The sequence below is a fragment of the Microbacterium sp. S1037 genome, from assembly GCF_048381605.1.
GTDB lineage: Bacteria > Actinomycetota > Actinomycetes > Actinomycetales > Microbacteriaceae > Microbacterium > Microbacterium testaceum_B.
Map to the genome: position 1 here is coordinate 1,216,751 of NZ_JBLWIG010000001.1, position 180,674 is coordinate 1,397,424.

151 protein-coding genes, 4 tRNA genes and 1 pseudogene (1 of these 156 cut by a window edge) are annotated in these 180,674 nt (G+C 70.4%); 97 read left to right on the forward strand and 59 right to left on the reverse strand.

The window, feature by feature from the left end:
• Both ACMW4R_RS05365 and ACMW4R_RS05370 read right to left on the reverse strand, forming a co-directional pair.
• On the reverse strand, nucleotides 1–895 hold the 5' portion of the coding sequence (locus tag ACMW4R_RS05365) for a glycosyltransferase family 2 protein (protein ID WP_363337844.1). It extends 236 nt beyond the left edge of the window; the window shows 895 of its 1,131 coding nt (coding positions 1–895); its start codon is at nucleotides 893–895; its stop codon lies beyond the left edge, outside the window.
• A gap of 145 nt (nucleotides 896–1,040) precedes the next feature.
• The gene (locus ACMW4R_RS05370) at nucleotides 1,041–2,189 is read right to left on the reverse strand and encodes a polysaccharide deacetylase family protein (RefSeq protein WP_418299362.1); all 1,149 of its coding nucleotides are present in this window, start codon (nucleotides 2,187–2,189) and stop codon (nucleotides 1,041–1,043) included.
• A gap of 115 nt (nucleotides 2,190–2,304) precedes the next feature.
• Between ACMW4R_RS05370 and ACMW4R_RS05375 the strand changes: the two genes are divergently transcribed.
• The 3 genes from ACMW4R_RS05375 (at nucleotide 2,305) to ACMW4R_RS05385 (ending at nucleotide 6,189) form a co-directional block, all read left to right on the forward strand.
• Nucleotides 2,305–3,261, forward strand: coding sequence for a Gfo/Idh/MocA family protein (locus ACMW4R_RS05375; RefSeq protein WP_418299363.1), 957 nt, complete (start codon nucleotides 2,305–2,307; stop codon nucleotides 3,259–3,261).
• A gap of 55 nt (nucleotides 3,262–3,316) precedes the next feature.
• Nucleotides 3,317–4,516 carry a chromate efflux transporter gene (chrA, locus tag ACMW4R_RS05380; protein ID WP_418299364.1) on the forward strand — a complete coding sequence of 400 codons (1,200 nt, stop codon included), beginning with the start codon at nucleotides 3,317–3,319 and terminating at the stop codon, nucleotides 4,514–4,516.
• Nucleotides 4,517–4,602: 86 nt separating this feature from the next.
• Nucleotides 4,603–6,189: an AMP-binding protein gene (locus ACMW4R_RS05385; protein WP_058595766.1), complete on the forward strand. Its 1,587-nt coding sequence runs from the start codon at nucleotides 4,603–4,605 to the stop codon at nucleotides 6,187–6,189.
• A gap of 67 nt (nucleotides 6,190–6,256) precedes the next feature.
• Here ACMW4R_RS05385 and ACMW4R_RS05390 read toward each other — a convergent pair whose 3' ends face one another.
• The 5 genes from ACMW4R_RS05390 to ACMW4R_RS05410 all read right to left on the reverse strand — a co-directional run bounded on the left by ACMW4R_RS05390 (nucleotide 6,257) and on the right by ACMW4R_RS05410 (nucleotide 9,603).
• Complete coding sequence (locus ACMW4R_RS05390) at nucleotides 6,257–8,317, reverse strand: MDR family MFS transporter (protein WP_418299365.1); 2,061 nt, start codon at nucleotides 8,315–8,317, stop codon at nucleotides 6,257–6,259.
• A 144-nt stretch (nucleotides 8,318–8,461) separates the two neighbouring features.
• Nucleotides 8,462–9,046, reverse strand: coding sequence for a hypothetical protein (locus ACMW4R_RS05395; RefSeq protein ID WP_058595765.1), 585 nt, complete (start codon nucleotides 9,044–9,046; stop codon nucleotides 8,462–8,464).
• A 245-nt stretch (nucleotides 9,047–9,291) separates the two neighbouring features.
• Nucleotides 9,292–9,364: transfer RNA gene (locus ACMW4R_RS05400), tRNA-Phe, on the reverse strand.
• Between the two features lie 64 nt (nucleotides 9,365–9,428).
• Nucleotides 9,429–9,502 (reverse strand) — tRNA-Asp (locus ACMW4R_RS05405).
• Nucleotides 9,503–9,530: 28 nt separating this feature from the next.
• Nucleotides 9,531–9,603, reverse strand: a tRNA-Glu gene (locus ACMW4R_RS05410).
• A 214-nt stretch (nucleotides 9,604–9,817) separates the two neighbouring features.
• Between ACMW4R_RS05410 and ACMW4R_RS05415 the strand changes: the two genes are divergently transcribed.
• Nucleotides 9,818–11,260 (forward strand): peptidoglycan DD-metalloendopeptidase family protein, encoded by a 1,443-nt coding sequence (locus ACMW4R_RS05415; protein WP_058613902.1) that lies wholly within the window; start codon nucleotides 9,818–9,820, stop codon nucleotides 11,258–11,260.
• A gap of 67 nt (nucleotides 11,261–11,327) precedes the next feature.
• On the opposite strand, the gene ACMW4R_RS05420 is transcribed toward ACMW4R_RS05415, so the two are convergent.
• Nucleotides 11,328–11,861: an inorganic diphosphatase gene (locus ACMW4R_RS05420; protein WP_058595763.1), complete on the reverse strand. Its 534-nt coding sequence runs from the start codon at nucleotides 11,859–11,861 to the stop codon at nucleotides 11,328–11,330.
• 89 nt (nucleotides 11,862–11,950) lie between these two features.
• On the opposite strand from ACMW4R_RS05420, the gene tilS reads away from it, so the two are divergent.
• From tilS to lysS, 13 genes are all read left to right on the forward strand, one after another.
• Complete coding sequence (tilS, locus tag ACMW4R_RS05425; protein WP_418299366.1) at nucleotides 11,951–12,949, forward strand: tRNA lysidine(34) synthetase TilS; 999 nt, start codon at nucleotides 11,951–11,953, stop codon at nucleotides 12,947–12,949.
• A gap of 23 nt (nucleotides 12,950–12,972) precedes the next feature.
• Nucleotides 12,973–13,524 carry a hypoxanthine phosphoribosyltransferase gene (gene hpt, locus ACMW4R_RS05430; RefSeq protein ID WP_058628097.1) on the forward strand — a complete coding sequence of 184 codons (552 nt, stop codon included), beginning with the start codon at nucleotides 12,973–12,975 and terminating at the stop codon, nucleotides 13,522–13,524.
• A gap of 111 nt (nucleotides 13,525–13,635) precedes the next feature.
• The gene (gene ftsH / locus ACMW4R_RS05435; RefSeq protein ID WP_058595760.1) at nucleotides 13,636–15,639 is read left to right on the forward strand and encodes an ATP-dependent zinc metalloprotease FtsH; all 2,004 of its coding nucleotides are present in this window, start codon (nucleotides 13,636–13,638) and stop codon (nucleotides 15,637–15,639) included.
• Between the two features lie 6 nt (nucleotides 15,640–15,645).
• On the forward strand, nucleotides 15,646–16,233 hold the full coding sequence (folE, locus tag ACMW4R_RS05440) for a GTP cyclohydrolase I (protein ID WP_058595759.1): 588 nt from the start codon (nucleotides 15,646–15,648) through the stop codon (nucleotides 16,231–16,233).
• Complete coding sequence (gene folP / locus ACMW4R_RS05445) at nucleotides 16,230–17,021, forward strand: dihydropteroate synthase (RefSeq protein ID WP_418299367.1); 792 nt, start codon at nucleotides 16,230–16,232, stop codon at nucleotides 17,019–17,021. The genes folE and folP overlap by 4 nt, the downstream gene beginning before the upstream one ends.
• Complete coding sequence (folB, locus tag ACMW4R_RS05450) at nucleotides 17,021–17,389, forward strand: dihydroneopterin aldolase (protein ID WP_058595757.1); 369 nt, start codon at nucleotides 17,021–17,023, stop codon at nucleotides 17,387–17,389. The genes folP and folB overlap by 1 nt, the downstream gene beginning before the upstream one ends.
• Nucleotides 17,386–17,913, forward strand: a complete 528-nt coding sequence (folK, locus tag ACMW4R_RS05455; RefSeq protein WP_418299368.1) for a 2-amino-4-hydroxy-6-hydroxymethyldihydropteridine diphosphokinase — start codon at nucleotides 17,386–17,388, stop codon at nucleotides 17,911–17,913. The genes folB and folK overlap by 4 nt, the downstream gene beginning before the upstream one ends.
• Nucleotides 17,910–18,395 (forward strand): DUF3180 family protein, encoded by a 486-nt coding sequence (locus tag ACMW4R_RS05460; protein ID WP_058595755.1) that lies wholly within the window; start codon nucleotides 17,910–17,912, stop codon nucleotides 18,393–18,395. The genes folK and ACMW4R_RS05460 overlap by 4 nt, the downstream gene beginning before the upstream one ends.
• A gap of 85 nt (nucleotides 18,396–18,480) precedes the next feature.
• Nucleotides 18,481–19,023: a PH domain-containing protein gene (locus tag ACMW4R_RS05465; protein ID WP_418299369.1), complete on the forward strand. Its 543-nt coding sequence runs from the start codon at nucleotides 18,481–18,483 to the stop codon at nucleotides 19,021–19,023.
• A gap of 56 nt (nucleotides 19,024–19,079) precedes the next feature.
• Nucleotides 19,080–20,600, forward strand: a complete 1,521-nt coding sequence (locus tag ACMW4R_RS05470) for a PH domain-containing protein (protein WP_418299370.1) — start codon at nucleotides 19,080–19,082, stop codon at nucleotides 20,598–20,600.
• On the forward strand, nucleotides 20,597–21,325 hold the full coding sequence (locus ACMW4R_RS05475; RefSeq protein ID WP_058595753.1) for a DUF2520 domain-containing protein: 729 nt from the start codon (nucleotides 20,597–20,599) through the stop codon (nucleotides 21,323–21,325). The genes ACMW4R_RS05470 and ACMW4R_RS05475 overlap by 4 nt, the downstream gene beginning before the upstream one ends.
• A complete protein-coding gene (gene panC, locus ACMW4R_RS05480) occupies nucleotides 21,322–22,176 on the forward strand; it encodes a pantoate--beta-alanine ligase (RefSeq protein ID WP_418299371.1) in 855 nt (284 codons plus the stop codon). Before ACMW4R_RS05475 ends, panC (ACMW4R_RS05480) begins: the two co-directional genes overlap by 4 nt.
• Before the next feature lie 81 nt (nucleotides 22,177–22,257).
• The gene (gene lysS / locus ACMW4R_RS05485; protein ID WP_418299372.1) at nucleotides 22,258–23,778 is read left to right on the forward strand and encodes a lysine--tRNA ligase; all 1,521 of its coding nucleotides are present in this window, start codon (nucleotides 22,258–22,260) and stop codon (nucleotides 23,776–23,778) included.
• A gap of 13 nt (nucleotides 23,779–23,791) precedes the next feature.
• Here lysS and ACMW4R_RS05490 read toward each other — a convergent pair whose 3' ends face one another.
• Nucleotides 23,792–24,907 carry a DUF4192 family protein gene (locus tag ACMW4R_RS05490; RefSeq protein ID WP_418299373.1) on the reverse strand — a complete coding sequence of 372 codons (1,116 nt, stop codon included), beginning with the start codon at nucleotides 24,905–24,907 and terminating at the stop codon, nucleotides 23,792–23,794.
• A 133-nt stretch (nucleotides 24,908–25,040) separates the two neighbouring features.
• Between ACMW4R_RS05490 and ACMW4R_RS05495 the strand changes: the two genes are divergently transcribed.
• The 3 genes from ACMW4R_RS05495 (at nucleotide 25,041) to ACMW4R_RS05505 (ending at nucleotide 27,588) form a co-directional block, all read left to right on the forward strand.
• Nucleotides 25,041–25,232 (forward strand): hypothetical protein, encoded by a 192-nt coding sequence (locus ACMW4R_RS05495; RefSeq protein WP_418299374.1) that lies wholly within the window; start codon nucleotides 25,041–25,043, stop codon nucleotides 25,230–25,232.
• A gap of 81 nt (nucleotides 25,233–25,313) precedes the next feature.
• Entirely contained in the window at nucleotides 25,314–26,780 is a 1,467-nt protein-coding gene (cls, locus tag ACMW4R_RS05500; protein WP_418299375.1) for a cardiolipin synthase, read from the forward strand.
• Nucleotides 26,781–26,859: 79 nt separating this feature from the next.
• Nucleotides 26,860–27,588, forward strand: a complete 729-nt coding sequence (locus ACMW4R_RS05505; protein ID WP_058595748.1) for a hypothetical protein — start codon at nucleotides 26,860–26,862, stop codon at nucleotides 27,586–27,588.
• Between the two features lie 89 nt (nucleotides 27,589–27,677).
• Here ACMW4R_RS05505 and ACMW4R_RS05510 read toward each other — a convergent pair whose 3' ends face one another.
• From ACMW4R_RS05510 to ACMW4R_RS05520, 3 genes are read right to left on the reverse strand one after another with little or no spacing between them, the layout of a single operon-like run.
• Entirely contained in the window at nucleotides 27,678–27,908 is a 231-nt protein-coding gene (locus ACMW4R_RS05510) for a helix-turn-helix domain-containing protein (protein ID WP_058595747.1), read from the reverse strand.
• Nucleotides 27,905–28,519 (reverse strand): hypothetical protein, encoded by a 615-nt coding sequence (locus ACMW4R_RS05515; RefSeq protein WP_058595746.1) that lies wholly within the window; start codon nucleotides 28,517–28,519, stop codon nucleotides 27,905–27,907. Before ACMW4R_RS05515 ends, ACMW4R_RS05510 begins: the two co-directional genes overlap by 4 nt.
• A complete protein-coding gene (locus ACMW4R_RS05520; protein WP_418299376.1) occupies nucleotides 28,519–29,145 on the reverse strand; it encodes a hypothetical protein in 627 nt (208 codons plus the stop codon). Before ACMW4R_RS05520 ends, ACMW4R_RS05515 begins: the two co-directional genes overlap by 1 nt.
• A 189-nt stretch (nucleotides 29,146–29,334) precedes the next feature.
• On the opposite strand from ACMW4R_RS05520, the gene ACMW4R_RS05525 reads away from it, so the two are divergent.
• From ACMW4R_RS05525 to ACMW4R_RS05535, 3 genes are all read left to right on the forward strand, one after another.
• Nucleotides 29,335–31,860 carry an ATP-dependent Clp protease ATP-binding subunit gene (locus tag ACMW4R_RS05525; RefSeq protein WP_058595744.1) on the forward strand — a complete coding sequence of 842 codons (2,526 nt, stop codon included), beginning with the start codon at nucleotides 29,335–29,337 and terminating at the stop codon, nucleotides 31,858–31,860.
• Between the two features lie 70 nt (nucleotides 31,861–31,930).
• Complete coding sequence (locus tag ACMW4R_RS05530; RefSeq protein ID WP_058615311.1) at nucleotides 31,931–32,440, forward strand: amino-acid N-acetyltransferase; 510 nt, start codon at nucleotides 31,931–31,933, stop codon at nucleotides 32,438–32,440.
• Nucleotides 32,441–32,486: 46 nt separating this feature from the next.
• Complete coding sequence (locus ACMW4R_RS05535) at nucleotides 32,487–33,155, forward strand: hypothetical protein (RefSeq protein WP_418299377.1); 669 nt, start codon at nucleotides 32,487–32,489, stop codon at nucleotides 33,153–33,155.
• Between the two features lie 62 nt (nucleotides 33,156–33,217).
• Here the strand turns inward: ACMW4R_RS05535 and ACMW4R_RS05540 are convergent, their stop codons facing one another.
• Nucleotides 33,218–34,753 (reverse strand): amino acid permease, encoded by a 1,536-nt coding sequence (locus ACMW4R_RS05540; protein WP_058595805.1) that lies wholly within the window; start codon nucleotides 34,751–34,753, stop codon nucleotides 33,218–33,220.
• 146 nt (nucleotides 34,754–34,899) lie between these two features.
• Here ACMW4R_RS05540 and ACMW4R_RS05545 point away from each other — a divergent pair, with 146 nt between their 5' ends.
• From ACMW4R_RS05545 to ACMW4R_RS05570, 6 genes are all read left to right on the forward strand, one after another.
• Entirely contained in the window at nucleotides 34,900–36,255 is a 1,356-nt protein-coding gene (locus ACMW4R_RS05545) for a glutamine synthetase family protein (protein WP_418299378.1), read from the forward strand.
• Nucleotides 36,236–37,066, forward strand: coding sequence for a gamma-glutamyl-gamma-aminobutyrate hydrolase family protein (locus tag ACMW4R_RS05550; protein WP_418299379.1), 831 nt, complete (start codon nucleotides 36,236–36,238; stop codon nucleotides 37,064–37,066). The genes ACMW4R_RS05545 and ACMW4R_RS05550 overlap by 20 nt, the downstream gene beginning before the upstream one ends.
• On the forward strand, nucleotides 37,063–38,418 hold the full coding sequence (locus ACMW4R_RS05555) for an aldehyde dehydrogenase family protein (protein WP_418299380.1): 1,356 nt from the start codon (nucleotides 37,063–37,065) through the stop codon (nucleotides 38,416–38,418). The genes ACMW4R_RS05550 and ACMW4R_RS05555 overlap by 4 nt, the downstream gene beginning before the upstream one ends.
• Nucleotides 38,419–38,537: 119 nt before the next feature.
• Nucleotides 38,538–39,317 carry a 3-oxoacyl-ACP reductase gene (locus ACMW4R_RS05560; RefSeq protein WP_058630176.1) on the forward strand — a complete coding sequence of 260 codons (780 nt, stop codon included), beginning with the start codon at nucleotides 38,538–38,540 and terminating at the stop codon, nucleotides 39,315–39,317.
• Between the two features lie 26 nt (nucleotides 39,318–39,343).
• A complete protein-coding gene (locus ACMW4R_RS05565) occupies nucleotides 39,344–40,060 on the forward strand; it encodes a FadR/GntR family transcriptional regulator (protein ID WP_058615100.1) in 717 nt (238 codons plus the stop codon).
• Nucleotides 40,061–40,471: 411 nt separating this feature from the next.
• Nucleotides 40,472–40,882, forward strand: a complete 411-nt coding sequence (locus ACMW4R_RS05570; protein ID WP_058615330.1) for a hypothetical protein — start codon at nucleotides 40,472–40,474, stop codon at nucleotides 40,880–40,882.
• 594 nt (nucleotides 40,883–41,476) lie between these two features.
• Here the strand turns inward: ACMW4R_RS05570 and radA are convergent.
• From radA to ACMW4R_RS05585, 3 genes are all read right to left on the reverse strand, one after another.
• The gene (radA, locus tag ACMW4R_RS05575; protein WP_418299381.1) at nucleotides 41,477–42,844 is read right to left on the reverse strand and encodes a DNA repair protein RadA; all 1,368 of its coding nucleotides are present in this window, start codon (nucleotides 42,842–42,844) and stop codon (nucleotides 41,477–41,479) included.
• A gap of 68 nt (nucleotides 42,845–42,912) precedes the next feature.
• Nucleotides 42,913–43,512 (reverse strand): DUF4304 domain-containing protein, encoded by a 600-nt coding sequence (locus ACMW4R_RS05580; protein ID WP_418299382.1) that lies wholly within the window; start codon nucleotides 43,510–43,512, stop codon nucleotides 42,913–42,915.
• A gap of 22 nt (nucleotides 43,513–43,534) precedes the next feature.
• A complete protein-coding gene (locus tag ACMW4R_RS05585; RefSeq protein WP_418299383.1) occupies nucleotides 43,535–44,488 on the reverse strand; it encodes an L-lactate dehydrogenase in 954 nt (317 codons plus the stop codon).
• A gap of 317 nt (nucleotides 44,489–44,805) precedes the next feature.
• Between ACMW4R_RS05585 and ACMW4R_RS05590 the strand changes: the two genes are divergently transcribed.
• Nucleotides 44,806–44,896, forward strand: a tRNA-Ser gene (locus tag ACMW4R_RS05590).
• Nucleotides 44,897–44,939: 43 nt separating this feature from the next.
• Here ACMW4R_RS05590 and ACMW4R_RS05595 read toward each other — a convergent pair.
• Complete coding sequence (locus ACMW4R_RS05595) at nucleotides 44,940–45,563, reverse strand: hypothetical protein (RefSeq protein ID WP_418299384.1); 624 nt, start codon at nucleotides 45,561–45,563, stop codon at nucleotides 44,940–44,942.
• A gap of 145 nt (nucleotides 45,564–45,708) precedes the next feature.
• On the opposite strand from ACMW4R_RS05595, the gene ACMW4R_RS05600 reads away from it, so the two are divergent.
• The 8 genes from ACMW4R_RS05600 (at nucleotide 45,709) to ACMW4R_RS05635 (ending at nucleotide 53,725) form a co-directional block, all read left to right on the forward strand.
• Nucleotides 45,709–46,137 carry a winged helix-turn-helix transcriptional regulator gene (locus ACMW4R_RS05600; RefSeq protein WP_058598047.1) on the forward strand — a complete coding sequence of 143 codons (429 nt, stop codon included), beginning with the start codon at nucleotides 45,709–45,711 and terminating at the stop codon, nucleotides 46,135–46,137.
• Nucleotides 46,138–46,274: 137 nt separating this feature from the next.
• Nucleotides 46,275–46,955 (forward strand): DsbA family oxidoreductase, encoded by a 681-nt coding sequence (locus tag ACMW4R_RS05605; protein ID WP_418299385.1) that lies wholly within the window; start codon nucleotides 46,275–46,277, stop codon nucleotides 46,953–46,955.
• A 126-nt stretch (nucleotides 46,956–47,081) separates the two neighbouring features.
• Nucleotides 47,082–48,089, forward strand: a complete 1,008-nt coding sequence (locus ACMW4R_RS05610; protein ID WP_418299386.1) for an aldo/keto reductase — start codon at nucleotides 47,082–47,084, stop codon at nucleotides 48,087–48,089.
• A gap of 22 nt (nucleotides 48,090–48,111) precedes the next feature.
• Nucleotides 48,112–48,795, forward strand: a complete 684-nt coding sequence (locus tag ACMW4R_RS05615; protein WP_058615054.1) for an SDR family NAD(P)-dependent oxidoreductase — start codon at nucleotides 48,112–48,114, stop codon at nucleotides 48,793–48,795.
• A 26-nt stretch (nucleotides 48,796–48,821) separates the two neighbouring features.
• On the forward strand, nucleotides 48,822–49,526 hold the full coding sequence (locus tag ACMW4R_RS05620; RefSeq protein ID WP_058627627.1) for an NAD(P)-dependent oxidoreductase: 705 nt from the start codon (nucleotides 48,822–48,824) through the stop codon (nucleotides 49,524–49,526).
• A 3-nt stretch (nucleotides 49,527–49,529) separates the two neighbouring features.
• Nucleotides 49,530–49,901: a DoxX family protein gene (locus ACMW4R_RS05625; RefSeq protein WP_058598042.1), complete on the forward strand. Its 372-nt coding sequence runs from the start codon at nucleotides 49,530–49,532 to the stop codon at nucleotides 49,899–49,901.
• 144 nt (nucleotides 49,902–50,045) lie between these two features.
• Nucleotides 50,046–50,426, forward strand: a complete 381-nt coding sequence (locus ACMW4R_RS05630) for a nuclear transport factor 2 family protein (RefSeq protein ID WP_058598041.1) — start codon at nucleotides 50,046–50,048, stop codon at nucleotides 50,424–50,426.
• Between the two features lie 455 nt (nucleotides 50,427–50,881).
• Nucleotides 50,882–53,725: a family 78 glycoside hydrolase catalytic domain gene (locus ACMW4R_RS05635; protein ID WP_418299387.1), complete on the forward strand. Its 2,844-nt coding sequence runs from the start codon at nucleotides 50,882–50,884 to the stop codon at nucleotides 53,723–53,725.
• Here ACMW4R_RS05635 and panB read toward each other — a convergent pair.
• Genes panB through ACMW4R_RS05650 form a run of 3 tightly spaced genes read right to left on the reverse strand, consistent with a single transcriptional unit; the run spans nucleotide 53,709 to nucleotide 56,202 of the window.
• Complete coding sequence (gene panB / locus ACMW4R_RS05640; protein ID WP_418299388.1) at nucleotides 53,709–54,563, reverse strand: 3-methyl-2-oxobutanoate hydroxymethyltransferase; 855 nt, start codon at nucleotides 54,561–54,563, stop codon at nucleotides 53,709–53,711. The genes ACMW4R_RS05635 and panB overlap by 17 nt on opposite strands.
• Entirely contained in the window at nucleotides 54,560–55,435 is an 876-nt protein-coding gene (gene panC, locus ACMW4R_RS05645) for a pantoate--beta-alanine ligase (protein ID WP_058627632.1), read from the reverse strand. Before panC (ACMW4R_RS05645) ends, panB begins: the two co-directional genes overlap by 4 nt.
• Before the next feature lie 2 nt (nucleotides 55,436–55,437).
• Entirely contained in the window at nucleotides 55,438–56,202 is a 765-nt protein-coding gene (locus tag ACMW4R_RS05650; RefSeq protein ID WP_418299389.1) for a DUF2520 domain-containing protein, read from the reverse strand.
• 160 nt (nucleotides 56,203–56,362) lie between these two features.
• Here ACMW4R_RS05650 and ACMW4R_RS05655 point away from each other — a divergent pair, with 160 nt between their 5' ends.
• Both ACMW4R_RS05655 and ACMW4R_RS05660 read left to right on the forward strand, forming a co-directional pair.
• Entirely contained in the window at nucleotides 56,363–57,037 is a 675-nt protein-coding gene (locus tag ACMW4R_RS05655; protein ID WP_418299390.1) for a DUF433 domain-containing protein, read from the forward strand.
• Between the two features lie 2 nt (nucleotides 57,038–57,039).
• A complete protein-coding gene (locus ACMW4R_RS05660) occupies nucleotides 57,040–57,444 on the forward strand; it encodes a hypothetical protein (protein WP_418299391.1) in 405 nt (134 codons plus the stop codon).
• Nucleotides 57,445–57,517: 73 nt separating this feature from the next.
• Here ACMW4R_RS05660 and ACMW4R_RS05665 read toward each other — a convergent pair whose 3' ends face one another.
• From ACMW4R_RS05665 to ACMW4R_RS05705, 9 genes are read right to left on the reverse strand one after another with little or no spacing between them, the layout of a single operon-like run.
• Nucleotides 57,518–58,528 (reverse strand): LacI family DNA-binding transcriptional regulator, encoded by a 1,011-nt coding sequence (locus tag ACMW4R_RS05665; protein WP_058615049.1) that lies wholly within the window; start codon nucleotides 58,526–58,528, stop codon nucleotides 57,518–57,520.
• A gap of 12 nt (nucleotides 58,529–58,540) precedes the next feature.
• The gene (locus ACMW4R_RS05670) at nucleotides 58,541–59,368 is read right to left on the reverse strand and encodes a hypothetical protein (RefSeq protein ID WP_418299392.1); all 828 of its coding nucleotides are present in this window, start codon (nucleotides 59,366–59,368) and stop codon (nucleotides 58,541–58,543) included.
• Nucleotides 59,365–60,276 (reverse strand): sugar kinase, encoded by a 912-nt coding sequence (locus tag ACMW4R_RS05675; RefSeq protein ID WP_418299393.1) that lies wholly within the window; start codon nucleotides 60,274–60,276, stop codon nucleotides 59,365–59,367. Before ACMW4R_RS05675 ends, ACMW4R_RS05670 begins: the two co-directional genes overlap by 4 nt.
• On the reverse strand, nucleotides 60,276–61,601 hold the full coding sequence (locus tag ACMW4R_RS05680; RefSeq protein ID WP_418299394.1) for a DUF4038 domain-containing protein: 1,326 nt from the start codon (nucleotides 61,599–61,601) through the stop codon (nucleotides 60,276–60,278). The genes ACMW4R_RS05675 and ACMW4R_RS05680 overlap by 1 nt, the downstream gene beginning before the upstream one ends.
• A gap of 32 nt (nucleotides 61,602–61,633) precedes the next feature.
• Nucleotides 61,634–62,899 (reverse strand): enolase C-terminal domain-like protein, encoded by a 1,266-nt coding sequence (locus tag ACMW4R_RS05685; RefSeq protein WP_418299395.1) that lies wholly within the window; start codon nucleotides 62,897–62,899, stop codon nucleotides 61,634–61,636.
• The gene (locus ACMW4R_RS05690; RefSeq protein WP_418299396.1) at nucleotides 62,896–63,777 is read right to left on the reverse strand and encodes an NAD-dependent epimerase/dehydratase family protein; all 882 of its coding nucleotides are present in this window, start codon (nucleotides 63,775–63,777) and stop codon (nucleotides 62,896–62,898) included. The genes ACMW4R_RS05685 and ACMW4R_RS05690 overlap by 4 nt, the downstream gene beginning before the upstream one ends.
• Nucleotides 63,774–64,703 (reverse strand): carbohydrate ABC transporter permease, encoded by a 930-nt coding sequence (locus ACMW4R_RS05695; RefSeq protein WP_058598031.1) that lies wholly within the window; start codon nucleotides 64,701–64,703, stop codon nucleotides 63,774–63,776. Before ACMW4R_RS05695 ends, ACMW4R_RS05690 begins: the two co-directional genes overlap by 4 nt.
• The gene (locus ACMW4R_RS05700) at nucleotides 64,700–65,644 is read right to left on the reverse strand and encodes a carbohydrate ABC transporter permease (RefSeq protein WP_058615043.1); all 945 of its coding nucleotides are present in this window, start codon (nucleotides 65,642–65,644) and stop codon (nucleotides 64,700–64,702) included. The genes ACMW4R_RS05695 and ACMW4R_RS05700 overlap by 4 nt, the downstream gene beginning before the upstream one ends.
• A 56-nt stretch (nucleotides 65,645–65,700) precedes the next feature.
• Entirely contained in the window at nucleotides 65,701–67,062 is a 1,362-nt protein-coding gene (locus tag ACMW4R_RS05705) for an extracellular solute-binding protein (RefSeq protein ID WP_418299397.1), read from the reverse strand.
• A 201-nt stretch (nucleotides 67,063–67,263) separates the two neighbouring features.
• Here ACMW4R_RS05705 and ACMW4R_RS05710 point away from each other — a divergent pair, with 201 nt between their 5' ends.
• The 5 genes from ACMW4R_RS05710 (at nucleotide 67,264) to ACMW4R_RS05730 (ending at nucleotide 75,753) form a co-directional block, all read left to right on the forward strand.
• A complete protein-coding gene (locus ACMW4R_RS05710) occupies nucleotides 67,264–70,212 on the forward strand; it encodes a sugar-binding protein (RefSeq protein WP_418299398.1) in 2,949 nt (982 codons plus the stop codon).
• Between the two features lie 50 nt (nucleotides 70,213–70,262).
• A complete protein-coding gene (locus ACMW4R_RS05715; RefSeq protein ID WP_418299399.1) occupies nucleotides 70,263–73,034 on the forward strand; it encodes a family 78 glycoside hydrolase catalytic domain in 2,772 nt (923 codons plus the stop codon).
• Nucleotides 73,035–73,076: 42 nt separating this feature from the next.
• On the forward strand, nucleotides 73,077–73,811 hold the full coding sequence (locus ACMW4R_RS05720; RefSeq protein WP_418299400.1) for a hypothetical protein: 735 nt from the start codon (nucleotides 73,077–73,079) through the stop codon (nucleotides 73,809–73,811).
• A gap of 441 nt (nucleotides 73,812–74,252) precedes the next feature.
• Complete coding sequence (locus ACMW4R_RS05725; protein ID WP_418299401.1) at nucleotides 74,253–74,930, forward strand: phosphatase PAP2 family protein; 678 nt, start codon at nucleotides 74,253–74,255, stop codon at nucleotides 74,928–74,930.
• A 16-nt stretch (nucleotides 74,931–74,946) separates the two neighbouring features.
• Nucleotides 74,947–75,753 carry a DUF1206 domain-containing protein gene (locus tag ACMW4R_RS05730; RefSeq protein WP_418299402.1) on the forward strand — a complete coding sequence of 269 codons (807 nt, stop codon included), beginning with the start codon at nucleotides 74,947–74,949 and terminating at the stop codon, nucleotides 75,751–75,753.
• Between the two features lie 12 nt (nucleotides 75,754–75,765).
• On the opposite strand, the gene ACMW4R_RS05735 is transcribed toward ACMW4R_RS05730, so the two are convergent.
• Nucleotides 75,766–76,389, reverse strand: coding sequence for a TetR/AcrR family transcriptional regulator (locus ACMW4R_RS05735; RefSeq protein ID WP_193754817.1), 624 nt, complete (start codon nucleotides 76,387–76,389; stop codon nucleotides 75,766–75,768).
• Nucleotides 76,390–76,571: 182 nt separating this feature from the next.
• Here ACMW4R_RS05735 and ACMW4R_RS05740 point away from each other — a divergent pair, with 182 nt between their 5' ends.
• Both ACMW4R_RS05740 and ACMW4R_RS05745 read left to right on the forward strand, forming a co-directional pair.
• Nucleotides 76,572–78,188, forward strand: coding sequence for an amidohydrolase (locus ACMW4R_RS05740; RefSeq protein WP_058626562.1), 1,617 nt, complete (start codon nucleotides 76,572–76,574; stop codon nucleotides 78,186–78,188).
• Nucleotides 78,189–78,205: 17 nt separating this feature from the next.
• Nucleotides 78,206–79,561: an APC family permease gene (locus tag ACMW4R_RS05745; RefSeq protein WP_206542551.1), complete on the forward strand. Its 1,356-nt coding sequence runs from the start codon at nucleotides 78,206–78,208 to the stop codon at nucleotides 79,559–79,561.
• 78 nt (nucleotides 79,562–79,639) lie between these two features.
• Here ACMW4R_RS05745 and ACMW4R_RS05750 read toward each other — a convergent pair whose 3' ends face one another.
• From ACMW4R_RS05750 to ACMW4R_RS05760, 3 genes are all read right to left on the reverse strand, one after another.
• Nucleotides 79,640–81,361, reverse strand: a complete 1,722-nt coding sequence (locus ACMW4R_RS05750) for a LamG-like jellyroll fold domain-containing protein (protein WP_418299403.1) — start codon at nucleotides 81,359–81,361, stop codon at nucleotides 79,640–79,642.
• A gap of 10 nt (nucleotides 81,362–81,371) precedes the next feature.
• On the reverse strand, nucleotides 81,372–82,022 hold the full coding sequence (locus ACMW4R_RS05755) for a hypothetical protein (protein ID WP_418299404.1): 651 nt from the start codon (nucleotides 82,020–82,022) through the stop codon (nucleotides 81,372–81,374).
• Between the two features lie 248 nt (nucleotides 82,023–82,270).
• Nucleotides 82,271–83,077, reverse strand: coding sequence for a DeoR/GlpR family DNA-binding transcription regulator (locus ACMW4R_RS05760; RefSeq protein ID WP_058596601.1), 807 nt, complete (start codon nucleotides 83,075–83,077; stop codon nucleotides 82,271–82,273).
• A 233-nt stretch (nucleotides 83,078–83,310) separates the two neighbouring features.
• On the opposite strand from ACMW4R_RS05760, the gene ACMW4R_RS05765 reads away from it, so the two are divergent.
• The 5 genes from ACMW4R_RS05765 (at nucleotide 83,311) to ACMW4R_RS05785 (ending at nucleotide 88,648) form a co-directional block, all read left to right on the forward strand.
• Nucleotides 83,311–84,606, forward strand: a complete 1,296-nt coding sequence (locus ACMW4R_RS05765) for an ABC transporter substrate-binding protein (RefSeq protein WP_418299405.1) — start codon at nucleotides 83,311–83,313, stop codon at nucleotides 84,604–84,606.
• Between the two features lie 73 nt (nucleotides 84,607–84,679).
• Complete coding sequence (locus ACMW4R_RS05770; RefSeq protein WP_058596599.1) at nucleotides 84,680–85,609, forward strand: carbohydrate ABC transporter permease; 930 nt, start codon at nucleotides 84,680–84,682, stop codon at nucleotides 85,607–85,609.
• Between the two features lies 1 nt (nucleotide 85,610).
• Nucleotides 85,611–86,483 (forward strand): carbohydrate ABC transporter permease, encoded by an 873-nt coding sequence (locus ACMW4R_RS05775; RefSeq protein WP_058596598.1) that lies wholly within the window; start codon nucleotides 85,611–85,613, stop codon nucleotides 86,481–86,483.
• A 34-nt stretch (nucleotides 86,484–86,517) separates the two neighbouring features.
• Nucleotides 86,518–87,381 (forward strand): ketose-bisphosphate aldolase, encoded by an 864-nt coding sequence (locus ACMW4R_RS05780; RefSeq protein ID WP_058596597.1) that lies wholly within the window; start codon nucleotides 86,518–86,520, stop codon nucleotides 87,379–87,381.
• Nucleotides 87,382–87,400: 19 nt separating this feature from the next.
• On the forward strand, nucleotides 87,401–88,648 hold the full coding sequence (locus tag ACMW4R_RS05785) for an ADP-dependent glucokinase/phosphofructokinase (protein WP_081319198.1): 1,248 nt from the start codon (nucleotides 87,401–87,403) through the stop codon (nucleotides 88,646–88,648).
• A 180-nt stretch (nucleotides 88,649–88,828) separates the two neighbouring features.
• On the opposite strand, the gene ACMW4R_RS05790 is transcribed toward ACMW4R_RS05785, so the two are convergent.
• Nucleotides 88,829–89,944 carry an FUSC family protein gene (locus tag ACMW4R_RS05790; RefSeq protein ID WP_418299406.1) on the reverse strand — a complete coding sequence of 372 codons (1,116 nt, stop codon included), beginning with the start codon at nucleotides 89,942–89,944 and terminating at the stop codon, nucleotides 88,829–88,831.
• Between the two features lie 67 nt (nucleotides 89,945–90,011).
• Nucleotides 90,012–90,974, reverse strand: coding sequence for an alpha/beta fold hydrolase (locus ACMW4R_RS05795; RefSeq protein ID WP_418299407.1), 963 nt, complete (start codon nucleotides 90,972–90,974; stop codon nucleotides 90,012–90,014).
• A 79-nt stretch (nucleotides 90,975–91,053) separates the two neighbouring features.
• On the opposite strand from ACMW4R_RS05795, the gene ACMW4R_RS05800 reads away from it, so the two are divergent.
• Nucleotides 91,054–91,296 (forward strand): DUF3072 domain-containing protein, encoded by a 243-nt coding sequence (locus ACMW4R_RS05800; protein WP_058596594.1) that lies wholly within the window; start codon nucleotides 91,054–91,056, stop codon nucleotides 91,294–91,296.
• A 28-nt stretch (nucleotides 91,297–91,324) separates the two neighbouring features.
• Here the strand turns inward: ACMW4R_RS05800 and ACMW4R_RS05805 are convergent, their stop codons facing one another.
• A complete protein-coding gene (locus ACMW4R_RS05805) occupies nucleotides 91,325–91,813 on the reverse strand; it encodes a MarR family winged helix-turn-helix transcriptional regulator (RefSeq protein ID WP_058596593.1) in 489 nt (162 codons plus the stop codon).
• A gap of 137 nt (nucleotides 91,814–91,950) precedes the next feature.
• On the opposite strand from ACMW4R_RS05805, the gene ACMW4R_RS05810 reads away from it, so the two are divergent.
• Complete coding sequence (locus ACMW4R_RS05810) at nucleotides 91,951–92,499, forward strand: MarR family winged helix-turn-helix transcriptional regulator (protein ID WP_418299408.1); 549 nt, start codon at nucleotides 91,951–91,953, stop codon at nucleotides 92,497–92,499.
• Between the two features lie 10 nt (nucleotides 92,500–92,509).
• Here the strand turns inward: ACMW4R_RS05810 and ACMW4R_RS05815 are convergent, their stop codons facing one another.
• Nucleotides 92,510–92,827 carry a hypothetical protein gene (locus ACMW4R_RS05815; protein WP_058596591.1) on the reverse strand — a complete coding sequence of 106 codons (318 nt, stop codon included), beginning with the start codon at nucleotides 92,825–92,827 and terminating at the stop codon, nucleotides 92,510–92,512.
• A 113-nt stretch (nucleotides 92,828–92,940) separates the two neighbouring features.
• Here ACMW4R_RS05815 and ACMW4R_RS05820 point away from each other — a divergent pair, with 113 nt between their 5' ends.
• Nucleotides 92,941–93,258, forward strand: a complete 318-nt coding sequence (locus ACMW4R_RS05820; protein WP_058596590.1) for a hypothetical protein — start codon at nucleotides 92,941–92,943, stop codon at nucleotides 93,256–93,258.
• 2 nt (nucleotides 93,259–93,260) lie between these two features.
• On the opposite strand, the gene ACMW4R_RS05825 is transcribed toward ACMW4R_RS05820, so the two are convergent.
• Complete coding sequence (locus ACMW4R_RS05825) at nucleotides 93,261–93,596, reverse strand: hypothetical protein (protein WP_058596589.1); 336 nt, start codon at nucleotides 93,594–93,596, stop codon at nucleotides 93,261–93,263.
• A 119-nt stretch (nucleotides 93,597–93,715) separates the two neighbouring features.
• Between ACMW4R_RS05825 and ACMW4R_RS05830 the strand changes: the two genes are divergently transcribed.
• The 7 genes from ACMW4R_RS05830 to treZ all read left to right on the forward strand — a co-directional run bounded on the left by ACMW4R_RS05830 (nucleotide 93,716) and on the right by treZ (nucleotide 102,461).
• Nucleotides 93,716–93,865 carry a hypothetical protein gene (locus tag ACMW4R_RS05830; protein ID WP_193751302.1) on the forward strand — a complete coding sequence of 50 codons (150 nt, stop codon included), beginning with the start codon at nucleotides 93,716–93,718 and terminating at the stop codon, nucleotides 93,863–93,865.
• 43 nt (nucleotides 93,866–93,908) lie between these two features.
• Nucleotides 93,909–94,586: a GTP pyrophosphokinase gene (locus ACMW4R_RS05835; protein WP_058596588.1), complete on the forward strand. Its 678-nt coding sequence runs from the start codon at nucleotides 93,909–93,911 to the stop codon at nucleotides 94,584–94,586.
• 21 nt (nucleotides 94,587–94,607) lie between these two features.
• Nucleotides 94,608–95,474, forward strand: coding sequence for a transposase (locus ACMW4R_RS05840; RefSeq protein ID WP_418299409.1), 867 nt, complete (start codon nucleotides 94,608–94,610; stop codon nucleotides 95,472–95,474).
• Nucleotides 95,471–95,947 (forward strand): glutaminase, encoded by a 477-nt coding sequence (locus tag ACMW4R_RS05845; protein ID WP_418299410.1) that lies wholly within the window; start codon nucleotides 95,471–95,473, stop codon nucleotides 95,945–95,947. Before ACMW4R_RS05840 ends, ACMW4R_RS05845 begins: the two co-directional genes overlap by 4 nt.
• Before the next feature lie 64 nt (nucleotides 95,948–96,011).
• A complete protein-coding gene (glgX, locus tag ACMW4R_RS05850) occupies nucleotides 96,012–98,234 on the forward strand; it encodes a glycogen debranching protein GlgX (protein WP_241490393.1) in 2,223 nt (740 codons plus the stop codon).
• Between the two features lie 5 nt (nucleotides 98,235–98,239).
• Nucleotides 98,240–100,645, forward strand: a complete 2,406-nt coding sequence (gene treY / locus ACMW4R_RS05855) for a malto-oligosyltrehalose synthase (RefSeq protein WP_418299890.1) — start codon at nucleotides 98,240–98,242, stop codon at nucleotides 100,643–100,645.
• 64 nt (nucleotides 100,646–100,709) lie between these two features.
• Nucleotides 100,710–102,461, forward strand: a complete 1,752-nt coding sequence (treZ, locus tag ACMW4R_RS05860; RefSeq protein ID WP_418299411.1) for a malto-oligosyltrehalose trehalohydrolase — start codon at nucleotides 100,710–100,712, stop codon at nucleotides 102,459–102,461.
• A 217-nt stretch (nucleotides 102,462–102,678) separates the two neighbouring features.
• Here the strand turns inward: treZ and ACMW4R_RS05865 are convergent, their stop codons facing one another.
• The 4 genes from ACMW4R_RS05865 to ACMW4R_RS05880 form a co-directional block, all read right to left on the reverse strand.
• On the reverse strand, nucleotides 102,679–103,494 hold the full coding sequence (locus ACMW4R_RS05865) for a tryptophan-rich sensory protein (protein WP_418299412.1): 816 nt from the start codon (nucleotides 103,492–103,494) through the stop codon (nucleotides 102,679–102,681).
• Nucleotides 103,495–103,778: 284 nt separating this feature from the next.
• Nucleotides 103,779–104,507 carry a glutamine amidotransferase-related protein gene (locus ACMW4R_RS05870; RefSeq protein ID WP_418299413.1) on the reverse strand — a complete coding sequence of 243 codons (729 nt, stop codon included), beginning with the start codon at nucleotides 104,505–104,507 and terminating at the stop codon, nucleotides 103,779–103,781.
• A gap of 64 nt (nucleotides 104,508–104,571) precedes the next feature.
• On the reverse strand, nucleotides 104,572–106,653 hold the full coding sequence (locus tag ACMW4R_RS05875) for a CocE/NonD family hydrolase (protein WP_418299414.1): 2,082 nt from the start codon (nucleotides 106,651–106,653) through the stop codon (nucleotides 104,572–104,574).
• An 87-nt stretch (nucleotides 106,654–106,740) separates the two neighbouring features.
• Nucleotides 106,741–107,463 (reverse strand): LysR substrate-binding domain-containing protein, encoded by a 723-nt coding sequence (locus ACMW4R_RS05880; RefSeq protein ID WP_418299415.1) that lies wholly within the window; start codon nucleotides 107,461–107,463, stop codon nucleotides 106,741–106,743.
• Between the two features lie 35 nt (nucleotides 107,464–107,498).
• On the opposite strand from ACMW4R_RS05880, the gene ACMW4R_RS05885 reads away from it, so the two are divergent.
• Nucleotides 107,499–107,888 (forward strand): DUF1304 domain-containing protein, encoded by a 390-nt coding sequence (locus ACMW4R_RS05885; protein ID WP_058598188.1) that lies wholly within the window; start codon nucleotides 107,499–107,501, stop codon nucleotides 107,886–107,888.
• A 90-nt stretch (nucleotides 107,889–107,978) separates the two neighbouring features.
• On the opposite strand, the gene ACMW4R_RS05890 is transcribed toward ACMW4R_RS05885, so the two are convergent.
• From ACMW4R_RS05890 to ACMW4R_RS05900, 3 genes are all read right to left on the reverse strand, one after another.
• Nucleotides 107,979–108,386 (reverse strand): transferase, encoded by a 408-nt coding sequence (locus ACMW4R_RS05890; RefSeq protein ID WP_058598191.1) that lies wholly within the window; start codon nucleotides 108,384–108,386, stop codon nucleotides 107,979–107,981.
• A 243-nt stretch (nucleotides 108,387–108,629) separates the two neighbouring features.
• Nucleotides 108,630–109,406: a DNA-formamidopyrimidine glycosylase family protein gene (locus ACMW4R_RS05895; RefSeq protein ID WP_363376071.1), complete on the reverse strand. Its 777-nt coding sequence runs from the start codon at nucleotides 109,404–109,406 to the stop codon at nucleotides 108,630–108,632.
• Nucleotides 109,407–109,528: 122 nt separating this feature from the next.
• Nucleotides 109,529–114,202, reverse strand: coding sequence for an ATP-dependent helicase (locus ACMW4R_RS05900; RefSeq protein ID WP_418299416.1), 4,674 nt, complete (start codon nucleotides 114,200–114,202; stop codon nucleotides 109,529–109,531).
• 139 nt (nucleotides 114,203–114,341) lie between these two features.
• Here ACMW4R_RS05900 and ACMW4R_RS05905 point away from each other — a divergent pair, with 139 nt between their 5' ends.
• Nucleotides 114,342–114,626: a hypothetical protein gene (locus ACMW4R_RS05905; protein ID WP_058613893.1), complete on the forward strand. Its 285-nt coding sequence runs from the start codon at nucleotides 114,342–114,344 to the stop codon at nucleotides 114,624–114,626.
• A gap of 2 nt (nucleotides 114,627–114,628) precedes the next feature.
• Here ACMW4R_RS05905 and ACMW4R_RS05910 read toward each other — a convergent pair whose 3' ends face one another.
• Nucleotides 114,629–116,218: an ABC-F family ATP-binding cassette domain-containing protein gene (locus ACMW4R_RS05910; protein ID WP_058626784.1), complete on the reverse strand. Its 1,590-nt coding sequence runs from the start codon at nucleotides 116,216–116,218 to the stop codon at nucleotides 114,629–114,631.
• 228 nt (nucleotides 116,219–116,446) lie between these two features.
• Between ACMW4R_RS05910 and ACMW4R_RS05915 the strand changes: the two genes are divergently transcribed.
• Nucleotides 116,447–116,752 (forward strand): hypothetical protein, encoded by a 306-nt coding sequence (locus ACMW4R_RS05915; protein ID WP_153001411.1) that lies wholly within the window; start codon nucleotides 116,447–116,449, stop codon nucleotides 116,750–116,752.
• Nucleotide 116,753: 1 nt separating this feature from the next.
• On the opposite strand, the gene ACMW4R_RS05920 is transcribed toward ACMW4R_RS05915, so the two are convergent.
• A complete protein-coding gene (locus tag ACMW4R_RS05920; protein ID WP_363338001.1) occupies nucleotides 116,754–117,416 on the reverse strand; it encodes an alpha/beta hydrolase in 663 nt (220 codons plus the stop codon).
• A 222-nt stretch (nucleotides 117,417–117,638) separates the two neighbouring features.
• Between ACMW4R_RS05920 and ACMW4R_RS05925 the strand changes: the two genes are divergently transcribed.
• A complete protein-coding gene (locus ACMW4R_RS05925; protein WP_058596715.1) occupies nucleotides 117,639–118,253 on the forward strand; it encodes an NUDIX hydrolase family protein in 615 nt (204 codons plus the stop codon).
• A gap of 38 nt (nucleotides 118,254–118,291) precedes the next feature.
• Entirely contained in the window at nucleotides 118,292–120,214 is a 1,923-nt protein-coding gene (locus ACMW4R_RS05930) for a M3 family metallopeptidase (RefSeq protein WP_418299417.1), read from the forward strand.
• Between the two features lie 117 nt (nucleotides 120,215–120,331).
• Here the strand turns inward: ACMW4R_RS05930 and ACMW4R_RS05935 are convergent, their stop codons facing one another.
• On the reverse strand, nucleotides 120,332–121,399 hold the full coding sequence (locus ACMW4R_RS05935; protein ID WP_363338005.1) for a threonine aldolase family protein: 1,068 nt from the start codon (nucleotides 121,397–121,399) through the stop codon (nucleotides 120,332–120,334).
• 111 nt (nucleotides 121,400–121,510) lie between these two features.
• On the opposite strand from ACMW4R_RS05935, the gene ACMW4R_RS05940 reads away from it, so the two are divergent.
• Both ACMW4R_RS05940 and ACMW4R_RS05945 read left to right on the forward strand, forming a co-directional pair.
• The gene (locus ACMW4R_RS05940) at nucleotides 121,511–124,702 is read left to right on the forward strand and encodes a DEAD/DEAH box helicase (protein ID WP_418299418.1); all 3,192 of its coding nucleotides are present in this window, start codon (nucleotides 121,511–121,513) and stop codon (nucleotides 124,700–124,702) included.
• Between the two features lie 121 nt (nucleotides 124,703–124,823).
• Nucleotides 124,824–126,413 carry an MFS transporter gene (locus tag ACMW4R_RS05945; RefSeq protein ID WP_418299419.1) on the forward strand — a complete coding sequence of 530 codons (1,590 nt, stop codon included), beginning with the start codon at nucleotides 124,824–124,826 and terminating at the stop codon, nucleotides 126,411–126,413.
• A 92-nt stretch (nucleotides 126,414–126,505) separates the two neighbouring features.
• Here ACMW4R_RS05945 and ACMW4R_RS05950 read toward each other — a convergent pair whose 3' ends face one another.
• Both ACMW4R_RS05950 and ACMW4R_RS05955 read right to left on the reverse strand, forming a co-directional pair.
• Nucleotides 126,506–127,207: an SDR family NAD(P)-dependent oxidoreductase gene (locus tag ACMW4R_RS05950; RefSeq protein WP_418299420.1), complete on the reverse strand. Its 702-nt coding sequence runs from the start codon at nucleotides 127,205–127,207 to the stop codon at nucleotides 126,506–126,508.
• A 158-nt stretch (nucleotides 127,208–127,365) separates the two neighbouring features.
• Complete coding sequence (locus tag ACMW4R_RS05955; protein WP_418299421.1) at nucleotides 127,366–128,775, reverse strand: DUF6421 family protein; 1,410 nt, start codon at nucleotides 128,773–128,775, stop codon at nucleotides 127,366–127,368.
• Between the two features lie 106 nt (nucleotides 128,776–128,881).
• Here ACMW4R_RS05955 and ACMW4R_RS05960 point away from each other — a divergent pair, with 106 nt between their 5' ends.
• The 3 genes from ACMW4R_RS05960 to ACMW4R_RS05970 all read left to right on the forward strand — a co-directional run bounded on the left by ACMW4R_RS05960 (nucleotide 128,882) and on the right by ACMW4R_RS05970 (nucleotide 131,313).
• The gene (locus ACMW4R_RS05960; RefSeq protein WP_058596719.1) at nucleotides 128,882–129,370 is read left to right on the forward strand and encodes an Lrp/AsnC family transcriptional regulator; all 489 of its coding nucleotides are present in this window, start codon (nucleotides 128,882–128,884) and stop codon (nucleotides 129,368–129,370) included.
• Nucleotides 129,371–129,463: 93 nt separating this feature from the next.
• Nucleotides 129,464–130,621 carry a sensor histidine kinase gene (locus ACMW4R_RS05965; RefSeq protein WP_241492226.1) on the forward strand — a complete coding sequence of 386 codons (1,158 nt, stop codon included), beginning with the start codon at nucleotides 129,464–129,466 and terminating at the stop codon, nucleotides 130,619–130,621.
• Nucleotides 130,622–130,659: 38 nt separating this feature from the next.
• Nucleotides 130,660–131,313: a response regulator gene (locus ACMW4R_RS05970; protein ID WP_081317367.1), complete on the forward strand. Its 654-nt coding sequence runs from the start codon at nucleotides 130,660–130,662 to the stop codon at nucleotides 131,311–131,313.
• Between the two features lie 69 nt (nucleotides 131,314–131,382).
• Here ACMW4R_RS05970 and ACMW4R_RS05975 read toward each other — a convergent pair whose 3' ends face one another.
• A complete protein-coding gene (locus ACMW4R_RS05975; RefSeq protein WP_058596721.1) occupies nucleotides 131,383–131,889 on the reverse strand; it encodes a hypothetical protein in 507 nt (168 codons plus the stop codon).
• An 80-nt stretch (nucleotides 131,890–131,969) separates the two neighbouring features.
• On the opposite strand from ACMW4R_RS05975, the gene ACMW4R_RS05980 reads away from it, so the two are divergent.
• Nucleotides 131,970–132,596, forward strand: coding sequence for a 2-phosphosulfolactate phosphatase (locus ACMW4R_RS05980; RefSeq protein ID WP_058613886.1), 627 nt, complete (start codon nucleotides 131,970–131,972; stop codon nucleotides 132,594–132,596).
• A 405-nt stretch (nucleotides 132,597–133,001) separates the two neighbouring features.
• Here the strand turns inward: ACMW4R_RS05980 and ACMW4R_RS05985 are convergent, their stop codons facing one another.
• From ACMW4R_RS05985 to ACMW4R_RS06010, 6 genes are all read right to left on the reverse strand, one after another.
• A complete protein-coding gene (locus ACMW4R_RS05985; RefSeq protein ID WP_058596723.1) occupies nucleotides 133,002–133,490 on the reverse strand; it encodes a SprT-like domain-containing protein in 489 nt (162 codons plus the stop codon).
• Nucleotides 133,491–133,520: 30 nt separating this feature from the next.
• Nucleotides 133,521–134,048, reverse strand: coding sequence for a tetratricopeptide repeat protein (locus ACMW4R_RS05990; protein WP_058596724.1), 528 nt, complete (start codon nucleotides 134,046–134,048; stop codon nucleotides 133,521–133,523).
• Nucleotides 134,049–134,120: 72 nt separating this feature from the next.
• Nucleotides 134,121–134,987 carry a spermidine synthase gene (locus tag ACMW4R_RS05995; RefSeq protein ID WP_058596725.1) on the reverse strand — a complete coding sequence of 289 codons (867 nt, stop codon included), beginning with the start codon at nucleotides 134,985–134,987 and terminating at the stop codon, nucleotides 134,121–134,123.
• A 50-nt stretch (nucleotides 134,988–135,037) separates the two neighbouring features.
• On the reverse strand, nucleotides 135,038–135,166 hold the full coding sequence (locus tag ACMW4R_RS06000; protein ID WP_418299422.1) for a hypothetical protein: 129 nt from the start codon (nucleotides 135,164–135,166) through the stop codon (nucleotides 135,038–135,040).
• A gap of 157 nt (nucleotides 135,167–135,323) precedes the next feature.
• Nucleotides 135,324–136,838, reverse strand: coding sequence for a sodium:solute symporter family transporter (locus ACMW4R_RS06005; RefSeq protein WP_418299423.1), 1,515 nt, complete (start codon nucleotides 136,836–136,838; stop codon nucleotides 135,324–135,326).
• A gap of 388 nt (nucleotides 136,839–137,226) precedes the next feature.
• Nucleotides 137,227–137,883 (reverse strand): TetR/AcrR family transcriptional regulator, encoded by a 657-nt coding sequence (locus ACMW4R_RS06010; protein WP_058596727.1) that lies wholly within the window; start codon nucleotides 137,881–137,883, stop codon nucleotides 137,227–137,229.
• A gap of 85 nt (nucleotides 137,884–137,968) precedes the next feature.
• Between ACMW4R_RS06010 and ACMW4R_RS06015 the strand changes: the two genes are divergently transcribed.
• The 8 genes from ACMW4R_RS06015 (at nucleotide 137,969) to ACMW4R_RS06050 (ending at nucleotide 149,616) form a co-directional block, all read left to right on the forward strand.
• Nucleotides 137,969–138,808, forward strand: a complete 840-nt coding sequence (locus tag ACMW4R_RS06015; RefSeq protein WP_418299424.1) for an urea amidolyase associated protein UAAP1 — start codon at nucleotides 137,969–137,971, stop codon at nucleotides 138,806–138,808.
• A gap of 12 nt (nucleotides 138,809–138,820) precedes the next feature.
• Nucleotides 138,821–139,501, forward strand: coding sequence for an urea amidolyase associated protein UAAP2 (locus ACMW4R_RS06020; protein WP_418299425.1), 681 nt, complete (start codon nucleotides 138,821–138,823; stop codon nucleotides 139,499–139,501).
• Entirely contained in the window at nucleotides 139,498–143,100 is a 3,603-nt protein-coding gene (gene uca, locus ACMW4R_RS06025) for an urea carboxylase (protein WP_418299426.1), read from the forward strand. The genes ACMW4R_RS06020 and uca overlap by 4 nt, the downstream gene beginning before the upstream one ends.
• On the forward strand, nucleotides 143,097–144,767 hold the full coding sequence (locus ACMW4R_RS06030) for an allophanate hydrolase (RefSeq protein WP_418299427.1): 1,671 nt from the start codon (nucleotides 143,097–143,099) through the stop codon (nucleotides 144,765–144,767). The genes uca and ACMW4R_RS06030 overlap by 4 nt, the downstream gene beginning before the upstream one ends.
• Nucleotides 144,764–145,594, forward strand: coding sequence for an MBL fold metallo-hydrolase (locus tag ACMW4R_RS06035; RefSeq protein WP_418299428.1), 831 nt, complete (start codon nucleotides 144,764–144,766; stop codon nucleotides 145,592–145,594). The genes ACMW4R_RS06030 and ACMW4R_RS06035 overlap by 4 nt, the downstream gene beginning before the upstream one ends.
• A 258-nt stretch (nucleotides 145,595–145,852) precedes the next feature.
• A complete protein-coding gene (locus ACMW4R_RS06040) occupies nucleotides 145,853–147,520 on the forward strand; it encodes an ABC transporter substrate-binding protein (protein ID WP_418299429.1) in 1,668 nt (555 codons plus the stop codon).
• A gap of 135 nt (nucleotides 147,521–147,655) precedes the next feature.
• A complete protein-coding gene (locus ACMW4R_RS06045) occupies nucleotides 147,656–148,660 on the forward strand; it encodes an ABC transporter permease (protein ID WP_058596734.1) in 1,005 nt (334 codons plus the stop codon).
• Nucleotides 148,657–149,616 (forward strand): ABC transporter permease, encoded by a 960-nt coding sequence (locus tag ACMW4R_RS06050; protein ID WP_058614107.1) that lies wholly within the window; start codon nucleotides 148,657–148,659, stop codon nucleotides 149,614–149,616. The genes ACMW4R_RS06045 and ACMW4R_RS06050 overlap by 4 nt, the downstream gene beginning before the upstream one ends.
• Before the next feature lie 355 nt (nucleotides 149,617–149,971).
• Here ACMW4R_RS06050 and ACMW4R_RS06055 read toward each other — a convergent pair whose 3' ends face one another.
• Entirely contained in the window at nucleotides 149,972–151,639 is a 1,668-nt protein-coding gene (locus ACMW4R_RS06055; RefSeq protein WP_418299430.1) for an ABC transporter ATP-binding protein, read from the reverse strand.
• A 132-nt stretch (nucleotides 151,640–151,771) separates the two neighbouring features.
• Between ACMW4R_RS06055 and ACMW4R_RS06060 the strand changes: the two genes are divergently transcribed.
• From ACMW4R_RS06060 to ACMW4R_RS06080, 5 genes are all read left to right on the forward strand, one after another.
• Nucleotides 151,772–152,524 carry a 5-oxoprolinase subunit PxpA gene (locus ACMW4R_RS06060; RefSeq protein ID WP_418299431.1) on the forward strand — a complete coding sequence of 251 codons (753 nt, stop codon included), beginning with the start codon at nucleotides 151,772–151,774 and terminating at the stop codon, nucleotides 152,522–152,524.
• An 11-nt stretch (nucleotides 152,525–152,535) separates the two neighbouring features.
• On the forward strand, nucleotides 152,536–154,128 hold the full coding sequence (locus ACMW4R_RS06065; protein WP_418299432.1) for a 5-oxoprolinase/urea amidolyase family protein: 1,593 nt from the start codon (nucleotides 152,536–152,538) through the stop codon (nucleotides 154,126–154,128).
• 272 nt (nucleotides 154,129–154,400) lie between these two features.
• A complete protein-coding gene (rpoB, locus tag ACMW4R_RS06070) occupies nucleotides 154,401–157,895 on the forward strand; it encodes a DNA-directed RNA polymerase subunit beta (protein ID WP_058596738.1) in 3,495 nt (1,164 codons plus the stop codon).
• A 56-nt stretch (nucleotides 157,896–157,951) separates the two neighbouring features.
• Nucleotides 157,952–161,827, forward strand: coding sequence for a DNA-directed RNA polymerase subunit beta' (rpoC, locus tag ACMW4R_RS06075; RefSeq protein ID WP_058596739.1), 3,876 nt, complete (start codon nucleotides 157,952–157,954; stop codon nucleotides 161,825–161,827).
• A gap of 149 nt (nucleotides 161,828–161,976) precedes the next feature.
• A complete protein-coding gene (locus ACMW4R_RS06080; RefSeq protein ID WP_058613647.1) occupies nucleotides 161,977–162,573 on the forward strand; it encodes a hypothetical protein in 597 nt (198 codons plus the stop codon).
• Between the two features lie 4 nt (nucleotides 162,574–162,577).
• Here the strand turns inward: ACMW4R_RS06080 and ACMW4R_RS06085 are convergent, their stop codons facing one another.
• Nucleotides 162,578–163,171, reverse strand: a complete 594-nt coding sequence (locus ACMW4R_RS06085; protein ID WP_418299433.1) for a hypothetical protein — start codon at nucleotides 163,169–163,171, stop codon at nucleotides 162,578–162,580.
• Between the two features lie 125 nt (nucleotides 163,172–163,296).
• Between ACMW4R_RS06085 and ACMW4R_RS06090 the strand changes: the two genes are divergently transcribed.
• From ACMW4R_RS06090 to ACMW4R_RS06140, 11 genes and pseudogenes are all read left to right on the forward strand, one after another.
• On the forward strand, nucleotides 163,297–164,400 hold the full coding sequence (locus tag ACMW4R_RS06090; protein ID WP_418299434.1) for an ABC transporter: 1,104 nt from the start codon (nucleotides 163,297–163,299) through the stop codon (nucleotides 164,398–164,400).
• 11 nt (nucleotides 164,401–164,411) lie between these two features.
• On the forward strand, nucleotides 164,412–164,897 hold the full coding sequence (locus tag ACMW4R_RS06095; RefSeq protein ID WP_363338047.1) for a hypothetical protein: 486 nt from the start codon (nucleotides 164,412–164,414) through the stop codon (nucleotides 164,895–164,897).
• A gap of 80 nt (nucleotides 164,898–164,977) precedes the next feature.
• A complete protein-coding gene (locus tag ACMW4R_RS06100; RefSeq protein WP_058596744.1) occupies nucleotides 164,978–165,640 on the forward strand; it encodes a hypothetical protein in 663 nt (220 codons plus the stop codon).
• Between the two features lie 98 nt (nucleotides 165,641–165,738).
• Nucleotides 165,739–166,872, forward strand: a complete 1,134-nt coding sequence (locus ACMW4R_RS06105; RefSeq protein WP_418299435.1) for a serine/threonine-protein kinase — start codon at nucleotides 165,739–165,741, stop codon at nucleotides 166,870–166,872.
• A complete protein-coding gene (locus ACMW4R_RS06110; protein ID WP_418299436.1) occupies nucleotides 166,872–172,829 on the forward strand; it encodes an Ig-like domain-containing protein in 5,958 nt (1,985 codons plus the stop codon). Before ACMW4R_RS06105 ends, ACMW4R_RS06110 begins: the two co-directional genes overlap by 1 nt.
• A gap of 115 nt (nucleotides 172,830–172,944) precedes the next feature.
• Nucleotides 172,945–173,919, forward strand: a complete 975-nt coding sequence (locus tag ACMW4R_RS06115) for an AAA family ATPase (protein WP_418299437.1) — start codon at nucleotides 172,945–172,947, stop codon at nucleotides 173,917–173,919.
• A 25-nt stretch (nucleotides 173,920–173,944) separates the two neighbouring features.
• Nucleotides 173,945–175,321 carry a DUF58 domain-containing protein gene (locus ACMW4R_RS06120; RefSeq protein ID WP_058628209.1) on the forward strand — a complete coding sequence of 459 codons (1,377 nt, stop codon included), beginning with the start codon at nucleotides 173,945–173,947 and terminating at the stop codon, nucleotides 175,319–175,321.
• Nucleotides 175,318–177,795: a transglutaminaseTgpA domain-containing protein gene (locus ACMW4R_RS06125; RefSeq protein ID WP_058628210.1), complete on the forward strand. Its 2,478-nt coding sequence runs from the start codon at nucleotides 175,318–175,320 to the stop codon at nucleotides 177,793–177,795. The genes ACMW4R_RS06120 and ACMW4R_RS06125 overlap by 4 nt, the downstream gene beginning before the upstream one ends.
• Nucleotides 177,792–179,348 carry a DUF5684 domain-containing protein gene (locus ACMW4R_RS06130; RefSeq protein ID WP_418299438.1) on the forward strand — a complete coding sequence of 519 codons (1,557 nt, stop codon included), beginning with the start codon at nucleotides 177,792–177,794 and terminating at the stop codon, nucleotides 179,346–179,348. The genes ACMW4R_RS06125 and ACMW4R_RS06130 overlap by 4 nt, the downstream gene beginning before the upstream one ends.
• The gene (locus ACMW4R_RS06135; RefSeq protein WP_418299439.1) at nucleotides 179,345–180,097 is read left to right on the forward strand and encodes a hypothetical protein; all 753 of its coding nucleotides are present in this window, start codon (nucleotides 179,345–179,347) and stop codon (nucleotides 180,095–180,097) included. Before ACMW4R_RS06130 ends, ACMW4R_RS06135 begins: the two co-directional genes overlap by 4 nt.
• 364 nt (nucleotides 180,098–180,461) lie before the next feature.
• A pseudogene (locus tag ACMW4R_RS06140) lies at nucleotides 180,462–180,674 on the forward strand (30S ribosomal protein S12); the annotation flags it as partial.

The window sequence follows — 180,674 nt, forward strand, 5'->3', positions numbered from 1 at the left end:
AGCGGTGCCGCATGAGCCCCGACTCCTCGCGCATGTCGGCGAAGACGAGGTACTCGAGCGCGATGAAGTTGGCGATGATGGTCAGCACGCTCGCGATGACCGCGGCGACGAGGTATTGCACGCCGAAGGTCTGCAGTCCCCACATGATCGCCAGGTTCGCCACGGCGCCCAGGCCGCCGACGACGGCGAAGGCCGACATGCGACCGAATCGGAGCATGGTGAGCTGCGTCAGGAAGCGCATGCCCTGGCTGAACGAGGCCTTGCTCTCGCCCGCGAAGCGGGGAGCGAAGTCGAACGGCACCTCGGCGACGCGCATCTGCTTGCGCGCGAGGATCTCGAGCAGGATCTTGAAGCCGCGCGGGCGCAGCTCCTCGATGTCGAGCGAGCGACGGTCGATGAGGAAGAAGCCCGTCATCGGGTCGGAGCAGTTGTGCAGCTTCTTCGGGAACATCGCCTTGGTGAGCATCGTCGACGCACGCGAGACCATCGTGCGCACGGCGTTCGCGAGGCCGTCGGAGGTACCACCGTCGACGTAGCGCGAGGCGACGACCACCTCGGCGTCGCCCATCTCGGCGCGCGCGAGCAGATCGGCGATGACCTCCGGCGGGTGCTGCAGGTCGCCGTCCATGACGACGCAGAAATCGGATGCCGCGGCCTTGATGCCTTCGACGACCGCCCCGCCGAGCCCGCCCTGCGGTGCGTCGCGGTGGATCAGGCGGACCGGGACCGGAGCGTTCTGTGCGACACCGCGGATGATCTCGGGGGTGTCGTCGGTGGAGTCGTCGACGAAGATGATCTCGATGTCACGACCCGGGAGCGCTGCCGCCGTACGTCGAACGAGTTCGGCGACGTTCGGACCTTCGTTGAAGGTCGGAACGATGACGGAAAGGATCATGGGCTCTCGCGTTTCGGAAGGGAAGCCAGAAGTACACAGCGTAGACCGGCCGACGCGTGCTCAACTTGGTATTGTGGATCAGTTACCTGGGAGGTAGCAGGTGTTCACCCCTGTTCGTCCCCGGTAGAGTGTGCCCCTCGCCCGATCAGCCGATGGCATCCTTCAGGTCGTCGACGGTCATCCCGTAGTTCATCCGGATGACCGGAAGAGCGAGCTTGTCGGTGCCGATGCGCACGTAGCCGTGCTCGATGGTGCGCCCCAGCTCGAAGCCGGCTTTGCGCACTCCCTCTTTGGTCGTGTCGTTGTAGTGCCCGAACGGGTAGGCGACGACCTCTTTCGCGCCGAGGATCGTCGCGGACTGCTCGAGGTCGGCGGCGATCGTGTCGGCGTCGTCGTTCACCATCCGCCCCTTGCCGTTCTCGCCCGCGCGGTGCATGTCGTGCGTGTGCGAACGCTGGAGCACGAAGCGGTTCGGCGTGGGTTCGGTGCGGGCCGAGGTGATGACGAACGAGGTCGTGAGCAGGTTGCGCTTGTCGACGACGGGGGCGGCGAGTTCGAGCCATGTGCTGTCGGCGTCGTCGTCGGTGATGATCACGGAGTGCTTCGGCAGGAACACCTTGCCGTCGATGAAGGCGCTGAGCTCGTCCCAGGTGGGCAGGTAGAAACCGCCCTCCTGGATGTAGGCCATCTGCGCATCGAAGTCACCGATGTAGGCGTAGTTGAGGTGCAGCCAGTTGTCTTCGCCCTCGGGCTTCGTCGTGAACTGGTGGTACATCAGGATCGGGATGCTGGCATCCTCCGCCGCGTTCGCGTCAGGGGTCGTCCAGCCGGCGTGCAGCGTCTTCTCCTGCGCCGTGCACGTGACGAGGTCGGAACCGTTGACCCGGGCGGAAAGCGTCATGGCGGCCGCATCCGCGGCGGAGTCGTACCAGCCGGCGAACACGCGACCGTCGGCCTGGGGGAGGGGCAGGCCCGTGTACAGCGTGTCCTGCGTCTGGAGCTGCGGGGCGAGCGCGATCCCGTCGCCCGCGAACGACACCGCGCACGCTTTCGGGTCGGTGGTCGTCGCGAGGAGCTGCTCCGAGGCCGTCTTCGGCGTGGGGGTCGGCGTCGGGGTGTCTTCGACCGCGGGCGCGGTCGTGCCGTCCGCGGTGGGGGTCGATGCTCCGCGGGTCAGGGCGAAGGCGGTCACTCCGCCCGCGATCAGCACGATCGCCGTCGTGGCGACGAGGGTTCGGCGAAGGCGCGTACGACGCGTGGTGCGGCGACGATGCTGGGCGCGTGTCGTGGTCATGATCCCTCGGGTCGGGTGCGATCGGCGGCGATCAACGCGATCCTAGCGGGACGTTTTGCGCACACCCCGGACGGTCCTGCCGAATCGGTCGGGGGTGAACGGCGATGATGGAGGAATGATCCGCATCGGCATCGTCGGTACCAGCAGCATCTCCGAACGCTTCGCCGAGGCCGTCGGCGTCGTCGACGGGGTCGAGGTACGTCGCGTCGCCTCGCGCGACGAGGAGCGCGCACGCGCCTTCGCCGAGAAGATCGGTGCCCCCGGGATCGCGCTCGGGCTCGAGGGTCTCCTCGACGCCGGCGACGTCGACGCGGTGTACCTCGCGAGCCCGAACTCCGCGCACGTCGCTCAAGCGCAGACGGTTCTGGATGCCGGCATCCCGGTGCTCGTCGAGAAGCCGGCGACGCTCACCGCGCCGCAGTGGGAAGAACTGGTCGGGCGTGCCGCCGCTCGCGGTGTGGTGCTGTTGGAGGCGATGCGGAGCGCCTACGACCCGGGTCTTGCCGCGGTCGCGGATCTGCTGCCGCGGCTCGGGACGGTGCGCCGGGTCTCGCTGCGTTACGAGAAGCGCTCCGCGCGCTACGACCATGTGCTCGCGGGCGAGCAGACGAACATCTTCGACCCGGCCCTCGGTGGCAGCGCGCTGCGCGACCTCGGTGTGTACCCCCTGCACGCGCTCGTCCAGCTCTTCGGCGTTCCGCGGGCGGTACAGGGCGTCCGGATCGGCATCGCCTCGGGGACCGATGGGCTCGGGAGCGCCCTGGCCGCCTACGACGGATTCGTCGCCGATATCGCCTGGTCGAAGATCACCGACACCGCCCTGCCGAGCGAGATCCAGGGCGAGGACGCCTCGCTGCGGATCGACGCGATCGACGCCCCGCGGGTCCTCGAGGTGACGCCGCGCGGGGGAGACGTCGAGGTCGTCCGCGTCGAGGCTCACGAGAACGTCATGGTCGGCGAGGTCGAACGCTTCCGCGACGCGATCGGCGGCGCCGACATCCGCGCGGACCAGGAGCAAACGACCGCCACGCTGCGGCTCGTCGACGCGCTGCTCGCCGAGCCGCTCCGCTGATAGTCACCTGCTGACGGTTCACCTGCTGTTCTCCCGGGGTCGATAGGACGGACCGATGAACAGAACCGGGAGCCCGTGGGAGGTTTTCCGGGCGTTCCTCCGCCTGGGCCTGACCTCGTTCGGCGGCCCGGTCGCGCATCTCGGGTACTTCCGTGACGATCTCGTCGTCCGCCGCAGATGGATGGACGATCGCGCCTACGCCGATCTCGTCGCGCTGTGCCAGTTCCTCCCGGGGCCGGCGTCGAGTCAGGTCGGCTTCGCGATGGGGCTGCAGCGCGCGGGGTTCCTCGGCGCGATCGCGGCTTTCCTCGCGTTCACGCTCCCCTCAGCGGTGCTCCTCGTCGCGTTCGCCGGCGGGGCCGCGCTCTTCGGCGGCACCGTCGGCGCCGGAGTGCTCGAGGGGCTCACGATCATCGCCGTCGCGATCGTCGCGCAGGCCGTGTGGGGGATGGCGCGAACCCTCACCCCCGATGCGACCCGCGCGGGTATCGCCGTCGCGGCGGCGGCGCTCGCCCTGCTCGCCCCGGGAGCGGTCGGTCAGTTGGGGGCACTCGCCGTCGGCGTGGCCGCCGGTCTGGTGCTGCTGCGGGGTGTGACCGAGGCCGCATCCGCACCGCTGCCCCCGTTCGGGGTGCCCCGGGGGATCGCGATCGGATGCCTCGTGCTCGCGGGCGTGGGACTGATCGGCCTCCCCGCGCTCGCCGCCGTCAGCGGCTCGGGCGCTCTCGCTCTCGCCGACGCCTTCTTCCGCTCCGGTGCCCTCGTCTTCGGCGGCGGTCACGTCGTGCTCCCGCTGCTGCAGGCGGAGGTCGTGCAGACGGGGTGGGTCTCGCCCGAGACGTTCCTCGCCGGTTACGGGGCTGCGCAGGCCGTGCCCGGCCCCCTCTTCACCTTCGCCGCGTTCCTCGGTGCGGTGAGCACCGTCGGCCCGGGCGGGATCGCGGGTGCCGCGATCGCGCTGGCGGCCATCTTCCTTCCCGGCTTCCTCGTGCTGGTGGGAGTGCTGCCGTTCTGGGACGCCGTGCGTGAGAGGCCGCTCGTCCGCTCGGCGATGCGCGGGGCGAACGCCGCGGTCGTCGGCATCCTGGGCGCGGCTCTCTACACGCCGGTGTTCACGACCGCGGTGACCGGGCCCGCGCCGTTCCTGCTGGCACTGCTCGGATTCGTGTTGCTCACGCGGTTCCGCGTGCCCGCGTGGGCGGTGGTGATCATCGGCGCCGCGGGCGGGGTGGCCATCCGCCTGCTCACGTCCTAGGGCGATTCTCGGTATCGGCATCCGTGACACCGCGTCTCGTCGGTGCCAGGATGGGCGCACGCCGCCCGGTTTCGAAGGAGAAGCCCGTGTTCCAGAGCCCGTACCCGCCCGTCGACATCCCCGACGAGAGCATCTACGACGACCTGTTCGGTTCGCTCGTCGAGGCCGATCTCGATCGGGTCGCCCTGATCGACCCGGCGACGGGAGCCGAGACCACGTACCGCTCGCTCCGCGCCCAGGTCGACGCCTTCGCGGGAGCGCTGGCCGCCCGCGGTGTCGACACCGAGACCGTGGTGGCCCTGCTCTGCCCCAACGTTCCGGCGTTCGCGACGGTGTTCCACGGCATCCTGCGGCTGGGCGCGATCGTCACGACGATCAACTCCCTCTACACGGCGCACGAGATCGAGAACCAGATCCAGGATGCCGCGGCCACCTGGCTCGTGACGGTGTCGCCGCTGCTCGGGCCCGCGGCCGAGGCCGCGCGGGCGGCGGGCATCCCCGACGACCGGGTGATCGTGCTCGACGGAGCCGAGGGGCACCCCGACCTGCGGAGCATGCTCGCGGAGGGGCGCACCCCGCCCGACGTCGCCTTCGACCCCTCGACGCACGTGGCGGTGCTGCCGTACTCGTCGGGCACGACGGGGAACCCGAAGGGCGTCATGCTGACGCACCGCAACCTCGTCGCGAACGTCCACCAGTGTCGGGTCGTCATCGAGCTGCAGCGAGACGACCGCGTGCTCGCGGTCCTGCCGTTCTTCCACATCTACGGCATGACGGTGCTGCTCAATCTTGCGCTGCGTCAGCGGGCGAGCCTCGTGACGATGCCGCGGTTCGACCTCGTCGAGTTCCTCCGGAACATCCAGGAGTATCGCTGCACGTTCCTCTTCATCGCCCCGCCGATCGCGGTCGCCCTCGCCAAGCACCCGGTGGTCGATGACTTCGACACCTCGTCCGTCCGCACCGTCTTCTCGGGGGCTGCCCCTCTCGACGGCGAGACGGCCGAGGCCGCCGCCCGCCGCATGAGCGCCCGCATCCTGCAGGGATACGGCATGAGCGAGCTCAGCCCGGTGTCGCACGCCGTCCCCGAGGACCGCGTCGACATGCCCGCGAGCTCGGTGGGGGTGCTCATCCCGAACACCGACGCGAAGCTGATCGACCCCGAAACGGGTGCCGAGATCGAGGCGCACGGCGACGACGGTCTCACCGCGCCGGGCGAGATCTGGGTCCGCGGCCCGAACGTCATGCTCGGCTACCTGAACCGCCCCGACGCGACGGCGGAGACCCTGGATGCCGACGGTTTCCTCCACACCGGCGACATCGGCGTGCACCACGTCAGCGGGTACTTCTCGATCGTCGATCGGCTGAAGGAGCTGATCAAGTACAAGGGCTATCAGATCGCCCCGGCCGAGCTCGAGGCTCTGCTGCTGTCGCATCCGAGGATCATGGATGCCGCCGTCATCGGCGTGGACGACGACGACAAGCAGGAGATCCCCAAGGCGTTCGTCGTCGCCGCGCCGGACTCGGGGCTGACGGCCGACGAGGTGATGGCGTTCGTGGCCGCCGAGGTCGCCCCGCACAAGAAGGTGCGCCGCGTCGAGTTCATCGAGGCGATCCCGAAGTCGGCATCGGGCAAGATCCTGCGGAAGGATCTCCGGGCGCGCGAGCGCGCCTAACGGCCCGAGAACACCGAAGGGCGAGACGTCTCCGCGACGACCTCGCCCTTCGGTGTGTGCGCTGCGCTTACGGCGCGATCAGCGCACCGGTCTGCGCGGCGGATTCTTCGGCGCGCTTCTCTTCGTCGTCGCGGCCGCGACGCTCGTCCGCGGCCTCCTGCAGCGCCGACTTCGAGCGCAGCGGCGGCGTGCGGAAGAACAGCGACAGGACGAAGGCGAGCAGCACGACCGACATCGCCACCCAGTAGACCGTCACGGCCGAGGAGTTGAACCCGACCAGGAACGGCTTGGTGAGACGCGCGTCCGCCCCGACGAGGAACGACGTGTCATCGAGGGTGGAGTCGCCGATCGAGGTGTTCTCGTCGCCCGCCGAGAACTGGTCCTCAAGGGTCGTGGCGACGGTGTCGACGAAGGCGGCGCGCTGCCCGGCATCCGAGAAGTCGAGCGACACCGTCCCGTCGGCGGCCACCCGCGCGACGGGCACCTGCTCCTGGATCTTCGTCGTCGCGGCGGCGATGGCTTGCGACACGGCGGCCTGGGTCGCCTGCGCCTGTGCTGCCGCCGGGATCTGCCCCGCGGCGACCTGCTGCGCGACCGCCTGGGTCGCGGCATCCGTCGCCTGCTGCACGCCCTGCTGGACCTGCTGCGTGACGGCATCCGAGGTCTTCGTGACGATCGGGGTGTAGATCGCGTTCATGATCTGCGCGTTGGCCGGGGCCGACGAGACCGTGGGATCGAACGCCGCGTCGAGCGCGTCAGTGAGGGTCGTGCGGTCGCTGAACGAGCCGATGATGTTCGACGGCATGAGCGTGAACAGCAGCGACAGCAGCACGGCCGTGCCGAGCGTGCCGCCGATCTGGCGGAAGAACGTCGACCCGCTGGTCGCCACGCCCATGTCGCGCAGGCCCACGGAGTTCTGGCTCGCGATCGTCAGCGTCTGCATCAGCTGGCCGAGGCCCAGGCCGATGACGAGCATCGACAGCGCGACCTGCCAGTACGGGGTGTCGTACTTGAGGAACGTCAGCAGGAAGAAGCCGACCGACATCAGCAGCGTGCCGAGGATCGGGAACATGCGATAACGGCCGGTGCGGGCGATGAGCTGGCCGCTCACGATCGACGCGATCATGAGGCCGAGGATCATCGGCAGCATCTCGAAACCGCTCTGCGTCGGCGTCGAGCCCAGCACGAGCTGCAGGTACAGCGGCAGGGTCAGCATCGCGCCGAACATGCCGAAGCCGACGAGCACGCCGATGACCGTGGCCATCGAGAAGGTCGACGAGCGGAAGAGCTTCAGCGGGATGAGCGCGTCGTCCTTCATGTAGGTCTCGGCGATGACGAAGGCCAGGATGCCGAGGGCCCCGACGATGTAGCAGGCGAGGGCGATCGGCGAGCCCCAGCCCCACTCGCGACCCTGCTCGGCGACGAGGAGGAGGGGGACGAGAGCGACGATGACCGTCGTGGCGCCCCACCAGTCGATGCGCACGGAGTGGCGCGGCTGCTTCGGGATGTGGAGGAAGCGCCACACGATCGCGAGAGCGACGATGCCGATCGGCACGTTGATGAGGAACACCCAGCGCCAGCCGGTGATGAACAGGATCTCGCTCGCGCCCGCGAACACACCGCCGACGAGGGGGCCGATGACGCTCGAGATGCCGAAGACGGCGAGGAAGTACCCCTGGTACTTCGCGCGCTCGCGCGGAGCGAGGATGTCGCCCATGATCGCGAGCGGCATCGACATGAGGCCACCGGCGCCGAGACCCTGGATCGCGCGGAACGCGGCGAGCTCGACCATCGAGGTCGAGAAGCTCGCGAGCACCGACCCGATGATGAAGATGAGGATCGCGATGAGGAAGAGCGGGCGCCGGCCGAAGATGTCGGAGAGCTTGCCGTAGATCGGCGTCGAGATGGTCGACACGATCAGGTAGGCCGTGGTGACCCACGCCTGCAGGCTCAGGCCCTGGAGGTCGTCGCCGATCGTGCGGATCGAGGTTCCGACGACCGTCTGGTCGAGGGCGGAGAGGAACATGCCGGCCATGAGGCCGAAGATCACGAACATGATCATGCGGTGGGTCATGACCGTGTCGGTCGCCGCGGTATGCGCACGCCGGGTGCGAGTGATGTCTGACATCGGGGCCTCTTCGAGAGAAGGCCTGGCGGACGGCTCGGGGAGGCTCGGTCGGGCGCCAGGTGTTTGCTAAAAGTCAACAAAGTGTAGCGCGTCTCGACGCGTGGGGAAGCCCACCCGACGTCGACTGACAGCTGGGGTCGGCTGTCACTCCTCGTCGAGCAGTGCGTCGGCTCTCGCCTCGTCGAAGTCGATTTCGACGCCGAGCCAGGCGTTGATGCGCTGCGCCGCGATCGACGTCGCCCGCCAGGAGCCGGTCGTCACGCCGAGCGGAATCTCGGTCTGTTCCGGATTCTTCGGCCAGAGCCACACCACAAAGGCCTGGTCATTGCTCCCGCGCCCGGAGAAGTACCCGTCTCGCAGCCGCATGACACCGGGGAGGGGCTCGGCGGCAGAGATGGCCGAGCGATCGAAGGTGAGTCGGCGCGACCACGACTCGACGACCAGAGCGTCCTCCGTGAGGGTCATCCCGAAGCGGGAGGAGCGAAAGATGGCCGACCAGACGATCGGGCTCAGGATCACGGCGGCCGCAAGGGCGCCGATCGGCAGTCGTACGGGAGTGTCGCCGCCGAAGGTGACGGCGACGCCATGGGTTGCCGCCGACCACACGACCAGCGCCGAGCTGACCGTGGCCATGGCGGCGATGGCGACCGCGGTCAATCGCACGCGGCGTCGTTGGAATGAACCGACCTCGGGGATCGGTCCGAGCGTCACCGCGGCGGGATGTGTCACCGGCTCATCATCGCGGATGGCGTCGTTCCCCGGGGACTCTGACCCGCCAACTGTGCTGACAGGCACGCTCTCTCGGTGCAGAGAGCGGGTGGAAGGCCGGCGACGCTCGCTCAGCCTGAATCGAACCCGGCCGCAACATTGCGCCAGATGAGCGCCTATCGCGGCCTGACGGGACACGGATGCCAGGCTTTCGGCATCCGGAAACAGAAGAACCCCCGTGCGTAGAAGCCACACGAGGGTCCCAGTGGCTCCGACGGGCGTCGATCCCGTGACCTCACGATTTTCAGTCGTGCGCTCTACCAACTGAGCTACAGAGCCTCGCGACACCATGGATGCCGCGACCGAAACGAAAGGCCCTCCGAAAAGGGCCCGTCGCTCAGAGCGACCCTGACGGGACTTGAACCCGCGACCTCCGCCGTGACAGGGCGGCACGCTAACCAACTGCGCTACAGGGCCATGCGTATTTAGTTGTTCATTCGGAAAGTGACCCCAACGGGATTCGAACCCGTGCTACCGCCGTGAAAGGGCGGCGTCCTAGGCCGCTAAACGATGGGGCCGGATGAGGGAGAAACCTCGCGGTTTCGCTCTCGCTTGCCGACGACCGAGCCTACTTCATGATTCGCGAGATTGCCAATCGAGGGCGTGGCGTCCGCGTCAGGGGGCTCGACGGGGCCGACAATGAGGCGCAACGGCGGGAACTCGCTCTGTTGCTCCTGTGACTCGTGTTGCTACTGTGTTCCGAGTTGCGAACCGGTGAGAGAAGGTATTCCCGTGACGCTCGAGCGCCCCGAAGATCAAGACGACTGCGGTTGCGCGCCCTCTGCGAATGAGAGGCGCCGCCTGTGGCCGTCACTCGACCGACGGAGCGCGCTGAAGCTCGGTGCCCTCGGGGCCGTCGCGGTCGGGGCCTTCGGCGCGACCGTGCCGTCGTTCGGATCGCCCGCCTACGCCGCCGACTACCCCTCGTGGGACGACGTCGAAGCAGCCCGCGCGAACGAGGCCGCAAAGGCCGCGGAGATCACGCGGATCCAGGGCCTCATCCAGCAGCTGCAGTCCGAGGTCGCGCGCACGCAGGCCGAGGTCGTCGCCCGTTCCGACGAGTACTACACGGCGCAGCAGGCGTACTTCGACGCCGACTACCGGGCTCAGCAGATCCAGTCGCAGGCCGACGCCGAAGCGCAGAAGGCCACGGATGCCGCGACGAAGGCCGGCAAGGTCGCCGCGCAGCTCTACCGCGCCGGCGGCGACGACACCTCGCTCGACCTGTTCTTCTCCGGTTCGGCCGCGACGGCGGACGATCTGCTCGCCAAGCTCGGCACGATGGATAAGCTCGTCGACCGCAACCGCGCGGTCTACGCCGCAGCGGTGACGGCTCGCGACAACGCGAAGAACCTCAGCAACCAGGCGAACGACGCACGCGCCGAGCGCGATCGTCTGCAGAAGATCGCCGAAGAGAAGATGGTCGCCGCCCAGCAGGCCGCCGCGGCCGCGCAGGACGCTCTCGCCGCGCAGCAGGCCAACCAGGCGACCCTCGAAGCCCAGCTGGCGGCTCTCCAGGACACGACCGCGAAGACCGTCGCCGACTACCAGGCGGGTGTCGAGGCGGAGCGCAAGGCCCGCGAAGAGCGCGAGCGCAAGGCCCGCGAAGAGGCCGAAGCACGCGACCGAGCCGAGCGCGAGCGTCGCGAGCAGGAAGCGCGCGACAACGCCAACAACAACAGCGGCGGCGGTGGCGACAGCGGCGGTGGCGGCGACAGCGGCGGCGGGGGTAACAGCGGCGGTGGTGGTGGCCCCGGCGGCTGGTCACGTCCGTCGTGGGCCGGCACGACCTCGGGCTACGGCCCGCGCTCGAGCCAGTGCAACGGCAGCTACTGCGCGAGCTCGTGGCACCTCGGCCTCGACTTCGGCGCCGGATGCTGGTCGCCGATCTACGCCGCCTTCGACGGCCGCGTGACGTACGCCGGGTACAACGGCGGTTACGGCAACTACATCCGCATCGAGCACCCCGACGGTTCCGGTACGGGCTACGCCCACATCGTCGACGGCGGTATCTACGTCTCGTACGGCCAGTGGGTCTCGTCGGGTCAGCAGATCGCGGCCGCGGGCCAGACCGGCAACTCGTTCGGTTGCCACCTCCACTTCGAGGTCTACCCGCCGTGGGGCGGCACGACCGACCCGGCGCCTTGGCTGCGCTGGCGCGGAATCGACGTCTGACACTCTTCGTCGGATACGAAAGAACCCCCGGTCCTGCGACCGGGGGTTCTTTCGTATCCGTGACGGATCAGAGCGTGTTGGGAGCCTCGCCCGAACCCTGCGTCTTGGTCTGCGCGTCGTGCTCGTCGAAACGCGTGAACGCCTCGCTCACCAGGCGCTCGGCCTCGGCGGCATCCGCCCACTCGTCGACCTTCACCCACTTGTTGGGCTCCAGGTCCTTGTAGTGCTCGAAGAAGTGCGTGATCTCCTTCTTCGTCCACTCGTCGATGTCGGCGACATCCTGGATGTGGTCCCAGCGCGGGTCCTTCGCAAGCACGGCCACGACCTTGTCGTCGCCGCCGGCCTCGTCGCTCATCTTCAGCACGCCGACGGGGCGCACCTTCGCGAGGATGCCGGGGTGCAGCTCGCGGTCGAGCAGCACGAGCACGTCGAGCGGGTCGCCGTCTTCGCCGAGCGTGTTCTCGAAGAAACCGTAGTTGGCCGGGTAGCCGAACACCGTGTAGAGGATGCGGTCGAGGTAGACGCGGCCGGTGCCGTGGTCGACTTCGTACTTCACGCGGCTGCCGCGGGGAATCTCGATGACGGCGTCGTAAGCGCCCATACTCGTGCTCCTTAGATCTGTGGATTTCCGCGCCCAGCCTAGTCGGGAGCCGCCCCGGGCCGGAGTCGGGGCGCCGCTAGCGTGGAGGCATGGATCACCGCCCCGGACTCGACCCCTCCGTCGCCGAGGTGCGCCGCGCCGTGCGCGCCGCCCTCGCCCGGATCGACGGGTCCGTCGTCGTCGCGCTCTCGGGCGGACCGGACTCACTGGCTCTCGCGGCCGCGACCGCCTTCGAGGCGCCGCGCGCCGGCATCCGGGCCCAGGCGGTCGTCATCGACCACGGATTGCAGGACGGATCGGATGCCGTCGCGGCGGCCGCCGCGCAGAAGGCGCGCGCTCTCGGGCTCGAGGCCCGAGTCGTCGCGGTCGAGGTCGGGTCGGCCGACGGTCCCGAGGCGGACGCGCGGACCGCGCGCTACGCCGGTCTCTCGCGCGCGGCGGCGGAGGCGGGCGCGCGCGCGGTGCTCCTCGGCCACACCCTCGACGACCAGGCCGAGTCGGTGCTCCTCGGCCTCGCGCGCGGAGCCGGGGCCACGAGCCTGGCGGGCATGGCACCCGAGCGACAGGATGCCACCGGCCCCACGTGGCTGCGCCCGCTCCTCGCCGTGCGGCGGGCGGCGACCGTGGCGGCCTGCGCCGCCGAGGGGCTCGACCCGTGGACCGATCCGCACAACACCGATCCCGCGTACACGCGGGTGCGGGTGCGCGAGCGCGTGCTACCGGTGCTCGAGGCCGAACTCGGTCCCGGCGTCGCCGAGGCCCTCGCCCGCACCGCGGAGCAGCTGCGCGAGGACGCGGCGGCCTTCCAGGACATGATCGACGAGACGATCGAAGACATCGTCGAGCACGCCGAGGCGGGGATCTCGGTCTCGGTGGCGGCGTTGGCGGCGAACCCCGCGGCGCTGCGCAACCGAATCGTGCGGTACGTGGTCGAGAGCGAGTTCGGGGTGTCGCTCACGCGCACCCAGACCCTCGAGGTCGCGCGCCTCGCCACCGACTGGCGGGGGCAGGGCCCGATCGATCTGCCGGGATGCGTCGCGCGCCGCGTCGGCGGGCGGATCGAGGTCGTCGCGCGGGCGGCATCCTGAATCGACCGACGTAGACTTTCCGAATGCGCGCGGCCGACATCTCCGACGACATCAGCGAAGTCCTCCTCACCGAGGAGCAGATCCACGAGAAGCTCGCCGAACTGGCGCGGCAGGTCGTCGCGGACTATTCCGGCAAAGACGTCGTGCTCGTAGGCGTGCTCAAGGGGGCCGTCATGGTCATGGCCGACTTCGCGCGGCACCTGCCCATGCACATCACGATGGACTGGATGGCGGTGTCGTCGTACGGCGCGAGCACGCGCTCGAGCGGTGTCGTGCAGATCCGCAAAGACCTCGACACCGACATCACCGGCAAGCACGTGCTGATCGTCGAGGACATCATCGACTCCGGCCTCACCCTGAGCTGGCTGCTCGAGAACTTCGCCTCGCGCGGGGCGGAGTCGGTCGAGGTGCTCGCCCTCCTTCGCAAGCCGGATGCCATGAAGGTCGAGGTCGACTGCCGGTACGTGGGCTTCGACATCCCCAACGACTTCGTCATCGGATACGGGCTCGACTACGCCGAGAAGTACCGCAACCTGCGCGACGTGGCGGTGCTCGCGCCGCACGTGTACTCCTGACGGCCGGATACGCCCACGACGAACGCACAGACTCGGCATAGCCGCTGAGCGTTACCCTGATCCCACCGCTTTTATCTGGAGCGGATCACGAAAGGGCTGGGCTCGCCCACCATGGATTTCAAGAAGATCACGCGCAACCCGATCATCTACGTTCTGCTGGTCGGCCTGCTTCTGGTCATCGGTTTCTCGCTCATCTCGAACCTGAGCGGCGCTCGACAGATCTCCACCAAAGAGGGTCTCGACCTGCTCAAGGGCGGGACGGTCACTCAGGTGGTGACCAACGACCCCGACCAGCGCGTCGACCTCACGCTGTCGCAGCCGTTCGAGGGTGCGAACGACGTGCAGTTCTACTACAGCCAGGCCCGCGCGAACGAGGTGGCGAGCGCGATCGACAGCGCCGCACCGGCCGACGGCTTCAACGACATCGTCCCCAAGCCGAGCTGGTTCGACAGCATCCTCGGCCTGATGATCCCCCTCGTGCTGCTCGGCCTGCTCTTCTGGTGGCTGCTCTCCAGCGCCCAGGGCGGCGGCAGCAAGGTCATGCAGTTCGGGAAGTCGCGCGCGAAGCTCGTGACGAAGGAGACGCCGACCGTCACGTTCCAGGACGTCGCGGGTTCCGACGAGGCGATCGAAGAGCTCGACGAGATCAAGGAATTCCTCAAGGACCCGAAGAAGTTCGAGGAGGTCGGTGCCCGCATCCCGAAGGGCGTGCTGCTGTACGGCCCTCCCGGAACCGGTAAGACCCTCCTGGCCCGCGCCGTCGCCGGCGAGGCCGGCGTGCCGTTCTACTCGATCTCGGGTTCCGACTTCGTCGAGATGTTCGTCGGTGTCGGCGCGAGCCGCGTGCGCGACCTGTTCAACCAGGCCAAAGAGAGCTCGCCGGCCATCATCTTCATCGACGAGATCGACGCCGTCGGTCGCCACCGCGGCGCCGGCATGGGCGGCGGCCACGACGAGCGCGAGCAGACGCTGAACCAGATGCTCGTCGAGATGGACGGCTTCGACCCCAAGGTCAACGTGATCGTGATCGCGGCGACCAATCGCCCCGACATCCTCGACCCGGCCCTGCTGCGTCCGGGCCGTTTCGACCGCCAGATCGGCGTCGACGCCCCCGATCTCAAGGGACGCCAGCGCATCCTCGAGGTGCACGGACGCGGCAAGCCCCTGTCCGACTCGGTCGACCTCGAGGTCGTCGCCCGCAAGACGCCCGGCTTCACCGGCGCCGATCTCGCGAACGTCCTCAACGAGGCGGCTCTTCTGACTGCCCGCTCGAACGCGCAGCTCATCGACAACCGCGCCCTCGACGAGGCGATCGACCGCGTCATCGCGGGTCCGCAGCGCCGCACCCGCGTGATGAAGGACAAAGAGAAGCTCATCACGGCCTACCACGAGGGCGGACACGCGCTCGCGGCCGCGGCGATGAACCACACCGACCCCGTCACGAAGGTCACGATCCTGCCGCGCGGCAAGGCGCTCGGGTACACGATGGTGCTGCCGCTCGACGACAAGTACTCGGTGACCCGCAACGAGCTGCAGGACCAGCTGACCTACGCCATGGGTGGTCGTGTCGCGGAAGAGATCGTGTTCCACGACCCCACCACCGGTGCCTCGAACGACATCGAGAAGGCGACCAGCATCGCCCGCAAGATGGTCACCGAATACGGCATGACCAACGAGGTCGGCCCGGTCAAGCTCGGCTCCTCGTCGGGTGAGGTCTTCATGGGCCGCGACATGGGTCACGGGCGCGACTTCTCGGAGCGCATCGCCGAGCGCGTCGACGCCCAGGTGCGCGCGCTGATCGAGCAGGCGCACAACGAGGCCTACCAGGTGATCAACGACAACCGCGACGTGCTCGACCGCCTCGCTCTCGAACTGCTCGAGAAAGAGACGCTCGACCACCTCGAGCTCGCCGAGATCTTCAAGGACGTCAAGCGCCTCCCGCCGCGTCCCCAGTGGCTGTCGTCCGGCGACCGCCCGGTCTCGACCCTGCCCCCCGTCGACGTCCCCCGTCGCCCCGCCCCCGCCGGGGTCGCCGCCTCGGTGGAGTCGGAGTCGCAGACCGCGACGCAGGCGCAGCGCCGCCCGAGCGGACAGACGCGACCGGCCACGGCCTAAGGCGCCGTGGCCGTCGACCGGGAGCGCGTCGCCGCGCTCGTACGCGAGCTGCTCGAGGCGATCGGAGAAGACCCCGACCGCCCCGGGCTCCGGCAGACGCCGACCCGCGTCGCCGAGTCGTGGAGCGAGTTCTTCGGCGGAGTGGATCAGGATGCCGGTGCCCCCCTCGCGCACACCATCTCGGTGACCCGCGGGCCGGCGCCGGACACCCTCCCGTCCGGTGCCGTGATGCTGCGGGACATCTCGTTCCGCTCGATGTGCGAGCACCACCTCCTGCCGTTCCGCGGGCGCGCGCACGTCGCCTACCTGCCGGGTGAAGAAGTCGTGGGGCTGGGGGCTCTGCCCCGGGTCATCGACATCCTGTCGTCGCGTCCGCAGGTGCAGGAACGCCTCGGCGAGCAGGTGGCCGACACCGTGGCATCCGCCCTCGATGCGCGAGGAGTGCTCGTCGTGCTGGATGCCGTCCACGAGTGCGTGACGATGCGCGGCGGGCGGCAGCTGGATGCCTCGACCGTCACGATCGCCGCGCGCGGCGTGTACACGGACCCCGTCGCCCGCGCCGAGCTCGTCGCCCTGATCGGAGCGCGCGCGTGACCCTCATCATGGCGATCGTGAACGTCACCCCCGACTCGTTCAGCGACGGCGGCCGTTATCTCGATCCCGACGCGGCGATCGCGCACGCGCGTTCCCTGCGCGCGCAGGGGGCGGACCTCCTCGACATCGGCGGCGAGTCGACGCGGCCCGGCGCAGAGCGGGTCGCCCCGCGCGTCGAGCAGCAGCGCGTGCTGCCGGTCGTCGAGGCACTGGCATCCGAGGGTGCCGTCGTGAGCATCGACACGATGAACGCGTCGACCGCTCGGGCCGCGGTCGCTGCCGGCGCGCGGATCGTGAACGACGTGTCGGGCGGCCTCGCCGACCCCGACATGCTCGACGCCGTCGCCGAGACCGAAGCCGAGATCGCGCTCGGTCACTGGCGTGGCCCCTCCGCCGACATGTACGCCCGGGCCGACTACGTCGACGTCGGCCGCGAGGTCGCCGACGAGCTGGCCGAACGCGTGGCGGCGGCCCGCGCCGCGGGAATCGCGCCGGGTCGGATCGTCGTCGACCCGGGCATCGGCTTCGGCAAACGTGGCATCCAGAACTGGGACGTGCTGCGCGCGATCCCCACGATCGCCGCGCTCGGGTCGCGCGTGCTGATCGGGACGAGCCGCAAGCGGTTCCTCGCCGAGGTCCTCGGCGACGACGCCGACCTCGCCCGCCGCGACCTCGCCACGGCTGTCACGAGCGCGCTCGCCGCGCGCTCCGGCGCGTGGGCCGTGCGCGTGCACGATGTTCCGACCACTCGCGACGCGCTCGCCGTCGCCCGCGCCTGGGAGGCCTGATGGATGCCGTCGACGAGATCACCCTCACGGGGGTGCGCGCCTTCGGTTATCACGGGGTGTACGCCGACGAGAAACGCGACGGGCAGGAGTTCGTCGTCGACGTGCGTCTGCGCCTGCCGCTGCATATCGCGGCGGTGACCGATGACGTGCGCGACACCGTGCACTACGGGGAGCTCGCGGAACGCATCGTCGAGATCGTCGAGGGCGAGCCCGCCGACCTGCTCGAGACGCTCGCGCAGCGCATCGCCGACGACGTCCTCGTCGACCCACGCGTGGAGGAGGTGACGGTCACGGTGCACAAGCCGGCCGCCCCCATCACCGTGCCGTTCGGTGATGTCGCCGTGACGATCCGGCGTGGTCGGACATGAGCGTGCGCTTGGCGCACGGCATCGGCGACGCCCCGAGAGACGCCCCCGTGGACGCGGTCGTGGCCCTCGGTGCGAATCTCGGTGACCGCGCCGAGACCCTGCACGCGGCCATCGCGGCGCTGCGCGCCCTGCCGCTCACGACCGCTGTGCGCGTGTCGGCATCGCTCGAGACGGTGGCGGTCACGCTGCACGGCGAGGACGAGGACGCGCCCCGGTACCTCAACGCGGTCGCCCTCGTGACCACCCGGCTCGCGCCCCGCCCTCTGCTCCGCGAACTCCATCGCATCGAGGCCGAGCACGGACGCGTCCGGCGCGAGCGCTGGGGAGACCGGACCCTCGACCTCGATCTCATCGCCTACTCCGACGAACGCATCGACGACGACGACCTCACTGTGCCGCACCCGCGTGCCCACGAGCGCGAGTTCGTTCTCGCGCCGTGGGTGGACGTGGATCCGGATGCCGATCTCCCGGGGCGCGGTCGCGTTCAGGACCTGCTCGACGGCCTGCGGGGAGGGGAGCGATGAAGCGCACGGGCGCGGGAATCCTCGTCATCGCGGCCGTGATCGGCGCGGTGTGCGGGTTCATCCTCGACACCGCTCTCGCCGCGATGGGGCGTCCCACGTTCTCCCCGGCCGCGAGCCTGCCCACGATCCTCATCCTGCTGGGGGCGGTGATCGTCGCCCTCGCGGTGCCGATCGCCCGCGCGACCCGGGGTCGCGTCACACGACGGATCGACCCCTTCCGCGCGCTGCGCGTCGCCATGCTGGCGAAGGCCTCGTCTCTCGTGGGTGCTGCGGCGACGGGCTTCGGCGGGGGGCTGTTGTCCTTCCTTCTCACCCGCCCGGTGACTCCGTCGGTAGGCTCGATGGGATCGATCATCGCGACGGTCGTGTGCGGAGTCGTCCTCGTCGTCGCGGGTCTCGTGGCCGAGCAGCTCTGCACCATCCGGAAGGACGACGATGACGAACAGCCCGGACTTCCCGGAGCGGACGCCGCTCCCCGCTGAGGGGGAAGGGGCTGAGCGGGAAGCGGTCGCGCGCCCCGAGGGGGTCGGGGCCGGACCGGCTGCCGTCGCTCGCGATGCGGACGGGGTGAGCGCGTCTCGCGTTCTCGACGAGGGGACGTTTTCGCGCATCCTCGAGCCCCGCGGTGCTGGGCGTCTGCCGCTCGGTGACGGCACGTGGCATCAGTTGGCTCGCGCGTACGTGCGGGTGCAGCTCATCTCGCAGGGCGCGTTCCTGGTGGTCGTCCTCGCTGCCGCGTTCGCCCTGCAGTTCTTCCTGCACGTGCCCTGGCCGTGGATCCCCGCGGGGATTCTGTCGGTCATCACGGTCGTCGGCCTCATCATCACCCCGCGGCAGGCGCGATCGTTCGGCTATCAACTACGCCGCGACGACCTCGTCTTCCGCCGGGGCATCCTCTGGCAGCGCGTCGTGGCGGTGCCGTACGGCCGGATGCAGCTCGTCGACATCACTCACGGACCCCTCGACCGGGGCTTCGGCATCGCGCAGCTCAAGCTCGTCACTGCGGCGGCGTCGACCGGCGTCACGATTCCCGGGCTCACCCAGTCCGCCGCGGAGCAGTTGCGTGACACTCTCATCGCCGTCGCCGAGACCCGTCGGACCGGCCTGTGACGGATCCCGCGCCGCCACCGGCTCCTCGCGCAGGTCGGATCGCGACCCGGTCGCCGATGAGCGACGGGGAATGGCATCGCCTGCACCCGCTGACCCCGCTCCTGCGCGGAGGGCTCTTCCTGCTCGTGATGATCGGCGTCCTCGTCGCCAATCTGCGGGAGCGTCTGTTCGAGATCTTCCTTCCGATGTTCACCGACCTTCCGCCCGGGGTGATGCCGCCGGACCCCGTGGACTTCCTCTTCGCGAACAACCTCCTCCTCATCGCCGCGGGCGTCGCGGTGGTGGTGCTGCTGATCCTCCTGGGTGCCTTCCGCCTGTCATGGCGATTCCACACGTTGCGCATCGGCGATGACGTGGAGGTGCGCTCGGGCGTCCTCTTCCGTACCCACCGACGCGCACCCCTCGACCGGGTACAGGGGGTGAACCTCACCCGCCCGATGGTCGCGCGGCTCCTCGGGCTGGCCAAGCTCGAAGTCGTGGGTGCCGGTCTGGATGCCAACGTCAAGCTCGAGTACCTGTCGGCGAAGGACGCCGACGCCCTGCGCAGCGACATCCTGCGGCTCGCCTCGGGGCGTCGCCTCGCGGAGGCCGGGTCGGATGTCGGGCCGGATGCCGTCGCCGGGGCATCGTTTGCGCGTGCGACGGCTGCGGCCGTGGGTTCCGGCATCCATGGACTCGTCGAGGGGGAGGACTTCTCTGATGCCGAGCCCGAGAGCATCGTGCGGATCCCCCTCGGGCGGCTCGTGGCCTCTCGGGTGCTGAGCGGGTCGATGTTCTGGCTGCTCGGCCTCGTCGCGGCGATCGTCGTCGCGGCCTCGATCTCGACGGTGTGGCTGCTGTTCACGGTCGTCCCCACCTTCCTCGCCTACGGGGCGTACTACGTGCGGTCCATTGCGCGTGGGCTGCGGTACTCGATCGCACCCACCGCGGACGGCGTGCGGGTGACATTCGGGCTTTTCACGACGATCAGCGAGGTCGTGCCGCCCGGACGCGTGCACGCGATCGAGGTGCGCCAACCGCTGCTGTGGCGGCCCTTCGGATGGTGGTCGGTCTCGATCAACCGCCTGTCGGGTCGTTCCTCCACCGATTCGTCGACGGACCAGCTCGCCGCCGTCCTGCCGGTGGGCACGAGGGACGACGTCGAGCGTGTGCTGCGGATCCTCGCGCCCACCCTCCCGGTCGACGGCTGGTCTCGTGTCATCCAGGACGGCATGCTGGGTCCCGCCGAGGACGACCCCTACATCACGACCCCGCGCCGTGCCCGCCTCCTCCGTCCGCTGTCGTGGCGACGGAACGGCGCGCTGTTGACATCCGACGCGTTGTTCCTCCGGCGCGGGTGGATCTGGCGATCGCTGTCGGTGTTCCCGCTGGCCCGACTCCAGTCGATCGGACTGCACCAGGGGCCGCTGGCGCGGGCGACACGCACCGCGCGGTTGGCGGCGCACGTGATCGCCGGGACGGTGCAGACCTCGGTCGGCGTGGTGGACCGGGACGCGGCAATGACGTTGATGGAGGACACCGCCCGCGCGACCGTGGCCGCCGCGGCGGAGGACAGGACTCACAGGTGGGCAGGATGAGCGATATGCGCGATGGGCGACTGGGTGTCGGGATCATCGGAGCGGGACGCGTCGGTCCGGTGATCGGCGCGGCCCTGGCCGGGGCGGGGCACGCCCTCACGGGGATCACGTCGGGTTCCGATGACGACCGCGTCGAGGCGATCCTGCCGGGATTGCCCCTGCTGGCACCGGAGGAGGTCGCGCGACGCAGCGAGCTCGTCGTGTTGGCAGTGCCCCACGACCAGCTCGAGGGTCTCGTCGCGGGCCTCGCCGACCTCGGTGCGTGGCAACCCGGGCAGCTCGTGCTGCACACCGACCCGGCGTACGGCACCGGAGTCCTCGGGCCGGCGGTGAAATGCGGGGCCATCCCGCTCGCGATCCATCCCGCGATCACCTTCACGGGGGCTTCATCGCACGACCTGCACCAGCTCGCCCAGGCGTACGCGGCCGTGACGGCTCCGGCCCCCGTGCTGCCGATCGCGCAGGCCCTCGCCGTCGAGCTCGGATGTGAGCCCGTCGTCGTCGCCGAAGCGGATCGCCCGACGTACGCCGAGGCGATCGCAACGGCGACCGAGTTCTCGCGTTCGATCGTGCAGCAGTCCGCGGCGCTGCTGTCGAGCGTCGGGGTGGAGAACACCGGCGGATATCTCTCGGCCCTGGTGCGCTCGAGCGTCGACCAGGCGCTCGCCGAGGGCACTCGACCCGGCGCGGATGGGCTGGGCCCGGACGCTACGATCGACGGATGATCCGCACCCTCGACGATCTGCGCGCCCGCCTGTCGGATGTGCGCAGCGCCGACCCCTCGGGACGTGCCGCGCGCGTCGCTCTCGTCTCGACGCTCGGCGCTCTGCACGAGGGGCATGTCGACCTGATCCGAGAGGCTCGTCGGCACGCGGACGTGGTGGTCGTGTCGACCTTCGTCAACCCGCTGCGGTTCCGAACCGCCGAGGAGACGGCCGCCTATCCGCGCTCGCCGGAGGCGGATGCCGATCTGCTCGCCGACCTGGGCGTCGATCTCGTCTTCGCGCCGACGGCGGCCGAGTTCCTGCCCGCGGGAACGGCCACCACGCGCGTCGCCGCCGGCGACCTCGGGTTCCGGTACGAGGGGCGATCCCGACCGTTCTATTTCGACGGGGTGCTCACGGTCGAGGCGAAGCTCTTCCACCTCGTGCGCCCGGACGTGGCGGTCTACGGGGAGCGTGATCTGCAGCGGGTGTTCCTTGTCCGACGGATGATCCGCGACCTCGACTTCTCGATCGAGACGGTCGTCGTCCCCACCGTCCGTGCCGAGGACGGCCTGCCGATCTCGAGCCGTGTCGCCCTCCTCGACGCTGCCGATCGTCGCGCGGCGGCCAAGCTTCCTCGCGCGCTCGAAGCGGCAGCGTCCAACGCCGACCTGGGCGTGGACGCGTGCATCGCGGCGGCGCAGTCGTCGCTGATGGGCGAGCAGCGCATCGCCCTGGAGTACCTCACCGTCGTCGACCCGGCGACGTTCCTCCCTGTCGAGGAGGGGCACCGTGGCCGGGCGCTGGCGTTGATCGCCGCCACCGTGGGCGGTCACCGCTTCATCGACAACGCCGAGATCTCGCTGCGCTGAACGACGCTCGCCGAGGTCGCTCGGCCACGGGGGTCCCGCGCCCGGCGAATACACTGGGGGAGACCCCGAGGAGCTTTCACGATGACCGACGCGCCCGCGAACGACGCTGCCGAACCCACCGAAGACGACGTCTTCGAGCAGAAGGCCGTCCGCCTCGGTAAGCGCGAACGGCTGCTCGCCGAGCGCACCGACGCCGCGGGCGGGCCGTACCCGGTGGTCGTTCCCGTGACGGACACGATTCCGGCACTGCGCGAGCGCTACGGTGACCTCGAGGCGGGGGCGGAGACCGGCGTCACCGCCGGAGTGGCGGGCCGCGTGGTGTTCAGCCGCAACACCGGCAAGCTCTGTTTCGCCTCCCTGCAGGCCGGGGACGGCAGTCGCATCCAGGCGATGGTGTCGCTCGCCGCGGTCGGCGAGGAATCGCTGCAGGCATGGAAGGAACTGGTCGACCTCGGCGACCACGTCTTCGTTTCGGGAGAGGTCATCTCGAGCCGTCGGGGCGAGCTGTCGATCATGGTCGCCGAGTGGCGGATCGCCGCGAAGGCCGTCCTGCCGCTGCCGAACCTGCACAGCGAGCTCAGCGAAGAGAGCCGCGTGCGCAGTCGCTTCCTCGATCTCATCGTGCGCGACCGTGCGCGAGAGACCGTTCTCGCCCGCGCCAAGGTCAACGCCAGCCTGCGCCGCACGTTCACCGAGCGTGATTTCGTCGAGGTCGAGACCCCGATGCTGCAGATTCAGCACGGTGGGGCGAGCGCGCGTCCCTTCGTCACGCACTCGAACGCGTTCGACGCCGAGCTGTACCTGCGCATCGCGCCGGAACTCTTCCTCAAGCGCGCCGTGGTGGGCGGCATCGACCGCGTGTACGAGATCAACCGCAACTTCCGCAACGAGGGTGCCGACTCCACGCACAGCCCCGAGTTCGCGATGCTCGAGGCCTACCAGGCCTACACCGACTACAACGGGATCGCCGACCTCACGCAGACGCTCATCCAGAACGCCGCGATCGCGGTCGCCGGTTCGACGACGGTGACGTGGACTGACGGCACCGAGTACGACCTCGGCGGCGAGTGGGACCGGATCTCGATGTACGACTCGCTGTCGGAGGCGTCCGGCCGCTCGATCACTCCGCAGACCCCGCTCGATGAACTCCGCGCTTTCGGCGCCGAGGCCGGTGTCGAGGCCCCCGCGCACGAGACGCACGGCAAGTGGGTCGAAGAGCTCTGGGAGCACTTCGTGAAGAGCGGTCTGACCCGCCCGACGTTCGTCATGGACTTCCCCGTCGACACCAGCCCCCTCGTCCGCGAGCACCGGTCGATCCCCGGTGTCGTCGAGAAGTGGGATCTGTACGTTCGCGGCTTCGAGCTGGCGACCGGATACTCCGAGCTCGTCGACCCCGTCATCCAGCGCGAGCGCTTCGTCGAGCAGGCGACGCTCGCCGCGCGCGGCGACGTCGAGGCGATGTCGATCGACGAGGAGTTCCTGCGCGCTCTCGAGCACGGAATGCCCCCGACGGGCGGCATGGGAATGGGGATCGACCGCCTCCTCATGGCCATCACCGGGCTCGGCATCCGCGAGACGATTCTCTTCCCGCTCGTCAAGTGACGCGCACCCGCGCTCAACGCGGGACACGCTCGAACAGCCATTCCGGGAGCCGGCCGCTGTCGGCGAGCGTCAGCACGATCGCTCCGAGCCCGTGTTCGGGATCGATCTCGAGCGCCGACTGCGCGTAGAAAGCGGCGTGCGTTCCGCGCCCGGTGGCCCAGGCGAGCCAGGCGCAGGCCGCGAGCGGCCCCGGACGCCGCGAGTGCGGCGTCGTCGCCGCAACCTGACGGCACCGCTCGAGCGCGAGGAGGAGTCGATCGAGATCGGGCTGCGCGCCCTCGCCCCACATCGGGCGCGCGAGGTCTTCCGGATAGCCCACTCCGTCGGGAAAGCGCGTCTGTGCCTGGAAGACGGCATCGCCGGCGGTGATGTCGCCGGCCCACTGCACGAGGGCGACGTCGCGCAGCATCGGTCGTTCGAGAGCGAAGGCCAGGCTCGCGAGGCGGTGGCGGCCGTCCGGGGCCGAGAGGGGGTCGAGAACGCTCTCGAACAGCGCGGGCGGATCGCTCAGTTCGTCGAGGATCGCCTCTGCGGCTCGGCGGCGCGACACGCTCAGACGGTCCCGTCGACGCGGGATGTCGAGCAGGCGGTCGACGTCGTCGAGCGCGTGACCAAGGCGCTCCTTCTCGGCGAGGTCGACGGTGGGCAGGCTTGCGCCGGCGGCCTGGTCGTGGTCGGGCGACGCCTCGGGAAGCTCGGGCCCCGCGGCGCTGATCTCGTCGAGCCCGTGCTCACCGGCGATCGCGGGGTCGAGGTAGCTGCTCCACCCGTTCGCGCCCACGACCAGCGCGTCGACGATGCGCAGTCCGCAGATGTGCGCACGCTCCCGAACGGCGTCGAGCAGAGCGCCGTGCGGCAGCGGATCCGAGCCGACCACGGCGTCATCGGTGTAGACGACCACCGTCACGGCATCCGCGAGGGGAACCTTGCACGCCATCCCGATGACCGTGGATGCGACGCGGGGGAGGTCGGGGCTGTCGTCGGCGGGGAGGTCGACGCGCAGGGCGGCGAGCGATCGGGATTTCGCGAAGGGGATGAGCACGAGGCTGCGCCGTGGGGTGCAGTGGAGCAGGCGCGGGACCATGGCGAGCAGGGACAGGGGTGACGAGACGCGGATGACCGTGGACATGACGACGAGCGTCGTGGATCCGTGGATCGCGAGAAGGCGTCCGGCGGCGAAATGGGGACGGATTCCGCACATGGTCGAATGTGCAGAAGGAGTGCCGGGCCGGGGGCGGCGGGGCCACGGGTATCCTTGAGGGATGGGCGATTCCTGGCTGCCGGTGTTGTGGGCGATTCTGCCGACCATCGTCGTGTCGGTCACGTTCTTCCTGATCCTGCGCGGGGCCATCCGCATGGATCGCACGGAGCGGAAGGCGTACGCGCGCATCGAAGCGCAGGAGCGCGCGAAACGCGGTCTCCCTCCCGTCGCCGGCGACGGCGCGGCCCGGTAGCAGCGCCGCAGGCCGACGTCGGTCCCGTCGCGTGTCGGGGGTAGTCACTACGCTGAGGGGACAACCCGCCCAGGAGGACACGTGATCGACGCCACGTTCGAAGCGAGCTGGCTCGTCATCGCCTTCTTCGTCATCGACCTCGTGGTGCGTGTCGCCGCGATCATCGTCGTCCCGCGCAACCGTCGGCCCACCGCGGCGATGGCCTGGCTCCTCGCGATCTACTTCATCCCGTTCGTGGGCGTGTTGCTCTTCCTGCTCATCGGCAACCCGCGCTTGCCCCGCAAGCGCCGGCGCAAGCAGGCGGCGATCAACGAGTACATCCACGACACCAGCGCGTCGCTCGAGTTCGGAACGTTGCGCCCGAACGCCCCCGACTGGTTCCGCGCGCTGGTGCGGTTGAATCGCAACCTCGGTGCCATGCCCATCGCGGGCGACAACGCCGCGACCCTGATCTCCGACTACCAGCAGAGCCTCGACGCGATGGCCGACGCCATCCGCCGGGCGCGACGCTACGTGCACGTCGAGTTCTACATCCTGCAGTCCGACGAGTCGACCGACAACTTCTTCCGCGCCCTCGAAGAGGCTGCGGAGCGCGGCGTGGTCGTCCGTGTGCTGCTGGATCACTGGGCCAACCGCGGCAAACCCTTTTACAAGAAGACCCTCCGACGACTCGATGCCATGGGGGCGCACTGGCACCTCATGCTGCCGGTGCAGCCGCTCCGCGGGCGCTGGCAGCGACCCGATCTGCGCAACCACCGGAAGCTCCTCGTCATCGACGGCGACGTCGCCTACATGGGATCGCAGAACGTCACCGACTCGTCATACAACCTCCGCAAGAACATCCGGCGCGGCCTGCACTGGGTCGACCTCATGGTGCGCGTGGAGGGGCCGGTCGTCGCCAGCATCAACGCCGTGTTCCTCTCGGACTGGTACAGCGAGACCGACGAGACTCTGCGCGACGAGATCGACCTGTTCAGCGTCACCACCGGCCCCGGCGAGCTCGATTGCCAGATCGTGCCGTCCGGCCCGGGCTTCGATTTCCAGAACAATCTCAAGCTCTTCCTCGGACTGCTCTTCGCCGCACGCGAGCGCATCATCATCGTCAGTCCGTACTTCGTTCCCGACGAGGCCCTTCTCCTCGCGATCACCACCGCGTGCCAGCGCGGTGTGCACGTCGAGTTGTTCGTCTCGGAAGAGGGAGACCAGGCGATGGTCTACCACGCGCAGCGCAGTTACTACGAGGCGCTCCTGCGCGCGGGCGTCGTCATCTGGATGTATCGCAAACCGTTCATCCTGCACAGCAAGAGCGTGACGATCGACGACGAGGTCGCGGTCATCGGCTCGAGCAACATGGACATGCGCTCATTCGGTCTGAACCTCGAGGTCTCGATGCTCGTTCGCGGGCAGGAGTTCGTCCGTGACATGCGCGGGGTCGAAGACGTCTATCGCGGTCTCAGCCGCGAGCTGACGCTCGAAGAGTGGCGTCTGCAGCCGTTGCGGTCGACGATCCTCGACAACCTGGCTCGCCTCACCTCGGCGCTGCAGTAGACCGGGCCGCGGCTTTCGCCGCTGGCATCCAGGATTCTCGGCCACGATGGAGCGACGACAAATCGCCCCCGGAGGTCTCATGTCTCGTCGTCTTTCGCTCCTCGGGCTCTTCGGAGCCGGTCTGATCGTCGTGGGTGCCGCGACCGGATGCGCCACCGGCGCCGCGTCCGTGCCGTCATCCTCGGGTTCATCCACCTCGACTCCGGATGCCACGGCCCCGGCCGAGTCGTCCGAGATCGGAGCCGCATGGCTCAACGGGGGTCGCTCGCTCGCCCTCGTCACGTGGGGGAGCTCGTCGTGCGTCCCCCGGAGCACCGAGGCACCCACGATCGCCGACGGGGTGCTCACGGTGTCGCTCACCGAGTCGGATGGCACCGCCTGCACCCGCGACATGGTTCCGCGGCCGACCCTGGTCTCCCTGCCGGGAGGGGTGGATCCCACGAAGGATCTCGAGATCGCGGTGTCCGGTGCCGCGACCGGAGAAACGACGCTCGCGGGACTCGCGGCACCCGTCCAGGCTGAGGACTTCACGCCGAACGCCGGGTGGGTCGACGACTCGCTCGTGGCGATCATGACGTACGGGAGCTCCAGCTGCCCGCCGTCCGTCGAGACCGTGACGGCCCAGGGCGACGCGATCGCGGTCGGCTTCGCGACGCCGCCGGCCGACCTCGTCTGCACGCTCGACATCGCTCCGCAACTCAGCCTGGCCGACGTCACCGGCATCGGCGGGCCGGAGACCTCGAGCCTGGTCCTGTCGGGTGGGGGCGTGACGGCCGACGGCCCCGTACCGATCATCGGGAAGCGCTGACACCGTCGCGTTCGGCCCCCGCGAGGAATCGCGGGGGCCGATGTCATTCGCCCCGGCTTCCCCCGCGAGGGGGGGGACAACCGGACGGCTCAGCGCTCGATCACGAGCAGGTCGCCGACCTCGCAGTCCAGCGCGCGGCAGATGGCCGAGAGGGTCGAGTAGCGGATCGCCCGCGCGCGATCGTTCTTGAGCACCGAGAGATTCACGACCGAGACCCCGACGATCTCGCTCAGACGGGTGAGGGTCATGCCCCGCGCCTCGAGGAGTTCGTCGAGCCGGCAGTGGACGCCGGTCGGTTCGTCGTCGGCTGCGGGGGTCATACGAGGCCCTCCGTGTCGCGCTGCAGGCGGGTGCCGTAGGTGAAGACGACAGACAGGGCGAGCACGCCCAATCCGACCAGCATCCAGGCCGGGTCGAACGAGAAGCCGATCACGAAGACCCCGCCCGCCGCCGGGTTGAGCTCGTCCGCGGCCATCATGCGGCCGAGGCCACCGAGGCCCGCGGAGAGGATGCCGCCGATCAGCAGCGCGGCGCCGGCGACCTGCGTGGCCGTGATGAGTGCGCGGTGGAACGGTCGGCGCCACATCAGCAGGAGGAAGAAGAGGACGACGGCGCTGACCGTCAGCAGGGTCGTCAGCGCGCTGAACGCCGCGCCGAGGACGAGAAGGGTGCGTGTCTGTCCGCTCAACCCCTCGGCGACGACGCGCGCTGAGTCATAAGTCGCGGAGATGATCGTCGCGCCGTCCGCGCCCGGGGTTCGGGGCACCGCGGCGTCGGTCAGGAGGCTGATCGCGCCGCTGCCTCCGGCGATGTCGATCGCTGCGCGGATCGCGGGAAGGGCGAGCGCGAAGCCCATCACGAGCCCCGCAGTGACGAACAGGATGACGGTGCCGCGTTCCATGCGGGCCGACACCCAGGACGGGCTGGCCATCACACGAGTCCTTCCGTGTCGCGCTGCAGGCGGTCGCCCACGGCGAAGACCGTCCCGGCGAGGCCGGCGACGAACGCGATCCCGAAGAGGGACGGCACGTCGATGAGCTGGATCGCGCCGCGATCGAAGGTGCGCTCCGAGAGCCACGCGATCGCGCCGTTCGCGACCATGTTCTGGAAGAACGGGACGCCGGCGACCCCTACGAGCGTCACGACCCCGGCCGCTGAGACGAGGCCCGTGTTGCGGCGGCTGAAGATGCGACCGCGCAGGATGCTCGACGTGAGAAGGAGCAGCAGGGTCACCACGGTGACCACGACCGCGGCGAAGAGGCCTTCCGCGATGAACAGCGCGGCGAGGGAGGCGGGTGGCAGAGCGGGGGCGGTGATGACGGCGCCGGTGAGCTCCACCGGGACCGGAGTGCCGTTCGGGCCGATCGGGGCTTGCGCGACCGTGTCGAGGAACGGGGCGGCGACCCGCACGCTCTGATTCGAGGCCGCGGCCGCGATGTTCACGATGCTGCGGACGACGGCCCAGATCGCGATGCCGATGCCGGCCACGACGAAGAACCAGAACGAGACGGTGTCGCCGCGAGAGAGGACCCGGGAGGTCGGACGGGGGGAGGCCATGACAACTCCTTATCGATGATCGTTGTTATCGGTTATCGATAAGTTAATGACTATCGATACGTTCCGCAAGCCCTGCCCCGCTTCCGGTATGCCCACGGCGAACACGGGGCTCTGGCATCCGGCCGCTGGTTACTCTCGATGTACGGCGCGCGGAGGCGTGCCTGTCAGCCCATTTCTGGAGGGACTGAGATGTTCGAGAGATTCACCGACCGTGCCCGTCGTGTGGTCGTCCTCGCCCAAGAAGAGGCGAAGATGCTCAACCACAACTACATCGGCACCGAGCACATCCTGCTCGGTCTGATCCACGAGGGCGAGGGTGTCGCCGCGAAGGCGCTCGAGTCGCTCGGCATCTCGCTCGACGCCGTCCGCGAGCAGGTGCAGGACATCATCGGCCAGGGTCAGCAGCAGCCGACCGGCCACATCCCCTTCACGCCGCGCGCGAAGAAGGTGCTCGAGCTGTCGCTGCGCGAAGCGCTGCAGCTCGGCCACAACTACATCGGCACCGAGCACATCCTCCTCGGCCTCATCCGCGAGGGCGAGGGCGTCGCGGCCCAGGTGCTCGTCAAGCTCGGCGCCGACCTGAACAAGGTCCGCCAGCAGGTCATCCAGCTGCTCTCGGGCTACCAGGGCAAGGAGCCCGCGGGTGTCGCCACCGGCGCCGGCGAGCAGCAGTCCTCGGGTGCGCAGGGCGGCTCGGCCGTGCTCGACCAGTTCGGTCGCAACCTCACGCAGGCGGCGCGCGACAACAAGCTCGACCCCGTCATCGGTCGCGAGAAAGAGATCGAGCGGGTCATGCAGATCCTCTCGCGTCGCTCCAAGAACAACCCCGTCCTCATCGGTGAGCCCGGTGTCGGAAAGACGGCCGTCGTCGAGGGCCTGGCCCAGGCGATCGTCAAGGGCGACGTTCCCGAGACGCTCAAGGACAAGCAGGTCTACTCGCTCGACCTCGGTTCGCTCATCGCCGGTTCCCGTTACCGCGGTGACTTCGAAGAGCGCCTGAAGAAGGTCACCAAGGAGATCCGCACGCGCGGCGACATCATCGTCTTCATCGACGAGATCCACACCCTCGTGGGTGCGGGTGCTGCCGAGGGCGCGATCGACGCGGCATCCATCCTCAAGCCCCTCCTCGCCCGCGGTGAGCTCCAGACCATCGGTGCCACCACGCTCGACGAGTACCGCAAGCACTTCGAGAAGGACGCCGCTCTCGAGCGCCGCTTCCAGCCGATCCAGGTCGCCGAGCCGAGCCTGCCCCACGCGATCAACATCCTGAAGGGGCTGCGCGACCGCTACGAGGCGCACCACAAGGTGCAGATCACCGACGGCGCGATCGTCGCCGCGGCGAACCTCGCCGACCGCTACATCAGCGACCGGTTCCTGCCCGACAAGGCCATCGACCTGATCGACGAGGCGGGCGCCCGCCTGCGTCTGTCGATCCTGTCGTCGCCGCCTGAGCTGCGCGAGTTCGACGAGAAGATCGCGAAGGTCCGGGAGCAGAAGGAGCAGGCCTCCGAGGAGCAGGACTTCGAGAAGGCCGCGTCGCTCCGCGACGAGGAGAAGTCGCTCCTGGCCGAGCGTCTGCGTCTCGAGAAGCAGTGGCGCTCGGGCGACGTCGCCTCCCACGCGGTGGTCGACGAGGGCCTGATCGCTGAGGTACTCGCCCAGGCGACCGGCATCCCGGTGTTCAAGCTCACCGAGGAGGAGTCCAGCCGCCTCATGTTCATGGAGAAGGCCCTGCACCAGCGGGTCATCGGCCAGGAAGAGGCGATCGCGGCCCTGTCTCGCACGATCCGGCGCCAGCGTGCGGGTCTGAAGGACCCGAAGCGACCGAGCGGTTCGTTCATCTTCGCCGGCCCCACCGGCGTCGGAAAGACCGAGCTCGCCAAGGCTCTCGCCGAGTTCCTCTTCGACGACGAGGGCGCGCTGATCTCGCTCGACATGTCGGAGTTCGGCGAGAAGCACACCGTCTCGCGTCTGTTCGGTGCCCCTCCCGGGTTCGTCGGCTTCGAAGAGGGCGGCCAGCTCACCGAGAAGGTGCGCCGCAAGCCGTTCTCGGTCGTGCTCTTCGACGAGATCGAGAAGGCCCACCCCGACATCTTCAACTCGCTCCTGCAGATCCTCGAAGAGGGTCGCCTGACCGACGGTCAGGGCCGCGTCATCGACTTCAAGAACACCGTGATCATCATGACGACCAACCTCGGTTCGTCGGCGATCGCCGGTGGTCCGGTCGGTTTCCAGGTCGAAGGCAGCGCGCAGACGTCCTACGAGCGGATGAAGGGCAAGGTCGACGAAGAGCTCAAGCGCCACTTCAAGCCCGAGTTCCTCAACCGTGTCGACGACGTCATCGTCTTCCCGCAGCTGAACAAGGAAGAGCTCCGTCAGATCGTCGGTCTGTTCGTGAAGCGTCTCGCCGACCGCCTGCTCGACCGTGACATGACCGTCGAGCTGTCGGACGACGCGAAGGACAAGCTCATCGAGATCGGCTTCGACCCGACCCTCGGTGCTCGTCCCCTCCGCCGCGCCATGCAGCGCGAGGTCGAGGACCGTCTCAGCGAGAAGATCCTGCACGGCGAGCTCGAGTCGGGCGACCACGTGAAGGTCGGCGTTGAGAACGGCCAGTTCACCTTCGACACCGCCCCTCGTGGCGAGAAGGTCGCGATCGGGGTCGGAACGGCCGGCGAGATCGCCGCCACCCCCGACACGCTCGCGGGCAACTGACGCGTAACAGACAGGGACCCGGATGCCATGGCATCCGGGTCCCTTCTGCGTTGCGGCGTACGCTGGATGGATGACCTCATCCGCGCCGTTCGTCGTCCGCCCCGCCGGAACCGCCGACGTCCGCCGCATCCACGAACTCCTCGAGCCGTTCGTGCAGAAGCGCATCCTGCTCGGCAAAGACCTCGTGGTGCTCTACGGCTCGGTGCAGCAGTTTGTCGTGGCCGAGGCCGACGGGCAGGTCATCGGGTGCGGTGCTTTGCACGTGATGTGGGAAGACCTGGGTGAGATCCGCACCCTCATCGTTCACGACGACTGGCTGCACCACGGCGTCGGCCGGGCGATCGTCGAAGAACTGGAGCAGCGCGCGCGCGAGCTCGGCGTGAGTCGGCTGTTCTGCCTCACGTTCGAGGTCGACTTCTTCACGCGCCGCGGGTTCTCGCCGATCGGGGAGCAGGTCGTCGATCCCGACGTGTACTCGCAGCTCGTGCGCAGTCCCGACGAGGGCGTCGCCGAGTTCCTCGACCTCGCACACGTGAAGCCCAACACCCTGGGCAACACCCGCATGCTCAAGCACCTCTGAGCGTGCCGTGGGCTGAGCGCACAGCGAGGCCGAATACGCTGGAACGATGACCGATGCCCCCCGCAGGCGGCGGCAGTCCCCGGCGGTCTACCGTCGTCGCCGTCTCGCCGCCGCGCTCCTCGCGTTGATCGTGATCGGCCTCGTCGTGTGGCTCGTCGCGGCCCCGCCCTGGCGCTCCGCTCCCGCCTCCGACAGCGCTCCCGCCCCCGTCGCCTCCACTCCCGCCGCCTCGCCGACGCCCGCGGCCGATCCGACCACCCCGGCGGCGACCCCCGACCCGACCCCCACCGCGAATGCATCGGACGGACCCGCGGAGTGCACGCCCGCCGACATCAAGGTCGAGGCGCTCTCCGACAAGAGCGAGTACGGCCAGGGCGAGAACCCTCAGCTCTCGATCCGGCTGACGAACACGGGAGCCAACCCGTGCGTCATGAACGTGGGCACGAGCGCCCAGTCGTTCACAGTGACCAGTGGCTCCGACGTGTGGTGGCGCTCGACCGACTGTCAGTCCGAGCCCAGCGACATGGAGGTCACCCTCGCCGCGGGACAGACGGTCACCAGCTCCTCGCCCCTCACCTGGGACCGCACCCGCTCCTCCGTCGGCTCGTGCGAGAGCGAGCGTCCGTTCGCGCCCGGAGGTGGAGCGACGTACCACCTGAGCGTGTCGATCGGCGGCATCCCCTCCGCGGGCACGGCGTCGTTCGTCCTGCAGTGACCGGCTGAACAGCGACGAGGGAGGGGCGGATGCCATGGCATCCGCCCCTCCCTGGTTTGCTATCAGGGACGCTTCTCGCCGAAGACCTCACCCTCCATGGCGTCGTAGCCCTCCTTCTGCGGGTCGCCGTGCAGGCCGCCGGAGAGGGCGTACTCCTCCTCGGGGGAAAGCACGAGGCGGTGTCGGCCGTAGATCGCGAAGGCGATGAAGATCACGGCGTAGACCACGATGATCGCGACGATCGCGAGCAGGTACGCGGGGTTCAGCAGGAGGCCGAAGAACACGACCGCGGCGATGATCGCCGCCGAGTAGGCACCGAACAGGCCCCACGGGCTCTTGTAGGGGCGCACCGCGTTCGGGAACTTCTTGCGGAGCACGATGAACGAGACCATCTGCAGGAAGTACGCGAGCACCGCTCCCCAGACCGCGATGTTCAGCACGATCGCGCCGGCGGGGCTGGCGTCGCCGCCCGCCGCCTGCACGATCACGAGGGCGAGGAAGCCCAGGACGGCACCGAACACCAGCGCGACCCAGGGCGTCTTGCGGGCACCCGTGAGCGAGAGCCAGCGCGGGTAGTACCCGGCGCGCGAGAGCGAGTACATGTTGCGGCCGTAGGCGAACATGATGCCCATCAGCGAGGCGAGCAGGCCGATCAGCGCGAGGAGCGACAGCAGGGCCGCCGCCTGATCGCCGACCATCGCGCGGAAGCCGTCGAGCAGGGGCTCGAGGGAGCCGCCGGTCTCTTCGGCGCCGAGGACGCCGGTGTTGAGGAATAGCACGATGAGGCCCGTGACGATGAGCGTGCCGCGAGCCCAGAGGCCGGCGCGGGGGATGTCGCGGGCGGGGTTGTGCGACTCCTCCGCGGCGAGGGGGAGCTCCTCGATGCCGAGGAAGAACCACATCGCGAACGGGAGGGCGAGCAGGATCGATCCGACCCCGAAGGGGAGGAACTCGGTGTTGCCGTCGGTCGGGGCGATGTTCCACAGGGAGCCCCAGTCGAAGGCGCCGCTCGCGAGCGACATCACGCCGAAGACGACGATGATGCCGATCGAGATGATCGAGACGACGATGGCGAAGCCGAACGAGATGTTGGCCCCCGCGGCGTTCAGGGCGATGAAGAGCGCGTAGAGGATGATCCACCACACGAACGCCGGCAGGCTCACCCCGGTCAGGAGTTCGAGGGCGGAGTCGGCGTACTGACCCGAGAAGTAGACGACGACAGCGGTGGTCGCGACGTACTCGATCGTCTCGGCGAGGCCCGTCGCGAGGCCTCCCCACGGCCCCATCGCCGAGCGTGCGAACGAGTAGGCGCCGCCCGTGTGCGGCATCGCGGCCGCCATCTCGCCGATCGAGAAGGTCAGGCCGTAGTACATGATCACGAGGATCACGAAGGCGATGAGCATGCCGCCGAAGCCGGCGAAGCCGATGCCGAAGTTCCAGCCCGAGAAGTCTCCAGAGATGACGGCGGCGACGGCGAGGCCCCACAGGCCCCACACCCCGGCCGAACGTTTGAGGGTGCGTTTCTCGAAGTACGAGGAATCCGTCGCCGTATAGGTGGCTCCGGCGACCTTTTTGCGGGAACTGCTCGAGGTGGACATGTGACCTCCAGAAGGATGCGGGCAGGCGGCGGGCTCGCCTTGCGGGAAATCATGGCCTTCTATTGGTCGACCTGTCTACCTTTGGCGTGTAAGTTCCTCGTTACGTCCTCCGCACGCGAGGGCGACGAGCACGCGAGAGGGAAACCATGGCGGGCAATCTCACCACCGCAGAATTGGATGCCGCGATCGACAGCGGCGAGATCGACACGGTCATCGTCGCGTTCCCCGACGCGCAGGGTCGCCTCGTCGGCAAGCGGGTCGCCGCGCGGTTCTGGCGCGACGAGGTGCTTCCGCACGGAGCGGAGGCCTGCAACTACCTGCTCTCGGTCGACGTCGACCTCAACACCGTCGACGGATACGCGATGTCGAGCTGGGACAAGGGCTACGGCGACATGCTGCTGGTCCCGGATCTCGAGACGCTCCGCCGTGTCCCCTGGCAGCCCGGGACCGCCCTGGTCATGGCCGACCTCGCCTGGGAGGACCGCGAGCACGTCGCGCAGTCGCCGCGTGGCATCCTGAACGCCCAGCGCGCGCGGCTGGCCGAGCGGGGACTGACCGCCTACGCGGGCACCGAGCTCGAGTTCATCGTCTTCGACGACTCGTTCCGCGAGGCGTGGGCGAAGGGCTACACGGGGCTCCGGGCCTCGACCGACTACAACGTCGACTACAACCTGCTCGCCACCACGCGGCTCGAGCCCCTCCTCCGCGACATCCGCGTCGGGATGGACGGCGCGGGCATGTACTGCGAGGGCGTGAAGGGCGAGTGCAACTTCGGCCAGCAGGAGATCGCCTTCCGCTACGCCGAAGCCCTCGAGACCGCCGACAACCACACGATCTACAAGAACGGCGCGAAAGAGATCGCCGACCGGCACGGCAAGTCGCTGACGTTCATGGCGAAGTTCAACGAGCGCGAGGGCAACAGCTGTCACATCCACCTGTCCGTCCGCGGTGATGACGGTGCCGCCGTCATGGCGGGCGAGGGGGAGCACGGCTTCAGCCCCCTCATGGAGCACTGGATCGCCGGCATCCTGGCCACCCTCCGCGAGTTCACGCTGCTGTACGCCCCCACGATCAACTCGTACAAGCGCTTCGCCCTCGGCTCGTTCGCGCCGACCGGCATCGCGTGGGGCGTCGACAACCGTACGTGCGCTCTGCGCGTCGTCGGACACGGATCGTCGCTCCGGGTCGAGAACCGCGTGCCGGGCGGGGACGTCAACCCGTACCTCGCGGTCTCGGCGATCATCGCCGGGGGACTGTACGGCATCGAGAACGAGCTCCCGCTCCCCGCGCCGCTGACGGGGAACGCCTACACCTCCGGTGTCGACACGCTGCCGACGACCCTTCGCGAGGCCGCGCGGCTCTTCTCGGAGTCCACGATCGCCCGCGCGGCCTTCGGCGACGAGGTCGTCGAGCACTACCTGAACCAGGCGCGCATCGAGGTCGAAGCCTTCGATGCCGCCGTGACCGACTGGGAGCGCGTCCGTGGTTTCGAACGTCTCTGATCCCGACCGGACCCCCGTCGTCGGGCTCACGACCTATCTGGAGCGCGCGAAGCAGGGCGTGTGGGACGTGCGCGCGGCGTTCCTGCCGCAGCAGTACTTCGACTCCGTGACCGCGTCGGGTGCATCCGCCGTGCTGCTGCCGCCGCAGCCCCGACCCGAACAGGCCGCGGCGGCCGTCCTCGACGGTCTCGACGGCCTCCTCCTCACGGGTGGCCTCGACGTGCAGCCCGAGCTCTACGGCGCCGAGCGGCACCCGCTGACCGACCCCGCGCGCGCCGACCGCGACGCGTGGGAGCTCGCGCTCCTGGCCGGGGCGCGGGAGCGTGGCATCCCGGTCTTCGGCATCTGCCGGGGGCTGCAGCTCATCAACGTCGCCCTTGGCGGCACCCTGCACCAGCATCTGCCCGAAGCCCTCGGCACCGAGCGCTACCGGATCGGCGGGGGAGTGTTCGCCGAGAACACCGTCGAGGTGGATGCCGGAACCCGGCTCGCCGGCCTCGTCGGGGCAGGGGAGCTCACGGTTCACAGCTACCACCACCAGGGCGTTGACCGCGTCGGCGAGGGGCTCCACGTGACCGCGCGGACCGACGACGGGCTCGTGCAGGCCGTCGAGCTGCCCGGCGACGACTATCTCGTCGCCGTGCAGTGGCATCCGGAGGAGAACGCCGAGGACCGGCGGCTGTTCCTCGGGCTCGTCGCTGCCGCCGCGCGTTACCGGGCGTCGCGCGTCGAGGGCGCGTCCTCGGCCGGGGAGACCTCCGGCGCCGGAGCCCCGGCCCCGTCCTCCGAGCACCAGGGAGCCCTCGCATGAGCACCTTCACCGTCATCGACCCCTCGACCGGGTCGCCGATCACCACGCTGGAGCGGGCCGAGATCGATCAGGTGGATGCCGCCGTCGCCGACGCCGTGCGCGCGCAGCGCGCGTGGGCCGCGCTCGCCCCCGTCGCGCGCGCCGACGCGCTGCGGTCGTTCGCTCGGGTCGTCGAGGCCCACGTCGACGAGCTCGCGGCGCTCGAGGTGCGCAACTCCGGCCACCCGATCGGTTCGGCGCGGTGGGAGGCGCAGCACGTCGCGCAGGTGCTCAACTACTACGCGGGCGCTCCGGAACGCCTGATCGGATCGCAGATCCCGGTCGCCGGAGGTCTTGACGTGACGTACCACGAGCCGTACGGCGTGGTCGGGATCATCGTGCCGTGGAACTTCCCCATGACCATCGCGGCGTGGGGCTTCGCCCCGGCGCTCGCCGCGGGCAACGCGGTGGTGCTGAAGCCCGCCGAGCTCACGCCGCTGACCGCCATCCGCCTCGGTGAGCTGGCTCTCGAGGCGGGGCTGCCGGAGGGACTTTTCCAGGTGGTCGTCGGCTCGGGCTCGGTCGTCGGCCAGCGGTTCGTGTCGCACCCCGACGTGCACAAGGTCGTCTTCACCGGGTCGACGGAGGTCGGTACCGAGGTCGCCGCCGGGTGCGCGCGGATGCTCAAGCCCGTGACCCTCGAACTCGGGGGGAAGAGCGCGAACATCGTGTTCGCGGATGCCGACCTCGAGAAGGCCGCGGCGGGGGTTCCCGGATCGGTGTTCGACAACGCCGGCCAGGACTGCTGCGCCCGCAGCCGGCTGCTGGTGCAGCGGAGCGTGTACGACCGGTTCCTCGAGATGCTCGAGCCCGCGGTGGCCGCGTGGAAGGTCGGCGACCCGCACGATGAGGACACGCAGATGGGGCCGCTGATCTCGGCATCCCACCGATCCACCGTCCAGGGCTTCCTCGACGGCGTCGACGTGGCGTTCCGCGGGTCGGCGCCCGAGGGCGACGGCTTCTGGTTCGCCCCCGCGGTCGTGCTCGCGCAGCCCGGCGACCGCATCGCGCGCGACGAGGTCTTCGGTCCCGTACTCGCGGTCATGCCCTTCGACGACGAGGCGGATGCCATCCGCCTGGCGAACGACACCGCGTACGGTCTCGCGGGCTCGATCTGGACCGAGAGCCTGGGCCGTGGCATCCGGGTCTCGCGCGGTGTGCGCAGCGGCGTGCTGTCGGTCAACTCGCACTCGTCGGTGCGGTACGCGACGCCCTTCGGCGGCATGAAGGCCTCGGGCCTCGGTCGCGAGCTCGGACCGGACGCCGCCGAGCACTTCACCGAGACCAAGAACGTCTTCTACGCCACCGAGTGACCTGCCCCCTCACCCCCTTGTCCCACTTATGACGGTCCTCGTCCCACTTATGGCCGGTCTGGAGGCTCCACACCAGCCGTAAGTGGGACGAGGTCCGGCGCGAAAGGAACCACCGCACCATGACCATCGATCTCACCCAGCGTCTGCGCGATCGCGTCGCCATCGTCACCGGCGGTGCCAGCGGCATCGGCCTCGCCACCGCCCGTCGGTTCGCCGCCGAGGGCGCGCGCGTCGTGATCGCCGACCTCGACGAGGCCACCGGTACCGCCGCGGCCGAGGAGGTCGGCGGGGTGTTCCGGCAGGTGAACGTCGCCGACGAGGCATCCGTCGACGCCCTGTTCGACGGCGTCGCGGCCGACCTCGGCAGCGTCGACATCGCGTTCAACAACGCCGGTATCTCTCCCGCCGACGACGACTCGATCGAGACCACCGAGCTTCCCGCCTGGGATCGCGTGCAAGACGTCAACCTCAAGAGCGTGTACCTCTGCTCGCGCGCGGCGCTTCGTCACATGGTGCCGGCCGGCAAGGGCTCGATCATCAACACGGCCTCGTTCGTCGCACTGCTGGGATCGGCGACCTCGCAGATCTCGTACACCGCGTCGAAGGGCGGCGTCCTCGCGATGACCCGTGAGCTCGGCGTGCAGTTCGCGCGGCAGGGGATCCGCGTGAACGCGCTCTGCCCCGGGCCAGTGAACACCCCGCTCCTCCAGGAGCTGTTCGCCAAAGACCCCGAGCGTGCGCAGCGCCGCCTCGTGCACGTGCCGATGGGCCGGTTCGCGGAGCCCGAGGAGATGGCCGCGGCCGTGGCGTTCCTGGCATCCGACGATGCGTCGTTCATCACCGCGACGGCCTTCGTCGTCGACGGCGGTATCACCAACGCGTACGTCACGCCGCTCTGAGTCGTCGACCGTGACAGGCTGAGACGGTGACCGACGCCCCGCTCGACGACCTGCGCCGGGCCGTCTACCGGCCCGTGCGCAGCGGGAACGCGCTCGAGGACACGACCGCGCGCATCGTGCAGACGGTGCGCCTGGGCCTCGTCGCGCCGGGGGAGTCGCTGCCAGCGGAGCGCGAGCTCGCCGCGCTCTACGGCGTCAGTCGCGACACCGTGCGGGAGGCCCTCCGCGAGTTGTCCGACGCGGGGTGGCTCGAGACCCGCCGAGGCCGCTACGGCGGCACGTTCGTCGTCGATCCGGTACCGCGGCCGTCGGGACCGGCGGTCGTGTCGGAGGCCGAGCTGGATGACGTGATCGCGCTACGGGGTGTGCTCGAGCCCGGTGCGGCATGGGCCGCCGCGGCACGCTCGCTGTCGGCGGAGGAGCGCGACGTGCTCTGGGCGCGGCACGAAGCGGCGGCGCGCGCCGAGGGGGCGGACTACCGCCGACTCGACACGCTCCTGCACCTGACGATCGCCGAGGTCGCCGGCATCCCGTCTCTGGTTCCCCTCGTCGCGGACAATCGCGCGAAGATCAACGCCTGGCTCGACACGTTCCCGCTCCTCCCGCGCAACATCGACCACTCCACGTCGCAGCATGCCTCGATCGTGTCGGCGATCCTCGCCGGGAGACCGGATGCCGCCCACGCGGCGATGCGCGACCACCTGGCTGGCTCGGAAGCACTGCTGCGAGGGTTCTTGGCGTAGCGACCGCGGGGTGCCGGGGCCGGGGCCGGGGTGCTGCGCGGTCGGGCTCGGGGCCGCGAGCGCGGTCGGGGCCGAGGTCGGGGGCGGGTGCGGGGCGCCGGGGTGCTGGGGCGGGCGCGGGGCGCCGGGGTGCGGGGGCGGGCGCGGGGCGAGGGGAGGAGTTGGGACGGAGGGAGGATGCACGCGGCGTTCGAGTCCTCCGGTCGCCGCATCTCCTCCGTTGGGCACGGGAGGCCGCGGCGTCGGGTGCCTTGTGTGGACTCCGGGGGCTGATGCGCGCCGGCGGGGTAAGGGGCCAGCGGGGCGAGGGGAGGAGTTGGGACGGAGGGAGGATGCGCGTGGCGTTTGGGTCCTCCGGTCGCCGCATCTCCTCCGTTGGGCACGGGAGCGGGCCGTGGATAGGCTCGGAGGATGGCCGCGGGCAAGAAACGCAAGGGGAAGAAGGTCGATGTGGAGTTCAAGAACACCGCGCTGACCGACGCGCTTCAGACGCAGGACATGGCCGCGATCGCCTTCGCCCTGCGGCACGGCCCGACCGTCGTCCCGCTGATGAGGGCCGGCGACGCCGACAACCCGCTCGACATGGGCGAAGTGTGGACCTACCGCGACCCGAACACCGGCCAGGTCGCGCTGCTGCTGTTCAGCGACGCGGCACACAAGCCCGCGACCCTGCCGCCGCACGTCGCCCTGCAGTCGCCGCAGTGGCTGCGGACCTTTCTCGGCATGCACGAGGAGGAGCTCACGACGGTGTTCATCGACATCGCGGGTCCGCACCCCATCCAGGCCAGCCCCGCCGATCTGATCGCGGCGCTCGACGCTTGAGCGTCGCTCGGGGTTTCTCCCGGTCGAGTGTCCAAAACACCCGGAGCCCGCGGAAAATCTCCCGGGTGTTGTGGACACTCAACCGCGCGGCCGGGCCGCGAGCGGAGTTCGGCGCCGCGGGCGAGTGAGGCGTGCGCGAACGGCCGCGTGTGCCGGGCTCCGGAGGTGCGGGGGAGAGCGTGCGCCGCACGGAGGACGTTGCGCAGCAGGGGCCGCGAGGCTCCGGAGCGCGGGCGTGGGTGCACTGGGCCGCGGGGGCTCCGGGGTGCGGGACGCGGGTGCACTGGGCCGCGGGGGCTCCGGGGTGCGGGACACAGGCGCACTAGGCCGTGGGGCCTCCGGGGTGCGGGACGCGCGCGCGATAGCTCGCGGGTGAAATACGCGAGTCGCGCGGGTGATACGAGAGTGACAGACTCGGGGCATGGAGTACGTGATCACCGCGGCCGTGTGCGCCGCTGGACTCGTCATCCCCGTGGTGCTCGGCATGACGTCGCCGCACCGTCGCCGCCGGTCCGCTCCTCCCGGTCGCTGACCCGCGCTCTACCGAGGCGCCTCGAGGCCGGGGCGGCGGTCGACCGTATCGAGTGTGCGGGGTCAGAAGCCGGGTTCGCTGTCGTCGCGGGGCATGCCGCGAACCTGCAGCTCGTTGAGAGCCTGCGCCAGCTTGCGCGATGAGGCATCGAGCACGGTGTGATAACCGAGGCGATTCGCCTCGGACGCCCGCTGCGCGGCCTGGGTGACGTTGCGGATCTCGCCCGTCAGCGTCAGCTCACCGATCGCCGCGAGGCGCTTCGACACTTTGCGGTTCTTCACGGCGTTCGCCACGGCGATCGCGATCGCGAGGTCGGCCGCGGGCTCCACGAGTCGGACGCCGCCCACCGTGGAGACGTAGACGTCGCGGTCGGACAGCGTGAGGCCCATCCGGCTCTCGAGCACCGCCAGCACCATGGCGACGCGGGACGAATCGACGCCGTTCACGATGCGCCGCGGATTCGGGGCGGTCTGCCGCACAGCGAGGGCCTGGATCTCGACGGGCAGCGCGCGCCGGCCTTCCATCGCGATCGTCACGCACGTGCCCGGTTCGGGCTCGCCGTGTCCGAGGAAGAGCGCGCTCGGATCGGCGACCTCGGCGATGCCGGTGCCGGTCATATCGAAGCAGCCGACCTCGTCGGTCGGTCCGAAGCGGTTCTTGAGCGCTCGCACGAAGCGCAGCGACGTCTGGCGGTCGCCCTCGAAGTGGCAGACGACGTCGACGAGGTGTTCGAGGATGCGCGGGCCGGCGATCGATCCGTCTTTGGTCACGTGGCCGACCAGGATGATCGGCAGTCCGCGCTCCTTCGCAACACGGATGAGGGCGGATGCCACCTCGCGCACCTGCGCGGGCTGGCCCGCCGCCCCGTCGCTGTGGGCCGAGGAGATGGTCTGCACCGAGTCGACGATCAGCAGGCCGGGCTCGACCTGGTCAACGTGGCCGAGGATCGTGGCCAGGTCGGTCTCGGATGCCAGGAACAGCTCGTCGTGCAGGGCGCCCGTGCGCTCGGCGCGCAGGCGCACCTGCGCGGCCGACTCTTCGCCGCTCGCGTAGAGCACGCGTCGACCGGCATGCGCGCTCTTCGCCGCGACCTCGAGCAGCAGCGTCGACTTGCCGACGCCGGGCTCGCCGCTGAGCAGGATCGCCGCCCCCGGGACGATGCCCCCGCCCAGCACGCGGTCGAACTCGCCCACTCCGCTCGTGCGACGCGGGGCGTCTTGCGTGTCGATCTCGGTGATGCGACGCGCCGCGCGCGCGGCACCCGGTGCCACCGGGACGATCGCGCGCACGATGCCCGTCTGCTCGGCGGCCTCGACGACCGTGCCCCACGACTGGCACTCGCCGCAGCGGCCGACCCACTTCAGCGTCGTCCATCCGCACTCGGTGCACCGGTACGGAGCAGGGGCGGTAGCGGGACGTCGGGATGCCATGTGCCCAGGCTACGCGGGGCCTCCGACATCACTGACGGCGAGGCCGTGGCATCCGGAATCCACGGGAGTCAGGGCAGGGGGACGCCGTACTTCTCCGCGGTCTCGTCGAACAGCGCCGCGAGGCGGGGCCAGCGGTCCTCGTCTCCGAACCGTTCGCGCGCGGCCGCGAACTGGGCGGCCGCCTCTGAAGAGCGGCCGGTCGCGCAGTACCAGGCGAAGAGGTCGTCATCGAGGACGTACCCGTTGTCGAGAAGAGTGCGCGCGAGGGAGGGCGCGTCGGTGATCCCGTCGAGGTACGCCACCACATATTCGATCGCCGCCGGGAGCGCGGTACCGAGGGCATCGGCATCCCGTTCCACGTCGACGCGGTCGGTCGGCCAGTCGCTGACCTCCTCGAACCGGGTCTCGAACTGCGCGTTCGCGCGGGTCAGATCGTCGGGGACCGCGCGCCCGATCGCGCGATCGAACTCCGCGACGTACGCCCGTGCGTTGACGTAGAACCGGACGCTGCCGGCGCTGTTGCCGTGGCTCCGCTGAACGTCGATCTCGTGCACGATGCCGTCGCCGACACGGGTCCAGACGTACCTCTTCTTGCGGAATCCGTGTCGCTTGAGCACCCCGCCGATCGCGGCGACGGCCTCGGCGAAACGATCCTCGAGCTCGCTCATACGCCGATGCTACCGATGCGGATCAGCCGCGCAGCGAGTCGGCGACGGTCGTCAGCGCGTCGGCGGAGCGGCGTAGAAGCGCCAGCTCCGGGTCGGAGAACGGGGTGCCTGCCAGGGGAACGGCACCCTTCGCGCTCACGATGGAGGGGACCGACAGGGCCATGCCGCTGATGCCGTGGAAGTCCTCGAGAACGGTGCTGACGGGCAGGATCGCGTGCTCGTCGCGCAGAATCGCCTCGACGATTCGGGCGCTCGACAGGCCGATCGCGTAGTTCGTGGCGCCCTTGCCCTGGATGACCTTGTAGGCGGCGTCGCGGACGTCGACGGCGATGGCATCCAGCTCGTCCTTCGTGAAGCGTCCGCCGTCGGGGAGGTCGTACTCGGTGATCGGGATCGATCCGATCGTCGCGGTGGACCAGAGCGGGAACTCGGTGTCGCCGTGCTCGCCGACGATCCAGGCGTGAACGCTCGAGGTGGCGACTCCCGCGCGCTGCGCGAGCTTCCAGCGCAGGCGCGAGGTGTCGAGCACGGTGCCGGAGGCGAAGATGCGACGGGTCGGGAGTCCGGTCGCCTCCTGCGCGAGGACGGTCAGGACGTCGCACGGGTTGGTGACGATGACGTAGACCGCGTTCGGGGCGACCTCGAGCAGCTTCGGCATCATGTCGCGGATGATGCGCGCGTTCGTCGCGGCGAGCTCGGTGCGCGTCTGGCCGGGGTTCTGCTTCGCGCCGGCGGTGATGACGACGACGTGCGAGCCCTCGGCCACCGAGACGTCGCTGCCGCCCACGATGTCGCTCGAGCCGGTGAACTGCGTGCCGTGCGCGAGGTCGAGAACCTCTGCCTCGACCTTCGCCTCGGCGATGTCGTACAGCGCCACGTGCCGTGCCGACCCCCGGATGAGAGCGGCGTATGCGACGCTCGCCCCCACGCTTCCCGCGCCCACGACCGTCAGCTTGGAGTTCTCGATCACGCTCATGACTCGATCCTGGCAGCGGGGTGGGACCGGTGCCAGGGCGGTCGTTCGACGGTGGATGAACGGATGCCGTGGGGTCGGGGTACCGGTCGGTTCCGGCCCAGTGGGGTGGCGCGGCGGGTGGGGTGAGCCGGGCGGGGGCCGGCGCGGCGGCCGGTGCGGGCCGTGGGCGGGCCGAAACTCCTGAGTTTCTGTATGGACCGACTGCGGAGAGGTCTCGGGGTGCCCGCGGGGGCCATTTCTCAGGAGTTTCGCCCGCGTCGGGGTCGGAGTGATGCCCGGATTCGCGGCATCCGGTCATCTGTCGTAAGCTGGTCGGCGGTGACGTGTCCGAGCGGCCGAAGGTGCAACTCTCGAAAAGTTGTGTAGGGTAACCCCCTACCGTGGGTTCAAATCCCACCGTCACCGCCATTTTCACCAGGTCAGCCCCGCTTTCGAGCGGGGCTGACCTGCGTTACGGAGCGGTCGGTCCGGCAGGAGTGGCGTCATCGGCGGTCGCTTGGGACCGTTCGAGCGAGCGTCGGTACTGACGCCGGAACGACCCTCGGATGCCGAGAACCCCTTGTCTGCGAGGGGCTCCGCCGAGCCATCTCGTGCGGGGGAGGGCGATGTCTCCCCAGGCGGCCGCCTTCCTCACGGCGACGGCGACCCACCAGACCAGCAGGATGCTCATGAGCACCGGCGCCGCGCCCGTGAGAACGGGGACGTTGACGACGTCGTCACCCAGGAGAGCGGTCGGCTGGAAAGCGGCCCGTGTCCGGCCCGTGCCATCGGTCCACCCGTTGAGGTAGACGTGCCTCTGGACGATCGTTCCATCGTCGCTGATCCACGACCCGAAGGGACGGCAACCTCCCCGCGGCCGCTGTTCGCACCCCTGCTGGGTGAAGGTACCCCACACCCGTGGTTGCCCGAGATCGATCAGGCTGGCGATCAAGATCGCCGTGATGGCAACCGTGAGGGCGCCGGCCACGACGTAGAAGGCGATCTGACCGAAACGCAGCCATCGAGCGCCCCCACGCTGCCAGCGCTCCAAGAAGCGGTCGTATGCCGCGTGCGGGTGCGGCGCGGGTGTCGGCACGAACGCGACTCTAGCGGTCGCCCACCCGTGGACGCGCACCGCTCTTCGGGCTGCTCTCGTTCTTCACGAGTCGGGAGCAGAACTCGCGTCGCGCCTGCCGCAGGCGTCGCGTTGCTACGGTGAAGGATCGGCCGAGGAGGCGCCCATGGCGAAAGAACGAGCGGCTGTCGGGCCGTGCACATCGTGGCCGGAGGACAGTGCCTTCATCCGGGAGGTCCTGGACCGCATCGGTGACAAGTGGACCGTTCTCGTGCTCACCACGCTCGGGGATCGGACGCTCCGCTACTCGGATCTGATGGCCAGCATCCCCGGAGTCTCGCAGCGGATGCTCACGGTGACACTGAAAGCACTCGAGCGGGACGGTCTCGTCGCGCGGCAGGCGTATGCGGAGATCCCTCCGAGGGTGGAGTATCGCGCGACCGACCTGGGGAGGTCGCTCCAGCGCGCCGTCCTACAGCTCTCCCAGTGGGCCGTCGAGAACCACTCCGCGGTCGCGGCGAACAGGGCGCTTCACGAGCGCGTCGGCGTCGGAAGAGCCGGGGTGAAGGGCGCCCCCGAGGCGCTCGCCGAGTGATCTGACCGCTTCCGGGTCGCGCGACCCCGGCGCTGAGCGACGAACTTCCCCCTTCGTCAGGCACTCGAAAGTGCCTTTTGTACGCGTTCGACAACAGTTCGATGATGTTGTTACGCACTACAAGTGAGGTGGAAATGATGGCCGACAGCATCCTGTCCGAAACATCGCGACACGTCGTGATCGAGGTCTGGACGGACCTGGGCTGCCCCTGGTGCTACGTGGGCAAGCATCGGCTCCAGGAGGCCATCGCGGATCGCCCGGACAGCGACCGATTCGTGCTGCGTCTGCGTTCGTTCGAGCTGAACCCGGGCGCGCCGAAGACGCCCGAGACGATCGAGAGTGCGTTCATCCGATCGCACGGCGGAGACGCGCAGGTCGTCGTTCAGGCCGAGCGGCGGATACAAGCCCTCGCGCAGAGCGAGGGTCTCGCGTTCTCGGTCGATCGGCTCAACGCGAACACGTTCGACTTCCACCGTGTCTTCCAGTACGCGCAGGAACAGGGCGTCGGGGTCGAGTTCTTCTCGCTGGTGCAGGACCGCTTCTTCGCGGGGGAGCTCAACCCGTTCGCGCCTGACGCTCTCGCCGCGGCCGGTGCCGAGGTCGGCCTCTCCGAGGGTCGAGTCCGCGAGGTCCTGGCGGGGGATGAGTACGCGGCGGACGTCCGCGCGGACATCGAAGAGGGTCAGCGCCTCGGCGTTCGGGGGGTTCCCTTCGCCGTGTTCGATCGCCGCCTCGCCGCCTCGGGTGCCCAGTCCGTCGACGGATACGCTCGCGCACTCGCGCAGACCGTCACCGACGCTTCGGCGGGTGCGGCATGAGCGGCGGATCCGATCGACCGCTCACGCTGCAGCCGGTCGGCGATGACAGGGCCGCGTTCTGCGACCCGGAATCCGGCGACGTGTGCGTCATTCCGGAAACGACCTCGATCTAAGAAGGAACGCGACATGAATTCCAGATACCTCGGGGCGACGGGCATCTCCGTCTCCGACACCGCGCTGGGCACGATGAACTTCGGCGGTTTCGGCAACACCGATCGGGCCGAAGTCGCGCGGATGATCCATACCGCGATCGACGCGGGGATCTCGCTCATCGATACCGCCGACCGTTACGGCGACGGAGAATCCGAGCGAATCGTCGGCGAGGCCATCCGCGGTCGTCGCGACGAGGTGGTGCTGGCGACGAAGTTCGGGCTGCCGGACACCCCGGACCCCAATCGTCGAGGCGCCTCCCCACGATGGATCCGTCGCGCCGTCGAGGCGAGCCTGCAACGGCTCGGCACTGATCACATCGATCTCTACCAGCTGCACCGCTACGACTGGAACACCGGTCTCGACGAAACCCTCGGAGCTCTCTCCGATCTGAAGAGCGCCGGGCTCATCCGTGCTTTCGGGCACTCGATGTTCCCCGCCGAGAAGATCGTCGAGGCCCAGTGGATCGCCGACCGTCGCGGCCACGCGCGCTTCGTGACGGAACAAGCGCGCTACTCCCTGCTCAACAGACGAGTCGAGACGTCCGTCCTTCCCACGGCGCGGCGTTACGACATGGGTGTTCTGACGTTCAGCCCGCTGGCGAACGGGTGGCTGAGTGGCCGTGATCTGTCCGAGAACAGCCGTGCGCGCCTCAGCCCCGGCATGTTCGACCGTGCCGATCCCGCCAACGCCCGCCGGTGGCGCATCGTCGAACAGCTGAAGGACGTCGCATCCCAGGCCGGCATGACTCTGCCGCACCTGGCGACGGCCTTCGTGCGCGTTCATCCCGCCGTCACCGCCGTGATCGTCGGACCACGGACGCCGGCGCAGCTCGATGACCTCATCGTCGCAGCCCAGACCACCCTCACCGCTGATGTCCTCGACGCCGTCGACGCGATCGTGACACCCGGGTCGGAGACCCTCCCTGCTGACTACCTCACCGACCCGCCCTCGCTGAGCGACCCGACACAGCGTCGCCGCTGACCCCCTCCTACGAAGAAGAGATATGCCCACCATCGCCATCATCGGAGCCGGTCCCGGACTCGGCCTCGCCCTCGCTCGCACGTTCGGCTCGAAGGGCTTCAGCGTGGCCCTCATCGCACGCAACCGAGAGAAGCTCGATGCCCTCGTCGACACTCTCGCGGGAGGGGGCATCACGGCTGCCGCGTTCCCCGCCGACGTTCTGGATCGACCATCCCTCACGGCCGCCCTCGAGGCGGTGGCGGAACGATTCGGGGGCATCGACGTCCTCGAGTACTCACCCGCGGATGCCGCCTCCGGACCGCTCGCCCCCGTCGACGTCCGCAATGCCGCCCCCGAAAATGTCCAGCCCCAGATCGAGTACTACCTCTACGGCGCCATGACGGCAACGGCAGCGGTTCTGCCGGCGATGGTGGCTTCCGGCGCGGGGACCATCATCGTCACCACGGGCGCAGGCTCCATCTATCCCGTGCCCATGTTCGGAAACATCACCCCCGGCGGTGCTGCTCTGCGCAACTGGGCGCTCAACCTGGGCCACGCGCTCTCTGCGGACGGGAGTGGCGTGCACGTCGCCCATGTCGCCATCGGCGTCTGGATCACGGACCAGGCGCCCGAGGGCGTGGCCAGTATGACCGCGGACGAGATCGCGCCCCTGTATTGGGAGCTCGCCACGGACCGGGCGGTACATGAACTCGTCGTCCGGAAGTAATCCACGAACCATAGAAGGCACACCTCGTGATCACCCTCCTCGTGCTGGGCGGCAGCGGCCGCACCGGAAAGCACGTTCTCACCCAAGCGGTCGAACGCGGTCACCGCGTCCGCGCCCTCGTGCGCAATCCTGACTCGGTCTCGGCACCTGCGGGCGTCGAGCTCGTGGCGGGGACGCCCTCCCGCATCGACGACATCCGCCGTGCGGCAGACGGTGTCGATGCGGTGGTGAGCGCCCTGAACAACTCCCGTGCGAGCGACAACCCCTGGGCGAAACCCGTCAGCCCGCCCATGTTCATGACCGACGCGACACGCGACACCCTCACGGTGATGAACGAGAACGGCATCCGCCGTCTCTCCGTCGCCTCCACCCTGGGAGCGGGTGACTCCTGGCGCACCCTCAACCCCCTGTTCAAAGGACTCATCAAGACATCGGGGATCCGTCACGGCTACACGGATCACCACGGCGTCGACGAGGTGGTGCGCGCCTCGGATGCGGAGTGGGTGATGGCTCGCTCCGTCGCCCTCACCGACGCGCCGCCGCGTGGGCCGCTCCGGGCTGCTCTCGCCGGCGCGGAGAAGCCAGGGCTCAGCATCAGTCGCGTCGAGGTGGCGCGGTTCCTGCTCGACGCTCTCCAGGACGACACCTGGCTCCGGCAGGCGCCGCTGATCTGGAATCAGCGCGGGCCTCGGGATGCCTCGACTCGAACCCCTCTGTCTGGAAGGAACTGACGCATGGTGATCGCCTATTGGATCGTTGCCGGTCTGCTCGCCCTCGCCTATCTTGCCGCCGGCGCGCAAAAGGCTTTCCGCGCCCCTGCCGCGCTCGTGGCCTCGGGCATCGGATGGGCCGGCGACGTGCCGCTGTTGGCCGTCCGAGCGATCGGGATCGTCGAGATCCTCGGCGCGATCGGTCTCATCCTGCCGCCCCTCGTGGGCGTCGCACCGATCCTGGCTCCCCTGGCGGCCGTCGGGCTCGTCCTCGTCCAGGTGGGTGCGGTGGTCTTCCATCTTCGCCGCGGGGAGAGCAAGGTTCTGCCGATGAATCTCGTCCTCCTGCTGATGGCCGTCGTCGCCGGCGCCCTCGGCTTCATCCTCTGGACGTGATGGGCGATCGCGCTCGCCCGGCGACACGGCGAGGGCGGGTCCCCGGGACGCGGATGGAGAACTCCTGGCGCGTCGTCATCACCGGTGAGAAGCTGACCCCGCGCGCCACGACGTCCGCGCGAACACGAGAGAACGGAGTCCTTCATGTCGACCACGGACAACACGCAGCTCGTCGTCTCGTTCTACGAGCAGGCGTTCAATGCCGGTCAACCCGAAGAAGCCGCCGCGCGAGCCCTCGGCGAGACGTATACCCAGCACAACCCCGGTGCGCAGGACGGGCCCGCCGCCTTCATCGGATACACGCACTGGCTGCGCGGACAGTTCCCCGATCTTCACCTCGACATAAAGCGTGTGATCGCGGACGACGACATGGTCGTCACCCACAGCAACCTCCACCTCGCCCCCGGCGATCGGGGTATGGCCGTCGCGGACTTCTGGCGTCTCGAGGACGGCAAGATCGTCGAGCACTGGGATGTCGTTCAAGAGGTGCCCGAGGAATCGGCGAACGACAACACGATGTTCTGATCACCCGCACGGTGGCCGGCTGACCTGCGCACGGTCGACGACGCGTTCAGCTGTTTGAACGCCCCCCCTCCGGAGATGGTGGGGGAGGCGGGGCGATCGACGTCGTGAAGCGTGAGGGGTGCGCGGTGGCGGTGCAACGCGCTTGTCGTCACGCGCGGGCGCGTCCATCCGGCCCGCCGATCACCCGCATCACGACGGCCGATGAGGAAAACCATCCGGTCCGGATAACGTAGAAGTGAAACGATTCACATCGCGGTGACTCTCCTCCTCACGGTGCCGGCGCGCGTAGCAGCCGTCGAACTCTTCGCCCGGCCCCGCGGAGGCCTGGACGCCGCGGGACTCCATCCAGCGAAGGATCAGCGCATGAGGAAGACGCCGCCCGTTGTCACGCGACCGAATGCGCGGGTCTCCCGTCGAGTGCTCGTCGCCCGTGCGGTGCTGGTGGGATCGCGCGCATGATCGCGCTCACGAACCTCCGTGTCGAGCAGATGGAACGGCCGATCGGCCTGTGGACTCGGCATCCGCGATTCTCCTGGTGGATCGATGCGGGGGAGGAGACGGGGCTCATCCAGACGGCCTACGAGCTGGAGATCAAACACGCGGGGGACGCCGCATGGCGGACGGGTCGCATCGAATCACGCGACTCGGTGCTGGTCGCCGTCGAGGGGTTCTCGGCGCGCTCCGCCACGGCGTACCGCTGGCGCGTCAGATGCTGGATGAACGCCGCGACCGAACCCACCGCCTGGGCCGAATCGAGCTTCGAGACCAGCCTGCTCGACGCGGAAGACTGGCGGGCGCGTTGGATCGAACCGCGTCAGCTGCCGGTGCGCCCCGACGGTGCGGCGACTTTCGCGGAGCTGTTCAGCCTCCGCATCGACACTCCTCCCGAGGAGCGCCTCCTTCCCACCCCCTATCTCCGCCAACGGTTCCGTGTGGAGGAGCAACCGGTCCGCGCGCGGCTGTACGCGACGGCTCACGGCATCTACCACGCGGAGATCAACGGCGCGCCGGTGTCGGATGAGATCTTCGCGCCGGGCGTCGAGAGCTACGACATCCACCTGTCGTTCCAGACCTTCGACGTCACCGACCGTCTCGCGGTGGGCGAGAACGTCTTGGGCGTCGTGCTGTCCGACGGATGGTACGCCGGGCGGGTCGGCATCCTGGGATCCAGTCGCGGTTACGGGGAGACGTTGCAGGCTCTCTGGCAGCTCGAGGTCGAGTACCCCGGTGACCGCCGCGAGACCGTCACCTCGGACGGGACGGTGGTCTCGTCCACCGACGGACCCGTCCGCTACGCCGACCTCGCGGTGGGAGAGCTCCACGACGCCCGTGTCGCGTGGGACGACTGGAGCACGCCCGACTTCGATGACACCGCGTGGGAACCCGTGGCGGTCGTACACGCGGAACAGTCGCTCCTCCCGTTCGTCGGTGAGCCGGTCCGACGCGTCGTGGAGGTGCCCGCGGAGCGGATCGTGCGGACCCCCGCCGGGGAACGCGTCGTCGACTTCGGGCAGGTGATCGCCGGACGCGTGCGGTTCCGGGTGCGGGGAGAACGCGGGAGCATCGTCCGCCTGGAGCACTCGGAGGTGCTCGACCAGCACGGCGACTTCTTCGCCAACATCGTCGGACCGAACAAGGACCAGACCGACGTCTACATCCTTCGCGGCGATCCCGAGGGCGAGACGTGGGAGCCGGCGTTCACCTTCCACGGATTCCGGTACGTCCGGATACAGGGATTCCCGGGTGACGCGAACCCGGAGGACTTCACAGCCGTCGTGACGGCATCCGATCTTCCGGTGATCGGACACCTCGAGACATCCGACGCGCGTCTGAACCGCCTGCACGAGAACGTGCGGTGGAGCCAGCGCGCGAACTTCCTGTCGATCCCGACGGATTGCCCCCAGCGCGAACGATACGGCTGGACGGGCGATCTGCAGGTCTTCGCCGAGACGGCCGCGACCAACATGTCGGTCGGCCCGTTCCTGACGCGGTGGCTGCGGATCGTCCGTGACGACCAGCTGCCCGACGGGCAGATCATGAACATCTCGCCGAGCCCGCCGCAGCTGGATCATCTCCTGGACGGACCGCCGCCGAGCTACGACGACGCGATCATGCTGCTGGCGTCGTCGGCGGGATGGGGGGACGTCATCGCGCTCGCCCCTCTCGTGCTGTTCGAGCACTTCGGCGATCGCCGGGTGCTGGCCGAGAACTACCCCGCGATGGTCGCCTGGACGCAGTACCAGATCGAGAGCGCGCGCTCCGGTGTTCCGCCGCGCCTGCGCGAGGCGTCCCTCACCCCCTCCGAGCGGGAGCGGCAGCGCGCGCTCTGGAACAATCAGCCCAACTTCGGCGACTGGCTCGCCCCCAGCACCCTCCGTGGCCCGGACGCGAGCCAGATGAACGCTCCGCGGCGCACGGGCGAGGTCATCGGTTCGCTCTACCACGGGCACCTCCTGGATGCGATGGCGCGCATCGCCGACATCCTCGAACGTCCGGACGATCGGGATCGCTACGCCGCCCGCGCCCGCGCCGCCCGCACGGCGTTCGCCGAGGAGTACATCGACGCCGACGGTGTCATCCCGGGCGGGCTCCAGGGGCCGTACGTGGTCGCGCTCGCGTTCGACTTCGTGCCCGAGCGGAAGAAGGCCGCCGTCGTGGCCCGGCTCATCGAGCTCATTCACGAGGCCGAGGACCACCTCGACACGGGGTTCCTGTCCGTGGCCTTCCTGCTGGACGCCCTGTGGGAGAACGGGCATCGCGACCTGGCGTACACCCTCCTCCTGCAGGACACCGCGCCGTCGTGGCTGTACCAGGTCGATCGCGGAGCGACGACCATGTGGGAGGGCTGGGAGGCGATCACACCGGACGGGACCGTGACCGACCTCTCGTTCAACCACTACGCGTTCGGCTGCGTCGACGACTGGTTGTACCGCCGACTGGGTGGTCTGCAGCTCGAATCGCCCGGATACCGGGAGTCCCGCGTCGCTCCCGACGTCGAGGGACCGCTCACCGGCGCCGCGGCCCACATCGACACGCCCTACGGGCGGCTGGCGTCGCGGTGGTCCCGGCGTGCCGACGGGCGCGTCGAGATGGAGGTCGTCGTCCCGGCGAACACGACGACGACGATCGAACTCCCGGACGGTGCGCGCAACATCGATGTCCACGGAGCGGCCGCCGGCCCGGCGAGCGGCGGGCGCATCCGGAGCGGTTCCGGCGTCGTGACGGTCGCCTACGACCTGACGACGGCGACCCGCGACCCCGGGAAAGAGGCCGGGTCCGCTCTCACCGCGCCTCGATGAACGCCCGCACCGCGGCCGCGGCACCGGGAGCAGCACGATACGTGTGCTCGGCCGCGGGGAAGAAGCCCTCGCGCACCTCGCGCGCGTACGTCTCGACACCCTCCACCATCGCGTCGCCGAGAGCGGCGTAGCGCTTGACGAAGACGGGGGCGCGGCCCTCGGTGATGCCGAGCAGGTCGTGCTGGACGAGCACCTGTCCGTCGGCGTCTCCCGCGCCGATGCCGATGACGGGGATGCGCAGTGCCCGGCGGATCTCGGCGACGACATCGGCGGGAACGGCCTCGATCACGATCGCGAACGCTCCGGCATCCTGCGCAGCGAGGGCGTCACGGGCCACCCGGATCGCCTCGTCGTCGGTACGCCCCTGGGCTCGGAGGCCGCCGAGTGCGGTCGCGGTCTGCGGGGTCAGGCCGACGTGGCCGACGACCGGGATGCCGGCCTCGACGATCGCCCGCAGGCGTGACAGGCGCGAAGGGTTCGCGCCCTCGATCTTGACCGCGTCGGCGCCGGCCTCGTGGACGAAGCGGACCGCCGTCGCGACCGCCTGCTCGTCGCTGAGCTCGGTCGTCCCGAACGGCAGATCGCACACCACGAGCGGGGTCTGCACCGCTCGGCGCACGGCTTTCGAGAGCGTCAGCATCTCGTCGAGGGTCACCGAGGTGGTGTCGGGGTGTCCGAGCACCACCTGTGCCCCGGAGTCACCGACGAGCACGATGTCGACTCCCGCGCGCTCGGCCACGCGGCCCGACGGGAAGTCGTACGCCGTCACCATGACGACCGGCGTGCCGGCTTCGGCGAGCTCGCGGAGGCGGCGGAGCGTGACCCGGGGGCGCGTCACGACACACTCCCGGTCACCGTGATGAGATCGTCCACGCCGAGGACCACGTTGTCGATGAGTCTCACCTCTCCCACCCGGACGGCGAGCGCGAGCAGCGTCGGGGTCTCGGCGGTCGCGATCGGCTCGAGACTGTCCGCGTCGACCGCCTCGACGTACTCGGGTTCGAGTCCCGCCCCGCGCAGTTCGTCGCGCACGACGGTCGTGAGGCGGTGAGGATCGCGGATGCCGGAGGCGAAGGCATCCTGTGCCGCTCGAAGCGCGCGCGGGATGACGGCCGCGACATCGCGCTCTTCGGCCGAGAGCCGGGTGTTGCGGCTGGAACGCGCGAGACCGTCGTCGTCGCGCGAGGTCGGGCGCGCCACGATCTCGACGGGGATGCCGAGATCGCTCACCATGCGGCGCACGACGACGACCTGCTGCGCGTCCTTCGCGCCGAAGTACGCGCGGTCGGGCTGCACCGCGAGGAGGAGCTTGGCGACGACCGTGGCGACTCCGTCGAAGTGCGAGCGGCCGCGGACGGCGCCCTCCAGCGTTCCCGTGATCGCCCCGGCGACCGAGACGCTCGTCGCGAAGCCCGCGGGGTACATCTCGGCGGGCGAGGGGGCGAACACGAGGTCCGTGCCGGCTTCAGCGGCCAGCGCGACGTCGGCTTCTTCGGTGCGCGGGTAGGCGGCGAGGTCGGCGGCTTCGCCGAACTGCGTCGGATTCACGAAGATCGACAGGACCACGGTGGCGTTCTCGGACCGCGCGGTGCGAAGGAGCGAGAGGTGACCCTCGTGCAGGGCGCCCATCGTCGGGACGAACCCGATCGTCTCGCCGCGGAGGGGGGAGAGGGCCGCGCGCAGGTCTGCGATGGTGCGCACGATGCGGATGCTCATGAGGTCGTCTCGATTCCGGTTCGTTGCGTGGCGGCGAGGTCGCGGGTGGCGTCGACGAGCGCGTCGAAGAGGGCCAGACGGTCCGGCAGGCGCTCGCTGATCGCTCGGCGCTGCCGCGCGATCGTGGCCGCATCGCCGCGGGAGACCGGTCCGGTGAGCGCGGCCGCGGCTCCGCGATCCGCCCAGTTGTCGACCGCGGCGCGAACGAGGGGGACGAGGGCTTCCCGCTCGACTCCCGCGGTCGCCGCGAGCTGCTCCGCCATCCCCTCGAGAGTGACCAGGAAGTTCGCCGCGATCGAGGCGGCCGCGTGGTACGCCGCGCGGTCCGCGTCGTGGACCTCGACGCCCGTCATGCCCAGGACCTCCGCGAGGGCGGAAGCGATCGCGGAGGCCCCCGGCGAGGTCGCCGAGAGGGCGGCCGTGACGCCCGCGAACGATGTCCCCGCGCCGGTGACCGTCATCAGGGGATGGATGCTGAACGCCTCGTGCGGGTGCAGGACCGACAGGTCGAGCGAGCCGGAGAGGTGGCCGACGACCCGGCCGGGCGCGATCGCGCGCGCGGCCGACGCGATCTCGGCATCCGGAACGGCGAGGAGGACGATCCCCGCGTCCGCGCCGGACTCGCCCCGCCCCGCGGGGCCCGCGACGGGGACCCCCGCCTCCTCGAGGGAGGGGACGAGCGCACGACCCATCCGGCCGTCGCCGACGACGAGGAGGGGCCCGGAGAGCGTGAGGGCGGAGGGGAGGGGCTGCGGTGTCATGTGCGTGGGGTGACAGCCGCGGAGGCGGCTTCGCCGTTGTCAACCGTACTCGCTTACCAGGATGGCCGGTGAGGCGGAGAGGTCGGCTGCCGCTCGGCCGCTGCCACGCAGCGGGTGAATCAGTGATGCAGACAGCGCCTGGTCCATCTACCCTGTTTGTATGCAAACGTTGAGCTCGGATCGGGCGTACACGACGCCGATCTACACCCTCTCCGAGGCCGCCCACATCATCCGAGCACCCGCCTCGTCGTTCGGGCGCTGGGCGCATGGGCATGCATTCCGCCAGCGGAACGGCCGGGATGAGGGGTGGAGTGATCCCATCCTCACCGGAGTACGAAGCGGCCGAGGGTACACGGTGTCGTTCAACGCGCTCGCAGAGGGGTACATCGTCGAGTCGTTTCGCCGCGCAGGGCTGCCGATGGCGCGCATCCGTCCCGCGGTCGAGATCCTTCGGACGGAGCTAGGGCTCGAGAACGCTCTTCTCAGCGAGAAGTTGAAGACCGACGGCGCGGAGATCTTGATTGAGAACGGAGATCGCGACCTCGTCGTGGTCCGTAACCATCAGGGCGTTTTCCGTGATGTGGTCGACCAGTATCTGCGCACGATCACTTATCGCGATGGTTTCATCCAGTTCCTCCGTCTTCCGACATACGAACGCGCCGATGTCATCGTCGACCCGTTACGAAACTCGGGCCAACCGACGATCGCGCGTCTCGGGGTTCGAGTGGACGACGTCCTCAGCCGACTACGCGCCGGCGACCCCATGACGGACGTCGCCGACGACTTCGGTCTGGATGAGGGTGAACTGACCTCGTTGTTGGTGCAGGCAGCCTGATCGTGCGACGGGCGCGGTTTCTCCTCGATCGTTCCGTGGGAGGTCGTGCGCTGGTTTCGCGCCTGCGAGAGGCGGGGTGGGATGCGCGCACGCTCGCCGAGGAGTACGGAGACGCGGTGGCGCAAGCGATGCGTGACGAAGAATGGATCGCGGCGGGTACACGCTCCGGATACATCCTGCTCGCCAAGGACCACCGTGTCGCCGTACGCCCCCTCGAAGCGCAGGCGATCTACATGAACGATGCCCGCGTCATAGCCTTCGTCCACGGCGACATCACCGCGCAAGAGATGGGCGACCTGTGCCTGCAGCACGAGGCCGCGGTTCACCGCCTGGCGGATGTTCAGGCGCCCTTCGTCTTCTCCCTGGGGCGCGGTGGCCTGCGGCGGAGGAAGCTTTATGCGCCGTGAAGATATCTCGCACCTGCGATGACATGCCGCTCCAGGGGATGCTGAGCAGATCTGTCGGACGCGGGCGGCCCCGTCAGCGCGCCGTCGACAGGCCGGCGACCAGCAGTGCCGGCTCGACGTGCCGGCCGGGTGCGTACTCGGTGCCGCCGATCACGTCGGCGAGATAGTTGGCCGCGCGATCGCCGAGGGCGCTCAGACGAAGATCGATCGTGGTGAGACTGTTGTCGTCCTGGCCGGTGAGGCCGGCGAGATTGTCCATGCCGGTGATCGCGACGTCGGTGGGGACGCGGATGCCGGCCTCGGCGAGGACCCCGGCGACGGCCGTGGCCATCGTGTCGTTGCCGCAGCACACGGCGTCGAACTCCCGACCCGAGGCGACGAGACGCTGGGCGGCCTCGCGGCCCCAGGCCTGCGACCAGTCGCCGCGGTGGACGAGTTCCGGATCCAGCGCGAGACCGGCGTCGGAGAGGGCGTCGGTTAGCCCGGTGAAGCGGTCGCGCGCGGAGCGGTCCTCGTCGGAGGCCGTGACGTGGGCGATGCGGCGGCACCCGATGGAGACGAGGTGTTCGCCGGCGAGGCGGCCCGCGCCGTAACCGTCGTGGAGGAAGGACGCGTCCTCGGCGTCGTCGGAATGGCCGTACGCGTAGACCACCGGCACGGTGAACCCGGCGCTGACGGAGTGGATGTCGGAGCTGGATCCGTCGCCGATGACGAGGAGGCCATCGATGTTGCGAGCGCGGAGCTTGCGCGCGGTCGCGGCGAACAGGGCGCGGTCGAGGTGGGCGTCCGACACGAGCACCGAGAGGTCGCGAGCGCCGAGGGCTGTGGTCGCCCCGGTGAGCACCGGCATCGTGAAAGCGCCGGGCGCGTTGACCGTGAGCACCCCGACAGTGGCGCTGCGTCCCTGGGCGAGGAACTGGCCCAGGGCGTTCGGCTGGTAGTCGAGGCGCTTGGCGACGGACAGGATGCGTTCGCGTGTGGCATCCGAGACCTTGCCCTGCCCGCGCAGCACTTTCGACGCCGTGGGGACGGAAACTCCAGCCAGCGCCGCCACGTCGCGGAGAGAGATCGCGTCTTTGGCCATTGCGGATCGAGTTTAGGGGGTCGGGGCGTCGATGCCACGGACCCGCAGGACCACGCGCGAGCGCACCGTTTCGCCGGGTGCGATCTCGATCGAGCCGAGTGCGTCTCGAGGGTGGGCGTAGGGGTCGGACGAAGGCTCGAGGCCGACGGCATCCACCGCTCCCCACCACGGGAAACCGGTCGATCCGCGCCGTTCGCGCCAGACGAAGAGGCGGGGGAACAGGTGCGGGTCCCAGGTGAGATCCAGTCGTAGCTCCCCGGTGATCCGGAGGGAACCCGCGGCACCGGAGACGTCGTCGAAACCGCCGGAGGGCGCCGCGGCCACGGGGATCTCGCGTTCGCCGGTGCCTACCGTGCTCGCGCCGTCGAACAGGTCGCCGGCGAACGCCGGGTGCTCGGCCCAGCCGATGCGTACGGGGGTCGCGGACGCGTTGCGCACGGTGGTGTCGAGGCGGAGCTCGTCGTCGATCAGCGCTGCCGTCCGGTCGATCTCGAGGGGAACCGTGCGCAGGGTCACGCGCGCGCGGCACGACGACCGATCGCCGGCGAGCGTCCAGGTGCGCCAGGCGGCCTCACCGTGGAACGGCTGCGGCGGCTCGACCTCCGCGGGCGGGTCGCCGGCGCGGGGGAGCAGGACGTGCCAGCCGCCCGGGTAGCGCCGGTGCCACTCTCCGCTGGAGTCGGGCAGAGCGAGGGCATCGCGCGGCTCGTCGGCCCAGGGGGTGGTGGCGAGGATCTGACGCCCCGTCGGCAGGTGCGTGAGCGAGGCGATGCGCGCACCCTCGGGGTCGATCTCGGCGCGCAGGATGCCGCCGGCGATGACGACGCGACCCCCGCTCATGCCGCGACCTCGTCGAGCCGTTCGCGCGTCGGGAAGCCCGTGTGGTCGCCGGGACCCGCGACCACACGCGCGGCACACCACGCCCCCCGGCGAAGGGCGCCGTCGATCGGCCGTCCCTCGAGGACCGCCGTGATCCACCCGGCGGCGAAGGCGTCGCCCGCGCCGACGGGGTGATGGGGCGGCGGGATCTCGACGGCCTCGGTGCGGTGCACGCCGGTGTCATCGGCCGCCAATGCGCCGCGGCGTCCGAGCTTCACGACCACGGTGCGCGGACCGCGCTCGAGCAGCGCCTCGAGAGCGCTCTCGGGGTCGTCGAGGCCCGTGAGCACGCGTGCCTCCTCCTCGTTGCACAGCAGCGTGTCGACGTGTTCGATGACGTCGTCGACGGCGTCGCGAAGCCCGGCATCGTCGATCAGCTGGGGGCGGTGATTGGTGTCGAGCGAGACCGGGATGCCACGGTCCGCGGCCCCGCGGAGAGCTCGTTCGAAGAGCTCGCGCGGTCCCTCGCCCAGGGAGGGCGTGATGCAGGACGCGTGCAGCCAGTCGACGTCGTCGAGCCGGACGCCGTCGAGATCGGCGGCGGTGAGTCCGGACGCGGCCGAACCGACCCGGTAGTGCTCGCTGCGCACGTCGTCGTCGCTCAGTCGCTCCTTCACGATCAGGCCGGTCTTCCCGCCCGGCACCTCGCGGATCGCTGCGGGGGAGATGCCCTCGGATGCCAGGGTCTCGCGCACGAGCCGGGCGAAGGCATCGTCGCCGAGGCGTGACATCCACGTCGCCCGGTGGCCCAGGCGCGCCACTCCGACGGCGGTGTTCAGCTCGGCCCCGGCCACCGCGATGTCGGAGGGGGCGCCGTCGTCGACGAAAAACGTCGCGAGGGCCTCCCCGAAGGTGAAGACGTGACCCATCAGCCCGCGTCCGGGGAGTCCGCGTCCGGGGAGTCCGCGCGCGGGGAGTCCGCGTCCGGCGCGAGACCCCGTACGACGTACAGGGCGTCCCCGGGGAACTCGGGCTGCTCCAGCCGCACGCCGTCGGCCGTTGAGGTCCAGCGAGCGGCGTCCGGTCGACGCGCCGCGAGGTCGTACACGCGGACATCGAGGTCGGGCGTCGCGCGACCGCGCAGCGTCAGCGCGAAGGCCGAGGGGGCATACACGGCGACCACGCCCTCGGGCGTTCGGCCCGCGATCGCCCCCGAGGGTTCGGCGCGGAGCAGGTCGGCATCCCCGTCCAGGCCCCATAGCCTTTCGTCCTCGACCACGCGGCGCAGGAACGACACGTCGTCGGCGCCGGGGAAAGCCGCGGCGACCGAGAAGGGGAAGGGGTGGCCGTGCACGTCGCCCGCGGCGAAGTCCTCACCCCGACGGTGCCACGACCACACGCCGTGCGCGCCGTAGCCGAGTCCCGCTGCGGCTCCCGCGACGACGCCGGTCCAGCTCGCGCGCCGCACGTCGGCCGCCGAGTGCCGCTCCCGCCCGGCGAAGCGACCTAGCCCCTCGTAGCAGGGCTCGAGGTTGATGATCGGGCGGTCGACGTCCATCGCGCGGTAGTACCGGGTCAGCTCGGCGGGGAGGGTGTCCCATGCCTCGTTGTGTCCCGACTGCAGCCCGTGGAAGTCGATCAGGTCGCCGTCGGCGATCGCGGCGGGCATGCGCGCGGTCGGGGTGTCGTGCCAGGTGACGAGCTGCTCGGGTGCGAGCTCTCGCACCTGTGCGGCGACGGCGCTGTAGCGCGCGAGGGCGGTGTCGTCGTTGAGGTCGTCGTCGCCCGAGACGATCCAGATGGGATCGAAGCGCGCGAAGCGGGCGACCGCCTCGGCGACATACGAGCTCGTCTGCTCGGCATCCATCACGTGGTCCGGGGTGAGACCCGCGCCCCACGTCCCGGGCACGAAGTTGTTCCACAGCAGCACGAGCATCGGGGTGAAGCCGTGCGCGCGGGCGGCGGTCAGCACGCGCTCGGCATCGTCCCAATACGCGGGGTCGCCGGCGGCGAAGTCGATGCGGCCGTCGCGGATCGCGTACGGCGAGCGGGTGCCGGTCGAGCGGTCGTGCTCGATGGGCAGGATGCTGAACAGCAGGGCATTGAACCCCTGGCGACGCCGACGCTCGAGGTGATCGAGCCACTCGTCGGGGCTCGCGCCCCCGAACGCGGCCCACACGGTGTCGGCGAGCAGGAACGTCGGCTGTCCGTCGCGCAGCAGCCAGCGCCGCGACGGCGCGAGGGTCCAGGACATGCGGGTTCTCTCCTCGAGAGGGACGGGGACGGTCACGGGGCGATCAGCGCTCCGTCGGGCGCGCGCACTTTCGCGGCCCACGCGTCGTGGCCGGAGAGCCCCGCGGGGAAGCGGGCGGCGGCTTCCTCGTCGACCTCGATGCCCCACCCGGGAGCATCGTTCGGGGTCAGCCAGCCGTCGACGATGTCGATCATCCCGGGGAACACCTCGTGCGTCTGCTCGTTGTAGACGTGCCCTTCCTGGATGCCGAACGCCGGCGAGGTGACGTCGAGCGCCACCGCGGCCGCCACCGCGAACGGGGAGGCGTCGCCGGGGGAGTGCCACGCGGTGCGCACGCCCTCGATGTCGGCCAGCACGGCGAGGCGCCGCGCGGCGCTCACCCCGCCGACGTCGGAGAGATGCGCGCGCAGGTAGTCGACCTGGTGCTCCCGGACCAGCCGCGCGGCATCGGTGAACGAGGTGGCCAGCTCGCCGACGGCGATCGGGACGGGGGAGGCCCGGCGGACTTCGCCGAGGCGGTGCCAGTGCTCGGGGGCGAGGACGTCCTCGACGAAGAAGGGTCGGTAGGGCTCGAGGCTCCGGGTCAGGGTGACGGCCTGACTCGGGCTCAGGCGGGAGTGCACGTCGTGCAGGAGCTCGACGCCGTCGCCGAGCTCCTCCCGGACGTGCGCGAAGAGTCGGGGCGTGGCGACCAGGTAGTCCTCGACCCGCCACCCCGCGGCGTGCTTGGCCCACGCGAACTCCCCGGGAAGCGGGGGCGCGCCGTAGTGCCCGGTGCCTCGCTGTCCGACCTGAATCCGCACGTGACGCTGCCCGGCGGCGATCAGCTCGCGCGCGTGCGCGGTCGTCGCTTCGACGTCGGCACCCTCGGCGTGCAGGTACGTGTCGGCGGCGGCACGGACCCGTCCGCCGAACATCTCGTACACCGGCATCCCGGCCCTCTTGCCCGCGATGTCCCAGAGGGCCATGTCGAGGCCGGAGAGCGCGTTGTTGCCGACCGGCCCCTCGCGCCAGTACCCGGTGAAGCGCACGAGCCGCGTGAGGTCGTCGATGTCGCCCGGGTAGCGGCCGATCACGAGCGGACGCACGTGCTCGAGAAAGGCCACGACGGCCTTCCACCGCTGGGTGAACGTCGCGCAGCCGTAGCCGTAGAGTCCCGGCTGGTCGGTGTCGACGCGCACCACCACGAGCGGGATCCCCTCGGGGGCGGTCACGATCGCGCGAATGTCAGTGATACGGACGTTCTCGCGCGGCAGCCAGGGCTGCGGGAAGGCGGTGTCGGTCTCGGCGAGGGTCATCGTTCGCTCCTCATCAGGGACGCTCTTTCGGTGGCGGTGCCGTCGTGGATGGATTCGCTCGGCTCGAAGCCGAGCAGGTCGCGGGCCGCGCTCGTGTCGACGAGCGCGTCGCGACCGGCGACCGGACGCGAGAGCACGGTGCCCGGGGCGTAGCGCGCCACGAGCTCCGCCGAGTCGACGGGCAGCAGGGTGTCGGCGGCGCTGAGGGGGATGACGGGCGCGCCGACGACCTCGGCGTCGAGGGCCCGCTGCACCGCCCGCGTGGCGTCGTGCATCGTCAGGTAGGCCCATCCCTCGCGGGCCAGCCGCGCCGGGTCGTCCTGCACGTCGCGAGCCGCATCGCGAAGGACGTCGGGCCATTTCACCAGGGGGAAGCGCAGGGCGACGACATCGAGACCGTAGCGACGGTGCGCGTACGCGGCGGTGCGCTCGTCGACGAGCTTCGAGAGCGAGTACGCGTCGGCGATGTCGGGCGGAGTGTGCACGTCCAGCGGGAACGCCGGGGGGAACGCCCCGTGGGGGTTGTTCGGGTATCCGATCGCGTTGATACTGCTGGCGATGATGGCCCGGCGCACGCCCCTCTCTCCGGCGCGGGTGAGCACGGTGAAGGTGGCGGCGGTGTTGACGCGGAACACGTCGATGGGGGTGCCGAGGCTGGGGTGCGGGATCGCGGCGAAGTGGGCGACGGCGTCGACGTCGTCCATCGCTCGGTCCACGACCTCGGGCGAGGTCGCGTCTCCCTCGATGAGGCGGTCGGCCGGGTGGGGCGACGCGAACGACAGCGACAGGGCGGTGACGGCGTGCCCGGCGGCGACGAGACTCTCGCTGACCGCGCGGCCGATCTCTCCGTCGGCACCCGTGACGAGGATGCGGCTCATCCCTTCACCCCTCCCGCCATGCTGGCTCCCCGCAGGAACTGGCGCTGGAAGATGAGGAACAGCGCCACCGGGATGATGAGCGACAGGAACAACGCGGCCATCTGCACGCTGAGCTCGGTCTGATCGGCGAGGCGCGGGAGAGCGACGGACACCGGCTGGTTGTCGGGCGTGGGCAGCACGAGCAGCGGCCAGAGGTAGTCCTTCCACGAGGCGACCACCGTGAGGAGCCCGACGACGCCGAGGATCGGTCGCGCCAGCGGCAGGACGATGCTCCACAGGATGCGGAGGGGCCCCGCCCCGTCGATACGGGCGGCCTCGTACAGGTCGGCCGGGATCGCCTCGAGGAAGCGCGCGATGATCAGCACGTTGAAGGCCGTGGCGCCCGCCGGCAGCCAGACCGCCCACCACGTGTCGATGAGCGAGAAGCCGAGGATCGGCAGTTCCCGGACCGTGAGGTATAGCGGCACGAGCGAGACGATCCCGGGGATGAAGAGGGTGGCGAGGATCGCGCCCGAGAGCACCTTGCCCCACCGGGGTCGCAGCACGGTGATGACGAAAGCGGCGGTCGTCGACACGAGCAGCGTCGTCACGACCGAGCCGGCCGCGAGGATCGCGGTGTTCGTGAGATAGTGGCCGATGCGGCCGCGCTCCCACGCGATGCCGAGGTTCTCCCACTGCACGACGCCGCTGGAGAAGAACGAGAACGGGCCGCGGATGAGATCCTGCGTCGGCGAGATCGCCGCGAGGGCGAGCCAGAGGATCGGACCGAGCCCCGCGACGATCAGCGCCGCGAGCACGAGGACGTGTCCGATCGTGAGGCTGATCCGTACCGAGGGGCGGGAGCGGTCGGCATCCGAGATGTTGGTGCGGGTGAGGGGCTCGGGGGCGTCGGCGGGGCGACGGCGGCCGAGGGAGAGCAGGCTCATGAGCGGCTCCAGCTGCGCGTGAGGCGGAAGTAGGCCAGCGAGAACAGGCCGAGGACGAGCGCGAGGAGCACGCTGAGGGCGGTGGCCGCGCCGTAGTCGACGCGGGTGAAGGCGTAGTCGTAGATCGTCATGAGCAGCGTCTTCGTCGCGCCCTGCGGACCGCCGCCGGTGAAGAGGAACGGCTCGGTGAAGACCTGCATCGTGCCGATGATCTGCAGCAGCAGCATCGTGCCGATGATCCCGCGCATCTGCGGAAGGGCGACGTGCCAGACGCGGCGCCAGATCCCCGCGCCGTCGAGCTCCGCGGCCTCGTACAGCTCGCCCGGAATGCTCGTGAGGGCGGCGATGTAGATGATGACCGCGGTGCCGGCTCCGGCCCAGGTGGTCTCGAGGACGATCGAGGGCATGGCGCTCGCCGGGGAGTTGAGCCACGGCAGGGGTCCGATGCCGACCCACCCGAGGACCGTGTTGAACAGGCCGTCCGCGTCGGGGGCGTAGAAGAACTTCCAGAGCAGGATCGCCACGACCGGCGGCACCATGACGGGCAGGTAGGCGAGGGCGCTGAAGTACCACGCGCGAGAGCGCATCTCGGAGATGAAGACCGCGAGGGCGAGGGGGATCGGGAAGCCGAAGACGATCGCGAGCACCGTGTAGAGCACGGTGTTGCCGGCGGCCTGGGGGAGACCGGGGTCGCTGAGGACGTACGCGAAGTTGTCCCACCCGACGAAGTCGCTCTGGCCGGTGAGCACCACGCGCTGCACGCTCATCACGAGCGAGCTGAGGATGGGACCCCACGAGAAGTAGGCGTAGACGAGGATCGCCGGGGCGGCGATGAGCAGCGCGGTCAGGCCGGGGCGCCAGGGGCGTCGCCGGCGGGCGGTTCGCGCGGGGGTGGCGGCGGCTCGCGCGGCGGTGCGCGGACGCTCGTCGAGATCGGTCATGGACGTCTCCGGGGAGGGAGGGGCGGGCCGACGGGCGGCCCGCCCCGGGTGGTCGATCAGCGGCCGAGGCGCGACTGCACGTCGGTCTGGGCGGTGCTGAGCAGGGAGGAAATGTCGGCGTTCTGGTCGGTCAGGACCGTCTGGACGACCGTGTCGAGGGCGCCGTACACCTCTTGCGCGTTGTTGACCGGCTCCGCGACGACGGGGATGGATGCCGAGGCGTCGAGGTACGGGGTGAAGTTCGCGCTGGGCACGTTGATGTACTGCTTGATCCAGTCGAAGTACGCGGAGTACTGGTCGCTGTTGACGACGGGCAGTCCCGGCAGACCCGTGACCGAACCGGCCTCGTTCGACGCCTTCGCGTCGTCGACGGCCGTGCTCTCGTCGAGGAAGCGCTGTAGGTAGAAGAACTTCACCCACTTGACGGCCGCGGCCTGCTGCTCGGCACTCGCCTTGGGGTCGACGATCTGCACCGTGCCGCCACCGAGGGTGCCTTCGGCGCCCTTGAGCTGCGGCATCCCCCCGATCCCGAAGTTCTCGGCGGGCAGCTTCAGGTTCTGGACGATGTTGTAGTACGAGTCGCTCGCGCCGATGATCATGCCGATCTTGCCGGCGGCGAAGTCCTGGCCCTGGGTCGGGATGTCGTACAGCGTGTTCTCGGGCATGGTGCCGTCCTTCCACCGCATGTCGCTGATCAACTGCAGCGCCTGAGTGGAGGGCTTGTCGTCGAAGGTGGCCTCCGACCCGTCCTCGTTCTCGACGGTGCCGCCGAACGAGTAGGTCATGCCGGTGAACTGCCACCCGCCGGTGTTCGCGGTGGTGAGGACGGAGAAGCCCGCGGCGCCCGTCGCGTCGTGGATCTTCTTCGCCGCGGCGCGCACCTCGTCCCACGTGGTGGGCGGGGAGTCGGGATCGAGGCCGGCCTTGGTGAACAGCTCGCGGTTGTAGACGAGGCCGAACGAGTAGGCGTTGGTGGGGATCGCGTAGGCGCGCCCCTCGCCGTTCTCGGCGAGCTTCAGCACCGTGGGGTTGAGGCTGTCGAGGAGGCCCTCGTTCTTCAGGGCGTCGGTGAGGTCGGCGGCCTGTCCGCGCTTGATGAGACCCGCGGGCTCGGTGAGCGGCACGCTCATGACCGTGGGCAGGCTGCCTCCGGCGGCGAGTGCCTGGAAGGTCGAGGCGTCGTAGCCGGTCTCGACCGGCTCGAGCGTGATGTCGGGGTTGGCCTGCTCGAAGGCTTCGACGCGCTTGTCGAAGTACGCGCGGTCTTCGGGGCGGTCGGCGCTGGGCCGGTCGCCGATCTGAATCGAGACTTTGCCGTCGGTGGTCCCCGTGGAGGGGGAACTGCAGCCCGCGAGGGCTGCGGCCGACAGGCCGCCGAGTGCGATCACGGCGACGACGGAACGGACACGTTTCGTCATTGAAACTCCTTGGCGAAGAGCGGAAGCAAGAGGGAAATCGCTTGCCCTGAGATGTCTAGCACCTCTCGGGCCGAGCGTCAAAGACAGATTCCGAAGCCCCGTCTTTCTGTGTTTCGGCGGTTGACAGAACGTCGACCGTCTCTCAAACTACTCGGGGCAAACGCTTGCCTGATTCCGAATCCGCTCGACGAGGAGAAATTCGTGTCCCTCCCCCTCAGATCCCGGTCCCGGCGCGTCCGCGTGACGGCCGCCGTGCCGGTCGTCCTGTTGGCCGCCGCCCTCGCCGCCCCCGTGTCTCCGGCCGCCGCGGCCACCCCCACCGTCTCCCTCACTCCGGTGGTCACAGGAAATCTCTTCTCCGAGGGCGACGCGCCCCGGATCGGCTACGACACGTATGCGTCCGAGCTGTCGTGGCGCGTGTCCGACCCGACCGGCGCCGTCGTGGCCGAAGGCGATGAGGTCGCCGACGGCACCCTCGACCTCCCCACCACCGCGCTCGGCTGGTACCGGCTCGTCGTCTCGGTCGACGGGGGCGCCGCGAGTGCCGAGACGAGCTTCGCCGTCCTGCCGGATCGGGATGCCGCGGACTCCGCGACCGGACGGTTCGGCGCCGCGACCCACTACGGCCAGTCCTGGAGCACCGACTCTCTCCCCACTCTCGCGACGGGGGGATTCGCGCAGCTCCGCGACGAGGTCTACTGGAGCGAGGTCGAGACTCAGAAGGGCGTGTACGACTGGGCGCGTCCCCGCGCGGAGTTCCTCGACGCGGCACGCGACGCGGGCGTGCGGCCCCTGCTCCTCGCGGGTTACGGCAATCCCCTGTACGACGGGGGAGACGGCCCCGTCAGCGACGAGGCCGTCTCTGCCTACGCCGCGTACGCCGCCGCGATGGCCACGGAGTTCGGCGACCAGGCGTCGGGCATCGAGCTGTGGAACGAATGGGACCTGGGTTTGGGCGGCAACACCCACACCTCGCCCGAGGATTACGTGAACCTGCTCGCGGCGGCATCCCCGGCTGTCAAAAACGCCGCTCCCGGGCTGCCGGTCATCGGTCCCGCCGTGGCGAACCTGAACACCGACTGGCTCGAGCAGACCTTCCGCCTCGGGGCTCTGCAGTACGTCGACGGCGTGGTGCTGCACCCGTACAGCTACCCCGTCTCGGCCGACGCGCTCGACGACACGCTCACCCGCGTGGACGCCCTCGTGCGCGAGTACAACGGCGGCGTGAGCAAGCCCCTGTGGATCACCGAGCACGGCTGGCCCACCGGGACCAACGCGCGTGCGGTCTCGGAGCGCGAGCAGGCGGCGAACATCGCGCGTTCCGCCGTCATCTCCGCCGCGCACGACGCGGCGCGGTACTACGTCTACGACCTCGTGTCGGACGGAACCGACCCCGCAGAGACAGAGCAGAACTTCGGTCTCCTCCGCGCGGCCGACGACGCGCGCGGGGCCTACACGCCGAAGCCGGCCTTCGTCGCTTACTCGACGGCCGCCGCCCAGCTGGCCGGGGCGACCCCCGCCGGCCGCGACGACACCGTCGACGGGGTGCGGCAGTTCCTCTTCGACACCCCGGACGGCCCCCTGCGCGTGCTCTGGTCGGACGCGCCGCAGACCGTTCGCCTGAGCGGGGACACCGCCCTCGCGGTGACCGACGCGTACGGTCGCACCGACACCCTCGATGCATCGGGCGGCGACGTCTTCGTGAGCGTCGATGCCGACCCGCTCTTCGTGCGCGGACCCGTGACGGGGACCGCCTCGACCGAGACCGCGCTGCGGCTCGACGCGGGAGTCGTGGGGGTCGATGTCGCCGGGCAGTGGAGCGTCGCCGGTCGCTCCGACGGTGCGTCGACCTCGTGGCGACTGACCCTTCCCGACGGGCGCTCGTTCACCCAGGCCACCGCCGGGTCCGAGACGGCCACGACCGCCGTCACCGCTCCGGCTCCCCGCGAGACGGGGACGTACGAGACGGTGGCGCACGTGTACGAGGGCGACCGCGCTGCCGGCGTCCTGCGGGCGTCCACCGACATCGCGGAGCCCGTCACGCTCTCGGGCACCCAGGCCATCTCGGCGGACGGCGTCGACGTGCTGCGCCTGCGCCTCGCGAACGCCTCTCCGCGCGACCTGCCGCTGGAGGGGCTGTCGTACACTCTCGCCGGTACCTCGGCGCAGGCGGACGTCCCGACCACGCTTCCCGCTTCGGATGCCGTGACCGTCGACATCCCTCTTCCCGACCTCACCGAGCGCCAGACGTTCTCGGCCGAGGCGGTGGTCGACGGGACGACGGTGCGGGCGGAGGGGGCCGTCGCGCCACTGGTCATCGATGACGCCTTCGGCGCCGCGAAGCGGAGCATCACCGTGGACGGCGCGCTCGACGACCTCGGCGACCTCACTCCCGCGACCTTCGAGGCGGAGGGGACGACGACGCCGCCCACGTCCGACGACCAGTCGGCGCGGGCCTGGATCACCTGGGACGACGACGCCCTCTCGGTCTCGGTCGACGTCGTGGACGACGTGCACGATCAACCCGCGACGGGCGCGAACATCTGGCAGGGCGACTCCGTGCAGTTCACCGTGGCCGGTGGAGCGCCGGGCGCCGCGACCGCCTGGCACGAGTTCGGCATGGCCCTCACCTCGGAGGGCCCGCAGCTCTACCGCTGGCTGTCCGTCGGGGAGGGTGCCGGGACCGTGCCGGGCGCGCAGGTCGCGGTCTCGCGCGATGAGGACACCCACCACACCGTGTACGAGGTCTCCGTGCCGTGGAGCGCGCTCGCGGGCGTCGACAGGGACGCGTCCCTGCTCTCGAGCGCGATCATCGTGAACGAGGCGGACGGAGACGGTCGAGACGGCTACCTCGCCTGGGGTGGCGGGATCGCCGCCGAGAAGGACTCCGCCCAGTTCCATCCCGTCCGGCTGCTCGCCGCACCGGATCCCGAGCCGGGCGAGGGTGGAGGCACCCCGGGAGACGGCGGCACCGCGCCCGTCGAACCGACTCCCGCTCCCGCCGTCGGAAGCACAGCGGCTCCGGACACCTCGGGCGCTCTCGCCCGCACGGGCACGCCGTCGGTCGCCGGCCTGCTCCTTCCGGCCGTCGCCGCGCTCGCCCTCGGGGCGGGTGCCGTGCTCCTGCGTCGCCGAACGGCCCGGCGCTGATCACGACCCGGTGCCGCTCGCGCGGCGGCACCGGGTCTCGAAAGGACCCCATGACCGACCCCTCCCACGTCGCGGGGCTGCGCGTCGGGCGCCGCCGCGACGTCAGCGTCGCGAGCGAGCCACGGCCCCCGGTCTCGTGGATCGTCGATGCCCCCGCGGGGTGGACGGCGACCCGCGCGGAGATGCGTCTCGACGCCGCCGAACCGCTCGCGGTGCCGCCGAGCGGGGTGCTCGTCCCGTGGCCCTTCGACGACCTCTCCGCGGGGGAGCGTCGCGACCTGTCCGTCCGCGTCGCCGGTGCGGACGGCGAATGGATGCCGTGGAGTCGGCCGATCACGGTCGAGGCGGTCTTCTTCCCCGGCGTGTGGACCGCTCCGCTGCTCGGCATCCGGGATCCGGACACCGAGGCCGCGCCGTTCGCCCTCCGACGCGAGATCGAGGTCGGTGCGACCGTGGTGTCGGCCCGACTCTGGGTGACGGCGCGCGGGATCTTCGACGCCGCGTTCGACGGCGTCCCGGTCGACGACACGGTGCTGGCGCCCGGGTGGACGTCGTATCGACACCGCCTCCCGCTCGTGTCGGTCGACGTCTCGCCGCTCCTGCGGCCGGGGTCCACGCAGGTGCTGTCGCTGCGGGTCGCCGGCGGGTGGTTCACCGAGCGGTACGGCTTCGGGGCCACAGCCTCCCGCTTCTACGGCGAGCAGGCCGCGGCGGGTGCCGTGCTCCGCCTGACGCACCTCGACGGACGCGTCGAGGAGATCGGTCCCGACGAACGGTGGCGGGTGAACCACCGCACCGAGATCGTGTCGAGCGGACTGTACGCGGGCGAGCGCGTCGACTACCGCCGCGAGCAGCGCGGGTGGCGGATGCCGGGATTCGACGACGCGTCGTGGGAAAGCCCGGCCCCGACGCCCCCGCTGAGCACGCCGACGGTGATCGATGTCGAGCCGGTGCGGCGCGTGCGCACGATCCGGCGGATGCGCGAGCTGCCGGCATCCCGTCCCGGGGTCGTCCTGCTCGATGTGGGTGAGAACGTCGTCGGGCGCGTGCGCCTCGTCGCCGACGGCCCGGCCGGAACCGTCGTGACCGTCCGCCACGCCGAGCTGCTCGAGGACGGCGCGCTCTGCGTCCGGCCGCTGCGCGCCGCCGCGGCCATCGACGAGTTCGTCCTCGACGGCACGGGGGAGCGCGCGTGCGAGGCGGCCTTCACGTTCCACGGCTTCCGGTACGTCGAGATCGACGGCGGACAGGTCGACCCGGAGCGGGTGGAGGTCGAGGTGCTGCGGAGCGATCTGCGCCGGACCGGTTGGTTCTCGTGTTCCGACGAGCGGCTGAACCACCTGCACGCGAACATCGTGCGCAGCTTCGAGGGCAACGCGCTGGCCCTGCCCACGGACTGCCCGCAGCGCGACGAGCGGCTCGGGTGGACGGGCGATGCGCAGGTGTTCGCCCCGACCGCCGCGACGCTGTTCGATACGGACGCGTTCTTCTCCTCGTGGCTGCGTGACGTGCGTGCGGAGCAGGCGGACCGCGACGGACGGGTTCCGACCGTCGTGCCCGACCCCCTCGGTGCCCTCGGCGATGTGATGGCCGCCGGCTGGGGCGACGCGGTCACCGTCATCCCCGACGTCCTCGCTCGAGGCTACGGAGACGTCGCGATCGCGGTCGAGATGCTGCCCGCGATGCGGGCGTGGGTCGATGCCGTCGCCGCGGCTGCCGGTCCCGGGCGTCTTTGGGAGACGGGCTTCCAATACGGAGACTGGCTCGATCCGACCGTCACACGTCCCGACAAGGCGAAAGCCGATCCGGGGCTCGTGGCGACGGCGTACTTCTTCCGCTCGGCAGACCTCGTCGCGCGCGCGAGCGAGCCCGGCGAGGCGGAGCGGTATGCGCAGCTGGCGCGCGAGATCGGCGAGGCCTTCCGCGCCGCGTACGTGACGCCCGCGGGGCGTCTGGCCTCCGATGCGCCGAGCGCGTACGCGCTCGCTCTCGCGTTCGGTCTCGTGCCCGAGGCTCAGCGTCAGGCCGCGGCCGACCGCCTCGCCTTCCTCCTCCGCGCCGGCGGGTACCGCATGGCGACGGGGTTCCTCGGCACCCCCGTCGTGCTCGACGCTCTTCTCGACAACGGCCACGAGGCCGCTGCCGAGAACCTGCTCCTCCAGACGATGTGCCCGTCGTGGCTCTACCCCCTCTCGATGGGCGCGACCACGATGTGGGAGAGATGGGATGCCATCCGCCCCGACGGCTCCCTGCACCCCTCGGGCATGACCTCGCTCAACCACTACGCGCTCGGCTCCGTGGGTGATGTGCTGTATCGCCGCGTGGCGGGGCTGTCGATCGAGGGATCCACCGTGCACGTCCGCCCGTGGTTCGTCGAGGCCCTGACCTGGGCGGAGGCGGAGCACGAGACGAGCCTGGGACGAGCCCGCCTGCGGTGGCAGCGCTCGGGCGAGGCGATCGCGGTGGAGGCCACCGTTCCGCACGGGGCGAGCGCGCGCATCGACCTGGGCGATCGCGCGCCGTTCGAGGTGGCATCCGGGGTCCACCGCTGGATGGTCGACGCGCCGCTCGCGCGTCCCCGCCGCTCCGTGGACGTCGACAGTGATCTCGCGGTCATCGCCGACACCCCGGGCGCGTGCGCCGCCGTGTCACGCGCGATCGGTGCGCACTCGACCGAGATGCAGGTCGAGTTCGACGCGTATGTGCGGTGGGTGCCGGGTCGCCGGCTGCGCGAGGAGCTCGCCGCGGTGTCGGCTCCGCCGGCGGTGGTCGCCGATGTCAACCGGGCGCTGAGGTCGGCGGGCCGACGACCCCTCGGTTAGGGTCGGGCTGTCGCGGGCATCCCGCGACCGAAGGGGGATCCGATGACTGCACAGTCTGCCTGGTACGCCGAGGGCGAGGGACTTCGCTGGTGGGACGGTTCCCGCTGGACGGGAATGCGCGTCGCGGACGGCCGACCGGTGATCGACTGGATCACGGCGGACCGCCCGGCTCCTCTGTTCGTCGCGAGCGCACTGTTCTTCGTCGCCGGGGCGATCCACCTGTTCCTCGTCGGGTTCAGCCCCTTCTACCTGGTGACGGCTGTGCTCTTCCTCGCGCTGTCCTTCTTCTGGCTCTTCGGTGCGCTGCACGTGCGACGGGTGCTGCGCATCCCCGCCCCCACCACCGCACCCGTCGTGATCGACGCCGTCCGACCGCTGCCCGGCGAGCAGGAGGGGGCGGGAGCCGGGTGGTTCCCGGTCTCCTCGACCGTGAGTCGGTGGTGGACCGGAACGCGGTGGTCGCAGTACACCTGGACGCGTTCCGGCATCCGCCCCACCTTCCACGGGGCGCGGTCGTTCCGCATCCTGCTGTGGGTCGAGGGCGTGATCACGGCGCTCGGCGCGCTCCTCGGCATCGCGGGGATCGTCGTCGCGGTGTCTTCGAGCGATGCCGACGTCATGACCGTCGCCGTCGGAACGATCGTCGTCGGGGCCGTTCTCTTCCTCCTGGGTGGCGTCCTGCTCGCGCTCTCGCCGCTCTCGCGGCGACCGCTCGTCGTCCCGTCGACCCCGCCCGCTCCGCTTGATCCCGCGGCCGGCGGCGCCCCCGCGCGGTGACCAGGGGCACAAGGTCCCGGGCTCAGGCCCGGTCTTCGTCGCCCAGCAGGCTCTCCACCAGCTCGAAGCCGAGCACCGTCATCGAGGGGTAGGCGGCGAACTCGTCCGGCGCGAGCATTCGGACGAAGGTGTCGCCCTCGTGCAGTTCGTCGCCGAGCGCGGCCCGCGTCGCGCATAAACGCGATCGGCGCGCAGAAACGCGCTGTGCACGCGTTTCTGCGCGCGAACAGCGTTTATGCGTCGCCGTGCGGCACCGACCCCCCCCGCGCAGCCGACCGCGCCCCGCGCAGCCGACCGCGCCCCGCGCAGCCGACCGCGCCCCGTGCGGCACCGACCGCCCCCGTCCCTCACCGCGATCCGGCCGCCGTGCGCCCCGAGTGCGCCCGCAGCCCCGGATGCAATCCCTGGCTCCGCGGCATCCGGTCCTGTCAGCATTCCGGGATGGATGTCACACCGATCGACACCGCGGCGCCCCCGGTCGTCGCCGCGGATGCTCGCCGCACCGTCGCCCTCGTCGTCGGCGCGCTGGCCACGGTCGCGTTCGTCGCCCTGCGCCTCGCCGTCGCGCTGAACGGACACACGGCCCTCGCCGTCGACGTGTGGTGGGATGCCGCGATGGCGGGGGTCGCGACCCCGGTGGGCGTGATCCTCGCGTGGATCCCCGCGATCGTGGGCGGCACGATCGGCATGATCGTGATCGGGGTGGCGACGACGATCGTCTTCGCGGTGCGCCGCCGTCCGTGGGACGCGCTGACGGTCGCGTCATCCATCGCCCTCGTCGTCGCGATCGGCTCGCCGATGGCCGCCATCATCGCTCGGCAGCGGCCCGCCGACTCCCTCGCCGAGACGATGGCGACATCCTTCCCCTCGGGCCACACGGCGGTCGCGACGACCATCGCCGTCGTGCTCGGTCTGATCCTGCGACGCCGATGGGTGTGGATCGCCGGGGTCGTCTGGGTGGTGCTGATGATGTGGAGTCGTACCTACCTGCACGCGCACTGGCTCTCGGACGTCGTCGCCGGTGCTCTCGAAGGGATCGCGGTCTCGACGTTCGTGTGGGCGCTCATCCAAGTGGTTCGCGAGCGTCGCGCGCAACGCCTCACCGCGACGAGCGCGTGAGGGCTACGGTTCCCGGATGACCACTCCCTCGGCCGCCGCGAACAGGGCGCAGGACTCGACCGCTTTCGAGATCGCCGCGCGCGTCGGGTACGTCGTGCTCGGCCTGCTCCACCTGCTGATCGGGGTGATCGCGATCTCGATCGCAACCGGGTCCGGCGGCGACAGCGCCGACCAGAGCGGGGCGTTGGAGAAGGTCGCTCAGGCTCCCGCGGGGGTGGTGCTGCTCTGGGTCGTCGTCGTCGTCGGCCTGGCCGCGCTCGCGGTGTGGCAGATCGCCGAGGCGATCGTCGAGCAGGACCCGGATGCCAAGAAGCGCTGGGCGCATCGCGCGAAGTTCGTCGGTACCGCCGTCGCCTACGCCGCGATCGCGTTCACCGCTCTCACCGTCGCGCTCGGCGGACACTCGAGCTCGTCGCAGTCGTCGCAGACGATGTCCGCGCAGCTGCTGTCGAACCCCGCCGGGGTCGTGCTGCTCGTCGTGGTCGGCCTCGGCGTCGCCGCGGTCGGCGTGGCCTTCGTCGTGCGCGGGTTCACGAAGGCGTTCGAGAAGCACATGTCGATCCCCGGCGGGGCGGCGGGGCGCGGCATCCGCACCTTCGGCATGGTGGGGTACATCGCCAAGGGGGTGGCCGTCGGCGTGGCGGGCGTGCTGTTCGTGGTCGCCGCGCTGAAGCACGACCCGTCGACCGCCGGCGGACTCGATGCCGCCTTGCGTTCGCTCGCGGGTCTGCCGTTCGGACAGGTCGTTCTGTGGCTCGTCGGTGCGGGCCTCGTCGTCTACGGCCTCTTCTGCTTCGCCCGCGCGCGGTACGCGCACATGTGACCGCGCCCGGCCTCACTCCCGCGGCCGGGCTCCGGCGATGAGAAGCGAGAGGCCGAGCTCGAACGCGCGCGTCGCGACCGGGTCGGCCGGGTCCTGGTCGACGAGGGTGGCGTAGGCCGCGGCGAAGCGGGGAACGCTCTCCTCCTGGCCCGTCGGATCGAACATCACGGTCGGGCCCGACATGTCGAGCACGCTGCCGAGGATGAACGACTCGAAGGCCGTGAGCAACGGCAGGATGTCGTCGCTCTTCCAGCCGACGCGCTCGGCAGCGACGGCGAAGTCCTCGTACTGCGACATCAGCAGCGGTGCCGACGAGCGGTGCGACATGAGCAGCGGGATCGTCCGGGGGTGGCGGCGGAAGGCGTCCCGGTAGGAACGCGCCCATCGACGCAGACCCTCCTCCCACTCGTCGTCGCGGAGCGAGGACGAGTCGATGCGCTGCGAGACCAGCGCGCGGACGTCTTCGATGAGCGCTGCGAGGTTCGGCACGTGGTTGTAGAGCGAGGTCGGGTGCACCTTCAGGCGGTCGGCGACGCGCCGGATGCTCGCCCCGTCGCTACCGTCGCGATCGACGAGAGCGAGAGCGGCGCGGGCGATCGCCTCGCGCGAGAGCTTGGGGTGCGGCGGCCGGGGCACGTCGGGGCCTTTCGGTCGGGCCTTTCGGTCGGGTTCGACCACGTTACGCGATGCCCGCGTTTCGGGCGTGTATCGGGTTCGTGACGAGTCGAGGAAACGGCGGACCCATCGTGAGAAAAAGTCGTAGCGTTCCTAAAACCTACGCTGTATGTTTCTCGCAGCGTGGTCTCGAGGAGGTTTCCATGGCGGTCGTGGTGTTCACGAACGGTGCGATCCGTGTCGACGGATCGACGACCGACGTCGACCGGCTCGTCGTGGTCGACGGGGTCGTGGTATCCGAGGGCTCGCCGGTTCCCGCCGATGCCGAGGTGGTCGACCTCGAGGGTGGGCTCCTGCTCCCCGCGTTCGGCGACGGACACGCCCACCCCCTGCTCGCCGGACGCGAGCGGCGCGGGCCGGAACTGCGCGATGCGACCTCCGTCGCCGAGATCGTCCAGCGGGTCCGCGCGTGGGCCGCCGACAGCGACGACACCTGGCTCATCGGCGGCAGCTACGACGCCACGATCGTGGAGGGCGGGATGTTCGACGCCCTCTGGCTCGACGAGGCGGAGTCCGAGCGACCCGTCGTCCTGCACGCCTGGGACTATCACACGGTCTGGGCGAACACTGCGGCCCTGCGGGCGGCGGGACTGGATGCCGAGACCCCCGAGCCCGCGCTCGGACGCATCGTCCGCCGACCCGACGGCTCCCCGCTCGGCACGCTCGTCGAGCGACCGGCGATCGACCTCGTCCTGGACCGCGCGCCGCGGCCGTCGGTGGAGGCCGACGTCGAGGCGCTCGCCTGGGCCACCGAGCGTCTCGCGGCGCACGGCATCGCCTGGGTGCAAGAGGCGTGGACCGAGCTCGACGACCTCCCCGCGTGGGTTTCGGCAGCGGAAAGCGCTCGACTCGCGGTCGACGTCGACCTCGCGCTGCGCGCCGACCCCGTCCGCTGGCCCGCGCAGCTGGACGACCTGCGCCGCGCCGCCGACGGTATCGCCGGGGTCCCGGGCCTCACCGCGCGCACCGTGAAGTTCTTCGTCGACGGCATCCTCGAGAACCACACTGCGCACCTTCTCGACTGCTACCACGATGCCCGCACCCGCGGTCTGCCGAACTGGCATCCGGATCAGCTCGGCGAGGCCGTCGCCGCGTGCGACGCCGCCGGGTTCGATGTGCACCTGCACGCGATCGGCGACGCCGCGGTGCGCGCGGCGATCGGCGCCGCCGAGGGCATTCGAGAGAGCCTTCGCCGCGGGCGTCGCCTCACGATCGCCCACGCGCAGATCGTCGACCCGGCCGACCTGCCGCGACTCGCGGAGCTCGAGGTCACCTTCTGCTTCCAGCCCCAGTGGGCCGTTCCCGACGCCGTGATGACCGAGCTCACGCTGCCGCGCCTCGGCCCCCTGCGGGAGAGGCAATACCGCATGCGTGCCGCGCGCACCGCCGGCGCGCACCTCAGCTTCGGCAGCGACTGGCCCGTCACCTCGCCGGACGTGCTCCTGGGGATCCGCACCGCGGTGACCCGTCAGGACGAAGCCGGGCAGCCCGCCGGCGGCTGGCAGCCCGAGGAACGACTCACCCTCGACGAAGCCCTCGACGCCGCCACGAGCGGAGTCGCGTGGCAGGCCGGCGACGACGCTCACCGCGGCGCTCTTCGCCCCGGCATGGTCGCCGACCTCGTCTGGCTCGATCGCGACATCCGCCGCGAGCCGGTCGCCCGCATCGCCGACGCCCGTATCCGCGGGACGTGGCGGCGCGGCATCCGCACCTTCACGGCGTCGGCGCTCGCCGGCGCCACTCCGCCTCGCTCTTTCTGACCCCGAACAGGAAAACCGTGACCTCCTCCGCAACCTCGCTCCGGCGAGTCATGGGAGTTCCCTCCCTCGTCATCTTCGGCCTCGCCTACATGGTGCCGCTGACCGTCTTCACCACGTACGGCCTCGTCGCCGTCACGACCGGAGGCCACGTGCCGACGGCCTACCTCGTGACGCTCGTCGCCATGCTCTTCACCGCGTTCAGCTATGCCGCCCTCGTGAAGGCGTTCCCCCGTGCGGGCAGCGCGTACACCTACGCCCGCCGCGCGTTCGGCGGTCACGTCGGCTTCCTCACCGGGTGGTCGCTCATGATCGACTACCTGCTGCTCCCGCTCATCAACTACGTGCTGATGGGCATCTATCTGAACGCGCAGCTGCCCGGCATCCCGCCGTGGGTGTTCGCTCTGGCGGGCGTCCTCCTCATCACCGGGCTGAACATCGTGGGCATCACGGTGGTGCGCAACGCCAATCTCGTGCTGGTGGGACTGCAGCTCGTGTTCGCGGCTGTGTTCGTCGTGTGCGCGGTGCTCCACGTCCTGCAGAATCCCGGCGTCTCGTTGCTGCAGCCTCTCTACGATGCCGGCCTCACCTTCCCCGGCCTCCTCGCGGGTGCCGCCATGCTCGCCCTGTCGTTCCTCGGGTTCGACGCCATCTCGACCCTCTCCGAGGAGGCGCGCGACCCCCAGCGCACGGTCCCGCGGGCGATCATCCTGACGACGATCATCGGCGGGCTCATCTTCACCGTGATCGCGTACGTGTCGACCCTCGTCATCCCGAACGTCGCCGACATCGAGAACCCGGATGCCGCGGCGAACCAGATCATGGAGGTCGCCGCGGGGCGCTGGCTCGAGCTCTTCTTCCTCATCGCGTACATCGCGGGCTGCATCGCCGCGGCACTCGCGTCGCAGGCCAGCGTGGCGCGCATCCTGTTCGCGATGGGGCGCGACGGTGTGCTGCCGAGCTTCTTCGCGCGGCTGAGCAAGCGCTACCGGACGCCGATCGGGGCGGCGATCTTCGTCGGTGTCGTCTCGCTCGCCGCGCTGTTCGCCGACCTGAACACGGTGGCATCCCTCATCAGCTTCGGTGCCTTGGCCGCGTTCTCGCTCGTCAACCTGTCGGTGATCAAGCACTTCCTCATCGACGAAGGCCGTCGCGGCGGGGCCGCCGTCTTCCGCTACGGGGTCCTGCCCGCCCTCGGCTTCGCGCTCACCGCGTGGCTGTGGTTCAGCCTGTCGCCGCTCGCGCTCACGGTCGGTCTCGTCTGGATCGGCGTCGGTGTCGTCTGGCTCGCGGTGCTGACCCGCGGGTTCCGCCGTCGGCCGCCCGAGGTCGAGTTCGACGAAGAGGCCGAGGCGCCCGAACGCATCCCGGCGTGATCGGTGGCGGCGCGGCATCGGGGGATTCCGGATGCCGCGCCGCCGGCGTGCGCGGCCGTGTCTCGCGCGAGGTGTGCGTCAACGCCCGGCGGCGTAGTGCGAGCGCACCTCGTCGATGGAGAGGGCGCGCGTGTAGATCGCCGCGAACTGGATCTCGCCCGTGAAGAAGGACGGGCCGGACCAGTCGATCGAGCCGTTCGAGGTTCCGTTGGCCCACGCGGTGAGGTTGCCGCAACCGATCTTCCAGTACCCCGAGAAGTTCTCGCCCGTGGTGATCGAGGTGTTCGTGGCGACGAGGCTCCCGTCGACGTACAGGGCCATGCCCGCGCTCGAGAGCGACGCCACCACCGCGTGCCACGCCCCGTCGGCGTACGAACGCCCGGCCGGGGTCGAGATCGTCCGCACACTCCCGGGGTACACGCCGAACACGATGCGACCGGTCTGGTCGAGGTAGACGTGTCGGTCGTAGTGACCGTCGGCGGCGGACTGGTTCGCGTCGCCGAAGCCGATGATCTTCCCCCGTCCGGTCGACGGAGCGCGGAACCAGGCCTCGATCGTGAAGGTGTTCGGGTTCGTCACGGATCCCGGCACGTAGAGGCACTGCGACGTGCCGTTGAAGCTCACTGAGGTGGACGGAGAATCGCGGAGGCATCCGACACTCGCCGACGAGGTCGGGGCGATCGCGTACGTCGCGCGTCGTGGCACGGAGCCGGAGAGATCGTTCTCGGTCTTGGCCGGGGTGTTGGTGGGGGTGAGGGCGTAGGCGCCCTTGGTCGCGGAGGTGCCGACGGCGAGCGCCGCGTCGCGACAGGTGAAGAACGCGTTCGTCCCCGCCGTGTCCTTCGAGTTGGTCACGCGCGCGGTGAGGTTCGCCCCCGTCGCGGAGAACGTCGTGAGCGCGGCGACGGCGAGCACCGTGAGGATCACGAGCGGGACGACGATGCGACCGCCGCGGCGGTCGGGCCGGGCGCGACGACCGTCGGGCAGCGCGACCGGATCGTCGTCGCGGATGAGCAGCGCTGCCCCGAGCGGGAGCAGGCACAGGGCGATGACGAGGATCCGAAGGGGCAGGTCGAGATCGGGTTGCGGGGTGAGCACGTAGGCACCGCTGGGAAGACGGTCGGTCGTGGAGACGACCGCGTCCTGGCCGCTGAGCAGCCGCGTGCCGCCCGCCAGGATCGGGAACAGCCCCGTGTTGACCACGTGCAGGAGCGCGCTGGTGGCGTCGTCGCCCGGACGGAAGTCGAGCATCTGAACGTTGAACCACGGCCGGAGCCACAGGGCGACGATCGTGACGGTCAGTGACCACCCGGTCAGGCGGACGCTCCAGATCCACCCCGGCTGCCGCAGGTTGAGCCACACGAGTGCTTCGGCGAGCGCGAGGCCCAACAGCAGCCAGGGGGCGACCTGGAGCAGGAAGCCGACGCCGGGGAGGATCGCCACGGCTCGCCCGATCACCCGGTCTGCCGTGACCGGGCTGCCGTCGGGCGCGCCGTTGAGGTCTCCCTGCGTGGTGAACGATCCGTCCGCAGCAGCGACGATGCGGTGCGTCACGGTGCGGTCGCCGGTCGAGAAGGTGACGACGTCGCCGATCGCATAGGTCGGCTCGGCGCGGCTGACGATGAGCGAGCCCACGGGCGCGGTCTGGCCCATGCTCGGGGTCTGGACGGCGAACAAGCGGATGCCTGCCGCGGCGAACGCCGCGGCGACCGCGACCGAGAGCAGCACGAGTGCGACGGCGACGATGATCGCCGGGCGCACGCTGCCTCGGACGGCGGCCGCCGCGGGGTGGGAAATCACAGACGCGCGATCAGCTGCTGAAGTCCCAGGTGAGCGGCTGCGACACCTGCAGACCGGCATAGGTGTTCCCTGCCGTCGACGGGAGCGTCACCGCGAACGTGAAGGGCACGGTGGTTCCGGCAGGCACCGAGGTCGTGCCCAGGGCGGTGAGCACGTTCACGGCCGAGGCGAAGCCCTGAAGCGTGCCGGAGTAGAGCGTTGTCGATCCGGAGGTCACGACGAGCGTCATGGTGGAACAGAGGTTGGTCGCGGTGCCGTTGGGCGTTCCGTTGTTCGACTGCGCACAGGTTCCCGGCGTGAGGGTGAATCCCGTGGCGGCGGCGCTGCCGGTGTTCTTGATCTTGATGTCGGTCGACACGGTCTGGCCGGGCACCATCGTCACGCTGCCGCCGTACTTGTTGATGGTCGCGCAGGTCGCGGTGTTCGACGACACGGATCCGCCGTCCGTGCTGTTGCAGAGGACCGAGCCGTCGGCGTTGCTCTCCTGCATGATGACGGTGCCGGTGCCGGCCGTGTCGACGGTGTTCTTGATCTGCGCCGTGAAGGCGGAGATGGTGGGGGAGAGGCCGAGGGCGAGGATGAGAGACCCCAATCCTCCGGCGAGGAGCACGGGAAGGGCGAGACGACGACGGCGTGGCGGCGTGGGATTCTGGGTGGACACGACGGCTCCTGTTCGGGTTCGGAGAGTGCGAGAGGTCCCATCTCTATCGCCTGTCGGTGCCCTGGCGGCGGGACGGGTGACCGTCTCTCCACGGGTGGGACGGTCACCCGAGAGGCGGCGAGCGCCGCCCGTCTCGGAGGCGCCGCCCCGAGGCCCGGCGTGATTCACCCGCGATGTCGTCCGCGGCGTGATGATCAGTAGTCCGCGCGCGGTCCGGTGATCCGATCGTCGGCGACCTCGCTCGGAGGTCACGGTGTGACGACCGTGACCCCCGCTTCCTCGAGGGCCGTCGCGAGCTCGGGGGAGGGCGGCGCGTCGGTGATGAGGTAGTCGGCCTTCTCGAGGGGAGCGACCTGGGCGAAGAGGCGCCGGTCGAGCTTCGTGGAGTCGGCGAGGATCGCCGTGCGGTCGGCGCGCTGGATCATCTCGCTCATCATCGTCGCGTCGCCGAGGTTGCTGGTCGAGAAGCCCGAGGCATCCACCGCTCCCACGGCGATCAGGGCGTAGTCGCAACGGATGTCGACCTCGGGGGTGTGCGAGTTCATCGCCAGTGTCACCGGCCCCGTCGTCGCCTGCGTGATCGTTCGCACCGCGCCGCCGAAGATGTAGAGGTCGCGGAAGACGCTCGGCGAGATCTCCGCCGGGATCCGCAGATTGTTCGTCGCGATCGTGAGGTTGCGGTGATTGCGCAGCGCGCGCGCGACAGCGAGGGTCGTGGTCCCCGCGTTCAGCATCAGGACCGAGCCGTCCTCGACGAGGTCGGCGGCGAGGGCCGCGATCCGCTCCTTCTCGGCGATCTGCATCTGCAGGCGGACGTCGAGCCCGCGGTCACGGCCGGGGACCGACATCGCGCTCACGGCTCCGCCGTGCGTGCGCACGACGATGCCCTCGCGATCGAGTTGATCGAGGTCGCGGCGCACGGTGTCGATGGACACCCCGAAGTGCGAGGCGAGGTCGACGACGGTGACCTGCCCCGATTCGGCGACGTAGGCCGCCAGTTCGGCTTTGCGTCCTGCCGGGAGTCGCCGCTTCGTCGAGGCTGTCTGTCCGTCCATGCGCTCATCTCTAGCACAGCGGGGGCGGCGAATCCGCATCCTTTGTCGAAAAGCGGCACGAAACGGCAGAAAATTCGCGCTTCCTGCTGCTTTCTCCGCCCGCTCGTGCGCTAATGGTCACGAATATGCATCGGCTTCTTGACGGTCGCTGCACGGGAGCGCATACTCGTGCTTAAAGCAGCAAGAACGCGCAGAACAGCGCGTAATACGGCACATCTCAATGAGGAGAAACGATGGACAACAGCGGGCGCCGACGTCGGAACGTCATCAAGCTCGTCGGTGTCGCAGCAGCGGCCACGACCCTCCTGGCGATGGCGGGATGCTCGTCATCGACCAGCGGAGGCACCTCGGCCGACGGAAACGTCACGATCGAGTTCGCGCAGTGGTGGGAGCCCGAACTCGGCGACGGTCAGTTCCGCGGGCTGATGGACCAGTTCGAGAAGGAGAACCCCGGCATCAAGGTCGACCTGGTCAGCGGTCCCTACGCCTCGACCAAGGAGCAGCTGTTCGCGGGGGCGGCATCCGGCACGATGCCCGACGTCGTGGGCCTCGACGGGGCGTGGGTCAGCGACTTCGCGAAGCAGGGTGTCATCGCCGACCTGTCGAAGCTGATGAGCGACTCGGGCTACGACGAGAGTCAGCTCGCCAGCCAGATCAAGGTCGACGGCAGCACCTACATGATCCCGGTGGTCAACTTCGTCTACCCCATGTTCACGAACGATGCGCTGCTCTCGCAGGCGGGCGTCAGTGCGCCGCCCTCGACGCGCACCGAGTTCGCGGACGCGGCGAAGAAGATCAAGGCTCTGGGCACCGACACCTCGGGCTGGGTCCTGCCCCTCTCGCTCGAGGCGCCCAACGGCGTGCAGAACGACGTCATGTCATGGGTGTGGGCCTCGGGCGGCTCAATGCTGAAGGACGGTCAGCCCGACCTCACCAACAAGGACGTCACCTCAGCCGCCGACTACATCCAGCAGCTCTGGAACGACGGCGTCATCGCTCCCGGATCGTTCACGATGAAGGAGCAGGACAAGGTCGAGGAGTTCACCAACGGCCGCGTGGGAATGATGATCGACTCGCTTGCGCACATCAACCTCATCCGCCAGTCGAATCCCGACCTGACCTTCTCGATCTCGGCGATCCCCGCCGAGGATGGATTCACCGGTGAGCGCGGCATCCCCTACGCCTCGTGGGGCATCGGCGTCGCCGAGAACTCCGAGCACAAGGACGCCGCATTCAAGCTCGTGCAGTTCCTGATGGGCAAGGACGTCAACAGCGAGCTGTCGACGATGGCGAAGGCATTCCCCGGCAACACCGAAAGCGTGCCGACCTTCGTCCAGGATGACGAACTGTTCAAGAAGGCCTTCGACATCTACAAGGCCGGCTACCCCGCGAACGAGTTCACGGGCCTTCCCGTCGCCGAGGAGCTCATGCGCCAGTTCGGCACGCAGTTCCAATCCGCGCTGGATGGTCAGCAGTCGATGAGCGACGCGCTGAAGAAGACGCAGGACGAATGGACGTCGGAGTTCTGATCCGACCCCGACCCGGGATGCCGCACCGCCCTCACCCGCGGTGCGGCACCCCGCTCAGCGAAAGCCGCACATCATGACCATGCGCACCCTCACTCCCCCCGACACAGAGGTGATCGTCACCGGGCGACCCGCCTCACGCCGTACCCGCCAGCTCCGCAAGGCCGGCGAGGCGTACGCCTTCCTGTCGCCGACGCTCGTCCTCCTGTTCGTCCTGATGATCGTCCCGATCGTCATGGTGATCGGATACTCCTTCCAGGACAACGTCATCCTCAACAAGAGCCCCGAGGTCGTCGGTCTCGACAACTACGTCGCGATCCTCACCGACTCCGGCTTCTGGAAGGCGACGGGCAACACTCTCTTCTTCACCCTCACGAGCGTCGCCGCGCACCTCGTCCTCGGCCTGTCGTTCGCCCTCCTGCTGAACAGCCGCCTCGTCGGCGCCGTGCCGCGGGCGATCTTCCGCGGACTCTACGTGCTGCCGTGGCTGTTCACCGTCGCCGTCATCGCGGTCCTCTGGCGCATGCTTCTCGCCCCCAACGGCATCGTCAACTTCCTGCTCAACACCGACATCGAGTGGCTCGCCTCGCCGCAGCTCGCGCTCGGAACGGTCACCTTCATCAACATCTGGGCCGGCTACCCCTTCTTCATGGTGAGCCTGCTCGCCGGGCTCCAAGGCATCCCGAGCGATCTCTACGAGGCGGCGACCGTCGATGGCGCGAACCCTGTCCAGCGCTTCTGGAACGTCACCGTTCCGCAGCTGCGCCCGATCATCGTCAGCCTGGTGCTGCTCGACCTCATCTGGACGTCGCAGCAGTTCGCCCTCATCTGGCTGACCACCGGCGGCGGTCCCATCGACGTCACCGAGATGCTCAGCACCTTCACCTACAAACTCGCGTTCGCGAAGTACGACTTCTCGATGGCCTCCACCTCGGCGGTGCTGGTCCTGGCGATGTCGATGATCATCGCGGTGCTCTACGTCCGCCATCAGAAGGCGAGGGACTGACATGGCCCTGACCACCCCCGCGCGCCGGCGCGCCGGCACCAACGTCGCGCGTCGTCGTCTCGCCAAGACCGGCGTCCTCCTCGGCCTCGTGATCGGCGCGGTCTTCGCCGCCGGTCCGGTGCTGTGGATGCTGTCGAGCTCGTTCAAGTCGAACACGCAGATCTTCGAGCTGCCGCCACGGTTGATCACCGACACGTTCTCGTTCGATGCCTACATCTCGATCTTCACCAACCCCGAGACGGTGCGGTTCTTCATCAACAGCTACGTCGTCGCCGGAGCCGTGACGATCCTGACGCTGCTCGTCGCCATCCAGGCCGCGTACGCGTTCAGCCGCTTCGAGTTCCGGGGCAAGCGCATCGTCAACGTCATCATCGTGAGCGTCCAGGCCGTCCCGCCGATCACTCTGCTGATCCCGTACTTCGGTCTGATGGTCGGCCTCGGGCTCTACAACACCTACCCGGGCCTCATCTTCACCTACATGGTGTTCACGCTGCCCTACGCGATCATCATGATGACCGGGTACTTCAACACCCTCCCGAAAGAGCTGGACGAGGCCGTCCGCGTCGACGGGGCCGGTTCCTTCACCGCTCTGTGGCGCGTGCTCGTGCCGATCTCCATCCCCGGGATCGTGTCCGTCGGCATCTACACGTTCATGATCGCGTGGAACGAGTTCCTCTTCGCCCTGACCCTCACGCGCACGATCGACATGCGCACGGTGCCGATCGGCATCCAGCTGCTCATGGGCCAGCACTCCTACGAGTGGAACCAGATCATGGCGATGAGCATCCTCGGCTCGATCCCCGTGCTGCTGCTCTTCCTCTTCTTCCAGCGCTTCTTCATCAGCGGCCTGACGGCCGGCTCGGTGAAGAGCTGACTCACGCCTACCCACCCCGAACAAGGAGAATTCCGTGCTCTACACCGGCAAGTCCATCCTCGACGTGGCCAACGCCCACAGCTTCGCCATCCCGGCCTTCAACATCTCCGACTGGGCGATGTTCACCGGGATCATGGACATCAGCGAGGAGAAGAACGCTCCGGTCATCATCGCGATCCACCCCGACGAGGTCTCGCACATCACCACCGACCTCATCCCCGCGATGCACGCCCGCGCCCACCGCTCGAGCGTTCCCGTCGCGATCCACTGGGACCACGGCGGGTCGTTCGAGCAGATGATCACGGCCATCCACTCCGGCTTCACCTCGGTGATGATCGACGCGTCACTCGAGCCGTTCGAGCAGAACGTCGCGATCACGCGCAAGGTCGTCGAGGCGGCGCACGCGGCCGGCATCCAGGTCGAGGGCGAGCTCGGCACGATCGGCGCGAACGACAGCTACGGCGAGTCGGGCGCGGCGGAGATCATCTACACCAACGTCGACGACGCCGTGCGCTTCGTCGAGCAGACGGGTGTCGACAGCCTCGCGATCGCCATCGGCACCTCGCACGGTCTCTACCCGTCCGACAAGAACCCCGAGCTGCGTCACGATCTGCTCGAGCAGATCAAGGCCGCCGTCGGCATCCCGCTCGTCCTCCACGGAGGATCGAGCAATCCCGACGCCGAACTCGCGCGCGCCGTGTCGCTGGGCATCAACAAGATCAACATCTCCAGCGACATCAAGGTCGCGTACCACGACCGCATGCGCGAGGTGCTCGGCACCGACCGGCGTCTGCGCGAGCCCAACGCCATCCAGCCCGAGTGCATCGCGGCCATGAAGGTCACCGCGGCTGAGAAGATCGACCTGTTCGGCGCAGCCGGCAAGGCCGACCTCTACTGATCGGGCGGTGATCGGCGTCATGGCAGAAGACCTCGTCCTCGGACTCGGCGGCACCGTCGACTACGAGATCCGGTGGGATGCCGACGTGCTCTCGGCCCTCGCGCAAGAGCACCGCATCCGGCTCGACGAGCTGACCACCACGACGCCGATCATCGATGAGCGGGCCCTCGTCGTGACGGTGCTCGCCTTCCTCGCGACGGGCGGGGGAGGCGAGCGCTTCGTCCTCTCGTCGGAGATCGTCGAACGCTTCGCCGCGCACTTCGACAAGACGATCACCCTCGGCGGCACCGGCGTGCGGGCGGGGATCGCGCTCGACCGCATCGGCGTCCCCACCGTGCAACATCTCGTCAGCATCGATGACAACGTCCGGCGGCTGCTCCCCGCCTCGATGCGGGTGGTCTCGTCGGCGACGCACGACACGCTCGATCCGCACCTCATCGTGCAGTATCCCCGGGGCGCGACGGTGCGGCTCGTCGACGCGGTGGTGAGCGCCCCGGCATCCAATCGCCTGATCTTCGCCAACGACGCGCCCAATCGCGAGATGGCGATCGCCGACGACCTGGGCGATGCCCTCGCGAACGCAGCGGCCTTCCTCGTCTCGGGTTTCAACACCATGCAGGATGCCGCGCTGCTCGAGCGCCGGCTCGACGACCTGACCGCGGCGATGCGGCGTCTCCCCGCCGACGCGCTGGTCTACTACGAGGACGCCGGGTTCTATCAGCGCGAGCTCTCCCACCTCGTGCGGAACCGGCTGCTGGAGCGCATCGACGTCTACGGCATGAACGAGGACGAGCTGCAGGAATATCTCGGCCGCCGCGTCGATCTCCTGTCACCGGAGGATGTGATCACGGCTCTCGCCGAGGTCCATGCGCTGATCCCGGCCCGCGCGCTCGTGGTGCACACGACGTACTGGGCGATCGCCGTGGGGACCGGTGCCGATCGTCATCGAGCGGGCCTCGAGAGCGCCGTACGCACCGCCGCAACGCGTTATCGGCTGGGCGACGCCTGCACGGCCGCCGACCTCGACGACACCGCACGGCTTCCGCGTCATCCGGGCGGTGCCGCCGTCGTGTCGGCCGCCGAGGAGCGACGGGGAGTCACGGGCGTGCCCGCGTTCGTGGTCGACACCGCCGCTCCGACGACGATCGGCCTGGGTGACACGTTCGTCGGTGGCTTCCTGGCGGCGGTTCCGGCGGCGACCCGCGTCGCGACCGCGGCGGCCCTCGAGCGCGCGCTCGATTCCGCGGCGCTCGCGTCGCGGCGGTGACGCGCGCGCCACGTTCCGCGGTGCGTGCGGCGGGCATGACGTCTCCTTCGAGGAGCGCGTGCGTGACCGAGAGAGGCCGTGGGACGAGCGGAGGAGCGTGCGCCTTGCGGCATCCTCCGCTCGTCCCTCGCCCTCCGTTCCTCACGCGGTGCCGCAGCGCGAAGTAAGCGCGTCGCCGTGTCAGCGCGTCGCCGTGTCGGCGTCCGGATCCGAGAGTGGTCCGCATGCGGCGATCACACGCCGAAGGCTCACCGCCGCCTCCCAGGCGTCGAGCGGCTCGTCGCGCGCGGTGAGCTCGCGCAGGCGGTCGATGTACGCGGTGAGCGCGTGCTCGGCCTCGCGCAGCTGCCCCGCGGTCGCCTCGGGATCCGGGGGAGTGGTCACCAGGTGCGACGCCGCCTCGATCGCGCGCGCGAGGCTTCGGCGCGCGTCGTCGGGGATGCGGGTGTCGACATCGGGCCCCTCGGTCAGACGAGAGAGGGATGCCGACAGCTCGCGCGTCGCGTCGGCCGTTCCGGTGAGGGCGTCCAGGCGTCGGCGGTTGAGATCCCTGGGTGCACGCAGTCGACGCCCGCGCGGGTTGTATCGCCGGCTCTCGTCGGCGAGCTCGACCTCTTCTCGGACGTCAGCGAGCGTTTCCGTGAGTCCGGCCGTCGCGGTGTCGGCGGCATCCTGGTCGAAGGCGTGCCCCGCCAGCGCGTCCGCGATCCCACGGAGGGCCTCGCCCAGGTCGTCACGGAGCCGGGCGAGGCGGTCGTCGGCCCGCTTCTCCCGCAGGGGCGGGACGACGAGGAGGTTCACCATCACCCCGACCAGCACGCCGAACGCCATCGTCATCAGATACGACGACGAGTACCCGTCGGGATCGGCGCCGCCGAGCAGCAGGACGAAGAGGGCGGCGATCGCCACCCAGTCGCGCCCGACGCCGAGCGCGCGCACCCCGGCCAGCAGTACGCCGAGCAAGATGACGATCGCGACCGCGGCGATCCGGGGAAGGCCCGCGCCCACCACCGCGAGGCTCGCGAGGCCCAGGCCGATGCCGAGCGCCAGTCCGACCACGGCCTGCACACCGCTCGACGCCGAGCGCGCGACGGTGGGGTACATGCTGACGAGGACGCCGAGCGGGGCGTAGTACGAGTACTCGCTCTGCGCGAAGGGAACGAACGGCGCGAGATACCAGGCGAGCGCGGCCGCCGCGGCGGTCTTGGCCGCGAGCACGAGGCGGTCAGCGGTCATCGCGTCGCGCCACCACTGTCTCGGGTCGAACGAGCTGTACATCGAGGGGCGGATGGACACCCCTCCATGCTCCGGGCCGTGCGCCGGACGGTCTCGGGGGTTGCCGTCTCGCCGGACGAGCGGTACCTCAGCGCCGCGCCCGGTACGCCTCCCACAGCACGCGCGCGTGCCGAGCCTTGGCGCGCTCGACGCCTGTCTCGTCTCGGCGTGCGGCGCTGATCCATTCCGCCAGGCGACTCGCCGCGGCTCCCAGCACCATACGGACATCGGCGTGCTGCGCCGGCGGCACAGCGGCCTCGGCCGCCGGCATCCGACCCTTCCGGGCGAGCTCGTCGCGCACGTGCTCCATCGTGAGTCGGGCCACGCCCACCGCATGGCTGTTGACGACGCAGTGGGCGGCTCCCTCGATCTCCCATCGGCGAGCGGAACGCGCGCGCTCCACCAGCCGGGAATGCAGCCGGCGCGGCGAGGGGCGGTCGAACTCGCCGCGGATGAGCAGGAGGTGGGATCGCGCGTCGACGATGCGGTCGGAGATCCGGTACCGCAGCATGTACGGCAGCGTCTCGAAGAAGTAGAGGAACCCGCACAGCAGGTACGCCGACACCGCCAGCAGCGCGATGTGCAGCGACTCGCGCACGGTCGACTGCGCGAACCGTACGGCCTGTACGCCGGCCCGCGCTTCGCCCTCGTCGACGACGGGGCTCACGAGCACCGCGTGCGAGAGCTCGCGGCGCGTGAGCACCTCGGTGACCACCTGCGTCCCCATCGAATGCCCGATGAGCACCGGATTACGCAGGCCGTAGTGGTCGAGCACCCCCTCGACCTGATCGGCGAAGAAGGCGGCGGTCGGCTGATCTCCGGATGCCGGGACCCCGGCGAAACCGGGGAGGTCGAGCGCGTAGACCTCTCCCTCGGCCGCCAGCAACGGCGCGAGGAACTCGAAGTAGGTCGAGGCGACCCCGATGCCTGCGACGAGCACGAAGTCGCGCCCCGTTCCCGCGCCTGTCGATACGCGCGTCACGCGTGTCCGCGCGCGTCCGCGGCGGAACGTCTCGACGTCGACGTCGGCGGGAGGCGGCTCGCTGGTCATCGCTCCAGGATGCCGCACCCGGCGGGGCGCGCTGTCAATCCCGGAGTCGGTGTCGGGCGTCCCGCCTAACCTCGGGCGCATGAGCGATACCTCCCGTGAAGAAGAGACCCTGGGCGCCGTCCGTGAGAGCGGCGACAACCCCGCCGAGAAGGACCCCTCGGACTGGGTCACCGGCGATGAGCCGATGACCGCGCCGCAGCGCAGCTACCTCGACACGCTCGCGCGCGAGGCCGGGGAAGAGATCCCCGCCGACCTGACGAAGGCGGAGGCGTCCGAGCAGATCGACCGCCTGCAGACGGCGACGGGCCGCGACTCGGCCTGAGGGCGCTGCGTCCCGTTCGTGCTGTCCGTCAGTGCGAGCGGGACGCGCTGTCTGCCTCGGCGATGCTGTCGACGTGGTGCTTCTCGACGCGTGCGATGTCGTCGAGGAAATCGGCCACCACACGCCGCTCGGCGGCGTCCAGCTTCGACGCGGCCTCGGCGACCGACGCTCGCCGGACCGAGAGGACTCGTCGTGCCGAGGACTCGGGATCGATGGTTGCGCGGACGACGATCGAACGCCGGTCGCCGGGGTACGGCTCTCGTGCGACCCACCCCGCCTCGGCCAGACGATCGATGAGAGTGGTGGTCGCCGCCGACGAGATGCCGAGCATGTCGGCCAGAAGGCGCGGGGTGACGGGGTCGTCGTCTTCGCTGCGCTCGAGCAGGAAACGCAGGACTTTCGCGTCGTTCGGACCGATGCCGAGTGACTGCAGCGCCGCGCGCTCCGAGATGGCGCTCGAGTCGGTGAGGTCGCCGAGGGCCCTCACCACGTCGTCTGCTGTGGCCGTGCGTCGCATGTCACCTCCCGCGAAACCTTGCTGAGCTACTGTCTCGATGTCCTATCAACTTGGCAGCCGATGTATTTTCCATGGTACTCGTCCGCCTCGCGGAACGGCAGGGGCCTGGACGGTGTGGCCTGACATAGGATGCCGAAGTGGAAAACGGCTCGCAGTCGTCGCGCTATTGGTATGGCGCGACCGAGGAGGACCGTCGGCGTCGGGCCGTCGAGGTCTTGCAGGCCTTCCGTGTCTATCGCGCCGCCGAGGTGGCGATGCGCCGTCGCACACGCGAGGCGATGTCGATGGGCGAGAACGATCTCCTCGTGCTCCGGTACCTCCTTCGCGCAGCGGGCCAGGATCGCCACGTGACGCCGGCCGAGCTGACACGGTATCTGGGGGTCTCGACGGCATCGACCACGGCGATCATCGACCGCCTCGAGAGATCCGGCCACGTCACGCGCGTGCCGCACCCGACCGACCGGCGGAGCGTCCGGGTCGTCGCCACCGCTGCCAGCGACCACGAGGTGCGCGCAACGCTCGGTTCGATGCACAGCCGCATGATGGGGGCCGTGGCCGAGATGACGCCGGAGGAGTGCGACGTCGTGATCGCGTGTCTGGGTCGGCTGCAGGACGCGGTCGATCAGGTCGATCCCGCTCCCGCCTCGCACGAGGCATCGCCCGAGGACGCCCAGACCACCGTTTAGGTCGCGAGAATCAAGCCTTCGGGTTCTCGGGCCCGGGCTCGGGGACGATGAGCAGGCCACCCGAAGAGTTGGCCGAGTTCGCGAGCTCCTCCACCCACGCGCGGCTCAGCAACGCCGGCTCCGGCTCGTCGAAGACGAAGCGAAGGGGAATGGACGGATGCAACCACACGGTGCTGCGCCCGACCTCCTGGCCGGGACCGTGCGTCCACGAGAGGGTGAAGCTCTCCCCCCGGCGGAGCTTCGTGGCGATGACGACCTTGATATGCGCCAGCGCGCGGTCTTCCATTTCGATCGGCGTCGCGACGTCGCCGTAGTAGAGCGTTCCCACCCCATGCACGTTAGCGAGATCGGCTCGCGCCCTCCGCGGGGTTGATTTCCCCTCGACCGACGTGGCACGCGTCGTCGGGATGACTTGTGCGTTCCTCGGATAGGCTCGACCCCATGGGCAGATTCATCTACGACACCGTCGCCAACGCCGTCGACATCGATGACCGCACGCTGGCTCACCTGCGCATCGTCGTGATGAACAAGCTGCGCCGCTCCGAGTCGTTCATGTTCGACGTCGAGGTGGGAGACGGCAGCGGTCGCCGCAGCTTCTGGATGCACCCCTCCGTGCCGATCCAGTTCCACTTCTACGGCAGCCGTCCGCCGCGCATCAACCGCGTGTGGGTCGAAGACCTGATGCTCGCGGCATCCGGACCCAACGGCCTGGCGATCACGCCCGAGCCGTCCGAGGACAGCGTCTCTGAAGAGGGCTGACCTCAGCGGGTCGAGCTGTCGCTCTTCGTGTCGCGCGAGGGGGCGATGTCTTCGGCGACCAGCATGATTCCGCCCGACGAGTTCGCCGACTCCGAGAGACGCTCGATCCACTCCCGGCTCAGCTTCGTCGGTTCGGCGTCGTCGAAGACGAACCGCAGCGGGATCGCCGGGTGGAGCCACAGGGTGCTCCGGCCGCGCGGCTCCTCGTCGGGGTGGCGCCACGACAGGGTGAAGCTCTCACCGCGGCGGAGCTTCGTCGAGATGACGACCTTGAGGTGCGCCAGCGCGCGATCCTCGATGTGAACGGTCGTCGAGCTTCCGTAAATGATCGTCCCCATGGCTCCACACTAACCGCGCGGCCTCACCGCGAATACGCCGTGCGTCCGAGAGTGTCAAGCCGCCCGGTCGGAGCGTGGGGTGCTGCCACCGTAGAAGGACTCCACGGAAGGACAGCGCCGTGAAAGACCGATACCCCCCGTCTCCGATGGAACCCGGCGATGGCCCCGCCGACTCCGCCGACCTCCCCGACGTCTTCGACGGGCTGGTGGGAATCGACGTGGTGGATGGCGAGCTGGTGCCGCGGAAGGACGAGCCTCCGCGCGCGTGACGCTCACAGGACGCTCGTATCTCCGCTCGATACGGTCGGTCGCATGGCCGATTCGCTGGACGATCAGCAGATCACCGTCTCGAGTGCGGCTCTCCGCGCCATGCGTGACGAGTTCCAGAGATTCCTCATGGAATACCGTTTCGGGCTCGCCGAGGTCGACACGAAGATCGCGATCCTGCGCGAAGAGTTCCAGGAGATGCACGACTACAACCCGATCGAGCACGTCTCGAGCCGCGTGAAGACGCCGGACAGCCTCGTCGACAAGGTGCGTCGTAAGGGGATCGACACCGACTTCGACTCGATTCGCGCCGCGATCACCGACATCGCCGGCATCCGGGTCACATGCAGTTTCATCGACGACGCCTATCGACTGTCCGACCTGCTCACCCAGCAGGACGACATCACCGTCCGAGACGTCAAGGACTACATCGCCCGCCCCAAGGCCAACGGGTACAAGAGCCTCCACGTCATCGTCGAGGTGCCCGTCTTCCTCTCGACGGGCAGGGTCCAGGTGCCGGTCGAGGTGCAGTTCCGGACGATCGCCATGGACTTCTGGGCGAGCCTGGAGCACAAGATCTACTACAAGTACGACCGCCTCGTTCCAGCCGATCTGCTCGATCAGTTGAAGGATGCCGCCGACACCGCCGCCGAGCTCGACACCCGCATGGAGCGCCTCCACCGTGAGATCCGCGGGCCCCGGCCCGGGGTGGTCTCGATCTGACCCGACGGTCAGAATGGAGCAATGACCGGCGCAGCGCGGAGCGACGACGACGCGCTCGTCGACGAAGCGGCGGCCGACCTGCTCGCCCTGCCGCCCGCGCGGTTCACCGCCGCGCGCGCGGAGCGGGCAGCCGCCGCGGCGGGACCGGTGGGCCGTCGGATCGCGAAGCTGCGCAAGCCGACGGTGGCCGCGTGGGCGGTCAACCTGCTCGTCCGCGACGGTCGCCTCGGCGAAGCGGTCGAGCTCTCGCGGGCCCTGCAGGAGGCGCAGGACGACCTGGATGCCGCCGAGCTCGCGCGTCTCGGGAAGCAACGGCGCCAGCTGGTCGCCGCCCTGGCGCGGCGCGCCGGCGAGCTCGCCGCCGAAGCGGGGACGCCGCTCAGCGCGGCGATGGCGGAATCGGTGGAGAAGACGGTGAACGCCGCGGTGGTGGATCCTGAGGTCGCCGCGGCCGTGCTCACGGGGCGGCTGGTCTCGCCGATCGATCTGGCGACTCTCGACGCCGGCGGCCTCGACGACGCCGTCGCGGGGTCCGTGCCGCAGGGGGTGGCCGCGTCTCCGCCACGCGACGATCTCGCCGCGCGGCGGGCCCGCAAGGCTGCGGAGCGCGCGGTACGCGAGGCCGAACGCGCGCACGCCGACGCTGCGCGAGAGAGCGCGGCCGCTGACCGCCGCCTCGCGACGGCTCGGGAACGCGCCGATCGCGCGCGCGAGCGCGTCGAGGGGCTGCGAGCCGATTTAGCGCGCGCCGAGGCTGACGCCGCCGATGCGGATGCCGTCGTCGGACAGCGCGAGAGCGAGCAGAAGGAAGCCGCCGCGGCGGCGCGCGTCGCGCAGCGCGCGGTGGAACGGGCCGAGGCCGCCCGTGCGGAAGGGACGGATGCGTGATCGCGACACTCCTCGACGAGGTGCGGGCACGTCTGGCGGACGCACCGCGCGAACGGCTCGGCGAGCTCCAGGAGGGGCGCCGGGTTCTCGGCATCCCTCGTCCGCCGCGCATCGTGCCGCGGGGGACCGCGTGGCACCTCGGCGTACTGCTGCTCACCGACGACGCCGTGCTCGCCACCGGCGACATCGTGCGTTCGCGCGCCGAGGTGCGCCGGGGATTCGCGGCCGAGTCGCAGCGCCGACGAGCGGAACTCGCGGCCGCGGCCGCGCGCGGAGGAGTCCCCGAGGGGGAGACGGTCCACATCGAATGGCATCCGATCGACCTCACCGCCCTCGGTGAACGTTCGACGCCGCTCGCGGTACGCGGGGGAGAGGCGCTCGTGCGCTGGAGCGCAGCGGGCGGCTTCCTGCCGCTCGAGCGGTACCTCGACGAGCGCGTCGAGCTGCTGCGGCATCCGCCCGAGCGCGCATAGTCGGGGCCGGGGCGGGTGTCAACAGCCATGACGCGCCCCGTCGGCGAAACAACGCTGGTCTATCGTGAGCGACGTGCAGCAGGTATGGCCAGGATCCAGTTATCCCCTCGGGGCCACTTACGACGGTAATGGGACGAACTTCGCCCTGTTCAGCGAAGGAGCAGAGAAGGTCGAGCTCTGCCTCTTCGACGAGGACGGAACGGAGACGTGCTTCGAGCTGATCGACGTCGACGCGTTCGTCTGGCACGCGTACCTCCCGAACATCCAACCGGGGCAGCGTTACGGGTACCGCGTCCACGGGGAGTACGACCCCGCGAACGGCAAGCGGTTCAATGCCAGCAAGCTCCTGCTCGACCCCTACGCGAAGGCGGTCGAAGGGCAGGTCGACTGGGGCCAGCCCGTCTTCAGCTACGAGTTCGGCGATCCCGACTCGTTCAACGACGAGGACTCCGCCGCGCACATGATGAAGGGCGTGGTCATCAACCCGTTCTTCGACTGGTCGGGCGATCGCCAGCCCAAGACCCCCTACTCCGAGACGTTCATCTACGAGGCCCACGTGAAGGGTCTGACCCAGCTGCACCCCGACGTTCCGGAAGAGCTGCGCGGCACCTACGCGGGCATCGCGCACCCGGCGGTGATCGACCACCTGCGCAAGCTCGGCGTCACCGCGATCGAACTGATGCCGGTGCATCAGTTCGTCAACGACTCGACCCTCGAAGAGAAGGGGCTGTCGAACTACTGGGGCTACAACACCATCGCGTTCCTCGCGCCCCAGAACACCTATTCCTCGACCGGCGATCACGGTCAGCAGGTGCAGGAGTTCAAGGCCATGGTCAAGGCGCTGCACGCGGCCGGCATCGAGGTCATCCTCGACGTGGTCTACAACCACACGGCCGAGGGCAACCACATGGGCCCGACCCTGTCGATGCGCGGCATCGACAACGAGGCCTACTACCGCCTCGAAGACGACGACAAGCGGTACTACACCGACTACACCGGCACCGGCAACAGCATGAACGTGGGCAACCCCCACACGCTGCAGCTCATCATGGACTCGCTGCGGTATTGGGTGCTCGAGATGCACGTCGACGGCTTCCGCTTCGACCTCGCCTCGACCCTCGCGCGCGAGTTCTACGAGGTGGACAAGCTCGCGACCTTCTTCGAGCTCGTGCAGCAGGATCCGGTGGTCTCGCAGGTCAAGCTCATCGCCGAGCCGTGGGACGTCGGTCCCGGCGGCTACCAGGTCGGAAACTTCCCGCCCCAGTGGACCGAGTGGAACGGCAAATACCGCGACACCGTCCGCGACTTCTGGCGTGGCGAGCCGCAGGCGCTCGCCGAGTTCGCATCGCGCCTCACGGGGTCCGCCGACCTGTACGAGCACTCGGGGCGCTTCCCCGTGGCATCCATCAACTTCGTCACCGCGCACGACGGCTTCACCCTCCGCGACCTCGTGTCGTACAACGAGAAGCACAACGAGGCGAACGGCGAAGACAACAACGACGGCGAATCGCACAACCGCTCGAGCAACATGGGCATCGAGGGTCCCACCGACGACCCCGAGGTGCTCAAGCGTCGCGCGCAGCAGCAGCGCAACTTCATCGCCACCCTCCTGCTCAGCCAGGGCGTGCCGATGCTGCTGCACGGCGACGAGCTCGGTCGCACGCAGGGCGGTAACAACAACGGCTACGCGCAGGACAACGAGATCACGTGGGTGGATTGGTCGAACGTCGACCACCCGCTCATCGAGTTCACCGCGGCCCTCGCGCGGCTGCGCAAGCAGCACCCCACCTTCCGCCGCAGCCGCTTCTTCGACGGCCGTCCCGTGAAGATGGAGGAGGGGGCGCCGATCCCCGACGTGGTGTGGCTGCGTCCCGACGGCTCGCTCATGCAGCCGGAGGACTGGGACAACGGCTTCGGTCGCGCTGTCGGAGTGTTCCTCAACGGCCAGGGCATCCGCGAGCGCGATCGTCGCGGCGAGTCGATCAGCGACGACCACTTCCTCGTGCTGTTCAACGCCGGTGACGAGCCCGTCGACTTCGTCCTGCCGGACTTCGAGTACGCCCCCGAGTGGGACGCCTACGTCGACACCGCGGGGGAGCGCGCGAACACCGAGCCGCTGAGCCCGGGCGAGACGCTGCCGATCGAGCCCAAGTCGCTCATCGTGCTGCGGGAGCACCACCTCCCCGAGCCCGAGGTCGACCACTCCGTGGCCGCCTCGCTGACCGCCCAGATCCAGGTGGTCGGCCCCGATGACCTGCCGGGCCAGGCGCCCAAACCGGAGTTGTGACCGAGATGCGGCATCCGCTTTCGACCTACCGCCTGCAGATCCGCGAATCGTTCACCCTCGACGACGCTGCCGAGGTCACGGGATATCTCCGTGACCTCGGGGTCTCGTGGGCGTACCTGTCGCCGCTGCTCGAGGCCACTCCGGGGTCCGACCACGGGTACGACGTCGTCGACGTCACGCGGGTCGACCCCGCACGCGGCGGTGCCGAGGGCCTCGCGCGCTTCGCGGAAGCCGCGCGCGGGGAGGGCCTCGGCATCCTGATCGACATCGTCCCGAACCACATGGGCGTCTCGGAGCCGCGGACGAACGCCTGGTGGTGGGACGTGCTGCGCCAGGGCCGCGCCTCGGCGTACGCGGACTCCTTCGACATCGACTGGGAGTTCGGGGGCGGCAAGGTGCGCGTACCCGTGCTCGGTGACGACCTCGACGCGGTGATCGGCGAGATCTCGTACGACCCGACGCCGGCCGACGACGCTCCCGACGGCGTGATCCGGTACTACGACCACGCTTTCCCGGTCGCGCCGGGGACGGGGACGGATGCCGCGGCCTCGGGGGCTCGCGACGCCATCGTCGCTCTGCTCGACGCGCAGAACTTCGAGCTGCGCTTCTGGCAGGACGAAGCGGAGGACCTCAACTACCGTCGGTTCTTCGCCGTGACGACCCTGGCGGGTGTCCGTGTCGAGCTGCCCGAGGTGTTCCAGGCGACGCACGCCGAGATCCTGCGGTGGGTGCGCGAGGGCCTCGCCGACGGCCTGCGCGTGGACCACCCCGACGGCCTCGTCGACCCGGGCGGCTACCTCGACCGGCTCGCGGTCGCGCTCGAGGAAGCGGGCGAGGGTGAGGTCGGGTACGTCCTCGGCGAGAAGATCCTCGAGCACGGCGAGGCGCTGCCCTCGTGGTGGAAGACCGCGGGGACCACCGGCTACGACGCGCTCGCCGAGATCGACCGCGTCCTCACCGACCCCGCGGGGGAGGCGGCGCTCGACGCGCTCGACGCGCGCCTGCGCGCCGACAGCGACCTCGCGCCACTCACCGGGTGGCACGACCTCATCCACGACACCAAGCGCAGGATCGCCGACTCGATCCAGGTGTCGGAGATCCGGCGCCTGGTGCGGGGGCTTCCCGCCGAGCTTCGTGAGGAGTTCGGGGCCGACGTGCTGCAGGACGCGCTCGCGGAGATCCTCGCGTGCTTCCCCGTCTACCGCTCCTACCTTCCCGCCGGTCGCGCCCACCTCGACGCCGCCGCGGGCGAAGCCGAGGTGCGCCGACCCGAGCTGGGCGACGTGATCGAGAAGCTCGTCCCCGTGATCGCCGACACCAGCCGCGAGGTCGCGTGGCGCTTCCAGCAGACGACCGGTCCGGTCATGGCCAAGGGCGTCGAGGACACGGCGTTCTACCGTTACACGCGCCTGGGCTCGCTCACCGAGGTGGGCGGCGACCCGGGGGAGTTCTCGCTCGATGTCGCGGGCTTCCACACCGCGCAGGCGCTCCGCCACGCGTCGTGGCCGACCGCGATGACGACCCTGTCGACGCACGACACCAAGCGCGGCGAGGACACGCGCGCCCGCATCGCGGTGCTCGCCGAGATCCCGGAGCGCTGGGCCGAGGTGCTGGGCGAGTTCCGTGGAATCGCCTCGACCGGGCACGGCCCGTTCGACAATCTGCTGTGGCAGGCGATCGTGGGCGCGTGGCCGGCATCCGCCTCCACTGCCGAGGGGCTGAAGGTCTATCGCGAGCGTCTGCACGCCTACGCCGAGAAGGCCGCGCGCGAGGCGAGCGAGGTCACCGGCTGGTGGGAGCAGGACGACGCCTTCGAGGAGCGCATGCACGCGGTCGTCGACGCGGCGACCGGCCCCGCCGCCGAGCGGGTGCGCGCGTTCGTCGACGAGATCTCGCCCGCGGGCTGGTCGAACGGTCTCTCGGCGAAGCTTCTGCAGATCATGGGCCCGGGCGTCCCCGACGTCTACCAGGGCTCGGAGCTGTGGGAGCAGTCGCTGGTCGACCCCGACAACCGTCGCGCGGTGGACTTCGCCGAGCGACGTCGCATGCTCGCCGCGCTCGATGCGCCCGGCGCGGCCTTCCCCGCGGTGGATGACACGGGCGCAGCCAAGCTGCTCGTGACCTCACGGGCGCTGCGGTTGCGTCGCGAGCACCCGCTCGAGATCTACCGTCCGCTGGAGGCCGCGGGCGCGGCATCCGATCATGTCGTCGCCTTCGACCGCGGTGGCGTGTTCGCCGTCGCGACGCGGTTGCCCCACGGCCTGGCGGCGGCGGGGGGATGGCGCGACACGGTCGTGCTGCTTCCGGACGTGCCCCTCATCGACGTGCTGACCGGTCGCTCGTTCACGGGCGGGCCCACCGCGCTGGCCGATCTCCTGGCGTACTACCCCGTCGCCCTGCTGATCTTCTGACCGTCGCGGGGGCCTTGCTGTGGCCGCCCGCATCACCGAACCCCTCGCGAACGAAGGAACATCCATGAGCATCGACGTCTGGGCACCCAAAGCAGACCGGGTGCGGCTGCGCCGACTCGACGACAGCGGTGACACCGTCGTCGGAGACGTCGAGATGGAGTCCGCCGCCGACGGGTGGTGGACAGCACCGGTCGACCTCGCGGACGGCGAGCGGTACGGCTTCGTCCTCGGCGACGGCGACGACCTGCGCCCCGATCCGCGCTCACGGCGTCAGCCGGGCGGCGTGCACGAGGCTTCGGCCTGGTTCGACCCGAGCGTGTACACCTGGAACGACGCGAGCTGGACAGGCAAGCAGCTCGCGGGCGGCCTCATCTACGAGCTGCACCTCGGCACCTTCACCCCCGAGGGGACCCTGGATGCCGCGATCGGGCGCCTCGACCACCTCGTTGACCTCGGCGTCACCCACGTCGAGCTGCTGCCGGTCAACGGCTTCAACGGCACCTGGAACTGGGGCTATGACGGGGTGCTCTGGTACACCGTGCACGAGGCCTACGGCGGGCCCGAGGCGTACCAGCGCTTCGTCGACGCGGCGCACGCGGCCGGCCTCGCGGTCATCCAGGACGTCGTCTATAACCACCTCGGCCCCTCGGGCAACTACCTGCCCGAGTTCGGCGAATACCTCCGCGAGGGCAGCCGCAACACGTGGGGCGACTCGGTCAACCTCGACGAGGACGCGGTGCGCGCCTACATCGTCGAGAACGCGCTGATGTGGATGAGCGACTACCACGTCGACGGTCTGCGCCTGGATGCGGTGCACGCGCTGCTCGATCACCGCGAGCCGCACGTGCTGCAGGAGATCGCCGAGCGCACCGACGCCCTGTCGGCGCACCGCGGCATCCCGCTCACGACCATCGCCGAGAGCGACATGAACGACCCGAAGCTGATCCTCCCGCGCGAGGCTGGCGGCTACGGACTGACCGCGCAGTGGTCGGACGACTGGCACCACACCGCCCACGTGGCCCTGACGGGCGAGACGATCGGGTACTACGAGGACTTCGCCGATCCCGACGCGTTCCGCAAGGTGAGTGAGGGCGGTTTCTACCACGACGGAACCTACTCGTCGTTCCGCGAGGAGAAGCACGGCAAGCCCATCCCGGATGCCGTGCCCAACTGGCGGCTCGTGACCTTCGCCCAGGATCACGACCAGATCGGCAACCGTGCCGCGGGCGACCGTCTGTCGCAGTCGCTGGACTACGACCGCCTCGCCGCGGCCGCCGTGCTGACGCTCACCGCCCCGGGGACGCCGATGCTGTTCATGGGCGAGGAGTGGGGCGCGTCGACGCCCTGGCAGTTCTTCACCTCGCACCCCGAGCCCGAGCTCGGCAAGGCCACCGCCGAGGGCCGCATCGCCGAGTTCGCGAAGATGGGGTGGGACGAATCCACGGTCCCCGACCCGCAGGACCCCTCGACGTTCGAGAACTCGAAGCTCGACTGGGACGAGGTCGGCGAGGGTGATCACGCGCAGCTGCTCGGCCTGTACCGCGAGCTGGCGAAGCTCCGCCGGGAGCGCCCGGAACTCACCGACCCCTCCCGCGTGGGCCTGTCGGCCGCGGCGCGCGAGGCGACGGGCGGTCGGGTGTACGAGCTTCGTCGCGGAGACCTCGTGGTCGTCGTCAACCTCTCGGACGCCGAGGCCTCGGCATCCGTCTCCTCCGGCGCCCGCGTGCTTCTGGCCACGGCGGAGGGCGTGCTGCTCGAGGGTGCGGAGCTCACCGTCCCGGCGGGAGCGAGCGCGATCGCGGCTCCGGCCGTCTGATCTGACGCGGTGGCCCCGTTCCTCCGGGAACGGGGCCACCGCTCTGCTGGTTCTGTGCTGTTCGCCGTGATGCGCCCCGCTCGACCTCGAGGTCGGGCGGGGCGTTGTATCGTCCCAGCTCTCTTCTGCCTCGTCCCACTTTTGGCGGAGAGTGTTCCACTTATGGCTGGTTAGAGAGGCTGGAACCAGCCATAAGTGGGACGAGGTTCGGGAGACGTCAGTCGACCGACGGGCGGAGCAGGCGCAGGATGCGGATGACCGCGGGCGGCAGGAGCACGAAGGCGGCCACGATGATCGCCATCACCCCGATCCCGGTGCTCCGCGGCTCGCCGCCGAAGCGTTCGACCGCGAGCCAGCTCAGTCCCCATGCCAGCGCGAGGGCCGGGGTGAGGCGCCACGAGCTCTGCCACGCGATCGCCAGGCCGATGAGGCCCACCACGATCAGGACCCCGATGCCGATGGCATCCGCCGCCTTCTCCCACGACGCGGGGGCGATGGTCGTGAGCCAGGCGGCCGTGTTGGCGACCGTGGCCAGGGTGACCCAGCCGAGGTGAAGGCCCGTGACGCCGTCGATGAGGATCGAGTCGACCACGCCGCCGCGCGGTTCGCGCGTGCGGACGGCGACGCGGAAGGTCCAGCCGAGGGCTGCGAGGAGCAGCACGATGACGACGACCGTGAGGAAGAGGGTGCCGAAACGCGCGGCGACGAGCCAGAGACCGTTGAGGGTCATGGTCAGCGCGATGAGCCAGCCGAGCGCGCGCTGGCGCGGGTTCGTGCGCTGGCGCGGGAGGGCCTGCCAGATCGCGTAGGCGATGAGGCCGAGGTAGATCACCGACCAGATCGAGAACGCCGGCCCCGCGGGGGCGAGGTACGACCCGTTCGTGCTGAGCGCTCCGTCCTGCTGGTCCTCGACCGCGGTGTTGCCGAAGGCGCCGGCACCGATCACCGCCGCGATGATCATGAACGACAGGGCGGAGAGGACGACGATCTGACGGGCGAGGTCGTTCCCCCGCCATGGAGCTTCTACGTTCATGGGCAAAAGCCTAGATAAGCTAGCGAGATTCGCGGTTCGGGCTTGACATCGCGGCATCCGGCCCGCGTCGTCGTGCGGAGTTGGGGGTGGACACGCCGTGCGAGGGGCGGGTGTCTGGGCGTGTCGGGCATGGACTCCGCCTGACGGCGCGGCGGGGTGGCAGGACCGTCGTGCGGAGTTGGGGGCGGACACGCCGTGGAGCGGGCCGGCGGGGCGGCGTGTCGGGCATGGACTCCGCCTGACGGCTCGCGTGACGGGGCACGCCGCGACGGCCCGCGGAAGGGTCAGGCCGCGACGGCCCGCGCGGCGAACGACCGCAGCAGCAGCGTGGGCTGCTCGACCGAGACCGTGCGCACGTGCGCCGACACCTGGTCGAAGGCCTCCGCGTCGAAGTACCCCGCGTCGCGGTAGACCTCCATCCGGGCGACGAACGCCTCGGCGGTCGGTTCGGGGTGGAACTGCGTCGCCCACAGGCCGGCCCCGGCGCGGTACGCCTGCACCGGACAGGCCGCGTTCTCGGCGAGGAGCGTCGCCCCCGGAGGCACGCTCGCCGTTCCTTCTTTGTGCGCGGTCAGCGCCTGGAAACGAGGGGCGAGGATGCCGAACAGCTCGTCGTCGCGACCCGCGTCGGTCAGCGCGATCTCGGCGGGCCCCGTGCCCTCGGGGGTGTTCAGGGTGACCTCGCCGCCGAGCATGCGCGTCACGACGCCGATACCGAAGCACGTGAACATCGCGCTCGTGCGCCCCTCGATCGCGGTGGCCGCCAGGCGCTCGAGGTCGCGCTCGAGACGGCGCTGCTCGTCGGTCTTGTCGGGATCGGTGACGTTGAAGGGACTCCCGCCCACGACCACGGCGGCGAAGCGCTCGAGATCCCGGGGGAAGGGCTCACGGACGAGGTCGTGGTGCACGAGATCGTCGTCGTTCACCCCGAGCCCGTCGCGGAACGACGCCCACTCGGCCACGGCCGCATCGCGCTGCGGGCGGGCGCAGACGTAGAGCAGGCGAGCGGTCACCCAGGGATTCTATTCGCGCGCACGGGCGTCCCGCCCCGGGCTGGACTCACGGCGAAACAGCGGGTCACGTCCGGGAACTGCGCCCGGCTGCCGCGCTCGCCCGCGCCGCGATCCGGCTCACGCGCGAACGCCTCAACGCGATGAGGAGGGCTCCCGCGAGGAGCGCCGCGGCGCCCCCGACGGCGAGGCCCGGGCTCGACGGCATCCCCGACTCGGCCAGGCGTGCGGGCGCTGCGCCCGATGCCGAGGGGGTCGGGATGGGGGTGGGGGAGGTCTCCGCCAGGGAGAAGCTGGGCGTCGCCGCGATCGGGACGGGCCAGCGGGCGTCCTCGAGGTACGTCGCCAGGAAGGGCGCCGGTTGCCCCTCGGTCGGCACGTCGTCGGCCGTCCCTTGCAGCGGGAGCGTGACCTCGCCGCTCTCGATCGTCACGGTCTGCTCGCTCGGCGAGGGCCGCCAGGCGAGGGAATCGGTCGTTCCGACCGTGACCAGCAGTGCGTGTCCGGGCGCGAGCGTCCATTCGACGTTGCGCAGGTGCAGGCGGGTCGTCCCCGACGCGTCCAGCGGGGCCGCTTCTTCGACGATGAGCGTCGGCACACCGTCGGGCTCGACGTCCCACAGTCGCGCGTGCACGATGCCCGCCCCCTGGGTGCGCAGGTTCAGGGACGCCCTGCCGCTGAGCCGTGTCGGCTCGTCGACGGGGTCGGAGAGCGTCTGCGAGGCCCCGATGGTCTGCGCGTCGCGCGGTGCGGTGCCGAAGAACGACCCGTCGCCCTCGTCGCCGGCGGGGAGGGCATCGGCGCCGCGGCCGGTGTCGACGTAGGAGCCGGGCGCGAGAGGAGCGGTGACCTCGCGCGTGACGCCGGGCCACGATGACTGGAGGCGCCAGTGCGCCTCGTTGTCCTGCAGCGCCCAGACGGGATCGGGGGCCGGCGCTCCCCTCAGATGAGCGTCGAAGAACGCCCGCACCTCGTCGACCCATCCGGCGCGGCCCATCTTCAGACGCCCCGCGTCGTCGACGTCGTTGCCGGAGTAGTGGTCCCAGGGCCCCGCCCACGCGCTCACCGGGCCGTCGACGGCGTCCAGGAACTCCGCCATGCCCTCGGGACGCGTGTTCCTCTCGGTCCAGCCCTGCGTGAGGAACAGGGGGACGGTCGAGCCCTCGGCGTGCTGCGCGGTGTTGCGGGCGCTCCAGAAGGGCGAGGAGGGATCGGATGCCAGGGTGTCGGCCAGGATGCCGGCGGCGCACTCGGGGTGGGTCTGATCGTACGCGGCGTTGGTCCGGTAGCGCTCGGTGTCGGGCGGGATCACGACGCCGTCCACGGTCCCCGGGTGATCGATCCCGGGGAGGGCCGCGATGCCGTTGTACGCGTCGATCGTCGTGCGGTTGTTCTCGGCGGGGATGCCGTTCTCGTAGAGGTAGTCGTAGAGGTTCCACGACGGCTCCTGCGCGACGACCGCCGCGAGACCCGCGGGCCGGTCGGCGAGACCCATGAGGCCCGTGACGGCGTCGTACGACTTCCCGTACATTCCGACGCGACCCGTCGACCACGGGGCGGATGCCGCCCACTCCACGAACGCGCGCACGTCGGCCTGCTCGCCCGGACCGCTGAAGTCGTAGCATCCGGAGCTTCCCCCGAAACCGCGCAGGTCCCCGAACACGACGGTGTAGCCGGCGGCGAACAGGCCGCCGTCGTCGATGAAGGCGCGGTGGCGCATCGAGGGACCGGTGAACGACTTGCCCTCGTCGGCCTGCTGTCCCGCGTGCGAGAGGTAGGGGCCGCTGATGAGGATCACCGGAGTGCGGGCATCCGCCGGCAGACCCGCCGGGCGAAGGACGTCGGCGTGCAGCTCGACCGGGTCGCCGTTGCGATTCGCGACGGAGGACGGCAGGTAGTGCTCGGTCCACACGGCGCCCTCGGGAACCGAGGGGTTCTGCGCGTGCGTGACGCCCCGCGAGACGTCGGGGTCGGCGTCGATGCCCGCGTCAGGGGTGGGGGCGGCGTCGTCCGCGGGGGTGGCCTCCGCGGAGGGGGCGGCGGGCGCCGACGCGGCGCCGCTCGCGTCGGATGCGACGGCGGGCGTCGCGCCGATGAGGGTCAGGACGACGGCCAGCGCCAGGGCGTTCGTCGTTGTGCGTCCGTGCATTCCGTCTCCCCTTCGCGGTGCGCGTCGATCGCACCTTACCGCGAGAGGCGCGCCCCTCTCCTGCTGTGCGGTTGCCCCGCGCGGGGGTCAGCGCGAAGAGCGCGCGGTGCGTCCCCGGACGATGCCGACGAAGGCCTCGACGTCGGCGGTCGTCCGCTCGCGGAGCCACGCGAGCGCGACGGTCGACACCGGTCCGTCACGCAGCACCCGGTACTCGACGTCGCGGCGCTGGTGGGCGCGCGCGAGCGACATCGGCACGACCACGACGCCGACGCCCGCGGCGACGGTCGCGATGGCTTCGCCGGTGTCGGACGGTGGCGCGAACGTCGGGGGGATGGCATCCGGAATCCGCGCGGCGAGCACGTCATCGGCGGGGACGATCACGACTTCGCCGGCGAGATCCGCGGTGTCGAGCTCGTCGCCGGCCGTCAGGTGAGAGTCGACCGACATCACGACGACGGGCTGTTCCTCGTAGAGCGGGATGAGGTGGAGGTCATCGGATGCCGTGACGGGGAGCCGCACGAGAGCGGCGTCGACCTCGTCGAGGTGCGACCGTTGCCCGGCGACGTCGATCTCCCGGAGCTCGAGGGTGACGTGCGGCATGCGCTCACGCCACAGGCCGATCCACTTGCCCGGGGTCGCACCCGGGACCGCGCCGAGCACGAAGGTGCGCGGGGGTTCCGGAGGAGCGGGGGCGGGGCGCGGTGCGTTCCCTCTCGCGGGGCGCTTCGGCGTGGAGGGCCGTGCCGCTCCGCCCTTGCGGGCACCGCCGGTGGGACCACGTCCCCGGGACCCGCTGCCGCTCGCCATGGTTCCAGGCTATCCGCGCGAGTAACGTGGAACGCATGATCGGCATCCTGGCGCTCGTGTTCGCCGGCCTCGCGGCCCTGCTGCACGTCTACATCTTCGTGCTCGAGAGTGTCCGCTGGTCGCAGCCGAAGACGTGGAAGGTCTTCGGGATCGCCGACCAGAAGACGGCGGATGCCACGAAGCCGATGGCCTACAACCAGGGCTTCTACAACCTCTTCCTCGCGATCGGCGCCATCATCGGCATCCTGTTCTGGATCGTCAACGGCGTGGGCGACGTGGCCGGACGCACGCTGCTGATCTTCTCGCTCGGCTCCATGCTGGGTGCGGCGCTCGTGCTCGTGACTTCGGGCAGCAAGTACCTGCGCCCCGCGACGATTCAGGGCACCCTGCCGCTCATCGGTCTCGTGCTCGCGATCTTCGCCTGACGGGCCCGCTGCCTCGAAAGACGAAAACCCGCACGCTCCGAGGAGTCGTGCGGGTCGTGAAGCCGCGGGACGGCTGTCGCGTCGGCCGGATCACGCGGCCAGGCGGAGTCCCCGCTGGTCGGTCGCGACCGCTTCGCCGTCGTTGATGATCTCGTCGTCGCCGATGAGAGAGCCCGTCGCGACGCGAGCGTTGTGGCCCACCTGCGTGCGAACGCCGATGTGAGCGCCCGCGCCGATGACCGCGCCGGCGCAGATGTGCGCGTGCGGCTCGATGCGAGCCTCGGGTCCGATGACGGCGTCGGATTCGATCCACGCCCCTCGGCCGACACGAACACCCGCGGCGATCTGCACGCCGGGTTCGACGTAGGCGCCGTTCTCGACCAGCGCCGACGGGTGGACCTTCGCGCCGTGCGCGACGAGTCCGCGACCGTTGACGTGCTTGCGGTAGCGCAGCGTCTCGCCGTGGTCGTTTTCGATGTCGATGTAGTTCTTACCCACGATCCCCTCCGGTCGACTCTCGGATTCAGCCGACATGTATGACAACGGGTGGGGAATGCCCTTCATTCCCTCGAATGGTTCTTCGTCGCCCGTGCCGCCATCGGTTTGCTCGACGTCGAGAGAAGTGCGGCGAGGACTCTCGACGATGTTTCGTCCTCCTGTTCTCGCACGCCGGCGGCGGTGAGCCTGCCGGGTTGACAGGAGCGAACCGGAGGGGCGCTGATCCGCGGACCGGTCGGAGAATCACCCGGGCTGACAGGTGGGGCACCAGTAGACGTTGCGCTCGCTCGTCTCCGAGGCGCCCAGGGACGTCGCGCGGATCGGTGTGCCGCAGCGACGACAGGGCGCGCCTTCGCGGCCGTAGACCCAGAACCGACGGCCCGGGCGGGTGTCGCCCGTGAAGGTGCGCTCGGGTCGCGGGAGGTTCGCGCGGATCATGCGCTCGCCGAGTGCGATCGTCGCCTGGGCGTCGATCTCGGTGGCCGGGGTGGTCGGCGCGATACCCCGCACGAAGAGCAGTTCGTTCGCGTAGACGTTGCCGAAGCCGGCGACGTTGCGCTGGTCGAGCAGCGCGACGTGCGCTTCTCGCGGATCGGCCGCGACGCGGCGGACCGCCTCGGCCTCGTCCCAGTCGTCGGCGAGGAGGTCGGGACCGAGATGGCCGATGACGGTGTGCTCGTCGGCGGTGCGCAACACCTCGACCATCGCGAGGTCGAAACCGACGGCATCCGCCCCCGTCACCCCGACGATCGCGCGGGCCTTGAATGCGGGGCGGCGCCACCGCTCGCCCGGCCGGTAGACGTCCCACCGGCCCTCCATCTTCAGGTGCGAGTGCAGCGTGTACCCGCCGATGCGGTGCAGGAGATGCTTGCCGCGCGCGGCGACCCCGTGCACCGTTTCGCCGCGGAGATCGGCGGTGGCGCTCCCGGGGACGCGGATGTCGAAGCGCGTGACGACCTTGCCGGTCAGAGCGGCCGAGAGCTTCGCCGCCGCACGGTAGACGGTGTCGCCCTCAGGCACGGGCGGCCTCCAGCCGGGATCGAGGGGCGGCGGGGTCGAGGGCGGGCGCCGTGGCGGCGGGGTGCTTACGCACGCACGGCCTCCGTGTGGAGTAGAGGGTGGTGGGCACGGTGGCGGGGTGCTTACGCACGGGCGGCCTCGCGGAGGGTGTCGCCCGCGGTGAGCTTGCGCAGCGTGAGACCCTTCGGGGACTCGACGAACCCGGCGGAGCGCAGCGCGCGGCCGACCGCCGTGCCGTAGACGAACTCGCCGTTGACCTGCTCGACGGTCAGCGTCTCGAGCCGACGACGCTTCGCCGTCTCGGCGAGGTCGGTGGCGGCCGCGGCCAGCCGCGTTTCGTCGTCGGTGAAGGCCAGGGCGGTGCGGCCCCCGCGCTCCAGGTACAGGGTCAGTTCTCCGTCGACGAGCACGACAACTCCGCCCGCTTTGCGACCGGGGCGATGGGTGACGCCCTCGAGGGCCGGCCAGCCGAGAGCGGCGCCGTACGGGTTCGCGGGGTCGGTCGCCGCGAGCGTCACCGTGCGCAGGGGAGGAGGGTCGGCGACGGCGGCGAACTCGCGGAGCCGGTCGACCGTCGCGGAGGCGGCGAACTGGGCCGCCCCGAGCTTCTCGATGACGTATCCGCGACGGCAGTGCCCCGCCTCCTCGAACCCGGCCAGGATCCGGTAGACCTGGGCGAATCCGCCCGGGACTCCCTCGGACTGCACGGCCCCCCGGGTCACGACGCCGTAGCGGTCGAGGAGCAGGCTCGCCGTCGCCGTCGCGCGGGCGGCGGCATCGGCTTCCCGCTCGGGGAGAAGCGACCAACGCCCGCCGAGCGACGGCGGTCGCGGAGCCGACGTCGCCCGCGGCATCGCGGCCCCTCGATACATGCGGGCGCGCGGCGCGCGACGGGCGACGCGGTGTGATTGTCCACCGCCGCTGAGGAGCGTCCGCACGGGGGCGAACGTGTCGTTCGTGACGCGCCCCGCCCAGGTGAGCGCCCAGAGGGCATCGTTGACGGACTGCTCGTTCTCGGCCCCGGCGAGCTGTTTGAGCTGCGCGGCGAAGTACGCCCCGCCGCCTTCGAGTGCGCCGAGGATGCGGGCCTCGAGCGAGTCGGGAGCCGGGTCGTCGGGATCGTCGGGATCTTGCAGGGTGAACGGCGCCGCCTCGGCCGGGTGGAGCGCGATCCATCCGTCGCGGCCCGGAAGGGTGCCGTGCCCCGACCACACCACCTCGCCCGTGGCGGTGAGCTCGTCGAGCAGCGCGGGGGAGTAGTCGCGGACGCGCGAGGGCAGCACGAGCGACTCCCACGCGCTCGCCGGGATCGGCACTCCGGCGAGCTGCTCGATGACCGCGAGCACCCCGTCGATGCCCTCGAGGGGCCGCCCCAGGTGCTGCCACACGGGAAGGAACCGCGCGTAGGCCGCGGGCGGGACGGGCTCGACGCTGCCGCGGATCGCGGCGAGCGAGCGCATGCGCAGACGACGGAGGACCTCGACGTCGCACCACTCGGTCTCGTCGCCGCGGCTGCCCCCCGATGCCTCGGGCAGGAAGAACCCGCTCGCCAGCCGTCCCTGTGACTCGAGCCGTTGCAGCGTCAACCGGGCGACCGCGATGCCGACGCCCAGTCGCTCCGCGACCGCGTCGGTGGTGAACGGCGCGTGCGTGCGGGCGTAGCGGGCGACCAGATCGCCGAGCGGATCGGCGAGCGGTTCGAGGAACGCGTTCGGGATGCCGACCGGCAGCGCCGCGCCGAGGGCATCGCGGAGTCTCCCGGCGTCTTCGATCCCGGCGACGCGCGAGACGCCGCCGATCGTGACGCGGATCGCGCGGCGATCGTCGACGAGGGTGGCGAGATGCCGCTCGGCCTCGGCGAGGGCATCGGTCTCGGCGTCGAGGCGCGCCGCGACCTCGGTCGCGTCGAGCGGACCGAGGATGCGCAGGAGGTCGGCCACGCCCTCGACCCCGCGCGCGCGGCGGTCGGGGTCGAGGCGCTGCGCTTCGCGCTCGAACTGCGCGATGACCTCGGGGTCGAGGAGTTCGCGCATCTCGACCTTGCCGAGCAGTTCGCTCAGCAGCGCCGGGTCGACCGAGAGCGCCGCTGCGCGTCGCTCGGCGAGAGGCGAGTCACCCTCGTACATGAAGGCGCCGACGTACCCGAAGAGCAGGTCGCGGGCGTACGGCGAGGGCTGCGAGGTGGTGATCTCGACGAGCCGGATGCGCCGCTCGCCGATCTGCCTGGTCACCCGCAGGAGCGCGGGGAGGTCGTAGACGTCTTGCAGCACCTCGCGCAGCGTCTCGAGGATGATCGGGAACGCCGGATGCGGCTTCGCGACCTCGAGCAGCTGGGCGGACCGTTGCCGCTGCTGCCACAGCGGCGAACGGCGGTTCGGGTTGAGGCGCGGAAGCAGGAGCGCCCGCGCCGCGCACTCGCGGAAGCGCGAGGCGAACAGCGCCGATCCGCCGACTTCGTCGGTGACGATCTGCTCGAGTTCATCGGGTTCGAAGACGAAGAGGTCGGCTCCGGGCGGTTCGGCGGCAGCATCGGGAACCCGGGCGATGATCCCGTCATCGCTCGCGACGGCGGCCCCCTCGACACCGAGCCGCTCGCGGATGCGCGCGTTCACCGCGAGGGCCCAGGGGGAATGCACCTGCATGCCGTAGGGGGAGTGCAGGATGATGCGCCAGTCGCCGACCTCGTCGCGGCTGCGCTCGACGGTCAGCGTCCGGTCGGTGGGGAGGCTGCCGGTGGCCTCGCGCTGCTCGGCGAGATACGACAGCAGGTTCGTGATCGCGTTGTCGTCGAGTCCCGATTCGCGCAGGCGCTCCTCGGCCTTGGCCTGGTCGGCGCCCGCCAGGTCGCGCGAGAACTTTCCCAGCGCTTCACCCAGCTCGGCGGGGCGGCCGATGCCGTCGCCGTGCCAGAACGGCAGCTTGCCGGGCTGCCCGAACGCCGGCAGCACGTTGACACGGTCGTGCGTGATCTCGACGATGCGCCAGCTGGTGGTGCCGAGCGTGAAGACGTCGTTGACGCGGGACTCGTAGACCATCTCTTCGTCGAGCTCGCCGACGCGGGCGTTCTGCGATTCACCCGCCACGAACACGCCGAAGAGCCCGCGATCGGGGATCGTTCCTCCGCTGGTCACCGCGATGCGTTGGGCTCCCGGTCGCCCGGTGAGGGTCCCCGCGTCGCGGTCCCAGACCAGGCGGGGGCGCAGCTCGGCGAACTCGTCGGACGGGTAGCGCCCCGCGAGCAGGTCGAGCGTGGCCTCATAGGCCGAGCGGGGGAGTGAGCGGAAGGGCGCGCTGCGCTTGACGGTATCGAACCACTCCTCGACGTCGATCGAGCCCAGGGCGGCGGCCGCGACGGTCTGCTGGGCGAGGATGTCGAGCGGATTCTGCGGCACAGCGATCGCCTCGATCCGGCCGGCGAGCATGCGCTCGGTGACCACCGCCGTGTGGAGCACGTCGCTGCGATGCTTCGGGAAGAGAGCGGCGCGGCTGACCTCGCCGACCTGGTGCCCGGCGCGTCCCACACGCTGGAGACCGGATGCCGCGCTCGGGGGCGCCTCGACCTGGATGACGAGGTCGACCGCGCCCATGTCGATCCCGAGCTCGAGGCTGCTCGTCGCCACCACGCAGCGCAGCGCGCCCGACTTCAGTTCGTCCTCGACCTGGGCGCGCTGCTCCTTGGAGACCGAGCCGTGGTGGGCTTTCGCGAGGATCGCGGAGACGCCCGCGGACGACCCCGCCTGCGCCATCATGGCCGCCGGCACGGTCGGCTCGGGCACGTCGATGCCGACGCGTTCGGCGTAGATCTCGTTGAGGCGCCCGGTGAGCCGCTCGGCCAGGCGCCGGGAGTTCGCGAACACGATCGTCGAGCGGCGTTCGAGGATGCGGTCGACGATCGCCTCCTCGACGTGCGGCCACACCGAGCCGGCCATCTCGGTGCTCTCGGGGCGCTCGGAGAACCACTCGCCGTCGGTCGCCTCGTCGGGGTCGGGCGAACCCGGGGGCGGGGGAGGGTTGAGCATGTCTTCGATCGGCACGACGACCGACAGGTCGAACGCCTTCGTCGCCTTCGGCGCCACGATGTCGACGGGCTGAGCGCCGCCGAGGAACCGAGCGACCTCGTCGATCGGTCGCACCGTGGCCGAGAGGCCGATGCGCTGCGCGGGCTTCTCGAGGAGCGCATCCAGCCGCTCGAGGCTCACCGCCAGGTGGGCGCCGCGCTTGGTGGCCGCCACGGCGTGCACCTCGTCGATGATGACGGTGTGCACGCCGCGGAGCGTCTCGGCGGCCTGGCTCGTCAGCATGAGGTACAGCGACTCGGGCGTCGTGATGAGGATGTCGGGCGGGTCGGTGACGAGCTTTCGACGGTCGCTCGAACTCGTGTCGCCGGAGCGCACGCCCACGGTCACGCCGGGGACCTGGATGCCGAGGCGCCGGGCCGACTGCCCGATCCCGACGAGCGGCGACCGGAGGTTCCGCTCGACGTCGACGCCGAGGGCCTTGAGCGGTGAGATGTAGAGGACGCGCGTGTTGGTCGCCGGGGTCTTCGGGGCGGCCTTCTTGCCGCGGCGCGGGGGCTCGGCATCCGGAGTCTCAGGCGCCTTCTCGCGGAAGATCCGATCGATCGCGAAGAGGAAGGCCGAGAGGGTCTTGCCGGAGCCGGTGGGCGCGACGACGAGCGCGTTGCGCCCGGACGACACCGATTCCCACGCGCCTTTCTGGGCATTGGTCGGGGCCGAGAACGCACCGCGGAACCAGTCCTGCGTCGCAGGACCAAATCTGTCGAGGACGTCAGCCATGCCGACATCCTCTCTCGGACCTCCGACATCGGGTCGGGGTTGACGTTCGCCCGCCGCGGACGGCGGTTCCTCCGCCCGGCGGAAGCGTCTCCGTCCCCGGGCGGAGGCGGTCTCCACCGGCGCTGTCTAGCGTGGGGACATGAACAGCGCATCGTCGTCCCCGCGGGCCGCCGTCGCGGTCGTGTCCGTCTCCGTCCTGCTCGGCCTCGCCATCGGTGCCGCCCTGTGGCTCGGCTCGCAGAACCTCCTCATGGGCGCCACGATCGGTGGCATCCTGGCCCTGCTCTTCGGTGGTTTCGCGGTCTTCGCGGTACGCGCGGCGGCGTCCTCGCCCGGCGGCTCCGGCACCGACGCGGGTGCCGTGGTCATCGGCGGCGGGGGCTGCGGCGACGGCGGCGGTGGAGGCGGCGATGGCGCCTGTTGAGGTCACGGCGCGCGCTCGACGAGCCTCCCGTCCTCCAGCTCCAGAAGGAGATCCAGCCCGAGGCGCGCGAGGAACGCGTCGTCGTGGCTGACCACGAGCACCGCCCCGCGGTACGCCTGCAGCGCTGAGACCACCTGGTCGATCGTGTCGAGGTCGAGGTTGTTCGTCGGCTCGTCGAGAACGAGGAGCTGCGGCGGCGGATCGGCCAGCAGCAGCCGGGCGAGGGCGACGCGGAAGCGCTCGCCGCCGGACAGCGATCCGAGGGGGCGCGTGACCGCGTCTCCACGGACGAGGAAGCGGGCGAGTCGATCGCGCACCGCCGCGACGGGAACGTCCGGCGCCGCCGCGCAGACCGTGTCGAGGACGGATGCCGCGTCGTCGAGACCGTCGAGACGCTGGGGGAGGTAGCCGACGTGCTCCACGCTCGCTCGAGCGTGGACCGCAGCCTCCGTGCCGTGCACGATGCTCTGCAGCAGCGTCGTCTTCCCGGTACCGTTCCGCCCCACCAGGGCGACCCGCTCGCGTCCGGTGACGATCCACTCGCGCTCGCCGTCGCCCAGGGTCAGGACGCGCCGACCGGGCGCGTTGCCCGGATCGGGCAGATCGATGCGCACCACGTCGTCATCGCGGACGCGCGCCGACGCCTCGTTCAAGGCCGCGCGCGCGGCATCCTCCTTGCCCTTCATCTCCGAGCTCAATCGGCCCGCGCTCACCTGCGCCGCGTTGGCGCGTCCTCCCGCGATGATTTTCGGAACCCGCTTCTCGACCTGCGCCTTGTGCGCGACGCGGGCGCGGGTGGCGAGCTTGTCGTACGACTCGATGCGTTGCCGTCGCTCGCGGCGGAGGCTCTGCGCGGCGTCGCGCTCGGCGCGGACAGCGGCTTCCTGCTCCGCGTCGCGGTGCGCTCTCCAGACGCTGTACGGACCGCCGACGACGCTGAGGGTGTGGCCGTACAGCTCGGCGGTGGCATCCATCAGCTCCAGCAGGCTCACGTCGTGACTCACCACGACGAGGGTGCCGGGCCACGCCTGCACGAGTTCGCTCACCCGCGCGCGGGCCTCGCGGTCGAGGTCGTTCGTCGGCTCGTCGAGCAGCGTGATGTCCGCCGCTCGGGCGCGCAGCCCGACGAGCGCGGCCAGCATCGTCTCACCGCCGGAAAGCTCGCCGACGGTGCGATCCAGCGCGTCGGACGCCACACCGGCCTCTGCGAGCAGGGCGTGAGCGCGTGTCTCGACGTCCCAGTCGTCGCCGACGGCGTCGAAGTGGTGCGGAGCGACGTCGCCCGACTCGATCGCGCGGAGGGCGGTCAGCGCCTTCTCGACCCCGAGGAGCGAGGAGACCGGTCGGCGCGGATCGGCTGCCAGACGCTGGGGGAGCATCGCGACCTCACCGGATGCCGAGACCGAGCCGGACGTCGGGGTGATGTGCCCCGCGGCGAGACGGAGGAGCGTGGACTTGCCGGCGCCGTTGCGGCCGACGAGACCCGTGCGCCCGCGGCCGAGCGCGCCCGAGACGCCGTCGAGGGCGACGGTTCCGTCGGGCCACTCGAGGCGGACGTGGTCGAAGACGAGGGAGGGGGACGGTGAAGACATGACGGAACTCCGGGAACGCGGGATGCGCGGACGCCGGACCCGTCCGCATCAGCGGAGGGATGCCGAGAAACGGCGGGTCGACGGGTCAGCGCGCGGACAGGGGCGCGGAAGCGTCGACGTTCTTCACCGGAGGAGACCTCGTTCTCGGGGACAGGGCTGTCCACGATAGCCGACCCGGGAGTCATGCGGAACCCCACCGCTGTCGGTCGCCGTGGTTAGTCTGTCGGCGTGGTTGCTTCCTCCCCCCTGGACCGCCGGAAAGCCGAAGAAAGGCGGCGTCGACTCCTCTTCGCGTGGGCGGTGACGTTCCCCGCCTGGGTGATCGTGTTCGTCGTCGTCGGTGTCTTCCTCGGCGATGCCGTGGGCGGTCTCCGCACCGGGGCGCTCTTCGGCGCGGTGATGGGCGGGCTGGGCTCGATCCCGCGCGGACGGGGCGGAGGCTCGGTCTCGTCGTCGAACTATGTCGACAGCGGCTTCGCGTCGGACGCCTCGTGCGGCGACAACGGCGGCGGAGGGGACGGTTCGCACTGCTGAGTCAGTCCGCGGCCGCGCGGTCGGCGAGGCGCGCGTCGAGGAACGCGCGGACGTCGTCGAGCTCGTCCTGCGAGATCGAGTGCGTGAGCCCCGGGTAGACCCGGCCGCTCAGCTCGCTGTGTCCGGGAAGCCACTGCGCCGTCGCGTCGATCAGGTGCGCGGGGATGACGTCGTCGGCCGCGCCCCGCCCCCAGAACACCGGGGGCCGTCGCTCGGCGAGGACCGCGTCGCCCGGCAGCTCACCGCCGGCCGCATAGCCGGCCAGCACGACCGCGAACGACACCGCGTCGGGGTCGGCGCGCAGCGTCTGGAGCGCGACGGCGCCGCCCTGTGAGAAGCCGAGGAGTCCCACGGGGGCGTCGCCGACGGCATCCTGAATCCACGCCAGCACGGATCGCGCCGCGCGGGTGACGGCGTCGGGGTCGCGTCCGTCGAGGCCCTCGATCGGATACCACGAGGCTCCCGGCATCGGCCACGGCGGCGCGAGCGGAGCGCGGACGCTCGCGACCACGAACTCGGACGGAAGATACGGCACGAGACCGAAGAGATCGTGCTCGTCGGAGCCGTAGCCGTGCAGCAGGAGCAGGACCGGCCGATCCCCGCGCTCGGCCGGGGGCACCGACCACCGCACGAGGGAGGAGTCGAGAGAGAGGGGCGCGCTCATGCGGCCATTGTGGCAAAGGCCTCCGACATCGGGCGCGGGCAGCGGGCCGTGACATCGAGCCTCGACGGCGAACCCCGCCGGCGGGGAAGCGGGTCCCGGCGGGGGTGGTTCCGGGAGGGGACGCCGCTCCGACGCCGGATTTCCTCCCCTCCGGGCTGCGGAACCCGCCTCGCCCTCCGCGGACACGCGGCATCGGGAGCGGTCGATTGATATACAGGGAGCATGGCTGTCCGCACACCCGACCCCGAGCCCGGCGACAACGGCGGGGAGCGCGAGCCGCTGTCCGGCCCCTTCTCGGGCGCCCCCAGCGGTCCGAACACCAACCCGGGCTGGCTCAGCGAGGTCGAGCTGGCCGAGGCGCGGCGACGACTCCCGATGCTCTACGTCGAGGCGCTCCCGGTGCGCACCGACGGGATGGGCATGGTGACGCAGGTCGGGATCCTGCTGCGCGCGACGCCGCTCGGAGAGATGACGCGCACCCTCGTCTCGGGGCGCGTGCGCTACGGCGAGACGGTGCGCGACGCGCTGTTCCGGCACGTCGAGAACGACCTCGGACCGATGGCCTTCCCGCTCCTCCCGCCGCAGCCGGCGCCGTTCACGGTGGCCGAGTACTTCCCGCTTCCGGGTGTCAGCGCGTTCCACGACGACCGGCAGCACGCCGTCGCGCTCGCGTTCGTCGTGCCCGTCACCGGCACGTGCGAACCGCGCCAGGACGCGCTCGAGGTCACGTGGCTGTCGCCCGAGGAGGCGGCATCCGACGCTCTCGCCGCCGAGATGGAGGGCGGTCGCGGCACCCTCGTGCGTCAGGCGCTCGCCTCGGTGGGCGCGCTGCGCTGACCTTTGCCGGTGTCGGAGGCCCTGTCTAGGGTCGGAGGATGCCGATCACCGAACCTGCTCCGCTGCTCCTGCCCACGGACGCCGCCGGGTGGACGAGCTTCGTCACCGACCGTCCCGCCACCCGTCGCGCGCGTATCGACGCGATCGACGCCCGTCTCGCGACGGCGGACGATCTGCCCACCGCCGAGCGGCTGGAGCTCTGGAACGACGCCGACATCGCCTTCGCCGAAGCGTTGTCCGAGGCGCACCTGCTGAGCGAGTCGCATCCGGATGCCGAGATCCGTCGCCTCGCCGAAGAACAGGTCCAGCAGTTCGAGGCCCTTCAGGCTCGGCGTCTGCTGGACCGGGGGCTGTGGAGGGCGTTCGCCGAGGCCGATGAGACCGGCCTCGGCGACGACGAGCTGCGGCTCCTCACGCACATCCGTCGCGACTTCCGGCGGGGTGGTGTCGATCTCGACGATGCAGCGCGCGAGCGCGTCCGCGAGCTGAGCGACCGCGACACCGAGTTGTCGTTGACGTTCTCGCGCCACATCCGTGAGGGCAGACGCGAGATCCGGGTGCCGGCGACCGCCCTCGACGGCTTGCCCGCTGACTTCGTCGCCGATCATCCGGTCGACGACGAGGGGAAGGTGACGTTGACGACCGAGTACACCGACCTCATGCCGGTGCGGGAATACGCCCGCGATCGCTCCACGCGCCATGCGCTGGTCGCCGCCTACAACGACCTGGCCTGGCCCGAGAACGAGCCCGTGCTCGCCGAGTTGCTGGCTGTGCGAGCGGAACGCGCCGCGCTGCTCGGATACGGCGACTGGGCCGATTACGAGACCGAGACGCGCATGATCGGATCGAGCGCCGCCGTCGACGCGTTCCTGACGCGCGTGGCCGATGCGGCGGCGCCCGCGGCAGCGGTCGAGTACGACCGCATCCTCGAGCGGCTGCGCCGTGACGACCCGTCCGCTGAGGCCGTCACGATCGCTGACTTCTGGTACCTGTTGAGCGCCCTGAAGCGCGAGGAGTACGACGTCGACGCGCAGGTCGTGCGGTCCTACTTCCGGTTCGATCGCACGCTGGACGGCGTGCTCGAGACGACCGCGCGTTTGCTCGATGTCTCGTACGTGCCCGTCGACGCCCCGTCGTGGCATGACGACGTGCGCACCTACGACGTCGTGCGCGGCGACGAGCGGCTCGGCCGCATCCACCTCGATCTCCACCCGCGCGATGGAAAGTACAACCACGCCGCGTGCTTCCCGCTCGCGCCCGGGATATCCGGCCGATCCCTCCCCGAGGGCGTCCTGCTCTGCAATTTCTCACGCGGCCTGCTCGAGCACGACGAGGTCGTCACCTTCTTCCACGAGTTCGGTCACCTCGTGCACGAGATCATCGGGGGCCACCAGCGGTGGGCACGGTTCACCGGCGTCGCGACCGAGTGGGACTTCGTCGAGGCGCCGAGCCAGCTGCTCGAGGAGTGGGCCTGGGATGCCGGGGTGCTGGCATCCTTCGCCCTGAACGATGCCGGAGAACCGATCCCCGCCGATCTCGTCGCCCGCATGTGGACGGCCGACGCGTTCGGCCGTGCGCTCGAGGTGACACGCCAGCTCGGGCACGCGACGACGTCGTACCGCCTGCACGTCGAGCGCCCGTCCGATCTGCGGAGCGCCGTCGACGGCTACTACCGGGCGGCCAGCCCCGTGACGCCCCTCGACGGGTCGCACTCTTATGCCGGTTTCGGCCACCTGACCGGATACGGCGCGTGCTACTACACCTACCAGTGGAGCCTCGTGATCGCGCGCGATCTGCTCTCGGCCTTCGGCGACGACCTGTTCGACGCCGAGACCGCCGAGCGGTACCGCCGCGAGATCCTCGAGCCGGGCGGCTCGCGCGACGCGCGCGACCTCGTCACCGCTTTCCTCGGGCGAGAGAGCACCTTCGACGCCTACCGCGACTGGCTCGCGGGTTCCTGAGGCGGTGAGGGCCGTGGCATCGGGGTTCGGATGCCACGGCCACTGGCTCGGGTGCGCGGCCTCCGCGCCCGGATCGGGCGGTCGGCTCGGGCTCGGTTCGGTCCCGGGCGGGTCGCGTCAGGCCGACGTCTCGCGGGCGATCGCCGCGATGAAGGCGTCGATGTCGCTCTCGGTGGTGTCGAACGAGCACATCCAGCGCACCTCGCGGCGCAACTCGTCCCAATCGTAGAAACGGAAGCTCTCGCGCAGACGATCGGCGACACCCGCGGGAAGCGTCGCGAACACGCCGTTCGCCTGGGTCGGCTGGGTGAATTCGACGCCCCGGATCGACCCGTCGGCGAGACCCGCCTCGACACCGGCGCGCAGGCGCTGCGCCATGGCGTTCGAGTGGCGCGCGTTGTGCAGCCACAGGTCGTTCTCGAGCAGGGCGACGAGCTGCGCCGAGACGAAGCGCATCTTGCTCGAGAGCTGCATGTCGAGCTTTCGCAGGTAGGTGAGCCCGGTGGATGCCGCAGGGTCGAGCACGACGATCGCCTCGCCGATCATGGCGCCGTTCTTCGTCCCGCCGAAGCTCAGCACGTCCACACCCGCGTCGCGCGTGAAGGTCCGCAGCGGCACGTCGAGGGCGGCCGCGGCATTGGAGATGCGAGCGCCGTCCATGTGCAGGCGCATGCCGTGCCCGTGGGCGTGGTCGGCCAGGGCGCGGATCTCGTCGACCGTGTACAGCGTGCCGAGCTCGGTCGACTGCGTGATCGAGACGACGAGCGGCTGCGCGCGGTGCTCGTCGCCCCATCCCCAGGCCTCGCGATCGACGAGATCAGGGGTGAGTTTCCCGTCGTCGGTGGGGACGGTCAGCAGCTTGATGCCGCCGACGCGCTCGGGGGCGCCGCCCTCGTCCACGTTGATGTGGGCGGTGGAGGCCGAGATCACGGCGCCCCAGCGCGGCAGCATCGACTGCAGCCCGACGACGTTCGCTCCCGTGCCGTTGAAGACCGGATAGGCCTCGACCCCCTCGCCGAGGAGCCCGACGAAGAGCTCCTGCAGGCGAGCGGTGTAGACGTCTTCGCCGTAGGCGACCTGGTGGCCCTCGTTGGCCGCGGCGATCGCGGCGAGGACGTCGGGGTGGATGCCGGAGTAGTTGTCGGAGGCGAAACCGCGCACCGACACGTCGTGGAGGGAAGTCACGGTCCCAGCCTAACTTCGGCCTCTTATCCCCAGCCGGGCAGATCGACGAACCATCCCCCGATCGGTGCCGAGGTGCAGCCGTGTGTCGGAGGGCCCGACGAGAATGAGGGGATGCACCTGGACCCCGAAGCGCTCAGCATCGCGGGCGAGATCTTCTCGCCCGCGGCGATGACGCGCGCAGACCGGCTCCTCGTCTACGGCTCCGTCGAGGTCGGCGATGTGAAGACGATCGGCGACGTCCGAGTGGTGACCGCGCAGTCCTTCGGCGCGGCGGGGTACGAGCACCTCGAGCTGCGGGTTCCCGGCGATGTCGCGCGGCTGTCGGGGTGGTGCTCGTGCGGGCGAGGGCCCGAATGCGAGCACTCCTGCGCGGCGGCGCTCCTGCTGTTCGACCGGTTGATCGCGGCCGGGCGACCGCCGCGGCCGGAGTGGCAGCGCTCCCTCGACGAGCTCTTCCTCTCCGCCCCGCCCGCCGACGAAGAGCCCCCGTTCGAGCTCTGTCTGTTCCTGTCGATCCGCCGCGGGGGCGGGCACGGGCGCAGCACTGCTCTCACCCTGACGGCGCGTCCCGGCGTGCGCGGTACGCGAGGCACGTGGATCAAGGGGCGCGCCGGGTGGTCGGCTCTCGCGGCGCTGCCGGCCGATCCTGCGGCGCGCGCCGCCATCGACAGCCTGGGCCGCCTCGGCCGGTCCGGACCGGGTGCGTTCCTCTCCGACGAATGGATGCCGCTCGCCGCCGTCCCACCGCACTCGCTGTGGATGCAGCTCGACGCCGTTCTCGCAGCCGGCGTCCCGATCGTCTCCGGTTCCGGCATGCACCACCCGGTCGACATCCCCGCCGAGCCCGTCCGCGCCGCTGTCGCGCTCGAGCGACGCGGGTCGAGCCTGCAGATGCGCGGCATCGTGGAGGGCGTCGCCGATGAGGTCGCCTCTCTGTCGTCCTGGGTCGTGGGCGACCCGGCCGTCGCCGTCGCCTTCGTCGCCGATCGCGACGGCGCCGACGAAAGGATCACGCTCGCGCGCCTGTCGACCCCGGCGCCCGCACCCGTGCGCGGACTCCTCGCCCGCCCGAACGCGCTCACCATCGATGCGGCGAGCGCCGACACCTTCCTGGCCGACTACCTGCCGCGCCTCCAGCTCGATGCGCCCGTCGTGTCGCCACGTGGCACCGTCGAGGTGCCCGCCGCTCCTCTGCCGGTACTCGAACTCCTCGTCGATCATCAGGGTGAGGGTGCATCGATCGCGGCGCGGTGGGATCGCTCGTCCACGCGCGGCCGCCACCACCCCGAGCACGAGAGCGCCGTGTGGGCGACCGCCTCCGCCGTCGCCTCCGATGCGCGGATCATCCTCCCGGAGCCGTACCCGTCGGGAAAGACGCCTCCGAGGCCGCTCGTTCCGGCGGCGGCGGCGATCCTCTCCGTCGAGGTGCTGCCGCGCCTTCGCGAGATCGATCATGTGCGCGTGCTCGTCACCGGCTCGGCACGGGACTACCGCGCCGCACCCGAGGCTCCGGTCGTCGAGCTGACCACCTCCACCGACGACGGCAGTGACTGGTTCGATCTTCACGCGCGGGTGAGCGTCGGCGACGTCGAGGTCGACTTCACCGACCTGTACACGGCATTGGCGCTGGGCGACGGGGTGCTCTTCCTCGGCGACGGAGAGTACGTCCGCCTCGACACCCCCGAGTTCGCGCGCTTGCGAGCGGTCATCGACGAGGCCCGGACGCTCGCCGACCGGCCGGAGTCGCAGCTGAAGCTCAACAGGTACAACGTCGGCCTGTGGGACGACCTGTCGGAGCTGGGCATGATCGCCGCGCGAGAGGCCGAGTGGTGGCTGCGGGTGAGGGGGCTCACCGACGAGGCAGCGCTCGAGAGCGTCGATCCGCCGGCGGGCCTTCGTGCGACGCTGCGTGACTACCAGCGTGCCGGTCTCGACTGGCTGCACTTCCTGCGCACACAGGGACTCGGCGGCGTCCTGGCCGACGACATGGGTCTCGGCAAGACGGTGCAGACGATCGCCATGATGGAGGCGGCACGCGCCGCGGATCCGACCATGGCGCCGTTCCTCATCGTCGCTCCGACGAGCGTCGTCGGAAACTGGGCTCGCGAGTGCGCGACGTTCGCGCCGGGCCTCGACGTGCGCGTCGTCACGGCGACGCAGACGCGACGGGCGACGAGCATCCAAGAGACGGCCGCCGGGGCGCACGTCGTCGTCACGAGCTATGCGCTGTTCCGACTCGAGCAGGAGCAGTACGCCGAGGTCGACTGGTCCGGGCTGGTGCTCGACGAGGCGCAGCAGATCAAGAACCCCGCCTCTCGCGGCTATCGCGCCGCCCGGGCGCTGTCGGTGCCCTTCACGTTGGTCATCACGGGCACCCCGATGGAGAACAACCTCCTCGAGCTGTGGGCCCTCATGTCGCTCGTCGCTCCGGGACTCCTCGGGACGCGCGAATCCTTCACGACCCTCTATCGAACGCCGATCGAGAAGCACTCCGACGCCGCGCGCCTCGACCTCCTGCGTCGCCGGATCCGGCCATTCCTGCTGCGGCGCACGAAGGATCTCGTCGCGTCGGAGCTTCCCCCGAAGCAAGAGACCATCATCGAGGTCTCCCTCCACCCGACGCACCGCAAGCTCTATGACCGGCGCTTCCACCGGGAGCGGCAGCGTCTGCTCGGGCTGCTCGACGACGCCGAGGGAAACAGCTTCGCGATCTTCCGATCGCTGACGATGCTCCGGCAGCTGGCGCTCGATCCCGCCCTGGTCGACGAGGGAGAGGCCCCGTCCGCGAAGCTCGACGCCCTGGAGGAGTTGTTGGTCGAGGCCGCCGCCGAAGGGCACCGCGTCCTGGTACTGAGCCAGTTCACGCGTTTCCTCCGCGCCGCCCGGGAGCGCTGCACCGAGGCGGGACTCGCCTCGGGATATCTCGACGGCACGACCACGAACCGGCAGGTCGAGATCGATCGGTTCCGTGAGGGTGACGACCCCGCCTTCTTCGTGTCGTTGAAGGCGGGTGGCGTCGGGCTCAATCTGGTCGAGGCCGACTACGTGGTGCTGCTCGACCCGTGGTGGAACCCCGCCGTCGAAGACCAGGCGATCGACCGCGCGCACCGGATCGGGCAGACGCGCCCGGTGATCGTGTACCGCCTCGTCGCGGCGGAGACCGTCGAAGAGAAGGTGGTCGCGTTGCGCGAGGCCAAGGCCGAGCTGTTCTCGCGCGTCCTCGACGGCGGCAGTGACGAGGGTGGATCCTTCGCGGGGGGACCGCACCTCACCGCCGACGACATCCGGAGCCTGCTGGACTGACGTCCTGCGACGCCCAGTGGCCCCGGGGATGGTCCGTTCGACGGCCCCGGCATGGCGGCCGCCGGACTCTCGCAACGACGGGCGTCTGGCCGATGTCGGAGGTCGGGTCTACCGTGTGGCTATGTCCGCCGAACCGTCTTCCGCCGCCGTCGTCGCGGGCGCTCCCACGGGTGGAAACCGCACGTTCCTCGCGGTTCTCGTCAACACCGCCGCGGCCAACGTCACCACGAGCTTCCTGTGGTTCGCCCTCACCTTCTGGGTCTACCTCGAGACGCGTTCTGTCCTGGCCACCGGCATCGTCGGCGGCGCGTACATGCTTCTCCTCGCCGTGTTCGCGATGGTCTTCGGCTCGATCGTCGACCGACACCGCAAGCACCGCGTCATGGTGTTCTCCGGGCTCGTCACCCTGACGGCGTTCCTCGTCGCCGGCGCGCTGTGGCTGGCTTTCCCCGAGTCAGCCCTGCTCGATCTCGGCGGACCGTGGTTCTGGGTGTTCTCCGCGGTCATCCTCGCGGGCGCTGTCGTCGAGAACATGCGGAACATCGCCCTGTCCACCACCGTCACCCTTCTCGTGCCGGTCGAACGTCACGCCAACGCGAACGGTCTCGTCGGGACGGTCCAAGGCCTGGCGTTCGTGGTCACGAGCGTCTTCAGCGGCCTCTCCGTCGGGTTCCTCGGCATGGGCGGAACGCTGGCCATCGCGATCGGGCTCACGCTCGCCGCACTCGTACACCTGCTCACCATCCGCATCGCCGAAGAAAAGCCGGCTGCAGGGGCCGAACCGGGGCCGATCGTCGATCTGCGCGGAGCGTGGCGCGCCGTCCGGGCGGCCCCCGGGCTCATCGCGCTCATCATCTTCTCGACCTTCAACAACCTCATCGGTGGCGTCTACATGGCGCTGATGGACCCGTACGGGCTCGACCTCTACCGATGGGAGATCGACGGACGGGTCTACAACGCCGAAGTCTGGGGCGTCGTCCTCGCGATCACCGCGACGGGCTTCATCGTCGGAGGCGGCCTCGTCGCGAAGTTCGGTCTCGGTCGAAATCCCATCCGCACGATGCTGTGGGTCGTCATCGGGATGGGCGTGCTCGGGGCGATCTTCACCCTGCGGGAATGGGGGTGGCTCTTCGCGGTGGGGATCTGGATCTACATGGCACTTATCCCGGTCGTCGAGTCCGCCGAGCAGACCGTCATCCAGAAAGTCGTGCCCTTCGCCACTCAGGGGCGGGTGTTCGGATTCGCCGCGGCCGCTGAGTCGGCCGCAGCGCCGGTGACATCGTTCCTGATCGCGCCGATCGCGGCCTTCGCGATCATCCCCTACATGGACGGCGACACGGGGAAGGCAGCCTGGGGTTGGCTGCTCGGCGAGGGGCACTCGCGTGGCATCGCGCTCGTCTTCGTCTTCGCGGGTCTGTTCATGGTGATCGCGGCTTCCCTTGCTTTCCTCACCCGCTCGTACCGCACGCTCTCTCGTCAGTACCGCACGGCCGAGGTGAACGCCGAGGTCGTCGAGACGGGCGTTTCGGATGCCGAGGGTGCCACGTCGTCCGTGCCCCCGCGGCCGGGCCCAGACGGCGATGTCGCGCCGAGCGGTCCTCCACCCAAGGTCCAGCGAACGGTCGAAACCACCGTTGGTCACACCGCCCGTGCTGACGGACACGGGGACGCGAGGATAGCCCCCGCCGCGCCGGATCGTGGGCGGGACTGAGGGGGCACCACACACGTCGGCGCGAAGACGAGACCTGCGCTCTCGACGACGCGTATCGGTTCGGGACGGACGGACGTGCCCGCCCGGCGGGATCAGTCAGCCCCCTCGATTCCGATCACCACGTCGTTGAGCACGGCGGCCTCGTCGTCCCACAGAGCGAGGAACGCGGCGGCCAAAGCATCCTCGAGGCCGGCGAGGCTCTTGACCCGGAAGATGACGGCCGCCGCCGTGGGCTCCCGCGCCGCGTCGCGCGCGTCTTTCGCGTAGCCCTGACCGACCGCGCGAACCCAGGTCTCCGAAGCGGCCTTCACCGTCGCATAGTTGGCACCGCCCGCGAGGGGGCGCGCGACCGAGGTCGAAGAGACGATCGCCAAGCGGCCGGCATCCGAGGTTCTGAGGTCGTCGTCGAAGGCTCGGGTCACGTGCCGCAGAGCCGTGAGCGAGCGCAGGAGGAACGCGAAGTCGTCGTCGGTCTGGCCCGCCAGGCCACGGCCCCCGCGCCAACCGCCGACCAGGTGCAGAAGGCCGTCGACCCGGCCGTGTGCCGCATGCACGTGATCACGCAGCGCGTCGACCGCGTCGGAATCGGTGAGGTCGCAGCGTCGAACCGCGACGCCCGGGACCTCGGCCGCGACCGACGCCAGGTGGTCGTCGTCGCTGCCGACGACCACCACGCGAGCCCCGGCGTCGAGCAGCACCCGGGCGGCGGAGCGTCCCGCAGCGCTCGTGCCGCCCGCCAGGAGCACCAGTCGGTCCCGCACGCCTTCGTCCATGGCCACCACGTCGGTCATCATCGCCCCCCTCATCCAGTGTGTCCCGCCCCGCGCGCCACGTCGAGGCCGTTCGCGCCCACCCTCGTCGAGTGTCCAAGAAACGCCGTGTGGCCGTGGGCGGTCACGGCGTGTTCTGGACACTCGCCGGGGGAAGCCCGCCGCGGGGGCAGAGCGGCGCCTCAGTCCGTGCCGCGGATGCCCTCGGTCGAGGCGATCACGGGGCGCATCTTCTTCTCGAGTGCCTCGAAGAACATCGACAGCGGGAACTCGTCGTCGAGCACGGCGTCGGTGTAGCCCTTCGGCAGACCCGCGAGCACGTCATCGGGCAGACCGCGAGCCCACACCGAGGCGGGGTGCGGGGTGACGACCGAGCGCACCAGGTCGTAGGCGGCGAGCCAGTGCGCGGTCTTCGGGCGGTCGATCGAGCGCCAGTACAGCTCGTCGATCGCGTCGGCGAGGGCGATCACCGCGGCGGGGACCTCGTCCCAGTCGAAGGCGAGCGACGTGTCCGTCCAGTGCAGCACGCGGCGCTGGTGCAGCCACGCGAACAGCAGCTGACCGCCGAGGCCGTCGTAGTTGCGCACACGCGACCCCGTAATCGCGAAGCGGAAGATGCGGTCGAAGATCACCGCGTACTGCACGAGCCCGGCGTGTTCGAGCATGGCCTGCTCCGCGGCATCCAGCTCCGGTCCCTGAGCCTGTCGAAGTGACAGGCGGGCCTGCAACGCGACGCATTCGCGGAACGCGGTGAGGTCGCACCGCAGCTCCTCGAGCGAGTACAGGAAGAACGGCATGCGCTGCTTGATCATGAACGGGTCGAAGGGCAGATCGCCGCGCATGTGGGTGCGGTCGTGGATGAGATCCCACATGACGAACGTCTGCTCGGTGAGCGACTGGTCGTCGAGCATGCGGGCGGCGGCCGCGGGGAGCTCGAGCTTCGTGATCTCGGCGGCGGCGCGGGTCACGCGGCGGTAGCGGGCGGCCTCGCGGTCCTGGAAGATCGCGCCCCACGTGAACGTCGGGATCTCGCGCATCGCGACCGTCTCGGGGAACAACACGGCCGAATTGGTGTCGTACCCCGGGGTGAAGTCGAGCAGGCGCAGCGAGACGAACAGCCGGTTGGTGTACTCCGTCTCGAGCTGGGCGATGAAGTCGGGCCAGATGGCCTCGACGAGGATCGCCTCGACGTGCCGATCACGCGAACCGTTCTGGGTGTACATCGGGAAGATGACGAGATGACGGATGCCGTCGACCCGGTGCTCCTGGGGCTGGAACGCCACGAGCGAGTCGAGGAAGTCGGGCACGCCGAGTCCGGCGTCGCGCCAGCGCTGGAAGTCCGCGATCGAGGCGTAGAGGTAGGCGGCGTCGTGCGGGAAGAGGGGCGCGAGAGTCTCGATGGCCTCGACGATGTCGTCGAGGAGCGGGGCGGCGGCTGCCGCATCGGCGATCGACCCGTCGCTCGCCTGCAGACCCTGCAGTGCGACGGTCGCGCTCTTCAGCTGCGCCCACGCCGGAGTGAGCTCGACCTCGGCGACGGTGCGGCCGTCGAGCAACTCGTGCGAGGCGCGGGAAGGCGTCGCGATGGTCATGGCATCCTCCGTTCAGCGGGAAATATTCCTGTCAGAATGTCATGCTAACGGAAAACTTACACGTGGCGCCAGGATGATGTCGCGGCACCCTGATACTGTCGACGCCATGACCGAGGCTTCTGCCCGCCCCGCGCGCCTCGATGACGCCGTCGATGCGGCGATCGTCCGCGAGATCTCCCTCGACGCGCGCGCGACGCTGTCGCACCTGTCCGAACGGGTCGGTCTGTCCGTCTCCGCCGTTCAGTCGCGATTGCGTCGGCTGGAAGCGCGCGGAATCGTGCGAGGTTACCGGCCCGTCCTCGATGCCGAGGCTCTCGGTCGCCCTCTCGCGGCTTTCGTCGAGATCACGCCACTCGACCCCGCGCAGCCCGACAACGCGCCAGAGCTGCTGGCGCACCTCACCGCGATCGAGGCGTGCCACTCCATCGCGGGAGACGCGGCGTACATGTTGTTCGTCCGTGTGCCGACGCCGCGTGATCTCGAGGAGCTGATCCGCGACATCCGCGCGGCGGCGCACGTGAACACGCGCACGACGATCGTCCTCCAGACCTTCTTCGAGGCGCGGCCGATCGAACCGGCCGATTTCCCGGCCTGACTTCTCCTCCCCAGACGCCTCATCCCGGCGAGCGTCCACGAATACATCGCGGGACGGATGCCGCGTCCCCCGCGGGTCTGTAGCGTTGCCGCGATGCTCTCCCTCCGCCCGCTGCGCCGATACCAACTGGTGACCGACCTCGTCCTCGCCGGGATCTTCGGGCTGCTCGCGCTCGCCGTCGAACTCGCATCGACCGAGCCCTCTGCTCTCGAGAACATCGGGGCGTGCGTCATGGTGGTGGCGTTCACGGGGGCCGTCGCTCTGCGGCGTTTGAGCCCCGGACTCGCCCTCTCCCTGGCCTGGGCGGGTGCCCTCCTGCAGATGGGCCTGGGGCGAGAACCTTCGCCGACCGACATGGCCATCTTCGCGGTGCTCTATACGACCGCGGCCTACGGTTCACGTCGGGTCTTCTGGACCGGCTTCGCCTCGGCCGTCGGCGGCGCCGTCCTGGTCACGCTGTACCTGGTCGTCCGCAGGCTGACGTCGCCCGTCCAGCCGAACGACGTGTTCGCGATCTTCGCCATTCTTCTGGCGGCGGCGTTCGCGCTCCTGCTCGCGTGGGTGACGGGAGCTCTGGTGCGAACGGCGATGCGAGCGGCGGAGAACAGTCGCGCGCAGCGCCTCGCCGAAGCCGAGACCATCGCGGAGCAGCAGCGCGTGCGCATCGCGCGCGATATGCACGATGTCGTCGCGCACTCGCTGGCCGTCGTGATCGCGCAAGCGGACGGGGCGCGATATGCCGCAGCCGCCGACCCGGACGCCGCTACGGCGGCTCTCGCCACGATCTCGACGACCGCTCGAGCCGCTTTGACAGACGTGCGCCAACTGCTCACGCAACTGCGCCATACGCAGGCCGAGGGGCCGCAGCCTCGCCTGACCGATCTCGATGCCCTGTACGCGCACGTCCGAGCCGCGGGTGTCGAACTCTCGGTCGACGTCGATCCGGCGCCCCCCGGGGAACCGCCGGCGGCGATCCAGCTCGCGGTTTACCGCATCCTGCAGGAAGCTCTGACGAACGCGCTTCGCCACGGCGTCGATCGCCACGTCGACGTCCACCTCGGGTGGTTGCCCGACCGCGTCGAGCTGACGGTCCGTAACGCCCGGGTGGACGGTCCGTCGCAGCCGTCGGGCGGACACGGTCTCATCGGGATGCGCGAACGCGCGCAGCTCGTCGGGGGCCGCCTGACCGCCGAGCCGCAGGGGCGCTTCTTCGTCGTCCGCGCGACGCTGCCCGTCGGGGCGCCGCAGTGAGCCCCGCACCCGCACAACAGCCGAGAGGAACCGACCGAGTGAGCACCACCCCCGTACGCATCGTTCTCGTCGACGATCAGGCACTCTTCCGCGCCGGGATCCGGATGGTGATCGACTCGCAGCCCGACCTCGAGGTCGTCGGCGAAGCGTCCGATGGTCGAGAGGGCGTCGAGATGGTCCGCGCGATGCGACCCGATCTCGTGCTCATGGACGTGCGCATGCCGGTCATGGACGGGCTCACCGCGACGGCTGAGATCCTCCGCGAGCCCGGCGCACCCCGCGTGGTCGTGCTCACGACCTTCGACCTCGACGAGGCCGCCGCCCGCGCGATCCAGGGCGGCGCCAGCGGATTCCTGCTCAAAGACTCCGAGCCCGAGTTCCTCCTGTCCGCCATCCGGACGGTCCACGCCGGCTCAGCCGTCATCGCGGCGGAGGCGACCCGCGAACTCTTCGCCCACATCGCCGAGAACGGCACCGCCGAGCCCGTGCCGCAGAGCTACAACGACCTGACCGAGCGTGAACGCGAGATCTTCGTGCTCGCGGCGGCCGGCCTCAGCAACAGCGAGATCGCGGCGCAGGAGTTCCTCTCGGAGGCGACGGTCAAGACGCACATCAGCCGCATCCTCTCCAAGCTGGCGCTACGCGACCGCGTCCAGCTGGTCGTCTTCGCCTATCGGCACGGCCTGGTCTGAGCGGCAGCGCGTCCGGGGGGCGTGCCCGCGTCAGGTGCCCGCGGCACGCCTCCGCGTTTCGCGCCCGCGTCAGGCGTCGTCGTCGTTCGACTCGGGGTCGTAGGCCCAGGTCGGGGCGAGAGCCCGGATGCGGCCCTCGCGCCACTGCCACATCGCCCACAGCCCCGGCCAGAGCACGGGGGCGGCGGACCCGCCGATCGTGAGGCGCTCGCGCCACAGTGTCCGCCCGGGCTGACCGGGAGCCGCCGACACCGCCATCTGGTGGTCCCAGACGTCGAGGGCCGCGAGAGGACCGGTCAGCGGCACACCCCAGTCGCGGAACACCCGCACTCGACCATTCCCGTCGGTCGTCTCGCGATCGGCGACGGAGATCAACTGACGTCCGAGGGGGAGGGCGCCGGCCAGGCTCATCTGCACCGGGACGTCGTCGCCCGATGAGAACGAGGTCGGCATCTCACCGAGCGCTTCGACGTCGAGGAGCGGTCCGTACAGCTCCGCGACGGCGCGCGGGGAGTGGAGCGCTCGCCACGCGGCATCCGGATCGCAATCGATCACGAACTTCAACAGAATGCGCATGCTGCGAATTCTGCCGCACCGTCGGTGAGCGGCACCCCGGTTGACGCGGCGGGCGCGCGCACCCGGCTTAGGCTCGAGGGATGCCGAACGACCCCACCCCGCACGCCCAAGCGAACTACCAGGTGCGTCTCGACTGGGGTCGGCCGGGCCTCGACCGCCTCGCCCCGGCCGACGTCGTGATTCTCGTGCAGACCCTCGGACTCTCGGCCGATGCGCTCACCGCCATCGAAGCGGGGGCGACCTTGCCCGTCGAGGGGCTTCCGACCGCCGCTCTGGTGCGTGCTGCGGCCGGCGACGCGGCGGAGGTTCTCGTCGGCGGCATCCGGAATGCGCGTGCCGTGGCCGACCGCGTCCTCGAGATTCAGACGGCGCGGGCAGCGCGCACGAGCATCGCCCTCATCGCGGTCGGGTACCCCGACGGTCCGGATGCCGAGACCCTTCGTTTCGCGGTCGACGACCTCCTGGGGGCAGGGGCCGTCATCGCGGCACTCGGTGACCTCGGCATCGACCACGCCTCGCCCGACGCGGCCCTCGCGGGCGAGGGGTATCGCGCTCTCCGCGGAGCGGCCCGCCACCTCCTGTCGGCGAGCGGCACGGGTCGGTCGCTCACCGACGCCGGGCGTGCGGACGTGGTGCAGGCCGCGGCCGCGCGGGATGCGGCATCCGTCGTCCCAACGCTCATCGACGACGCGTTCCGCGCGGACTGACCCGCCCGGGCCCCGGCCCCGGCGGCCGCGCGGATCCGGAGATGGTGCGTGGATTCGGATGAGATGCCGGGGATGGTCCGGATCTGTGTGCGTGGTCCGATTCTGCGAGCGGTGGTCCCGCAGACCCGGCCCAAGACTCGCGCCGCCGCGCCGCGCCGCGCGTATGCCGGCGCCGCGCGTACGCCAGCGCCGCGTGCGTGCCGGCGCCGCGCGCGTGCCGCCGCGTGGATTCGGAGATGGTGCGCGGATTCGGACCGAACGCGGGCTTTCGTCCGAATCCACGCCGCTTTTCCGAATCTGCGGGGCCGGAAAGGCCCGCGCGCAGGAACTGCCCGCGCGCAGGAACTGCCCGCGCGCCGGAAAGGCCCGCGCGCGGGAACCGCCCGCGCGCCGGAAACGCCCGCGTCAGCGCGGCGTCGCGGCCGCGAGGCGCGTCGCGCGGCTGATGTCGCGCCGGACCCACGACAGCGCGAAGCGCGGGTCGAAGTGCGGGGCGCATTTCGCGCACGACGTCGGCCGCGTCGCGCGGCGGTGCCGGTAGGCGACGTGTCCCGCGGGGCACGTGCCGACCCACGGGGCGAGTTCGTTGGCCGTCTCGCCGGCGTGGGTCGTTCCGCCGACGTAGCCGAGCTCTCGGGCGGTGCGCTTCCACACCGGGCCGTGCCCGGCTGCGCCGCCTGCGATGGCGTGCGCGACCTCGTGCAGCAGCGTCTGGTGATTGGTGTCGTCGTCGTAGCGTGCGGCGAGGTAGCGCGACACGCTGATCCGCTTGCGGGTGTAGTCGCAGAGCCCCGCGCGGCGTTTGGCGTTGTCGAAGCCGAACGTCCATGACGCGTCGAGGTGCAGGGCGATGAGCGCCTCTGCCCAGGTGCGCACGCGCTGCAGTTCGGACATGACCGGAAGACTAAGCGGGGGCTACGACATTCAGCTCGCGACGACCTCGCGCGAACGACGGCGGTCGGCGGCATCGATCGCGAGCAGCGTCGACTCGAGCTGGGCGTCGGTGGCTCCGGCGTTCTGACGGAGGAACAGCGCACGCTTGAAGTCGCGACGGGCGCTGTCGTAGTCGCCCTCGTCGTAGTGCACCTTGCCGCGGTGCTGCAGGGCGAACGCGGCGATGCTCGCCCAGTTCTGCCCCTCGGCTTCTTCGGCGCACATCGTCAGCTCCTGCTCGGCGGCGGCGTAGGCGCCGCGGCACTGCATGATCGTCGCGTGCAGGATGCGGGCGCGCAGAAGGTCGCGGCGAGTGCCCGCCATGCGGGCGACGCGCACCGACTGCTCCGAGATCGCGAGGGCCTCGTCGAAGCGGTCGAGCACCTTGAGCAGCCACACGCGCTCGAGCAGGGCGGGGAGGCTGCGCTGCGAGCCGATCTCGTCGAGACGCTCCGCGCACTCACGAGAGTCAGTGATCTCGCGCAATGTGTCGGGGTCATACCCGCGGATATAGCTCACCGTCGCTCCTCCCGAATGGCCGATGGTCTCCAGTCTGCGTCGCGAAGGCCGATGTGCCCAGCCGCCACGCGGTCAGCGTTCGAAGAGGGATGCCGAGGGCTTGGGAGACGGCGTGGCGTCGGCATCCGTCGCCGGACGCGCACCGCGCACGAACTCCTCGATCTCGGCTCCCTGCGACACCTTCGCGGGGTGCGGTCCGGCGGCCATGAGTCTCGGCAGCCACTCGACCGGAAGACGAGCCGCGGAGGCGGCGATCACGAGGTTGCCGAACCGGCGGCCCTTCAGCACCTGCACCTCGGCGAGGAGGATCACTTCGGGCAGCACCTCGCGCACCGTCGCGACCTGACGTCGCGCGAACGCGAGGCCGGGCCCGTCGGAGACGTTGACGAGGAGCACGCCGTCGGGGGCGAGCAGGGCGGCGGCTTCGCGATAGAACTCCACCGTCGTCAGGTGCGCGGGCGTCTGCGCCCCCGAGTACACGTCGCTGACGAGGAGATCCACGGCGCCGGTGAGGCCGGCGGGAAGCCGCGAGAGGCCCGCGCGCGCGTCACCGATCCGCACGCGCACGGCGGCTCCGCGGGGGAGGGGGAGGTTCTCGCGGACGAGGTCCCACAGTCGGGGCTCGAGCTCGATGACCTGTTGCCGCGAGCCCGGCCGAGTGGCTTCGACGTAACGGGGAAGAGTGAGGGCACCCGCACCCAGGTGCACAGCGGTCAGCGGTTGTCCCGGCATCCGGAGTCGATCGATGACCGCGCCCATGCGGGCGATGTACTCGAAGTGCAGGTGCGTGGGGTCGTCGAGGTCGACGTGCGACTGCGGGGTGCCGTCGACCACGAGCTCGAAGCCCGAGACGAAGCCCGAGGGGGAGACGCGCGCGATCGAGCCGTCCGACAGTCGTGTCGTGGGGGCGTCGTCGGGTTCGATGCGCATTCGAGCCATTCCTCCACGTTAGGCCCTCGGCCCCGGAGCGCGCGGGGTGCGCCGAGCCCTCAGAAGCGCTCCAGCGAGACGGATGCCACGGAGGAGGGCGTCACGATGCTCACCGTCTCGTCGGGCAGGGGCGTCCATCCGTGGAGGGGGATGCCGGTGGTCGCGACCGCGTCGGGGGTGTGGCGCACATGGACGAGCGGTTGTCATCCGAGCGGTGTTCAGGCGGGAGGGTGAGGCCGGTGGCCGTCCGGAGCGTGGAGGGGAGCCGCGAACGCGCCAATCGTGACGCGAAAGCGGGGCCGACCACACCGGATGGTGGATCGGCCCCGCGGGTCGTTCGCGCGCTCAGGCCGGAACCCCCACCCCCTCCTTCTCGGACGCCTCCCGCTCCGCCGCCAGATCGGCCAGCACGGCCAGCTCCCGGTCGAGCTCGGACTCGCGGCGCGGAACCGCGAACGCGAGGGCGACGAAGGTGCCGATTCCGATGAGTGCCGCGACGAGCGTGGCCCAGCCGTCGAAGTCCGCCCCGATCAGCTCGTTCGGGATGTACAGGATGTCGTTCGGCACGCCGTACAGCGTCGGGGTGAGGGCGAGGAAGACCATGCGCACGACGAACCCGACGGCCATCGCGCCGAGCGCGGCGACCGCACCCGGGCGCTTCCAGAAGACCCCGATGACGAAGGGCGCCGCGAGGCACGCGAGCATCAGGTCGAAGGCGAGCGTGAGCAGGATGCCGGTCTGGCTGACGCGGATCGCGAGCACGGCGCCGGCGATGACGAAGGGGATCATCGCCACGCGCGTCCAGCGGAGCAGCGGGTCGGGACCGGTGCCCGTGTGGCGACGGACGGTGAAGATGTTGCGGACCGCGATGGCCGACGTCGCGAGCATCGCGCCCGAGGCGGTCGAGAACGACGCCGCGACGATGCCCGAGAGAACGAGGATCGCGATGATCGGCGGCGCGTAGTCGCTCAGCAGCGTGTACAGCACGGGACCGTTCTCGACCGAGATGCCGAGGGTCGACGAGACACTCAGCGCGACGATCGCGAAGATCGTGCCGATCGCGGCGGTGAGGCCCGCGGCCACGAAGCACGAGCGCTGCGCGACCGAGGGGCTCTTGGCGCCGAACACGCGCTGCATGAAGTCGATCGCGACGATGTCGCCGATCGCGAGCGAGATGAGGGTGGCCCAGTTGATCGGCGCGCCGGCGGCGGGGTCGCTGAGCTGCTCGAGGTCGAACGGGCCCATCCCCTCGGGGATGACGATGCCGTACGAGTACGCGACCCACGCGAGCAGCACGATGGCCGCCACGACGGTGATCGTCGTCTGGATCGCCGCCGTGTAGGCATCCGAGAACAGCCCGCCGGCGACCGTGTAGGCGAGCACGAGGGCGACCGCGAGCACCACGCCCCACGCGTACGGGATGTTCGCGAAGCGTTCGAGCAGGAAGCCGCACGCGACGAGGTTCCCCGCGAGCAGGAACGTGAACGACACGATCATGAGGACGGATGCCAGCACCTCGACGGGCCGTCCGTAGCGCAGGCGGAAGAAGTCGCCCAGCGTGAAGAGCTTCATGGCGTTCATGCGCTTGGCGAGGAACAGCCCCGTCAGCAGGAGGCAGAGGGCGAGGCCGATCGCGAGCGAGGCCCCCGACCAGAAGCCGAACTGCGAGGTGAGGTCGGTGTTGCCGACCGTGGCGTTGGCGTCGACGGCCGCGGCGGTGAGGCTCACGGCGACGAGGGGGACGCCGAGGCGGCGCCCGGCGACGAGGTAGTTCGCGCTGTCTCCGTCGACCTTCCGCGCGACGACGATGCCGACGACGAGGATGAGGACGACGCTGAGGGCGACTCCGAAGATGATCATGGCGGGCTCCCGGCGATGAGGGGCGGTTCGGGTTTCTGTTGCTTGACAGAAACGATCCGCTCACCGGGGTCGCGCGTGGTTTCGGCCGTGTTAAAGGCGCGTGAAATCGCCCGCGGCGTCGGGGCGCGGCATCCGGGGCACGGCATACGGGGCGCCGGCCCGTGGCATCCGGGGCTGGAGTTCCGGGTGGAGCCGCGCCCGGGGTCGCGGCTCCCGATCACGCATAAACGCTCTCCGCGCACGGAAACGCGGGGACAGCGCGTTTATCGTCGCGAATCGCGTTTATGCGTGCTGGCGCGGCCGCGGCGGCTCCGGGATCGGGGCCCCGCCCGGCGTGCTCGCGCGGCCGCGGCGGCTCCGGGATCGGGCCCCGCCCGGCGGTCGCGGCTCAGCCCAGCGCCGCCAGCACGCCCGGACCCGCCGTGGCCGCGCGCTCGCGCGTCGCGGTGTCGAGGTCGAGCACGCGCAAGGCGGCGGCGGCGATGGTCGTGGCATCCAGGGTCGCCGTCTGTCCACCCTTGCGCTGCAGGATCACGCTCTCGACCAGCGCGAGCACGAGGGAGGCGCCCGCGGCGGCGGCGCCGGGCGCGACGCCGCACGCGGCCACGAGCGTGCGGTAGGTCGTCTCGAGTTCGCTGCGGCGGTCGCGGAACGGCTCGAACGCCGCGTCCGACACCTCGGGCAGCAGGTACAGCGCCCCGGTGTTGTGCGGCGCATCGGCCAAGAGCGTGACGTCTGCGACGCACAGCGCCCACAGGCGTGCGGCCGGCTCCTCGTCGCGCGCGAGCAGTTCGGCCGCGACGTCGAGCGAGGGCTGCACGGTGTCGAGCAGCAGCGCGAGCAGGATGTCCTGCTTGCGCGCGAAGTGGTGGTACAGCGTCGCCTGACGGATGCCGGCGGCTTCGGCGATCGCGTGCGTGCTGGCCGAGGCGTACCCGCGTGTGCCGAAGAGGGCGGCGGCCGCGGCCAGGACGTCCGCGCGGGTGCCGAGGCCGGTGGGGGAGGAGCCGGATGCCCGGGGTCGTCCGGTTCTTGTCGCGGCCATGCCCCCACCGTACCCGGGCGGCCCGTAACGCCACCGAAACGCACGCCTGCTCTAATACCTGTCAACCGACAGAAAGAGGTCGCACATGGAAGGTCGCGTCGACGCCCTCGGCAACGTGGGGCGAGCCCGGGAGGACGCCCGCGCCCGTGCCGCACAGTCGGAATGGATGCCACATCTCCCGCCCTCCTCGGCGCCTTTCGCGCCGGACGGGGTCGCCGCGGAAGACCTCCGCTGGGCCGAGACGGTCGCCCCGGGTGGGTACGCCCACCTCCGCGTTGCGCGGGGAACGCGCCTGCGCTTCACGGACCCCACGGGCGACGCGTGCGCCGCGGTGCTCCTCTTCAACACGGCCAACCCCGGCGAGCGCCTCAACGTCGCCGACACGCAGAAGATCCCCTGGCAGGCCTACCTCGGCGAGGGTCACCCGCTGCTCTCGGGCGACGGCCGCGTGCTCGCGACGATCGCCGCCGACACGTCCGGCCACCACGACGCGTTCTGCGGCACCTCCACGGACGCCTGGAACGAGCAGCGCTACGGCGACGCCGCGCCCGAGGGCCCGTCGCCGTCCGGCCACGGTCTCCTCCGTCTCGCCGCGAGCAAGCACGGCCTGACCGCGCGCGACCTGCCGCCAGCGGTGTCGTTCTTCCAGGGGGTGCGCGCGAATCCCGAGGGCGATCTCGAATGGCTGGGCTCCGCCGGGCCGGGTGCCTCGGTCGACCTCGTCGCCGAGCTGCCGCTGATCGTGCTGGTCGCGAACGTCCCCCACTCGCTCGACCCGCGCGACGACTACGTCGTCGGCCCGCTCCAGATCACCGCGTGGGCGTCTCAGCCGACCGCCGAGGGGGATGCCGTGTTCTCCCTCACCCCGGAGCGCGAACGCGCCTACCGCAACAGCATCACGTACGCCGCCCTGGCCGGGCTCTGAGCAGGAGTCGTCATGATCACCACCGTTCCCGAACGTCCCGTCCACGCCGAGGGCGTCCCCCTCGAGTGGTCCGAACCGCTCGTCCCCGGAGAGGTCGTGCTCGACGAGCGCGTCGCGCCCCGCGGGCCCTGGTCGGGCATCGTCCGCGCCGGCGACGTCCTCACGATCGTCGACGTGGGCGGCAACCAGTCCGCCGACTTCCTCGTCTACAACGCCGCCGACACCGACGAGCGCTACAGCGCCGCCGACACGATCGCGTGGCAGCGCAACGTCTACGTCCGCACCGGCACGGTGCTGCGCAGCAACCTCGGCCTTCCGCTCATGACCGTGGTCGGCAACGAGGTCGACCGGCAGGACACGATCGGCGGCGCGTGCTCGAAGGAGTCGAACACCCTCCGCTACGGCCACCACACGCTGTATCAGCACGGGTGCCGGGAGAACTTCCTCGCCGAGGCCGCGCGCTACGGGCTCGGCGCCCGCGACCTCGTGTCGAACCTCAACTGGTTCATGAACGTCCCGGTCGAGGAGGACGGATCGCTCGGCATCGTCGACGGCATGTCCGCACCCGGCAAGCGCGTGGCCCTCCGCGCCGAGCGCGACGTGCTCGTGATCGTGTCGAACTGCCCGCAGATGAACAACCCGTGCAACGACTTCAGCTGCACGCCCCTGCGGATGGTGGTGACGCGCCCGTGACCTCCTTCGACACCCTCCTCGTCGCCAACCGCGGCGAGATCGCCCGCCGCATCCTGCGCTCCGCGCGCGAGCGGGGCCTCCGCACCGTCGCGGTGTTCTCCGACGCCGACCGCGCCGCGCCCCACGTCCGCGAGGCCGACGAGGCCGTGCGCCTCGGCCCCGCCCCCGCCGCCGAGTCGTACCTCCGCATCGACGCGATCCTCGACGCCGCCCGCGCCACCGGTGCGGGGGCGATCCACCCCGGGTACGGGTTCCTCGCCGAGAACGCCGACGCGGCGCGCGCCGTCGAGGCGGCGGGGCTCGCGTGGGTCGGTCCGACGCCCGAGCAGCTCGAGGCCTTCGGTCTGAAGCACCGCGCGCGGGCGCTCGCCGAGGCCGCGGGCGTGCCGCTCCTCCCCGGCACCGGCGTGCTCGAGTCCCTCGACGAGGCCGAGGCCGCGGCATCCGTCATCGGATACCCCGTGATGCTCAAGGCCACCGGCGGCGGTGGCGGGATCGGCATGCGCGTGTGCGCGGATGCCACCGAGCTCCGCGCCGCGTACGACGCGGTCGTCCGCCAGGCGGCGGCGAGCTTCGGGACGCCCGGGGTGTTCCTCGAGAAGTTCGTGCGCCCCGCCCGCCACGTCGAGGTGCAGCTCTTCGGCGACGGTGCCGGACGCGTCGCCGTCCTCGGCGACCGCGACTGCTCGCTCCAGCGCCGTAACCAGAAGGTCGTCGAGGAGGCGCCGGCGCCCGGACTCCCGCAAGAAGTCCGCGCGGAACTCCACCGCACCGCGGCGGCGCTGGCATCCGGCATCCGCTACCGGTCCGCCGGGACGGCCGAGTTCGTCTACGACCCGATCGCCGAGCGCGCGTACTTCCTCGAGGTCAACGCGCGCCTGCAGGTCGAGCACCCCGTCACCGAGGCGGTGTTCGGCGTCGACCTCGTCGGCCTGATGCTCGATCTCGCCGGCGGCGGCCCCGAGGCCGTCCCTGACATGCTGTTCGCCGAAGCCCGCGAACCCCGCGGGCACGCCGTCGAGGCCCGCATCTACGCCGAGGACCCCGACCGCGGCAACACCCCCTCCACCGGACTCGTCACCGCCGTGCGGTTGCCCGAGGGCGATGGCATCCGGGTCGACGCGTGGGTCGAGGCCGGCAGCGAGGTCTCGCCGTTCTACGACCCGCTGCTGGGCAAGGTCATCGCGCACGGCGCCGATCGCGACCAGGCGCTCGACCGGCTCTCGGCCGCGCTCGCCGACACGCGCATCGACGGCATCGTCACCGGCGCGGGCATGATCCGCGAGGTCGTGAACGACCCGCGCGTCCGCGCCGTCGCGCACGACACCGGCACCCTCGACGACGCGCGCGACCCCGACCCCCGCATCGACGTCGTGGATGCCGGAATGCTCACGACCGTGCAGGACCTCCCCGGACGCGTGGGGTACTGGCGAATCGGCGTCCCGCCGTCCGGCCCGATGGATGCCGTGTCCTTCCGCGAGGCCAACCTCGCCGCCGGCAACCCCGAGGGTGCGCCGGGACTCGAGATCACCCTCACCGGTCCGACCCTGCGCTTCAGCGTCGCGTCGGTCGTCGCGGTCACGGGCGCCCCGGTCGCGGTCGAGGTCGACGGCGTCGCCGCCGCGCAGTGGGAGCCGATCGAGGTTCCCGCGGGCGGCGTCCTGCGCATCGGCACCGCCGAGGGCCCGGGCATGCGCGTGTTCCTCGCCGTGCGCGGCGGGATCGACGTGCCGGCGTACCTCGGCAGCGCCTCGACCTTCACGCTCGGCGGCTTCGGCGGGCACGGAGGCCGCGCGCTCGTGACCGGCGACGTGCTGCGTCCGGGAGTGGCCGCGATCGCCACCCCCGTCCCCACTCCTGTCGAGCGTCGCCCGCACCTCGCGTCGGAGTGGACGATCGCCGTGACCGAGGGCCCGCACGGCGCGCCGGAGTTCTTCACCCGCGCCGACATCGACGCCCTGTACTCCGCGGAGTACCGCGTGCAGGTGAACTCCGCCCGCACCGGCGTGCGGCTCACCGGTCCCAAGCCGACGTGGGCGCGCACCGACGGCGGCGAGGCGGGGCTGCACCCCTCCAACATCCACGACACGCCCTACGCGGTGGGCGCGCTCGACTTCACCGGTGACACCCCCGTGCTCCTCGGCCCCGACGGACCGAGCCTCGGCGGGTTCGTGTGCCCGGTGGTCGTGGCATCCGGTGATCTGTGGAAGCTGGGTCAGCTGCGGCCGGGCGACATCGTACGCTTCGCGCCGGTTCGGGAAGCGGATGCCGCGGCCCTCGACCCCGCTGTCGCCGCGCCCGCGCTCGTCGGTGTCGGCGACGGCGACGACGGCGTGATCGCCGTGCGCGAGGCCGAGGTCGAGGGGGAGCGCGTGCTCCGCCCCCGGACGACGTATCGCCGCGACGGCGACGACAACGTCCTCGTCGAGTTCGGCGACCAGGTGCTCGACCTCGGCCTGCGCATGCGCGTCCACGCGCTGCAGGAGCGTCTGGCACAAGAGGCACCGAAGGGGCTCGTCGACGTCACCCCCGGCATCCGGTCCCTTCAGGTGCACACGGATGCCTCGGTTCTCCGCGCCTCGCAGCTCGTGGGGCTCCTGCGCGAGCTCGATGACGACCTGCCCTCGACCTCGGAGCTCGTCGTGCCCTCGCGCGAGGTGCGCCTGCCGCTGTCGTGGGACGACCCCGCGACCCGGCTGGCGATCGAGCGGTACATGGCGGGTGTCCGCGACGACGCCCCGTGGACGCCGTCGAACATCGAGTTCATCCGCCGCATCAACGGGCTCGACAGCGTGGACGACGTCTACCGCACGGTGTTCGACGCGCAGTACCTCGTGATGGGGCTGGGAGATGTGTACCTCGGCGCGCCCGTCGCGACGCCGCTCGACCCTCGCCACCGCCTCGTCACGACGAAGTACAACCCCGCGCGCACGTGGACGGCCGAGAACTCCGTCGGCATCGGCGGCGCGTACATGTGCATCTACGGCATGGAGGGCCCGGGCGGGTACCAGTTCGTCGGCCGCACCGTCCAGATCTGGAACCGCTTCCGCCGCGGCGGGCTGTTCACCGAGAACCCGTGGGCGCTGCGCTTCTTCGACCGCATCCGCTGGTACCCCGTCTCTCCCGAGGAGCTGCTCGACCTCCGGGCCGACGTGGATGCCGGACGCGGGAGCTTCGAGACCGTCGAGGGTGAGTTCGCCCTGGCGGAGTACGAGCGCTTCCTCGCCGACGAGGCGCCGGGGATCGCGGCGTTCCGCGAGCGCCAACGGCGCGCCTTCGACGAGGAGCGCGACCGGTGGCGGGCCAGCGGCGAGTTCGATCGCGTGCACGACGCCGCCCCGGCCGCAGCCGCCGTCGGTCGAGAACTCCCGCCCGGCACGGTCGGCATCACGGCCCCGTTCGCCGCGTCGGTCTGGCGCGTGGACGCCACCCCCGGAACCCCCGTCGAGAAGGAACAGAGGATGATCGTGCTCGAGGCCATGAAGATGGAGACGGCGCTCGGCGCCCCCGCCGCGGGGACCATCGCCGAAGTGTTCGTCCGCCCCGGCGAGACCGTCGCCGCGGGCCAGCTGCTCGCCGCCGTCGAGGTGTCCGCGTGAGCGCCGTCGACCGGGTCCGCGCCGCGTACGCCCGGCTCCGCGAGGTCGATCGCCCCGAGGTGTGGATCACCCTCCGGGAGGAAGAGGATGCCGTCGCCGAGGCCGCCGAGGTCGATCTCGGGGTCGCAGCGGGCGAGCGTCTGCCTCTGGCTGGTCTGGTCGCCGCGGTCAAGGACAACATCGACGTCGAGGGGATGCCGACCACCGCCGGCAGCCGCGCCTACGCGTACACGCCGGAGCGGGACGCCCCCTCCGTGGCGCGCCTGCGTGCCGCGGGGGCCGTGGTGATCGGCAAGACCAACCTCGACCAGTTCGCGACGGGGCTCGTGGGCACGCGCAGTCCCTTCGGCGCCGTGCGCAACGCCTGGGATCCGACCCACATCTCGGGGGGCTCCAGCTCGGGCTCGGCCGTGGCCACGGCCCTCGGCATCGTCGATCTCGCCCTCGGAACCGACACGGCGGGGTCCGGCCGCGTGCCCGCCGCGCTGAACGGCATCGTCGGCGTCAAGCCCACGGTGGGTCTCGTCCCCGCGACCGGTGTCGTTCCCGCCTGCCGCACGCTCGACTGCGTGACGGTGTTCGCGCGCGATCTCTTCACCGCTCGCACAGCGGTCGAGCTCATGTCCGGTCCCGACGGGGTGGACCCCCTCGCTCGCCCTGACCGACCGGCACACCCGCTCGACGCCCGTCCCCGCGTGGCCGTCCCGACGCCCGAGCACCTCGAGGGCCTCGCCGACGGGTGGGCGGAGGCTTTCGGCGCTGTCGTGGCCTCGCTCGCCGCCTCGGGCGTCGAGATCGTCGAGGTCGACATCGCTCCCCTCCTCGAGGCGGCCTCGCTGTTGTACGGAGGCGCGTTCGTCGCCGAGCGCACGGCGGCCGTGGGCGATTTCATCGCGGCGCACCCCGAGCTCGTCGGTACCGACCTCGATCCCACGGTCGCGGCGATCGTCCTCGGCGGTGCCGAGGCGCGGGCTGCGGACTACTTCCGCGACCGTGAACGTCTCGACCGCCTGGGGGCGGAGGGTCTGCACCGACTCGACGGGACCGTGGCGCTGCTCACGCCGACGACCACGTGGCATCCGACCCTCGACGAGGTCGCGGCCGATCCGGTCGGAGCCAACAGTCGTATGGGCCGGTACACGAACTTCGCGAATCTGCTGGACCGCAGCGCCCTCGCCGTCCCCGCCGGGGTCGTTGGCGGCCGCGCGTTCGGCGTCATGCTGACGGGCGCGCCGTTCGCCGACCGCACGCTCGCGCAGCTCGCCGAGCGCATCCAGGCGCCGGCCGTCGAGCTTCTGGTCGTCGGGGCGCACCTGCGCGGTCAGCCGCTGAACCACCAGCTCGTCGCCGCGGGTGGAACGTTCGTCGCCGAGGTCGAGACGGCCGCGCAGTACCGGCTCTACGCCCTCGACACGGTCCCGCCCAAGCCCGGCCTCGCCCGCGTGACCGACGGCGGCGCCGCGATCGCGGGGGAGGTGTGGCGGCTCCCGGCCGCGGGGTTCGGCCGCTTCGTCGCGGACCTGCCCGCGCCCATGGGGATCGGTTCCGCCGTCCTCGCGGACGGGTCGAGCGTCGCCGGATTCCTGTGCGAGGCCGTCGCGCTGGAAGGTGCGACGGACATTACGACGTACGGCGGGTGGCGCGCATTCCGGGCGGCGACGGCGTGAGCTCGACGGTCGTCGATCACGCCGATCTGCCGCCCCTGCGCCTGAGCGGGCGGCCGCGACGCCTGGTCCCCATGGTCGTGGCGTACGAGCCGATCCCCGAGGCCGTCTCCCTGGAGGGCGGCAGCACCTTCCGGTTCCTCATGGAGCCGGTGACGGCGGTGGCGGTCGTGTTCGACGAGGGGTGGGTGATCGTCGACGGCGGGTTCGACCCGGCGCGCATCCGCGACCGCGCCACGCGCACGGCATCCTTCGACTACGAGAACTACACGCCGATCGTCCCGCCCGGCGATCCGCTGGTCGATCAGATCGCCGAGGCCGGGCTCGAGCTCGCCGACCTCGCGGCGGCGCTGCTCACGCACTCGCACTTCGACCACACCGGTGCCGCCCGCCTGCTCACGCCCGACCAGCCGCTGCTGCTGCAGCGCCGGGAGTGGCAGCACGTTCGCGAGACGACCGATGCGCGCGGGAACTTCCTCTTCCGCGCCGACCTCGACCGCGACGGCCTCACGCTCGGCCTGCTCGACGGCGACACGCCGCTGGCCGCGGGTCTCACCGCGATCGATACGTCCGGCCACACCCCGGGGCACCAGTCGTTCGTCGTCGAACTGCCCGAGCGCACGGTCGTCCTGGCCGGAGACGCCGCGGACCTGCTCGACAACATCGAGCGCGAGGTCCGCTGCGGTTCGACGGTGGGCGCCGACGGTCCTGCCGCCGCCGACCGCGCGATCTCGCGCCTGGCATCCCTCCATCGCGCCCCGTCGTCCGAGGTCTGGCCCGCCCACGACCCCGGCTTCCCCGTCTGGACGGGCGTGATCGCCTCCCGCTGAGGCCCGCGCGAATGGCGGTGCCGGGGGAGGATGCGAAACGCCCCCTGGGATGCCGGAGGGGAGGGCGATCTGGTGTGACACGCGGACGGAGACGTGGCATCCTGCCCGCCGACCCGAAACACGATCGATACACACGGGCAATGGGCAGCGGCCGGGGAGACCTGTACGGTCGGGGGAACAGCAAGCGGAGCGCGGCACGACGAAGTGACAGCGCCGTCGGGCTCCTCCTTTCCTCCCCCCGGAAGGTCACAACAAAAAATGCAAGGAAATCTCCGTACCCGCGTGCTCGCGGGAGGTGCGATCATCGCCGTCGGCGCTCTCGCCCTCTCGGGTTGCACGAGCCAACGTGACGACAACGGCGGTGGTAACGCCGGCGGCGACGTCGACTCCACTTTCGTCTTCGGCGCGTCGGGCGATCCGTCGAGCCTCGACCCCGCCTTCGCGAGCGACGGTGAGTCGTTCCGCATCTCGCGACAGATCTTCGAGGGACTCGTCGGTGTCGAGCCCGGCACGGCCGACCCCGCGCCCATGCTCGCCGAGAGCTGGACGCAGTCCGACGACGGCCTGTCGTACACGTTCCAGCTCAAAGAGGGCGTGAAGTTCCACGACGACACCGACTTCAATGCCGACGCGGTCTGCTTCAACTTCGACCGGCAGAACAACTTCACCGGCATCGCACAGTCCGAGAGCCTGTCCTACTACTGGGGCAAGATCATGCGCGGTTACTCCGACACGGGCACCTCGATCTACGGCGGCTGCGAAGCGGCCAGCCCCACCGAGGTGACGATCACGCTGACCGAGCCGTTCGCCGGCTTCATCCCGGCGCTCTCGCTCCCCGCCTTCGCGATCCAGAGCCCCACCGCCCTCCAGGAGTACAAGGCCGACGAGGTCGGCGGCACGTCCGAGGCCCCCACGCTGAGCGAGTACGCGCAGGCGCATCCGACCGGTACCGGCCCCTTCAAATTCGACTCGTGGGAGCCCGGCGCGGAAGCGACCGTCACCGCGTTCGACGGCTACTGGGGCGAGCAGGGCCAGGTGCAGCAGGTCATCTTCCGCGTCATCGGCGACACGACCGCTCGTCGTCAGGCCCTCGAGTCCGGCTCGATCGACGGCTACGACCTCGTCGCCCCGGCCGACCTCGGTGCGCTCGAGAGCGCGGGCTACATGCTCACCAACCGCGACCCGTTCAACATCCTCTACCTCGGGATGAACCAGGCCGACCCCGCGCTCGCCGACATCCGCGTGCGTCAGGCGATCGCCCACGCCATCGACAAGCAGCAGCTGGTGACCCAGGTGCTGCCCGAGGGCACGACCGTGGCATCCCAGTTCATGCCCGACAGCGTCATCGGCTTCAACTCCGGCGTCACGACGTACGACTTCGACCAGGATGCCGCCAAGGCACTCCTCGCCGAGGCCGGCTTCACCGAGGCCAACCCGTTGACCCTGACCTTCAACTACCCGGTCAACATCTCGCGTCCGTACATGCCGAACCCCGAGCAGATCTTCACCAACCTGCAGTCGCAGCTGCAGGCGGTGGGCATCGTGCTCAACCCGGTGTCGAACGAGTGGGGCGAGTACCTCGACCTCATCCAGGGCGGCAGCGAGCACGGCATCCACCTGCTCGGCTGGACCGGCGACTACAACGACCCCGACAACTTCGTGGGCACGTTCTTCGGCGGCACCTCCAACGAGTGGGGCTTCGACAACGCCGAGCTCTTCTCGGCGCTCACCTCGGCCCGCGGCATCGCGACCGAGGCCGAGCAGGATCCCGCCTACCAGGCGGTGAACGAGCAGATCGCGACGTTCCTGCCCGGTGTTCCGCTCGCGAACCCGGTGCCGACGCTCGCCTTCGCGAAGCGCGTGAAGTCGTACCCGGCCAGCCCCGTGCAGGACGAGGTCTACAACGAGATCGAACTCACCGAGTGATCCGGATGCCGTGGGCTCCCCACCCTCATGGGTGGCGGGGCCCACGGCTCACGGGTGCCGCTGCCCCCGCGCCGTCTCGGACGGCCGGGCCGGCGGCATCCGCGTCCCCCCGCTCCCGACACCCTGTGAGAATCCGTGCTCCGCACCATCGGCAGACGCCTGCTCCTGCTCATCCCGACCCTGTTCGGCCTCTCGATCCTGCTCTTCGCCTGGGTCCGCGCGCTCCCCGGCGGCCCGGCCGTCGCCCTTCTCGGTGAGCGCGCGACCCCCGAGGCCGTCGAGCGCATCAACGAGCTCTACGGCTTCAACGAGCCCCTGTACGTGCAGTACTTCACCTGGCTCGGTCGCCTGCTCACGGGCGACTTCGGCTCCTCGATCCAGACGGGGAGGCCGGTGCTCGAGGAGTTCGTCCGCCGGTTCCCCGCGACCCTCGAGCTCTCGATCGCCGCGCTCATCGTGGCGGTGGGCATCGGCATCCCGCTCGGATACTGGGCCGCCCGTCGCCACGGCAAGATCTGGGACCACACCGCGGTCGTGCTCAGCCTCATCGGCATCACGATCCCGGTGTTCTTCCTGGCGTTCATCCTCAAGTACGTCTTCGCCGTGCAGCTGGGGTGGCTCCCGTCGGACGGCCGTCAGAACCCGCGCATCGACGCGACGCACTACACGAACCTGTACGTGTTCGACGGCCTCATCACGGGCGAGTTCGACGCGTCGTGGGATGCTATCCTCCACCTGATCCTGCCCGCGATCGCGCTCGGCACCATCCCGCTCGCGATCATCGTGCGCATCACGCGCGCGTCGGTGCTCGAGGTGCAGAATGCCGACTACGTCCGCACGGGCCGCGCCAAGGGCATCGGCACCGGGACGCTGCGCAACCGCTTCATCCTGCGCAACGCGATGCTCCCCGTCATCACGACGGTCGGTCTGCAGGCGGGGCTCCTCATCTCGGGAGCGGTGCTCACCGAGACGGTCTTCGCCTTCCCCGGCATCGGACAGTTCCTCGCGCGGGCGATCTTCACGCGCGACTTCCCCGTGCTGCAGGGCTTCATCATCTTCATCGCGATCGCGTACGCGCTCATCAACCTGCTGGTCGACCTGTCGTACAGCGTCATCGACCCGAGAGTGAGAGTCCAGTGAGCTCTTCGATCCTCCCTCCCGCCCCCAGCGGCGGCCCCGTCGACGACAACGCGGTGGTGGATGCGCAGCTGCTCGCCGCCCAAGCGCGCGGCGGGTTCTGGCACGACGTCTTCCAGCGGATCCGCCGCAGCCCGGTCGCCTGGATCGGCGCGATCATCGTGCTGGCGTTCCTCCTCGTCGCCGCCCTCGCACCTCTCCTCGCCCCGTACCCGGCCGAGTCGCTGCCCGGTCAGCGCTTCATCACGCCGACCGACATCCCCGGCCCGGGTGAGATGGCCGAGTTCCCCCTCGGCCTGGATCGCTTCGGCGGCGACGTGCTGTCCAAGCTCATCTGGGGCGCCCAGGCGTCTCTGCAGATCGGCGTGATCTCCACGGCCCTCGGCCTCCTCGGCGGAATGGCCCTCGGTCTTCTCGCGGGGATGTTCGGCGGCTGGGTCGACGCGCTCGTGATGCGCTTTGTCGACATCCTCCTGTCGGTGCCGAACCTGCTGCTCGCCGTCTCGATCGCCGCGATCCTCGGCCAGAGCCAGCTCGCGATCATGATCGCCATCGGCGCCTCGCAGGTGCCCGTGTTCGCCCGGCTCCTGAGGGCGTCGATGCTGCAGCAACGTGGCGCCGACTACGTGCTCTCGGCGCAGACGCTCGGCCTCAGCCGCCGGACCATCACGATGACGCACGTGCTCCCCAACAGCGTCGGCCCGGTCATCGTGCAGGGCACCCTGACGCTCGCGACCGCCGTGATCGACGCCGCCGCGCTGTCGTTCCTGGGCCTCGGCGGCGGGCTCCCGCAGACCGCGGAGTGGGGCCGCATGCTCACCTACGCGCAGGCGGAGCTCGCGATCGCGCCGTGGCTGGCGTTCCTCCCCGGTATCTGCATCGCCGTGACGGCCCTGGGCTTCACGCTCCTCGGCGAGTCCCTGCGTGAGGCGATGGACCCGCGCACCCGCGCGCGGTAGCGCGTCGCCCGGCGGTTCCGGCCCCGGCTCGCTCGCGCGGGTCGGGGCCGCGGCCCCGGCGCCCCGGCATCCATGTCCCACTTATTGCGGGTTGACGCCTGCGGGCCCAGCCATTTGTGGGACATGCACCGCCATAAGTGGGACATGCACTCCCTCCGGCCAAGATGCACACCACCCCCAGCAGCGCGCTACCCCCAGCTGCGCGCTTCCGGCGTGCATGCTTGCGCCGGCTCGACGGCATCCGTGTCCCACTTATGGCCGGTTGGCGCCCGCCGAGCCAGCCTTCTTTGGGACATGCACCGCCATAAGTGGGACAAGGTTCGTGAGCAGAGCCGCCTCCCCCGGAACGCCGACCTCAGCCGGCCAGCCCCAGCTCATTCCCCGGGATCGACGACAGCAGCCGCCGCGTGTACGGATCGCGCGGGTTCGTGAAGACCTCTTCACTGGATGCCGCCTCCACGAGGCGCCCGTCCTTCATGACGCACACGTAGTCGCTGATGAGCCGCACCACCGCGAGGTCGTGCGAGATGAAGAGGTAGCTCAGGCCGTACTCGCGCTGCAGGTCGCCGAGCAGCTCGAGGATCTGGGCCTGCACGAGCACGTCGAGCGCCGACACCGGCTCGTCGCACACGATCAGCTCGGGCGACAGCGCGAGGGCGCGAGCGATCGCGACGCGCTGCCGCTGCCCGCCCGACAGCTCCGAGGGATAGCGGCGGAGCATGGATGCCGGCAGAGCCACATCATCCATCAACTGACGCACGCGCTTCGAACGGTCGGCCTTCGACCCGCGCTTGTAGAAGGAGAGGGGTTCCTCCACGATCCGCTCGATCGTGAACATGGGGTTCAGGCTCGAGTACGGGTCCTGGAAGATCGGCTGGACCTTCTGGCGGAACTGCCGCAGGGCGTCGCCTTTCAACGTCGACACATCCTGACCGTCGAAGCGGATCGAGCCGCTCGTGGGCTCGACGACCTTCAGCAGCATGCGGGCGGTGGTCGTCTTGCCCGATCCCGATTCGCCGACGATCGCGACGGTCTGGCCGCGCGGAATCGACAGCGAGACGTCGTCGACCGCGCGGAAGTCTTCACCGCGGCCGCGGACGGGGTACACCTTCGTCAGGTTCTCGATCTCGACGATGTTCTCGCGTGCCGGTGCCACCGCCCGGTCGCCGCGGAAGTCCTCGGGCCGCAGCCGCACCGCCGCGACCGACGGGGCCGCCGCCACGAGCGAGGTCGTATAGGGGTGCTGGGGGTTCTCCAGGATCTGCTTCGCCGGTCCCTGCTCGACCACGCGACCGCGGTGCATCACGACGACGCGCGACGCGCGTTCGGCTGCGAGCCCCAGGTCGTGCGTGATCAGCAGCACGGCCGCCCCGAGCTCGTCCGTCTGCTTGTCGATCTGGTCGAGGATCGTCTGCTGCACGGTCACGTCGAGGGCGCTGGTCGGCTCGTCGGCGATGAGCAGGCGCGGTCGGCACGCGAGCCCGATCGCGATGAGCGCGCGTTGGCGCATCCCGCCCGAGAACTCGTGCGGATACTGCGTCGCCCGTTTCTCGGCGTCCGGGAGGCCGGCGGCCTCGAGCGCTTCGACGACTCTGCCCTTCACGCTCGAACGGTCGGCCAGCCCGTGCGCGAGCAGTGTCTCCGCCACCTGCGTCCCGATCTTCGCGACGGGGTTGAGGTTCGACATCGGGTCCTGCGGCACGAGGCCGATCTGCCGACCGCGTACCTGGCGCATGCGGGCTTCGCCGAAGGTCGTGAGGTCTTCGCCGTCGAGCAGGATCTGCCCGCGCGCGACGCGGCCACCGGATGCCAACAGGCCGATGATCGCCATGGCGGTCGTCGATTTGCCGGAGCCGGACTCGCCGACGATCGCGATGGTCTCACCCGCGTGGATGTCGAGATTCACCCCATCGACGGCCCGCACGGGACCGTCCATGGTGGCGAAGTCGACCGCGAGATCACGGACCGAGAGCAGGGGCTGGGGGGATGCCGGAGCGGGGGGACCGGCGACATCGGAGGTCATTGGTCCATCCTCGCCCGCCCCGCCGCTTCTGCCCACCCCCGGGCGCACATCGTCACGCGGCCGTAACGCGCCCGGCCGCATCGCGCGCCGCCCCCGAGCCCCGACGCGGACCCGCGGCGCTACCGTGGCACCATGCGCGTGGACCTCAACGCCGATCTCGGCGAGACCGTCGACGGGATGCCGACCGCCGACGACGAAGCGATGTTCGCCGTCATCTCGAGTGCCAACGTCGCCTGCGGCGGCCACGCCGGCGATGCGGTCTCGATGCGCGCGGCGGTCGATCGCGCCGCGCGTTTCGGTGTGGCCGTCGGCGCGCATCCGTCCTACGACGACCGCGAGCATTTCGGCCGCGTGCCCCGCGACCCCGATCCGGCCGACCTCCGCGCGAGCGTCGCCGCGCAGCTCGACGCGCTCGTCTCCGCCGGAGCCGACCTGCGCTACGTCAAGCCCCACGGTGCGCTGTACCACGCGGTGTCGGCCGACCCCGCTCAGGCCGCGGCGGTCGTCGCCGCCGTCGCCGACCACGCCGCGCGTCTCGGCCGACCCCTGCCCGTGCTGGGCCTGCCCGGTGCGGTCGTCGAGGCGGCGGCATCCGCGGGTCTGCCGTTCGTGCACGAGGCGTTCCTCGACCGCGGCTACACGGCCGCCGGGGGCCTGGTCCCCCGCGGTGCACCCGGGGCGCTGATCGACGATCCCGCCCGCGTCGCCGAGCGGGCGCTGCGCCTCGTGCGCGACGGCGAGGTCGAGACGGTCGACGGCGATCGCCTCACCGTCGTGGCCGCCTCGCTCTGTCTGCACGGCGACACCCCCTCGGCCGTCGCGATGGCCCGCGCCGTCCGTGCCGCGCTGGACGCCGCGGGCGTCGAGGTGCGCGCCCCGTGGTGACGCTGCGGCCGATGGGGGAGCGCGCCGTCCTGGCCGAGGTCGACGACCTTCACGACGTGCTCGCGCTCCACGCCGCGCTCGCCGCCGATCCACCGCCCGGCGTCGACGATCTGGTCCCCGCGGCCCGCACCGTCCTGGTCGCCTTCGACCCCCGGCGCATCTCGCACGATGCCGTCTGCGCCTGGATCCACGCCGCTTCTCGGACGACTCCGGATGCCACCCCCTCCGGCCCCCTCGTCGAGGTTCCGCTGCGCTACGACGGTGCCGATCTCACCTCCACCGCCGCCTCGCTCGGCATCCGGGTCGACGAGCTCATCACCCGACACTCCGCCGCCCCGTGGACGGTGGCGTTCACCGGCTTCGCCCCTGGCTTCGCCTACCTCGTGAGCGACGACTGGCCCTTCGACGTGCCGCGGCTCACCCAGCCCCGCACCCGTGTGCCGGCGGGCGCGGTGGGTCTGGCCGGCGGCTTCAGTGGGGCGTACCCGCGCGAGACGCCGGGCGGCTGGCGCCTCATCGGGACGACCGACGCCGTGCTCTTCGATCCGGATGCCGCCGACCCGGTGCTGCTTCCCCCGCGCGCCCGCGTGTGCTTCGTGCCCGAGCGCTCGCGTGTCGCCGCCGCGCCTCCGGCTCCTCCCGCCGCGCCTGATCCGGTGACGAGCGGAGGAGCGGGGACGAGCGGAGGAGCCGGTGCCGGGGTTTCATCCTCCGTTCGTCCCCCGTCCTCCCTCCATCCCGCGTCGGCCGCTCCCGGCCTCCGCGTGCTCGACCCCGGCGGCTTCACCACGGTCCAGGACCTCGGACGTCCGCACCTCGCCGCCCTCGGGGTCGCGCGATCGGGGGCTCTCGATCGCGCAGCGCTCCACATCGCGAACCGCCTGGTCGGCAACGACGAGGCCGACGCGGGCCTGGAGATCGCGCTCGGCGGCTTCCGTGCGCGGGCCGAGTCCGACGTCTGGGTGTGCGTGACCGGCGCCCTCACCGACCTGCACGTCGACGGACGGGCGCGCGACCTCTACGCACCCGTCCGGGTCCCCGCGGGTGCCGAGCTCTCGATCGCGCCCGCCCGTGTCGGCCTGCGCTCGTACCTCGCGCTGCGCGGCGGGATCCTCGCGCCCCTCGCCCTCGGCTCGCGCGCGAGCGATGTGCTCGCCGGTCTCGGACCCGCCCCCGTGCGCGCCGGGGATGTCCTGGATGCCGGGGCCCCGGCATCCGCGATCCGCGTTCTCGATTCCTTCCCCTGGTCCGTGCCGCCGGGGCTGATCGAGGTGGGAATCGCCGCGGGACCCCGCGCGGACTGGTTCGCCCCGGGGGCGCAAGAAACGCTCGTCGATACGGAGTGGGAGGTATCGACGCACGCGGATCGGGTCGGCATCCGCCTCAACGGACCCGAGCTCGAGCGCCTCCGTCCCGGTGAACTGCCGAGCGAGGGCATGCGCCCGGGGGCGATCCAGGTTCCACCGCACGGGCGCCCGGTCGTGCTTCTCGCCGACGGTCCGGTCACCGGGGGATACCCCGTGATCGCCGTGGTGACGGATGCCACGCTCGACGCGCTCGCGCAGGCGAGGCCCGGCGATCGCGTGCGGTTCCGGCGCGTCTGACGCGGTCGCGGAGGGGAATGCCCGACGGGCGCACGCGGTTATACCGCAGGTCCGCAAACGCGTCAAGAATTCGACTGGACACGGCGAGTCCTCCCGCGTATGCTTGGACTTTGCGCTCCTCGATTCCCCCTGCCCTCATATGGTGGTCGGCTGAGCCTGTCCGTCCCCGCTTCACCGCGGTGTGTGGCGAGCAGGTTATCGGGGCAGGAACGCACTCCACCTGACGACAAGGAATCACGAGCCCCTCGCCCGGGCTTCTGGAGGTTATTCCCTTGGCTGCTGCGAGCAACGCATCCACCACCACCCCGAAGAGCGGACGCGGCGCATCTCGCCTCTCGTTCGCGAAGATCTCCGACAAGCTGACCGTTCCCGATCTGCTCGCGCTGCAGACCGAGTCGTTCGATTGGCTCGTCGGTAACGACGCATGGAAGGCCCGCGTCGCCGAGGCGCAGGCCGAAGGCCGCACCGACGTGCCCGAGATCAGCGGTCTGGAGGAGATCTTCGAAGAGATCTCGCCGATCGAAGACCTCAGCGAGACGATGCAGCTCTCGTTCACCAACCCCTACCTCGAGCCCGAGAAGTACTCGATCGAAGAGTGCAAGGAGCGCGGCAAGACCTACGCCGCCCCGCTGTACGTCGAGGCCGAGTTCATGAACCACCAGACCGGTGAGATCAAGACGCAGACGGTCTTCATGGGCGACTTCCCGCTCCAGACCGACAAGGGCACGTTCATCATCAACGGCACCGAGCGTGTCGTGGTGTCGCAGCTCGTGCGCTCGCCCGGTGTCTACTTCGACAAGACCCCCGACAAGACGTCCGACAAGGACATCGTGTCGGCGCGCGTCATCCCCTCGCGCGGTGCCTGGCTCGAGTTCGAGATCGACAAGCGCGACCAGGTCGGCGTCCGCATCGACCGTAAGCGCAAGCAGTCGGTCACCGTCTTCCTCAAGGCCCTCGGTCTGACCAGCGAAGACATCCTCGCCGAGTTCTCCGGCTTCGACTCCATCGAAGAGACGCTGTCCAAGGACACGATCCTCACGAAGGAAGACGCCCTCCGCGACATCTACCGCAAGCTCCGTCCGGGCGAGCAGGTGGCCGCCGAGGCTGCGCGCGCGCTCCTCGACAACTTCTACTTCAACGCCAAGCGCTACGACCTGGCCAAGGTGGGTCGCTACAAGATCAACCAGAAGCTCGGCCTCGACAAGCCGCTCAGCGACTCGGTGCTGACCGTCGACGACATCGTCGCGACGATCAAGTACCTCGTCCGCCTGCACCGCGGCGACGTGTCGTTCGACGGCGTGCGCGGCGGCAAGCCCGCCGAGATCCGTCTCGACACCGACGACATCGACAACTTCGGCAACCGTCGTATCCGCGCCGTCGGCGAGCTCATCCAGAACCAGGTCCGCACCGGTCTGTCGCGCATGGAGCGCGTCGTCCGCGAGCGCATGACCACGCAGGACATCGAGGCGATCACGCCGCAGACCCTGATCAACGTGCGCCCCGTCGTCGCCGCGATCAAGGAGTTCTTCGGAACCTCGCAGCTGTCGCAGTTCATGGACCAGAACAACCCGCTCGCGGGTCTGACCCACAAGCGTCGCCTGTCGGCGCTGGGTCCCGGCGGTCTGTCGCGTGAGCGCGCCGGCGTCGAGGTCCGTGACGTCCACCCCTCGCACTACGGCCGCATGTGCCCGATCGAGACGCCTGAAGGCCCGAACATCGGCCTGATCGGTTCGCTCGCCTCGTTCGCCCGCATCAACGCGTTCGGCTTCATCGAGACGCCGTACCGCCGCGTCGTCGACGGTCGCGTGACCGACACGATCGACTACCTCACGGCCAGCGAAGAGAGCGACCACATCGTCGCCCAGGCCGGTGTCGCCCTCAAGGCCGACGGCCACTTCGTGGAGGACCGCATCCTGGCCCGTCGTGGTCAGGGTGGCGAGGTCGACCTCTTCCCGGTGGAGGAGATCGGCTACATGGACGTCTCGCCGCGCCAGATGGTGTCGGTGGCGACCTCGCTCATCCCCTTCCTCGAGCACGACGACGCCAACCGCGCCCTCATGGGTGCGAACATGCAGCGCCAGGCCGTGCCGCTCGTGCGCAGCGAGTCGCCCGTGGTCGGTACCGGTATGGAGGGCTTCGCCGCGATCGACGCCGGTGACGTCGTGACCGCCGAGAAGTCCGGTGTGGTCCTCGAGGTCTCGGCCGACGTCGTGACCGTGCAGCTCGACGAGGGCGGCACGCAGGACTACTTCCTCCGCAAGTTCGACCGCTCCAACCAGGGCACGTCGTACAACCAGCGTGTGGTCGTCTCCGCCGGCGAGCGTGTCGAGGCCGGCGAGGTAATCGCCGACGGCCCCGCCACCGAGAACGGCGAGCTCGCCCTCGGTAAGAACCTCCTCGTGGCGTTCATGACGTGGGAGGGGCACAACTTCGAAGACGCGATCATCCTGAGCCAGGACCTGGTGAAGGACGACACGCTCTCCTCGATCCACATCGAGGAGTACGAGGTCGACGCCCGCGACACGAAGCTCGGCAAGGAAGAGATCACGCGTGATCTCCCCAACGTCAGCCCCGACCTGCTGAAGGACCTCGACGAGCGCGGCATCGTCCGCATCGGTGCCGAGGTGCGCCCCGGCGACATCCTCGTCGGCAAGGTCACGCCCAAGGGTGAGACCGAGCTCAGCGCCGAAGAGCGTCTGCTCCGCGCGATCTTCAACGAGAAGAGCCGCGAAGTCCGTGACACCTCGCTGAAGGTGCCCCACGGTGAGCAGGGCACGATCATCGCCGTCAAGGAGTTCAACGCCGAAGACGGAGACGACGAGCTCGGCTCGGGTGTCAACCGCCGCGTCGTGGTCTACATCGCCCAGAAGCGCAAGATCACCGAGGGCGACAAGCTCGCCGGCCGCCACGGCAACAAGGGTGTCATCGCCAAGATCCTTCCGATCGAGGACATGCCCTTCCTCGCCGACGGCACCCCCGTCGACGTCGTGCTGAACCCGCTCGGTATCCCCGGTCGAATGAACTTCGGTCAGGTCCTGGAGCTCCACCTCGGCTGGATCGCCCAGCAGGGGTGGAAGGTCGAGGGCACGCCCGAGTGGGCGGCGCACCTGCCCGAGCAGGCTCGCGAGGCCGCTCCCGGCACCAAGGTCGCGACCCCGGTGTTCGACGGCGCCTTCGAGGAGGAGATCGCGGGTCTGCTCGACTCCACGATCCCCAACCGCGACGGCCAGCGTCTGATCGACTCGAGCGGGAAGACCATCCTGTTCGACGGTCGCTACGGCGAGCCCTTCCCGGCGCCCATCTCGGTCGGCTACATGTACATCCTGAAGCTGCACCACCTGGTCGACGACAAGATCCACGCGCGTTCGACGGGCCCGTACTCGATGATCACCCAGCAGCCGCTCGGTGGTAAGGCGCAGTTCGGTGGCCAGCGCTTCGGTGAGATGGAAGTGTGGGCCCTCGAGGCCTACGGTGCCGCGTACGCGCTGCAGGAGCTCCTCACGATCAAGTCCGACGACATCCTCGGCCGCGTCAAGGTCTACGAGGCGATCGTCAAGGGCGAGAACATCCAGGAGCCCGGCATCCCCGAGTCGTTCAAGGTCCTCATGAAGGAAATGCAGTCGCTCTGCCTGAACGTCGAGGTCCTCTCGGCCGACGGCACCGCGGTCAACCTCCGTGACACGGATGACGACGCCTTCCGCGCAGCGGAAGAGCTCGGCATCAACATCTCCAGCCGCTTCGAGTCCTCGTCGATCGACGAGATCTGAGCTCCCAGCTCAGCGACCCAGCTCAGATTTCAGAGAATTCCGACACAGGAGAACCAGTGCTCGAATCAACCACTTTCGATCAGATCCGTATCGGTCTGGCCACCGCCGACGACATCCGTCGTTGGTCCTTCGGTGAGGTCAAGAAGCCCGAGACGATCAACTACCGCACGCTGAAGCCCGAGAAGGACGGCCTCTTCGGCGAGCAGATCTTCGGACCCTCCCGCGACTGGGAGTGCGCCTGCGGCAAGTACAAGCGCGTGCGCTTCAAGGGCATCGTCTGCGAGCGCTGCGGCGTCGAGGTCACCAAGTCCTCGGTCCGTCGCGAGCGCATGGGCCACATCGAGCTCGCCGCGCCCGTCACGCACATCTGGTACTTCAAGGGTGTTCCCTCGCGCCTCGGCTACCTGCTCGACATGGCGCCGAAGGACCTCGAGAAGGTCATCTACTTCGCCGCCTACATGGTGATCTCGGTCGACGAGGATGCTCGTCACCGCGACCTCGCCACACAGGAGAACAACATCCGCCTCGAGCTGAAGACGCTCGGCGACCGCCGCGATGCCCGCATCGCCGCTCGCCTGGCCAAGCTCGAGGAGGAGCTCGCCGCCCTCGAGGCGGAGGGCGCCAAGGCGGACCAGAAGAAGAAGGTCAAGGACGCCGCCGAGAAGGACATGACGGCCGCCCGCAAGAACGCGGACGAGCAGATCGCCAAGCTCGAGCGCGTGTGGGAGGACTTCCGCACGCTCGAGGTCGGCGCCCTCAAGCCCGAGGACGACGTCTTCCACGAGCTGCAGGACCGCTTCGGTCAGTACTTCGAGGCCCACATGGGTGCGGAGTCGATCAAGCGTCGCCTCGAGACCTTCGACCTGCAGGCCGAGGCCGACAGCCTCCACCTGCAGATCTCCGAGGGCAAGGGCCAGCGCAAGATCCGCGCGATCAAGCGCCTGAAGGTCGTCAACTCGTTCCTGCAGACCGGCATGTCGCCGGCCTCTATGGTGCTCGACGTCGTTCCGGTGATCCCGCCGGAGCTGCGCCCGATGGTCCAGCTCGACGGTGGCCGCTTCGCCACCTCCGACCTGAACGACCTCTACCGTCGCGTGATCAACCGCAACAACCGCCTCCGTCGCCTGATCGACCTCGGTGCCCCCGAGATCATCGTCAACAACGAGAAGCGCATGCTGCAGGAGGCCGTCGACGCACTGTTCGACAACGGCCGCCGTGGTCGCCCCGTCACCGGTACCGGTAACCGCGCCCTCAAGTCCCTGAGCGACATGCTCAAGGGAAAGCAGGGTCGTTTCCGCCAGAACCTGCTCGGAAAGCGCGTCGACTACTCGGGTCGTTCGGTCATCATCGTCGGACCCCAGCTGAAGCTGCACCAGTGCGGTCTGCCCAAGCAGATGGCGCTCGAGCTGTTCAAGCCGTTCGTGATCAAGCGCCTGATCGACCTCGGTCACTCGCAGAACATCAAGGCCGCCAAGCGCGCCGTCGAGCGCTACCGTCCCGAGGTCTGGGACGTGCTCGAAGAGATCATCCGCGAGCGTCCCGTGCTGCTGAACCGTGCACCCACCCTGCACCGTCTCGGCATCCAGGCGTTCGAGCCCCAGCTCGTCGAGGGCAAGGCGATCCAGCTGCACCCGCTCGTCTGCGCGGCGTTCAACGCCGACTTCGACGGTGACCAGATGGCCGTTCACCTGCCGCTGTCGGTCGAGGCCCAGGCCGAGGCCCGCGTGCTGATGCTCGCCTCGAACAACATCCTGAAGCCGTCGGACGGCCGCCCGGTGACCCTGCCCTCGCAGGACATGATCATCGGCCTGCACCACCTGACCACCCTCAAGGAGGGGGCGATCGGTGAGGGTCGTGCGTTCGGTTCCGTGGGCGAGGCGATCCTGGCCAAGGACGAGGGCACCCTCGACCTGCAGGCCAAGGCGCGCATCCGCATCCCCGGCCTGACGTTCCTCGAGGGCCAGGCGCCCGAGGGCTACGACAAGCACGGTCTCGTCGACGCCTCGCTCGGCCAGGCGATCTTCAACGCCACGCTCCCCAAGGGCTACCCGTTCGTTCGCGAGCAGGCCGACAAGGGCAAGCTGTCGCAGATCGTGAACAAGCTCGCCGAGGAGTACCCCAAGGTCGAGGTCGCGGCATCGCTCGACCGGATCAAGGACGCCGGCTTCTACTGGGCCACCCGTTCGGGTGTCACGGTGGCGCTGAGCGACATCCTCACCCCGCCGAACAAGGCCGAGATCGTGGGCGGCTACGAGAAGCAGGCCGCGAAGGTCCAGGCGCAGTACGAGAAGGGTCTCACCACCGACGCCGAGCGTCGTCAGGAGCTCATCAAGATCTGGACCGAGGCCACCGACGAGGTCCAGAAGGCGATGCGGGACAACTTCCCGGCCGACAACACCATCAACCGCATGGTCTCGTCGGGCGCCCGTGGTAACTGGCTGCAGATCCGCAACATCGCGGGTATGCGAGGCCTGGTGAACAACCCCAAGGGTGAGATCATCCCGCGTCCGATCATTTCCTCGTACCGCGAGGGTCTGTCGGTCGCCGAGTACTTCATCGCGACGCACGGTGCCCGTAAGGGTCTGGCCGACACGGCCCTCCGTACGGCCGACTCGGGGTACCTGACGCGTCGTCTCGTCGACGTCTCGCAGGACGTCATCATCCGCGAAGAGGACTGCGGCACGTCGAAGGGCCTCGAGCTCCCGATCGCCGCGGCCGACTCGACCGGTGCGCTGGTCAAGGACGCGAACGTCGAGAACTCGGTGTTCGCCCGCACGCTGGCGACGGCTGTCGTCGACGCGCAGGGAACCGTCCTGGCCGAGGCCGGCGACGACGTGGGCGACGTCCTCATCGACAAGCTCGTCGCGGGCGGCATCGAGTCCATCAAGGTCCGCTCCGTGCTGACCTGCGACTCCGCCGTCGGTGTCTGCGCGAAGTGCTACGGCCGTTCGCTCGCCACCGGCAAGATCGTCGACATCGGCGAGGCCGTCGGCATCATCGCGGCCCAGTCGATCGGTGAGCCCGGTACCCAGCTGACGATGCGTACCTTCCACACCGGTGGTTCCGCGTCGGCCGACGACATCACGCAGGGTCTTCCCCGTGTGCAGGAGCTCTTCGAGGCTCGTACCCCCAAGGGTGCCTCGCCGATCGCCGAGGCCGACGGCCGCATCACGATCGACGAGACCGAGAAGGCCAAGAAGGTCATCCTCACGCCCGACAACGGCGACGAGCCCGTGGTCTACCCCGTCCTGAAGCGTGCGACGCTCCTGGTCGAGGATGGTCAGCACGTCACCGTCGGTGAGCCCCTCCAGGTCGGAACGCTCGACCCCAAGGAGGTCATGCGCGTGCAGGGTGCCCGCGAGGTGCAGAAGTACCTCGTGAACGGCGTCCAGGGCGTGTACCGCTCGCAGGGTGTGCCGATCCACGACAAGCACATCGAGGTCATCGTGCGCCAGATGCTGCGCAAGGTCACCGTCGTCGACCACGGCGACACCGACCTGCTCCCGGGTGAGCTCGTCGACTTCAAGCGGTACCAGAACATCAACCGCGAGACGGTCGGCGAGGGCAAGCGCCCCGCGTCGGGTCGTCCCGAGCTGATGGGTATCACGAAGGCGTCGCTCGCGACGGAGTCGTGGCTGTCTGCCGCGTCGTTCCAGGAGACCACCCGCGTCCTGACGCAGGCGGCCATGGAGGGCAAGAGCGACCCGCTCGTCGGCCTGAAGGAGAACGTCATCATCGGAAAGCTCATCCCCGCGGGGACGGGCCTGTCGAAGTACCGCAACGTCACCGTCGAGGCGACGGAAGAGGCCAAGAGCGAGCGGTACCCCAACCGCATCTTCGCCTCGGACGGTGCGTACTCCGACGCCGATCTGAGCTACGTCGACTTCGACAGCTTCACGACGGACGACTTCACGCCCGGTAGCTACAACTAAGGGATCCGTCCCGCACGAAGGCCCTCGGCTCACGCCGGGGGCCTTCGTCGTGTCCGCGGCGTTTCGACCGCGCGACGTGTGGTGCCCCGCGGCGTGTCGGAGGCCGGGTGCGTCGGGGGAGTGCGCCTACCGTGGACGGGGAGGAACGGATGGCGCGAGTCGGTGGCCGGAACGTGTGGATCGCGTGGCCGGTGGGAATCATCTGCACCGTGGTGGTCGCCGTCCTGGTCGTACTCGCGGTCCCCGGGATCCCGGCATCCGTGATCTTCGTCGGCGACACGCTCCGCGCGGCCGGGTCCGCTCCCACGGCCACGCCGGAGCCGGCGCCGACGCCGGCGTCGACCTGTCGCGAGCTCTACTCGGCGGACCTCTGGTCGTCGCTGGTGTGGTCGCGCAACAACCTCCTGACGCAGCGCCGGACCCCGGCGGCGTCGACCCCTGAGGCCGTCGCGGCGTCGGGGGCGACCGTGGTCGTGACCTGCCACTGGCGGGGGACGGCGGGGCGGTCGATGGAGACCACGGTGTCGACCGTCACCCCCGAGGGGGCGTCGGCGGTTCAGGCGACGCTGTCGTCGCAGGGATTCGGATGCCAGGTCTCCGGCGACACGGTCCACTGCGAGCGCGCGGCGGGCGGCGTCGTCGAGGTGCACGACATCCGCGGCGATCGGTGGGTGTCGTCGACCCTCACGAACTGGATGCCGGACGGCTACGCCGAGACGGTGGCATCCCGAGCCTTCGCCGAGTGAGCGATCAGCCGAAGATCGACGCGATGATGCTCGCGGTGTAACCCGTCGGCGCGAGGTTGGAGTACTGCGTGTCGATCAGGACGTCGTCGCGCCAGAACAGTGTGCGACCGTCGTTGACCGGGTAGGTGTCGTTGATCCACGTCTTCTCGCACCGCGTGCCGTCATCGGGCGTGTAGCAGCTGAAGCCCTGCGTGGCGACGAGGTCGTTGAGCATGTCGAGGGCGGGGCCGCGGTCGACGCGGGTGATACGCGTCTCGAGGCCCGTCGTGTCGGCACCGGGATCGCGCCAGATGCAGATCAACGAGCCGTCGGGCTGCGGACCGGAAGCGCCGACCGACGGGTCGTTCAGCGGGACGGATGCCAACTGGGACAGCACGTCGGCCGAGAGCATCGCGCGGCAGTCGGTGGGGATGGCCGCCGGGGCGACCGTCGGGGTGATCGTGGGGATCGGCGTGGCGGTCGGGGAGGAGGGAGACCCAGCGGCCGGTGTCGTCGGTGCGGCAGAGCCGCCGTCGTCTGGCGCGCACGCGCTCAGCGCGAGCGCCGCCGCGACCGCGAACACGGCTGCGCCGGTCGGACGAAACGCGCGACGGGCCATGAAGTCACCCTAGATGCCGCCACCGACACGGTCGAGACCGACACACGACGGCACGCCTGCGCCGTACGGCGACGAGCGCGGGTTAGCCTGACGCCGCAGATACTTGCGCGCGTGAGGAGACCCCGATGAGCGACCCCCAGTCGTACGGTGACCCCGTCGACGAGCCCAAAGACGAGGCGCACGACGTGGTCGGGCGCGCGCACGAGGGCCTGGCCGACGCCGAGGCCGCCCAGCGCGATGCCGTGGACCCCGCCGAGGCCCAGGCCGCCTGGGACGAGCGCGAGCGCGATCAGCACGTCGCGTCGGCGCCCGCGGCCACCGAGACGACCACGGCGACCGTTCACGACGCGTCGCCCGTCGCTCCCACGGCCACCACCGACCTCGATGACGAAGACGCCCGCTGGGCCGCCTACGCGGCGTCGGCGGAGCCCAAGGCGGCACCCGGCGCGGCGGCGACCGAGGCGTCGACGACCGACGCGTCCACGCAGCGCTACGACGCCTACGGCGACACCGCCGGGGCCGCGGCTGCCGGGGGAGCCGTCGCCGCGGGTGCCGCGGCGGCCGGAGCGTCCTCGACTCCGGTGACGTCGACCACCGCTTACGACACGCGATCGACCGACGCTCCCACGACGGCCTCCCCGACGGCGTACGCGAACGCCGCGCAGCCGATCTTCGTGCAGGCCCCCGAAGCCCCGCGTCCGCGCGGCAACCGCGGTGCCGCCGGCGCGATCGGTCTGCTCGCCGCGCTCTGCTTCGCCGTCCTCTATCTCGCGGCGACCCTCGGTCTGCGTCTGCTGACGGGCGACCTCCAGGTGTCCGGGCTCGCGAACGCCGCCCTCGGCGCCCTCGCCACGTGGGGTCTCTGGGTGCCGACCGTGGCGTTCTACCTGGGCTTCTGGTTCCTCGGGGCCCTCATCAACCGCGGCCGGTGGGGCCACTGGGTGGTCTGGGGCCTCGTCGTGGGCGTGATCGCCTGGGGCGGGCATCTCCTCGGTGCCCTCTTCGCCGCGCCGTTCTGGATGCTCACCGCCCGAGAGGGCGTCGACCTCCTCGGCGACAACGTCCTCGCTCCGCTCGCGATCGTCGCGTTCGTCCTCGGGCGCGAGCTGACGATCTGGTTCGGCGCGTGGGTCGCGCGTCGCGGCCGGCGCGTGACCGAGCTGAACGACGAGGCGCAGCGCGAGTACGAGCGCACCCTCGAAGCGGGCCCGCAGGTGTCCGTCGTCTGAGGCGGGATGCCATGACCGACGCGCCGCGACCGGCGGGGGTGACCCCGCCGGTCGCTGTCGTTTTCGCGACCGTGACGTTCGTCGCTCTCGGGATCGGTGGACTCGGGGTCGCCAGCCTCGTTCTCGATCGCGACGTCATCCCTGTGACGGGTCTCGGCCCGATCCCCGGGGTCATCGGCCTCGTGGTCGCCACAGCGCTGTTCGCCGGCATCCTGCTCTGGGGGCTCCGAGCGGAGCCGCCCGGGTATCTCACCGCGGTCCCGTGCGCTCTCGGCGCCTACGTGGGGGAGCTCGCGGGGATCGCCGCGGGAGGCCTGTTCAGCGGAGCGGACCCCGCGAGGGCGGTCGCCGCGGCCGGGACCGTCGCCCTCGGCTGGCCCGGGGGCGTGCTCGCCGCCGCTGCGCTGCTGGCGGCCGTGTTCGGGGTGTTCCTCGTGCGCGTCCGGACCGAGCGCCCGCGGTGGACCTGGGAGGACGAGGACGACGACACTCCCTGATCGCAACCGGGGATGCGGGTGTGACGCGCGGGAGACCCGATCATCCCCGCTGCCCGGGCGTGTCGGTCTAGCGTAGGAGTGTGGAGCGGTCGCTCGAGACCCAGGTAGGCCAGGCGGTGGACGCCTGGCTGAAATGGCTGCCCCGGTGGGAGCCCGCGAACCACCGCGGCCGTATCGCGCCGTGCCGTCGGTGCTTCGGATCCCCGGTCCTCTCCGCGGCGGGTCTCGGTTCCGACGTCCCCCACGGCGTCCAGCACGGTCTGTCCACCCGCGTGAAGACGATCGTCGATCACGCCGTTGCCGAGTACACCGCACGCAACCTCCCGATGCTGCAGGCCGAATTGGACCAGCAGGCCGAACGCAACCGCCGTCGCTCGTACCGTCCGGCGGAAGGGCTCGAACCCGAATTCGAGGGGTTGCCGCTCGACCCCGAGCCCGAGCCCGGAGCGCCGTTCCTCTTCACCCTCACCGGCCTGGCCGCCGAAGAAGACGCGGTGATCCCCGCCCTCCCTCCGCTGTCGGATGCCGCGAAGGCGGCGCTGCGGCAGGAGGTCGGTCTCGCCGACGACTACGCGAACATGATCGGCCGCGAGGTGTGCACGATCCTGCTGCACCACCGCCTGCGCATCCAGGGGGCGATCGCCGAATACGTGGAGCCGCAGGTGGCGGCGATGCTCGACGAACTGACACGTTCCCTCGACGCGCCGTTCGATCCGCGCGACCCCGGCGACGCGGCATCCTGAGCTTGTCCACAGCCCCCGGGATCCCGGAGGCGCCTTTGTTAGCATTGCCGGGTTGCCCGCCCGGCCAGACGCGGGCGCGTCGTCCGGGAGGGGGCACCATGCCGCAGCGCCTCCCCTCGTCGCCGCCGATCCTGCCCGGGCTCGCGTACATCCGTCCGCTCGGCTCCGGGGGCTTCGCCGACGTCTTCCTTTACGGGCAGGACATGCCGCGTCGCGAGGTGGCGGTCAAGGTCCTCCCGAGCGACGTGCGCGATCCCGATCTCCGCCGCATGTTCAACGCCGAGGCCGACGTGCTCGCACACCTCTCGGCGCACCCCTCGATCGTCACCGTGTACCAGGCCGGGATCTCCGCCGACGGCCGGCCCTACATCGTCATGGAGTACTGCCCGGGATCGCTCGCCCAGCGCTACCGGGTCGAGCGGATCCCCGTGCCCGAGGTCCTCGCCATCGGCGTGCGCATGGCCGGAGCCCTCGAGTCGGCTCATCACGCGGGTCTGGTGCATCGCGACGTGAAGCCGAGCAACATCCTCGTCACGACCTTCGGGGCGCCCGTCCTCGCCGACTTCGGGATCTCGTCGTCGCTGGTGCGCCAGGACGCCGACGAGATGCTCGCGATGTCGGTTCCGTGGAGCGCCCCCGAGGTGATCGCCGAACAGACCGCCGGCACCGTCTCGAGCGAGGTGTGGAGTCTCGGGGCGACCGTCTACTCGCTCCTGGCCGGGCACAGTCCCTTCGAGCGTCGTGAGCGCGGGCAGAACTCGCGCGAGCAGCTGCGTCGCCGCATCGCGCGCGCGTCGTACACCGAGATCTCCCGCTCCGACGTGCCGCCGACCCTGCAGGCCGCGCTCGCCCGCGCGATGTCACGGAACCCGCAGGACCGACATCCGAGCGCGCGCGCTCTCGGCGAAGACCTGCAGCGCGTGCAGACCGAGCTCGGCCTCGCCGCGACCCCTCTCGAGGTGCCCAGCGCCGCCTGGTCGCCGTCGGCCGGGGTGGTCGACTTCTCCGACACGGCGCTGCGTGGGCCCGCGCGCTCGCACATCGAACGCGAGGGCGCGCGCAAACTCCGCGACCGCTCCGGGGTGACGGGCCTCGCCCGCGACGAAGACACCGACATCTCGGCTCCCGGGCCGGCGTCGCACGGCGTCCTGCCCTGGGCGCTCGCCGGAGCGACGGTCATCGCCGCGGGCGCCGTGGTCGTCGCCGCGCTGTACGCCACGGGGGTGCTGTGATGCGGCGACGCACGGTCGTCGGTCTCGCCTCCACGCTCGCGGCTGCGGCTCTCGTGATCACGGCCAGCGTCGTCTGGCCCGGCCTCGACGCGCAAGAGACCCCCGAGGTCGACACCTCGGTCTGGGCTCTGCAGACCGGCGAGGGCCAGCGCTACGCCCGGGTCAACACCTCGGTGGGCGAGCTCGACACCGTGCGGTCGGCAGGCAATCCCAGCGAGGTCGCGCAGAGCGCGGACGGCGCGTACCTGTTCACCGACAGCTACAGCAAGCTCTCGCGCATCGACGAGGCCCAGCCGGTCGACCTGCAGGAGGAGCAGCTCTCGTCCGCCCCCGACACCCCCGCGGGCACGACCTCGGTGGTCACGGCGGGCGATTTCGTCGTGTACCGCACCGACACCGGCACGCTGTTCACCGGCCGGCTGAGCGAGGCCGGGCAGGCGGCATCCGAATTCGATCCGTTCGGCTCGGCCGGCGGCGACTCCCCGTCGTACACCGCGGATGCCATCGCCCTCGACGACCGCGGAATGCTCTTCGCGTACTCCTCGGCGGACGGTTCCGTCATCCGCTACGACATCGCCGCCGACGAGGTGCGCGCGCGCGATGCGCTCGCCGCCGAGGTGTCCACCCCGCTCCTCTCGGCGGCCGGAGACACCTGGGTTCTCGTCGACGGCGACGCGGGGCGCGTGTGGGTGCGCGGGGCCGACCCGGTCGATGTCGCCGTGGTCGACCAGGCCGTCGTCAGCTCTCCCGATTCCGCGGGCAGCGCGGTCTACCTCGCCGACGAGCAGTCGCTGTGGGCGATTCCCGTCGACGGTTCCGGACCGAACCGCGAGGTGGGCGGCGGGGGCACCGTTCTCGGGCAGCCCGCCAAGCCGATCTCGCACGGGGGCGTCGCGTACGCGGCGTGGCTGCTCCCCGGCGAGGCCGGCGGAACGCTCTGGCGTTCCGACGCGGGCGAGACGCCGCTCGATTACGCGGGGGGAACGCTTCCCGATCAGCGTCGTCCGGTGTTCGTCGCGACCGACCACGCCGTGATCCTGAACGAGACGCGCAGCGGCTGGGTGTGGACCGTCCCGAACGGGACGCTCGTCGCGTCGAGTCAGAACTGGAGCCTCGACGACAGGACGGAGCAAGCCGCGGTCCAGAGCGATGAGCAGCTCAGCGTCGTTCTCGACCCCAAGCCCCCGATCGCGGAGCCGGATGCGTTCGGTGTGCGGGCGGGCCGCCTCGTCACCCTCCCGGTCCTGTTGAACGACCACGACCCTAACGAAGACGTGTTGAGCATCGTCGGCGAGAGCGTCACAGGTCTCGATCCCGGCTTCGGCGAGCTCAGTCTCACCGACGACAATCAGCGCCTCGCGGTGCGCGTGCGTCCCGAGGCGACCGGCACGGCGACGTTCTCGTACGCGGTGACCGACGGCACGACGCCCGACGGGCTGACGTCCGCCCCCACCACCGTCACGCTGACCGTCTCGCCCGAAGCGGCGAACGCCGCCCCCGTGTGGTGCGGTGTCGAGAAGTGTCTTCAGCCCTGGCCCACCCCGGAGGTCGCGCGCGGCGGCACGATCACGGTCCCCGTCCTCCCCGGGTGGGTCGATCCCGACGGTGACCCGCTGCTGCTGCTGTCGGTCGACAACCCGGGCGGAGTCGGCAGTGTCACCTCGACCCCGGCGGGCGAGGTCGTCTACCAGCACGCCGACGACGGCTCCGGCGGCGAGCAGACGATCCAGCTCGACGTCACCGTCGCCGACACCCGGGGAGCCGTGGCGACGAAGCCGCTGCTGATCCGTGTCGCCCCCGACCCCGGCCTCGCCGTGCAGTCCTTCGCCGTCGTCGACACGGTGGGGTCGAGCCTCACGGTCGATGTCGGTCCGCACGTGACCGGGACCGCGGGAGCCGTCTCGCTCAGCTCGGTCCGGATCCTCGACGACGCCGCGGCCACCGCGGGTGTCATCGGCGGCAGCACGACCTTCGACTTCACCGCGTCGCAACCGGGCGTGTACCGGGTCGATTTCACGGTCTCCGACGGGGGACGGGATGCCACCGGCACCGCCCGCATCACCCTGCTGGCCGCGGACGCCCCCGCGCAGCTGTCGACCGCTCCCGTCGTGGCGTTCGTGCGCCCGCAGGAGGACGCCACCCTCGACGTGTTCTCGGCGGTGTCGAACCCGACGGGGCGAGTCCTCCTCCTCAGCGACGTCGTCGCCGCGGCCGAGGACGGTGCCTCGCTCAGCGTCGACACGGTCGGCCAGAACGATCTCCGCGTCTCGGGGAGCACCGCCACGGGCGAGGCCGGTCTCCTCGGCACCGTCACCTACAGCGTGAGCGACGGCACCGACGACGAGGGGGCCCGCGTCAGCGGGGAGGCGACCGTGTACCTGCTCCCGCCGGCGCCCGAGATCGCCCCCATCGCGGTCGATGACACCGTGACCGTCCGGGCCGGTGCCCAGGTCGATATCCCCGTGCTCGACAACGACGTGTCGCCGGCCGGTGGACGACCCACCCTCGACCCGGCGAGCGTGAGCGCGCAACCCGCGAGTGACGCGCTCGCCTTCGCCTCGGGCGGGGTGCTCCGCTACCTCGCGCCGACCACTCCCGGCTCGTACGAGGTGACGTACCGGGTATACACCACCGGCGCTCCCTCGCTGTGGGACGAGGCGACGGTGCACATCACGGTCCTCGGTAACGACGCGAATCGGGCGCCGGTGCCGGACACCCTGCAGGGTCGGGTGCTGAGCGGCGGGACGACGACCATCCCGTTCTCCGGCTTCGGGGTCGACCCCGACGGCGACGCCGTGATGCTCGACCGGATCGTCAGCCAGCCCGATCGCGGGACCGCGTCGATCTCTCCCGACGGCCTCTCCATCGTCTACGCGTCCGTCCCCGGGGATCGCGGCCAGGTGTCGTTCCGCTACCGCGTCTCCGACACTGCCGGCGCCACGGGCGAGGGCACCGTGCGCATCGGCGTCCTGGACGCCGAGGCGAACCCGAGCCCCATCACCTTCACCGACTACGTCCAGGTGCAGGCGGGCGCAGACAGCCGGCTCCGCGTGAGCCCGCTCGCGAACGACATCGATCCCACGCAGGGTCGTCTGACGCTCACCGGTGTGCGTCCCGACCTCCCCGAGAAACTCGTCGACGGCGAGGACAACCCCGAGTACGCGCGCCTGGCCGAGCGGGTCGAGTCGGTCACCGACACCGGGGTGGTGATCCGCGCGGGAGACGCCCCCGCGACGATGTCGTTCCTCTACGACGTGGCATCCGATTCCGGGAACACCGGGCGAGGACTCATCGTCGTCAAGGTGGTGCGCGAGAGCGTGCCCGACTATCCGGTCGTGGCCGATACGGCGCTCACCCTCGAGGACCGCGAAGACTTCACGACGGGGGTCGACGTTCTCGCCGGTCGCGCCACGTGGTCGGGCGGCGACGTGAGCGACCTGAGGGTCTCGCTGTGGGGGAATCCGTCCGACGTCCGCGTCGACGGGCGTCGCATCTCGGGGGATCTGCCGGCGACGCGCCGCATCATCCCCTTCGCGGTCACGGGCACGGTCGGCGGCTCCGAGGTCACGACCTACGCGTTCCTCCGCGTCCCCGGCGACGACGACGTGACGCTCGCCCTGCGTCCCAACTCGGCGCAGCGCGTCGACGAGCTGTCGTCGGTCGACTTCGACATGGCATCCCTCGTCGCCCTTCCTCGGCGCGCCACCCTCGAGGTCGGCAGCGAGGCCACCACGACCGGCGCGCGCGCGGAGGCGCGCTGCACGGTGTCGGGCTCCCGGGTGACCTACGAAGCCGGGACAGGGTCACCGTGGGCCGATGCCTGCATCGTTCCGGTGCGCATCGCGGGGACGCAGGAGTGGACGCTCCTCTCCGTCCCGATCGGCATCGTGGCGCGCGACCCGCAGCCCGAGCTCCGCCCCGGCTCGCTCACGGTCGGGCCGGGCGAGACCGCGACCTTCGACCTGCGCAACATGACCTCGTGGCAGCTGGGCCGCGAGGACTGGAACAGCATCCGCTACGCGCTCGAGTACTCGGGGTCGGCGTTCTCGTCCGTCACGCTCGACGGCTCGACCGTCACCGTGACCGGTGCCGACCGTGCCGTTCCGGGAACCGAGAACGCGGCGATCATCACGGTGACGAGTCACAACGCGGTGGCTCCCGCCCGTCTCCTCCTGCGCGTGGGTGCAGCTCCGTCGACCCTCCCGCAGGGTGGCACGACCTCCCGCCAGTGCTCGCAGGCCGACGGTTCCTCGTGCACGATCGAGGTGGTCGGCGCCGACGGAGAGGTCAACCCGCTCCCACGCACACCGCTCGAGGTCGTCGGCGTCCGGTCGACGGGAACCTGCACGGGCGTGAGCTTCGCGGTGGCTTCGGCGACGAGCATCGCGGCATCCTGGACCGGCGACGCCCCCGGCGCGACCTGTGCGGCCAGCGTGACCCTGCGCGACGCCCAGGGGCGCAGCACCGCGGGTCCCCGCGACGCGCGCGTCGTGCTCGACCTCCAGGGCTACCCGCGCACCCCGGCGAGCGTCCGCCAGTCCGCGTACGCCGACGGCTCGCTCACGCTCCGCGTCGACGCGGGTGAGGCGCGGCGCGCATACCCAGCGCTGACCGGCTTCGTGGTGCGATACCGCGGCGACATCGTCGCCCGCTGCGCGCCGGACGGCGGCTGCCCCGCCATCGCCGCGCCGAACGGCGACCAGCGCGAGTACGTCGTCACCGCCGTCAACGACGTGGGGGAGTCCCGCGGATCGGTGCGCACGACCGCGTGGGCGTACGACCCGCCGCCGCGGCCCGACAGCGTGGACTGGACCCCGACCGTCACGGACGACGGGGCCGGCAACGTCGTCGACCTCCTCGTGCGAGGAGTGGATGCCGCCGAGACGGGGTCTCTCCAGATCCGGAGCAGCACGGGCGAGACGCAGACCGTCTCGGTCGGGCGCAACCAGCAGGACGTGCCGATCAAGGGCTTCCGCGTCGGCAGCAACGCGTCGACGGAAGTCCGCGTCACGCCGCTGTCGCGCTTCGACGTCCCCGCCGGCCTCGGCGGCTCGGTCGAGGGTGGCGTCCTGACCTTCCGCGCCCACGGCGTGGGCAAGCCGACCGGGCTCGCGTTGACCCTCACCTCGCGCACGGCGTCCGACGGGTCGGCGACGATCGTGGCCCAGGCGACCGCCGATCCGAACGGCACTGATTCCGAGCTGCGCTTCGGCGTCGTCGAGGGGACGACCTGCCGGACGGGCGATGACGGCGCACGGCGTGAGTTTCCCGGCAAGAAGGACGGCGAGGAGTACACCTTCACCGCCTGCGTCGACTCGGTCTACCAGGGCAAGACGTACGGCTCGGCCGCCCCCGTGACCGACACGAAGCGGGTCGATCAGGATCGCGCGGCGCCGCAGGGGTACACGTTCCGCGTCGACGCGGAGCCGATTCTCGATCGTGATGGCGGTCGCGCCATCGCGCGCTGGCGGATCGACGAAACGATCCAGGCCGGTAGCAAGCCTCCGCGCAACAACGTGCCCGTGTACACGAATTTCGAGAACAACAGGTCGACGGTCTTCGACAGCGACCCGGGTATCGGCGTCTACTTCGAGCACGAGTTGTGGGGCACGAAGTCCGAGACGGGTCGCGTCGCTCCCGCCGACGGCAGCGCGCCCTATCAGGTGCAGGCTTCCGCCTCCGTGCGTTCGTGCGTCGCCGGCGACAAGCTCGACATCTCACGCAGCTCCAGCAACGACAAGGCGTCGTTGGATGTCGACACCTCTCAGGCGGTGTTCCGCGACGCGAAGGGCGCGGTCGTGCCCCGCGCCGACGGCAGCGATCGTGTCCCCGTGGGCGCGGAGCGCGTCGAGAATGTCGTCGTCACCGTCGACTGGTCCGCCCAGGGGTGGGGACTCGACGCGGCGACGCTCACCGTGTCGGGCTCGTGCTCGCCCGGAACGCCCACGAAGCCCTGACCCGACGAAGCCCTGACCCGACGAAGCCCTGACCCGCCAAGCCCTGACCCGCGAAGCCTCGACCCCCGCGTAGCCCCGCCCCCGGCATCCATCCCCCAGAGAGAGACCCACCGACATGACGATCACCCAGGAGCAGGCGACCTGGTTCGCGCAGACGTTCTCGCAGATCGCCGACAACGTCGAGCGCGCCGTGCTCGGTAAGAGGCACGTGGTCGAGCTCGTGCTGACCGCGATGCTGAGCGACGGGCATGTCCTCCTCGAGGACGTGCCGGGTACCGGGAAGACCTCGCTCGCGCGCGCGGTCGCCCAGTCCGCGCAGGGGACGAACACCCGCATCCAGTTCACACCCGACCTGCTGCCGGGCGACATCACCGGCATCACGGTGTACGACCAGAAGACGGGGCGATTCGAGTTCCACGCCGGGCCCGTCTTCGCCAACATCGTGCTCGCCGACGAGATCAACCGGGCGAGCCCGAAGACGCAGTCGGCCCTGCTCGAGGTCATGGAAGAGGGGCGCGTCACCATCGACGGAGTGTCGCGCGAGGTCGGCGTGCCCTTCCTCGTCCTCGCGACGCAGAACCCGGTCGAGCAGGCCGGCACGTATCGCCTCCCCGAGGCGCAGCTCGACCGCTTCCTCCTGCGGACCTCGCTCGGTTACCCCGATCACGCCGCCACCGTGCGCATCCTCGACGGAGCCGCGGTCTCGACGGCAGACCTCCGCCCGATCGTCACCCCGCAGGCTCTCGTCGGAATGGCCGACCTCGCGGCCACCGTGTACGTGGACGCCCTCGTCCTCGACTACATCGCCCGGCTCGTGGATGCCACGCGCTCCGCCGACGAGGTGCGCCTCGGCGTCAGCATCCGCGGGGCGTTGGCCCTCACCCGGGCCACCCGTACCCGCGCCGCCGCGCAGGGACGCACGTACGCGACCCCCGACGATGTGAAGGCGCTCGCTGTGGCGGTGCTCTCGCACCGGCTCATCCTGCACCCCGAGGCTGAGTTCGACGGGGTGACCGCGGAGGCGGTCATCGGGCAGGTGCTCCTCGACGTCGCACCGCCCACGCAGCGCGAGAGCGAGCGCGCGCGATGACCTCCCTTCCGAGGGGAATCCGCCCATGCCGGAGGTGAACCTCACCGAGTCGCGGTTGACGCGCACGTCCGCCGGCACGGCCGTCACCGGCTCGCGCACCTCGATCACGTCCACCTCGACGCGGCGCGAGCGGCGGATCGTGCGCGCCGTCGTGCGCGTCGCCGAGGCGTGGCGCGTCACGACGGATGCCGCCGTCACGGCGACGCGATGGGCGGGGCGCACCGTGCGCCCGGCGGGCGCCGTCGTGACGCTCGCCGCGACGGGGGGACTGCTGCTCGGCGTCGTCTTCGGCTGGGTCGAGTGGATGGTCGCCGGCAGCGCCGCATTCCTTCTGCTGCTCATGAGCGTGCCGTTCCTCTTCGGCGCCCGCGCGTACGCCGTCGATCTGACCCTCGCGCGTGAGCGCGTCGTGGCCGGTCACGGTGTGACGGGCGAGATCGTCGTGCGCAACGAGAGCTCGCGTGTCGCACTCCCCGGGCGCCTCGACATCCCCGTCGGGCAGGGCCTCGTGGAGTTCGGGGTCCCGCTCCTTCGTCCGGGGCAGAGCGTCACCGAGGCGCTCGAGATCCCGCCGCTGCCGCGCGGCATCGTCCGCGTCGGTCCGGTCACGACCGTCCGCAGCGATCCCGTCGGGCTCCTGCGCCGGGAGCACGACTTCGACGACGCGCACGAGTTGTTCGTCCACCCCCGCACGGTCACCCTTCCCTCCACGAGCGCCGGTCTCGTGCGCGACCTCGAGGGCAACGCGACCCGTCGCCTCGTCGACGCCGACATGTCGTTCCACGCCATCCGCGAGTACGCGCCGGGCGACTCGCAGCGGCAGGTCCACTGGAAGTCCACGGCCAAGACCGGCCGACTGATGGTCCGTCAGTACGAGGAATCGCGCCGCTCCCGCATGGCCGTCGTTCTCGGAGCCGCCTCGCAGGAGTACCTCGACGCCGACGAGTACGAGCTCGCCGTGGCCGCCGCGGCGTCGCTCGGGCTCCGCGCCGTCCGCGACGCCCGCGACATCGACATCGTCACGGGCTCCGAGATCCCGCGCGTCGTCAAGGGCCGTCTGCGCGCGATCCGTCACGTGCCGACGGTCACTCCGCGACAGATGCTCGACGGATTCAGCGCCCTCGAGCGCTATGACAACACCATGCCGGTCTCCGACGTCTGCCGCCTGGCCTCCGAATCGAACGAGCGTCTTTCGATCGCATTCGTCGTCGTCGGCTCCCGCGTTCCCGTCGCGCACCTGCGTCAGGCCGCGCTGGCCTTCCCCGCCGACACCGCAGTCGCGGCCGTCGTGTGCGACGAGCGTGCGCACCCGCGCATGCAGAGCATCGCCGGCCTGACCGTCCTGACCATCGGCACCCTCGACGATCTCTCCGGGCTCCTCGTGCGGGGAGCGACCTCGTGACCGCCGCCCGGCATCCGGGGCGCGTCGTCGCCGCCGCGCTCTACACGCTCGTGACGGTCGCGCTCGCCGCCGTCGCCGCCTGGCCGGTCTACGCCTCGTGGTCCTTCCTCGTGCTCGTGGTCGTGTCCGCGTTCGCGGCGGCGCTGATCGTCGCGCTCGTGACCTGGCGCCGAGGCGGTGGGTGGATCACGGCGGCCGCGACGGTCGTCGCGTTCCTCGTGCTGTGCGTGCCGCTCGCCGTCCCGTCGCGGCTCGGGGCGCCACTCGAGATCCTGCGGGGGATCGGCGAGGCATCCGCGGGCGTCCTCGTGGCCTGGAAGGACCTGGTCACCGTCGACCTCCCGGTGGGCGACTACCGCAACCTGCTCGTGCCCGCCCTCGTGGTCTTCCTCGTCGGCACGGTGATCACGCTCTCCCTCGCCGTGCGGACTGATCGGCGATCGACGGGCGCCGTCGTGAGCGGGTTGCTCATGACCGGGTTCGGTCTGTTCTTCGGCCGGACGTCCCCGAGCTCCCCCCTCGTGTGGGGGCCGCTGTCGCTGCCCACACCGATCGAGACCGCGGTGGGGCTGGCGGCGCTGCTCTCCGCGGTGCTCTGGCTCGCGTGGCGGGCCCACGACGAGCGGGTCCGGTCACTCCGTCGCGCCACCGCTTTGGCGACGGTCGCGCCGAGCACGCGGCGATCGCGCACGGATCGGCGTCGCGCCCTCACCGGGGCGGGCATGATCCTCGTCGCCGCTCTCGCGACCGTCGCCGTGGTCCCGTGGGCGGCTGCCGACGCCGACCGGCACGTGCTGCGGTCGGCCACGGGCCCGGAGCGGCAGATCGCGGAGGCGGTGAGTCCGCTGTCGTCGTACCGGGCGATGTTCTCGGACGCCCGCGTCGACGACGTGCTGTTCCAGGTGAGCGGCGACGGCGCCCTGCCCGACCGCATCCGCGTCGCGACCCTCGACTCCTACGACGGCGAGATCTTCCGCTCCTCGGGCACGGGCGAGGGGCGTTTCGTCCGCGTCCCGTCGCGCCTGCCGTCGGGGGAGGGGCGTCCGATCGACGCCGAGATCGAGATCGGCGACCTCGGCGGAATCTGGATGCCGACGGCGGGAAGCCTCGTCCAAGCCACCTTCGCCGGCGACCGGGCGAACCAGCTGGCCGACCGGTTCTACTACAGTTCCGCCGCAGAGGCGGGCGTGCAGATCGCCGACGGCGGGCTCGAGCCGGGCGACCGCTACCGGGTGACGGGGACCGAGACGGCCGCGGTCGACATCGCGAGCCTCACCCCTCCCGGTGCTCCCGGCGGTGTCTCGGGCGGCGAGAACCTACGCCGGTGGGTCGACGAGCACGCGACCGGCGACGGCGGGACGGCTCTCGCTTCCCTCGTGCAGCTGCTGCGGGAGCGCGGGTACCTCAGCCACGGACTGGCACCGGCCGCCGGCTCCGCACCCCCGAAGTGGGCGGCCGATCTCTCGGGCTATCAGGTGCAGCCGAGCGCGTCCGGCCATTCCCTGGCCCGCATCGAGACGATGTTCCAGCGCCTGCTCGATCGGGAGGACGACCCTCGTGCCAAGGCATCCGGAAACTATGTCGCCGCCGTCGGCGACGACGAGCAGTTCGCTGTCGCCGTCGCCCTGATCGCCCACGAGCTGGGTTTCCCCGCGCGCGTCGTGGTCGGCGCGCGCCTGGCGTCCGCCGATCCCGCGCTCCCGACGTGCGACGCCGGAACATGTCGCGCCGAAGACCTCAGCGCGTGGACCGAGGTGCAGGGCACCGACGGACAGTGGGCGGCGATCGACGTCACCCCGCAGCGGGAGCAATCGCCGAGCCTCGAGGTCACCGAGCAGCGCGACCCCGAGAACGTGACCGAGGTGCGCCCCGACACGGTCGACGATGTCGTTCCGCCGGCTCCGTTGCAGGAGGACAACACCCTCAACGATGAGAACCGTGCGGACGACGGTCTCGATCTCGCCTGGCTGTGGCCGATCCTGCGGGTCACCGGGCTTTCGCTTCTCGTCGTCCTGGTGCTGTTCGGCCCGTTCCTCGCGGTGGTGATCGCGAAGGTGATCCGTCGTCGCGGCCGCCGTCGCGATCCCGACCCGCGAGCGGCGATCGCCGGCGGGTGGGACGAGTACGTCGATGCCGGTGTGGACGCGGGTCGCGAACTCCCGCCGGCATCCACCCGCCGAGAGCTCATCTCGGCGTGGGGCACGGCCGGGGGCGAACGTCTCGCGGACGAGGCCGACCGCGCGGTCTTCTCGTCCCGGACCGTCACGGCCGACGAGGCCACGGCGTTCTGGAGGATCGTCGATGCCGAACGCCGCGCGCTCACGCGTCAGCGCGGCGGATGGCGGCGGCTGCTCGCGGCCGTATCGTTGAGATCGTTCCTGCGGTTCCTCGCCCCGCGCCCCACGCGCCGACGGCCGCCGCACCGCGACGAGAGGGGGAAGCGCCCCGCCCCACGGCGGCGCGACACGACATGAACGATTCCACCGGCGCCATCCTCGGGCTGTCCACCGCCGTCCTGTTCGTCATCGTCTACGTCTGGTACGCCCTGGCGCTGTCGGCGATGTTCGCCAAGACCGGCGAGCCGTCGTGGAAGGCCTGGGTCCCGGTGGTGAACCTCGCCACGATCCTGAAGCTCGGCGGCTTCTCGCCCTGGCTCGTCCTCCTGAACCTCGTGCCGCTGTTCGGCGGGATCGCGTTCGTGATCGTCTTCATCGTCGCGGTGCACCGCATCAGCGTCGGATTCGACCGCGGGGCCGGGACGACCGTGCTCGGCGTTCTCGTGCAGGTCGTGTGGGCGAGTGTTCTCGGGTTCGGCTCCGCGCGCTGGTACGGGCACGAGGCGATCCGCTCGTCCGCGATCGACGAGAACTCCGCCCCGTCGCGACGCGGCCAGGACTTCGCCGGTCCCTACGTGCCCCTCGTCGGAGGCTGGACGCCCGAGCCGCCCGCCGCGGCAACCGACGACGATTCACCCCGCTCCGAGCCCGTCGTGCTCCCCTTCGCCGCGCCCTCCGGCTCCCTGTCGGACGCCGTGCCCTCGGCCGTGGATTGGGCGCCGTCCCGTCACGACGACGACGTCCCGCTGTCGGAGCGCCCCGCCTCGTCCCGCGCGCAGGACCGTGCTCCGGATGCCGCGCCCCCGACGTCCGTGTTCGACGTCCTCGATGCCCTTCGCGCCGACGCGAACGAGCCCGCTCCGCGTCGTAGCACCGCCGATGCGGCGCCCGCCCCGTCCGACCCCGACGACAACGGCTTCCAGCCCACGGTCCCCCTGACCCCGGGTCTGCCCTTCCGCGGGCGGGGCGCCGCCGCGGCGCCCCACGCGCCGGCGGAGCCCGAGGTCGAGCCCGCGCCGCGCGCCGCGCAGACGTTCCCGCAGCCGGAGCCGTGGGCCCCGCCGCGCCGGGCAGAGGTCGTCGATACCCCGGTGTCGGATTCTCCCCTCACGCGTCCCGCCCCCGAGGCGTCGCCGGAGTCCGAGGCGCCCGCCTCCGACGCCGAGGCGACCCCGGACGAGTTCCCCGAGCTGTCCGAGGCGGTTTCGGCGGTCTCCGGTGCTCCGGATGCCGGCGCCCCCCGCTCCGCGCGCACCTCGGTCGCCGCGCTGTACACGCAGCCGGAGTTCGCCGCCGACCCGGACGGCGACGACGACCTCGACGCCCTGGATCGCACGGTCGTGGCTCGTCGACGCCGCATCCCGTGGGCGCTCGTCCCGCCCAGCGGAGACCCGATCGACCTCACGTCGTCCGTGGTCATCGTGGGTCGCCGTCCCGCCGCCGACACCGCATTCCCCGACGCGCAGCTCGTGGCGATCACCGATGAGACACGCACGGTGTCCAAGACCCACGCGCGACTCCAACTCCGCGGTGAAACGTGGTTCGTCACCGACCTGGACTCGACGAACGGAGTCCTGTTCGCCACCCTCATGGGCACCGAGATCGAGGCGCCTCCGGGGGAGGAGATCGAAGCCGGTGAGCGGTTCTTCCTGGGTGACGCGGAGGTGCGACTTTCCCGGAGGGACGCGTGAGCGGTCCCTACGACAAGCCGGACGACCCGGACGAGGTGACGCTCTGGGCGGGCCGACTCCGGTCCTGGCCGACGTCGCCCGTCGACTCCGAGGAGGATGGCACCTCCGAGGAGGATGACGCCGACGAGACGGTCGTCGCCCGTCGCCGCCGTTCCGGGGGCGCCGACGACGACACCCTGATCGCCCGGCGCCGCGGAGACGACGACACCGTTCGCGCGGATCACGCCCGGCGGCGCGAGGGAACGCCCCCCGTCGCGGAGGTGATCGACGACACCGCGCCGGGTTCCCGCGCGGTCGTCGAGGAGACGGTCCGCTCCGAACGCGGCTCGTCCGCGGATGACGACACCGCCCCGCGCCCTCGCGCCTCCGTCGCCGAGACCGTGCGCTCGCCCCGGCCCGTGCAGGGCGATGACGACACCGCGCCCGGCGCCCGCGGATCACGCGAGGCCATCCCGTCGCGAGCCGCTCCCTCGCGCCCGCTCGCCGCCGCGGTCGACGAAGCACAGACCGCCCCGCGACCCGCGCGGGTCCCCGACCCCGACGCTGCCGAGACGTACCGGCCTCGCATCGAGGACGCCGTTCGCGTGCCGCGCAGCGCGCCCGCACCGAGGGGCGGCCCCGAGCGCGATCCCGCGCTCGTGCGCGCCCGATCCTCGCGTCGCGGCGCCCTCGCCCCGCTCCTCATCGGCGGAGCGACCGTCGCCGTGATCGCGGGAGCCCTGGCCGTTTTCATCGCGCTCGTCCGCTGAGCGCGGCGATCTCGCGGACGGTCGCGCACCGTGCGCTGCGAGATCGCCTCACGTTTGCCCGCACCCCCGAACACCACGTATCATTGATCGGGTGTGCGTTCACGCGCGCCGTGCGTCATGCCTTCGGGCAGGGGGTGCGGATCAACGCTCGCACCATCTCAGGGATCGATCTGCGAACAGGTCGCCCCCACGGCATATCCACCACAAACCGCGTCCGATCATTCTGACGTGCGGTGGATCACACGTGAGCCCGACACGTCACGAATCGCAAGATGCGCGAAGTGTCGGGGGAGACACGACCGCTGTCACCGTGCAGCACCCCGGACGGTCCGAGAGGAACCGTCCGGCCAAACAAGGAGAGAACGTGCCAACCATTCAGCAGTTGGTTCGCAAGGGCCGCTCGCCGAAGGTCTCGAAGACCAAGGCTCCCGCGCTGAAGTCGAACCCCCAGCAGGCCGGCGTGTGCACCCGCGTGTACACCACGACCCCCAAGAAGCCGAACTCGGCCATGCGCAAGGTCGCCCGCGTGAAGCTGCGCAACGGCACCGAGGTCACCGCCTACATCCCCGGCGAGGGC

Excerpts from the sequence above, each read along its gene's own strand:
- ACMW4R_RS05980 (WP_058613886.1), top strand. The coding sequence starts at position 131,970 with ATGCCGAACGACCCCACCCCGCACGCCCAAGCGAACTACCAGGTGCGT.
- ACMW4R_RS05700 (WP_058615043.1), bottom strand. The coding sequence starts at position 65,644 with ATGACCGATCTCGACGAGCGTCCGCGCACCGCCGCGCGAGCCGCCGCC.
- ACMW4R_RS05685 (WP_418299395.1), bottom strand. The coding sequence starts at position 62,899 with ATGACCCTCGCCGAGACCGACACCGCCTTCCCGCAGCCCTGGCTGCCG.
- ACMW4R_RS05665 (WP_058615049.1), bottom strand. The coding sequence starts at position 58,528 with ATGGCCAAAGACGCGATCTCTCTCCGCGACGTGGCGGCGCTGGCTGGA.
- ACMW4R_RS05495 (WP_418299374.1), top strand. The coding sequence starts at position 25,041 with ATGGGCGATTCCTGGCTGCCGGTGTTGTGGGCGATTCTGCCGACCATC.
- ACMW4R_RS05540 (WP_058595805.1), bottom strand. The coding sequence starts at position 34,753 with ATGTCCACCTCGAGCAGTTCCCGCAAAAAGGTCGCCGGAGCCACCTAT.
- panC (WP_418299371.1), top strand. The coding sequence starts at position 21,322 with ATGATCCGCACCCTCGACGATCTGCGCGCCCGCCTGTCGGATGTGCGC.
- ACMW4R_RS06090 (WP_418299434.1), top strand. The coding sequence starts at position 163,297 with ATGAGCGACCCCCAGTCGTACGGTGACCCCGTCGACGAGCCCAAAGAC.
- ACMW4R_RS05530 (WP_058615311.1), top strand. The coding sequence starts at position 31,931 with ATGACCTCATCCGCGCCGTTCGTCGTCCGCCCCGCCGGAACCGCCGAC.
- ACMW4R_RS05525 (WP_058595744.1), top strand. The coding sequence starts at position 29,335 with ATGTTCGAGAGATTCACCGACCGTGCCCGTCGTGTGGTCGTCCTCGCC.
- ACMW4R_RS05515 (WP_058595746.1), bottom strand. The coding sequence starts at position 28,519 with ATGGCCAGCCCGTCCTGGGTGTCGGCCCGCATGGAACGCGGCACCGTC.
- ACMW4R_RS05370 (WP_418299362.1), bottom strand. The coding sequence starts at position 2,189 with ATGACCACGACACGCGCCCAGCATCGTCGCCGCACCACGCGTCGTACG.
- ACMW4R_RS05925 (WP_058596715.1), top strand. The coding sequence starts at position 117,639 with ATGGCTGTCCGCACACCCGACCCCGAGCCCGGCGACAACGGCGGGGAG.
- ACMW4R_RS05630 (WP_058598041.1), top strand. The coding sequence starts at position 50,046 with ATGTCGACCACGGACAACACGCAGCTCGTCGTCTCGTTCTACGAGCAG.
- ACMW4R_RS05505 (WP_058595748.1), top strand. The coding sequence starts at position 26,860 with ATGTCTCGTCGTCTTTCGCTCCTCGGGCTCTTCGGAGCCGGTCTGATC.
- ACMW4R_RS05730 (WP_418299402.1), top strand. The coding sequence starts at position 74,947 with ATGACCACTCCCTCGGCCGCCGCGAACAGGGCGCAGGACTCGACCGCT.
- ACMW4R_RS05420 (WP_058595763.1), bottom strand. The coding sequence starts at position 11,861 with ATGGGCGCTTACGACGCCGTCATCGAGATTCCCCGCGGCAGCCGCGTG.
- ACMW4R_RS05930 (WP_418299417.1), top strand. The coding sequence starts at position 118,292 with ATGCCGATCACCGAACCTGCTCCGCTGCTCCTGCCCACGGACGCCGCC.
- ACMW4R_RS05375 (WP_418299363.1), top strand. The coding sequence starts at position 2,305 with ATGATCCGCATCGGCATCGTCGGTACCAGCAGCATCTCCGAACGCTTC.
- ACMW4R_RS05765 (WP_418299405.1), top strand. The coding sequence starts at position 83,311 with ATGGACAACAGCGGGCGCCGACGTCGGAACGTCATCAAGCTCGTCGGT.
- treZ (WP_418299411.1), top strand. The coding sequence starts at position 100,710 with ATGAGCATCGACGTCTGGGCACCCAAAGCAGACCGGGTGCGGCTGCGC.
- ACMW4R_RS05820 (WP_058596590.1), top strand. The coding sequence starts at position 92,941 with ATGGGCAGATTCATCTACGACACCGTCGCCAACGCCGTCGACATCGAT.
- ACMW4R_RS06005 (WP_418299423.1), bottom strand. The coding sequence starts at position 136,838 with ATGATCATCTTCGGAGTCGCCCTCAGCGTCGTCCTCATCCTCGTCGTC.
- ACMW4R_RS05610 (WP_418299386.1), top strand. The coding sequence starts at position 47,082 with ATGAATTCCAGATACCTCGGGGCGACGGGCATCTCCGTCTCCGACACC.
- ACMW4R_RS06115 (WP_418299437.1), top strand. The coding sequence starts at position 172,945 with ATGACGATCACCCAGGAGCAGGCGACCTGGTTCGCGCAGACGTTCTCG.
- ACMW4R_RS05800 (WP_058596594.1), top strand. The coding sequence starts at position 91,054 with ATGAGCGATACCTCCCGTGAAGAAGAGACCCTGGGCGCCGTCCGTGAG.
- ACMW4R_RS05920 (WP_363338001.1), bottom strand. The coding sequence starts at position 117,416 with ATGAGCGCGCCCCTCTCTCTCGACTCCTCCCTCGTGCGGTGGTCGGTG.
- hpt (WP_058628097.1), top strand. The coding sequence starts at position 12,973 with ATGCGCGCGGCCGACATCTCCGACGACATCAGCGAAGTCCTCCTCACC.
- ACMW4R_RS05580 (WP_418299382.1), bottom strand. The coding sequence starts at position 43,512 with ATGAGCGAGCTCGAGGATCGTTTCGCCGAGGCCGTCGCCGCGATCGGC.
- ACMW4R_RS05705 (WP_418299397.1), bottom strand. The coding sequence starts at position 67,062 with ATGACGAAACGTGTCCGTTCCGTCGTCGCCGTGATCGCACTCGGCGGC.
- ACMW4R_RS05940 (WP_418299418.1), top strand. The coding sequence starts at position 121,511 with ATGCACCTGGACCCCGAAGCGCTCAGCATCGCGGGCGAGATCTTCTCG.
- ACMW4R_RS06040 (WP_418299429.1), top strand. The coding sequence starts at position 145,853 with ATGCAAGGAAATCTCCGTACCCGCGTGCTCGCGGGAGGTGCGATCATC.
- ACMW4R_RS06105 (WP_418299435.1), top strand. The coding sequence starts at position 165,739 with ATGCCGCAGCGCCTCCCCTCGTCGCCGCCGATCCTGCCCGGGCTCGCG.
- ACMW4R_RS06130 (WP_418299438.1), top strand. The coding sequence starts at position 177,792 with ATGAACGATTCCACCGGCGCCATCCTCGGGCTGTCCACCGCCGTCCTG.
- ACMW4R_RS05605 (WP_418299385.1), top strand. The coding sequence starts at position 46,275 with ATGGCCGACAGCATCCTGTCCGAAACATCGCGACACGTCGTGATCGAG.
- ACMW4R_RS05875 (WP_418299414.1), bottom strand. The coding sequence starts at position 106,653 with ATGCACGGACGCACAACGACGAACGCCCTGGCGCTGGCCGTCGTCCTG.
- ACMW4R_RS05390 (WP_418299365.1), bottom strand. The coding sequence starts at position 8,317 with ATGTCAGACATCACTCGCACCCGGCGTGCGCATACCGCGGCGACCGAC.
- ACMW4R_RS05770 (WP_058596599.1), top strand. The coding sequence starts at position 84,680 with ATGACCATGCGCACCCTCACTCCCCCCGACACAGAGGTGATCGTCACC.
- ACMW4R_RS05690 (WP_418299396.1), bottom strand. The coding sequence starts at position 63,777 with ATGAGCCGCATCCTCGTCACGGGTGCCGACGGAGAGATCGGCCGCGCG.
- ACMW4R_RS05805 (WP_058596593.1), bottom strand. The coding sequence starts at position 91,813 with ATGCGACGCACGGCCACAGCAGACGACGTGGTGAGGGCCCTCGGCGAC.
- ACMW4R_RS06055 (WP_418299430.1), bottom strand. The coding sequence starts at position 151,639 with ATGACCTCCGATGTCGCCGGTCCCCCCGCTCCGGCATCCCCCCAGCCC.
- folB (WP_058595757.1), top strand. The coding sequence starts at position 17,021 with ATGGATGCCGTCGACGAGATCACCCTCACGGGGGTGCGCGCCTTCGGT.
- ACMW4R_RS05960 (WP_058596719.1), top strand. The coding sequence starts at position 128,882 with ATGACCGAGGCTTCTGCCCGCCCCGCGCGCCTCGATGACGCCGTCGAT.
- ACMW4R_RS05475 (WP_058595753.1), top strand. The coding sequence starts at position 20,597 with ATGAGCGATATGCGCGATGGGCGACTGGGTGTCGGGATCATCGGAGCG.
- ACMW4R_RS05520 (WP_418299376.1), bottom strand. The coding sequence starts at position 29,145 with ATGGCCTCCCCCCGTCCGACCTCCCGGGTCCTCTCTCGCGGCGACACC.
- ACMW4R_RS06120 (WP_058628209.1), top strand. The coding sequence starts at position 173,945 with ATGCCGGAGGTGAACCTCACCGAGTCGCGGTTGACGCGCACGTCCGCC.
- ACMW4R_RS05760 (WP_058596601.1), bottom strand. The coding sequence starts at position 83,077 with ATGGACGGACAGACAGCCTCGACGAAGCGGCGACTCCCGGCAGGACGC.
- ACMW4R_RS05585 (WP_418299383.1), bottom strand. The coding sequence starts at position 44,488 with ATGAGCGTGATCGAGAACTCCAAGCTGACGGTCGTGGGCGCGGGAAGC.
- ftsH (WP_058595760.1), top strand. The coding sequence starts at position 13,636 with ATGGATTTCAAGAAGATCACGCGCAACCCGATCATCTACGTTCTGCTG.
- ACMW4R_RS05470 (WP_418299370.1), top strand. The coding sequence starts at position 19,080 with ATGAGCGACGGGGAATGGCATCGCCTGCACCCGCTGACCCCGCTCCTG.
- ACMW4R_RS05825 (WP_058596589.1), bottom strand. The coding sequence starts at position 93,596 with ATGGGGACGATCATTTACGGAAGCTCGACGACCGTTCACATCGAGGAT.
- ACMW4R_RS05675 (WP_418299393.1), bottom strand. The coding sequence starts at position 60,276 with ATGGGTCACGTCTTCACCTTCGGGGAGGCCCTCGCGACGTTTTTCGTC.
- ACMW4R_RS06095 (WP_363338047.1), top strand. The coding sequence starts at position 164,412 with ATGACCGACGCGCCGCGACCGGCGGGGGTGACCCCGCCGGTCGCTGTC.
- ACMW4R_RS06065 (WP_418299432.1), top strand. The coding sequence starts at position 152,536 with ATGGGGGAGCGCGCCGTCCTGGCCGAGGTCGACGACCTTCACGACGTG.
- folK (WP_418299368.1), top strand. The coding sequence starts at position 17,386 with ATGAGCGTGCGCTTGGCGCACGGCATCGGCGACGCCCCGAGAGACGCC.
- ACMW4R_RS06110 (WP_418299436.1), top strand. The coding sequence starts at position 166,872 with ATGCGGCGACGCACGGTCGTCGGTCTCGCCTCCACGCTCGCGGCTGCG.
- ACMW4R_RS05865 (WP_418299412.1), bottom strand. The coding sequence starts at position 103,494 with ATGAACGTAGAAGCTCCATGGCGGGGGAACGACCTCGCCCGTCAGATC.
- ACMW4R_RS06085 (WP_418299433.1), bottom strand. The coding sequence starts at position 163,171 with ATGGCCCGTCGCGCGTTTCGTCCGACCGGCGCAGCCGTGTTCGCGGTC.
- ACMW4R_RS05840 (WP_418299409.1), top strand. The coding sequence starts at position 94,608 with ATGACCGGCGCAGCGCGGAGCGACGACGACGCGCTCGTCGACGAAGCG.
- ACMW4R_RS05945 (WP_418299419.1), top strand. The coding sequence starts at position 124,824 with ATGTCCGCCGAACCGTCTTCCGCCGCCGTCGTCGCGGGCGCTCCCACG.
- radA (WP_418299381.1), bottom strand. The coding sequence starts at position 42,844 with ATGGCATCCCGACGTCCCGCTACCGCCCCTGCTCCGTACCGGTGCACC.
- ACMW4R_RS05775 (WP_058596598.1), top strand. The coding sequence starts at position 85,611 with ATGGCCCTGACCACCCCCGCGCGCCGGCGCGCCGGCACCAACGTCGCG.
- ACMW4R_RS05905 (WP_058613893.1), top strand. The coding sequence starts at position 114,342 with ATGAACAGCGCATCGTCGTCCCCGCGGGCCGCCGTCGCGGTCGTGTCC.
- ACMW4R_RS05885 (WP_058598188.1), top strand. The coding sequence starts at position 107,499 with ATGATCGGCATCCTGGCGCTCGTGTTCGCCGGCCTCGCGGCCCTGCTG.
- ACMW4R_RS05720 (WP_418299400.1), top strand. The coding sequence starts at position 73,077 with ATGACTGCACAGTCTGCCTGGTACGCCGAGGGCGAGGGACTTCGCTGG.
- ACMW4R_RS05950 (WP_418299420.1), bottom strand. The coding sequence starts at position 127,207 with ATGATGACCGACGTGGTGGCCATGGACGAAGGCGTGCGGGACCGACTG.
- ACMW4R_RS05600 (WP_058598047.1), top strand. The coding sequence starts at position 45,709 with ATGGCGAAAGAACGAGCGGCTGTCGGGCCGTGCACATCGTGGCCGGAG.
- ACMW4R_RS05910 (WP_058626784.1), bottom strand. The coding sequence starts at position 116,218 with ATGTCTTCACCGTCCCCCTCCCTCGTCTTCGACCACGTCCGCCTCGAG.
- ACMW4R_RS05625 (WP_058598042.1), top strand. The coding sequence starts at position 49,530 with ATGGTGATCGCCTATTGGATCGTTGCCGGTCTGCTCGCCCTCGCCTAT.
- ACMW4R_RS05900 (WP_418299416.1), bottom strand. The coding sequence starts at position 114,202 with ATGGCTGACGTCCTCGACAGATTTGGTCCTGCGACGCAGGACTGGTTC.
- ACMW4R_RS05835 (WP_058596588.1), top strand. The coding sequence starts at position 93,909 with ATGGCCGATTCGCTGGACGATCAGCAGATCACCGTCTCGAGTGCGGCT.
- ACMW4R_RS05795 (WP_418299407.1), bottom strand. The coding sequence starts at position 90,974 with ATGACCAGCGAGCCGCCTCCCGCCGACGTCGACGTCGAGACGTTCCGC.
- ACMW4R_RS05545 (WP_418299378.1), top strand. The coding sequence starts at position 34,900 with ATGGCGGGCAATCTCACCACCGCAGAATTGGATGCCGCGATCGACAGC.
- ACMW4R_RS06080 (WP_058613647.1), top strand. The coding sequence starts at position 161,977 with ATGGCGCGAGTCGGTGGCCGGAACGTGTGGATCGCGTGGCCGGTGGGA.
- ACMW4R_RS06060 (WP_418299431.1), top strand. The coding sequence starts at position 151,772 with ATGCGCGTGGACCTCAACGCCGATCTCGGCGAGACCGTCGACGGGATG.
- ACMW4R_RS06015 (WP_418299424.1), top strand. The coding sequence starts at position 137,969 with ATGGAAGGTCGCGTCGACGCCCTCGGCAACGTGGGGCGAGCCCGGGAG.
- ACMW4R_RS05650 (WP_418299389.1), bottom strand. The coding sequence starts at position 56,202 with ATGACACCGCAGCCCCTCCCCTCCGCCCTCACGCTCTCCGGGCCCCTC.
- ACMW4R_RS05955 (WP_418299421.1), bottom strand. The coding sequence starts at position 128,775 with ATGACCATCGCGACGCCTTCCCGCGCCTCGCACGAGTTGCTCGACGGC.
- ACMW4R_RS05560 (WP_058630176.1), top strand. The coding sequence starts at position 38,538 with ATGACCATCGATCTCACCCAGCGTCTGCGCGATCGCGTCGCCATCGTC.
- ACMW4R_RS05880 (WP_418299415.1), bottom strand. The coding sequence starts at position 107,463 with ATGGCGAGCGGCAGCGGGTCCCGGGGACGTGGTCCCACCGGCGGTGCC.
- ACMW4R_RS05975 (WP_058596721.1), bottom strand. The coding sequence starts at position 131,889 with ATGCGCATTCTGTTGAAGTTCGTGATCGATTGCGATCCGGATGCCGCG.
- lysS (WP_418299372.1), top strand. The coding sequence starts at position 22,258 with ATGACCGACGCGCCCGCGAACGACGCTGCCGAACCCACCGAAGACGAC.
- ACMW4R_RS05615 (WP_058615054.1), top strand. The coding sequence starts at position 48,112 with ATGCCCACCATCGCCATCATCGGAGCCGGTCCCGGACTCGGCCTCGCC.
- ACMW4R_RS05725 (WP_418299401.1), top strand. The coding sequence starts at position 74,253 with ATGGATGTCACACCGATCGACACCGCGGCGCCCCCGGTCGTCGCCGCG.
- ACMW4R_RS05715 (WP_418299399.1), top strand. The coding sequence starts at position 70,263 with ATGACCGACCCCTCCCACGTCGCGGGGCTGCGCGTCGGGCGCCGCCGC.
- tilS (WP_418299366.1), top strand. The coding sequence starts at position 11,951 with ATGGATCACCGCCCCGGACTCGACCCCTCCGTCGCCGAGGTGCGCCGC.
- ACMW4R_RS05555 (WP_418299380.1), top strand. The coding sequence starts at position 37,063 with ATGAGCACCTTCACCGTCATCGACCCCTCGACCGGGTCGCCGATCACC.
- ACMW4R_RS05510 (WP_058595747.1), bottom strand. The coding sequence starts at position 27,908 with ATGACCCCCGCAGCCGACGACGAACCGACCGGCGTCCACTGCCGGCTC.
- ACMW4R_RS05490 (WP_418299373.1), bottom strand. The coding sequence starts at position 24,907 with ATGTCCACGGTCATCCGCGTCTCGTCACCCCTGTCCCTGCTCGCCATG.
- ACMW4R_RS05570 (WP_058615330.1), top strand. The coding sequence starts at position 40,472 with ATGGCCGCGGGCAAGAAACGCAAGGGGAAGAAGGTCGATGTGGAGTTC.
- ACMW4R_RS05995 (WP_058596725.1), bottom strand. The coding sequence starts at position 134,987 with ATGGCTCGAATGCGCATCGAACCCGACGACGCCCCCACGACACGACTG.
- ACMW4R_RS05985 (WP_058596723.1), bottom strand. The coding sequence starts at position 133,490 with ATGTCCGAACTGCAGCGCGTGCGCACCTGGGCAGAGGCGCTCATCGCC.
- ACMW4R_RS05635 (WP_418299387.1), top strand. The coding sequence starts at position 50,882 with ATGATCGCGCTCACGAACCTCCGTGTCGAGCAGATGGAACGGCCGATC.
- ACMW4R_RS06010 (WP_058596727.1), bottom strand. The coding sequence starts at position 137,883 with ATGGCCGCGACAAGAACCGGACGACCCCGGGCATCCGGCTCCTCCCCC.
- ACMW4R_RS05680 (WP_418299394.1), bottom strand. The coding sequence starts at position 61,601 with ATGTCCTGGACCCTCGCGCCGTCGCGGCGCTGGCTGCTGCGCGACGGA.
- ACMW4R_RS05655 (WP_418299390.1), top strand. The coding sequence starts at position 56,363 with ATGCAAACGTTGAGCTCGGATCGGGCGTACACGACGCCGATCTACACC.
- ACMW4R_RS05670 (WP_418299392.1), bottom strand. The coding sequence starts at position 59,368 with ATGAGCGGGGGTCGCGTCGTCATCGCCGGCGGCATCCTGCGCGCCGAG.
- ACMW4R_RS05740 (WP_058626562.1), top strand. The coding sequence starts at position 76,572 with ATGGCGGTCGTGGTGTTCACGAACGGTGCGATCCGTGTCGACGGATCG.
- ACMW4R_RS05695 (WP_058598031.1), bottom strand. The coding sequence starts at position 64,703 with ATGAGCCTGCTCTCCCTCGGCCGCCGTCGCCCCGCCGACGCCCCCGAG.
- ACMW4R_RS05535 (WP_418299377.1), top strand. The coding sequence starts at position 32,487 with ATGACCGATGCCCCCCGCAGGCGGCGGCAGTCCCCGGCGGTCTACCGT.
- chrA (WP_418299364.1), top strand. The coding sequence starts at position 3,317 with ATGAACAGAACCGGGAGCCCGTGGGAGGTTTTCCGGGCGTTCCTCCGC.
- ACMW4R_RS05460 (WP_058595755.1), top strand. The coding sequence starts at position 17,910 with ATGAAGCGCACGGGCGCGGGAATCCTCGTCATCGCGGCCGTGATCGGC.
- treY (WP_418299890.1), top strand. The coding sequence starts at position 98,240 with ATGCGGCATCCGCTTTCGACCTACCGCCTGCAGATCCGCGAATCGTTC.
- ACMW4R_RS06020 (WP_418299425.1), top strand. The coding sequence starts at position 138,821 with ATGATCACCACCGTTCCCGAACGTCCCGTCCACGCCGAGGGCGTCCCC.
- ACMW4R_RS05965 (WP_241492226.1), top strand. The coding sequence starts at position 129,464 with ATGCTCTCCCTCCGCCCGCTGCGCCGATACCAACTGGTGACCGACCTC.
- ACMW4R_RS05785 (WP_081319198.1), top strand. The coding sequence starts at position 87,401 with ATGGCAGAAGACCTCGTCCTCGGACTCGGCGGCACCGTCGACTACGAG.